This window comes from Arthrobacter sp. 2RAF22 (assembly GCF_052115325.1).
Lineage (GTDB): Bacteria > Actinomycetota > Actinomycetes > Actinomycetales > Micrococcaceae > Arthrobacter.
Genome location: NZ_JBFRGL010000001.1, coordinates 287,545 through 517,289 on the forward strand (window position 1 = coordinate 287,545; position 229,745 = coordinate 517,289).

Here is a 229,745-nt window from a genome sequence, read left to right on the forward strand (position 1 = left end):
ACCCTTTCCCGGCGCAAAGGCCGGATTACGCCGGGACCGGCGCTCCAGGGCCGGAAACCCGCACCGGCGTCCACAGGCCGAATGCCCCGCGCAACACGGCCGGCGACGCCCCCGTCTATGTCCCGCCCTTCGATGATCCCCACGAGGTGCCCCTGCTCTCCAAGGGCCAGGCCGCCTTGCAGATCCACGGGATTCCCCGGAAGCGTGGAATCTTCGGGGCCGAAGCCCGCATTCAGCGCGAAATGCGGACAGTCCAGCTCATCAGCCGCCAGATCCTGCCTGCCATCCCGTCGGCCCGGCTCGTCAACGGGCTCCGCTCCCCCTCGGACGACAGCCACATCGACCACGCCCTCCTCGCCGGCTACCGCCTGGCGCTCATCGGTTCCATGCTGCTGCCCAAGGGCGCCTATGCCTGGGACGGGGTGGCGCTCAAGCACGGCGGACGTTCGGTGCCACCGCCCCAGCTCGAGCTGATCGTTCGCCACATGCAGGAGATCTTCCCCGAACTGAATGTGACGGGTTGGGTAGTCGTCCACAGCCCGGACGGCAACCCCCACGAGCCGGTCATCGACCACTACCGGCGCCAGGACGGGGACTTCGGTTCGGTGCAAATCGTCAACGCCTCCGGTTTGGCCCGCGGCCTCAAGCAGTTCCTGAGTTCGGGCCCCGTGCCCAACACCGTGGTTGTCCCGGTCCTTGCCCGGTTGCTCCGCGGCATGCACTGAGCCCGCAGGAGCCACCCCGTATTTTCGCTGGCTAGGATTGATACGTGTTCCGCATCCTCTTCCACACCCCTGAAATCCCGGGCAACACGGGAAACGCCATCCGGCTCGCCGCCATCACCGGCGCAGAGCTCCACCTCGTGGAGCCGTTGGGCTTCGACTTCTCCGACGCGAAGCTGCGCCGAGCGGGACTCGACTACCACGACCTGGCGGTGGTCACGGTGCACAAGGACATCGAGGCCGCATGGGCGGCTTTGCAGCCCGAGCGCGTCTTCGCGTTCACGTCCGACGGCGAATCCTCCTATACGGACATCGCTTACGAGGAGGGCGATGTCCTGATGTTCGGACCCGAGTCCGTCGGGCTTCCGGACTGGCTGAAGCAGGACCCGCACGTCACGGCCCGCGTCCGGCTCCCCATGCTGCCGTCCCTGCGCTCGCTGAACCTTGCCAACGCTGCCTCTATCGCGGTGTATGAAGCCTGGCGCCAACACGGTTTTGCGGGCGCGAAGCTCTAGCGGGCCTGCTCGTCCGCCCGGACATCCGCTGGGTCACCTCCGCGGGTCACCCATCCAAAGCTCCCCCTGCGCCGAATACCCTATGCAGGCCAACAGCCTGGGCAGGCAGCTGGCCTGCGAAGCAGGGCCGGTGGGCGACGGCCGCGGAAGGGGCACAGGTGACTCCTCTCAAGACCCGCAGTGCTTCTGGTACTGCCAGGGTCACGAGCAACCTATGCTGGACGGTGATGGATACACCGAATGTGGGAGGCCCCGAGGCCCCCGGCCTGATTGCCGGCTCGAATGCGCAGCTTGCGGAGTTGCTGGGGTTGATGGCCGACGGCGACCGGGTCGCCTTCAGCGAGTTCTACCGCCTCACTGCGCGGCGGGTCTTCGGCATGGCCAAGCGAGTGCTAGTGGATGCCGGCCTGAGCGAAGATACCACCCAGGAAGTGTTCATCCAGGTCTGGCAGAACGCGGCCAAGTTCGATCCCGAGGCCGGCAGCCCGCTCGCGTGGCTCATGACCATCACCCACCGGCGCGCTATCGACCGCGTCCGCTCGGCCCAGTCCGCCACGGACCGGGAAGCGAAATATGGCGCCGCGAGCCAACTCCTTGACCACGATTCAGTGGAAGAAGAAGCCAGCAGCCGGCTTGAAGCCGAGGCCGTCACCCGTTGCCTCGGCACCCTGACGGAAACGCAATTGGAATCCGTACGGCTCGCCTACTATGGCGGGCTCACCTACCGGGAGGTCGCCGAACAACTCGGTGCGGCGATTCCGACCATCAAGTCCCGCATCCGCGATGGACTTCTCCGACTCAAGACTTGCCTGGGGGTGAGCTGACATGACCGAACACGATGACAACAAACGGAACTTCGGGAAGGAAGGCCTCCGCAGGATGTTTGCCACCGATATAGCCACTGACCTCGCCGAAGGCCGCGCCTTGGAGCTTGCCGAGATCTATGCCCTCGACGCCTTGAGCGACGCCGAGCGTGCTGAAATCGACAACTACATTGCCACGGCGCCTGAACGCTCGGCATTCCTCGAACGGGTCCGGCAGTCACGCGAAGCCCTCACCGCTTCCTTCGCCGACGAGGCCGAACCGCGGCCCGGGCTCTTGCAGGACATCCTGCGGCAGCTCCCGGAACAACCACGAACTGCACAAACCGGCACAGCGTCCGCGCCGTCGTCGGTTCCCGAAGTGTCGACTGGAACCGCAACGCACTTTGCCCCCGACGTCGTGGACCTCGCCGCCGAACGGAACCGACGGGATCGCCGACGCTTCGGAGGCGTCCGTGGTTGGGTGGCAGCCGCTGCGGCTGCCGCGGTGATTGCGCTTGGCGGCTTGGGCGTCGGCGTCTACGTAGCCGGTCAGAACGATCCTGTGAACCAAGTGCTGCAGGCCGGCGATGTCCGTCAAGCCACCGTCGACGTCAACGGTGGCGGTACCGCCACCGTGTCCATCTCCAGCTCGAAGAACGCCGTGGTAGTCCGCATGAACGGCGTTCCCGCTCCCCCGGCCGGCAAGGTCTATCAGATGTGGCTCATTCCCAAGGACGGCTCCGACCCTGTATCCCAGGGCCTTATGGATGCCCAGGCATTGAGCCATCCGGCGGTTGTCTCCGGCATTTCCAGCGCGGCGTCCATCGGCATCACGGTTGAACCCGTGGGTGGCTCCAAGAAACCGACCCTCCCCACGGTCGCTGCAGCACCTCTCACCTAGAGCGAGAGGCCCTGCCCGCCGTTGGCTCTTGCGGCAGGGCTTGACCTTGACGTTACGTCAACTTCTACGCTGGATACATGAAGCAGGACAAGGCAGGTACCTGGACCATTTCCGAGCTGGCCAAGGCCAGCAAGGTCTCCTCGCGGACTTTGCGCCACTATGGCCACCTCGGGCTGTTGGAGCCTGCCCACACAGGATCCAACGGCTACCGGTATTACGGTCAGCCTGAGCTGCTGCGACTGCAGCGGATCCTTCTGCTTCGTGAACTTGGCCTTGGGCTCGAGACCATCGGCGAAGTTCTGGATGGCCAGGCCGACCCTGTGGAGGCACTTGCCGTGCACAGGGATTGGCTGCTGGCCGAGCGCGACCGACTGGACCGGATGTCCCGGACGGTCGACGCCACTATCGCAGCACTACGTCAAGGAGAAACCATGACCGCGGAGAACATCTTCAAGGATTTCGACAACAACCCCTACGAGGCCGAGGCTCGCGAGCGCTGGGGCGATCCTGCCGTCGACGAGAGCAACGCCCGGCACTCGGCGATGACCACAGCCCAAAAGCAGGCGTTCATGGAAGAGTACGCGGCGCTGAACCAGGATCTTGCCCACTGCTTCGACGCCGCCCTTCCGGCGGACCACCCGGACGTCCAGGCCGCCGTCGGCCGGCATTACAAGTGGATCTGCGCGAGTTGGACGCCAAACGCCGAATCCTACGTAGGCCTGGGACAGATGTACGTGGACGACCCCCGGTTCACTGCAAATTACGACAAGGTCCGGGTAGGCCTGGCGCCCTACCTGCTCGAAGGCATCAAGGTCTACGCAGCGCAAAAGCTCAGTTAAGGCACTCTTGCCGAAAAGCGCGACGGCGGCCCGTCCCCATTGGAAACACAGGGGACGGGCCGCCGTCGTACCGGCTGCTAAGCAGCCCCGCTAAATGATCAGCGAGAGCACCATGATGAAGCCGAAGCCGACCACCGAGATGAGTGTCTCCATCACCGACCAGGTCTTGAACGTCTGCCCGACCGTCAGGCCGAACAGTTCCTTCACGAGCCAGAACCCGGCGTCGTTGACGTGGGACAGGAAGAGCGAACCGGCACCGATGGCCAAGGCAAGGAGTGCCGCGTGGGTCGGGCTCAGGCTGCTTGCCAACGGAGCCACGATGCCCGCAGCCGTGACAGTGGCAACTGTCGCCGAGCCCGTGGCCAGGCGAAGCGCCACGGCCACCAGGAACCCCAGGACCAGCACGGACATGTTGGCGCCTTCGGCCCATTTCTTGACTGCGTCACCGACTCCGGCACCGATGAGGGTCTGCTTGAAACCGCCGCCCGCGCCCACGATCAGCAGGATCGCGGCGATCGGTCCGAGGCTGCTGCTGAGCTTGGAGGTGATCTTGCTACCGGTGAAACCGACCGCGTAGCCGAAGGTCACCATGGCGGCGAGCACGGCCAGGGTCATCGCAACGAGGGGCTGGCCAATGAAGTCCAGGACGGTGCGGATCATGGGTGCCGTCTTGGGATCGGCCCAGACGATGTCCGCGACGGCCTTCAACAGCATGAGCACCACCGGGAAAATGATGGTCAGCAGGGTGACCAGGAAGCTGGGCTGACGCTTCACTTCGCTGAGGTCGACGGCGTGCTTGGTGTCGACGCCGCCGGCCACCGCAGGAGCATCAACTGGAACCCAGCGCGCGGCCAAGCGGGAAAACAGCGGTCCACAAATGATCACGGTGGGAACGGCCACCAGGAGCCCAAGAGCCAGGGTGGTGCCCAGTTCAGCCTTCACCGCGCTGATGGCGATGAGTGGGCCCGGGTGCGGCGGGACCAGTCCGTGCAACACGGACAAACCCGCGAGGGCCGGAATGGCAATGCGCATGAGCTTCATCTGCGAGCGCTGGGTGACCAGGACGATCACCGGAAGCAGCAGGACGAGGCCGATCTCAAAGAACATCGGGAGGCCGATGATGACCGCAACCAAAGTGATCATCTAGACCACTTTGTTGCCGCTGGCTTTCTCCAACAAGGTGTCCACCACGCGGTTTGCGCCGCCGGAGTCCGCCAGGAGCTTGCCGAGCATGGCGCCGAGGGCAATCAGGAGGCCGACCTCTTTAAGGACGCCGCCCACGCCGTCTTCGAAGTTGCTGACCACTTTATCGAGGCCGACTCCCGATGCCAGGCCGACGAAGGCCGAACCTAGCACGAGGGACAAGAACGGATGGACCTTGAATTTCGCGATCAGCAGGACGATCAGCGCGATGCCGATAGCCGCGACCACCAGGAGTTGGGTATCGTGCCCGGTCCAGTTCACGCTGCATCTCCGGTTGTGTGTGCCGGCTGTGCCTCAAGGCCGAGCCGTTCGATGATTTCGTCTGCCTCTTCGGCAGGAGAAGCGGAGACGCACAGCGAGATGTGGTTCTCGTCCTCGTTGGGCGCTTCCAGCGCATCGAATTGGGATTCCAGCAGCGAAGCAGGCATGAAGTGCCCGTGGCGCGAAGCCAGCCTGTCGGAAATCTTGTCCTTGCTCCCCTGGAGGAAGACGAACACAACGCCCTCGCCGCGCAAGACGTCCCGGTAGCGCTTCTTCAAGGCCGAGCACGTGATGATGCCCGGCTTTCCAGCTGCCGTACGCTCCTTGATCCAATCGGCAATGATGTCCAGCCACGGCCAACGGTCCTCATCACTGAGTGCGTGCCCCGCCTGCATCTTTGCCACGTTCGCTTCCGGGTGCAGGTCGTCGCCTTCGGCGAGGTCCCAGCCCAGGCGTCCGGCCAATACGCCGGCCACTGTCGATTTACCGGAACCGGAGACGCCCATGATCACCAATACCGGTTGTTGTGCAGTCTTCGCCATCAAAGTCTGCCTCTCTCAATTAAATATGATTTAAACGAGACTAAGCATATGACACAGGTTACACATCAGCAATTTCAGAAACCGGCGATGGTTTGGGACCCGTTGACTTCCACCACATGGAACGCTTCGGCGCTGCGCCCGCCGGGCATTCCGGCGCGCGAGGCATTGTGCCGGAGCATGCCCCGCACGGCCCGTTCCATGCCTTCCAGATCGGGGTGCTGGCTCGCGTGGATCCGGATGGCAGCCAGTTTCGCGTCCACGTGGTCGGTGACGTCCACGAAATAGTTCTCACGGGTTTCGGGACCGGCGAAGAGCCACAGCCATGGCAATTTGAAGGCCTCGAGGCCCGCTTCGGCCAGTTCCGGGTACGCGAAGGGATTCTCAAGCGCGGGGTACACGGCCCGCGTCACGATCTCCCCCACTGCGAGGTGGTCGGGGTGGCTCTTCTGGATCCGGTCCCAATTGCGTTCCGGGTGCATGGCAAGAACGATGTCCGGGCGGATCTCGCGGATGAGTTTCACCACTTGCTTGATGACCCCATGCGTCGGTTCCAGGTAACCATCGCGCTCATGGAGGTAGTGCACGTCCGTCACGCCGACGAGGGCAGCGGCCTGTCGCTGCTCCTCTGCGCGCATGGAGACGATCTCTTCGCGGTGTGCAGGATCAAAACCTCCGGCATCGCCGTCTGTCATGACGCAATAGCTGACCTCGACGCCGGCAGCGGTCCAGGCAGCGATGGTTCCGGCCGCGCCAAAGTCGACGTCGTCCGGGTGGGCGGTAAAACAAAGCACCCGCTCAACGCGCTCTGTGGAGGCGTTGAACGGGCTCTTTGCTGACGTAGCGTCAGAAGACAAAGGGATCAGCCTTTCCGCTTTTTGATCTCTTCGGTGGCCTGTGGAACAACCTTGAAGAGGTCACCGATGATGCCGAAGTCCGCGATCTCGAAGATCGGCGACTCAGCATCCTTATTGATCGCGACGATGACCTTGGAGGTCTGCATCCCGGCCTTTTGCTGGATCGCCCCGGAGATGCCCGCCGAGATGTAGAGCTGCGGAGACACCGTCTTGCCCGTCTGGCCAACCTGGTAGTCATGACCGATCCAGCCCGCATCCGTGGCGGCACGGGAAGCCCCGAGCGCGCCGCCCAGTGCGTCGGCCAGTTCTTCCAACGGACCGAAGTCGCCGTCGACGCCGCGTCCACCGGCAACCACGATCCGGGCTTCGGTGAGCTCGGGACGGCCGCTGGCAGGCTTTTCCGCACGCCCGGTGACCCGTGCGGCATTCGCGGTGGCATCAGCCGGGACGTCGATGGTGACAGCCTCGGGCGTGCCTGACGCGGCCGGGGCCTCGACGTCGACGCTGTTCGGCTTGACGGTGAGCACGGCGACGGCGGTGCGCGCCTTGGCCGTGGTGGTGTACGAGCCGGCGAGGACCGATTTGTGGGCCGTGCCGTCGGCGTCGACCCCCACAACATCGGTGATGACGCCGGCGTTGAGCTTCACGCCAAGACGGGCTGCGATTTCCTTGCCGTCGGCGGTGTTCTCCAGCAGGACGGTCCCGGCTCCGGAGGCCTCTACGGCCGCGGCCAGATAGGCGGCTTTCGGCCCAACCAGGTAGTCGTCCAGGTCCGTTGCGGATGGGCGGTAAAGAACCGAGGCTCCGTGCGCACCCAAGGCGGCTGCGACGTCGTCGTGCAGTTCGCCGTTGACGGCGACCACAGCTTCCCCGAGCGAACGCGCGATCGTCAGGAGTTCCAGGCTGCTCTTCTTGAGCGCTGTGCCCGGGTTGTCAATGAATACAAGTGCTTTTGCCATGTGTCGGAATCCTCTTAGAGCAGCTTCTGGGCGGCCAGGAACTCAACCAGCTTGATGCCGGCGTCGCCTTCGTCGGTGATGATGGTGCCGGCAGTGCGCGGCGGCCGCGCCTCCGCGGTCTCGACGGCGGTCAGGGAACCCGCGGCGCCCACCTGCGCGGCATCGACGCCGATATCGGCCAGGGTGAGTGCCGTGATCTTCTTCTTCTTGGCTGCAAGGATGCCTTTGAAGTTGGGGTATCGCGGTTCGTTGATCTGGTCCGTCACGGAGACCAGCGCGGGCAAGGTTGCCTCCACGGTGTCCGCGTGGGCGTCACCGTCACGGCGCGCTACGATGCGTTCGCCGTTGACCTCCAGGGACGAAGCAAAAGTGACTTGCGGGAGTCCGAGCCGCTCGGCGAGCTGTGCCGGAACCAAGGACGTTTCGCCGTCGGTCGACGCCATGCCCGTCAGGACGAGGTCAACGGGCGAGTCTGCACCGAGATACCGGATCGCCGCGGCAAGGGCCAGCGAAGTGGCTGCGGCATCGGAGCCGGCCAAGGCGTCGTCGCTCAAATGCGCTCCCGAGGAGGCACCGATCTGCAGGGACTTCTTGACCGCGTTCACGGCACCGGCGGGACCCATGCTCAAGGCGATGACCTCGTTGCCGGCCTTGGCACCGCCGCGGGCTTCGCTGAGCTGCAGCGCGGCTTCGAGTGCATACTCGTCCAGTTCGGACAGGATGCTCTCGTCGCGGTCCGTGGTGTTGCCTGGGCCGGTGAGGTGTCGGTCGAACTGCGCGTCCGGGACGTGCTTGACCAGAACAACAATCTTCAATGTATCTCCCACTGTGTTCGAGGCAGCCTTCCATACTCGGGGATGGCCAGCAACTAGGCGCATGGCCAATAGTGCCCGGCATACGGGCTCGTCCTAGCTAAGCATATTGCGGGACAAGTCGGACAACGGCGCCGCGTTAACTCCTGTTTCGTGGATCGCCACCGCCACGGCGGCAAGAGCACACGACGACGGCGGGCCGCACCGGTGGTGCCGCCCGCCGTCGTCGACGTGCTAGTCAGTTCGCGTGCTGGAATCCGCTGCTACGGCGTAGCTGTTACGGAGCAGCGTCCAAGGTCACGTCGAGCTCCTGCGACTGGCCGCTACGCTGGACGGTCACCTTGACCGTTGCGCCTGCCGGCTGCTCCCGGACAGCCGCAGTGAGCTGCTCCGGGTCGGTGATGTCTATACCGGCGAACTTGGTCACGACGTCGCCCACCTTGAGCCCGGCCTTCTCAGCTGCGGAGCCCTTGGTCACGGCCGCGACCTGCGCGCCGATCGAGAACCCGGAGCTGCTGCCTGTTGCCGACTTAGGCTGAACGCTGACGCCGAACTGCCCGTGGGTTGCTTTGCCGTTCTTGATGAGTTCCTGCGCAATACGCTTCGCGTTGTTGATCGGGATGCTGAAGCCAACACCAATGTTGCCGCTGGACGAAGACGAAGAACTGCTGCTGCCGGCAGAAGCGATTGCCACGTTGACGCCGATGATCTCGCCCTTGGTGTTGACGAGCGCTCCACCGGAGTTACCCGGGTTGATCGGCGCGTCGGTCTGGATCACGTTGAGCGAAACGGTGCCCTGGCCCGCACTGCTCTGGCTCTGGCCACCGCCTGGAGGGGCGAATTGGAATCCGCCCTGGCCGCCGTTTTGCGAATTGTCCGAGCCGCCGTTGGGAACAGCCGAGGACGCCACGCTGATGGTGCGGTTGAGCGTGGACACGATGCCGTCGGTGACCGTGCCGGGCAAGCCGAGCGGAGCGCCGATGGCGATGGCGTTGTCTCCGACGTTGATCTTGCTGGAATCACCCAGGGTGGCCGGCACGAGGCCGGAAGCGTTGTCCACCTTGATGATGGCGAGATCCGACAGCGGGTCCGTACCCACTACCGTCGCCTTCAGCACGCGTCCGTCGCTCAACCGCACTTCAATGGCGGCGTTGGCGCTGGCACCGTCAAGGGTCACCACGTGGGTGTTCGTCAGGATGTGGCCTTGGTCGTCGAGGATGATGCCCGAACCGGTGCCGCCCTGGCTCCCGCTTGAAGCCATGATGGTCACGACGCTCGGAGTAGCCTTGGCCGCGGCTGCTGTGATGGCGTTGACGTTGTCCGTGTTGTTGACAATCACGGTTCCCGCCTGGCCGCTGCCGGCCGCCACCGGGGTCCGGCTGTTCAACAACTGATCGCTGGCGGCCACCACGCCTCCACCCACGAGACCGGCTGCCAGGATGCAGGCCACCAAGGTCCCGACGCCGAAGACCGGCTTGCGCTTCGGACTAGCCGCCGGACCTCCCGGGTGGGCGGGGAACTGCTGAGTGGGATAGTGCTGCGCAGGGTTCGGTCCGCCATAGAAAGGCTGGTGCTGCGGGTAGGCGTGCTGCTGTCCCGCGCTGTGCTGGGAAGCTCCGTGTTGGGGCGCTCCGTTCTGGGGAGCGCTGTGCTGAGCGTGGATCTGCTCGGTGGCGTTTTCGGCCGGGCCTTGGGCCCATGGTGCCGGGGCTACCGGGGTCTGTGCTGTATGCTCCGGCTGCGCTGTGTAATCGGGCTGCGCCGGGTAATCGGGCTTCGCAGTGAAATCCTGACCCGGCTGGTATGCCGGCAGCGGGGCCGTAGGCTGGGAATTGGCTTGCTTGTCCGCTTCCGCCTTGCCGGTGCTCTCAGGACCATGGTTCTCGGGGCCATTGTTCTCAGGCTCGGCGCCCTGTGCTGGGTTCTCCGTCATGGGACTTCCTTTCTTCCTCGTCCCCTTAACTATCGTCGCTCTTGCTGGATCAAGAGTCGACGTTCGCTGGGAGCTTGCTGAACGCCGTCATCGGATTGGCCCTATGCCGTCGAATGGCGCCGACTAGCCCCTCAACGTTGGAGAAGGAAGGATTTCTCCCCGTTTCGCTGGCGGCATATTTACCGCTGTGGACGCTCCAAAAGGTGCACCATAGTATCAAGTGGAATTGCCACAGCGACCTGCCGCTTGACAACCATGCGTGGGGGCGCTGATGCATTCTGTTTCGATTGCTCCGGCCCGGACCAGTCGCAGACGTGCTGAAGGGTTGCACATGCGGTCAATGTTGAAACGTGTACTCGCCGTCATCGGCCTGGCCGGATTGCTGGTCCTCCCGGCCACCGCAGCCTGGGCCGAGGGTCCGGTGACCATCCCCTCCGGCCAGAACATCGTGGACAACGCGAATGTCCTGGGCAACCGCAAGGGCGAGGTCCAGGATGCCATCCAGAAGCTCCTGAAGGACCACAAATACAACTTGTACGTGGTCACGGTGAATTCCTTCGACAACCCCTCATCGCCCGCAGACTGGGCCACGGCAGTGGCCACCAAGAAGGGTATGGGCAAGGCTGACGTCATTCTGGCCATCTCCACGGCCGGTCAGTATTATTTCGCACCCAATTCGGCCAGTGCGATCTATTCCAAGAGGTCAACCATTTCGTCCAATGCCATCGCGGCCAACCTGGGCGCAGGCAAGCGCGACTTTGCCCAGGCAGCCATCGACACTGCGGCCGCCGTCGGCGACGCCGCCGGCGGGGGCAGCGGCACGGTTCCTAGCGGCAACTCGGGTGCAGTCGTTTTGATCGGTGCCGGCGTTGTCGCGGCCGGCGGTGTGGGCACGTACTTGTACTTCCGTAACCGCCGCAAGAAGGGCCAGGCATCCGCAACGAGCTACGGCCCGCAGGGCGAACAGCTCGATCCCCTCGCCTCCTTGAGCATCCCGGACTTGCGGCGCAAAGCCGGGTCCCTGCTTATCGAAGCGGACGACACCATCAAATCCAGCGAGCAGGAACTCGGCTTCGCCCAAGCGCAATACGGCGATGCCGCCGTCGGGAACTTCACCAAGGCCTTGCTGGAAGCAAAGAACCATATGACCGAGTCCTTCAAGCTCCAGCAACAGCTCGATGACCACATCCCGGACACCGAAGAGCAGCAGCGCAGTTGGCTTGGCGAAATCATCCGGCGCTCGGACGCGGCCCTCGAGTCGCTGCGGGAGCAGAAGGCCGATTTCGACTCCCTGCGCGAGCTTGAGAAGAACGCGCCGCAGGCTTTGGCCACTGTTGCCGCCGGGGCGAACGAAGCCGAGGCAAAGATCAGCAGCGCGGAGCAATCGCTCAACGGACTGCGCGAGAAGTACGCAGACAGCGCACTTGGCCACGTGAGCGACAACATCACCCAGGCCAAGGACCGGCTTGCCTTCGTTCACAACGCAACAACGACGGCGCAGGAAAAGCTCGCCGCAGGTGAGAGCAGCCTCGCCGCTGTGGCCGTCCGCGCCGCGGAAGAGGGCCTGCACCAGACCAACGTCCTGATCGACGCGATCTCCAAGGTGGCGGGCAACCTCGACGAAGCCCGGAATTCGCTGGAGGGCGCCGTGGTGGAGACCAGCCAGGACCTGGCCCAGGCCAAAGCGATGATCCAGTCCGGCGAACACCCGGAGCTGGCCGGTCCGGTGGCGGGCGTCGAAGCCGCACTGGCGCAGGTCAAGGCCGAAATCCAGGGCGGAAAGATCGATCCCATTGCCACCCTGGACCGGGTGGAGAAGGCACACCAAGCCTTGGACCAGTCCCTCTCGGGAATCCGTGACCAGCAGGAACAGGCAAGGCGCGCGCAAGCCGCGCTCCAGCAGACCATCATGGCTGCCCAGTCCCAGATCAGCGCTACCTCGGACTACATCGCGGCGCGACGCGGCGGCGTTGGCCCCGAGGCCCGTACTCGTTTGGCCGAAGCCCAACGGAATCTCGACTACGCCCTGTCCATTTCCCGCAATGACCCCGTCACCGCACTGACGTACGCCCAGCAGGCCCAGTCGCTCGCTGCACAAGCCGCGCAACTGGCCCAGTCCGACGTCGATCAGTTCGGCGGCTTCGCCAACCAAGGCTACGGCCGCGGCGGCATGTTCGGTGGTGGAGGCAGTGGTGGCGGCCTCGGCGGAGCGATCCTCGGCGGCATCCTCATCAACTCCATCCTCCACGGCGGAGGGGGCGGCTGGGGCGGTGGAAACAACGACGGCGGAGGCGGAGGCTTCTTCGGTGGCGACGGCGGTGGGGGCGGAGGCTTCTTCGGCGGCGACGGTGGAGGTGGAGGCGACTTCGGCGGCGGCGACTCCGGTAGTTTCTAACTCCCAAAGACTAGGTGGGGGCCTGTTCCCCACGTAGAGCGGTACAAAAAACTGATCACTGGATTCAGTGGGCACCACTGAGCAGGACGAAAGGCAACACCATGGTTAAGCAGTCCATTTTCGGGCGGATCGCGCAGCTCGCCAAGGCGAACATCAATGCCTTGCTCGACCAGGCTGAGGACCCGCAGAAGATGCTGGACCAGATGGTCCGCGACTACTCGAACAACATCGCCGAAGCCGAGTCCGCCGTCGCGCAGACCATCGGGAACCTCCGCATGCTGCAGGCCGACTACAACGAGGACGTCAAAAACGCCCAGGACTGGGGCAACAAGGCCCTCGCAGCCTCCCGCAAGGCGGACGAGTACCGTGCGTCCGGCAACGCGGCCGACGCCGTCAAGTTCGACAACCTTGCCAAGGTGGCCATCCAGCGCCAGATGTCGGCCGAAAACGAGGCCAAGGCCGCCGAGCCGAACATCGCGTCCCAGTCGGAGGTCGTGGACAAGCTCAAGAGCGGCCTCGACCAGATGAAGGGCAAGCTCAACGAACTCACCAGCAAGCGCAATGAGCTGGTTGCCCGCTCCAAGACGGTTGCTGCCCAAACCCAGGTGCACGACGCCCTCAAGAGCATCGACATCATGGACCCCACCAGCGAGGTAGGCCGCTTCGAAGAGAAGATCCGCCGCGAAGAGGCGAAGGTCCTCGGCCAGCAGGAACTGGCAGCCTCCAGCCTGGACGCCCAGTTCAACCAGCTTGAGGACCTCGGAGAGCAGACTGAGATCGAGGCCCGCCTGGCGGCCCTGAAGTCGGGCGGTTCGAAGGCCGCTATCGGCGCCGGCGCCACCGCTCCGGCAGACGATACCGTGGACGAAGCCGACTTCGACAAGCTCTAGTTCAGCCAAGCGAATGGCCGGGCCTCCAATGAGGCCCGGCCATTCGCTTTCTGAGTGCTTTATGCCCCTACGGCGAGCCGTCCAACGATGAGCCTCATGATTTCGTTGCTGCCTTCCAGGATCTGGTGGACGCGCAGGTCCCTGGCAATCTTCTCGAGGCCGTATTCCGACAAGTAGCCGTAGCCGCCGTGCAGCTGGATGGCTTTGTTCGCCACGTTGAAACCGGCGTCCGTGGCGACGCGCTTCGCCATGGCGCACAACCTCACGGTGTCCGGGGCGCCACGGTCCAAAGCGTCCGCGGCCCGGAGGATCAGGGTCCTGGCAGTTTCCAGTTCCGTATCCATGTCGGCAATATCAAACAGCAGGGACTGCTGGTTGATGAGCGGGCCGCCAAAAGCCGAGCGTGACTTGAGATAGGCGATGGACTTCTCCAGTGCCGCCTGGCCACCTCCCAGCGAACAAGCGCCCATGTTGACCCGGCCCCCGTTGAGGCCCTTCATCGCGATGCCGAATCCGCTGCCTTCTTCGCCAAGCCGGTTCGCCACGGGGACGCGTACGTCCTCGAAGATGACCTGCCGGGTGGGTTGGGCATTCCATCCCATCTTCTTTTCATTCGGGCCGAAGGACAGCCCAGGCGCGTCCGCGGGCACAACGATTGCGGTGATGCCCTGACTGCCCGTGTCCGCGGTCCGCGCCATGACCACATAGACGCTGGAAACTCCGGCACCCGAAATGAACTGCTTGGTGCCGTTAAGAACGTAACTATCGCCGTCGAGCACTGCTTTGGTGCTCAGCGCGGCGGCATCCGAGCCGGCTCCCGGCTCCGTAAGGCAATAGCTGCCCAGCGCTTCCATGGACGCGAGCTGCGGCACCCACTGGGCCCGCTGCTCATCGTTGCCGAAAGCGTCGATCATCCACACCACCATGTTGTGGATCGAGATGTAGGCCGCGATGGTGGGGTCTGCCTTGGACAGCTCCTCGAAGATCAGCGCCGCATCCGTGCGGGAAAGGCCCGAGCCGCCGAATTCTTCCCGGACGTAGATGCCTCCCATGCCGAGGGTGCCCGCTTCACGCAGGACATCCACAGGGAAATGCTTGGTCTCGTCCCATTCTGCGGCGTGCGGCGCAATGGCCGTCGTGGCGAAATCGCGCACCATCTCCACCACCGCTTGCTGGTCCTCCGTGAGCTCAAACATTGGCACTCCTTTTCCCGGGTTGTCCGGGTTGTCCGGTTTTACTGGCCTTTTTCTAGCTATCCGCTGGGGTTTACTTGCTGACTTTGCCCATCAGGGAAGCGACAGGGCGAAGGAACAGCGGCCTCGCGAGGAACCACGCCCCCACAATCACGAGGAGGGACACGGCGAAAATGCCGAAACCAACCCAGTTGATATCGTCGCTGCCGCCATACATGTGGTTCAGGTTGCGCAGCGCCCCGGTAGCGAGGACCAGGGTGACGTGCACGATCGTGAAGAGCACGAAGTACACCATCACGGGGAAATGCACCGCCCGGGCGAGTTCGATGGGATAGACCTTGTTCACCGTGCCGGCCTTCTTGGGCCAGGCAGAGGAGGTGCGCAAACCGGTGATGATGGCGAGCGGGGCGGCGATGAAGACCGTGACGAAGTACGTCAGCAACTGCAGGGCGTTGTAGTTCACCCAACCGTCCTCAGTGGGCCAGTTCAACGATGCGTACTGGAGGGCGGCGGAAAGGGCGTTCGGGAAGACATCCCAGCTGGTGGGGATGATCCTCATCCATTGCCCGGTTGCAAAGATCACGATGATGAAGACGATGCCGTTCAACACCCACAGGGCATCGAGGGTCAGGTGGAACCACAGGTCCAGGCTGATCTTGGTTGGCGCATTCTTGGTCCGGATGAATCCCTTGTTGTTGCGGGTCCATTGGGCCGGCGGCCGCTTAGCCGTGCGGACCTGCCAACCGGAACGAACGATGAGCACCATGAAGAAGACGTTCAGGAAGTGCTGCCATCCGAGCCACGCCGGGAAACCTACGGGAGCGTTCGCCGGGAGGCTGGATGCGCCTGGAAAGTCGTGCAAGAACGACTGCACACCCGACAGGCCCGTCAACCATTTGGCAAACAAGACGATGAGCAAAAGTACGAGCAGCACGCCTGGAACCACCCAGAGCGGTTGGGACCATTTACTCTTGGCTGCTGTCGACTTTTTGGCGGGGGTGGACATCTTCTCAGACACCTCTCGGAAGAACTTTGCAATCAGGGACGCATCAAGCTAACAGGCTTTGGACCGAAGCGGCCAAAGCCTGTTACGCCGTCAGTTGGAACGGGCCTTCACGGCCTCGATGAGTTTCGGAACCACTGTGAAGATATCGCCCACGATTCCGAAGTCGGCCACCTCGAAAATGGGCGCGTCCTCGTCTTTGTTGATCGCCACAATGGTCTTGGCAGTCTGCATGCCTGCGCGGTGCTGGATGGCTCCGGATATTCCCAATGCGATGTACAGCTGCGGGGACACGCTCACACCGGTCTGGCCCACCTGGGCCGTCTGGGCAATGTAGCCGGCGTCGACGGCGGCGCGTGACGCACCGATCGCCGCGCCCAGGGTGTCGGCGAGCTGTTCAACCAGCACAAAGTTCTCGGACGAGCCCAAACCCCGTCCGCCGGAAACCACCGTCGCTGCGGTCCGAAGCTCGGGCCGGGCCGAGACGGCAGCATCGTCATTGAACTGGTCTATGATGGCGGCGCCTTCTGCTCGAGCATCGAGGGACACCGTCTGCAGGTCTGCCGTGGCTGCGGGAGCCTGGCCTTCGATCGCCCCCTGCCGGATGGTGAGGATGGGCAGCCCGCCTTCCACCACGGACTCGACGGTATAGGCCCCGCCAAACACCGAATGCTGGGCAACAACGGTTCCGTTGTCGCTGCGCACCTGCACGACGTCGGCGAGCACGCTCCCGCTTGCCCGCACGGCAAGCCGGGCGGCAGCTTCGCGGCCGTCCACCGAATTCGCGGTGAGGACGGCAGTCGGCCCGTAGGCGTGGACGGCACCACTCAGGGCATCCACGGCGGGTGACACCAAAACGGTGCCGGCGGCAGCTGTCAGAGCCGAGTAGATCCGAACCGCGCCCAGCTCACCGAGGCGCGCGACGTCGTCGTCCGCCAGCGGTGCCGAGGACACGACGACGGCGACCGGTGAGCCCAGTGTGGCTGCGGCAGCCAGCAGCCCGCGGGCGGAAGCGGCAATCCCGCCGCGGTGGGAAATTTCAATGAGTGCCAAGACGTTCGACATTTCTTTTCCTCCGTCAGACCAGGCGGTTCGCAACGAGGAACTCGGCCAGCTCGTCGGCCGCGGTCCCGTCATCTATGAGTTTTCGTCCGGCCGCGCGCGGCGGCCGCTCAACGGTGGAGACCACTACGGTGTGGCTGGCGCCCGTCGGGACGCCAAGCTCGGCGGCGGACAACGTGGTGACGGGTTTGCGCTTGGCCGTCAGGATGCCCTTGAAGTTGGGAAACCGGGCCTCTGGGAAACGCTCGGTCACAGTGATGATGGCGGGCAGTCCGGCACGGACATTGAGGGTTCCACCCTCACTCTGGCGAACGCCGCTCACGCCGTCGTCGGCGATTTCCGCGGAGATCAATGAACCCAACAGTGGCAGTTGGAGATGTTCGGCAATCATGGCGGGCACGACGCCGGCGCGGCCATCCGTCGATTCGTTGCCGGCCATCACCACGTCGAACCCGGTAGACCTCAGTGCAGTCGCCAGCGTTGCGGCCGTTCGACCGGTGTCGGCGCCGGCCAGGGAATCATCCACAATGTGAACCCCTGAATCGGCTCCCATGGAGAGGGCCTTGCGCAAGGTCTGCGTGGCGTCGTCAGGACCCATGGTCATTGCCACAACCTCGGTGCCTTTGTTGGCATCCTTGATGCGCAGCGCGGCTTCGAGGGCGCGCTCGTTGATTTCATCGACCACGGAGTCGGCAGCCTCACGGTCGAGCCGGCCCGTTGCCAGGTCGAGCTTCCGTTCCTCGGCCGTATCCGGCACTTGTTTGACGAGCACGACGATCTTCATTCAACAGCTCCCTCGATGCAAATGGCTGACGCTTGGAATCGAGAATACTAGGAACTCCTAGTATTTACCATGGAGCGAAGGACGGAATGCTAGGAACTCCTATTGATTCTGCCGGGATTCTCCGCGCCGGGCATGGGGATTCGGGCCGGCGGCAGGTTGCAGGCCTTCTTTCGAAGCGATCGATCTAGCCCTGGCGAATGCCGAGGGTGTTCCCGTCGGGATCACGGAACCATGCGCCACGGGCGGGGCCGAGCTGAGCGATGTGCCCTGTTGTGGCAAGGGGACCCTCTGTGTAGTCGAGGAACTCCACGCCCTTGGCGGCCAAGTCGCCGACCACGGCCTCAATGTCGTCCACTTCGAAGTGGGCAAGGGTGTGCTCTGTAGCGGTAGGCGGACGCTTGAAGACTGAGATCTCGCTGACGGATCCGCAACGGTACCGCACGCCGACCGGAGTCTCCCAGAGGAAGGTCAACCCCAGGATGCCGCCATAGAATTCTTTCGCCCGCTCCAGATCGGTGACCGGAATCGTCGCCACTACCATCGTCGCACTGATCATCTCGGGCCTCCTCAGGGCGGCCCATTCCGTCAGGATGAACGGGCCATTCGGCCCAAGTGTCTTCCTCCAGGAGCTGGACTGTCAACGAGGACCGGGAGTTTGAGGGTTGGTGCGTTGCACGGCCATCACCACGCTGACAAGTACCGACAACGCTATGACCACGACCATTCCGGCGAAGTTCGGCTGGAATTCCAAGGCCAGCGCCCCGTTTTCGGCTCCCCGAGTCGCGGTGAAAAGTCCCGGCAGGGTCGCCCGGGAACCCGTCGAAATGGCGATCACGCTCACTGCCACGCACAGAATGAACGCCAGGGCCAATCCGCCGGCCACGCCGTCCAGCGCTGCGCCAACTATTTTCGACACCGTTTTCATTGGGGTCCCTCCTCGAGCCGGCCAACGCGGAGCGCCGCCTGTATTCCAGTGATGAAGCTTTGTCCCCGCCCAAGAAACTACTCCGACATTCTGCCTCTCGGGGGTCGAAGTGGTTAAGATCCGTACAGATTTGCCAAAAATCAGTGTGTTTTCCGGCAATCTCAGTGTGGATCTCGGCGCTTCTGCGTGTGAAAAAACGTTTCACCCGGATCAGCCCGCATGGCCGTCTAAGACCGCGTCCAAGACCTGCTTGGGGAAATTAGGAGCGGATGTCTCCACTGCGCGCCCACATCAGGGTCGGGAGGGCGGCGAAATGGGGTTAAACGAAAGAGTCCGCCCAGACGGGCGGACTCTTTCGTTTATTTGGTTGCGGGGACAGGATTTGAACCTGTGACCTCTGGGTTATGAGCCCAGCGAGCTACCGAACTGCTCCACCCCGCGTCGCAGAATCAACTCTACCGCACATTCGAGGGCGCCCCTGACCATTCAGATGTGCGCTGCAGCACGATGGGATCTGGAGGACCTTCGGGCAGGAGCAACAGCCCTTGAGGGTGGTTATCCTCCCGTGGACTTGGCGCCGTCCTGACCTTCTTTGATTTCGGAAAGCGCTTACGACACTGCGAGTCGCGTCATTCTGGCGCCCAGAAGGCTCAAAGAAGGTCAGGACGGAGCTGGCACAGCCGTACCCGGCACATGCCCCACCGATCCCGCACTCCCCCATCCACACATCAGTGGAAAACAAAAAGATCCGGCACAGTGTTTCCACTGTGCCGGATCTTTTCTCCAGTTGCGGGGACAGGATTTGAACCTGTGACCTCTGGGTTATGAGCCCAGCGAGCTACCGAACTGCTCCACCCCGCGTCGCAAGAACTACTTTACCTGCAGGTGAATGTCAGGCCAAATCGAAACGACGTGACCTCCGTCTCCCCCGCCGGGCGGCCACCATGCACGGGCCTCCATATCAAAAGGAAGACCGGGCCAGCCCTGGTGTGAGGGCTGGCCCGGTCTTGCAAAAACCTCCAGCTAAGCCGACATCAGCCAGCTGGAGAGTTGCCTACTTACTCGGCGAAGGCGAAGGCGACGGCGAGGCCGACGGGCTCGCCGAAGGGCTGGCAGTTGCCGACGGAGCCGGGGTGGCACCAAGCCTGGACTCGGCGTCGAGCGCTTTCTGTATCGCCGCCGACAGGAGGCTCTGCTGGGCGCCGTATCCGGCGAAGTCGCCCTTGGCCAGCGCGGCCTGGCCATCCTGGATGGCCTTGTTGGCCTGATCCAGCGCAGCCTTCAGCTGGGCCTGTGCATCCGCCGTCGCAGGTGGCGTAGTAGTCCCCGGCGGAGTTGTGGTCTGGCCGTTGTTGGCCGAGTCTCCCGCCGAGGCCCCTGAGTCGCCCCCGAAGAGGATCTTCAGCGCACCGTCAAGCGTGGGGGCAAAGCCGACCTTGTCGCCGAAGGCCACGAGCACGCGTTGAAGCGTCGGATAGGAGGTCTCACCAGTGGACTTCAGATAGACCGGTTGGACATAGAGCAGGCCACCGCCGACCGGCAATGTCAAAAGGTTGCCGTTGAGCACATCGGATGCTCCCTGCCTGAGCAGGTTGAGTTCCCGCGACACTTCAGGATCGGAGTTGAACTTGTTCTGGGCCTGTCCCGGGCCTGGAACCTGGGTATCCGTTGGCAATTGGAGTAATCGCAACTGGCCGTAGGTGTCTGCCTTCACCCCCTTCTGGCTACCGGCGTCGGAATCGGCTGCGAGGAAGCCATACAGGATGTTCCGGGCGGCGCCGTTGACCACCTGTGGAATGAAGGAAGACGTCAGCTGGAAGGCCGGCTTGGTCTGGTCGGGCATCTGCAGGGACATGTAGAACGGGGGCTGCCGGACGGGATCCGTGACCGTGGGGTCATTCGGAACGCTCCACGCGTCGTTGTTCTGGTAGAAGCTGTCCGCGTTGGTCACGTGGTAGCGCCCAAGCAGCTCACGCTGGACCTTGAACAGGTCCTCCGGGTAGCGGACGTGGCTCATCAGCTGTCCCGACATCTCCGAGTACGGCTTGACGGTGGTCGGGAAAATCTTCTCCCACGCTTTGAGGATGGGGTCCTGGTCATCCCAGGCGTACAGCGTGACCGAGCCGTCATAGGCGTCAACAGTGGCCTTGACCGAGTTCCTGATGTAGTTGACCGCGCTGTTCGGCAGGGCCGCCGTGCGCCCGGAGGTCGTCTGCGAATCGGCCGTAGCGTTTCCCAGTTGCTGCTGCTGGGAGTAGGGGAAGTACTGGCTGGTGGTGTAACCGTCCACGATCCACTTCACCCGGCCGTCGACAACTGCCGGATAGGCGCTTCCGTCAACCGTCAGGTAGGGCGCAACCTTTTGCACGCGCTCACGCGGAGTGCGGTCGTAAAGGATCTGGGACTTCTCGTTGACGCCGTCAGACAGCAACAGGTCCGAGGACTGGAACTTGATCGAGTAGAGGAGGCGGTTGAACCAGTTGCCCACGTTGGGGCCACCGTTGCCGGTAAAGGTGTACTGAGTTTCAGTAGAAGTGTCCTTGCCAGCCGGTCGGTCCTGTTCGCGGTGCGGAGCGCCATCGGGGGCGCCGACCACCGAGTAGTCCGGCGAATCTTCACCGAAGTAGATGCGGGGTTGGTAGCTCGCATCGCTGCCAAGGGTACCCATGGATGGAATTCCGGACAGCAGGAAGTCCGGCTTTCCATCAACCGTGAAGGTGTTGCCCTTGGCGGCCACGACGCCGTAACCGTGGGTGTAGACGATATGCCGGTTGACCCAGGTCTGCTGGCTGGCGTTCAGCCCGTCCTGATTCAACTCCCGGACGGCGATCACGGTGTCCTGGGTCTTGCCGTTCACGGTGTACCGGTCGACGTTCAGAGCCTTGGGGAACTGATAATACGGACGGTACTGCTCCAGTTGGGAGAACGCCGAGGAAACCAGGTTCGGGTCCAACAGCCGGATGTTGGCGGCTGTCTGGGCATCCTTGGCAAGCGCCCCGGTCTTGGCATCCGTGGTGGCGTTGTAGGGAGAAACCTTGATCTTGTCCAAACCGTAGGCGGACCGGGTCATGGCTATGTTGCGGTCAATGTACTTGTTTTCCAGCGTCTGCTCAGAAGGGCGGACCTGGAACTGCTGGATGACCCAGGGGTAGACACCACCGGCGAGGATGGATGTGATGATCAGCATGGCCGTGCCGATCACGGGCAAGCGCCAACGGCCGATCACGGCGGCCACAATGAAGAGGACGGCGACAAGACCCGCGGCAACGGCCAGGATGGTCTTGGTCGGGATCACGGCGTTGACGTCGGTGTAGAGGGCACCTGCCCAGTGGCCACCGTTGTTCTGGACGGTGCTGTAGACGTCAAGCCAGAAGTTGGCCCCGAGCAGCAGCAGGAAAACGGCCCCGGTCACGGCCAAGTGGATCTGGGCGGCACGGCTGGTGAAGATGCCGCGTTCCATGAGCCGGATGCTGCCATAGAGATAGTGGGTGAGGATTCCCGCGATTCCGGCAATCACCACAACGCTCATGAGGAAACCGGTGACAAAGCCAAGGAACGGCAAAGTCATGAGGTAGAAGCTGATGTCCAGGCCAAACTGGGGATCGGCCTGGCCGAAGGGTACCTGGTTGAAGAACAAGAGCACCGATTGCCACTGGCTCGCGGCCGCGCTGCCAGCGAAGAGGCCGAACAGCACGGGGATGCCGATCATTACCACGCGTCGCACGGGCTCCAGTTGGGCCTGGTACCGATTCAGGTTGTCCCTGACCTCGGAATCCGGAGCGTAGACCGGCCGTGCATGGTAGGCAGCGCGGATGGCATAGAAGACCGGCACGAACATCAGGACGAATCCCGCCAGGAAGATCAGGATCCGGGCAAGGTTCTCCTTGAAATAGACTTCGAAGAAGCCCAACTGCTGATACCAGAGGACGTCTGTCCACACATTGGCGAAGAAAATGAATCCCACCACGGCGACGGCGACGATGATCAAAGTTGGAGTGAGTGCACCCCGTCTCCGCTGCGGTCTTCCGGGCGGGCTGGTGCTGGCTGGACGGGACAAACTCGATACCTCATCGCTGGTCGTCAGTTAACGGTCATCAGTGCGTGTGTTCGTCGGCCCCGGTGCCGGGTAGTAATGGCGGAGGCCGTCATTAGTGCCACGAGTGGCGGTGGAGCTAAGTTCCATCATCAGTCTAGTTGTTGGAGCATGTCGGGAGGCGGGACACATCCTGGCCCGAGGCGAGTCGCTCCACAGCGGATTTCGCGTCCGCGAGGGTGTCCACTTTGACTACCTGCAGCCCGTCCGGAACGTGGCCCACGACCTCGTCGCAATTGGCGGCAGGCGCGAGGAAAAGCGTGGCGCCGCCGCTGCGGGCTCCGCGCATTTTCTGGGCGATTCCGCCGATGGGTCCCACGGTGCCGTCCGGCGAAATGGTGCCGGTGCCCGCCACATGCTTGCCCCCTGTGAGGTCCCCGGGGGTGATGCTGTCGATGATCCCCAGCGCGAACATCATGCCGGCGCTCGGTCCGCCCACCTGGTCCAGGGAGATCTTGACGTCGAACGGGAACGTGAACTTGTACTGAAGCAGTACGCCCAGGATGTACTTGCCGTTTGAGCCCTTGCCCGGAGTAATGCTCACCGTCACCGGTTTGCCGTTACGATCGACGACGACGGCGGCAGGCGCGCCCGCGCCGTCGGCCAATGCGGTTTGGACGACGTTCAGGGACGTGACGGCCTTGCCGTTGATCGACGTGAAGACGTCCCCGGCCTGGAGTTTGCCCGCCGAGGCCGAGCCATCGGACAATCCTGCGACCGCAAGCTTCTGCCCGTACGGGATGTTCTCTTCCTGAAGGGCCGAAGCTATTGCGTTCTCCTGGGACGTGGTCATGGCAAGCGCGCTTTCCTGTTCGGATTGCTGCTTGGTGGTGCCCTTGGGATAGAGAAGTTCTTCGGGGTACACGGCCTTGGAACCGTCCAACCAGGCTTGGAAGGCCTCGAAGATGTTGACTGGTCCGTTGGGGCCGCCGTTGATATAGACGGTAGTCAGGTCCAGATTTCCCTTGGCGGGATACGACGCGTGTCCGGTGATGCTAATGACAGGCTTGTTGTGGTCCATGCCCAAGGTGTTGAACGTCGGTCCGGGAGATTCCACGACGTAGGGAACAGGAAGGACAGCCGCGGCGATTCCCAACACAATGGTCAGGGCCCCGGCGACCAACATCGCGACGTACCGGCCGTCGCGGCGCCGTGCCGGTGGGGGCGCGTCGGGCGCTTCCTGTACCGGCTCCTGCGATGGTGCGGTGTCCCGCTCCGGGGAATGGCCGTCCGATGTCGGGACGTCCTGGGAGTTGGAGGGGCCGAGAGGCTTTCCGGGTTCCCCGGCAGCTCCGGGGCTCGGCAAACTAGTCAATGAAGGACCTCTCCGCGCCGGGAACCGTGTGTCCGACGCTACCGTTTCGACCCCCTCAGCGCGGAGGCCGGTAAACATACCAACGATCCACCCTACTTGCTGTGCCTGCCAGTCGTGCTTTGCCTAGAGCGAACGACGCGTTCTTGAGGCAGACAGCCCCCGGGCATCGCGGTACCTTGAAAGTGATCACCAGTCACACCGACGATCGGCGGCACCATGACCTCCAACCCCAATACCCCCTCCAATGGAGACGATTCACCCGTGGATCCCTTGGCGGAAATGCTGAAGAACCTGATGGGCGGGCAAGGCATGGGCAACATCGACCCCGCCGAATTGGCAAAAGCCGCAGGGCTGCCGAACGACCCGAATATGCTGCAGCAAATGTTCGCCCAAGTGCAGGCCATGATGAGCTCCACTTCCGAGGGCCCCGTCAATTGGCAGCTTGCCCACGAGAACGCCCGCCGTGTTGCCGCCGCCGGCACGGATCCGTCGGTGAATGCCCTGCAGGCCCGCGAAGTCGACGAAGCGCTCCGCCTCGCGGAACTTTGGTTGGATCCCGTCACCGATCTTCAGGCAACGGGCCTCATCGGCCGCGCCTGGTCCCGGGCTGAATGGGTGGAAGCCACCCTCGCCACGTGGAAACGGCTCACTGAGCCGGTGGCCAACAGCATCGCCAATGCCCTGTCGGACGCCCTCACCCAGCAGATGCCGGAAGAAATGAAGGCCATGATGGGCGGCACCTCGTCCATGTTGCAGAACATGGGCGGAGCCATCTTCGGCATGCAACTGGGCCAGGCCATCGGGGCCCTGTCCGCCGAAGTGGTCAGCTCTACCGACATCGGCGTTCCGCTCGCTGATCTCGAGATGGCATTGCTGCCGGCCAATGTGGCGAAGTTCGGCGAAGGCCTGAGCGTCCCGGTGAATGACGTGCGGTTGTTCCTTGCGGTCCGCGAAGCCGCGCATGCCCGGCTCTTCGTGCAGGTTCCATGGCTGCGCGGACATCTCCTCGGGGCCATCGAAGCCTACGCCCGAGGCATCCACATCGACTTGTCCCGCGTCGAGGACCTCGCCCGGGACCTCGATCCCGGCAACCCCGAGGGGATTCAAGAAGCCCTGTCCCAAGGTGTGTTCACGCCCGAGCGCACTCCCGAACAATCGGCTGCCCTGGAGAAACTCGAAACTGCCCTGGCGCTGGTTGAGGGCTGGGTGGACGAGCTCACGGCTGCTGCCACCGAGAATATGCTGCCATCCGCGGTCGCACTCCGCGAGACTGTGCGGAGGCGCCGCGCCACGGGAGGACCCGCCGAACACGCGTTCTCCTCGCTGGTGGGACTCGAGCTGCGACCGCGGCGCCTGCGCGAAGCCGCCGCGTTGTGGGCCGCGCTGAAGGACGAACGTGGAATCGCCGGCCGCGATGCCATCTGGCAGCACCCCGATTTGCTCCCCACGGCACACGACCTCGACGACCCGGCGGGCTTCACCGAACGGCGCCGCCTGGCTGAAGCCAGCGAGACCGAAGTGGACGACGCGCTGCAGAAGCTCCTCGAAGGTGGTTACGACGCTCCGAAGGATGAGGAGGACACAGCGGACAGTCCGGAGGCTCCGAAGCCTGAAGACGGAGATTCCCCTGACGACGCGGAGCCCGGAGAGCCCAAAGCCTAGCCGCTCCTGAATCGCCTAATCGGCGTCGGCGTCCCAGCCCGCGGCTGGGGCACCGGCGCCTTCTTCATCCGGGCCAAGCCCCCGCGACGTCGCAAAGGCGACGCCTTCCAGGAAGGCCTTTGCCCGCTGTGTTTCGGGGTACGCCTCCAGCAAACGCCAAAACGCGGCGTTGTGCCCGGCCACCAGCAGATGCGCGAGTTCGTGGAGCAGCACATAGTCGATGACCCACTGCGGCATGGGCTGGAGCTTGTCCGAAAGCCGGATGGTCCCGTCCGCCGGAGTTGCCGACCCCCACCGTGACTTCTGGTTGCTCACCCAGCGGACCGACGTCGGGATGGACCGTCCGCCCAGATACTTTGACGATAGTTCCGCGGCATGGGCGGCAAGCGCTGTGTCGCTTGCGGGTCTCCTCCTGCCGGCACCGTGGGCGCCCCGCTCCCCCTGGCGCTTGAGCTTGTCCAGCATCCGCCGGACCCATTCGCTCTCTTGTGCCTTCGTGAAATGGGCGGGAATCGCGACGACGGCGTTCCCGTCCTCCCAGAATGCTGCCACGGTACGGCGGCGGCGGGCTGAGCGACGAACGACGACGGGCGACCCGTCGTCGGTGGTCAGCGGCAAAGCGGGCTGGCCCGCGGCCCGCGGCACTAGGCGGACCCGTTCTGGACGAGAACTGCCAGCACGGCTTCGCCGTATTTTTCCAGTTTGGAGGGCCCGACACCGGCGAGTTTCGCCAGGTCCTCAAGGGACTCCGGCCGGGCCTCGGCGATGGCAGTCAACGTCGCGTCCGTGAAGACCACATAGGCCGGAACCTCGTTGCTCAGGGCCTCTTCCTTCCGCCATTGACGCAAAGCCTCAAAGGTCTGGTCTTCGTACGTGGGCGGGCACTGGCTGCAGCGACCCACTTTGCGTTCGGCGCCGGTGGCGAGCATCGTGCCGCAGACCCTGCACGACGCCGGTGCCGCCGCCTTGCGCCGTGGCGTGGCGCGGCTGCGCGCGCTGGCTCCGAGCACCGAATCCGGGCGAAGCCCGTCGAGGAAGCGCGAGGGCTTGCGATTGGCACGGCCACCGGGCGTGCGGGCCGTGGACCAGGACAGGTTCAGGTGCTCGCGTGCCCGCGTGATCCCGACGTAGAGCAGGCGGCGTTCCTCGTCCACGCTCTCGGGAGTGTCCGCGAAGGAAATGGGCATAAGGCCCTCGCTCAAGCCCACCAGGAACACGGCATCCCATTCCAGGCCCTTCGCGGCGTGTAGCGATGCGAGCGTCACGCCCTGGACCGTTGGTGCGTGCTGCGCAACCGAACGTTCCTGGAGTTCGTTGACGAATTCCATCAACGTGAATTCCGGCCCGCGGCTGGCGGCGAGTTCGTCCGCAAGCGCCACGAGCGCTGCGAGCGATTCCCAGCGTTCGCGGAGGGCACCGCCGCTGTGCGGGGCGGCATCCGTGTAGCCGAGCGAAGCCACGATGTCGCGGACCAGTTGGCCGAGCGGCTCCTTCGCGGAATCCTCGGCTACGGCACGCGTGGCGGCGCGCAACTGCAGGATGGCGTCCCGGACCTCCTTGCGCGCGAAGAATCGCTCGCCGCCCCGTAGCTGGTAGCCGATGCCCGCCGAGGCAAGAGCTTGCTCGTACGCTTCCGATTGTCCGTTGGTGCGGAACAGCACGGCAATCTCGCTTGCCTTGGTGCCGGCGTCGATCAATTCCCGGATCCGGCCCGCGACCACCGCCGCCTCGGCCTCGTCATCGGGGCACTCCATGAACCGTGGCTCCGGTCCGGCCGGACGCTGGGCAAGCAACTGAAGAGGTTTGGCCCAAGCGGCGTCGGCAACCGTTCCACCACTGCGGCGGGACCCCAGGAGATCGTTGGCCAGCTTCACCACTTGGGGCGTGGAACGGTAGTCACGAACGAGTTTGACGACCGTCGCCGAGGGGTACTGGCCCTTGAATCCCAGGAGATGCTTGGGAGAGGCTCCCGTGAAGGAGTAGATGGTCTGGCTGGCGTCGCCCACGACGCAGAGTTCGTCGCGGCCGCCAAGCCACAGTTCCAGCAGCCGCTGTTGCAGCGGGGAAACGTCCTGGTACTCGTCCACCACGAAGTGCCGGTACTGCTCGCGGACCGTAGCTGCCACTTTCGGGTCTTCCTGGAGGATGCCCACCGTGATCAACAGGACGTCCTCGAAATCGATCACGTTGCGGTCCGTCTTCACGTCCTCGTAGGACTGGAAAACCCGGGCGACGGCTGTGAGGTCGAAACCCCCGGGAGTGCCGCGGCCATGTGCGTTCTCGAGGTAGTTGGCCGGCGTCAGCATGGAAACCTTCGCCCACTCGATCTCCGCCGCGAGGTCACGGATGGAAGCACGATCGGTACTCAGCCGAAGCCGTCGCGCGGCTTCGGCGATCATGTTCGCCTTGTGGTCCAGCAGGTTCGGCAGGACACCGCCGACCGCCTGCGGCCAGAAGAATTGCAGTTGCCTGAGCGCTGCGGCGTGAAAGGTGCGTGCTTGGACGTTTCCGACGCCTAGATCCCGCAGGCGGCTGCGCATCTCGGCGGCGGCCCGGGAGGTGAACGTGACGGCCAGGAGGCGCTGCGGGCTGTAGACACCGGAGTGCACACCATAGGCAATGCGGTGCGTAATCGCCCGGGTTTTTCCCGTCCCCGCTCCGGCGAGGACGCACATGGGCCCGTTGAGGTTGCTGGCGACTTCCCGTTGCTCGGCATCAAGGCCGCCGAGAATCCGGTCCTCGAGTGAAACGGTGTCGCTGAAAATGCCGTCTGTCACTGCTGGAGGTCCTCGATGACGCCGCCGTACCAGTGCTCGATCAAGGAACGCGCAATCGAAAGCCTCGTGGAGATCGTGATCTCGCCGCTGAGCACGGCTGCCTGGAGTTCCGCGCGGCTGAACCAGCGCGCCCGGGTGACCTCGACGCCGTCGGGCCGGGCCTCGACGTCGTCAGTTGTTGCGGTGAACCCGAGCATAAGCGAAGCCGGGAACGGCCACGACTGCGAGCCAAGGTACTGGCAAGCGGTGACCCGTACACCCACTTCTTCCCCGATTTCGCGAACCACGGCCTGTTCGAGCGATTCCCCTGGCTCAACGAAGCCGGCCAGTGTGGAGTAGTTCTTGGCGTCAAGCGGCCCACCTCCACCGAGGAGAAGCCTGCCGTCGGAACCGACCACTGTGACGATGATGGCCGGATCGGTCCTCGGATAGTGCTCCGATTTGTCCCGCGGGCACCGCCGGACCCAGCCGCCGGCTTCGATTTCCGTGGGAGTTCCACACTGCGGGCAGTGGGTATGGGTGGCATGCCAGTTGGAAATCGCGCTGGCCTCGACAAACAAGGCTGTGTCCAGCGCACCAAGGCGGGCGGCTACCTCCCGGAATCCCGCCCAGGAGCCGTCGGCCGGAAGGCCCGCGGCTCCAGGCGAAACCGGCTCAGCAGGCACAAAGAGGACAATTGGGGTTTGCTCCGGGACGGAGGAAGCAGCAAGGGTCCGGCCGAGATAAATGGCAGTGAGCGGTCCGCCGGCGGCCTGGAGGGATTCGAAGAGCGGCGCGGCGTCGCCCAGCCACAGCTTGTCGCCCAGTACGAGCGCTTGGCGCTGCGACACCACCATGGCCTTGGCCGAACCCGAGGAGATCACTTCGTCAAGCATGCCCGGTTTCAGGCGTTCGGCAGATCCGCGGTCAACCATGGCAGGGCGCACCGGAAGAACAGTGTCAATAAGGTGGTTTGCCGGCGCCTGGAACTCGGTGAAACTCATGTACCTACCGTACTGACTCGCACCGACAATTGACATTTGGATCTTTCAGCGACGCATGCCCCTGGATCCGGTTTTCCAGCGGATCTGAAGACTCGCCGCACTGCATCGCTGCCAGAGGCGCTTGTCAATCTACCGTGGAAGACGTGAGAAGAACACCGTTCGAACTGGCCGCTGTAGCTACTGCGGCGGTGCCCGGCCTGACGCCGATGGCTGCCGCCTCTGCCCCGGATGATGCTGCCGATTTCGATTCGGCGCTCCTGCTGGACTCCGAGGGCAAACGGTGGCGTGTCCGTTCGCCGCGCCATCCGGAAGCCAGCGCCCGGCTGGAAACCGAATTCATGATCCTGCGGGCTTTCGCGCCGGCGATCCGGGCCGAGCTGCCCTTTTTGATGCCCACTGTGGCCGGAACGGTGCGCCAGGGCGCGCTGAGCACCTTTGTTTACGCCCACTTGGCTGGGGCCACGCGCAGCATCGAAGAGTTGTCCACCTGCAGCGATGCCTTGGCCAAGGAGATCGGTGCGGCGTTGGCCGCCGTGCACGACCTCCCCCAATCCCTCGTCAATAACGCCGATCTTCCCAGCTACACGGCCAACGAATTCCGCCAGCGCAAGTTGAACGAGCTGGACCAGGCCGCCACAACGGGCAAGATTCCGTCCTCGCTGCTCCGTCGCTGGGAGCATGCGCTGGAGGACGTGGCGCTCTGGCGCTTCAACCCGTGCGTGGTCCACGGGGACCTCCATGAAGACAACCTGCTGGTCGACGGCGATAGCGTGACGGCCGTGACGGGGTGGACCGATCTGCGCATCGGCGATCCTGCCGATGACTTCGCCTGGCTCGTGGCGTCAAACGAACAGAAGTTTGTTGAGTCCGTCCTCCGGCACTACACGGAAGCCAGACGGGATACACCTGACAGCCACCTGCTGCGACGCTCGGCACTTCTTGCCGAATTCGCCTTGGCCCAGTATCTCGTCAAGGCCTTGGCGGCCGGTCACAGTGAGATGACGGCTGAAGCCGAGGCGATGCTTAAATCCCTCGCCGACGACATCGAGGAGCAAAACGCGTTGGCGGCCGAGGATTCCGAAGCCGCTGCGGAGCGTGCCGCTGCGGACGGGCTGGCGGCACCGGCAGTTGTCATTGCTTCCGAAGCCAAGGCCCCGGCGGGCGGCCCGGCGAAGCCCACGGTAAGTATCACAGCCATCCCGGAGCCTGCTCACGACGACGTTCCCGAGGTTCGCCCGGAGACGGCCGCGGCAACGCCGTCGGTCACGGTTGAACCGTTGGAGGCCGCCGCCTCAGACGAAGCCGCCGCTGAGCCTGCGGGAGAATCAGCGAACGGGACCGCCTCGACGACGGAGACGGCGTCCGAATCCGACGACACGTCGACGACGGCCCTCCAGGTAGTGGAGCCCGCGCCACTCCAGGACGCCAAGGACCGTTAGTCCATCGTGGTCTAGCTGCCGTGGTTTCGGTTGCCTATTTGTTTCGCTTGCCCAGCGCGGAAGCGATGATCTCCTCCAGTTCCTCCGCGGTGCCCAGGTCGTGGGGCCTCACGACAGAGTCGTCGGCAACGTAGTAAAACGCTGCACTGACCTGCTCCAACGGCACACCCTTGAGGCGCGCCCATGCCAGGCGGTAGACGGCCAGTTGCACGGCGCGGGTCTTGAGTTGCCTGCCGGCCGGGCGCTTGCCCGTCTTCCAGTCCACCAGTTCCCATGTGCCGTCCGCCCCGCGGAACACTGCGTCAATCCGCCCGCGCACCACGACGTCACCGATCCTTGTTTCCACGGGAACCTCGACGAAGGCCGGGGACCGGTGTGCCCATTCTGAATTGCTGAACGTCGCCACCATGTCATCGAGTCCATACGCTTCGTCGATGTGGGAATCGGAGCCGGGTGCTTCGTCGAGATCCAGCATGCCGGTGGTTCCGTAGTATTCCTCCACCCAGGAATGGAAGGCGGTGCCTTTGCGCGCCGAGATCCCGGGTTGCCGGGGCACCGGGCGCCGGAGCTGGGCCAGGACCGCAGCAGGATCGTCTCCGAGATCGACGAACATGGACGCCGAGATGTGTCCGGGCAAATGGACGTCTTGGACGGGTTTCCGCCGCAACTGCCTTTCCAGCAACAGTTCCGCTTCGGCAGCCCAGCCGGCGGCCGTCCCGCGGAGGGACGTCAGCGATGCATCCATGACAAGCGGCGAATCCGCCCGTAATCCTTCGACTGCGTCCCTGACCCGGATTGCCGCCGCCTCCATGGCAGCCCGCCGGCCCGGGACCAAGCGGAGCCGTTCCCCCGTGCGGGGGTCACTCGGGCCCTCAAGCGGATCGTAGGGGAAGACCGCCACCTCCGTTCCGACTGTCAAAGGGCTCTCCGTGGGCAGCGCGTCTTCGCTCAGGGACTGGGGATGAATGGCAGCGGCCGATGCCCGGCCGGTCTCGCCTCCTGCCCCACCGGCAAGGCCGGCCAGCTCGGCAAGGAAAGGTGACGTCTCCGCAATGCCTGCCCGGGAACCATTCCACGCGGCGCTCGATGCCCACAGGACGAACTTTGCACGGGTATAGGCAACGTAGGCGAGTCGCCGCTCTTCGGCCTCACCGTGGTGCTGGACTTCCGATTTGAAGTCCTTTTCGGCGTCCAGCCAGCCCTTTTGGTCCGGCTGGTCCAGATCCCATTGAGGGAGGTCCGCCCGGTCGCCACGCAGGGGCCATGGCAAGGCAGCGGTACCGCTGCTCCACCGGGAGTCCCTGTTGCTCGGGAAGGCCCCGGCGTTGAGGCCGGGGACAAAAACAACGTCCCATTCCAAGCCTTTGGACGCGTGGACTGTCAGCAACTGCACTGCCTCGTGGTTCACCTCTGCGTCGGCCATGTCCAGTCCGCCTTCTTCCGATGCGGCCGCTTCAAGCCACCCCAGGAAGGCCAGGAGATCAACCCGCTGCGAAGTCTGCAGGAAACCCGCCGCGGCATCATGGAATGCGTCCAGGTTCCGGCGGGCCTGGTGGATGCTCGTCCCGGGCTTGGCAGCGACCTCAATGTCCAGCAGCATGGCACGTTCCACCTCGCCGATCAGCGTGCTCAGATCGTCTCCGATGAACCCCCGCAGGTTCCGAAGCTCCGCAGACAGCCGGCCAAGACGGTCCAAGGCCGCCGGGCTGAGGGAGCGTCCGTGACCGGAAGTCCACCCTGGGCGGGGCAGGAAGTCCAGCGCCTCCACAAGGCTGGCCGCATCAGTAATGTCGCTCTCCACGACTGTCTCCATCGGGCTTTCGTCCGCGTTGGAGGCATCGTCTGCAGTGCCGCCGTCTCCCGAGCCGCCGTGTGATCGCCGCCTGGCAAGGAACTGGGACCAGTCGCGGAAGGCCATCAGATCAGCAGTTCCGATCCGCCACCGGGCGCCTGCCAGCAAACGCATCAGGGCATCGGAACGGCCGGGATCTGCGAGGACCCGGAGCGCAGCCACGAGATCGACTACTTCAGGGGTGTCGAGGAGCCCTCCGAGGCCGACTATTTCGTACGGGATACCCTGGACCTCGAATTCACGCCGCAAGCACTCCATCTGTGCCCGACGGCGGCAAAGCACTGCCATGGTGGGGGAAACCGGCGTACCGTCTGCCGCGGTTTCAAAGACTGTTCGGCGGTAGCGGCGGACGTCCCGGGCAATCGCTGCGGCTTCGTCTTCGTCGGTGGCAAATCGTCCGAGAACAACGCTGCCGTCCGCCGCTGCCGGGCTCGGCTGCAGTGGAGGTACCGCCACAGTACTCTCTTCGGCCCTCGAGCCGGGGGCTCCCTCACTCGCGGCCGCCTTGTTAAGAGGCGCGGCAATGACGTTGGCGGCGGCCAGGATGTTGCGCCCGTTCCGCCAGGCAGTGGTCAGATACGAGGTGGGTGCCGTGGCAAGGGATGCCGGTCCCAAGCCGTCTTCCACCCGGACGGGAAATTCCTGGACAAAGTGGAACAGCTGGCCGGCCGAAGCACCCCTGAAGCCATAGATGGATTGGTTGGGATCCCCTACCGCCGTCACGGCATGCCCTCCCCCGAACAGGCGGGAGAACAAGACAAGTTGCGCGTGTGAGGTGTCCTGGAATTCATCCAACAACACAACCTTGTAGCGGGCCCGCTCGGTGGCGGCCGCCAGGGGTATGTCCTGGGCAATCTTCGCAGCGAGCGCAACGAGGTCTCCGAAATCGAGGACGCCGCGGTTCCTCTTGGCCTCTTGGTAACGCCCCACCATGTCCGCGACGCTGGCCCTGGTCCGCAACATGGCGCCTAGATCGCCGGCAGCTTGGGTTGGGTTCTTTTTCGCGGAGGACATATAGGGCAATTGGGCGAATTCGGACACCCGGTCCATTAACCAGCCCTGAACTTCGGCGGGTTCGCGCAAGTGTTCGGCGCACTCGCCGGCCAACTGCATCACGGCATTGACCAACGTGGACTTGGCAGCGGTGAAGTGCTCATAGTCGCCGTCGTACGCTTCGACCACTTCGCTCGCAAGCTGCCACGCCTGGGCGCCGCCAAGCAGGACCACATCGCGCTCGATACCCAAGCGCAGGCCGTAGTCGGACACGATACCGCTGGCGTAGGAGTGGTAGGTAGACACTTTGGGTTCAAGCTCGTCGGAGCCTGCAACCCCCTCCGGGAAGCCGTACTCCCCGTTGTCCGAGGATGCGATGCGCTGCAGGGTGGCCAATTTCGCGCGGATGCGGCTGGCCAGCTCCCCTGCGGCTTTACGGGTGAAGGTGACGCCAAGGACCTCTTCGGGGCGAACCCATCCGTTCGCGACGAGCCACACGACACGGTCCGCCATGGTGGCGGTCTTGCCGGATCCAGCGCCGGCGATGACCAGCCGGGGGGTCAACGGTGACGCAATAATGGCGGATTGCTCTTCCGTGGGACGGTTCCGCTCGCCGAGGATATCGGCCAATTCGCCGGGCGAGAATCGAGGTTCCGGCAGTACGGCGGCTTCTTCGGAAGCCTCTCCGGCTTCGATTCCGGCGAGTGTCTGGACGGTCATTCGGTGACCTGCTTTCCCCTGGCGCACAATGGGCAAATATCGGGCAGTCGGCAGCCGTGGCCTCCGTGGCTGCCTTTTGAGGGATCGTGGCGTGCTTCGAAGCTTGCTCCGGCCATGAGCACGGCGGCCTCACTGACGAGGTCCTGCGCCCAGTTATCTCCCGGATCCAGGGGCTCTTGCGCTTGGACCACGGGCGTCTTCGTCTTGGTTCCCAACTGTGCCAGGACTGCACCGCCCGGAAGCCCCGGAACAGGGAGGTCCTGGAACGCCCCGTGCAACACGGCCGCCTGATACGCACCGAGCTGGGGGTGCGTGGCGAGTTCGGCTTTGCCAGGCTGGCGTTTGCCGGTCTTGAGGTCGACAATCACCAGCCTGCCCTCCGTATCTATTTCCAAACGATCCACTTGTCCCCGAAGCACGGCGTTCCGGCCAGCATCGGGATCCTCGGCACCGTGGCCCAGGCGCACTTCCGGCAGCGGAACCTCGAAGTCCGCTTCGACCGCCGCCAGGCTGCGGCCCTCGCTCCGCATGACAAGGACGTATTGGGCGAGTTTCCGGACCATCTGCTCTGCCCGTTGGAAGTCCAGCCTGCCTTCCCAGTTGTCCTTCATGCCCAGGGTGGGCCAGCGACGCACGAGCTCCGCGACATACTCGGCGCCGGAAGCTTCGGGCAGTTCCTGGGCAATCGCATGGACCAAGGTGCCCAGGCTACGGGCAAAGTCGGTAGCGGCTTCGCCACCTGCCGCTTGGACAAACCAGTCCAAAGGCGATTTGTGCACAGTTTCGACCTTCGAAGGAGAAACGTACACGGTGCCTTCCGCCGGCACTACCGGCGCGTCGCTGCTGAGCGGTGCCAATCCCCACCAGGAATCCGGATGCGCCCCCGGCACTGCAGGCGACGCGGTGGCGAGGTGTGCCAGCACGCGCGCGGCTTCGGCGGCGTCCTCGGCCACGCCCGGTCGGGCAAGCGCGGCGTCGTCCGGCTGAACCCGCTGCCTCAACTCGGCCACCAAGGCACGCAGGGTCATGGGCCGGCCAACCGGCGTGTACTCACGTTGGTACTGCCCCGGTTCCATAGGCGCCACATAGTCGAGAAAGGCAGACTGCTGCTCGTCTTCCGAAGAAACCGCGGTGCAGATGAGGACTTCCCTGGCACGCGAAACGGCTGTGGAGAAGCTCCGCAGTTCGTCGTAGCGGATATCCCTCAGCCTGCTGAGGGGCCCGCGCTGCAAGGCGTGTTCAACTCCATGCTCCACGGCATCGGCAAACAAAGTACTGCCGAGGAGCTCACCCCGGAGCCTCGTATTGGGCCAGACTCCCTCCTGCAGCCCCGCCACGATGACCACGGCCCACTCCCGCCCGGCCGCGCTGGCCGGCGTCATGAGCTCCACCGCTTCCTCCAACTGGGCCCTGGCGGCAAGGGTGTCCATGGGGAGTTCCTGGCTGAGGAGATATTCCAGGAACTGTTCGGGACCGGAGCCGGGAAGCTGGTCGACATAGCGCTCGGCGGTGTGGAACAAGGCCATCATGGCGTCGAGGTCCCGGTCCGCGCGGGCGCCGGCAGCGCCGCCGTCGAGCGCCATTTCCGTCCAGCGTGAAGCCAGCCCCGTGGCTTGCCACAACGCCCACAAAACCGTCTCCGCGTTGGCTCCGGGTTCGGCGGCTGCCGAACGTCCTGCCGCGATCATGCGGGCCAAACGCCGGGCCGAACTACCCTCGATGCCCAAAGACCCCAGCGCCCCCGGCTCCAGCAACGCTTCGACCAGCAACGCATCGCTGGACCGTCCACCACCGCCCAAGAGCTCCTCCCGGCGCAAGGATTGGCGCAGGCGGCGCAACTCGATAGCGGTAGCTCCGCCGATCCTCGACGTGAGAAGCGAGACGGCAGACTCAGGCGTCAGATTGGCGGCGTCCAAAACCACCCCGTACACCTCGAGCAGGGGACGGACAGCCACTTCGTCGCGGACAGCGGAATCCGCAACGGGGACACGGACGGGGATTCCCTGACCGCTCAGGTACCGCTGCAGTTGCGCCAATTGCCCGCCGTTGCGCACGATCACTGCGATGTCGCCGAACTCGTAGTTCCCGCGCAGCTGGGCTTCGAGGATGCGTTGTGCCACGTAGCGCAATTCATGGACTGTGGAGGGCAGGACATGTGCTTCGACCCGGCCCGCGGCTTGATTGGCTCCGGAACGTGCCACCTCCGCCGATGCGGGAAGTGGGTCCAGGCGCCGGGCCAGCTGCCCTCCCGCGCGCTGCGAAATACGCGCAGCCACGCCCGTCCACGCTTTTGCGACACCGGGCAGGTGCCGGTGGGTGTGCCATAGAGGAAGCTCCCGAACGACACCTTCAAGGCCGCCGAGAAGCCGCGGGAGTTCGGCGACGAGGTCCGGACGGGCACCGCGGAATCCCTGGACCACGGTGTCCGGGGAGGACGCCACCAAAACGTCCTTTCCTTCGGCGATGTCCGCGAGCAGTTCAAACACTGCGGGATTTGCCTCTTGGACGTCGTCCACGAGTATCAACTGCAGCCGCTCGCGCTCAGCCGCCAGGAATCCGGGCGAGTCCTGGAAGATCTGGCGCGCGGCGGTGATGATTCCGGCCGGGTCGAAGGCTTCCGGCATGCGCAGGTCCAGGACGTCGCGGTACTCCGAATAGAGGTCTGCGGCGGCTATCCAGTCCGGCCTGCCGCATTCGTAGGCGAGCGACGTAAGATCGTCCGCCGTGCGGCCGGATTCGATGATCCGGTCGAAGAGCTGCCGGATCTCCTGCCGGAAGCCACGCGTGGGCAGCGCGGCGGACAAGTCCTGCGGCCAAGGAAGTTCAAAACCCGGCCGGGCGTGCCCCTCCAGCAGTTCCTTGATGATGAGGTCCTGTTCCGGCCCCGAGAGCAACTTGGGCGGCCGCTGCAGCGGCAGCACGCCCTCGGCTTTGGCTCGCCGGATCAGGTCGAAAGCGTATGACGCCCAAGTGCGCGCCGGCGTCGTACTCAAGCTGCGGTCCAAGCGCCCCGTAAAGGTGTCCCGCAACGCCGACGCCGCATGCCGGCCGGGTGCGAGAATCAGGATCCGTTCCGGATCCACGCCGTCACGCTGAACCCGCCGGACGGCGGTTTCCACCAGCACAGTGGACTTCCCGGTGCCGGGCGCCCCTGGTATCAGGACCGGCCCGGATCCGTGCGGGAGCCCGACGACGGCGGCCTGGTCGGCGGACAACTCCGGCGCTGCGTAGTGGACCTCGCGCGGCGGAAGCAGGCGCAAGCGGGCAGGCGCTTGCCGCGATGGTGCTTGTCGCGATTGTGCCTGCCGTGGCGCCGTCGTTGCTTCCTGCGTTGTTGCTTGAGGTGTCGGTGTTGGACTCACACGGTCATTTCATCATCGGGTACCGACAATTTATGGAGCTGACGCTCGAGTTGCTCAGAGATCGCATCGATACTGTCGAAGTCACGGTCCGTCGGGGCCCACCGGGCGAGGGTCAGGTCAACGCGCCAGCGGCCTTCGCCGATCCGCAGATACTCCGCGTAGGCGCCGTGCAGCGGCGTTCCCTCGTCCAAGTAGTGGTGCAGCGCTTCCGACTCAAGGCCTGGGGGCGCCTCGCCACTGGCACGCAGTACGCGCCACCAAGCCACGGTGCTTCCGTGGTGGCTCATGACCGATCCGATCTGCCGGGGACCGCCCGAGCCCAGAAGCTCGGCAACATCCCCATAGGACACGGCAACGCCGGGCGGCATGAGATCCACGACGGCCAGCACCGCCGTCACAAACTCCATCCGCATGCCCCCAGCCTATCGGCATGGGCCGCCGGATCGGCGCAGAAGGAGTGTCGCTCCGGTTCTTGTCGGAGGGCGCCGGTAGCGTTGAAGCATGAGCTCCTGGAATACCCTCCCCCGCGCCGCGTTCGACCTTGAGACCACGGGACGGAACTCCCGTTCCGCGAGGATCGTCACCGCTTCGATCACCGTAGTGGACGACGACGGCGGCGTCATCAAGGAACTCGAATGGTTGGCGGATCCTGGTATCGAGATTCCCTTGGAGGCGAGCGAGATCCACGGCATCACCACGGAAAAGGCGAGGGCCGAGGGCCGACCGGCAGCAGAAGTGACGCGCGAAGTTGCCGCCGCACTCCAGGAACTGTTCGACGACGGCGTGCCGGTCATTGCGTTCAACGCGAGCTATGACTTCACGGTCTTGGCCGCCGAATCCGCCCGCTACGGCGTGCCGCAACTGAGCCGTTTCCCCGTGCTTGACCCCTACGTCATGAACAAGCAGGTCGACCGGTACCGCAAGGGCAAGCGGACCCTGACCGCTTTGTGCGAGGAATACGGGGTGAACCTCGATAACGCCCATACCTCCGCTGCGGACGCCCTCGCCACCTTGCGCGTCCTTGATGCCATGGCCGGCAAGTTCCCGAAGCTGCAAATGCCCGCCTCCAAGCTGCATCACCTCCAGGTTGATTGGGCAGCCGCACAGGCCGCCGATTTCCAGAGCTACCTGCGCAAGACCAAACCAACGGCAGTCATCGAAGGCAATTGGCCGGTTCTTCCCCCGGAAGATGCCAGCCGCGGAGACTTCTAAGGCTTCCGGATTTTCAAAACGCCCGTCCACGTACCGGACGCTTTTCCGGCGTCCGCATGATGGGACGCACGTCACATCGCTGTTGCTGCCTGAAAGCCAGCTGGACGTCAGTCACGAATTCCCCACGATACCCGAGTGACGCGGCACCTCAAGGGCACTTTCAACACTTCGCTGAATTTAATTCGGAGTTTCCGGGAATCGCACGCCTTATCGTCGTCAATTTATGGCTGAATGAGTGGATGACATAATTAAGTTTGGCGGGTCGAGTTCTGATATTGCGGCCCAAGCCTGCTTTGGCTGCGTTCCCCGCCCGTCTCGATACGAACGCGTGTTCCCCGATGAAAGTGATTTGCTTGATGAAAATCAAAGCCCTGAAGTGGTTCTCTGCTGTCCCTGTGGCTGCAGTTCTCGCCGTCTCCCTGGCCGCCTGCGGTGGCGGAGCGGGCAGCACCAGCAGCGCCTCGCCGACCGACGCCCTCCAAGGCAGCGACCAGAAGACGCTGGACAAGTACACCACCAAGGACGTCACTCCGGTGGACAAGATCGACAAGTCCAAGCTGGGCCTGATCACCGACGGCACCCTGCGCGTCGGCACGCTCTCGGACGCCCCGCCGAACATCTTCATCGATCCCTCAGGCAAGTTCACCGGCTATGACAACGAACTCCTGCGCGCCGTCGGCGCCAAGCTGGGCCTCAAGGTCGAGTTCGCCTCCACTGACTTCTCGGCGCTGCTCTCCCAGGTCAAGAACAAGCAGTTCGACGTCGGATCCTCCTCGATCTCCACCACGGACAAGCGCCGCGAGACCGTCGGCTTCACCAATGGTTACGACTTCGGCTACATGGCCGTCGTGACCAAGACCGACTCCAAGGTCAAGGGCTTCGCGGACCTCAAGTCCGACGTGCGCATCGGCGTCGTCCAGGGCACCGTCCAGGACGACTACGTCACCAACACGCTCAAGCTTGAGCCCGTCCGTTTCCCGGACTACAACACGGTTTACGCCAACGTAAAGAGCGGCCAGGTTGACGCTTGGGTCGCCCCGTCGCAGCAGGCAACCGGCCGGGTCAAGGACGGCGACAACACGAAGATCGCCGAAAAGGTCGTCAACACCCAGAACTTCACTGCCTGGGCCGTGAACAAGGACAACCAGCCCCTGATCGACGCCCTCAACTCCGGCCTTGACGCCGTGATCGCAGACGGTACCTGGACCAAGCTGACGGCCGAGTGGTACAAGGACCGCCCGACCCAGGCGGAGCAGACCCCTCAGGGCTGGAAGCCGGGCAGCAAGGCCGTCCAGATCCCGGCCAAGTAACCCAGGCGTTCCATGGATCTCCAGGAAATCCTCAAGCAACTCGGTGAGACCTTCCTCGATTGGAAGGCGATAGGCGAAGTCATCCCCAAGATGTTCGCCGTCGGCTTGCCGAATACCATTGTCTTGGCCGTCACCTCGGGCGTGATCGGAACTGTGCTCGGCATGGCGCTCGCCTTGATGGGGATCTCCCGGAACCCCGTGGCCCGGTGGATAGCCCGCATATACACCGACGTCCTTCGTGGGCTGCCGCCCGTCCTCACCATCCTCGTGATCGGCCTCGGCTTCGGCCCCATCATCCGTCAGCTGAGCGGCTCCACGAGCCCGTATCCGTTGGCCGTCGCGGCGCTGTCCCTGATGTCGGCGGCGTACATCGGCGAGATCTTCCGTTCCGGTATCCAGAGTGTTGACAAGGGTCAGCTAGAGGCAACACGCGCCCTGGGGTTCGGCTACGGCCCTGCCATGCGGCTTGTGGTGGTTCCCCAGGGCGTCCGGCGGGTCCTGCCGGCGCTGGTCAACCAATTCATTGCGTTGATCAAGGAGTCGTCGTTGGTCTTCCTCCTTGGCTTGCTCGCCTCAGAGCGCGAGATCTTCCAGATTGGCAAGGATGCGGCCTCCACGAGCGGAAATCTGTCGCCCTATGTAGCGGCAGCAATCTTCTACCTGGCGCTGACCATTCCATTGACGCACTTCGTGAACTGGATTGACCGCCGTCTCAGGACAGGACGGCCGGAAAAGAAGGAACCGGACGAGGCAGCCGCCGTCGTCGGGAAGGGAGCCCAGGCATGAGCGAATTCGCTTCAGGAACACTGACGGCCAAGAACATCCACTTGTCCTTCGGGTCGAACCATGTCCTGCGCGGCATCGACCTGCACGTCGAGAAGGGCACCACGGCTTCCGTGATCGGCCCTTCCGGCTCAGGGAAATCCACGCTCCTGCGCGTTATGAACCGGCTCATCGAACCCGAGCAGGGCGACATTTTGCTCGATGGCCGTTCGGTACTCAAGGACAACCCGGATGAACTGCGCCGGCGGATCGGCATGGTCTTCCAGCAGTTCAACCTGTTCCCGCACAAAACGGTGGCGGAGAACGTCTCCTTGGCCTTGCGGAAGCTCCGTGGCATGTCCAAGGAGCAGGCACGGGAAGACGCCTTGGCCCAACTGGACCTCGTAGGGCTCAAGCACAAAGCCGACGTCCGGCCAGCCAACCTCTCCGGCGGACAACAGCAGCGAGTGGCCATTGCCCGCGCGCTTGCCATGAAGCCCGAGGTGATGTTCTTCGACGAGGCAACATCGGCCCTGGACCCTGAACTGGTCAAAGGCGTGCTCGCGCTCATGACCGATCTGGCCAAGGGCGGCATGACCATGGTGGTGGTAACCCATGAGATGGGCTTCTCAAGGAACGTCTCCGACACCGTGACGTTCATGGACGCAGGCGTCGTCGTAGAGACGGGTTCGCCGGAACAACTCTTCACCGAGCCGCGGACCGAGCGCCTGAAGGGCTTCCTTTCGGACGTGCTCTAGGCCTTAGCAACGGGGAATCCCCGGCTTTCGGACGAAACACCCCTCGTGGTGAGCCGTCCGAAAGCCGGGGATTTTTCGTGGCCGGAGCTACTTCCCGGCCTTCACCTGAAGGACAGTCAAGGCCGCGGCATCCACTGAGTCGCGGAATCCAGGATCGGTCTGCGCCCGTTGCAGCACCTGGGCATACATCGCCGGAACTGAAGCAGTGTCCGCGCACAGAACCATGGTGCCGCCCGCCCCGATGAAATTCGTTGCCCTGTCCCCCATGCTCCAGGGCGACAGCTGCACGGCATTGCACAGATCATCGGACACGATGACGCCGGTGAATGCTGCGTCCGTCCGCAACATGGTGCGCATGATCACCGATGAAAACGGCGCCACATGGTCGGGATCGATCTTGTCGTAGTAGGCGTTCGAAATCATGACCCACCGGAGTCCCCGGTCGATCGCTGCCTTGAACGGCATCAGGTAGGGATCCGTCCGGGTGGTTTCGGTGTCGTGGACGTTCGCGCTGACGTCGGTGTTCAGGCTGACGCGCCCCATTCCCGGAAAATGCTTGACCACCGGCGCCACCCCTGCGTCCCGCAATCCGTCCGCCATCGCGTTCCCATGCTCGGACACCGCCGCCGGATTGAAGCCGTATTCGCGCTTGAACGCCCCAATGGGCTTATTCGAGGGTGCAAATTCGGGGCTTGGCACCGTATCCAGTACGGGTGCCAAATCAACATTCACTCCGGCCTGCAAAAGTTGGGACCCCCAGTTCCGGGCGTCGGCGCGAAGTTGTTCCGGGCTCGAATTCCCTTGGTCCAAGGCCGCGGGAATAGGCAGGAACCCGGGTCCCCGGAGCACTTGAACGGAGCCGCCCTCCTGGTCCGTCGCGACGGACAGCGGCAACCCACGGCTTGCAGCCGGCGAAATGGCCGCCCTCAGCTTTGCCACAACTGATGCCGTCGCCGCGACGCCAGCCTGGCTTCGTCCGGCCAGATAGATATTGCCCACGTGGTTGTTCAGGAGGTCAGCCACCGCGCTCGAATCGCTTCCGTCGGCCTTGGCCGCCACCATGAACAACTGCCCTACCCTTTGTTCCAGGGTCAGGCCCGCGAGCCGCTGTTCCGGCGTCGGGTGTGGAGGCGGCGGCAAGTCAGTGGGCCCGGCAGGAGTAGCAGAAGCAGGCGGCGATCCCGCGGGCGGCGAGCTGGAAAAACCAGGCGTCGGGACGGCCTGTGGGGCGGTTGGCGTGGCGGGCGGGTCCCCGGCCGCCACCAAACCGCCGTCAGCGGTATCGGCATGCGCAATTCCGGCGAATGCCCCGGCCATCAGGGCGAAAAAGATGAACAGTGGAATTCTGGACGGCTTGAGCAGATGAATCATCGCCTTGTCGATTCGATCGTTGCCCACAGCCTGCTCCCCGGCCGGCAGTGGGCGCAAGGAACAGGCTGCAAAGCATCGGAAAAGCGCCGTAGGTCAGGCAGCGGCCTCCGCGGCCGCCTTGGCCGCAGCGGGAAGGGCGTCGAAAATCCGGTTCATCGCGGCATCGTCGTGGGCAGCGGAAAGGAACCACGCCTCGAAGACCGACGGCGGCAGGTAGACACCGGAGTCCAGCATGGAGTGGAAGAACGGTGCGTAGCGGAAGACGTCCTGGGCCTGGGCGTCGGCATAGTTGTGGACTCCGTTGGCCGACGTACCGAAGGCCACCGAGAAAAGGTTCCCTGCGCGCTGGATCGAGTGGTCCACGCCTGCGGTGTCCAGCGCCGATGAGAGTGCCGCCGAGAGTTCCAGCGAGCGGGCATCCACGAAGCTGTAGACCTCCGGCGTCGCGAGCGTCAGGGTGGCGACGCCGGCGGCCATTGCCACAGGGTTCCCGGACAAGGTTCCTGCCTGGTACACCGGGCCAAGGGGCGCAAGGTAATCCATGACGTCGGCACGTCCGCCGAGCGCCGCCGTCGGCATCCCGCCGCCGATGACTTTGCCGAAGGTCAGCAGGTCCGGCGTCCAGCCTTCCTGGCGGCCTGTGAGGCCCCAGTAGCCCGCGTAGCCGGTGCGGAAGCCGGTGAGCACTTCGTCCAGGATCAACAGCGCGCCGTGTTCGCGGGTGATGCGGGACAGGCCTGCGTTGAAGCCGTCGTTCGGCGTGACCACGCCCATGTTGGCGGGAGCGGCTTCGGTGATGACGGCAGCGATGTTGTTGCCGTGCGCAGCAAAAGCGGCTTCCACCGCACCGAGGTCGTTGTACGGCAGGACGAGGGTTTCAGCGGCGGCAGCTTCGGTGACACCGGCTGAACCGGGCAGAGCCATGGTCGCAAGGCCCGAGCCAGCCGCGGCGAGCAGCCCATCGAGGTGACCGTGGTAGCAGCCGGCGAACTTGACGATCAGGTTGCGGCCAGTGAACCCACGGGCCAAGCGAACGGCGGTCATGGTGGCCTCGGTGCCCGTGGACACCATGCGGATGCGTTCGACGGCGGAGACGCGTTCCTTGACGATCGCGGCGAGGTTTGCCTCATCGGGCGTCGAGGCACCAAAGGACAAACCGCGGTCGACGGCGGCATGGACGGCGTCGAGGACTGCCGGATGTGCGTGACCCAGGAGCGCCGGACCCCATGAGCAGACGAGATCGACGTATTCGCGGCCATCTGCGTCGGTGAGGTAGGGACCCTTCGCCGAAACCATGAACTTCGGGGTGCCGCCGACGGAGCCGAAGGCGCGCACCGGAGAGTTGACGCCGCCGGGCATCAGGGATCGGGCGCGGTCGAACAGCTGGTCGGAGACAGGGGTGTTTGAAGTCATGGTGTCCATTCTTTCAGGGATTCGAGACGGTTCAGGCACCGAAAAAGTGGGCTCAGGCGTCGGCAAGCTGCTCGGCCACCAGTGGGGCCACCACAGTGCCGAAGAGTTCGATGCAACGCATCATGGATTCGTGGGGCAGGGTTCCGTTGCTGTATTTGAGGTCGAAACGGTCAACGCCGAGGTTCCGCTTCAGCAGGACGATCTTCCGGGCGACCGTTTCCGGGGAACCGACATACAGGGCTCCTTCGGGTCCGCACATGGCGTCGAACTCGCCCCGGCTTGCCGGTCCCCAGCCGCGTTCCGCGCCGATGCGGTTTCGCTGGGCCAGCCAATGCGGGAAGAGTTCCTCCCGGGCTTGCTCGTCGGTTGGGGCAACATAGCCAGGCGAGTGCGTGGCAATTTGCTGCATGGGGTGCCCGTATTTTTCCATTGCCTCGCGGTAGAGCTCCACGAGCGGGGCAAAGCGGCGCGGTTCCCCGCCGATGATGGCGAAAATGATGGGGTAGCCGTATTGCGCGCAGCGCAACACTGATTCTGGAGTACCGCCCACACCGATCCACGTTGGCAGCAAGTGGTGTTCCAGCGGCGGAAAGACGCTCATTCCGTTCACGTTCGGCCGGGTGCGGCCTTCCCAATGCACCGGCTTCTGCGCCCGGACCTTGTCGAAGAGTTCCAGCTTCTCCTCGAACAGGACTTCGTAGTCGGCCAGATCCAGGCCGAACAGCGGGAACGATTCCACGAACGAGCCGCGGCCCAGCATCACCTCCGCACGACCATTGGAGAGCGCGTCAACGGTGGAGAAGCGCTGGAAGACCCTGATGGGGTCGTCGGAGCTGAGCACGGTGACGGCCGAACCGAGCTTGATCTGCGATGTCCGGGCTGCCGCGGCCGCGAGGAAAACTTCGGGCGCCGAGACGGCGAAGTCGCGCCGGTGGTGCTCCCCCACCCCAAAGGCGTGAAGCCCGACGGCGTCTGCCAGCTCCGCTTCCGCCAGCAGCTCCCGCAAGACCTGGGCATGCTGTTTCGGGTTGCCGTCGGCGTCCACCCCGGCGTCACCGAAAGTATTCAGCCCGAGGAGGATCTCCGCGGCTCCGACAGGGGCCGTGGAAGTGGAAGCGGTATCGGTCATCAGGACTCCTTAAGCCAGCCGGCAAGTTCGGAGGCCCAGTACGTCAGCACCATGTCGGCGCCGGCCCGCTTGATGCCGAGCACGGATTCTGTGATGGCGCCGCGGCGATCGATCCAGCCGTTCGCGGCGGCCGCTTCGATCATGGCGTATTCACCGGAGATTTGGTAGGCCGCCACGGGTACCGGGCTCATGGCTGCGACGTCGGCGAGGATGTCCAGGTAGCTCATGGCCGGCTTGACCATCACCATGTCAGCGCCTTCTTCGAGGTCGAGTTCCACCTCGATGATGGCTTCCCGGCGGTTGGCGGCATCCATCTGGTAGGTCCGGCGGTCACCCTTGAGCTGTGAGTCCACGGCTTCGCGGAAGGGGCCATAGAAAGCGGAGGCGTACTTCGCCGCGTAGGCCAGGAGCGCGGTGTTCTGATGTCCGGCCTCTTCAAGGGCCTGGCGAATCACGGCGATCTGGCCATCCATCATCCCGGACGGCCCTAGGACGTGGGCACCGGCGTCGGCCTGCGCTACTGCCATTTGGGCGTAGATTTCGAGGGTGGCGTCGTTGTCCACGTAGCCGTTGGCGTCCAGGACACCGCAGTGGCCGTGATCGGTGAATTCGTCGAGGCATACATCGCCCATGACCACCAGGTCATCGCCGACTTCTGCGCGGACGTCGCGGATGGCCTTGTTCAGCACGCCGTCGGGATCCAGGGAAGCTGTGCCGCGGGCATCGCGGACTGCCGGAACACCGAACAGCATGATTCCGCTGACACCCAATTCCACGGCTTCGGCAGCGGCGCGTTTGAGCGAGCCCGTGGTGTGCTGCACGACGCCGGGCATGGAACTGATCGGAGCCGGTTCGCTGAGTCCTTCGCGAATGAAGGCGGGCAGGATGAGGTCGGCGGGAGCCAGCCGGTGTTCGGCGGTCATCCGGCGCATGGCGGGGGTGGTGCGGAGCCGGCGGGGCCGGTGGTTTGGAAAGCTCAACTTTCGTTCCCTTCGGTGTCGAATACGGTGCGTAGGGCGGCCACGATGCCGGCGGGTGTGGGTTCCTTGGCGGTTGCCGCGACCGGGATGCCGAGGGCGGCCGCCTCTGCCGCCGTCGAGCGCCCGATCGCAATGAAGCGGCAATCCCGCAGCGGCGCCAATGAGGCGTGGATGCGGCGGGCAGCGCTGGGTGAAGCGGCGACGACGGCGTGGAGCCGTCCGCCGGAAAGCTCGGCCTTCGCGGCTTCCGGGGTGAGCTCCGGCGCCCCGGCCCCGCCCGCGTGCCAGCCGTTCGCTGCTGCCAAGGCGGCAGTCAGCCGGCGTTCGGGGGCCGCAGGGTAGTCCACGGTGTGGTAGGCCGTCACTGCCTGGACCGAGGCCCCCTTGGCTTCGATACCGTCCAACAACATCGCGTCGGCAATGTCCGCTTGGGGCAACAGAACGTTGGCCGGGCCTGTCGGCCAGGCGGAGACGAGTCCTGCGGCCGACTGGACGTCCTCCGGCGCGAGGTCCACCGGAATGCCTTCCGCCTCGAGGACCCGCCTGCTCGACGGACCGATCGTCGCGATCCGGACGGACTCCGGAATCAGCTCCTTCAGCTCCAAGCGCCGCTCTGCTGCCTTTTCCTTCAGGGCGCGCACAGTGGTGATGCTGCTGACCACCAGCCAGCTGTACGCTCCCGCACGGAGGGCGTCCAAGGCGACCTCAAGGGAATGCTGGTCGCGGGCACGCTCGAAGTCGATCAACGGCAACAGGAGCGGCTCCGCGCCGGCTTCGCGCAGGGCGCTGACCAGCGGGGCGGCACGATCCGGGCTGCGCGTCACAAGAATCCGGGCGCCTTCAAGGACCCGGGCCTCTCCCGACTTCACCGCGCTGTGCCGTCCCATGGTCTCCTGTTGGCTCCGGTTATCGGGAAGCTGCAAGATCTGTGATGTCCGCGGCACCCGCGGCAAGCAGGAGCTCGGCGACTTCGATTCCCAGCAACGTGGCGCCCACCTCAGTGAGCCCGTCCGTGGCTTTTTTCTCACGCACCGACTTACTCCCGTCCACAGCGCAGACGACCGCTTCCAGGTAGAGCATGCTGCCCTTGCGGTAAGCGTAGGCGCCCACGGGCGCAGCACAGCCGGCTTCGAGGCGGGCCAGGACGGCCCGCTCCGCAGTGACGGCAAGCCGGGTGTCTTCGTCGTTGAGCGCGGCCAGGGCCTGGGCGAGTGCCCCCTGGGAACCTTCACCGGAGCCGGACTGCCCGGGTGCGTCGGCCGTGCGGCACTCGATCGCGAGTGAACCCTGTCCGGGGGCAGGAAGCATGATGTCGGTCTCAAAGAACTCCGTCACGACGTCGAGCCTGCTGATCCGTTCCAGTCCCGCGGAGGCGAGGACGACGGCGTCGAGGTCGCCGGGTGCGTCTTCTGCATTCCCGGCGAGCCCCGGAACACGGCCCAGCCGGGTGTCCACGTTGCCGCGGATGTCCACGACGTCGAGATCCGGGCGGGCGGCGCGCAACTGGGCAGCGCGGCGCGGCGATCCGGTGCCGACCCTTGCGCCTGCTGGAAGATCCACCAGTTTGAGCCCGTCACGGGCGCACAAGGCGTCCCTGACGTCGACGCGCTTGGGCGTTGCGGCGATGGTGAGTCCGAGTGCCGCACCCGTGGGGAGATCCTTCAAGGAGTGAACAGCAACGTCGCACGCGTTCTCCAACAGCGCGTCGCGAAGCGCGGCGACGAACACCCCGGTGCCGCCCATCTGGGACAGGGAACCCGTCCGGACATCGCCTTCGGTCTTGATGCGCACCAGTTCAACGGGAAAGCCACCGACGGCGGCCAGCTGGTCCGCGGCCTGCTGGCTCTGGGTGAGCGCGAGTTTGCTCGCGCGGGTACCGATCCGAACGGTCATTTCGCGCTTTCTCCTGCGGGGTAGGCATCGTGTCCGGTGCCGACTGTGGTGTCCGCACCCGCAATCGTGGGCTTCTCTCCGCGGAAGTTGGCGCAGCAGCCCGGACGGCAGATGTCGTACCACGGGCCCAGCCCGGTCATGGCGGGGCGATCGGCGATGTTGTTGGCCACCGTCCGCTCGCAAATGAGGTCCACCAGGCCGGAAACGAACTTGCGGTGGGTTCCAGGCGTGGGAACCCGTGTTGCGGCGAGCCCGAGGTTCTTGCACGTTTCCAGGGCCTCGGTGTCGAGGTCCCAGGCCACTTCCATGTGGTCGGAGACGAAGCCAAGGGGTACGATCACGACGCCCTTGATCCCTTGGCCAGCCAGTTCCTCGATGGCATCGTTGATGTCCGGCTCAAGCCACGGAACGTGCGGGGCGCCCGAGCGGGACTGGTACACCAAGGACCACGGCGCGGTGAGCCCGGATTCGGATTCAACCCGCCGGACAACTTCGGCGCCGGCAGCCAGGTGCTGTGCCACGTAGGCCGAGTCCTGCTCGAAGTCGCGGGGCTCGCCGTCCGAACGTCCGGCGGCCTCGGCGTCACGGGTCGGAATGGAGTGCGTCGCGAACAGGATGTGCACCGGCGCGCCCTGGAGGCCGTCCGCTGCCAGTTTCTCCTGGACCTCAGCAAGTCCTGCAGCCGTTCCTTCCACGAAGGGCTCGACGAAACCTGGGTGGTCGAAGTACTGGCGTACCTTGTCCACTTCGAGTTTGCCGTCGAGGCCGGTCTCGGTCAGCGCGATGCCGATGTCCTCGCGGTACTGGCGGCAGCTGGAGTAACAGGAGTAGGCGCTCGTGGTGACCATCAGCAGCTTGCGGTGGCCGGCGTCGTAGGCTTCCTGGAGCGTTTGCGGGATGTAGGGGTCCCAGTTGCGGTTGCCCCACAGCACGGGCAGGCTGATGCCGCGCGATGCCAACTCCGCTTCGAGGGCGGCCTTGAGGTTCCTGTTTTGCTGGTTGATGGGGCTGATGCCACCAAAAGCGCGGTAGTGGTGGGACACCTCTTCGAGGCGCTCATCCGGGATGCCGCGGCCACGGGTCACATTGCGAAGGAAGGGAATGACGTCGTCCTGGCCTTCCGGCCCGCCGAAGGAGGCGAGGAGGACGGCGTCGTACTCTTTGGGAGCCATGCGTCCGGCCTCGGTGACGTCATTGACCTCGGTGAGGCTGGCCGGGCCCGCGGAGTGGCGGCCGCTCACGCGAGGACCTCGGCGATCTCCGCGGCGGTGATGCGGCGGCCGGTGTAGAACGGGATTTCCTCGCGGACGTGGTTGCGGGCGTCGGTGGCCCTCAGGTGGCGCATGAGGTCCACCAGGTCAACGAGTTCGGGTGCTTCCAGGCCGAGGATCCACTCCCAGTCGCCCAAGGCGAAGGAGGACACGGTGTTGGAGATGACCTGGGGGAAGTCGCGGCCCAGCATGCCGTGATCGCGCAGCATCTTTCCACGCTCTTCGGCCGGCAGGATGTACCACTCGTAGGAGCGGACGAAGGGGTAGACGCACAGCCAGGTGCTGGGCTCGACGCCGCGGGCGTAGGCCGGAACGTGGTTCTTGGCGAATTCGGCTTCGCGGTGGACGCCCATGGCGGACCAGACGATCTCGGTGCCTGCGAAGAGCGCGCTGCGGCGGATGTCGCGGACGGCCTGCTGCAGGGCCTCAGGCTTGGCGCCGTGGAGCCACACCATGATGTCGGCGTCAGAGCGCATGGCGGAGACGTCGTAGCTTCCGCGGAGGACCACGCCGTCCTCGGCGAGCTTGGCAGCCAGCTGCTCGAAATCCTGCACAGCGTCGGCGCTGCGCAGGACATCGCCCGACCGCTTGAACACGGTCCACAGCGTAAAGAACTGCTCTTCGGATTCGGCAGTTTTAGTGACAGATTCGGCAGAAGTGTGGCTCATGGTACAAGTCTGCCCCGTCGATGCCGCTAAGTCGAAATGCATCACTTCTACAAGACGTAGAAGTGATGCATTTCACAAAACTGCGTCGATTTGCGCAGAGGTGTCCGCAACCACGGCGGCCAGGCCGTTTCCGGCGAGCCAGCCTCCCACCACGGTCAAGCCGTCGGCTTCGGAGCAGATGCGGCGCACTTCGGCAACGCGCTGTTTGTGACCGACGGCGGCAAACGGCAAGGCACCCGCCCAGCGGACGACGTCCCAATCGAGCACGTCTTCGCGGACAATCGGCACGGTCAGCAAGGTCGAGGCGTCGCGGAGCGCAGCGTCGAGCAGAGCATCGTCATTGAGTGAGGCGACGGATTGCGCGGCCGCCGATCTAGGGGCGTCCGCCCCTTCGGCGCGCCCATAGGACAGGCGCAGCACGTGCGTACCGGGTCCGGCTTCTTCCGCCAGCCAGTCCCATTTTGCCGTGGCATGCGTGAGCGCCTTCGCCTCGATCCCGGCGGTCTGCGGGGCGACGAGAATGCCGGTGCCGCGGGGACGACGGTCCAGTTCAGGCACGTCCACCACCAAGGTCACCAGGCTCACCAAGGGACCCGCGGCGTGGCGCAGCGCGGACAGCTCCGGAAGCGCCCCCTCCAGCAACCCGACGGCGGCCGGACCGTCGAGCGCCACCACCAGCCGCGCGGCGTCGTACGTTGTGCCCACAGCGCTGGCCTGCCAACCGCTTTCAGTGCGGCTGATCGCATCCACGCGGGCGCCGGAAACGAGGGCGACGCCCTGCGAACGCAGCTCCGCCACGAGGGCGGAGACCAAGGTGTTCATTCCGCCTTTCAAGCCGCCGACGGCGGATCCGGCCTTCGCCGGTCCGGTCCCGTTTTGCTTTGAAGCAGTTTGTCCTGAACCGGCTGCGCGCTGGCTGGCCACGGCCGCGGCCAACGATCCGTGCTTCCGCAATGCCGCGCGCAGGCCGGGGGCCACCATGTCGACATCGAGCAGTCCCGGATCGGCGGAGTGCACACCCCCGACGACGGGTGCGACGAGCCGTTCGAGCACCCGCTTGCCCATCCGCGCCCGCACCAAGGTTGCGACGCTGGTGACGTCGGCAGAGCTGCCCACCGATGTGGGCAAGTAGCGGTCAAGCGAGGCCCGCAAGGAGCCTGCGAAGCCCAAGGAGCGGCGGACCTCGGGGTCCCAGGGATTCGCGGGAATTCCGAGCACCCCGGTCTTGGGCAGTTCCTGCGGGCCATCCGGCAACTGCACCCAGGCACCCCCAGGATGCGGCGCCACGATGTTGCCACCGAGCCCAAGATCGCGGGCTAGATCGGCCACGGCCGTGGAGCGCATGGCGAATGACTCGGCTCCGCTGTCCAGCCCAAGGCCGCCAACAGTGTGGCTTCCCACGCAACCGCCCCACGCGTCGCTCGCTTCGAGCACGGTGACACCGAATCCGGCCTTGGCCAGTCCCCGGGCAGCGAGCAGGCCGGAAATGCCGCCGCCCACCACGACGGCGGCAAGGCCGGCTGCTGAATGCCCGGGAAGTGCGTGTTCGGACCGTGTTTGCTCGGACTGCGCGTGCCCGCGGCTCATGTTCGCTATCCTGCCGGGATCGAGTGGATGAGTTCCACTACCCGGGTCAGGACCGCGGGGTCCGTCTCCGGGGGCACGCCGTGGCCGAGGTTCAGGACGTGGCCCGGGGCCGCGGAACCTGCTGCGATCACCTCGCGGACATGGGCTTCCAGGACCTCCCACGGCGCGGAGAGCAGCGCGGGGTCGATGTTGCCCTGCAAGGGCACGGTGCCGCCCAGCCGTCGGTTTGCCTCGTCAAGGGGCAGCCGGTAGTCCACGCCGACGACGTCCACGCCGACATCGCGCATAGCGACAAGCAACTCGGACGTTCCCGTACCGAAATGGACCAGCGGCGCGTCGAGGTGGCGGACGTGGTCAAGGGCGCGGGTCGAGGCGGGAGCAACGTACTTGGCGTAGTCGGCCAGGCCAAGAGAGCCTGCCCAGGAGTCGAACAGTTGCCCTGCGGAGGCGCCGGCTTCCAGTTGCGCCCGCAAGAACATGCCGGAGGCGTCGGCTGCCCAATTGGCCAGGGCGGTCCAGGTTTCCGGATCGGCGTGCATCATGGTGCGCGGACCGAGGTGGTCGCGGGAAGGCTTGCCTTCCACCATGTACGCGGCGAGCGTGAACGGCGCGCCGGCAAAGCCGATCAGGGGCGTGGTGCCGAGCTCAGCGACCGTCAGGCGCACGGCCTCGCGGATCGGTTCGAGGGCTTCCCAGGTCAGCTGCGGCAGGGCTGCTACGTCAGCGGCGGTGCGGACCGGCTTGTCCAGGACGGGCCCGACCCCGGGGACGATGTCCACGCCCACGCCCGCCAGCTTGAGGGGGATGACGATGTCGGAGAAGAAGATTGCCGCGTCGACGTCGTGGCGGCGAACCGGCTGCAAAGTGATCTCGGAGGCGAGTTCGGGACGCAGGCAGGAGTCCAGCATCGCCACGCCTTCACGGACTTTGAGGTATTCCGGCAACGAGCGGCCTGCCTGTCGCATGAACCACACCGGACGGCGGGACGGCTTGCCTCCGCGGTACGCCTGGATCAGCGGGGAGTCTGCGGTGCGGCCATCCATCAGCGGGTGGCTTGCATCAAGGCTTGAGGCGGCGGTGCCGGAAGTGCCGTTGGCCGGCACAGAATGAGGCAGTGCGGAGCTGGAAGTCATGCCTTCGATTGTGCCGAAGATCGGGGCCAAAAGATAACGACAGCCTGTCCCCCACCATCCGTGGTGACGGGCATCACTCCCGGCAGTGCGGAGAACCACTGACCCGCGTTGTTCTACATGGCGCCGAAAAAGCTATGATTGCTTTGCTGTGGTTCTTTTCTCATTGGTGGCTACACACGCCGACATCGATCTTGAGACCGTCGCTCAGTTGAGCAACGGTTCATCCGAGGTTGCCTCGTCCGCCTTGGCCGATTCCCAACTTGTCTCCGGCGCCGTGGTCCTGGCCACCTGCAACCGCTACGAAATCTACGGCGAAACGCCGCACGCAGAGAACCTCGAAGCGGCCCGCTCGGCACTCGTCACGCAGATCAGTGGCCTGAGCGGACTCAACGAGCAACTCGTCTCACGGGCCTTCAGCACCCGCACCGGCCCTGAGGTCAGCAGGCACCTCTTCGCCGTCAGCGCCGGACTGGACTCCGCCGTCGTCGGCGAACGCGAAATCGCCGGCCAGGTGCGTCGCGCCCTCATCACTGCCCAGCACGAAGGAACCGCGAGTTCCGGGCTGGTCCGCTTGTTCCAGGCCGCTTCCAAGACGGCCAAGGACGTCGGAGCCCAGACCGCACTCGGTTCGCGGGGCCTGTCCATCGTTTCAGTTGCGCTGGACCTCGCCACCGACCTCTCCGAGAATGCCGACTGGAGCACCAAGAAGGTAGTTGTCTTCGGGACCGGGGCCTACGCCGGAGCCACGATGTCGCTGCTTCGCGATCGCGGCTGCACCGACGTCTCCGTCTACTCGTCTTCCGGCCGCGCCGAGGCTTTCGTAGCAACCCGCGGCGGAACCGCGCTCGACGCCGAAACCCTCCCTGCCGCCGTCGCTGCCGCCGATGTCATGATCGGTTGCAGCGGATCGGACACCCGCGTTGAGGCCGAAGAGCTCGCCAAGGTCCGCGCTGTGTCCACCCAGACCCTCATCGCGATCGACCTCGCCCTCACCCACGACTTCGACCCCGCAGTGGGCGAGCTCGACGGCGTCGAGCTCCTGACGCTCGAATCCGTGCGGCTCGCGGCGCCCCAGGAACAAGCGGAGTCGCTGGCACAAGCGAGCACCATTGTTTCCGGCGCGGCAGAAGCCTTCGAGCAGGAGCGCGAAGCCCGGTCCGTCGATTCGGCCATTGTGGCGCTGCGCCGACACACCATGAACGTGCTCGACGCCGAGATGGAGAAAGTCCGGGCCCGGCACGGCTGCACCGCCGCGGCCGAAGAGGTCGAGTTCGCGCTCCGCCGCATGGTCAAGCAATTGCTCCACATCCCCACGGTCCGCGCACGCGAACTCGCCGCAAACGGCCAGCAAGACGAGTACGTGGCCGCGCTCGAGGCCTTGTATGGCATCCAGGTGGAGCAGCCGGCTGCGTCACCCGCAGCAGAGTGCCCCGTGGACCACCGCCAAGCACCTCAGCAGGCTGAAAGCGCCTAGCTTCCGCGACCCCGCCCTAGGCGAACGCGTTGACGCCCGTCATTTCGGCAGACACGGCCCACAGCTTCGTTGCGGCTTCCGGGTCCACTGCGTGCGCATCCACTCCCTGGTACCGGGCGAGCGGCGAAGCCGGGTCCGTGGGCTTGGCAATGTCGCAGTCTTCGCAATACACCCCGCCCATGCCTGCCAGGGCCGGGGACGTGGCTGCCCAGGTGGACGTGGCGGCTCCCTGCTCCGGAGTCTTGAAACCCTCCCTGACGTTGCCCGCGTCGTCCATCCAGCCCGCCGCGACCATCTCTTCGCGGGGCAGGTAGCGCTGGAGCTCGGTCATGATGCCGCCGGGGTGGACCGCGAAGGCCCGCACCCCGGAGGAGCGCCCCAGACGGTCAAGCTCGACGGCGAACAGTGCGTTGGCCGTCTTCGCCTGGCCGTAAGCCTTCCATTTGTCGTAGCCGTTCTCGAAGTTGAGGTCCTCGAAACGGATGGGCGAGAGTTTGTGCCCCGTGGAGGACAAGGACACGACGCGGGCCGAGCCGGCAGCTGCCAACGCGGGCCACAACGTGTTGAGAAGCGTGAAATGGCCCAAGTGGTTGGTGGCGAATTGCGATTCCCAGCCCGGACCCACACGTTGTTCCGGGCTGGCCATGATCGCCGCGTTGTTGATCAGGATGTCCAGCGTTGGGTTCGATTCCAGGAAGCGTGCCGCAAAATCCTTCACTGCTTGCTGATCGGATAGATCCAGGCCCTCCACGGTCACTTTCGCCAGGCCGGCCGCGTCGAGGACCTCCTTGGCCTGTTCGGGACGCCGGGCGGGAACCGTGACCCGGGCGCCAGCGGAGGACAACGCCCTCACCGTCTCCAGGCCGAGCCCGGAATAGCCGCCCGTGACAATTGCCGTCTTACCGTGAAGGTCCAACCCCGCCACAACGTCAGATGCCGTGGAGCCATGGCCGAAGCCCGATCCGATGGGATATTGCGGTGTGGTCATGGATTCCTCGCTCATATCGGGACCTTTCGTGTTCACGGGCGTTGTGGGGTCAGTAAACCGGCTTGTTTGGCTCGACGTCGTGCACCCACGCCAGGATCCCGCCGTCGAGGTGGCTCACGCGTGTGTAGCCGGCACGCTGTGCAGCCGCGAGCACAGCCGCGGAACGGGTACCTCCCTTGCAGTGGAAGACGATCTCTTTGTCCTGCGGGAGTTCCGTCCAGGCCTCTCCCGCCAGGATGCGTCCCTGCGGGATGAGCACCGAACCGTCGATGCTCACAATCTCGTGTTCACCGATCTCGCGGACATCCACCAATTCGAAGTCGCGTTCCCCTGCTGCGCGGGCTTCGAGCATTCCGGAAAGTTCGGTGGGCGTGACGGTCGGAACCGAGTCGCTTGCGGGCGCAGGGGTGATGCCACAGAAAGCCTCATAATCGGTCAATTCTGTGATCGGCTCGGCCTCCGGGTCTTTCGAAACCTTGATTTCGCGCCAGCTGCCGCCGAGCGCGTCGAAGAGCGCCACGCGCCCTAGCATGGAGCGCCCGACGCCGGTGATCAGCTTGACTGCCTCGGTCACCATGAGCGAGCCGACAGCGGCGCACAGCATGCCGAACACGCCGCCTTCGCCGCAGGACGGGACCGAGCCGGCGGGAGGGGCCTCCGGGTAGAGATCGCGGTAGCTGGGTCCGTGCTTCTCCCAGAACACACTGACCTGGCCGTCGAAGCGGAAAATGGATCCCCAGACGTACGGTTTGCCGAGAATCGCGGCAGCATCGTTGACCAGGTACCGGGTGGCGAAGTTGTCCGCGCCGTCCAGGATGAGGTCGTAGCCCGAGAAAATCTCCAAAGCGTTGGAGGAGTCCAAGCGTACGTTGTGCAGCTGCACGCTGACGAGCGGGTTGAGTTCCTTGATGGCGTCACGCGCCGATTCGATTTTCGGCCGTCCCACATCGCCCACGCGGTGGATGATCTGACGTTGCAGGTTGCTGAGGTCGACGTCGTCGTCGTCCACGATTCCGAGCGTCCCCACCCCGGCGGCGGCGAGGTAGAGCAACGCCGGAGAGCCCAGTCCGCCGGCTCCGATCACGAGGACTTTGGCATTCTTGAGCCGACGCTGACCGGCCGCTCCGATTTCGGGAATAATGAGGTGGCGCGAGTAGCGTTCCACCTCTTCGGTGGTCAGTCCCGCGGCCGGTTCCACGAGTGGCGGCAGCGAAGACGGCAACGTTTGGGCAGCAAAAGTAGTGGCCATACTTCAAAGTATCCCCGCAGGTGCCGCCCGGTCATATTACTGCGCAGTATTGTGGTCATAACTGCAAGGGGAAAGGCGGCAGACAAGTGGCCGAGAGTGCACGTATCAAACAAGAGGCGCAGGTCAGGCAAGATCGGACCGGTTCGCCCCGTTCGGCCAGGTTGCCACGCGATGAGCGCCGGGCCCAGCTCTTGAATGCCGCCTTGGAAGTTTTCGTTGCCAACGGCTTCCATGGTGCGGCGATGGACGAAATCGCCGAGACCGCCCATGTCAGCAAGCCGGTGCTGTACCAACACTTCCCGTCGAAACGGGAGCTCTACATGGCCCTCCTCGACAGCCACCTGGCCACGCTCACGGACCAGATGCTCACGGCGCTGAATTCGACGTCGGACAACAAGGAGCGCGTCCAGGCCGTCATGCGCGCCTACTACCGTTTCATCGCGGGCGATGACCAAGCCCACCGGCTCGTCTTCGAATCCGATCTCATCAATGACCCGGACGTCAGCTCCCGGCTGGAGACTTTCAACCGCACCTTCGCCGACGCCGTCGCCAAGGTCATCGCCGAAGACACCAAGCTGCCCCCGCTGGAGGCCCAGCTGCTGGGCCGGGGCCTGGCGGGAATGGCGCAGGTCAGCGCGCGGTATTGGCTCGAAACCGACGGCGATTTGGACCTCGATGTCGCCAGCGACCTGATCTACCGTTTAGCTTGGCGCGGAATCAGTCGCTTCCCGAAAGAGTCCTAGACTACAAATAGAGGACTGAGTATTTTTTTGATTGGCTGGGAGGCCCCGCTGTGGAAGTAAAGATCGGCATTCAGAATGTTGGCCGTGAGATCGCGCTTGAGTCCGCTCTCGACGCCGAGGCTGTTGCCAAGATCGTGAGCGAGGCCATTGCCAACGGCACGGACCTGCGCCTGACCGACGAAAAGGGCCGCCAGGTCATCGTTCCCGGCAATGTCCTCGGATACGTGGAGATCGGCGCCGAGGAAGTACGCCGGGTCGGCTTCGGCGCCCTCTAAGCAACAGGCAAGAACACCAGCGAGCCAGGAGTCCGCATGCTCTCACTTGTCATCGTGGCGCTAGCCACCATCGCTTCAGGCTTCATTGTCTGGGGAACTGACAAACACCGTGGAACGTACGGAATCACCCTGCCCGCCGGCGTTTCGGTCGCCGTCGCCATGCTGAGTTGGGTGATCTTCATCCAACTTGGCTTTGGCTACCAGCCTGGCGTGACGTGGATCCCGTGGGTCCTGCCCATCATTCTGGGGACCGTGGCGGCCGCCGTGGCGTCCTACTTCCTGGGCCGCCATCGGAAGCGGCACGACACCGCCCAGCTGACCGCGGCGCTGAGGCTCTAACCAGCGCTGCGGCTCTATCTGCAGATCCGGCTCATGGCGTGGCTTCCGGTTTGGCAACTGCCCCGGCTTCCGCGGCCGCTTCGCTGACGCTCTTAGCCGCCCGGACGTCGCGCTGCGTTACCTCGCTCCCGGCATCGTGGGACGTGTAGAGGATGAACACCCGGTTGTAGCGCCAGTCCAGGTCCGGGTGGTGGTTCTGCTGTTCGGCAATGCGCCCGACGGCGGCAATCAACTCGAGTGCGGCAGCCGACGTCGGGCACTTGTAGGCGGTGACGAGGGCGCCCTGGCGATACCGCCAGTCCGGCAGCTCCGCCAGGGCGTCGTCAATAGTGGACCTGGAAAGAATGTCGTCCTTGCCGGCCATTCGGGGCTCCTTCACAGACGCGGAATCTTCGCAGGAATCCCCGGAGCGGCCAGCGTCGGCCGCTAGAGGAACTCGGCCCGGCCTTCCATGGCCGAGGAGGCCAGGGCGTGTTCCCTGCGCGGGATGCGGCCCGCCTGCTTCGCCAGCCTACCGGCGATGACCGCGTGTTTGAAGGCCTCGCCCATCTGCACCGGATTCTGCGCGCGGGTCACCGCGGTGGCCAGCAGCACGGCGTCGCAGCCGAGCTCCATGGCCAGTGCGGCGTCGGACGCGGTGCCGATGCCGGCGTCGAGCACTACCGGCACCGAAGCGCGGGACACAATCAGCTCGATGTTGTGGGGATTCAGGATGCCCAGGCCGGTGCCGATAGGCGCGCCCAACGGCATCACCGCAGTTGCCCCGAGGTTCTCCAGGCGAAGCGCAAGTACGGGGTCGTCGTTGGTGTAGGCGAAGACCTTGAAGCCGCGGTCCACCAGCTTCTCCGTCGCATCCACCAACTCCACGGCGTCAGGCAGCAGCGTCTGTTCGTCGGCGATGACCTCGAGCTTCACCCAATCCGTTTCCAATGCCTCCCGGGCTAGCTCGGCTGTCATGACGGCATCCTTGGCGGTAAAACAGCCGGCGGTGTTGGGCAGGACACGGATGCCGTGGTCTACGAGCAATTGGAACAGCGAACCGGTTTCCGTCGGTGAGTACCGCCGCATGGCGACGGTAGTGAGTTCGGTGCCGGAAGCCAGCAAGGCTGCCCCGAGGCCGTCTAGGCTCGGAGCTCCGCCGGTTCCCATGATAAGGCGCGAGCCGAACTCAACACCGTCGATCACCAGGGCATCGGTTCGGGTGCCTGCTTCGTGAGTGCTTGCTGTGGTCATGGTTCAGCCTCCCTGTACTGCGGTAACGATTTCGAGTTCGTCGCCGTCTGCGAGCGCGGTGGCAGCCCACTGGCTGCGCGGCACCACTTCGGAATTGCGTGCGACGGCGACGCCGATCTTGCGTCCGTCGGCCGCTTGGCCGCTGGAATCCACAACGCGTCCGGTGATGTGGCTGACGAGGGTGGTGACGGAAGCGTCGTCGCTCAGCGTGTGGTCTGCGCCGTTCAATTTGATGTTCATGCGTGGTCCTTCAGAAGGGGATTTAAGGTATCGGCCGATGGGCCGTCTGCGGAAGCCCTTGCTGTTGAGAGCGGGCGGGAGAAGCGGTCCGGGCGGAATTTGTTCCACCGGGGATCGGCGGTGCCATCCATGAGTCCAACGCAGATTTTTGCCGCTGCCGGAGTGAGGAGCACGCCATGGCGGAAGAAGCCGCTGGCCACGATGAGGCCGGGCACGGTTCCTTCCCGACCTTCGACGCGGCCCAGCAGCGGTGCGTTGTCCGGGGTGCCCGGACGGGCCCGGGCAGTTGCTTCAAGGAGTTCCAGCTCGGCAACGGCCGGAACCAATACCTGGGCGTCGCGGAGCAATTGGTAGACGCCGCCGGCTGACACCGGGTTGGCCGATCCCCCGGACGACGACAATCCGTCCTCACGTTGCGTCGCGCCGATCACCACGGTCCCGTCATCGCGGGGAACGATGTAGACGGGCACTCCGCGCACCATTCCCCGGACCGTGGCGGTGACCAGCGGTTGCAGGTGGTCCGGGACGCGCAGCCGCAGTATGTCGCCGTAGACGGGACGCAACGGGAGCGACAATCCATCCGGCAGTCCTTTCACGCGGGCGGCATCGAGTCCGTTGGCTACCACCGTTTCCGTGGCAAGCACTTCGATGCCTGAGCCGAGCACGGCCCCGACGGCGCGCCCGTCCTCCCACAGGAGGCCCGCCGCAGTGTCCCGGACCGCGAAACCGCCTTCGGCCCCCGGAATCCAGCTCGAATCGCCGGGCTGGTGCTCCGCCAGCGCGCCTAGAATCGCGGCCGAAAGCCGGCGAGGATCCACTTGGTGGTCGCCCGGGATGTCGAAGGCACAGGAAATCTGCGGGCTCAAGAGCGGCTCACGCTCCCGTGCTTCGCGCAACGGCACGGATTCCACCACCAGGCCATGGGCCAGCTGGACGTCCCGAAGATCGGCGAGCGCCCGGCGGTCCGCTGCGTCCGCACCGACGGCGAGGGTCGGCGTCGTCCGGTAACCCGTGCTGCGTCGGGTTCGTGAGCCGGTCACATTGTGTTCGAAGTCCGGCCACAACGCCGACGATTCGAGCATGAGCTCCAGGAGGTCCTCTTCCTGGTAGTGCAGTTCACTGACGGGTGCCAACATCCCCGCCGCCGCGAAAGTAGCGCCGCTGGCCGGCGCGGGATCGATCAGGGCAACCGAGCGGCCCGACCTTCGGGCTTCCCACGCAATGCCCAGGCCAATGACGCCGCCCCCGATCACCGCCACGTCTGTGTGCAGGGGCCCGTGCTGGGTGTTTACTTCGTCCATGGAGTCCTTCCCTACGCCGGTACTAGCCGGATCAGGTCAAGCGGTCGGCGCTGAAGCCCTCTCAGCCGCGCGGCGATTGTGACTGCCGCCGCGGCTCCCGCGGTACCAGCCCAGTTTAGAGGAACTACTCTGTTTCCATGACCCAGCACGATGTCCACACCACCGCCCGCCTCTACCTCTGCACCGACGCCCGCAAGCAACAGGGTGATTTTGAGCAGTTTGTCGATGCCGCATTCGAGGGCGGCGTGGACATCATCCAGCTGCGCGACAAGACCATCGAAGCGGCAGAGGAACTGGAACTCCTGGAGATCCTGCAATCCGTGGCGCACCGTCACGGGCGCCTCTGGGCAGTCAACGACCGCGCCGACGTCGCTTCCCTGTCGGGCGCGCCGGTATTCCACATCGGCCAAAAGGACATTCCGCTGCGCTCGGCCCGGAAGCTGCTCCACGACCCCACCATCATCGGCCTCTCCACGCACACGCCGGAGCAGATTGACGCAGCCATCGCCGCGTCGCCTGGCCGCAGCGGCTTGGACTACTTCTGCGTCGGGCCTGTGTGGGCCACGCCCACCAAGCCTGGACGCTCCGCCGTCGGGCTCGATCTGGTGAAGTACGCTGCCAATGCGGTGAAGCAGGCAGACGAAGAGACGGTCGGCGGCGTAGTGCTTCCTTGGTTTGCGATCGGCGGCATCGATCTCAGCAACGTGGAAGACGTAGTGAGGGCCGGCGCCAGCCGCATTGTTGTGGTCCGCGCCATCACCGAGGCCGAGGATCCGACGGCGGCAGCCCAGGCACTCCTGGCCGCACTGGACGCAGCGGCGGCCTAGCGAGACGCCGGGAGATTTTGGAGTTACCCTGACTTTCGTGTCACATCAGCGCATAGCCCCGAACGTCTCTGAAACGTCGAACCAGCTCGCGGAAGCACTGGCGGCGCTTCGGACCGAACTCGAGCTGCCCGCTGGTTATCCCGCTGAAGCACTGCGCGACGCGGAGGCCGCGGTTTCAGGACACAGGTTGCCGGCACAGGACCTCACGGGCGTTCCGTTCATCACGATCGACCCGGCCTCTTCCACGGATCTCGACCAGGCCCTCTTCATTGAGCGGTCCGGGAATGGTTACAGGGTTCTCTACGCCATCTCCGATGTGCCCTCCTTTGTGCCACCGGGAGGAGCGCTCGACGCCGAGACCCGCCACCGGGGACAGACGTACTATGCGCCGGACGGCCGCATACCGCTGCACCCCGAGATCATCAGCGAGCACGCCGGAAGCCTGCTGGCGGGCCAGGACTGCGGAGCGTTCGTGTGGGACTTCGAACTCGATGCCGAAGCAGAGTTCCGCACCGTCTCAGTTCGCCGGGCAAGCGTACGCAGCCGCGCCAAGCTCAACTACAAGGGCGTCCAGTCCGCGATCGATTCCGGGACAGCTGATCCCGTCCTGCAGTTGCTCAAGGAGGTCGGGCTCAAACGGGTGGAACTCGAACGCCGCCGCGGCGGAGCGAGCCTGAACATGCCTGAACAAGAAATCGTCCAACTGCCCGACGGCGGGGGGTACAGGATCGTCGCAGCTCCCTCGCTGCCCGTCGAGGACTGGAACGCCCAGGTTTCGCTCATGACCGGGATGGCGGCGGCCCAGCTGATGCTCGACGGCAAGGTTGGAATCCTGCGCACCATGCCCGCTCCCGATGAGCGCTCGCTGCTCCATTTCAAACGGCAGGCCGGGGCGCTCGGCAAGCCTTGGACCGAGGGGACCAGCTACGGCGAGTACCTACGGACCCTCGACGGCAAAGACCCCCGGCAATTGGCCATTCTCCATTCCGCGGGGCTGCTTTTCCGGGGCGCCGGCTACACGCCTTTCGACGGCGAAGTACCGGGCAGCGTCATGCAGTCAGCCATCGGCGCACCATATGCCCACACCACTGCGCCGTTGCGCCGGCTGGTCGATCGTTTTGTCCTGGTCATCTGCGAAGCACTGAGCAACGGAACGGAGATCCCTGCATGGGCCCGGGATGCTTTGCCGAGCCTGCCGGAGATCATGGCGTCATCCGACCAGCTTGCCGCCAAAATGGAGCGCCTCGCCTTGGACACGGTGGAGGCCGCACTCCTGGTGAACCACGTCGGACAGGAATTCGACGCCGTGGTGATTTCCGGATCGAAGCCTGCCAAGAACAACGGAAACGGGAACGGGAACAGCACCAACGGCCACAACGGGAATGGGAATGGGAATGGGAACGGCAACTCCCACGGCCCCTCCGGCATCGTCCAGATCGCCGAGCCGGCGGTCACCGCTCGTTGCGATGGCGAAATGGAGTCCGGTACGAAGGTCCGCGTGAAACTGCTTGACGCGGACATTGCCACCCGCCAAATCACCTTCGAACTGCTCCAGTAGCGCAATCAGTTCACAGGACCGCGGCCGCGATCCGGGGTTTATTGCGCCCAGACGCTAGACTGTGTGAGTAGTAATGGATGCCCGGTCGTTGATTCAGTTAATTTTTTGACATCAACAAGCCCGCCCCTACGCGATCTTGAGATACACCAGCTGGTCCCCAGTGCCAGTATTTAGATAGCCCGCGATCGGCTTCCACTGGATTTGCTTGCGCCCGTCCGTGCTCCGGAACGGCCCTGCCACAACCGTTGAGCACGCAGCGCAGCCCAAATGAATAAGGAAAACTCCACTGTGAGTGAATTGCACACCCATGAAGTTCTGACAGACGGAACCGAAACGATCGAACCCGAGGAAACCATTTCCTCGGACGAAACACCCCACGAGATCGCAGAAAAGTCCTTCGCCGACTACAACGTCCGCGCCGACATCGTCGAGTCCCTCGCCGACGCCGGAATCACCCATCCCTTCCCCATCCAGGCCATGACCCTCCCGGTGGCCTTGGGCGGTCACGACATCATCGGCCAGGCCAAGACCGGTACCGGAAAGACCCTCGGCTTCGGCATTCCTGCGCTGCAGCGCGTCGTCGGACCGGGCGACGCCGGTCACGACAAGCTCGCTGTCCCGGGTGCACCCCAGGCTCTCGTGATTGTTCCGACCCGCGAACTCGCGGTCCAGGTGGCCAATGACCTCCAGACGGCATCCCGGAAGCGCAACGCCCGTATCGCCACCATCTATGGCGGCCGTGCTTACGAGCCCCAGATCGAAGCCCTGCAGAAGGGCGTCGAGGTTGTCGTCGGCACGCCCGGCCGTTTGATCGACCTCTACAAGCAGAAGCACCTGAACCTCAAGAACGTTCGCATGGTCATCCTCGACGAAGCGGACGAGATGCTTGACCTCGGCTTCCTTCCGGACGTCGAGACTTTGATTGCCGGCACTCCCGCCGTCCGCCAGACGCTTCTCTTCTCGGCCACCATGCCCGGACCGGTCATTGCCATGGCCCGCCGCTACATGACGCAGCCCACGCACATCCGTGCCGCAGACCCGAATGACGAAGGCCTGACCAAGCGCGACATCCGCCAGCTCATCTACCGTGCCCACAGCATGGACAAGATCGAGGTTGTCGCCCGCATCCTGCAGTCCCGCGGCCGCGGCCGGACCATCATCTTCACCAAGACCAAGCGCACCGCCGCCAAGGTAGCCGAGGAACTCGTCGATCGCGGCTTCGCTGCCGCGGCCATCCACGGCGACCTCGGCCAGGGTGCCCGCGAGCAGGCCCTGCGCGCCTTCCGCAACAACAAGGTAGACGTCCTGGTGGCCACGGACGTCGCCGCCCGTGGCATCGACGTGGACGACGTCACACACGTCATCAACTACCAGTGTGTCGAAGACGAAAAGATCTACTTGCACCGCGTTGGCCGCACCGGCCGTGCCGGCAACAAGGGCACCGCGGTCACGTTCGTCGATTGGGACGACGTCCCCCGCTGGGCCCTCATCAACAAAGCCCTGGGCCTGAGCTCTCCCGAGCCCGTGGAGACATATTCTTCGTCCCCGCACCTGTTCGCCGACCTGGATATTCCGGAAGGCACCAAGGGCCGCCTGCCCCGCAACCAGCGCACACTTGCGGGCGTCGACGCCGAGGTCCTGGAGGACCTGGGCGAGACCGGCAAGAAGAACTCCCGTTCCGGCGGCGATTCCGGTCGTGGACGCTCCGGCCGTGACGGTGGCCGGGAGGGTGCACGCCGCGGTCCCAAGTCCGCTGAGACTCCGGCCCGCGACGGCGACGGTGAGGGCGGCCGCAACCGAACGCGCCGCCGTCGTACGTCTGAAGGCGAAGCAGCCCCCGCTCAGGCAACGGCCCAGTCTGCCGAGCCGCAGTCCGGCGAGGGCTCGGACAAGCCCGCCCGCGCACGCCGTTCCCGCACCCGCCGCCGCAACGGCGAAGTGGTCTCGGCTTCCGGTGCCTCCGGCGAGAGCACCGAGGCTTAACGGCCTCAATGACTGACACTGTTTGGGCGCCGGACGGCAGCAACTTGGTGGTTCACGCGGACAACGCGGATTTCCTCCCGACGCTGCCGGACGGCGCCTTCACACTGATTTACGTGGACCCGCCCTTCAATACGGGCCGGGTCCAGAGCCGCCAGGAAACGCGCATGGTCCGCAACGCCGACGGCGACGGCGACCGCGTCGGCTTCAAGGGACGCTCGTATGACACCATCAAGGGCGCCCTGCACCGCTACGACGACGCGTTCAGCGACTACTGGTCCTTCCTGGAACCCCGGCTTGTGGAGGCCTGGCGCCTACTCGCCGACGACGGCACTTTGTACCTGCATCTGGACTACCGCGAAGTCCACTATGCCAAGGTCATGCTGGACTCGATCTTCGGCCGGGAGTGCTTCCTGAACGAGATCATCTGGGCCTACGACTACGGCGCACGCGCCAAGAACCGCTGGCCCACCAAGCACGACAACATCCTCGTGTACGTCAAGAACCCCGCCAAGTACCACTTCGACAACGCCGAGGTCGACCGCGAGCCGTACATGGCGCCGGGCCTCGTGACTCCGGCCAAACGCGAACTGGGGAAGCTTCCCACGGACGTTTGGTGGCACACCATCGTTTCCCCGACCGGCAAGGAAAAAACCGGCTACCCGACGCAAAAGCCGGAAGGCCTGGTCCGGCGGATCGTCACGGCATCGAGCCGGCCAGGAGACTGGTGCCTCGACTTCTTCGCGGGTTCCGGCACGCTTGGTTCAGTCGCGGCGAAACTCGACCGCAGGTTCGTGTGCGTGGACCAGAACGGCCCGGCCATCGATGTGATGCGCAAGCGCCTGGACGGCAAGGCCACTTTCTACCCCGTCTAGCGGACTACCGAACTACCCGTGCCCAGCTCCTCGATGCGGGCCAGGACGTCGGGTGACGTCAGGTTCTCCCCGAGCAGGTTGGGTTTGCCGGTTCCGTGGTAGTCGGACGATCCGGTCATGAACAAACCGTGTTCGGCAGCCAGTCGCCGCAGGAACACGCGGCCTTCCTCGGGATTGTCGCGGTGCTCCACTTCCAGCCCCAAGAGGCCGGCGTCGATCATTTCCCGGTAGGTCCGTTCCCCGACCACCCGGCCGCGGGCCGAGGCCACCGGATGCGCGAAGACGGGGACACCGCCCGCCGCGCGGACGAGCTCGACGGCGAGCGCCGGGTCCGGTGCGTAGTGCTGCACGAAATAGCGCGAGTGCGAGGTCAGGATGGCAGTGAACGCTTCGGAGCGGCTCGCCACCGCACCGGCGGCGACGAGGGCGTCGGCAATGTGGGGCCGGCCCACGGTGGCGCCCGGAGCCACATGATGGATGACATCGTCCCAGCTCAAGGGGTAGTCCTCTGCCAGGAGCGTGACCATGCGTTTGGCACGGGTGAGCCTCGCGTCCTTCGCCTTGGTGATCTCCTCAAGCAAGCCGGGGTGCGCGGGATCGTGGAGGTAGCTGAGCAGATGGACGCTGATCCCCTCCCGGGTGCGGCACGAGATCTCTATCCCCGGCACAAAGGCCACCCCGAATTCCAGTGCCGCGACGGAGGCCTGCTCCCATCCGTCGGTGGAGTCGTGGTCGGTCAGGGCCACCACGTCCAGACCCGCCGCGGACGCTGAAGCGATCACTCCCGCGGGAGCCTCGGTCCCGTCGGAAACATTGGAGTGCGCGTGCAGGTCGATCTTCACTTTCCAAGCGTATTTGATTGGGGACGGCTTGGACCGTTTCGGCGTTGGCCTAGTGTCGGCCTTGATGGGACGATGGGACGGTGAACGATGCAGAAAACACCCAAAACGGTGAACCCACAGCCTCCCAGCCACTGGAGGAGCGCGTCAACAACCGCTCCCAGCGGCCCACATCCGATGCCTTCAAGGCGTTCATGGCCAGCAATTGGGCGCCCGCGCCGCAGGTGACCCCTGCACGTGACGCTGTCGCAGACCACGCCGCCAGACGTCGTCGGGCCATCTCCGACAAGTTCGCGGGCTTGCGCCTCGTCCTACCGGCCGGCCCGCTCAAGGTCCGCTCGAACGATTGCGACTACCGCTTCCGCCCCCACTCCGGCTTCGCCCACCTCACGGGCTTGGGCCTGGACCACGAGCCCGATGCCGTGCTGGTCCTGGAACCTGTCGAGGAAGGAACCGGCGACGACGGCGGCAACCACCTCGCGACGCTCTACTTCCGTCCGCTGGCCGGCCGGGACACGGAACAGTTCTACGCCGACTCGCGCTCCGGTGAGTTCTGGATCGGCGCGCGTCCGACGCTCGAAGAATTCGAAGCGCGCCTCGGGCTCAGGACGGCGCACCTCGACGAACTCGAGATGGCCATCACCAAGAACGTCGGCGCCCCGGAAATCGGCGGCATCTCCATCCGCCTGGTCCGCAAAGTCGACGAGAACATTGATGCCCTCGTGGACACGGCCCGCTACAACACCGCCAAGGATCCGGAGAACCTGGACCTCGGCGAACTCGATGCACTGGACGAACTACTCAGCGAGGCGCTCTCGGAGCTGCGCTTGCTCAAGGACGACTGGGAAATCGCGCAGATGAAGATCGCCGTGGCCGCGACCGTGGAGGGTTTCGCCGATGTCGTCCGCGCCCTCCCCCGCGCCATGACCCACCACCGCGGCGAACGCGTCATCGAAGGCGCTTTCTTCGCGCGTGCCCGTGAGGAAGGGAACGAGCTCGGCTACGACACCATCGCGGCCGCCGGAAACAACGCCACGGTGCTGCACTGGACCCGGAACACGGGCAAGGTCAACGCCGGAGAACTCGTGCTGCTCGACGCCGGTGTGGAGGCAGATTCGCTCTACACCGCCGACGTCACGCGTACCATTCCGGCCAACGGAAAGTTCTCGGACGTCCAGCGCAAGGTCTATGAAGCCGTCCTCGACGCAGCCGACGCCGGATTCGCCGCGGCCCAGCCGGGCGTGAAGTTCCGCGACATCCACACGGCCGCCACGACGGTCCTCGCCGAGCGCCTTGCCGAGTGGGGCCTGCTGCCGGTCTCCGTGGAGGAAGCCATCAGCACCGATGGCCAGCAGCACCGCCGCTGGATGCCGCACGGTACCAGCCACCACCTTGGCCTGGACGTCCACGACTGTGCCCAGGCCAAGCGTGATCTCTACCTGGACGGTGTACTCACCGAGGGCATGGTGTTCACGATCGAACCCGGGCTCTACTTCAAGGCAGAGGACCTCGCGATTCCGGAGGAATACCGCGGAATCGGCGTCCGGATCGAGGACGACATCCTGATGACGGCAGACGGTCCCCTCAACCTCAGCGCCGCGCTCCCCCGCAAGGCCGACGACGTCGAGTCCTGGATGGCGGGCATCTACCAGGACGCCGAAGCTTAACCACCGAGGCAAAACGCACGAGGAGGGCTACCGGATATTGATCCGGTAGCCCTCCTCTTTCGTTAAAACACGTAGACGCCGGCTTCCGTCCACTTAATTTCGGGTTTTTTACACTGAGATTTGCCGTTTTGACCACTGAGATTGACGAAATCCACACGGAGACGCCCCGAGGCACTTGTACCCTCCTCCTAGGCGCAGCACCGATAGACGATCCCCCCGTTTGGTGCCGTTGCCATACCACAAAGTGGTATTTCTCTATCTTCGAATCGGGTCAATGCGAGGAGGTGAACACAATGGAGATGGTCTCAGAAGATGTGCTGGAGGCGGGAGCCACCCTGGCCTGTAGCAGCGGGTGCATGTGCACCTGATTTAGCGCTCGGTTCGTTGGTGGCGACGCTTGTGCTTCGCCACCAACGAGCCAAGTGAGATAGCAAGGATACGAACAACACTGAATTTGGGGGGCAGCGTGCGCTTGCCACTGTTCAATATTTTCGACTTTCCAAAGCACAAGAATTTCTATGAGGCTATTCATGCTGCGGGGCCAGTTGGCGCGTGGAACCTTATGAAGGTGCTCGACGCCCTCGATCAACCCATCTACCGGGCAAACCAACCAGACGTAGATAATTTCGACGTCTTGAAGGCCCGGGCCCTGGATTTCATGAATGCAGTCCCTGGGCTTGATGGCTTCGACAAGGAATTGCACGCCAGGAGCTTTGCTGGGTACGGACCGAAGCTGCAGTTTGAATCGACCTTCATCAATCTGTGGATGAAGGACACTGAGACGCTGTTTCGGGACGTTGTGGCTGTCGATGGGCGCCGCCACCTTCACGAGGCGGCGTCCAGTGGCCGAGGGGTAATCGCTCTCCCGCTCCATCTCGGACCCTCATATGCTGCCATTCCCATGCTCGCTTATGAAATGCCGACGACGACGCTCTACAACCGGATGAATTTTGACGAGATCCGCGCAGCGTCCTTTCCTGACTTAGACTTCCGCGGGATCCGGCTCGGGAGCACATCGGCGATGCGCTCTGGCCTGACCGCCCTGCGTGAGGGCAGGATCTTCTCCATGTTCCCTGAACTGGACCCTCGTGGAGTGGATGAGCACCATGCCCGAATTCCCTTCTTAGGGACAACCATCATGGTTCCCACCGGTCCGGTTGTCCTGAGCCATGTTTCCGGCGCCCCTATGGTCCCACTCACGCTCAGGGCCGTGGGCGACGGCCGCTTTCGACTCAAATACCACCCTGCGATACCACCGCCGGTATCTCCCGGTGAACGCCGCCGCTCCCTGCTGGCCGTTTGGGATGTCATTGAGTCAGAGCTTCTCGCCGGCGACGTCGGAGAATGGGAAATGTGGTTCGAATTTGACCGGATGCTCCCCCAGGTCTGGGCTATCGAGTCATGACCGTCGCCCCTCTTCCCGCCATTTCCCTTAAAGGCGTTCGTCGCCACTATGACGACGGTGCCGGAAACGAGAAAGCTGCACTAGACATTGATGAACTCGAGATCCAGCCGGGTGAACTTGTTGCCGTCATTGGCCCATCTGGATCCGGTAAGTCAACCCTGCTCCAATTGGTCGGTGGAATCGATTCGCCGACTGCAGGGTGTATAGACGTAGCAGGACTCCGGGTCTCCGAGATGGATGAAAAACAGAAGACAATCTTCCGGCGGGAGAATATTGGATTCATTTTCCAGGCATTTCATCTTGTTCCAAGCATGACGGTGGTGGAGAACGTCGGGTTGTCATCGATTGTTTCCGGTCAAAGAGGCTTTCGTTGGCGATCAGATGCTCTGGTGCTGCTCGATCAGCTCGGGTTGTTTGAATATGCCGAGAGGTTTCCCGATCAATTGTCAGGCGGGCAACGTCAGCGGGTCGCCGTAGCTCGAGCGCTATTCGGGGCTCCTAGCGTCGTCCTAGCCGATGAGCCGACAGGAAGCCTCGACTCCGGGAATAGGGATATTGTTCTCCGTCTGATTCGCGACGCGATCGGAGACGGTCGTCGCACGACCGGGCTGATGGTCACCCATGATCCATATGCTGCGAGTTACGCCGACCGGATCATCGCCCTGCGGGACGGGAAGATCGTTGATCAGCTTGACCTGACCCTTAATGAACCAGATCGGGAGGGGGATTCTCACCATGATGAGCGCGTTCGCTCGTGGTTTGCGGCAACTTCGCTTTGATTTTCCCCGATATGGAGTCGCAGCGGTTGCATTGGTCTTTGGCGTTGCGCTCATTTTCGGCACCCTGCTCACATCGAAGAGCATCAACGACCAGCTGTCGCAAGGAGCCGGCTCGCTGTCAGGCATAGGCGACGTCGCGGTCGTGCCTGCTATTCCCGGAACCACAGTCCCGGAGAGCGCAGTCAAGGCCGTGGCGGATCTCCCTGGCGTTGCGACGCCGATCCCGACTCTGGCACGGAATTCGAGCGTCCGGCCTGCGGGAACCGTTGGAACAGGCCGCCCGCTGACGGTTACGGGTTACCCCACGACGTTCAACACTGAGCTTCAACTCATGAGGCTTGACCTTCGGGGCGGGCTCCCTACCGTAAACAACCCTGAGGCACTGGTTCCGTCTGATGTGGCTTCGCGCTTAGGGGTGGACATAGGCGATTCCCTGGTGGTCGCGTCGAGCGACGCTACCACGCAGCTGCGCGTCGTAGGGGTGTTCAATGGCAAAGTTCTTGGTCCGTTGGCGTACGACAACATTTTTGTCGATTTGTCCTACGCCCAGACGATATTCAACCAGCAGGGCCAAGTATCAAGGGTTGACATCCAGCTGTCGGCCGGGAACTCCGCTGAACGCTGGCAGAGCGAGTATTCGTCCAGCCTGCCTCCTCAGTTCAAAGTACAAGACACTTCTGCCTTCAATTCGACCCTCGGTCCCCTCATCGCGGTTGTTTCACTCATCTTGATGATCGCCTCCGGCACCGTACTGGGCATCTCGATCCTCCTATCGGCGACGGCCTTCCAGTCAGTCGTGAATGCCCGCCGGCTGACTTATGGTGTCATGCGCGCTGTCGGCGCGCGCGGTTCCTGGCTGGCGGCCGCCGTCCTTTATGAGGCACTGATGCTCGCGTTCGCGTGCTCGATGGTCGGGCTTGGGCTCGGGTTTGGTGTCAGCTGGATCCTCAACCAAGGGCTATCGTCGATGGGGAACATACCTCCAGCCACCGTGGCGGTCGAACTTTGGCAAGTTCTGCTTGCCATCCTGAGCGGGGTCGCCGCGGGCTGCGCCGGGGCGGCCCGGGCCATCATGAACGTGCTGCGCCAGGCCCCTCTTACGGCTATCTCGCCTGAAGGCGCAGAGCGCAGGTCTTCAAACAGATTCCGCGTCGCCCTCAGCATCATGCTCCTCATATTCGGAGCAGGCAGCTACTGGTACGACTCGCTCGTCGTCAAGCTCGTTGGCTTCGTCCTATCGCTGGCCGCCGCGGGCTTCCTCGCTCCGTCAATTCTCATCGCATGCACCAGGCTACAGATCTTCGCAGGATGGACAGGGAAGGCTGCGGCTCAGCGCCTGCGCAGACACGCATCGCTCGACTCCACGACGGCCATCATGGGGATTGTCGTCTGCCTGGGTGCGGCCCTTGTCATCGGGGTCGGCTCCGTACGGAGCGCCATGATGGACCAGATTGGCCGTCAATTCGGGGCCGACATTCAAATATCGTCCACGACGCCCATCGTTGAGAAATTAGACGAACGTCTGGCATCAATTCAAATGATCAACCGGGTTTCGGACACAGTTTGGGATCACGCGGCATTGCAGTTCCAAGGCACCACGAGCCAGGTTGCAATCCTTGCTGTCGATCCAAAGAGCTACTTCGCCACTGCTCAGCTTCCATGGCGCCACGGAAGTGACGGATCTGCACCAGCCGCCCTGGAAAAGGGAGGCGCGGTCATCATTCCTGAAGCTCTCGCCGCCAGCCGCGATATTTCCTTGGGCGACTACGTCAGATTAAATCGGGCAGGCAAGACCCTCTCGCTTCGCATCGTCGGGACGTATGCGTCCTTGGCAACAGGGAATCAGGTGGTGATGAGTCGCGACGCGGCAGCCGAGCTCGGAATTACCGGATCCAACGGCTGGAATGTAGAAGCGAGGCCGGGTGTCGACGTCACAGCGCTCCGGGACACGATCGCTGATTCAGTTGCCGACATCCCTGGCGTCTCGGTGATCACGGCCGCAAAAATGAAAGAGCGCGCAGAATCAGAGCTCGGCTCCTACGCCGGAGCCGCCTTCGGCATCGTTGTGCTTGCGCTCAGTCTCGGCGCAGTCGGCGCGGCCGGCCTGTTCTCAGTCGGCGTCGCTCGTCGGGAGAAAGAGTTCGGGATGTTGCGCGCGATTGGTGCCACCCGGGGCGACATAACGAGGCTCGTTGCGGTTGACGCGATCTTGATCGGAATTGCGGCGCTTGCTTCGGGACTTCTCGTTGGTCAGTTGGCTGGGTGGGTACTAACCCGGCTTGTCGCCGGGGCACTCGGAGTGACGCTGAGCACGACTGTTTCCGTCCTGGCATTCAGTGGAATCGCAATTGTCACCTTGACTGCATTGTGCTTGGCGGCGATAGGACCGAGCCGCAGGGCGGCTCGAATAGAGCCCGCAGCGGCCCTGAGGGCCGAGTGATGGCCGATAGAGGAGGAGCGAAGATGGGCTGCCGCCCGTTGAGACTGCGGGACAGCGTGCTCGTATTCAACCGCGATTGTCGAATGCAGTTCATTTGCACCATGGAACTCAGGGTCCTTGAATTCGACGTATCCCCGTTTGTGATCGAGTTGATCCCCTTGCTTGACGGGTCGAATTCCATCGAAAGGATCGAATCGATCCTCGAGGGAAGTGCCGGGTTCAGTTGCAAATCGCTTGAAAACGTCCTGGCCATCATGGAAACTGAGCGCCTCTTTGATACGTACCCGCAGCCGGAGCACCCGAGCGCAAACAAGTTCGAACGTCAAGAGAGGCTGTTCCAGGAGTTCGCATCCACGTTTTCCCTTACTAACTCGCCAACTCAACTGCAGGAGAAACTCCGCACTTCAAAAGTGGTGGTCGTTGGAGTCGGCGGAACCGGGACCTGGCTACTGCAATCCCTCGTCGCGGCAGGCATCGGCAGAATTGAGATTTTCGATCCGGACATTGTAGAACTCACAAATTTGAACCGGCAGATCCTATTTCAGCCTGGCGACCTGGGCTTGGCTAAGGTGGACGTCGCCGCCGAACGGTTCACGTCGATCGACGAGAACCTTCAGGTCACGGCGAACCGTCGCCGAGTGGTTGCCGCAGCAGATCTCGAATCGGCGTTAAGGGATGCCAGCCTGGTGGTCGGATGCGCCGATGAGCCGGACGTCGTCGTCCTCTCAGATATCATCGCTGAAGCCGCGACGGAAGCGCGCGTTCCCCACATCGTTGGTGGGGCGTATGGCGGGAACCTGGGCGTGCCCGGCACCAGCATCATCCCCGGTCAGACAGTGTGCTGGCAGTGCATCCGTTCACAGACCATGAATGATCACAACCGCGCCGACTTCCTCCCGCTCAAAGGACGAACGAGGAGCGGGGGGAGCATCGCAGCTATTTCGGGCTTGGTGGCGAATCTGGCGGCGTGGGAGGCTATGAAGATCCTGCTCGGGTTGCCGCTTGCCTTGTCTGGGCAGGTACGGGAACTCGACCTATTCACCTTGGACTGGCGCGTCCGGAAGCTCGCACGCCTTCCAGATTGCAGCTGTGAGGCCCCGCAATAACTACTGCTTCGCCTGATCCTCACCGTTTCCGGTCTGCTCGCCGGTTCCGGGTTCGTTCACTCGCACACCGTACTGTGGCCGTCCGTCCGGAAGATCCGGGTAGCGGACACCGGCCGTCGGCCGCGCGGCCGCAGCCGGGGCCGCGGCGTCCGCAACAGGCTGGGCGGGCTCGCCGGCCGTTCCCTGTCCGGCTTCCGGTCCACGCTGGCCATAGGGGTCTTGCCAGGACGCTGGACGTTCCGGGGCCGGGCCCTGTGGTGCACCTGGATGGACCGGCGGGTTCCTGTAGTCCTGCGGCGTGTATGCCTGCGGCGGCCGGCCGAAAGCCGCTTCGGAGGGATTCATCGGCAACTGGTGAAGGAGACGGCGGGCTTCGTGGGATGCCTCCAAGGCGACAATGACGTCATAGTTCGTCGCCACTACCTGGCTGGTGGAGGTGAAGTCCCGCTTCCCGCGCTGTGCTGCGTAGGTGACGATCCCAAAGAGCATGAAGAATGCAGCACCCATGAGGACCGACGTCACAATCGAGAAGGGGCCACCGGCCGGGGTGAAGAACGAAAGCATGACGCCCACGAACAGGCCGAACCACATACCGCTCAGGGCTCCGGACAAGGCAACCCTGGGGTAACTGAGCCGTCCCGTAACCCGCTCCACCATTTTGAGGTCGTTTCCGACAATGGAGACATGCTGGACGGGGAACTGCTGGTCGGCAAGATAATCCACCGCCTTCTGGGCATCGAGATAGGAAGTGTAAGAGCCCACGGTGTCGCCTTTAGGGACGCTGCGGGATTCCTCCGTGGCCTTAGGGGCACCGAAAATGTTCGCCATACCCCCATTCTGTCCCATACACATGTGAACCGGCTGAAATTCAGCTAAAAGAGAGCAGACTCGGTAGCCTGTAAGGGTGAGCACAAATCCTTCACGCATCTTTGTTGCGCGCTTGCTCGGCCTCGACGTTTTCGACCCCCTCGGCGATCGCCTGGGCCGGCTACGCGACGTCGTGGTGCTCTCGCGCGGCTTGCGCGGGGCCCCGCACGCAGTGGGTATCGTCGTCGAAGTTCCGGGCAAGAAGCGCGTCTTCGTTCCCATGACCAGGCTGACGTCCATGGACCAGAGCCAGATCATCTGTACCGGACTGGTCAATCTGCGGCGCTTCCAGCAACGCGGTGCCGAGCAACTGGTGGTCGGCGAGCTCTTTGACCGCAAGGTGACCCTCAAGGACGGCAGCGGCGACGCCATCATCGAAGACATCGCCATGGACCAGCAGCGCAACGGTGACTGGCTCGTCTCCAAGCTTTTCATTCGACGCGGCACGTCTACGTCCAGGCTCCGGGGGTTGCGCCGCGGTCATACCCTTCTGGTGGACTGGGCGGACACGCTGCAGGGCTCCGAGAACGATCCCCAAGGTGCAAGCCACTTCGTCGCCACGCACGAGGACCTCAAGCCGGCCGACTTCGCCGACGCACTCCAGGAGATGTCGGACAAACGACGGATCGAAGTGGCCAGCGAGCTGCAGGACGAACGCCTCGCCGATGTGCTCCAGGAATTGCCGGAAGAAGACCAGGTCACGCTGTTGTCCGCTTTGGACAACGAGCGCGCAGCCGATGTCCTGGAAGAAATGGACCCGGACGACGCCGCAGACCTGTTGGCTGACCTGCCTTCCGCCAAGGCCGAGGAACTACTGCTCCTGATGGAGCCCGACGAGGCTGACGATGTCCGCAGGCTCCTGCAGTACGACGAGGACACCGCCGGCGGCCTCATGACCCCGGTTCCCGTCATCCTTCCACCGGAAGCCACGGTGGCCGAGGCACTTGCCCATGTGCGCAGCGAGGAGCTCTCCCCCGCCCTGGCCTCGGCCATCTTCATTTGCCGCCCTCCGTTGGAGACACCCACCGGACGATTCCTCGGCGTCGTGCATATCCAGCAATTGCTCCGCAGCGCCCCGCCCGAACAGCTCGGCAGCATCGTTGACAAGAACCTGGAGCCGGTTTCCGATCACGCCAGCGTCAGCGAGGTCAGCCACACCATGGCCTCCTACAACCTCAACTCCCTCCCGGTCGTGAATAGCGCCGGCCGCCTCGTAGGGGCGGTGACTGTTGATGACCTCCTAGACCATTTGCTCCCGGACGACTGGCGAACCCACGAAGACGGAGCCCCGATCAGGAAACTAGGAGGCCGAATTGGCTGAGAAGCCCACCAGCGGAGGATTGGACACCCCGCTCGAGCTGCGCTCCCGCATGCTGCCGAATTTCGGCAGCGATCCCGATGCCTTCGGCCGGTTTGCCGAACGCTTCGCCCGTTACATGGGTACGGCGAATTTCCTGTTCTACATGACGATCTTCGTGATCGTCTGGATCGCGTTCAACGTTATTGGCTTGTTCGGCTTCCAGTGGGATCCCTACCCGTTCATCCTCCTCAATCTCTTCTTCTCCACACAGGCCTCCTACGCCGCGCCCCTGATCCTGTTGGCCCAGAACCGCCAGGACGACAGAGACCGCGTGACAATCGAGCAGGACCGGGCCCGTGACGAGCGCAATCTGGCTGACACCGAATACTTGACCCGTGAGGTCGCAGCTCTCCGCATCGCCCTGCGCGAGGTCGCTACCAGGGATTACGTGCGCGCCGAACTCCGCTCGCTGCTGTCGGATCTGCTCGAAGCGCAGGAAGAGTTGGGGCCGAACAATTCCGGCGGCTCCAACAACGGCGAGAAAGCCAAGGACAAAATCAAGGACAAGCGCAACAAACAGCGCAATCCTCCCACCCAGCAGATCCCCAAGATTCATCCGGCGCATTCCAGCGCCAGCCAATCCGAACCCGACCTCTCGGCCGTCGGCACGTCGCCAACGCGGAACCCGGGTCCCCCCGCCCAGCCCGAAAGCTGAACACCCACCCCATGAGCACACCATCCGTCGAGGCCCTCAACGCTGCCTTGGCAACCGTCATCGATCCCGAACTCCGCCGGCCCATCACGGAATTGGGGATGCTGGATTCGGTAGAGGCCAGTCCGGACGGAACCGTCCGGGTTGCGGTGCTGCTGACCATCGCCGGCTGCCCGCTGCGGGAAACCATAACGGCCGACGCCACCGCCGCCCTGACGCGGGTTCCCGGCGTGACCGCCGTCGATGTCGAACTCAAGGTCATGACACAAGCGCAACGCGATGCCCTCAAGGAACAGTTGCGAGGCGCAGGCGGGCAACGCGGAATACCTTTCAACGAGCCGGGCTCCCTGACGAAGGTCTTCGCCGTGGCCAGCGGCAAGGGCGGTGTAGGCAAGTCCTCCGTGACGGTCAACCTTGCGTGCGCCCTTGCAGCGCAGGGGCTGCGCGTGGGAATCGTCGACGCCGATGTCCACGGCTTCTCCGTTCCGGCGCTCATGGGAATCACGCAGCAGCCCACCCGGGTGGACGACATGATCCTCCCGCCCGTGGCCTTCGGCGTGAAGGTGATCTCCATTGGCATGTTCGTTTCCGGGAACAAAGCGGTGGCCTGGCGGGGGCCCATGCTGCACCGCGCCCTGGAGCAATTCCTCACGGATGTCTATTTCGGCGATCTGGATGCCTTGTTCCTGGACCTTCCACCGGGCACGGGCGACATCGCGATCTCGGTGGCACAGTTGCTTCCCAACGCCGAAATCCTCGTGGTGACCACCCCGCAGGCCGCGGCAGCCGACGTTGCCGAGCGGGCCGGAACCATCGCAACGCAGACGGGCCAGAAGCTTGCCGGCGTCGTGGAGAACATGTCCTTCCTGGAGATGCCCGACGGCGGCAGGATGGAATTGTTCGGAAGCGGCGGCGGGCGGGTGCTGGCTGAGCGGCTGAGCGCCGCCGTCGGGACCGACGTTCCGCTTTTGGGACAGATCCCCTTGGACATCCGTCTGCGCGAAGGCGGCGACGCTGGCCGCCCCGTGGTGTTGACCGCTCCGGAGACGGCTGCTGCACAGGCACTTCAGGCCATCGCGGGAAAGCTCAATGCCAAGCCCCGCGGCCTGGCCGGAATGTCCCTCGGGATCCAGCCGAAATAGCCTTCTTAGGTGGCTTCAGCGTCGAAGGGCGCTTTTTCACCGACGGAAAGCCGTTCGACAACCCGTTCGGGAGCTTTCGTCGGAGTGTCCACGGCTGCCACAGCGACAGGCGCACCGTCGCTGACGGGCTTCGTGTCGTCGTCGAGCAGCGCTTCCTTGATGATCCGGCGCGGATCGTACTGGCGCGGGTCATACTTCTTCCAGTCGACTTCATCTATGTCGATGCCGACTTCTTCCTTGATCTGCTCACGCGCGCCGGACGCCATGCGCCGCAGCTCCTTGACCAGATTCGTCAGCTTCCGCGTGTATTCAGGCAAACGGCTGGGGCCGATCACGATGACGCCGATGATCAGCAGGATGAGAAACTCCGAGCCATTGATTCCAAACACGTATCGAAGATTACCCTGTCCGTTGGTCCGCTCAGAAACCTGCGAGGCTCGCCAGGGTATGGAGTCCCCGTTGCAGCCGATCGTTCCAGGTCCCTGTGCTGTTTTCGGCGGGCCGGGCAACCACCAGCGAGTCGCCCGCTTTCACGAGCTCCGGAACGGCTCCGGCGGCCTGGCTGGCAGGCATGTCGGAGGAATAACGCAGCACTGCCACCGGCGAGGAGTAGACGGCCTGCCACGGGGCCCCCTGGGTAATGGACAATTGGGTCCCCGAAGCGCCGCTGCCCTCCAAGTGCTGCTCCACCAGCGTGGCGTGGTGGTCACCGTCACTGAGGTGCAGCTCAACGGCGGGGTGCCCGTCCTGCATCAGGGCCCGGGCGGAAACCACGTGGTAACCCATGCTTGCCATTTCGGGACATGCCCAGCCGTCCCTCCGCAGCTCGGACAATTGCTGCTCGCTCAGGTTCACCGTCCCGGCAACGCCGACGGGCAGGCTCAACTGCGAACCCGTCACGGGGAGTTGCTCTACGGCGTTTCCGGGCACGGTGGAACTGACCAGGGTCCGGACTTCCTGTTCGCCACGGTCGGACGCCTGGGGCGCAACTTCGCCGCCAAGCGCGTAGGCCGCAACCGCCAGGATTCCGGCGCTGACGGCGAGCCCGCCGGCCGCGGCGCTGGCGAGCCGGATCCCGTGCCATACGCTTCGCTGGGGCGCCGGGCGCTCGTCGACATCGGATTGCGCCAACCGCTGGGTGTGCTCGATCAGCCTGTTGGTGAAGTCCTGGCTCGCCTCGGGAACGGCGGCACGGCGAAGCCGTTCGAGGTACTGGCGTTCCCGCAGGACAGCGGCGTGGCATTCAGAGCATTGCTGCAGGTGGCCGGGGGCTCGGCTGTGCCGGATATTTCCCCGAGTCAAACCACCGAGTCGTCCTTTCAGCAGACCCATCGGCGACTAAAGGAGGCCGGCGATGCGCGGCATCTTAAGGCGCGGCTTGCGGGCCTGGACCGGACGCGGATCCCGGTGCGCCAGTTTTTCGCGGAGCATTGTCCGGCCGCGGTGGATGCGGGACCTGACGGTTCCCAGCTTCACGCCGAGCGCCTCGGCAACTTCGTCGTAGGAGAGGCCTTCAAGATCGCAAAGCACGACGGCGGCGCGAAAGTCCGGGGGCAGTTCTTCCAGGGCGCGCTGGACGTCGAGATCGAGGTTGTTCAACTCGAAGCTCTGCTCGGGACCGGGTTCATGTCCAGGCAGCCGGGATTCGGCGTCTTCGGCCAGGGCATCGAATCGAATACGGCTTTTCCGACGGGCCTGGTCGAGGAAGAGATTGGTGGTGATCCGGTGCAGCCAGCCGTCGAGTGTGCCTGGCTTGAAGTTTTCGAGCGAACGGAAGACCCTGACGAAGACTTCCTGGGTGAGGTCCTCGGCGTCGAACTTGTTTCCGGTGAGCCGGTAGGCAAGGCGGAAGACCTTGGCGGAGTGGTTCTCCACCACTTCTTCCCAGCTTGGCCTGACCCATTCTTCGGCTGGCGGGGCCGTGTCGGTGGAACCCAGGACTGCTGCCGTTGCCTGGACTGGCGCAGCACTTGATGCCCGCATCGTCCGCTCCCCTCAAACTGTTTGTCATCCTGCCGGTCACTCAGGAGTTCGTTGCCGGCCCTCACTTGGATGGCTGGATATACATCATCCCAGTGTTGCCTGAGATTTTGCTGATCGCAGGCAGGCTTTTCCCGCAGAGCGAACATCATCCGGAGGAAGCCGGAGAGACACAGAATTGCGGGCCGCAGGCATCCGGGCTGGGCGGCCCGTAGCCAGTAGTCTGGAAGAAATACCCCTCTGCCTGGAAAGCGAACCCCCATGAGTGCCGACAAGTCAACCAGCTGGTCCTATGCAGAAGATCTGCCTGCCGAGGACGACGTGTTGCTTCGCGCCCGTGAACGCTCCTTCGAGCTGGGCGTTACTCCCGTCAGCCCCGGCGTTGGCGCCGTCCTGACAGTCCTGGCCGCGGCGTCGAAGGCACAGACGGTTGTGGAGGTCGGCTCCGGGGCAGGGGTCTCCGGCGTGTGCCTGCTGCGCGGCCTCAGCCCGCAGGCCGTCCTGACCACTATCGACGTCGACGTCGAGCACCTCAAGGCCGCCCGCGAGGCCTTCCTGGAATCCGGCAGTCCGGCGAACCGCACCCGGACGATCTCCGGCCGTGCGGCCGACGTTTTGCCGCGCCTCACCGACTCCGCATACGACCTCGTGTTCATCGACGCCGACAAACCGAACTTTCCCGGTTACGTTCAGCAAGCCATCCGATTGCTCAAGTCGGGCGGAACATTGGTCATCAATGACGCGCTGGACAAGGACAAAGTTTCCAACCCGGCTGCCAGGGACAGCACCACCGTGGTGTTGCGCCAGATCGGCAAGGCCATCCGCGACGACGAACGGCTCTCGTCAGCGATGCTTCCCACGGGAGACGGATTGCTGGTAGCGGTCAAGAAGTAGCTGGCCCTCGTTCGCCTCCAGGCATAAACATGAAAGCAGGGCGCCGGCTCTTCTGCCGGGGCCCTGCCCAGTGAATCTATTCGGTAACGCCTACGAGGCATTCCTTGAGGTTCGCCGCCTCTGCTGCGTTGAGCTCGACCACCAGCCGTCCTCCGCCTTCGAGCGGCACACGCATGATCAGGCTGCGGCCCTCTTTGGTTACTTCCATAGGGCCGTCGCCAGTACGTGGTTTCATAGCCGCCATTAGGAAAATCCCCTCCAGTTGTCCCAAATCCCGCCAACCCGGCCGGGTTGGCTCCGCGTGGAATATACGGCGTCGACAGTCATGGCAGTTCAGTCGTCGTCGCCGGGCACCCGAGGGTGCCTTTGTCCTTGCTTGTGTCCATTATCTCGTAATTACCCGCCCGTAGCTAATTGATGGACTTTTCCCGCCGGGCCGTGATCGCGCTTGAACTGGCGAAACGACGCGGAGGCATCACGGAGGATAGTCGCCGCCGCCCGGCAACTGCGCCCACGCCCACAGCCAGACGATCCATACGATCTGGAGGAGGAAGAACATGACCACCACGGTGCCGCGGTAAGCCTTCGAGCGGGACAACCAGGCCGTGCTGAGCGCCAAGGGGAACAAGGGCAAGAGCATCCGGAACGTGCTCGTCTGGGGGTGCAGGAAGACCAGAAGATACCCCACGTAGCACGTGCACCAAAGCCTCAGTTCGGTGCCGAGGGCCCGGACAGGTTTGCTCAACATCAGCAGGGCAAAGAGCGCGACGAAGACGAACGGCGCGAGAATGCCGAGTACCGGCCCGAAGAGCATTTGGCCGGTCTCGAACCATGGCTTGAACGGAACAAGGTCGTCCCCTCGCCAAACAGTTTCGGTCTTGGTGTAGGCCAGCGGATCCCCCGTGACCGCCCAGGCGATGGCCGGCCACGCGAGGGCCCCCGCCGCGCTGACCCCCACTAGCGCGGCCAGCGATCCAAGCTCCCGGAGCGTCGGGATCGACCCGGCGGCGGGCACGTCGGCGGGCACGTCGCCTGGCACTGACGGGCGGCGCCCGAACCTCTTCCACAAGTGGTGGACCAGGAGTAGGCCCACCATGGCCGCGAAGGGCACTCCAGTGGGCCGCGACAGGCACATGAGCAGGACCACGGGCATCGCCGCGAGGTACTTGCGACGCACCAGCAGCAGGAGCGAACCCGCCAGGAGCAGGGTATTGAGGGATTCCGCGTAGGGGACCTGCAGGATGGCCGAGACGGGGAACATCGAGAAGAAGGTCAGTGCCCACAGCGCCGTGGTCCGCCCGGCGAATTCCCGGAACAGTTTGTAGGCCACCAGGGCCGCCCCAAGCCCGGCCACCATCGCGACGACCGTCAGGGCGGGCAGCGTCGCCAGTCCGGTGAGTGCACCGAGCGCCTTGGCAAGGTACGGAAAGAGTGGATAGAACGCCCAGGAATTTTCCGCGACGCCGCCGTTCGCATTGACCGGCAAAACAGAGGGGTACCCGTTGTTCGCCGCTTCGGCGTACCAGCGCCCATCCCAGATGGTGATGAAGTTCCAGTAGTCAGGTGCCGGCGGAAACCACGGATTGACGCCTTGCTGCAACGCTGCGGCCATGAAGATGCAAGCGCTGACAAGCCTCGAGGCGATGTAGACGAGGGAGACCTGGACCCACCACGGCCAGCCCGCGGCGTGGGCTCCGGCGCGGCGCAATCTTCGGACCAGGAATCCCGTCGGGGACCGCGATTCGAGTGACGGGGTCACTCTTTTGGGTCTTCCTGGTTCCCGGCTGCCTCCAGGGCCAGTTTCAGCCGTTCGATTTCCCTCTCCTGCGAGGTCAGCTGATCCCGGAGCTCATCGAGGACCTCATCCACCTGGTCCATCCGGTAGCCCCGCAGCCCAAGGGCGAAGCGCACGCGGTCGACGTCGGATGCCTTGGCTCCTGCCGGCAACAGGACCGGCGGCAGGTTCGGGACGGGTTCATCCAAACCGGCGCCGGAGTCGCGGGAGGATCTCGCCATTCCGGCGCCGAGGAACAACACGGCACCGATAATGACAATCGCGAGAAAGACCAGAAAAAAGCTCACAGCAACCATCGTGCCAGACTCAGCTGAGAGTGCAGTGACGGCAAGGCTACTCCGGGCGCTGGTCCCCGTTGGTCGAGGGTGGCCGCGGGATTCCGTGCAGGACGCGGTGAACGGCGTCCGCAGGATCGTCCACAAGCTGGATGAGGTCCAGGTCCTTCGCGGAGACCATGCCTTCGGCCACAAGGGTCCCCTTGATCCATTCGATCATCGGGCTCCAGAAGTCGACCCCCAGAAGGACGATGGGGAACGATGTCACCTTGCGGGTCTGCACCAGGACCATGGCTTCGAACAGTTCGTCCAGGGTTCCCAGGCCGCCCGGCAGGACAATGAACCCTTGCGCGTACTTGACGAACATGGTCTTGCGGGCAAAGAAGTACCTGAAGTTGATGCCAAGGTCCACCCAGCGGTTGAGGCCTTGTTCGAACGGCAGCTCGATTCCCAGTCCCACGGAAACGCCGTTGCCTTCAACGGCGCCCCTGTTGGCGGCTTCCATGGATCCCGGGCCACCACCGGTGATGACGGCGACGCCGGCTTCCGCGAGGTGGCGGCCCACCTGCACGCCCATATCGTAATAGCCGGTGCCCGGCTTGGTGCGGGCGGAACCAAAGACACTGACGGCGGGGCCGAGCTCGGCGAGCGCACCGAATCCTTCAACGAATTCACTCTGGATCCGCAGGACCCGCCACGGGTCGGTGTGAATGAAGTGGTCGGCTCCCCTGGTGTCCAGGAGTCGCTGGTCCGACATCGGCATAGCGGCCTGTTTGCGCCGAAGCTCCAAGGGTCCTTTGTGCTTGGCTGGCGGCTCTGCGGCTACGGCCGGAGCTGACGCTGCCGATCCGTTGCTCATCGCCTTGCCATTGGCGTCTGGACTAGGAACTTGGGGCTGGCTGGTACTCATTGACCTAGGCTAGCGCGGATGGCGGCTGCAGCCGTTCCGGCGTGGCCTGTTGTTTGCGGTATTGGGTTTCCTACCCATCATTTGCTGTCAGATAGCTGCAAAGCAGGTATCTGTTGAATCACGATCCACGTAAGTTAGTGTGAGCTGGCTCAACTTGAATCATTTCTTCGCTAGATTCGTCACATGACTATTCAAGCCGCCAGCGATGCCCTCGTCTCCCTGAATGGCGTCAATAAGCACTTTGGTCAACTACATGTCCTGAAGGACATCAACCTCCAAGTGAAAAAGGGTGAGGTTGTGGTTGTCATCGGGCCTTCGGGCTCGGGCAAGTCCACGCTGTGCCGGGCCATCAACCGCTTGGAGACCATCGATACGGGCGAGATTTCGATCGATGGCAAGAAGCTGCCTGAGGAAGGCAAGGAACTTGCCCTTCTCAGGGCCGATGTCGGCATGGTCTTCCAATCGTTCAACCTGTTCGCCCACAAGACGATTCTCGAAAACGTCACGCTGGGACCGATCAAGGTGAAGAAACAGGACAAAGCAACCGCGGACAAGGACGCCATGGCGTTGTTGGAGCGGGTCGGCGTCGGGCAACAGGCACCCAAGATGCCTGCACAGCTCTCCGGTGGCCAACAGCAGCGTGTGGCAATTGCCCGGGCTCTCGCGATGAAGCCGAAGGTCATGCTTTTCGACGAGCCGACTTCGGCACTTGATCCGGAAATGATCAACGAGGTCCTGGATGTCATGGTCCAGTTGGCCAAGGAAGGCATGACCATGATCGTGGTCACCCACGAGATGGGCTTTGCGCGCAAAGCCGCCGACCGCGTTGTCTTCATGGCCGACGGCCAGATTGTTGAAGACGCCAAGCCGGAGGAATTCTTCACCAACCCCCAAAGCAACCGTGCCAAGGATTTCCTCTCCAAACTCCTGACTCACTGACACTCACCGCACCCAGGCCGCGGGGGTGGCCGCACAATGAAAGGAATATCATGAAGTCTTTTATCACCCGGAGGAAATCCCTCCTGGTCGCTGCAAGCGCGGCGCTCGCCCTTTCGCTGAGCGCATGCGGTGGCGGCGGCGGTTCCACCACCGCGCCAAGCAGCGAGTCCGCGCCGTTCACGGTGGCCCAGAACGTATCCATCACGGGCAGCCCCACGTTCGACAAGATCAAGTCGAACGGAAAGATCACGATCGGCGTCAAGCAGGATCAGCCTGGCCTGGGCTTCAAGGATGCCGCGACCGGCGAGTACAGCGGTTTTGACATCCAGGTTGCCCAGTGGATCGCCGCATCCCTCGGTTTCTCGAAGGACAAGATCGAGTACAAGCCCATTCCTTCGGCCAACCGCGAGTCCGCCATTACCAACGGCGACATTGACTACTACGTCGGGACCTACTCCATCACGGACAAGCGCAAGCAGTTGGTCGACTTCGCCGGACCCTACTTCGTGACGGGTCAAGGCTTGCTGGTCAAGAAGAGCAACACGACCATCAACAGCGAGAAGGACCTGAGCGGGAAGAACGTCTGTTCGGCCACGGGTTCAACCCCCATCCAGAACATCAAGGCAAACTTCCCCGGCACCAAGACCACTGAGTTCGACACGTATTCACAGTGTGTCGAGGCGCTCAAGAGCGGCCAGGTCGATGCTGTGACTACCGACCAGGCAATCCTGATCGGTTATGCCTCCCAGGACACCGACAACCTCAAGGTGGTCGGCCAGCCGTTCACCACTGAGAAGTACGGTGTTGGCTTGAAGAAGGGCGATACCGCCTTCCGCAAGTTCGTGAACAAGATGTTCACTGACGGCGGCTCTGTGTGGCAGAAGATCTACGACTCCACACTGGGCCAGTCCGGCACCAAGGTCACCCAACCCGCAGTGGACAACTACTAAACCCATGTTGAGGGGGCGGCCCTTGGCCGCCCCCTCGAATATCGGCTGAAAGCGACCATTCTGTGAATACGCTGCTGAATAATTCGGACCTGTTCATCACAGGGTTCCGGAACACCCTTGTACTTTTCGTCGTTGCCGGGATCTTCGCCCTGATCCTGGGCACCATCGTGGCGACCTTGAGGGTATCCCCCATCCCTGCGATGCGCGCCGCAGCCACTTTGTACATCAACGTTGTGCGCAACACCCCATTGACGTTGGTCCTGTTCTTTTTTGCCTTGGGCTATCCGAAGCTCGGTCTCGTGGAAATTGATTTCATGACCGCCGCAACCGTCGGCCTCAGCCTGTACACCGCTACTTATGTGGCGGAAGCCGTACGCTCCGGCATCAACACCGTGCCTGTCGGCCAGGCCGAAGCTGCCCGTGCCATCGGCCTTCCGTTCACCCAAACCCTGACCCTGGTGATCCTCCCCCAGGCATTCCGCGCCGTCATCCCGCCCATGTTCAGCGTGTTCATCGCATTGCTCAAGAACACAACGGTGGCAGCCGGCTTCTCGGTCGCCGAAGCGGGAGCCATCAGATCGAATCTTTCCGAGCGCGGCGAGCCTGCCATGGCCGGGCTGCTCTGGGTCGCACTGATCTTCGTTCTGCTCGTTTTCATCCTTTCCTTCGTCCAGCGGAAGCTTGAAAAGAAATGGAAGGTGGCCCGATGAGCTCGGTCCTTTTTGACGCTCCGGGCCCGAAGGCCCGCGCACGCTACCGGATTCTCGGCGTCGTGACCGCCCTGGTCATTCTCGCCATCGTCGGATTCATCGTCCTTCGTTTCGCCCAAAGCGGCCAGTTCGACGAGAAGAAGTGGCATTTGTTCACCTTCCCGCTGGTCCAGCAGACCATCATCCAATCAGTGGGCGCCACGCTTTCAGCGTTTGCCACGGCGGCCGTGCTCAGCTTGGTGCTGGGTGTCTTCCTGGCCTTCGGGAGGCTCTCCGACCGCAAGTGGATCAGCTTGCCTTGCTATGGGTTCACGGAGCTCTTCCGTGCCATTCCGTTGCTGATCCTCATGATGATCTTCTACTACGGGCTCCCTCCCCTCGGCGTCCAGGGGATCACGCCTTTCACGGCAGTCGTTGCGGGCCTGGTGCTCTACAACGGATCGGTGCTCGCGGAAGTCTTCCGGGCCGGCATCGAATCGCTCCCCCGTGGCCAGAGCGAGGCCGGCTACGCCATCGGCTTGCCGAAGAGCGCGGTCATGACAAACATCCTGCTGCCGCAGGCGGTCCGCTCGATGCTCCCGGTGATCATTTCCCAACTCGTGGTCATCCTCAAGGACACCGCATTGGGCTTCATTGTGACCTACAACGAGATCCTCTTCCAGGCCAAGTACTTCGGAAGCCAGGCCCAGTACGGTTCGCCCATCATTCCTTCCGCGATCATTGCCGGTGTGCTGTACGTCGGGATGTGCCTGATCCTGGCCGGAATCGCCAAGTGGCTTGAAGGCCGGATGCGCCGCAACGTCAAAGTGGTGAAGGTGGCCAAGTCGGAGATTGTGGCAATCGAGGGCTAGTCGCAAGAACGTCGCAAACGTGGGTGTGGCCCGTGGGCTTGGTTCCGGAACCAAGCCGTGCGCAAGAAGCGGATCGCCCGGTCCGAAGTTGACCGCGGGAACGCCGAGCTCGCTGAAGCGCGCGACGTCGGTCCAACCGTACTTGGGTTTGGGCTCGGCACCGACGGCGGCAACGAAGGACGCCGCAGCCCGGTGGTTGAGGCCCGGCCGCGCCCCGGCGGCAGCGTCGGTGCGGACGACGTCGAAGCCGTCCAAGAGTTCCCGGACGTGGGCTTCGGCCTGGTCCGGGGTCTTGTCCGGCGCGAAGCGATAGTTGATCTCCACGACACAGCGGTCCGGGATGACGTTGCCCGCAGTGCCGCCGTTAATCTTCACGGCATTGAGGCTTTCCCGGTAGTCCAGCCCGTCCACGTTGACGGTGCGAGGTTCGTACGAGGCCAAGCGGCTCAGGATGGGAGCGGCTGCGTGGATGGCGTTGCTGCCCATCCACGCACGGGCGGAGTGCGCCGCTTCCCCGACCGTGGTGGCTTCGAAGCGGCTGGTGCCGTTGCAACCGCCTTCCACCGTGCCGTCGGTGGGTTCGAGCAGGATCGCGAAGTCCCCCTCCAGGAGATGGCCATGGTTCCGTACCAAGCGGCCGAGGCCGCTCTTGACCGCTTCAACTTCCTCATGGTCATAGAAGACGAAGGTGACGTCTTTGCCCGGCTCGGCGCCGCCGTCGAACATTGTCGCGGCGAGCGCAAGCTGCACCGCGACCCCGCCCTTCATGTCGGTGGCTCCGCGTCCATACAAGGTTCCCGTCCCGGGGACGCCGGACTCCCACGTGGCGGGCACGGTGCCGAGCGAACCCTCCACGGTGGGCAACGGCACGGTATCGAGGTGGCCGGCCAAGATCACGCGCTCCGGGCGTCCCAGCTCGGTCCGGGCAATGATGGCGTCGCCGTCCCGCACAAGCTGCAGGCCGGGGATCGTACGAAGCGCGGATTCAACGGCGTCTGCAAGCGCGGCTTCGTTGCCGGACACGCTGTTGACGTCCATCAGCGCCGCGGTCAGCAGCGCAACGTCTTGCCTGATGTCAAGAAGGATCGGGGTAGTTTCAACGGTCACCTGTCCACTGTATCCCGAGCGAATTGCGACCCCTCGGTCCACACACGGTTTCAAGGGAAGCAGTGGCTCTCGATAGACTTGCGCCATGACTGAAACCGCTGCCTCTGCCGCTCTCGATAGCGCTTCTGACAACGATCGCTCCGCCTATGGCTTTGGCCTGGCCACCATCGCCACCTCCGACGCCGGAGAAGCGACAGTGCTGGACGTCTGGTTTCCGGCACCGGCATTGGGCGAAGCTGCCGCATCCCTGCGCGCCGTGGAGCACGCCGACGAGTCGCTGACTGCTCTCGCAGCTGAAAGCCACGACGCCGACCGCCGGACCGAACAGAAGGTGGTCTTTGCCCAGATCAACCTGGACGAGGCACCTGCCGACACCGTTGACGCCTACCTGCGCCTGCACTTGCTTTCGCACCGGCTCGTCAAGCCCAACAGCATCAACCTGGACGGGATCTTCGGCAAGCTCCCGAACGTTGTGTGGACGAACTTCGGCCCCGCAGCAGTGGACGGCTTCGAATTGACCCGCGCCCGCCTGCGTAAGCGCGGCGCCGTCACGGTCTACGGAGTGGACAAGTTCCCGCGCATGGTGGACTACGTCGTTCCCACCGGGGTCAGGATCGCCGACGCCGACCGGGTCCGCCTGGGCGCCTACCTCTCCGAAGGCACCACGGTCATGCACGAGGGCTTCGTGAACTTCAACGCCGGCACGCTCGGCACGTCCATGGTGGAAGGGCGCATCTCGGCAGGTGTTGTTGCCGGTGACGGCACCGACGTCGGTGGCGGCGCCTCCATCATGGGGACCCTCTCCGGTGGCGGCAAGGAAAAGATCGCCCTGGGTGAGCGCGTGCTCCTGGGTGCCAACTCCGGCGTGGGCATCAGCATCGGCGACGACTCCGTGGTCGAAGCAGGCCTCTACGTCACGGCTGGAACCCGCGTGCGCATCCCCGGCCCGAAGGACGCCAACGGGGAAGACACCAGCAGCATCATCAAGGCTGTTGAGCTCTCCGGCGTGCCGAACCTGCTGTTCCGCCGCAATTCCACAACTGGCGAAGTCGAGGTCCTTCCCCGCAAGGGCCAGACGGTGGAACTCAACGAAGCCCTCCACGCCAACTAGCTGATACCTGGATGCGCCGTCTCCGACGCACCATCATCTTGTTGCTGGCGCTTGCCTTGGTGGCCGGTGCCATCTACGCCGTGGTGACTGTACTGCAGCGTTCCGAAACCTTGGTCACGGAACGCTGCGTCGCCGTCGTGGGCTCGGACTCCTACGAGCTGGCGACGGACCAGGCCGCGAATGCCGCCCTCATCACCGCCATTGCCGTGCAGCGGGGGCTGCCTCCGCGCGCGGCCACAATCGCCGTGGCCACAGCCATGCAGGAATCCAAGCTTCGCAACATCGGACACGGTGACGAGGTTGGCCCCGATTCGCGGGGCCTGTTCCAGCAGCGCCCCTCCCAGGGCTGGGGCACCGAAGCCGAGGTCATGGATCCTGCCTACGCGACGAACGCTTTCTATGACCACCTTGTGAAAATACCCGGCTACGAAACGATGGCGATCACTGATGCGGCGCAAGCGGTCCAGCATTCCGCCTACCCCCAGGCCTACGCGCAGCAGGAACCCATGGGCCGGGCGTATGCGTCGGCGCTCACCGGACATTCCGAACGGGCCCTCGACTGCACGCTCGGGGCGGCGGACACCGCCGGCGACCCGAACGCCGTCGTGGCCGCCATGACCACGGAGTTCGGCGCCCTGCCGGCCGTGGCCCAGGGCCGCACGGTCCAGTTGAACATCAGCGGTGCGCAGGCGTGGGCTGTGGCCCAGTGGGCCGTGGCGAATGCCAAGGACCTTTCCGTGACGCAGGTTGACGTGGCTGGCGCCACCTGGAACCGGCAGGACCACAAGGGCTGGCAGGATTCAGCGGCAGCATCGGGGTCCGTGACCATCACGGTTTCGGCTCCGAAGACCTAGTTTTGGGCGGGGCCTCGGCGGTGCCTGGCTTCAGACCAGTAGTTCAACCACCGGCTGGACGTAGCTGCGGAAGATATCCGGCTCGGACAAGAGCCGGTGGCTCATGATCATCTTGTCCGGCTCAAGATACCAGGCCCTTGGCTCGTTGAGGGGCAGCTCGATGATCGTCAGCTGGAAGTCCCGGGAACTCCGTCCGACTTCCAGCAGCCGGTCCTCCACCATGTCCCCCAGAAGCAACGTGGCGCCGCTCGCTTCGCGTTCAGCCTCTAGTTTTTCGTACTCTTCAAGGCGCTCACGGGCCCAGGTCAGGGCGGCTCCGAAGTGTGCCTGCAATACTCTGCGCAGGGCAGGCGAATTGCCGAAGGCGTTGAATCCCGGGGGTGAAAGCTCCGGCGCGGCATCCGGATACGCCCTCAACAGCTGCTCCCACCAGGCCTCCCACTCTGTCTTGAGGGCCGGCACCCCGCCTACCTCGGCAGTGAGGTGCGTGTGGTCCGCGTGCCTGACTTTGGGTGTGGCGTGGGACAACGTTGGCGTACCGGCTCCGTCCAATCCAGCAACGTCTCTCAGATACAAGGCAATGAGCATCGGTCCGGAGGTGTCCATAGTGATTCGCCACCCCTGACCGCCTGTGTCATGCATCCGATTGCCTCCCTTGGCAGGTGCCCGCTCAGGGTTCCAGTCTATTCCCGATGAGCCTTGACGTTAACGGTTGGACGGGACCGCAACGAGAGTCTGCAAATGCGCGGTCAGCACGTCGCGGCAGACCTCGGCCGTCATCCACTCAGGCTGCAGCAGGGCATGCATGCACAGTCCGTCGAGGGTGGCCAGAAGGCGCTCGGCCTCGGTCACCAGGCGCTCCTGGCCGGATCCGCCGTCGGGCATCAGTCGCATCACCAAGCGGCCGACGACGGCGGCCACGGCCCGGTGGCTGCGTGCCGCTTCCTGTTCGAGTACTGGCCGGATTCGGGCCGCGTGCCGGAATGCCATCCAGACACAGGCGTCGACGGCCAGTTCCTCGTCGAGCGGAAGGAATTGGCCCGCCAGGGTTAACACGGCGGCGCCGTGTTCCGCCGAATCCGGATCCAACGATTCGACGACGGCGAACGCGTCCTCAAGCCGCGCGGCGATCCTGTCGATGACCACGGCAAAGGAGTGGACCAGCAGTTCATCGCTGCTGGCAAAGTAATGCCGGACCGAGCCGACGGCGAGCCCGGCTTCGTCGGCCACCTCCCGCAAGGAGGCACGTTCCAGGCCATCCGAGGCGATGATCCTGAAGACAGCTTCGACTACTTCCTGGCGCCGGGCTTCGGCATCAACAATCTTGGGCACAGATCTTTTTAGCACGAACGTGCTTGAACGGTACCGCCCGGCGCACCGGAACTGCGGGACTGTGGCGCACGCAACACTGAGCGAGCCTTGGCAAGTTCGGCTAGCGTTGCTTGCATGAGAATTCTTGTCACGGGTGGCACCGGCTACATCGGATCGCACACCGTCCTGTCCCTGCTGGAAACCGGACACGAAGTGGTCGTGCTGGACAACCTCGTGAACTCAAGCGAAGAGTCCCTGCGCCGCGTCGGTGAGCTGGCGGGAAAGACGGCGGCGTTCCATAAAGTGGATCTGGTGGACGAGGCCGCGGTTGAAGCCGTGTTCGATCAGCACAGCATCGACGCCGTCATCCACTTCGCCGGGCTCAAGGCAGTTGGCGAATCCGTGCAGGAACCCCTGAACTACTACTACAACAACATCGTCGGCACGCTGAACCTGCTCCGCGCCATGGACAAGCACGGGGTCCGGTCGATCGTTTTCAGTTCCTCCGCCACGGTATACGGCGAGCACAACCCCATCCCCTACATCGAGAAGATGGAGATCGGGGCGAACAACCCCTACGGCCGTACCAAGGAACAGATCGAGGACATCCTCACGGACCTCGGCGCCGCGGACGAACGCTGGCACATCGCCTTGTTGCGCTATTTCAACCCGGTGGGCGCACACCCCTCGGGCCGGATCGGCGAGGACCCCCAGGGTATCCCCAACAACCTGGTCCCCTACATCGCCCAGGTCGCCGTCGGCCGCCGCGAAAAGCTCATGGTCTTCGGCGGAGACTACGACACCCCGGACGGCACCTGCCTGCGGGACTACATCCACGTCGTCGACCTCGCCGGTGGCCACGTCGCCGCATTGGACTACGTTGCGGAGCGCCCCGGCGTTCACCGCTGGAACCTTGGCTCCGGGAAAGGCACGTCCGTACTGGAGATGCTCCACGCCTTCGAACAGGCCGTGGGCCACCCGCTGCCGTACGAGATCACGGGCCGCCGGGCGGGAGACCTGCCCGCGTTCTGGGCCGACGCCTCCTCCGCCCTGGCCGACCTGAGCTGGTCCACCACGAAGACCGTGGACCAGATGTGCGAAGACCACTGGCGCTGGCAGAAGAACAACCCTCTCGGCTACAGCTCTTAAAGTGCAACGCGGGGTCACTTACGGCCCATGATGTCCCTTGGGACGGGCTGTAAGTGACCCCGCGTGCTGGGCCCACACCGGCGGGGATTAGACCGCCGGGTAGTCGCGCTCCGGCTCTCCTGTGTAGAGCTGCCGCGGACGGCCGATCTTCGTCTGGGGATCGTTGATCATTTCGCGCCACTGGGCGATCCAGCCGGGGAGTCGGCCGATCGCGAACAGCACGGTGAACATCTTCTCGGGGAAGCCCATGGCCTTGTAGATCAGGCCGGTGTAGAAGTCGACGTTCGGGTAGAGCTTGCGCTGGATGAAGTAGTCGTCCGCAAGGGCCTTCTCTTCGAGGCGCATCGCGATGTCCAGGAGCTCATCGTTGCCGCCCAGCTTGCCCAGGATCTCGTGTGCCGTCGCCTTGATGATCTTGGCGCGGGGGTCGTAGTTCTTGTAGACCCGGTGTCCGAAGCCCATGAGGCGGACGCCGTCCTCCTTGTTCTTGACCTTCTCCATGTATTCCTCGGGCTTGATGCCGTCGGCCTGGATCTGGCGCAGCATCTTCAGCACGGCCTCGTTGGCGCCGCCGTGGGCGGGACCGAAGAGGGCGTTGATGCCTGCGGAAACAGAAGCAAACAGGTTCGCGTTCGAGGAGCCCACAAGGCGGACGGTCGACGTCGAGCAGTTCTGCTCGTGGTCGGCGTGCAGGATGAGCAGGAGGTCCAGCGCCTTGACGACGACGGGATCCAGCTCGTATTGCTCTGCCGGCAGGCCGAAGCTCAGGCGCAGGAAGTTCTCCACGAGGTTCATGGAGTTGTCCGGGTACAGCATGGGCTGGCCGATGGACTTCTTGTGGGCGTAGGCCGCGATGACCGGGAGCTTCGCCATGAGGCGGATAGTGGAAACTTCCACGTGCTCCGGGTTGAACGGGTCCAAGGAGTCCTGGTAGAACGTGGACAGCGCGGAGACAGCCGAGGAAAGCACCGGCATCGGGTGCGCGTCACGCGGGAAACCGCCGAAGAAGCCCTTGAGCTCCTCGTGGAGCAGCGTGTGGTGGCGGATCCGCTGGTCGAACGCGTCCAGCTCGGTGGGCGTGGGAAGGTTGCCGTAGATCAGCAGGTAGGAAACTTCCAGGAAGCTTGAGTGCTGGGCAAGCTGCTCGATCGGGTAGCCGCGGTACCGCAGGATACCGGCGTCGCCATCGATGTAGGTGATTGCCGACGTGGTGGCGGCGGTGTTCATGAAGCCGGGGTCATAGGCGACGGCGCCCGTCTGCTTCAGCAGCTTGGAAACGTCGTATCCTTCGTTCCCTTCTACAACCTTGATCCGCGGGAGCTCGAGCTCTCCGCCGGCATGGCGCAGGGTAGCGCTGGTGGTCTCAGTCATGGAGTCCCCTTCATGAGGCTCTTGGCCTCGGTCGAAAGCTTGATCCAACCAACATCTGGTGACTCCAGCCAGGAGTCTGCAGGTGCAGACACCATCGGCCGAACTGCCTTCGTGGAGAAAGCCACCATTGATAGTCAGTTAAAAGCTACCGCCAGTAAGCGGGACAAACTAATTCACAAGCTACGGTTACTGGCGGAATGACGCGCCCTGTGCGGGAAGTCACAGCATTGTTACCGGGCAGTGTCCAAGCGTTCGACTGCCGCGTCGATGCGTTCGTCCGTGCCGGTGAGCGCCACACGGATGAAACCATTGCCCGCGTCTCCATAGAACACCCCGGGCCCGACGACGATCCCCAGGTCAGCGAAACGGCGGACTGTGTCCCACGTCGCCTCCCCTGCGGTGGACCACAGGTACAGGCCAGCTTTGGACTCGTGGATCTCCAGGCCGAAGTTCTTCAGTGCCGGCAGGAGGCGTTCACGGCGCCCGCGGTAGAGATCCTTTTGGGCGAGCACGTGGCCGGCATCGCCGAGCGCGGTACGCATGGCTTCCTGGACCGGATACGGCACGATCATGCCGGCGTGCTTGCGGCTGTTGACCAGATTCGCCACGATCGACGAGTCACCAGCCACGAAGGCGGCACGGTAGCCGGCAAGGTTCGATTGTTTGCTGAGGGAGTAGACGCACAAGAGTCCGTCCGTGGATCCTCCCGTGACGCGTGGGTCAAGGACGCTAGGCACTGCCTCGCCGCCACGCTGGGCATCCCATTCGCCCCAGCCGAGTTCGGCATAGCATTCATCCGACGCCACGACTGCGCCGATCTCGCGCGCCTGGGCGACGATCTGCCTGAGGGATTCGACGTCACGGACGCTGCCCGTGGGATTGCCGGGGGAATTGATCCAGATCAGCCGGACCCTCGCGCGGGTGGCTGAGTCCAGTTCGTCCAGGCTGTCTGCCGCGACGGCAGTGGCGCCTGCGAGCATGGCGCCGATGTCGTAGGTCGGGTACGCCACAGTGGGACGGACCACGACGTCGCCTGCGCTCAGTCCCAGCAGGAACGGCAACCAGGCCACCAATTCCTTGGAGCCGACGGTCGGCAGGACGTCCCTCGGATCGATTCCCGGGACCCCGCGGCGGCTGGCGAACCAGTTGGATACGGCCTCGCGAAGAGCTTCCGTGCCGTGGACCGTCGGGTAACCATGGGCGTCAGCTGCCCGGGCAAGCGCCTCGCGGACCAGTTGCGGCGTCGGATCCACGGGGGTTCCGATGGAGAGATTGACTGCCCCGCCCGGGTGTTCTGAAGCCTTGGCCACGTACGGCGCCATCGCTTCCCAAGGATAGTCAGGCAGGTTGAGGCCGAAAGCGGGGGCCGCAGAAATCAAAGGAAGCAACCGTTCTTAGTGGTCTTGGTTCTGTGGGGGCAGCGCGGCGATGAAGGGGTGGTCCTTACCGGTGTTGCCGATCTTGGCGGCTCCGCCCGGGGAACCAAGGTCATCGAAGAACTCGACGTTGGCCTTGTAGTAGTCGGCCCATTCCTCCGGGGTGTCGTCCTCGTAGTAGATCGCTTCCACCGGGCACACGGGTTCGCAAGCTCCGCAGTCCACGCACTCATCCGGGTGGATATAGAGGGAACGTTCGCCTTCGTAGATGCAGTCAACAGGGCATTCTTCAATACATGCCTTGTCCTTGACGTCCACACACGGCTGCGCGATTACGTAGGTCACGTCCCTTGCCTCTCCACAGTTGTCCCGGAAATTCCGGGTAGTACCACCGGCCCTGTGGCCGGTACATCGAATTCTGAGCCTATTATCCCCCAGCGGGAACTCAGCAACCTAGCCGGGCGTCTTACTATGAACTGGTGAATCTGCCCCGGCCCCAGGATTTCCTGCTCAATACCGTATCCGGAACACGGGTAGTTGTCCGATACCGCCTGGACAACGGCTTCACCGATGCCCTCGGCTACCTGCTCTCGGTCGCCGACGGTGCGTGCACCATCCGTACCCGACAGTCCGACGTCGAGATCCCGCTGGCCCTTGTTGTGGCGGCAAAAGCAGTCCCTCCTCCGCCCCAGCGCCGGGATCCGCGCACAACCCGCGAGTAGTTCCGCCTCATGTCCCGGAGGGTCAGGCGCCATGCACCTCGTCGGGGAGCCTGCGCATTCCCCACAGCGGGGAGAACAGCACAGGCGCAACAAAAACAAGACTTCCGCCCAAGCCGATCCAGAGTGTCGGTACGAGGCCGATATTCTCGGCCAGGAGGCCCGAGGCTAGGGCAGCGATCGGCATGACCCCCCACACCACGAAGCGAATGGACGCATTCATGCGCCCCAGGAGCCGGGGCGGACACACGCGCTGCCTCATGCTCAACTGCATGATGTTGTACACCAGCACTCCGAAAGCGAACCCGAACTCGGAGACGATGAGCATCACGAGGGACATCCATCGCTCGGGGGCAAGCACGCACAACGGAACCAGGAGGAGGAAAAGCGAGCTGATCATCGACGCCACGGGAATAACCGTCCCCTCGCCGATCCAGGCCGCCAACCTGGGCGCGGCAACCGCCCCGATCAGTCCGCCCACGGCGCCGACCGCCATGATGAGGCCCATGCCCTCCGGACCGAGTTCCAGTTCACGAAGTACCAACACCGGCATCAAGGTGAAGGCAAGCGTGGTGAAGAAGTTGACCCCGCCCGTGCACGCCGCAATCCTGCTGATCAGGGGATGCCTGACCACGAAGACCAGGCCCTCCTTGATTTCGCTTGCCAGCGGCTGCCGATCCTTCGCGGCCACGGGCCGTTCCGCATCGCGCGTCCTGAGCAGGAAGATGGCCGACAGCAGATACCCGATCGCCTCCCCGACGAACAGCACCGGGGCGGACACGACCGTCAGCAAGCCACCGCCCGCGGCAGGACCCCCGATCCGTGCGATCTGGGAGGTGGCCTCGAGCTTGGAGTTCGCCTGCGGCACTTTCGCGGCATCCACGAGCACGGGCACATAGCTCTGGTAGGAAACGTCGAAGAAGACCGTCGCGGCCCCGACGACGGCGGCTACGGCGTAAAGATGCCAGATCTGCAGGATGCCGGCCCACCAGAGGATTGGTACGGTCGCCATTGCCCCGGTCCGGACCAGGTCCGCCACGATCATGGTGCGACGCTTGAGCCAGCGGTCAACCCACGCTCCTGCCGGCAAACCGATCAGCAGGAAGGCCGCAAGGCCGGCGGCATTGAGCGCGCCGACTTCGAACTCACTGGCGCCGAGCAAAGTCACCGCGAGGACGGGAAACGCCAATTGCCCCAGTTGCGCCCCAAGCTGGCTGACGGCCTGGCCCGACCAGAAGATGATGAAGTTCCGGTCCCGCCACAGCGAGGCAGTGTGCTGAGCTGTGTCAGTTTGCTGAGCATTGTCCGTGGTCCCGGCGTTCACCCGCCCAGTTTCCTGTAGTGATTGGTATATGTCAATCACTCAAGGCTGGCTACACTGGCCACCATGACGGAACACGAGCGGGAGGACAGCGACCTGGTGGCCAAGGGCCGCGCCTTGAGCTCCCCCCTGCGCTTGAGGATTCTCCGGCTCTGCCTGCACCACGCTCGCACCAACAAAGAGATTGCGGGGCTGTTGGACATCAATCCGGCGTCAAGCCTGCATCATGTCCGGACCTTGGTGCGCACCGGTTTTCTTGAACCTCAGGAAGGCCGGAAGGGAAAGAGGGGCGCCAAGGAGGTGCCGTACATCGCCACCCGCACCTCGTGGAGCACTCCCGTCGACGATATTGCCCCTGTCCTGATCGAAACATTCGTCCAGGAAACCCGCGGGCTCATGCCAGGGGACATCGATGTCTGGCGGCTTGGCGTGAAGTTCAATGCTGCACGGCAGCAGGAGATGATGGGCAAGCTGCGGGCGGTCGTCGAGGAATATATGCGTCTTCCGGCAGACGACGACGGCGAGGCCACCTCGCTCCTGATTGCCCACCACCGGGACCCAAGCGCCGACTAGCTAAGCGCGCGGAGGACGCCCGTAGCGCCGGCACCACAAGAGCATCACGAAAGTGATGCCCGCACTCCCGTAAACCCACACATTTCCGGGCACATCCGCGACGATCAGCTGCTTGCCCGTTCCGCCCGTGGAGAGCACGCCTACGGCGGCGTAACAAACAATGCCCACCACCGCCGTCGGGATCAAGGATCGCGACCACGCACCCAGCAGGAGCTGGAGCGATGCGAGCAGGAGCAGTGCCGCTGCGGTACCCCAAGAGACGTCGACGCCGGCAATAAGGAGCGCCTGCCGGTGCAGTGCGGTGCCTGCAAAGGCAGCAAAAAGAGCCACCGGAACAGCCACGGCAATGCCGCGTGCTGTTCCGGTGGCTCCCTTATTCAATGCGTCAGTCCGTTGGGCGCGTCAGTACTTGATCAGCCCAGCAGGATCAGACTTTGGCGCGTGCGCGGGTAGCCTTGGCGCGCTCGTTGGCGTCCAGGATGACCTTGCGGATGCGGATGGAGTCCGGGGTTACCTCAACGCACTCGTCTTCGCGGGCGAATTCGAGGGACTCTTCGAGGGTCAGGTCGCGCGGCGGCGTCAGGTTCTCAAAGGTGTCAGAGGAAGCGGCACGCATGTTGGTGAGCTTCTTTTCCTTCGTGATGTTGACGTCCATGTCGTCGGCGCGGGAGTTCTCGCCGACGATCATGCCTTCGTAGACCTCGGACGTGGGCTTCACGAAGAAGGAGCCGCGTTCCTGCAGGTTGATCATGGCGAAGGGGGTGACCACACCGGCGCGGTCGGCAACCATCGAACCGTTGGTGCGGTATTCGATAGGGCCGGCCCACGGCTCGTAGCCTTCGGAGATCGAGGAAGCGATGCCGGCGCCACGGGTGTCCGTAAGGAACTTGGTGCGGAAGCCGATGAGGCCACGTGCCGGAACGATGAATTCCATGCGGCACCAGCCGGTACCGTGGTTGGCCATGTTGGTCATGCGGCCCTTGCGGGCAGCCATCAGCTGCGTGACTGCACCGAGGTACTCTTCAGGCACGTCGATGGTCATGTGTTCCATCGGCTCGTGGATCTTGCCGTCGACGGTCCGGGTGACAACCTGCGGCTTGCCGACAGTGAGCTCGAAGCCTTCGCGTCGCATCTGCTCCACGAGGATGGCCAGCGCAAGCTCGCCACGTCCCTGGACTTCCCAAGCATCCGGACGCTCGGTGGGCAGGACCTTGATGGAGACGTTACCGATCAGTTCCTTGTCCAGGCGATCCTTCACCTGGCGCGCCGTGACCTTGGCGCCCTTGACCTTGCCGGCCAGCGGGGAGGTGTTGATACCGATGGTCATGGAGATCGCGGGGTCATCCACCGTGATGAGCGGCAGCGGCTGCGGGTTCTCTGCGTCAGTGAGGGTCTCACCAATGGTGATTTCCTCGATACCGGCAACAGCCACGATCTCGCCCGGGCCGGCGGACTCTGCCGGTACGCGGTCAAGGGCCTTGGTGGCCAGGAGCTCGGTGATCTTGACGTTCTTCAGCTCACCGTTGGCACGCGCCCAGGCGACGGTCTGGCCCTTGCGGAGGGTGCCGTTGTAGATGCGCAGGAGTGCAAGGCGGCCAAGGAACGGGGAAGCGTCCAGGTTGGTGACGTGCGCCTGAAGGACACCGTTCGGGTTGTAGGTCGGCGCCGGGATGTGCTCGATGATCGCCTTGAAGAGGGGTTCGAGATCTTCGTTTTCCGGGGCCGAGCCGTCAGCCGGCTGCTCGAGGGAGGCGCGGCCGACCTTGGCTGCGGCGTAGACCACGGGTACTTCCAGGATCTTGTCCAGGTCCAGGTCCGGAACTTCGTCCGCGAGGTCGGAGGCCAGGCCAAGGAGCAGGTCCATGGACTCGTGGACAACCTCTTCGATGCGGGCGTCGGGGCGGTCGGTCTTGTTGACCAGCAGGATGACGGGCAAGTGCGCGGCAAGGGCCTTGCGGAGGACGAAGCGGGTCTGCGGCAGCGGACCTTCGGAAGCGTCGACCAGGAGGACCACGCCGTCAACCATGGACAGGCCGCGCTCCACCTCGCCACCGAAGTCGGCGTGGCCGGGGGTGTCGATCACGTTGATGGTGATGGTCTCGCCATTGGACGACGGGCCGTTGTAGGCAACCGTGGTGTTCTTGGCGAGGATGGTGATGCCCTTTTCGCGCTCCAGGTCACCGGAGTCCATGACGCGGTCTTCCAGGTGGTTGTGCTCGGCGAAGGAGTTGGTCTGCTTGAGCATGGCGTCGACCAGCGTGGTCTTGCCGTGGTCAACGTGGGCCACAATCGCGACGTTGCGCAGATCACTGCGCGATGCAGTGGTCGCGGCGGTGTTGGTGGTGGTTTCAGACATGCGTAATGGCTCGATTCAGTGGTGAAGTCAGCTGTTGTATCGCGACATTTCCAACCGGAACGCACGACGGATTAGACCCTTTGACACAGGGCACCTTCATAGAGTCTAAACGCTGTGGTATTTATTGGCCTAAAAATCACCCTCCAGGTCATCGAATTGTGCCCTTCATCACAATCGGCAGCGAACTCGGGATGAGCCGGAAACAGCAAAAGAGCCGGTACCACTTCCCCCCACGGAAGTGGTACCGGCTCTTCTGCTCCCCCGGCTGGCACTCAGCGCACGGGCGCCAGCACCGTCAGGCCACCACGGGCGGAAGCATCAGGCTGGCACCCGGGATCGCGTTGAGCAGGGCCTTGGTGTAGTCCTGCTGCGGCGAATCGAAGACGTCGTCCGTGCTGCCCGTTTCCACGAGCTTGCCCTTCTGCATCACGCAGACATGGTCGGCGATCTGCCGCACGACGGCGAGGTCGTGCGTGATGAACAGGTACGTCAGGCCAAGATTGGACTGCAGCTCGGCCAGGAGGTTCAAGACCTGGGCCTGCACCAAGACGTCCAAAGCGGAGACCGCTTCGTCACAGATGATCACTTCGGGGTCGAGGGCGAGCGCGCGCGCGATCGCGACGCGCTGCCTTTGGCCGCCGGAGAGCTCGTTCGGGTACCGCTGCATGGTGGACTGAGGCAGCGCCACCTGGTCCAGGAGTTCCCGGACCTTCTTCTCGCGGCTGACCTTGTCACCGATCTTGTGGGTCCGGAGCGGTTCCTCGATGGTCCTGAAGATGTTGTACATCGGGTCGAGTGAACCGTACGGGTCCTGGAAAATCGGCTGGACGCGGCGCCGGAACTTGAAGATTTCCCGGCTGTTCAAGGTGGAGGTGTCCACACCGTCGAAAACGATCCGGCCCGACGTCGGCGCGAGCAGGTTGAGGACCATCTGGGCCACGGTGGACTTGCCGGAACCCGACTCACCCACGATCGCCGTCGTCGTCCCCCGTTTGACGTTGAACGAGACGTTGTCCACCGCAGTGAAGTCCGTTGCCTTGCCGACGCCGGAGCGCAGCTTGAAGACCTTGCTGAGGCTTTCGACCTTCAGGACGTCGTCGGCCAATGCCTTTTCGGCCACAGCTTCGGTGGGCGCCAGGAGTTCTTCCGTCTGGATTCCTTCGGCCTTGGCGGCCTGGATCCTACGCGAAGCGAGTGACGGCGCCGAGGCCACCAACCGCTGGGTGTAGGGGTGTTGCGGGTTGCGAAGCAATTCGAGGGAAGGACCGGCCTCCACCACGTTGCCGCGGTACATGACCACTACTTTGTCCGCGCGCTCGGCAGCGAGGCCGAGATCGTGGGTGATGAGCAGGACTGCCGTGCCGAGCTCCGCCGTCATGGTTTCGAGGTGGTCAAGGATCTGCCGCTGCACCGTGACGTCCAGGGCCGACGTCGGCTCATCGGCGATCAGGAGCCGCGGCTGGCAAGACAGGCCGATGGCGATCAGGGCCCGCTGGCGCATGCCGCCGGAGAATTCGTGCGGATACTGCTTGGCGCGGCGTGCGGAGTCCGGCAAGCCGGCCTCCCCCAGGACGCGGGCGACGTCGGCAGGACCGCTGGGCTTGCCGTTGGCGCGCAGCGTCTCGCGGACCTGGTATCCGATCTTCCAGACCGGGTTGAGGTTGGACATCGGATCCTGCGGAACCATGCCGATCGTGTTGCCGCGCAACTCGATCATGCGCCGTTCCGGGGCGTGGGAGATGTCCTCGCCGTCGAGCAGGATCTGCCCGCTGGAAACCCTGCCGTTCTCCGGCAGGAGGCCAATGGCGGCGAGCGCCGTCGTCGACTTCCCCGAACCGGACTCACCCACAATGGCGACAGTCTCGCCGGGCATGATGGTCAGGTGCGCATTCTTGACGGCCTGGAATTCGCCGCTCGCCGTCTGGAAGGAGATGGCGAGGTCCCGGATTTCAAGGAGCGGACGCTCTTCGGTTCCGGCTTCGTCGATGGTGACGTTGGATGTTGTCATGATTGCCTCCTTCATCGCTTGCGGCTCTTGGGGTCAAGGGCGTCACGCAGCGCGTCGCCAAGCATGATGAAGCTCAGGACCGTGATGGACAGTGCGGTTGCGGGGAACATCAGCACCTCGGGGTTGGTGCGCAACGTGTCCTTCGCCGCGGAAATGTCGTTACCCCAGGACATGATGCTGCCGGGCAGGCCAATGCCAAGGAAGGACAGCGTTGCTTCCGTCACGATGAAGACGCCAAGCTCCATGGTGGCCAGGACGATGATTGGCGCGAGCGCGTTCGGAACGACGTGCCGGACCAGCGTGCCGATCTTGGAGACACCGAGCGAGCGTGCGGCCGTGACGAAATCCGCGTTGCGGACCTCGATCACGGCACCGCGGGTGATGCGGGCCATTTGGGGCCAGCCGAGCATCACGATGACCATGACCACCGTGAACACGCTCTTGTTCTCGCGGAAGAAGGGGAGCTGGGTAACTACCAGCGCGCCAAGGACCAAAGGCAACGCGAAGAAGATGTCGCCGATGCGGGCAATGATGGTGTCAACCCAGCCGCCGAAGAAGCCAGCCAGTGCACCGAGGGTGACCCCGATGATCAGGACGAAAATGACGGAGACGACGCCGACAGTCAAGGATGCCTGGGTGCCGTGGATGACGCGGGAGTAGATGTCGCAGCCCTGGAAGGTGAATCCCAGGGGGTGGCCGGCCGAGGGGCCCGCGAGGGAGTCGCCCAGCTGGCAGTTGTCGTTCGGGGCAGTCTGCGTGAAGAGGCCCGGGAAGAACGCGACCACGAGGAGCAGCAGGATCATGAGCGCCGAGATGATGAAGAGCGGCCGACGGCGGAGCTTCCGCCAGGCATCCGCCCACAGGCTCAGGGGTGCTGCGTCGACCTTGAGGGTATCGGTCGCCAGCAGCGGTGTCTCGTCGATTGGGGCAACATAGTGCTCGATCTGACGGTTACTTTTCATAACGGATCTACTTTTCATAGCGAATCCTGGGGTCAAGCCAGGCGTAAAGGAGGTCCACCAACAGGTTGGCGGCAACGAAGACCAGTACCAGCACGCTCACAATGGCGACGACTGTGGGGCCTTCGCTGCGGATCACGGCTTGGTAGAGCTTCTGGCCGACGCCGGGCACGTTGAAAATGCCTTCGGTGACGATCGCGCCGCCCATCAAGCCACCCAGGTTCGCGCCCAGGTAGGTGACCACGGGAATCATGGAGTTTCGCAGGATGTGGGCCAGGACCACGCGGGGGCGGGACAGGCCTTTTGCGGTTGCCGTGCGGACGTAGTCGGCGTTCATGTTTTCAATGACCGAGGCGCGGGTCAGGCGCAGCACGTAGGCAAAGGACACGAGGCCAAGGACGGCGGCCGGAAGAATCAGGGTGCCCCAATCCGCGTTGGATCCAACGGTCGGCTTGGCCCAGCCAAGCTGTACCCCAACGACGAGCTGAAGCACGAAGCCCAGGACGAACGTCGGGACGGCAATGACCACGAGGGACGCGACAAGCACGGTGGAGTCGAAGATCTTTCCCTTGCGCAAGCCTGCAATCAAGCCGAAGGCCACACCGAAGACAGCCTGGATGGCAAGGGCCTCGACGGCGAGCATGGCGGTGACCGGGAAAACGCGGCCGAGGGTGGCGGCGATTGGCTGGCCGGTGAAGTCCACCCCGAGGTTGAACGTGAAGAGGTTCTTGAGGAACAGTCCGTACTGGACCCAGAACGGCTGGTCGAGGTTGTATTGCTGGCGCAGCGCGGCAATGACGGACTCGCTGGGCGGTCGGTCGCCGAACAGGGCGCGGATGGGGTCGCCCGGGAGGGCAAAGACCATGAAGTACACGAGCAGGGTGGTTCCCAGGAACACGGGAATGACCTGCAGCAAACGCCGGAGGATGTACTGGGTCACAGCAACGGTTCCTGGGCGCTCTTGAAAATGTGGGGATTCATTTGGGACAGCTTTCGTGCCGAATCAAGGCATGGGGGCCCGGTTTGTGGCCGGACCCCCATACGCTAACGAGCTTGGAACAAGTCCAGTAGGACTACTTTGCGGTGATGTTGTAGTACAGCAGGACGCCGTTCCAGCCGGAGTCAACGTTGCTGACGTTCTGGCTCCATACAGCCTGGCGTGCCTGGTACCACAGGGGCAGGTTCGGGAGGTCCTTGAAGAGGATTTCCTGAGCCTGGGTGAACTTCTTGTTGGCGTCGTCCGTGGACTTGGAAGCCAGGCCCTCGGTGAGCAGCTTGTCGAACTCAGGGTTGCTGTAACCCTCGTAGTTGGCGCTGGCTCCGGTCTTCAGCAGCGGGCCGAGGAAGTTGAACAGCGACGGGTAGTCTGCCTGCCATCCGGCGCGGGTGAAGCCCGGGAGGGTCTTAGCCGTGCGGAGGTTCAGGATCTCGGCGAACTTGGCGAACGGCTGGCCTTCCGCCTTGATGCCGAGGTTGTTCTTCAGGTTGTTGGCAACGGCGTCAATCCATTCCTTGTTGCCACCATCGGTGTTGTACGCGAGCTGCAGAACCTTGTCGGCGGGCCACGGGCTCATGGCGTTTGCCTTTGCCCAGAGGTCCTTGGCCTTCGCGGCGTCGAACTTCAGAACGTCGGAGCCTGTCACGTTCGCGTTGTAGCCATCGATAGACGGCGACGTGAAGTCCTTCGCAGGGATGCGGGTGCCGTTGAAGACGACCTTGGTGATCTCATCGCGGTTGATCGCCATGGAGATGGCCTGGCGGCGCAGCTGGCCGGCGGGTCCCTGGAACTCAGGCAGGTAGTTCGGGATGTTCAGGGTTGCGTTGCCCGCGTAAGCCTTGTTGAGGCTGTGGTCCGGGAAGTCCGTTGTGTAGGTCTTCAGGGCGTTCGTGGGCAGGACGTCGGTTACGTCAAGGTTGTTGGCCTGGACGTCGGTGTAAGCCGGAGCCGGGTCGGTGTAGAACTTGAAGGTCACGCCGCCGTTCTTGGCCATGCGCGTGCCCTGGTAGTCCGGGTTCTTGACGAGGGCGATCTGGCTGTCGTGCTGCCAGGCACCCTTGGCGGCCATCTTGTACGGGCCGTTGCCGATCGGGTTTTCGCCGAAGGCCTTCGGGTCCTTGAGGGCGTCGGCCGGAAGCGGCATGAAGGCGGAGTAGCCGAGGCGCTGCGGCCAGTCGGCCTCCGGTTGGGCCAGCTTGACAGTGATGGTCGAGTCGTCCTTCAGCACCAGGCCGGACATCGTCTGGGCGGTCGGTGCGGGAGTCGACGTTGACTTTCCGTCCGCGCCCTTGGTCTTCGTGACGGCGCTGACTGCGTCGTAGCCTTCGATGGATTCGAAGAAGCTGCTGCTGGACTGGGCGTTGGTGCTCAGTGCGGCGAAGTTCCAAGCATCAACGAAGCTCTTGGCGGTGACTGCCTCGCCGTTGGTGAACTTGGCGCCCTTCTTGACCTTGATGGTGTAGTTCTGGCCGTCGCTCGTGTCAATGGATTCCGCGAGTGCGTTCACGGACTTGCCATTGGCGTCGTAGCTGGTCAGGCCTTCGAACAGGAGGTCGACAACGCGGCCGCCGTACACCTCGTTGGTGTTGGAAGGGATGAGGGGGTGCTGGGGTTCATTGCTGTATGCGGTGATGATTTTGTTCGGATCGCCGGCAGCGGTCGGGCCACTGCTTCCGGAGCCAGCGCTGCCGCATCCGGTGAGGGCAAGCGCGGCGACTGCGAGCAAGCCAAGAGCTTTGGAAGTGCGCGAAAAACGCATTCCGCCTCCTATGGATTCAGGGGGATGGGTCGGGGCAACTCATAGCTGCCCCCGGGGCCAGGCACAGAATTATCCTGTGACGCGGCCTACATGGATGTGTAATCCTAACCACAGCTTGTCCGAAATATGGAATCCCATTGGCATGAACAACGAAGTGTGCACTTGACAGTTTTAGTAATGAAGCAGTCATTTCAAGTAAATGAAGCAGTCATTTCACGAAATGGGATTTTCCTTGCTACACTCGACATGCCTGACCCTTGGTTTCCCCCGGAAAACCAGGGTTTTTCGGGCATCCCGTACGGTGTGCAACCGGCCTGGCCAGCGCGTCAACAAGCACCAAAAAAGAGCCCCCGCCGCCCATGGCGACGGAGACTCTTTCGGTTGCGACCATCAGTTCGTGCCGCCGCGAGTGCCTTCGGGTTGCTACTCGATGCCGGCCGCCATGAGTTGGGCGCGCAGTTCGCGACGCTCACGCTGCTTCTCGGGGTCCGGCAGCGGCACCGCGGCCAGCAGCCTCTGCGTGTACGGCTCCTGCGGATTGCGAAGGATCTGCTCGCGGGTGCCCTGCTCCACGATCCTGCCCCGCTGCATCACGCAGATCCGGTCCGCGAGCACGTCAACCACGGCAAGGTCGTGCGTCACGAACAGGCACGCGAATCCCAGCTCCCTCTGCAGGTTCTGGAAAAGTTCCAGGACCTTCGCCTGCACCGAGACGTCCAGCGCCGATGTCGGCTCATCCGCGACCATCAGCTTGGGCTGCAGGGAGAGCGCCCGGGCAATGCCGACGCGCTGCTTCTGGCCGCCTGACAATTCATGTGGATAGCGGTTGCGGTACCCGCGCGGCAATTCCACCTGGTCCAGGAGGGTCTCAATCCGTTTCTGCAGATCGACGCCCTTCGCGACCCCGGCGAGGTACATCGGTTCGCCGATGCTTTCGCCGATGGGCAGCCGCGGATTCAACGACGACGACGGATCCTGGAACACCATGCCGATGTCGCGGCGCACTTCGTGCAGTTGCTTTCCATTCCGCTTTGCGGCGGAAATGTCCTGCCCCACCACGCGCATGCTGCCCGCGGCTACGGGCAACAGCCCGACGGCGGCGCGTCCAATGGTCGTCTTGCCCGATCCGGACTCCCCCACAAGGCCTACAACCTGGCCGGGGTAGATCACGAGGTTGGCTCCCTCGACAGCTCGGAACGCGGGGACCCGGCCCTGCTTGGGGTACTCGATGGCGACGTCGACCAGCTCAAGTACGGGCTCACCCTTGGGCTTGGCTGCTTCTTCGGCCGCCGCCTTCAAAGCGGCCTGGTTCTCAAGTTCCCGGCGGACCAGCTCATCGTGATCGACCGATTCCAGCTCGGAGTGGGTTGCGGCAGCCAACGCCGCGGTGACGTCAACGTCGGCGCTGTCAGCACCCTGTCCCAGGTGGGGAACAGCGGCTAGAAGAGCTTGTGTGTATCCGTGCTGCGGGTTGCTGAAGATCTGTTGGGCAGTGCCGCTCTCCACGATGACGCCCTGGCGCATCACGGCAATTCGATCGGCGAGGTCGGCCACAACACCCATGTCGTGCGTGATCAGGACGATGGCGCTGTCCAGCTTGTTGCGCAGGTTGCGCATCAGGTCCAGGATTTCAGCCTGGACCGTCACATCCAAGGCAGTGGTGGGTTCGTCTGCGATCAGGAGCTTGGGATCACAGGACAATGATTGCGCGATCATGGCTCGCTGCCGCTGGCCGCCGGAGAGCTGGTGCGGATACGACTTGAAGGCCTTCTCCGGGTCCGGCAGCTCCACCAGCTCGAGCATGCGCAAGGCCCGCTGCTTGGCTTCATCGGGCGAGATCGAGTTGTGCAGCCGGATCGTCTCCACTATTTGCGTACCCACGGTGTACACAGGGTTGAGCGCGGTCATGGGCTCCTGGAAGATGACCGCGACATCCTTGCCGCGGACTTCACGGATGTTGCCTGATTTCTCACCCAGCAGCTCCTTGCCCGAGAGCTTGACGCTCCCCCGGACACGGCTGTTGCTGGGCAGCAAGCCAAGCAGTGCCATGGAACTTGCACTCTTGCCGGACCCGGACTCACCGACGATCGCGAGGACCTCGCCGGCCCTGACCTCGTAGTTCAGTCCGATGGCGGCAGGGACCCATTTCTTATCCACGCCAAAGTCGACGCTGAGATCGCGTACTTCCAGGACCATGGCCCCGCGCGCGCTCTTATCCGACTCGGTCTCGAGGTGGGTGGCCTCCGGTTCGGGGCTGGCGTTGTCAGTCATGTTGGGTCTTCCCTTCCGACCGGGCCACCCTCCAAGGGGTGATTAGTGAAGTAGCCCGGAATCCTGAATTATTAGGGGCATGAGCAGAGCGCCGTATGCCGGAAATGTCGAAATCTTCAAGGCCCGCACCAGCAAGATTTTTGCTTGGATCTGCTGGGCAGTTGCCGTTTTCGGAGTGGTTGTTGCGCTCGTGGCAGCCGGACCGCGCTCCCTTCCCGGAACCACTCCCCTGCTCTTCGTAGCGTTTCTTGGCTGGTTGCTCTTCTGGCGCCCGGTTGTGGTGGTCCGGGATTCCGGCGTCGCGCTGGAGAATCCCTTCCGGACCATCGATGTTCCGTGGGATGCCCTGGTGCAGGTTGATACCCGCTACGCCCTCACGCTGGTGACGCCCCGCAAGAAGTATCCGGCGTGGGCTGCTCCCGCGCCGGGAATCTGGGGCGGGCGCAATGCCCGCCCTGAGCATCTCAAAGGACTCCCGGGCACCACCTACGGCCCCAGCAGCTCGGTTCGCCCCGGAGATCTCAAGAACACCGATTCCGGCGCCGCAGCGATCCTGGTGCGCACCCGCTGGCAGGACCTCGTCGAGGCCGGACGCGTGGAGCCCGGCCGGGCTGAAGACGCTTCGGTGACCGTTGCCATCGGATGGTTCCGGATAGCAGCCACGGTAGCCCTGGCCGCGGCCAGTTACTGGGCGGTCTTCCTGTAGGAGGTTTCCCTGGACGGGTAGCACTCAGCTGCCTTTCGAGGCGTCGGCAACGGGCGCCGTCGTGCTCGAGTGGCGCGTGGTTTCGATGGCGGTCTTGGCTTTGAACTTCTTCTGCCGGGGATCGAAGGCGTCCCGCAGGCCGTCTCCGATGAAGTTGATGCTGAGGCAGATGAGGATGATGAACAGGCCGGGGAACCAGAACAGCCACGGCCTCGTTGCGAAAGCTTCTTGGTTCTGGGCAACCAGCAGGCCGAGCGAGGTGTCGGGAGCCTTCACGCCGAGGCCCAGGTAGCTGAGTGCCGTCTCGAGCAGGATCGCCGCGGACATGGTCAGCGTCACGTTGACGATCAGCACACCCACGGCGTTGGGGAGGATGTGCTTGAAGATGATCCTTGCGTTGGACGCTCCGGAGATCCTGGCTGCGTCAACGAACTCCCGCTCGCGCAGGGTCAGGAACTCACCGCGGACCAGGCGGGCGAGGCCCACCCAGCTCACAAAGCCGAGGAAAATGCCAAGGATGACGACGCCGTTGTTGGCGGCAAATCCGGTCAGCCAGCTTCCCTCATCCCTGCGGTTGGCTATCTGGCCAACAACAGCCGCAAGGAGCAGCAACGGAATGATGATGATGACATCGGTCAGGCGCATGAGGATGGCTTCGACCCAGCCGCGGAAATAGCCGGCGAGTCCCCCGACGATTGCGCCGACCGCGCCCGCGATGGCGCCGATCAGGACCATGACCGTGATGGATTGTTGGGCACCGCGCATGGTCATGGCAAACAGATCGCGTCCAATACGGTCCTGGCCGAAGGGGTGCTCTCCCCAGGCGAGCGGCCAAAACGACGACGTGGGGGCACCGTCATTGACCAAGGGCGAAACGTCCACATGGTTGTACTTCCACCATCCGGGAATCCCGAATGCGCCCACCGAGGTGAAAGCAAGCAGGAAGATCACTGCAAAAACCGCGAGCCCGATCAGGGCGCCGGTGTGGCCGAAAAACCTCTTGCGGACAATCTGGCCCTGGCTCAGGCCGCTGGTGACTTCGCTGCTTGCATGGGTGGCTGCAGCTTCGGCAAGCGCCTGTTGCGCGAGGAGTTCTTCCTCTTGGGTTGGCTGGCTCATGCTTTGATCCTTACGCGTGGGTCGAGCGCGGAGTACGCGAGGTCCGCTATCAGGTTGAAGACCATGGCGGTGATTGCAACACAAAGGAACACGCCCATCACGGGGTTCGGGTCAGTGTGCAGCAGTCCGTCGATGAACAGGAAACCCATGCCCCGAACGGAGAAGACCGTTTCCGTGATGACGGCGCCACCGATCAACGCACCGATGTCGAAAGCAACGATCGTTGCAATAGGGATCAGGGCGTTCCGGAAGGCGTGGCCCATGATCACGGAACGTTCGCTCAGACCCTTTGCCCGCGCAGTCCGGATGTAGTCCATGTTCATGATTTCGAGCATCGACGAGCGTGTGAACCGGGTGTAGCTGGCCAACGACACAAGGATGAGGGCAATCGTCGGCAAGACGAGGTGGGTCAAGGTGTCTGTCGACATGATCCAGAAATCGCCTTGGATGTTCGGGGTTCCTGCCCCGATCGTGGCGATGGGGCGCCCGCGCACCCGGCTGTTGTTGAAATAGGACGGCCAAGCCTGCATGAATTTGTCCACAACCACAAGGAACCCGACCAGGAAGGCGGTCAGCCCAGCGGCGCGCATGGACTGGCCGCGGTCGTAGCCGCCCATGAAGTACCCCACTGCCACGCCAACCAAGATAGTGGCGATGGCCAGGAGGAAGATCATCAGCCCGGTCGCGTCATTGAGCAGCGGCTGCACAGCAAAGTAGGCAACCACGCCAATGCCCACCACGATCAGGCTTGATTGCAGGGCCTTGCGGTTCTTGAGTCCGGAAACCAAAATCGTGATTCCGAAGGCGATTCCCACCCCCATGATGGCGATGATGACCGGCCCCAGGCCCGGATTGCGGAACCATTGAGTCAGCGAGAAGTAGAAGAGAATAAGCGAAACAGCCGCAAAAACCGAGCCTCCGACGATCAGTCGGCGCCTCACCGCACCGCCGACGACGACGGCCCCGACGATGCCCAGGACGGCCCCGATTCCAAGGGCCACGACCGGCGGTATTTCGGGATTTCGGAGGAAGTCATTAAAGCCGATGGCACCGAATTCCTTGAGGAGAACGGCTACCCAGAAGATCGGCAGGGAGAAGAACAGGAACGCCATGAAGGTTACGCCGTAGTCCAACGCGCTGTACTGGCGCAGTGCCGTAACGATGCCGAGCGAAATGCCGATGAGAATCGCAAGGATTGTCGCACCGGTAACCAGCGTCAGGGTTTGGACCAGCGCGAAACCGAGCGCCTCCGTGATTGGCTGCCCCGCAATGTTCTTACCGAGATTGCAGGCATTGCCGAAGGGAACCAGACACTGGGCAGCGCCTCCCAACCACTTGAAATAGCGCAGCGGCGCCGGTGTGTCGAGGTCGAGCAGATTGATCCGCGCATCCATCAGTGCTTGCCGGTTCGGCGCGCTGCTGGTGCGGAGCTCTTCCAAAGGGTCCCCGGACAACGCCGTCAGGAGATACACCAGGAAAGAAGCTCCAAGGAGAATGAATGCGGCGGTTACGAGCCGCCGGACGATATAGGTCACCATGGTGAAGAACCTCGAAATCCAGGCCCGGGGTCTCCGGCGCCTATCGCAGAATCGTGCCCCTTCCCTGCTTGAGGTCGTTGGGGAAGCAGACAATGTGCCGGTTCGCCAACCCGAAGGCGCCGGGACCATGATACGTCGGTCCCGGCGCCTCGGCTGGCGATATTGCGCGCTAGTTGGGCCTTACTTCTGAGCCCACTCCCAGAAGTTCCACCAAACGCCAGTCTGGTTCGGCATGAGCTTCACACCGGTGATGCGGTCGCTGTAGGCGTCCACGTTCACGGACTGGAAGAGCGGCACGCCGTATGCGGAGTCCCAGATCTTCTTGTCGATCTGCTTCTGCAGATCATCCTGCTTGCTGCGGTCGGTGGTGACCACGAGCTCTTCCATCAACTTGTCAGCGTCAGTGTTGCTGAACTGGTTGAAGTTGTTGCCACCAGCGGTCTTGAAGATCTGCGGAACGCCGGAGACACCGACGCCCGGGTTGATCCAGCCGAAGATGGTGGCATCGTAGCCGCCCTTGCCCAAGGCCTTGCCCCAGTCGGACTTGCCCAGGCCGCCGTCGACGATCTTGAAGCCAGCCTTGGTGGCGGATTCGCGGATCAGCGAGAAGGCGTCAACGCGGTTGGGGTTGTCCTTGTTGTACATGATGCGGATTTCCGGAGTAGCGCCGTTCAGGAGCTTCTTGGCACCATCAATGTCCACGTCCTGGTAGGCCGAGGAGCCGTTGTTCTTGGCGGAGTCAGCGTAGGCAGCCTGCTGGGGAACGAAGATCTGCGAGTCCAGCGGCTTCGCGTTCGGGTCAAGCTTGCCAATGATCTTGCTGACGATGTCCTTGCGGGGCACCGTCTTCATGAAGGCGGTACGCACGTTTTGGTCGGCCAGCGGACCCGAGAAGTTCAGGTCCAAGTGGTCGAAGGCCAGTTGGTTGCCCTGGTCGACAGTGACGCCCTGGCTGGAGAGAGCCTTCAACTGGTCGAGGGTGTCCGCGGAAGCCTGCGGGGCAATGATGTCCGCCTCGCCGTTCTTGAGGGCCTGGACCTGTGCCGGCGCCGAACCGATGTACCGGACGGTAATTTCGTCAAGGTTTGGAGTCGGTCCCCAGTTGTAGTCCTTGTTGCGAACCATGGTGAGGGACTGGTCCTGGTTCATGCTCTTGACGATGTAAGGACCGTTTGAGAGGAACAGGGTCGGGTCAGCGGGAAGCGTCTTCGTGTCGAAGCCGGTGTTCCACATGTCCGACATTGCCTTCAGCTTCGGGTCGGCGGGCAGCGGTGCCTTGGAGTCTCCGCGCGGCTTGCTCTTGAAGAAGTCAATCAAAGCCTGGGTGTCCTTCAGGCCGGCCTTCTGCGCAAGGACGTGGGCAGGAACGTCAATGCCAGGACCACCAAGCACGATCTCCCAGTCAGCGAACGGCTTGGAGTACTTGAGGGTGAGGGTCTTGTTGTTGTTGCTGATCTCCGGGAAGTCCGTCAGACTCAGGCCCGTGTTGTCACCAGCGTACGAGAAATAGGACGTGCCCGTCTTTGCCTTGGCATCGGCGTCGTCGTAGTAGCCGGAGAACGCCGCCCACTGCAGGAGGAGGTCAGCTGCGGAGACCGGGGTGCCATCAGACCACTTCACACCATCGTTGATGGTGTACTTGACGGTCAGCGGGTTGTCCGAGACCTTCTCCATCTTGCCGAACTTGTCGTTGTGTACGACGTTCAGCTTGTTGTCGATGTAGTAGAAGCCCGAGTGCGTTGCGTAGCTGACCTTGGAGTTGATGTCAGTATTGCCATCGGCTGTGTTGGGGTTGAACGTGTTGAAAGCGTTGACCTCGACCACAGTGGCCGTGCCACCCGTCTTGGCTGCTCCAGTGGATGGGGTATTGCCACCGGAATTGCCGGCACAGGCGCTCAGTGCGATCGCGGCGATTGCCGCAATACCCACTGCTTTGGAAGTACGTCCGAAACGCATTCCGCCTCCTATTTTTTTGAGTGGAAAAAGCCGGCGCTGTTGACTCCGGCAGACTGCCACAACCCCCTCAGCAGGCTTGTGGCTCGTCTCACATGAGCAGTAGCCTAGCGCCCGGAACGGATCTTTGGGTCTAAAGTTTCCCGCCGGTAAAGTTTGTTATCGAGATGCAATCATTGAAGGACGTCCTAGGGGTTCCGTGATCCGCGCCAACATGACATAAGCCCCGATTCACGGCGAACCGGGGGCTTATGTCAGTTAATTCCCCATCACTGAACCCTCCTGGCGGGGAGTGCCTGGAACAGATCTCACGATCCGATGGCAGCGTGCAGCGGTATCCAGACCTCGTGTTGGGGTTTACGTTGAGGTGCATGGGCGAGAAATTCACTTATGTGGGCGGTCCCCGTGATAAAGAACGCAGCGAGGGCGAGGTATCGGACTTCTATATCCGGCGCTTCAGTCCTACGTGGGCCGTCCGGTATCCGAGTCGGGTGTAGAAGGCTCGAGCCTGCTCCCGTGCTTCGTCTGTGGTCACTTGCGCCAGTTGCGCCCCGCGCACACGCCCAAAATTGTGTGCCCACTCAAGCATCGCGGTGCCCAGGCCTTGTGAACGTTCCGCGGCAGCAACCCGCAGTCCCTCGATCTGCAAGCGGGAAGAACCACCCCGGGAAAGTCCTGGGATAACAGTCAATTGCATCGTGGCAACGATGCGATCGGCATCATTTCGGACAACCCCCAGATAGTTGGAGCGGTCCCGAACAACCAGGTTGTAGGCCGCCTCGTATCGTTCGAGCTCGACGCACTCACGATCGGGGCCGAACTGATCATCGGACAGCAGCGCGGCGATGGCCTCGACATCATCGCGGCTCGCCCGTTCCAGCCTGAAGGTCCGGCCCGCCACCCGCAGCAGTCCTCGAACCGAGGATCGCGCATCTGCCTGCAAACGAGCGACCAGCAGATCGAGCCATCCGCCGACGTTGGCTCGAGCCTCAACGGTGTCGGGATAACGGCACCTCAAATGCAGGCCGGACTCGTCCAGGATGAACCAAAGCATGACGCCGTCCGTGTCGATTGTCGCGCTCACGTACTGGGCGTCGAGTCCGACCGAGTCGATTCGTACCGGCAGCCTGCGTAGGTCCAGCCAGGAGATCGCGAACATCCCAGGAGCGACGGGCATGCCGCCCCATGGAGCCAGAACGTCCGCGAGCGGCCACGAGCCAAGCTGCACAGCCTCTTTTACCGCGGCCGCCGCGGCGAGCGGCTCGGGGACCGCAGATTCAAGCACCGAATTGGTAATGAACCAGCCGACTGAGTCATGCCATTTGTCGTCGAAGCGGCTGTGCACGGGAAACACAGCCCGCAGCGGGGTTCCCGCCAACTCGCGGGTCACCGCGGTCATCGCAACAACAGCGAGTGCGAGCGTCGAGACGCCGTCGTTGCGGGCTTGCGCCGCGAACGCCGCACCGTCGTCGAGATCGAACACATCCCGGACTTCCACACGCTCGCGCTGAGGATCGGGCGCACCCAGGGGCAACGGGAATTGCGGCATGACTCCGCCGCTGTCCCCGATGATTTGTTCCCACCGTTGACGCACGTGGTCCGGCGCCGCTTTCCGGTCTAGAAGTGCTTGCGTGTGCTCAACAAATGCCGGGGCTGGCTCGGGCAACAATTCGCGGCCGGCGCTCCCGGCGTCGAGGGCCGACAGCAGGTCGCGCGCGATCACCAGCATCGACCACATGTCGACGTGGGAGTGGTCGGCTGCAATCACAACCGTGAGTCCGGCAGCAGTCTCCAATACGCACAGGCGGTGTGAGGGTTGTTGGTATGGCGAGCACGCGGCGTCGAGAATGTCCCGCACTGCGTCATTGACGGCTTGGCCTGGAGACACCTGATGCTCCACCCAGGTTCCCGGACCAATATCAATTTCGTAAAGCTCCGGCTCACCGTCCTCACCGGGAACGAAAGCCGTTCGCAGCGTGCCGTGGCGGCCGACGACGGCCAGCCAGGCATCGGCAATCGACTCACGACGAGTTGGTGCAGGCAGCCGAAAAGACATTGCCATCCAGGAGCCGGGCCGGTCGCCGGCTCCTACATGGAGCCGCTGATCAAAGGACACCGGAAGACGCCGGCGGAGCGCAGACACGCTGACGTCATAGCCCCAAAGTCGTCCGAACGGTAGCCGCAGGTGCGTGACGTTGGTCAGGCGCATGGCAGTATCCTATCGCCCCAGATAGCCTGAACGTTCAACGCGGCCGCTCAAGGTGGCGCTGCCAGTCACGGAACGAGGAGCCTGATGCCCACTTTCGAGGTTCCCGGAGCCGAGCTTGCGGTTGCTTTGAGCGACGAAGGTGGACACCCGGTTGTCCAACTGCATGGCCTGACATCAAGCCGCGCGCGTGATCGGGTGCTCAACCTCGACCTCGGCCGAGGGCTGAGTGGAACTCGACTGCTGCGGTACGACGCACGCGGCCATGGCCGGTCGACAGGGCGCAAGGTCCCCGAGGACTATCAATGGCAAAACCTCGCCGATGACCTCCTGCGGCTGCTCGATCGCTGGTTCCCAGGCGAACGTGTCCACGGAGTCGGTCCCTCGATGGGTACCGGCACGCTCTTGCACGCCGCTTCCCGCGAGCCTGGCCGCTTTAGCGGGCTCACGCTGATGGTGCCACCCACCGCGTGGGAAACCCGAGCCGCCCAGGCTGCAAACTACCGGGCTGCCGCGGCGCTTATCGAGGCTGTTGGCGTCGAGGAATTCCTGGACACCACGCGCGGGGCAACACCGCCGCCGGCCACAATTGGGGCGCCAGAGACCGTGCCCGACGTCGCCGACGCCCTCTTGCCGTCGTTGTTTCGAGGCGCGGCACTCAGCGATCTGCCTGATCTTGAGGCCCTCGCGCGAATCGACGTACCGGCGACGATCCTGGCCTGGGTCGATGATCCGGGCCACCCGCTGTCAACCGCGGAAACCCTTACCGCGCTGCTCCCCCAAGCAACGCTGACAGTAGCCCGCACCCCGGAGGACGTCGAAACCTGGCCTAATATCCTGAGCCAGGATGTCGCCGGTTGGGGCTAAGCCAGGATGATCGTTACCCGATCAGGTAGACCATGCCGCGCCCCTCGTCGGCGAGATTGGTGGCGAAGACCCGGGCCCGTCGAAGATAGCCAACGGCATACTCGACGTCAAGGTCCCGATCGACATATGGCGAATCCGGCAACCGCTGCCTCACCTCCGCATCAGAGATATCGTCCAAGTCCTGAGCAATCGACAAAACCTCGGACGGAGTCAGGGCCCTTACCCACGGATCCCAACCTTCGCCATGCATGGTCACGTTGCCTTCAAACATACGAAAAGCGGGTCGCGCCGCCATGGCCGCCCCCAATGGGGCCGTGAGAACCTGCAGATGCCGCCATGCCTTGTCCAGATAGAGCATGTCGCGCTCAGATATCAATTGTTCGAAGGTGGTACCGCTGGTCCCGACACCAGGGTCAAGGCCCCAAGCATCAGCAAGTGGATCGACGGACACGAAGGTCATCGGGTCGGAAAGCACCTGTTCAGTGAGTTCGCCGTCGAATGCATATGCGTAATATCTGATTCCCATTCACCAAGTATTGCCAAAGCGCAAGCTGCGCAGGAGGGCTGAGTTGCGTTATGTGGATAACTCGCGAGATGAACTGTACCGGCATGTCGATGACCAGCCGCACCGATTTGTTCACGCACCCCTGAGAGGCGTGATGGCCGCGATCTGCCCGGCCGCACGATCTTCGGCAACGGCGGGGATCGGTCATCGGCGAAAGACCGGGCACCTGACCAGGATGTAAACGCCGTGATCGCCGTGGGCAGCAGGCATCCGGCCGGCGAAGTCGCCCTGGTCTACCCCGTGCCGGATAGGACGGCGTAAATATCCGAGCCACCGCAGCGAGCGGGTGGTTAGGCTGGGTGGATGGCGACAGTTATCCTCGTGCGGCACGGCCGCACCACAGCCAATGCCACCGGGCTGCTGGCCGGGCGGTCGGTCGGCATCAGCCTGGACCAGGTCGGGCGCGACCAGGCGGCTCTGGCTGGAGACCGGCTCGCCGCGGTGCCCTTGGTCGCGGTGGTGTCGAGCCCGCTTGAGCGTTGTCAGCAGACCGCCCAGCTCATCCTCGATCGCCAGGCTGGCACGCCGTACGCGCCGGTCGATCCCGATCTCACCGAGTGCGATTACGGTCAGTGGCAGGGCCGCATGCTCAGTGATCTCGCGACCGAGGATCTGTGGCCGGTTGTGCAGTCCCAACCGTCCGCCGTCGTCTTTCCCGGAGGTGAATCCATGGCCGCGATGCAGGCCCGGTCGGTGGCCGCGATTCGGCGCCACGATGCAGCCTTCGAAGCCGAGTACGGGCCAGGAGCTGTGTGGGTTGCGGTAAGTCACGGTGACATCATCAAGTCAATCCTCGCCGACGCGCTCGGCATGCACCTTGACCTGTTCCAGCGTATTACCGTGAACCCCGCTTCCGTATCGATCGTGCGCTACGGCGGTAACCAGCCGAGCGTCTACGCGACCAACACCGATGCGGGTGATCTGTCCTGGCTGTCGAACGGCATCCAGTCCGGCGATGCGCCGGTGGGCGGCGGTCCAGGGCGGAAGGCGCCATGAACCTCATGTGCCTAGAATACTGACATGCCTACACGTGTTCACGAGTTTGCCTGGCCTGATCGGGTCGTCGTCGGCACCATTGGCCTTCCGGGGGCGCGCACGTTCTACCTGCAGGTGCGCGCCGGGACGCAGATCGTGACTGTGGCCCTGGAGAAAGAGCAGTCGGCTCTGCTCGCGGAGAAGATCGACGAAATTCTCGACCAGCTCATCACCGTGGAGGGCAACCCCTTCAGCGTCCCCACGGGTACTCCCGTTGAACTTGTCGACAATGACCAGCTCGAGTCCGTTGAGGAGCAGTTCCGCACCGGCGCCATGAGCTTAGGGTGGGACCCAACCACGGCCCAGATCGTACTAGAGGCCTTCCCCATCACCGATGCCGACGCCGACGCCGACGACAACGACAACGATGAGGACAGCGCTAACGAGACCGAAATGCTGCTGGTCCGCATGCCGGTCGGCACGGCCCGCGCCTTCGCCAAGCGCACCCGTGAGATCGTGGGCGCCGGGCGTCCGACGTGCCCGCTCTGCGGGTACCCCATCGACGCCGACGGGCACATCTGCACCCTTCCCGAGGTCTGATGCCGACGCCGGAGCTCGGGACCGCCGAGTTGACGCTCACCGGCCGCATCACGACGGCTTCAAACGCTACATTTCTGGGCAGCATCGGCGACGTGGTGGTCGTCTATAAGCCGAAAGCCGGCGAAACTCCGCTGTGGGACTTTCCCCACGGCACCCTGGCCCACCGGGAGGTGGCCGCGTACCTGGTCTCGCAGGCATTCGGCTGGGACATCGTGCCGCACACCTGGCTGCGCGATGGTCCGATGGGCGAAGGAATGGTGCAGCTCTGGCAGGAGCAAGACCCCGCCCAAAACGCCGTGGACCTCGTGGCGACAGACCACGTGCCGGAGACGGGCTGGAAGCACGTTCTCGAGGGACGGGATGGGAACGGACGCATGGTCACCCTCGTTCACGAAGACTCGCCAGCGCTCAGGCGCATTGCGGTGTTCGACGCAGTCGTCAACAACGCCGACCGCAAGGGCGACCACATTCTTGCCATGCCGGACGGACACCGGCACGGCGTGGACCATGGGCTCACCTTTCACCGCGACCACAAGCTGCGCACGGTGCTGTGGGGATGGCTGGGAGACCCTCTGACCGCCGAGGAACGCGAGGGCATCGATCGTGTCAGCGAAGGACTGCACGGTGGGCTGGGCCGAAACCTGGCGGAATTGCTCAGCGCCGAAGAAATCGCATCGCTCGCCGCGCGCTGCGCCCGGTTGCGTTTGGCAGGGCGGTTTCCGGCTCCGAGCGGCGAGATGTCGGCGGTGCCTTGGCCGCTGTTCTAGGGAATTGCCCTCCCGCAGGGGCTAGACGTTGAAGCGGAACTCCACCACGTCGCCGTCGGCCATGACGTATTCCTTGCCTTCAATTCGGACCTTGCCGCGGGACTTTGCCTCGGCCATGGACCCGGCGGCGATGAGGTCATCGAAGGAGACAACTTCGGCCTTGATGAATCCGCGCTGGAAATCCGTGTGGATGACTCCAGCGGCCTGGGGCGCGGTGTCGCCACGGTGGATGGTCCAGGCGCGGGCTTCTTTGGGACCAGCAGTCAGGTAGGTCTGCAGTCCAAGCGTGTGGAAGCCGACGCGTGCCAGCTGGTCGAGGCCGGATTCGTCCTGGCCGTTCATCTCGAGCATCTCGCGGGCTTCTTCCTCGTCGAGTTCGACGAGATCCGATTCGAGCTTGGCGTCAAGGAAAATGCAGTCCGCCGGCGCCACCATGGCGCGCAGTTCCTCTTGCCTTTCCGGGTTGCCGAGGATTCCTTCGTCCGAGTTGAAGACGTAGATGAAGGGCTTGGCCGTGAGGAGGCTGAGCTCTTTGAGGTGCTCCATCTCGAGCTTGTCGCTCTTGACCGAGGAGAAGATCGTGTCGCCACGTTCCAAGACGGCCTGGGCAGCCAGGATCGCTGCGAGTTCCGCGGCTTCCCGCTTCTTGATCTTGACTTCCTTTTCGATCCTGGGAATGGCCTTTTCGATCGTCTGGAGATCGGCCAGGATCAGTTCGGTGTTGATCGTCTCAATGTCCGAGCGCGGATCGACTTTGCCGTCGACGTGAACAACGTCGGGGTCATCGAAGACGCGGATGACCTGGGCGATGGCTTCTGCTTCGCGGATGTTCGCGAGGAACTTGTTGCCCAGGCCTTCGCCCTCGGAGGCGCCCTTGACGATACCTGCGATGTCAACGAACGAGACGACCGCGGGCAGGAGGCGCTGCGATCCGAAGACCTCCGCCAACTTCTGCAGGCGCGGGTCCGGGAGGTTGACGACGCCGACGTTTGGCTCGATGGTGGCGAACGGGTAGTTCGCGGCCAGCACCTGGTTGCGGGTCAGTGCGTTGAAAAGAGTTGATTTGCCGACGTTGGGCAGTCCGACGATGCCAATAGTAAGAGCCACGAGCATTGATTCTACCCGTTGAGTGCCCCTCTCCGCTTTCGCGGGTGGAACCGTGGACCCCACGCCCGGGTGCCTTGATCCGGCTTCGCTATATTGTCCGACCCCTATGCCAAGGTTGGAGACATGGATGGTTTTGCAGTAATACTCGCTTTGTTCATGCTTCTTCTGGGAGCGGCCGCCGGGGTGGTGGCTGGTTTCCTGCTGTTCAGGCGCCGCACTGCCGCGCTTGAGGAAGATTTCGACGGCGTCTCCGCCCGGCTTGCCGCGGTGAACGCCCAGTTTGCCGCCGCCGACGCCGAACGGCGGCTTCTGCTGTCGCAGAACCGTGAACTGAACGAGTCCAGGAACCAGGATGGCAGTGTGTTGCGCGCGCTCGCCCCCGTTGCCGAGAAGCTGACGGCCGTCCAGCAACAGGTCTCGCTTCTGGAGCGTGATCGCTTGGAGCAGTACGGCCAGCTTGCCCAACAGCTCGAGGAAGCCCGGCTGTCCGATGAACAACTCCTGCGCTCCACGCACGCACTGGCCTCCGCCCTTCGGTCGAACAGTGCCAGGGGGCAGTGGGGTGAAGTCCAGCTGCGCCGGGTGGTGGAGGCCGCCGGCATGCTGCGTCACGTCGATTTCCATGAGCAAGTGCATTCCGCGTCCGCCGACAACGCCGTCCGGCCGGATCTTGTGGTCCAGTTGCCGGGTGGAAAGCAGTTGGTGGTGGACGCCAAGGTTCCGTTGGCGTCCTACCTCGCTGCCCAGGAACAGGGCAATTCCACCCAGCGGGTCAACGGCCTCCAATCTGTGGGCAACGGCGCGGATGCCCTGCTGCTCGCACATGCGAAGGCCCTCAAGTCCCACGTGGATGCCCTGGGGTCCAAGAAGTACTGGGACATCCCCGGCAACTCGCCAGAGCTGGTGATCTGCTTCCTGCCCGCGGAGTCCATCCTGGCCGCCGCCCTCGAAGCGGACCCTGCACTCTTGGATCACGCCCTATCCCGGAACGTGGTGCTCGCGTCCCCCGGCACCTTGTTGGCAGTTCTAAAGTCCGTCGCCTTCACCTGGCGCCAGGACGTCCTGACGGACAATGCCCGGGAGCTCTTCGAGCTCGCCCGGCAGCTCTACGAACGCATGGGGACGCTCGGTGACAACGTAGGCAAGCTGGGTTCGTCGCTGAAGACCTCGGTGGATCGCTACAACGCGCTGGTCGGAACGCTGGAAGCACGCGTCTTGCCCACCGCACGGAAGCTCAACTCCATGGACACCGACGGGCTGGTGTCGCCGTCGGCCGTGGAAGCCGTGCCGCGGACCCTTGCCGCACCCGAACTGATCGAAGACGAATCCGCGGCCTAGGACTGTCTGGTAGTCGTCCGGGCCCGCACCCTGTGCTGGGCCCGGACCCAGGACCCAGGACCCAGAACCCAGACTACGAAGTCGGTCGGTTCCCGCGCCCACCCAAGGCGCGAGTGACGTCCCCGGCCTCTTTGAGGGTGGCGCGCAGTTCCTTCGGCAGGGAGAACAGCAGGTCTTCCTCCGCCGTCACCACCTCTTCAACCGCACCGTAACCGTAGTCGGCCAGCAATCGGAGAACGTCCTGGACCAGGACCTCCGGAACGGAAGCGCCAGACGTCACGCCCACGGTGGCAACGCCTTCGAACCAGCTCTCGTCGACTTCGTTCGCGAAATCGACCCGGTAAGAGGCCTTGGCGCCATATTCAAGCGCCACTTCGACGAGCCGCACGGAGTTGGAAGAATTCGCAGATCCCACCACAATCACGAGGTCGGCCTGCGGGGCAATCTTCTTGATGGCCACTTGGCGGTTGGTAGTGGCATAGCAAATGTCGTCGCTGGGCGGATCCTGCAACGTGGGGAACCGCTCCTTGAGCATCCGGACGGTCTCCATGGTCTCGTCGACGCTCAGCGTGGTCTGCGAAAGCCAGATGGTCTTCTCCGGATTGCGCACAGTGACCTTGTCCACCTCATGCGGACCATTGATGATCTGGATGTGGTCCGGGGCTTCGCCCGCCGTTCCTTCCACTTCCTCGTGGCCGTCGTGGCCGATCAGGAGAATGTCGTAGTCTTCCTTGGCGAAGCGGACGGCTTCGCGGTGCACCTTCGTGACAAGCGGGCAGGTGGCATCGATGGTCCGAAGACCACGGTCTTCGGCCGATTGCACGACCGCCGGGGACACGCCATGGGCCGAGAAGATCACGAGGGCGCCTTCGGGTACCTCGTCCGTCTCTTCAACGAAGATGGCACCCTTCTCCTCCAGCGAGGTGACCACGTGGACGTTATGCACGATCTGCTTGCGCACGTAAACCGGCGGCCCATAGTGTTCCAGTGCCTTCTCCACCGCGATGACCGCACGGTCGACGCCTGCGCAATATCCGCGGGGGGCCGCGAGCAAGACGCGCTTGGGGCCGGCGACCGGAGCGGCGGCCAGCACCTCTTCCGGCGTCCGACGCCTACGCGGGACAGAGGGCATCGGAATGGAAACTGCTGAGCTGGTCATCCCTCCATGCTACCGGCAGCGTTCACCCGCACGCTCGGCCTGGCTTTGCGTGAGAAGATCACGCCGAGCAGGCCAAGAAGCGCGAGCACTCCAGCGGCAATCCAGGCGATGGTGATCCAGCCGGCGAAATTGTCGACCGCCGCTGCCAGCAGCTCACGCGCGAAGAGGCCACCCGTAGCGGTTCCGCCCAGGCCCGCATCGCCTGCGCCCTTCAGCACCGTCGTGGCCACTTGCCACAGCGCCGCGACTGCGGCCAAGCCCAGTCCGGCAAAGAGGAGAACCACACCCCGGCGCCTCGCGGCAAGCAGGCCCAGGGCAAACAGCAGGACGGCGCCGAGGCCGGGAATCCACCACATCGGCGCATATGCGGCGATGGCATCTACCTGCTGGCGCTGGGCGGGGCCGCCGATGTTGATCAGCGTGGAGTCCGGCGTCGCAATGGGGAGGCCCGTTGCCGCGTGCAGCCGGTCAGCGGCAAGCTTGACCAAGGGGCCGACGTCGAGCACCAAGGACGTTCCCGCGGTCGAGTTCCCGGGGCGGGCACTGCCTGCGAAAGTCAGTTGGTGGCTCCGGCGTACGGTTTCATTCCACGCTTGCGGGTATTCGGGCCACGTGGTCATCGCGGTGGCCGCGTCCTTGAGGAAGGAAGCGCCAAGTTGTTCCACCGGCGCCGGCAGGTTGACCTTGGATTCCAGGCTTGCGACGGCAGTAGCCGCCAGGCGCGCTTGGAACGCTTGATCCTTCCCGATCGAAGAGGTAAGCGCCACAAACCCGTCTTCCCGGACGATGTTGGTGTCCGTCCATGCCATCGGGACGGCGATTGCTGTGAGCAGAAGGGCAAAGATCACTGCGATTGCAGAGACGAACGAGCGCAATGGATTCCTCAAGTTTGGAGTGCAGCAGTTCCAGGCGGGGCGACGACGGGTAAATGTCGGCCATGCATGCTACAAGGTATGGATAGAGTTGGAAGCCTGCCGCCTGCTTTTCGGTAGCAAATTTTCAGTAGCTCTTATAGCAGGAATGCTTCCGGCACCCCTAGCAAAGTACCAGCGAGGACAGAACCATGCACCAGCCACCAACAGGAGGCTACCCGCGTGTCCTATGACGCCGTACCCGGCGGGGCGCCACGCGGGTTGCCGATTTCGGGATTCCCGAACCCTGGATCAGAGGACGAAGAGTCCCGCCAAGGAGAACCCACGAAGGCAGAGTCAACCCTTCCGGCGACGGCGTCGGAGACCAGTCCCGACAATCCTTGGCCGCTGCAGTTGCTGTCCCGCAAGCTCAAGACCCACATAGAACGGGCTCCGGCCGCTTGGATCGAAGGCCAGGTCATCGAGCTCAACCGTCGCGGCGGCAGCGCCTTCGTGACGCTGCGTGATACCGACGCAGAGATCTCCTTGCCCGCATCGTTGTGGTCCAATGTCCTGGACCGCCAGAAGATGCCGCTGGAGCGTGGCTCACGCGTCGTGGCCTTGGTGAAACCTGAATTCTGGCTCAAGACCGGCCGGCTCAACATGTCGATCAAGGACATCCGTCCCGTCGGCCTCGGCGATCTCCTCGCCAGAATCGAGCGCTTGCGCCAGGCCCTTGGCGCTGAAGGGCTTCTTTCAGACTCGAGGAAGAAACGGCTGCCCTTGCTCCCCCACCGGATCGGGCTCATCACCGGCCGCGATTCCGACGCCAAGAAAGACGTCCTGCGCAACGCAGCGCTTCGCTGGCCCGCCGTCGAATTCGCCGTCCGGGAAGTCGCAGTCCAGGGTGTCACGGCGGTCGGCCAGATCCTGGCTGCGCTCAAGGAGCTCGACGCCGATCCGCACGTGGACGTGATCGTGATCGCCCGTGGTGGCGGAGCCCTGGAAGATCTGCTTCCGTTCAGCAACGAAGAGCTCGTCCGGGCAGTATCCGCGGCGGCCACTCCGGTGGTCAGCGCAATTGGCCATGAAGCCGACCATCCCATCCTGGACGACGTCGCCGACCTTCGCGCATCCACGCCCACCGACGCCGCAAAGAGGATCGTCCCTGACGTCGCCGAGGAATTGGCGAGGGTACGCCAGGCCCGCGAGCAGCTACGCCGCGGCGTGGGACGCCTCGTGGACCGCGAAACGGATCGACTCCACGCGCTGAGATCACGCCCTGTGCTGGCGTCCCCCGAAGGAATGGTCACGGCGCGGGAGGACGACGTCGAACGGCTCCGGAAGCACGCCCACACTGCGGTGAGCTCCGCGGTTATCCGCGCACTTGACCAGGTGCACCACCTTCGCGCCCAGGTAAGGGCATTGTCCCCCCAAAAAACCTTGGACCGCGGGTACGCCGTCGTCCAGCTTGCGGGAGCGGACGGAGTGGGACACGACGTCGTCCGGAACCCGGACCAGGCCCCTGACGGCACGGAGCTGACGCTCCGTTTGGCGGAAGGCCGCCTTGGCGCTGTATCTTCCGGAACCATGGCACCTGCCGGACAACCCAGCCAGCACAAGCAAAATGAGGACTAAGAAATGACAGCAGAAAACACATCCCCTGCGGCCAAGGCTTCCGCTGAGGACCTGGACGCCCTCAGCTACGAGGAAGCCCGCGAGCAGCTCATGGCCATCGTTGGCCGCCTCGAAGCCGGCGGAGCAAGCCTTGAGGAATCACTCGCTCTCTGGGAACGCGGCGAGGCTTTGGCGAAGCGCTGCGAAGAGTGGCTGGAGGGTGCCCGCAGAAGGTTGGCCGCGGCCCGGAACAACGGCGAGGATGAAGCGACGGCCTCTTAGGATTGGACGGCCATCGCCCGTTCCGCCGACACGTCAAAGTCGGCTTTCGGCCAGCTCAGGTCCAGCTTCCCGAGGGCCTCAAGCAGAAGCTCCTGGACGGCGATCCTCGCGAACCATTTCTTGTTCGCCGGAACCACATACCAGGGCGCTACCTCCGTTGAGGTCTTCTCAAAGACCAGCTGATAGGCCTCCATATAGGAATCCCAAAACGCGCGTTCCTTGAGATCGCCTGTGCTGTACTTCCAGTGCTTGGACGGATCATCCAATCGCGCCAGCAGTCGCGTTTTTTGTTCATCGCGGCTGATGTTGAGCATGACTTTGACGATCGCCGTGCCCTGTTCGGCCAAGCCTGCCTCGAACTCGTTGATGGCCGCATAGCGTCGTTCCAGTTCATCTTCATTGGCCCAACCGTGCACCCGGTGGATCAGCACGTCCTCGTAGTGGGATCGGTCAAAAACCCCGACGAATCCCGCGGCCGGCAGTGCCCTCTCGATCCGCCACAGGAAATCGTGGGCCTTCTCCTCATCAGTCGGAGCCTTGAACGGAGCAACCTTGACACCCTGGGGATCCATCGATCCGACGACGTGCTCAACAATCCCGCCTTTGCCCGCCGTGTCCATGGCTTGGAGGATCAACAGCACTCGTTTGGAACTGCCGAATTTTCCCTCGGCAAAGAGCATCTCCTGCAGGACGTCCAAACGACCGTCCTGCGCTGCCAGCAAGGCGACGCCGTCAGACTTCTTTCCCTTGTAGCCGGGCGTCGATTCGGGGTCTGCTGCATCCAGCGAGAATCCAGGCCCGGCCTTCAAGATCGTGGATACCTGCTTGGTGAACTCCTTGGTCCCGGCCATATCGATGTCCCCTCTGGTCCGGCCGCATTCGTCGCGGCTTGCACAACAGGCTAGTTGCCTTGGTACCGCCCGAGGAAGTCCGCCATGCGTCCAATCGCTTCTTCAATGTCCTTGACGTTCGGCAAGGTCACCATGCGGAAGTGGTCAGGCCGCACCCAGTTGAAGGCGCGTCCGTGTGAGACGAGAATTTTTTGTTCTTTGAGCAGGTCGAGGACGAATTTCTCGTCGTCGCGGATGTGATAGACCTCGGGGTCCAACTTCGGGAACAGATAGAGGGCACCCCTGGCCTGTTGTGTGCTGACACCGGGGATGGCGTTGAGCAGATCGTAGGCCTTGTTCCGCTGTTCGAGGAGCCTGCCGCCGGGCAAGATGAGATCGTTGATGCTTTGGTGGCCACCGAGGGCGGTCTGGATGGCATGCTGGGCCGGCACGTTGGCGCAAAGGCGCATGTTGGCCAGCAGGTTGATGCCCTCGAGGTAGTCTGCGGCGTCTTTCTTGGGGCCGGAGATAGCCATCCAGCCGGCGCGGTAGCCACATACCCGGTAGGCCTTGGACAATCCGCTGAACGTCAGGCAGAGGACATCGTCGCCGGTGAGTCCGGCAAGATTCACGTGGACAGCGTCTTCGTAGAGGATCTTCTCGTAGATCTCGTCGGCGAACACAACGAGTCCATGCTTTTCAGCGAGGGCTACGATCTTCTTGAGGGTTTCCTCCGGGTACACGGCACCCGTGGGGTTGTTGGGGTTGATGACCACGATGCCCTTGGTTTGAGGCGTGATCTTCGATTCCATGTCCTCGAGGTCCGGCTGCCAGCCCGATTCCTCGTCGCACAGATAGTGGACCGGACGGCCGCCGGCAAGTGCCACCGAGGCGGTCCAGAGCGGGTAGTCGGGAGTGGGAATGAGGATCTCATCCCCCACCTCCAGCAAGGCCATGAGGGACATGGTGATGAGCTCGCTGACGCCGTTGCCAAGGTAGATGTCGTCAACGTGGATGTTTTGGATGCCGCGGGTCTGGTAGTACTGCGAGACGGCGGTACGGGCCGAGAAAATTCCGCGCGAATCGCTGTATCCCTGGGCATGCGGCAGGTGGCGGATCATGTCCACCAAGATCGCGTCCGGCGCTTCAAATCCGAACGGTGCCGGGTTTCCGATATTCAGTTTGAGGATGCGGTGACCCTCTGCCTCCATCTGCTGGGCGGCCTGAAGAATCGGTCCACGGATGTCGTAAAGGACATTATGAAGCTTGGTGGACTGCTTGAATTCTGCCATTCATCAAATATGCCACACCGGGGATGTACTTCCGTTGAGACATCACTCACATTGGGGACGACGGCGGCGAGGCCCACACCAGGGTTCCTCGCCGCCGTCGTCCTTAGCCGGGGCCTCCGCCGCCGGGCACTGCTTGGGAAAGCTACTTCACGATCCCTTTGTCCTTGAGCCAAGCGGCTGCAGCGTCCTTTGGATTCTGCTTTTGGTTGCCACTGACCGCGCGGTTCAGGTTGATGAGGTCGTCCGTGGTGAGGATCTTCGAAACGTTGTTGAGGGCTGCCTTCGCCTTGTCCGTCATCTTGGCCATGTTGTACAGCGGGAGGACCTGCTGGGCCTTGAAGTTGTTCTTGGGATCATCCAGGACCACCAGCGCGTTGTCCTGGATGGACGGCGTGGTGGTGTAGATGTCGGCAACCTGGACATCATTGGTCAGCAGGGCCTGCAGCGTGAGGTTCCCGCCGCCGTCGCTGAACGGCTTCAGGCCCTTGAGCACGCAGTTGTAGTTGGCTTTGAGGCCAGGGAACCCGTAGGCGCGGGTCTCAAAGGTTGCCGGTGCTGCCATCGTGAGGTCCCCACAGACCTTGGCGAGGTCCTCGATGGACTTGAGCTGGTACTTCTCCGCCGTGGCCTTCGTGACAACCATGGCGTCCTTGTCCTCAGCCTTGGCGGGATCGAGCACTCCCAAGCCCTGCGGAAGCTTCCCGGGCAGCGCCTTGTAGACATCATCGGCCGATACCTGCGTGGCGTTCGTGTCCAGGTAGGACAACAGGTTTCCGGAGTAGTCAGGGGCGAGATCGATCGAACCGTCCTGTACGGCCTTGAAGTAGATCTCGCGGGATCCGATATTGGGCTTTGTCGTAGCGGTAACGCCGGCGGCGTTCAGTGCTCCGGCGTAGATTTCGGCGATGACCTGGCTCTCGGGGAAATCTGCCGAGCCCACCGTGAGCGAGCCGCCGGCCCCGGAGGGGGCGTTGGTGGACGGGCTGGACAGCGGGCTGCCGCCACATGCGCTGAGTGCAAGGGCAATGCCGACTCCGGCCGCCAGGCCGCCGAGCCCGCGGCGGGTCAGGGTGACGGGTTGCTTCATGCGGTACCTCCTTGAACGGCAGCCCCCGCCGGTGCGGCGGCTGCGAGATCTCCGGCGGCCTTGTGGCCGCCGCTGGAATCGATGGAAAGTCCGGGCGGGAGGAGGATCCTCTGCGCCACGGCCAGAACGAGGTCGACGGCGATTGCCAACGCCGCGATGAGCAGTGACCCGCCGAGCATGCGGGGGAAGTCCTGAAGGACCAATCCGTCAAAAAGATAACGCCCCAGGCCGCCCAGCGGAAGGTATGCCACCACGGAAACCGTCGCGATGACCTGAAGGACCGCCGTGCGGATGCCGCCGAACATGACCTGGAGTCCGTTGGGCAGCTCTACCCGGAACAAGATCTGCAGTTCCGTCATGCCCATGGCCCGGGCCCCGTCAACCACCGTTGGATCCACGCTGGAAATCCCGGCGTAGGTCCCGGCCAAGAGCGGTGGCACTGTCAAGATGACGAGGGCCCAAACCGGGGGCATGAGTCCGCTTCCAGCCAACAGGGCAAAGAGGACAAGCAGGCCGAGGGTCGGAAGTGCCCGCAAGGCCCCGGCGAACGCGACGGCGACCACGCGTCCGTGTCCCGTGTGGCCGATGAAGAGGCCCACCGGCACGGCGATCGCCGCGGCAATTACGAGGACCAGCCCGGAGTACTGCAGGTGTTCCAAGAGCCTTGTGGCGATTCCGCCGCTTCCTGACCAGTGGACCGGATCCGTGAGCCAAGCGAGGGTGTCAACGAAGATGTTGCTCATCGGGCGGCCTCCCCGTGGATCTCGGCATCCGCGATGAACTGCGCCGCTTTACTGTCGGCTTTGCCATCCTGTCTGGTGGTTGCGGCGCTCGCCCGCGTCCAGGGGGTCAGCAGTTTCTCGAGCAGGACCAGGAACGTGTCCATGACGAGGGCAAGCAGGAGAATCGCGATGATGCCGATCACCACCTCAGTGACGAACGCCCGCTGCAGCCCGTCGGTGAACAGCATTCCCAGGTTCCCGACGCCTAGAAGCGCGGCGACGCTGACGAGGGAGATATTGCTGACGGACACCACGCGCAGGCCAGCAAAAAGCACAGGCAAGGAAAGCGGAAGGTCGATCTGGAGGAACCGTGCGGTCGGCTTGAATCCCATGGACACTGCCGCCATGCGGAGGTCGTCGTCCACGGAGTCGAAGGCGTCCATGGCAGCCCGCACGAGCAGGGCAACGGCGTACATGGTGAGGGCAACCACCACGTTGAGTGGATCCAGGATCCGGGTTCCGAGGATCGGCGGCAGGATGATGAAAAGCGCCAATGAGGGAATGGTGTACAGCAGGGAACTTGCTGTAGTGACCACGGTCCTGAGGGTACGGTTCCGGCGGGCCAGTTGCCCCAAGGGCACCGCAATGAGCAGACCCAGAACCATGGGAATCAAAGCCAGGACAAGGTGCTCGCCAGCCCGTTCGAAGACCATGCCGCTGTTCGCCAGGAACCATTCCATCAGGGGGCGTCCTCCCGGTTGTGCCGGGTCTGTTCGATGAGCGCCAGCACTTCATCGGCTTTGAGGACGCCCTCGAGCCGCCCGTCGTCGTCCACCACCACGCCAAGGCCGGAAGGCGAGGACAACGCGGCATCCAGCGCCCTGCGGAGCGTGTCTCCGCGCCGGAACAAGGACCCACCGGGAATCAGCCCGGCGCGGTCGCGTGGTGAAGCCCATCCCATAGGCCGGGAGTCGCCGTCGAGCACCAGCGCCCATTCGGTGCTGCCCGCGGCAACGTGCGGGGCTTCCACGGTCTTGACCGGATGCACCGGAACAGCATCGGCGCCGTTGAAGGAAAGGTGCCGGAATCCCCTGTCACGGCCAACGAACGAGGCCACGAAGTCATTGGCGGGTGCCCGGAGGATCTCTTCGGGTGCCGCGTATTGCGCCAGTTTGCCCCCGACGGCGAAAACGGCCACTTTGTCGCCGAGCACGGTGGCCTCATCGATGTCATGGGTGACGAAAACAATCGTCTTGGCCAGTTCGCGCTGGAGCCGGAGGAGTTCCTGCTGAAGTTCGTCGCGGACCACCGGGTCCACCGCGCTGAAGGGCTCGTCCATGAGCAGCACGGGCGGGTCGGCTGCGAGCGCTCGCGCCACGCCGACGCGCTGCTGCTGGCCGCCGGACAATTGGGACGGGTACCGCTTGCCGAGCACGGAAGCCAGCCCGACGACGTCGAGCAGTTCTTCCGCGCGTTTGCGGGCTGCCGCCCTGGAAACGCCGTTGAGCCGCGGAACGGTGGCAATGTTGTCCAGCACCGAGCGGTGCGGCATGAGTCCTGAGGACTGCATGACGTAACCCATGGAGCGGCGCAACTGGGCGGCAGGTTCGTTCGAGACATCCTTGCCGGCCACGGTGATGGTGCCCGAGGTGGGCTCTACCATGCGGTTGATCATCCGCAGGGACGTGGTCTTTCCGCAGCCCGAGGGTCCGACGAACACGGTGATGGCACCCTTGTCGATGGACATGCTCAATCCATCAACAGCGGGTTGTCCGCCCTGATACTGCTTGGTGACGCTCTGGAACTCAATCATGGCTTCAGCCATTCCGGGGCTTACCTAACTTTTTGGGCCGCAAATATCAACGATGGAACTCAATCAACAGCGAACTGATGTTCTACAGCCTAACCAGCACCACCGACGATGTCAGTGCAGGCGCGAAGACCGTAATGAATCGGCAATGCTCAGGGCGTCTGCAGTTTTCCGTTGAGGGGACGCTCACTGAGCAGGCGGAGGCCGATGTCCACCAGTGACACCCGGTTCAGTCCGGGAACCTTGCCCAGTGGCACCCAGGCGGCGTGGGTAGTGCTGCCGTCAATCTCGTGGGTCAATTCGCCGCCCGTGATGCTTGCCTCGTAGACCAGCCGGATTGCCTGGAAATCACGGCCTGATCCGTCCAGCCGCTCCTCACCCGGCCAGTGGCCGACGTCGATGCCGAGCATCGCTCCGATGTCGGCGTCGTATCCGGTTTCCTCCTGGATCTCGCGGCGGCAACCGTCGACTGGATGCTCCCCCAAATCCAGGCCTCCCCCGGGGAGGGTCCAGCCTTCCTTGCCGTCTTGCTTCCAATAGGCGAGAAGGATCGCTCCGTCGCGGATGACCACTCCGTACGCGGCCGGGCGGGTGTCGAACTGCATGCTCATGGAGCCAGCCTAGGCCTAAGCTGGAGGGAACACTGTTCAGCACATGGAGTTGTATTGTGACCAACTTGGAAACGGCCCCGTCCCAGGAAGTCTGCCCGGCCGGACATCCCGGGCAAGGACCTTTTGTACAGCTCTGGCCGGCCCGCGAGGTTCCCCTCGGCGGCGTCCGGGCCATGAACGTCTCGCGCACCCTCCCCCAACGCGGAATGCCGACGGTTGGAGCCTGGTGCTTCCTGGACAGCTTCGGCCCGGACCGCATCGCGATGAGCGTCCTTCCCCACCCGCACATGGGACTTCAGACGGTCACGTGGCCCCTCCAGGGCGAGGTGCGGCATCGCGACAGCGTCGGAAGCGACGTGCTGGTCCGTCCCGGGCAGTTGAACATCATGACGGCCGGTCGCGGCATTTCGCATTCCGAGTTCGGTGTCCCGCCGGCAGGACTCGACCCGGACGCGCCCGACGGCGGCGACCTCCTGCCGCTGTCCCGGGGCCTTCAGTTGTGGGTTGCTTTGCCCGACGCCGTGAGGCACCGTGCGCCGTCGTTCCAGCAGATCGTCGACCTGCCGGTGGTCGTGGCGGACGGTTTCAGGGCCACTGTTCTCGTGGGAGAGTTCGCCGGACAGCGCTCCCCCGCGGTCATGTTCAGCCCGATTGTCGGCGTGGAAGTCTCAGCCTCGGGCGCCGTCGAGTTGCCTCTGAATCCCGATTTCGAGCATGCGGTGCTGGTCCTGGACGGTTCCGCGATGATCGACGGCCAGGAAGTCGACCCCGGCCCCTTGGCATTCCTCGGCATGGGCCGGGAATCGCTCCGCCTCGACGCAGCCCCGGGAACCCGCTTCATGCTCCTGGGCGGTGAACCCTTCGAAGAGGACATCCTGATGTGGTGGAACTTCGTGGGCCGGACGCACGAGGAAGTGGCGCAGGCCCGCGAAGATTGGGAAGCCCAGGCGCTCCTGAGCGACGAGGACGCCCGTAATGCGCGCTTCGGTTGGATCCATGGCCACGGGCCCGACGCCGGAGCGGAAGCCGGGCGCATCCCCGCACCGCCTATGCCAGGGGTCCAGCTCAAGCCGAGGTCCCGGAACAGGGCTACTGACTAACGGTCCCGACTAGGGCAGCTCTGCGACAATCCGCAGCACACCGAAAACCGGTTCCTGGTCTAGGACCCGGACATCGGTGATCCCGTGTGCGGCCAGTCCCGCCCGGAAAGCGGACTGTAAAGGCTCCACGTTCATGCCGAGCCCGCCGCCAAGAATCACCGGTCCGGGAAGGCCGAGTTGCCGGACGGCTTGCGCCGCGAGTTCCGCGAGATCCCGTCCTGCCTGGTCCAGGAGTTGGCGGCTTATCTCGAGGCCTTCCCGCGCGGTCTCGACTACGGCGCTTGCGCGCTGGGCCCAGTACCGCCGGTCGGTGTCCTCCGAGTGGAACAGCGCGATGAGTTTGTTGGGATCGTCCACCCCGCAGGATTCCAGGAGGGCCGCTGTGAGGCCATCCGGTTCCAGCCCTTTGTTCATGCGCCGGAGGCTGTGGCGCACCGCCTCCCTACCCAGCCAGTATCCGCTGCCTTCATCGCCCAGGAGAAAGCCCCAGCCCCCGGCACGGGCTTCTTCCCCCTCGGCATTCTTGCCCCAGGCCGCGGATCCGGTTCCGGCAATGACAGCCACTCCCGTGCTGGCCCGGCCTGCCGCCAGTAGCAGCCGGGAATCGTGGACCACCGTGACCTGCGCCCCTGGAACATGGGGTTCGATCAGCTCGGCGAGGGCGCGGGCATCGGCGTCGGTGTCGATTCCGCCTGCCCCGGCAAGGACCCGGTCCACGTCGCCGCCGCCGATCATGGCGAAGAGCTCTGCGAGATTCCTGGCCGCCGTCTCGCGGCTCACGTTCTGGACGTTCGAGCTGCCGGTGCTTTCGTCGCGGACCGGTTTGCCGTCTTCGAACCGGACACCGCGGGTCTTGGTGCCGCCGATGTCGAGCCCGATGACCGTTGCGTCGGGCCGGGGGGTTTTGTTCTCTGCAGTCTCCACGTCCAAAAGCCTAGCGCGGGGGCAACGGGTGGTCCTATTGGGTTCCGGATCGCGCTTTGACGAGGCCTGCGAGCAGCCCAGGCCCTTCGGAAAGCACGAGTTCGCGGAAGAGCCTGACGGGGTCCGGTTCCTTGCGCCGTTCGCGCCAGGCAATGCCTATCTCCCGGTATGCGAGCTCCGAGTCGAGCGATACCTCCACCCACCCCAGGTCCGTGGAATCAAGGACACCTTGTGGTCCAGGCCCGAGTCCTCCCGGCGGCAGGATGCTGTAGCCCAGCCCGGCCGACACGAGTCCTCGGATGGTATGCGAGTCCTGGCTCTCGAAAGCGATCCTCGGGCGGAAGCCCGCGTCCCGGAAGATCGCGTCGGTTAGCGAGCGCAGGCCGAAACCGGGTCCCATGGAAACGAACGGCTCATGCTTGAGCTCGGCGAGCCGCACGCTGGGCCGCCGGGCCAACTGATGGCGGTGATGGACCACTAGCCGCAACGGCTCGCGGTACAGAGAAGCCGAGCCGAGGTTCCTGCCCGGAGCCGCCACGGGTGCCGTCAAGGCGAAGTCGGCGTCACCGGCGATGAGCGATTCAAGGCAGGCGGCACGGGCTCCTTGGCTGAGCTCGAAAGCCGTGAAAGGGTGCCGGCTCCGGAATGCGCTCATGAGCAGCGGCAACGTGGCCTCGCCGAATGTGTGTTGGAAGCTCACCGCGATTCTGCCGCGGACAACATCGGATTCGTGCCGGACCACATCCAGCCCCGCCTGGAATTCCGCGAGCGCCGCTTCGATATAGGGAAGCAGCGTCTTAGCGGCCTGGGTCAGCCGGACTCCGCGGCCTTCACGGACAAGGAGCTCGGTCCCGACGACGGCGCTTGCCCGGGCCAGCGCCCGGCTCACCGTCGATTGGGGTACTCCGAGCAACTCGGCCGTCTCCGTGACATGTTCCGTCCGGCCAAGCTCAGCCAGCAGGGGGAGCAACGGCAGCAGTTGGACCAGTTGCTTGTGTTCGATGTCCATGCTTGTCCACCCTCAGATCGACCTCTTCAAAACCATCCATGTCCGCTATCAATATTAAGCGAATCATGCATTGGAGTCATCACTGATGCTCGCCCTACTGTGGAGGGGTGAGTACAAACGCAGCCGCCAAGAGCCCCGCAGAGACCGATTGGGAAGGCCATCTGAAGGGCTCCACCGCTTACCGGCGTATCCTCGCCGGCCTGGCCCTCGCCGGCGTGGCCACCTTCGCGCAGCTGTACTCCACCCAGGCCGTCTTGCCGCTCATGGCAAATGAGCTGCACATCACGGCGGCCGAGGCTGCGCTCACGATTTCCTTGGCCACGGTGGGCCTAGCGGCAACGGTATTGCCGTGGTCCTTCGTCGCCGACAAGATCGGCCGCGTGCGTGCCATGGCCATCGGAATCGCGGCGGCCACCGTCTTGGGCCTGCTCGTCCCCCTGGCCCCCACCTTTCCGCTTGTCCTCGCTTTGCGGGCGCTGGAGGGCATGGCCCTCGGCGGTATCCCGGCGATCGCCATCGCGTACTTGAATGAAGAAGTCAACAAAGTGCACGCTGCGCTCGCTGCCGGCAGCTACGTCGCCGGAACCACCCTCGGCGGTCTTGCCGGCCGCTTGCTCGCGGGACCCATCGGTGAATTGTGGGGTTGGCGGGCCGCCGCCTTCGCGGTCTCCATCCTGGCGACGGCGTCGGCCGCCCTCTTTCTGCTGCTGGTCCCGAAGCCACGCCGCTTCACCCCACGCTCGGCCGGAGGTTTCCGCGGCGCCATGAAGACGTTGGCGGACCATTCCGCTAATCCGCGGCTGCTGGCCCTATACATTCAAGCGTTCCTCTTGATGGGCGGCTTCGTGGCCGTCTACAACTACCTCGGCTTCCGCCTCCATGCCGCGCCCTTCGGACTGCCCGCCACCGTGGTCAGCCTGATTTTCCTGGCCTACTTGTCCGGAACCGTGAGCTCCCGCTGGGGAGCCGGACTGTCCATGAGATTCGGCCGCCGCACGGTCATGCTCGCCGGGATCGCGACAATGACGGCCGGACTGGGACTCACCCTGTGGGACAACCTCGCCGCGGTTCTGGCTGGCTTGGTGGTCTTTACCGGCGGCTTTTTCGCCGCGCACAGCATCGGAGCAGGCTGGACCGGGACCATCGCGACGAGCGGCCGCGCGCAAGCAGCGTCGTTGTATAACCTCTCCTACTACCTGGGGTCCAGCATTATTGGCTGGGCCGGCGGACTCGCCTTCCAGGCTTTCGGGTGGACCGCACTCGCCTGGACGGTCATCGCCTTGGGATGCACGACGGCGGTGATCACCGCCGTCGTGCACCGATCCCCGGCGCCGCAGCTCGCCGTCGTCGGCTCCTTGAACCCGGCCGGACGGGGAAAGTAGCGGGCCCTACCGGGTGGACTCGAGGGCCTGGACCAGGTCGTCGATGATGTCGGCGGGATCTTCCAAGCCGATGGAAAGCCTGAGCATGCGCGCCTGGGGCTTGGCCTCCGGGGCAACCGGGCGGTGGGTCAATCCGGCGGGGTGTTGGATCAGCGTGTCGATGCCGCCCAGCGATACCGCGTGGGTGATGAGGCGGACAGCGCCCGGAATGCGCTCCGCATGCTCGGCCGACTCGAGATCGAAGGAGATCAACGAGCCCGGACCACTCATCTGCGTGCCGACCAGGTGCAGTGGATCGCACTCGGGAAGCCCCGGGTAGTACACCTTGGCCACGAGTTCGTGACTCGCGAGCGCCGCCGCGATCTTGTGGGCGTGGTCCTGTTGGGCACGCACCCGGATGGGAAGTGTCGCCAGGCCGCGGTGCAACAGGTAGGCGGGCCAAGGAGTCAGGATGCCGCCCGTCACGGCACGGACCCGGCGCAGCCGCGTGGCCCACTCCGCACTGGTTGCCACCACGCCGCCCATGGCATCGCCGTGGCCGCCCAGGAATTTCGTGGCACTGTGGAGCACCATCGCGACGCCGTGCTTGAGCGGTTGCTGGAGGATCGGCGTCGCGAACGTGTTGTCCACGAGCACCGGAACGTCTGCGGCGTCGGCCACCAGGCGGTTCAGGTCCACAAGATCCAGGCTCGGGTTGGCCGGGGTTTCCACCACCACCAGGCCGGTGTCCGGACGAAGGGCATCCCGCACGCCGTCGGCCTTGACGAAGGTGACCTGGTTACCCAGCAGGCCGCTGGCCAGGACGTGGTCCGTGCCGCCATAGAGTGGCCGCACCGCAACCACGTGCGTCTTGCCTTCTGATTGGGCGGCGAGCAGCACGGCGCTGAACGCAGCCATCCCCGAGGCAAAACCGACAGCTTGCGCAGCGCCCTCGAGCGCCGCTACGCCGTCTTCGAACCTGGCTACCGTAGGATTCCAGAGACGTTGGTACACCGTGCTCTGACCGTCGAGGGGCACGCCGCCCGTGGCCATCTGCTCGTAGGCGAGGCCGCCGTCGTGGACAGAAGGCAAAGGCGCAGTGGTTGAAAGGTCGATGGGAACGGCATGCACGCCCTGCTCCGTGAGTCCCGTCCGGCCGGCGTGGACTGCGAGTGTATCGATGGCTGTCACTGCTCTCCTTGAATTATTCACCGTTGAATTCGGTCAGTATCTGGCAATAATTCGGAGATTGACAGTGCAAATGAATGGATTGAGTGGAAACTGGCACCTATGATGAATAGACAGCAATTTCAGGAGGATCCGTGACCATCACCCCGAAGAACGTTCGGCCCGTCGGCACCAGCGAGCCATTGGATGCGATCGATGAGCGCATCCTGGCGGCTTTGGTCGACGATGCCCGGATCTCCAACAAGCAGCTGGCCGAACTCGTCGGAATTGCTCCGTCGACGGCGCTCATGCGTACGAGGTCACTCTCCGAACGCGGCATTATCGAGGGTTTCGAAGCAGTCCTCAGCCTCCCGGCGATCGGCCGATCGGTGCAGGCCTTGATCGCCGTGCGCCTTCGCGCGCATGACCGCGACCAGATCGACCGCTTCACGGCCCGGGTCCCCGCCCTCCCTGCAGTGATCTCCACGTTCCACACCTCCGGCTCCGTGGACTACCTGCTGCATATCGCGGTCGCCAACACCGACGACCTCCGCGACTGGGTCCTGGACAACCTCGCCACCGACCCCGTGGTGGGCCACACCGAGACCACTTTGGTCTTCGCCCACATCCAGGGCAACCACGGGCCGCTGCCGGAATAACGGCTGACTTGGACGCGGCTTGGATTAGACCCGCTTAGCGGCGTGGCTCGAGTCCCGAGTGGGCCGCCGCGATAGCGTCCTGGCGCAAGTCGCCGAGTTCCTGCCGGCGCCTCAACGCCGCTTGCTGCACCGCCAGCTCGAGCGGAGGAATGTAGCGCCTGCGCTCGGCCCACGAGACAAGCCCGGATCCGATTCCGGCGGCTGCCGATTCCAACATGGAGGGCCGGCGGTAGGTGCCGCATGATGCGGTGGCTGTGCTCATGACTCTTTCCCTTCGGTGCCTGCTGCGTGCGACTTCGCATCGCGGGACTTCTTGTCTCCGGCCCACGCCGGGACTCCCAGGATCGGGAATGCGTTGAAATGGATCTGCACGGGGCGGGCGTCGTCCGCCTCGGGTTCGCTCCGGATTTCCTCCAGGAGATTGCGGGCGAAGGCTTCCATGGAGCGGGCGTAGCGGCCAAGCTGCTCCGCTGACATCCGGGCGTTGGCTGTGTTGACGATGGCCGCGTCGAGCCATTCTTCGTCCAACGAGTCCATGCCGTGTGCCATGAAGTCGGCGAGGACAGCCTGCCTGCTGCGTTCGAACTCGCGGGTTACCAGCCGCGATGCCTCCTGTGTTGCCGGCGAATGTGCCAACTCGGGCGAAGTGATCTGAATGGCTCCCCTGGGCCGCTCCCACCACCGCTCCCGCGCTGTCCCCTTGCCCTGGACTTCATGGACGAAGTCGAACTTGGCGAGTTGCCGCAAGTGGTAGCTCGTAGCGCCGCTGGATTCATCGAGGAGTTCGGCCAGGCTGCAGGCGGTCTGTGGCCCATACCGGGACAGCATCTCAAGGATCTGAACCCGCAACGGGTGCGCGAGCGCTTTGAGGGATGCCGTGTCGACCTTGCGAACGGGGAATTCCGGCTCTTGAACCTTGTCCATGCCGGAAACGCTACTCTTGCAAAGAAACCTTTGCAAGAGTTTCTTTGCAAATCAATCTTTGCGAACTTAGTTCGCAGTCAGAACCGCCGGTCAGCCCCTGCGGAGCACCCTGCGGAGGGATGCAGCAGCGAGCACCGTAGCTGCCAACCCGCACACCACAGTGAAATAGCTGGCGGCCGCGCCTAGTCCGATCACCGAGGCAGCCAAGCCCAAGCCGATGACCGGCACCGCGCTGCCAAGGTAGGTGATGACGTACACGGTGCTGATGATCTGGGCATGCCGGGACGCCTCGACTTTGCTGGCAACGTCGTTGAACACCAAGCGGAAGGCGATCCCCTGCCCCACCCCGGCGGACAGGCTCGCTGCCACCAGCAGAATCGGACTGGACAGCGATGCCGCCGCGCCGACCAGCACAATGGAAATTCCCAGGACCATCAGGCCAGCGGGCACGGCGAACCTGCCGCGGACCGTCAGCAGCTGGCTGAGCGCGGACGCTGCGAGCGTCAAGCCGGCGAGCAGCCCGGTCATGGGGCGGGAATCGGCGTGCACCACGACGGCGAAATAGCCGGGCGCGAGCGAAAGGCAGAATCCGAACACGGCAAAGCTGAGGAATCCCACGCTCGAGGCCAGCCAAAACGCTCCCCTAGCTTCCCGGGAAACCGAGGGCCGTCGCGGGGCGAGCGCCATGTACGGACGCGGGCCCTCCGCAGGCCGAATCGCCGGACGCGCCTTGAGAAGCCACAACGGGACGAGCAAGAGGAGCAGGACGGCCGCGTGAATGAAGAACGGCGTTGAGGTTGCACCCGGGAGAAGCGAAAGCAGTCCGCCGATGGCAGGACCGGCAGCCACCCCTCCGGAGGATGACAGCAAGGTGAAGCGGGAAGCCCACTCGGGCCGGGACGGAAGCAATTCACGCAAAGCGGCCGAGCTCGCTCCGGTGGCGAGGCCCACGGCAATACCCTGGAGCATGCGGCCCGCTGAGAGCATCAAGAGGTTGTCTGCGTTGGCGAAAACCAAGCCGCCCACCAAGCCCACGAGGACGGCAAGCACCAGCGCTGCACGCCTGCCGATATGGTCGGACCAGTGGCCGGCAAGCATCAGCACAGCCACGAGCGCCAGGACGTAGCTTGCAAAGGCAATCGTCACACCCAGCGACGTGATTCCCAGTTCCGACTGAAGCAGCGGATACAGGGGGCTCGCCAAGTTGGCACCGACCAGCAGTGTGAACATGACGGCGCCGGCCAGGACAAGCCGCGCCGTGGTGGAAGCATCCCAGCCCCAGCGCCCGGCGGTGGCCTGGCGCATGCGCAGTTCGCTAAAGACAGTCATTTCCGTGCCTTCGCCTCAGCGGCCATCGCGGTACCCGGCCTTGCGCGCCTGGACTGGACGGCCCAAAATATTTGATGGCAACAGGATGTCGCAAGCCTGCCAGATAGATCAGATGTCCATGAAAGAATTGATCAAAATCTTCAAAATTGATGTCCATAGATGACCACAAATGAGCCGGAGTGATGATTTGAACACCCTCGATCCGACGGACCTGAAAATCCTGCTGGAGCTGATCCGTGATCCCAGGGTTCAGATCGGTGAACTCAGCGAGTCCCTGGGGATTGCGCGCAACACCGCCCAATCGAGGATGCGCCGCCTTGTCCGCTCGGGCGTATTGAACGACGGCGGCCGCGAGGTCGACCTCGAAAAGGTGGGGTACGACGTCGTCGGCTTCGTGACGCTGGAGGTGACCCACAGGGAACTCGACGGCGTGATCGGAGCCCTGCGCCGCATCCCCCAGGTCCTCGAGGTGCACGAAATTTCCGGGCGGGGCGATCTCTTATGCCGGGTGGTGGCCACCGACACGCACAACCTGCAAACCGCGCTCCGCTCCATCCTCAGAACCAAGGGCGTCATCCGCACGGAAACGGTGCTTGCCCTGCACACCCATATCCCCTACCGGACAGAGCCGCTCATCGGCAGGCTCGTGGATGCCGCTGAGACGGCCGACGCCGCGAAACGGGTCAAAGCACAGGTTTCCACTGATTCGCCGGTCAGGGAAGCCGACTAGGATTCCAGAATGGATTGGCTCTCTTCTCTTCAGCACCTCAACTGGCTGGCGATACTCCTGGCCTTCGTTTCCAGCATGGTCATCGGATTTGTCTGGTACATGCCGGCGGTCTTCGGCAGACGGTGGATGCAGGCCATTGGCAAGACCGAGGAAGACCTCAAGAAGATCGACGGCGGCGCAGGAATCTGGATCCCCCTGATGGTGGCCGCAGCCCTCACGAGCATCGTGTTGGCCGTCCTGATCGGCAAGCTGGGCGTGCAAGGAAGCTTGCACGCTGGTTTCTTTGCGCTGGTGATTGCGGTGGTATTCCGAGTCGGCGGCCACGTCATCCACAACGGTTTCGCGGGCAGGCCGTCCGCCGTGACCCTCATCGACTCCGGCCATGACATCGTGGCCATGACTGCCGCCGGGGCAATCATCGGGGCGTTGCAGTAGAGGAGGAGAATAACCTCGTGACCATCATTGACAATGCCGTCTATGTGAACGGCATCCGGACCGCGACTCCGGGAAGCCTCGAGCAAAGCGTCGAAACACTGGCCGCGCACGGCGGAATGGTGTGGATTGGACTGTACCGGCCGGACGAGACGGAAATGGCGGCCGTGGCTGCCGAATTCGGCCTCCACCTGCTCGCCGTCGAGGACGCCGTCAACGCCCACCAGCGGCCCAAGCTGGAACGCTACGACAACAACCTCTTCACCGTCCTGCGGCCTGCGAGATACGTGGACGCTACCGAGACCGTGGAGTTCGGTGAACTTCACATCTTCACGGGGAGGAACTTCGTGGTCACGGTCCGGCATGCGGAAACACCCGGGGTGGCCAAAGTCCGTAGGGATCTGGAACAACAACCGGAGCTTCTGCGGCATGGCCCCGAAGCCGTCCTGTACGCACTGCTGGACCGAGTGGTGGACGACTACGGCCCCGTGATCTCGGGCCTGGAAAACGACATTGACGAGATCGAGGACCAGCTCTTCGGTGGCGATCCCCTGGTTTCGCGGCGCATCTATGAACTCGCCCGCGAAGTCATTCAGTTCCAGCGCGCAATCAACCCGCTCCCCGAAATGATGGCCTCCCTGAAGCGCGGGTTCGAGAAATACGGAGTAGACATCGAGCTACAGCGCAAACTCCGCGATGTGGAAGACCACGTCGAGCAGGTAATTTCGCGGGCAAACGGGTTCCGCGACCTGCTCCAAAACGCCCTGACCCTCGACGGGACCCTCACCGCGAACCGGCAAAACGAAGCGAGTGCGGCACAAAACGAACAAACCAAGAAGATCTCCTCCTGGGCCGCGATCTTCTTTGCACCGGCGTTCGTCACCGGGCTCTACGGAATGAACTTCGACGTTATGCCTGAACTCCATTGGCCGCTCGGCTATCCCATGGCACTCGGCATGATGGTTCTCGCGGGCTTTGTCATGTATGTCATCTTCAAGCGGAAGAACTGGCTCTAGTGGTTCCCGGACAGGAGGGCTTCAGCAGGGGCAAGATCATTACTCCCGGAACGCCCGCGCAACTGGGAGCCTTCGGTTTGTTCCATCCGGCGAAGTCACAGGAGCGGATCCTCACCCCCACGGCGCAACGGCTCACCGTCAAGGCGGCCGACGATGTGCTCTGGGCCAGTTTCGCGGAGTTGTGCGGCGGCCCCATGTCGACAGCGGACTACATGGCTTTGGCTAAGGACTACGGAACGTGGGTGATCGACGGCGTACCCTCGCCGACGGCCGGATCGGTAGCCGGGTCCGCCTCGGCCTGGCAACGCCTCAGCGATCTGGTTGATGTCCTGTACGAGCAGGACATCACTCTGTTCCTGGTGGGCCACGGCCCCTTGGACTGGGATGTGGCCGGCGGCTTGGCGCACCGGACGAGTGCCGGGCCCGTTGACGGGGCCAAGATCGCGAGCCGCCTGTCGCTCCTGGGCCGAGTGGAGGCCACGGAGCCTTTTGAAGAAGTAGAGGCCGGGGGCAGCTGAAGGCTGGCTCGCTGGGGGCGGCATCCGCCCCCCTCCCGAGCCTAAGCCCAGGAGGGGTGGCGGGGCCGGAGCTGGACCCTAGACGCGTGACCTGCCGCGGATGAAGTGGAAAATCAGGACGATCACAGCAACAACCAGAAGCAGGTGAATGAGCCCGCCGCCGATGTTGCCAATAAAGCCGAGAAGCCAGAGAACGGCGATAACGATGGCTATCCAAAGCAACATGAGAGTCTCCCTTGTTTGGTTGCGTGCCCTGGCCGGCGGCCGAGGCATTCATTGGTAAGTATACTTATCAATGGGGGTGAGTGGGTGGTTCAGTGCGGTTTTTCCATCTGGAAGCCACACCGGCACGCGGAAATATTGGAGCAAACTTGTCCGGTTGAGCGTTAGTGGATTGGGATCTCGGCAGAGGCTAGCTTGCACGGAGGCCGAGCGCATCGAGGGTGGCAACAGCCGTCGTCGGGCCTCCGCAGTCACGGCCGTCCGGATACGTAGGCGTGGGCTTGAGCCTCACATGGCTCATGCCGATCGACCAGCCGGAGGTGTTGGTGCCCGACGTCGTGAGATCGAGCGGGTGGTCGTTGATGCCGGCCTCGATACGAACGTCGATGCTTCCATCCGCCATGCGCAAGGACACCGATTGAGGCGCCCCGGGCGAGTTCGGCAGGGGAATGGGACCGGGTGTAAGCGGCGTCAAGGCATTGACGGAAAAGCTGTGGCACGCGCCGTCCTGGCACAGCTCTATGACGAGCGCGGCGAGATTCGCCGCGCGCTCCGCGGTGACGTGCAAGCTTACCAACGAGATGTAGCCGACGGCCGGGCACACGCTGGCCGATCCACATGACAGGAGCAGGGGCGCCCCGATGGCGAGTGCGCCAAGAACCGCACAGACGCGACCTGCTGGACCGAAGCGACGCATCGGGACCCCCTTACCGGAATCATGGTACGTCTGTCAGTGAGCGACACCAGGTCGCATGCTCATCCATTCGGCCCGAAGGATCGAAAATACCTCCTTGTCGTACCGCCTGCCGTCGTAGACCCAGCTACTGCGAAGGACACCGTCGGAACGCATCCCCAGCCGCTGCGCGACGGCTACGCTGCGGTCGTTGTCGGTGCGGCAGCGCCATTCGACGCGGGACATCCCCCGCTCTAGGAAGGCCCATTCCATGAGCAGTTCGACCGAGCGGGTGATGAGGCCCCCTCCGACAGCACCGGGTTCGAGCCAGCAGCCAATTTCGCAAATGCCCCAGGCGGAGTCGAACGTCACAAACATCACGCCTCCGACGATCCTGCCGTCGTTCCAGAGCCCATAGATGCGCGCCCCATCGTTCGCTGTGGCTGTGGCGTAACGCTGAAGCGTAGCGCGGGCACCTCGACGGTCTCGGTGACAAAGGTCGGCCCGACCCACGGCCGGATATGGTCCCGTGCCCTGCTCATGTGCTCGGCAAAATCACGGGCGTGCCATGTCTCGAGAGGCTTCAAGACGACGCCGTCTCGCACTACTGTTTCGAACATAGTTTCTCCAGAGGGTTTTCCCAGGCTTTGCTTGCCACTGGGGGATTTCTCGGACGTGTGCGCCTCAGAACAATAAGACCAGCCCGACGCCGGCCGCCGCGGCTCCGACGCATGCCGCCATGGTGCCCACTCCGTTGAGGAGGGCCAATCCAGTCCGGCCGCTCTGGACAAGCCTGACGGTCTCCAAGCTTGCCGTGCTGAAGGTCGTGTATCCGCCGAGGAATCCGGTGCCGAGAATCAACTGAAGGGATTCAGGAGCCGGATGTGACATGACCAGCCCAGCCAGGATCCCCATGAGCAGCGATCCGGAGAAGTTGATGAAGATCGTGCCCAACGGCAGCGCAGTCCGGGCCCAGGAACGGACCACCCCATCCACCACGAAACGCGCGGCCGCCCCTGCGCCGCCCGCGAGCGCCATCAAAAGGAGGGTCATTTCAAGGCCTTCTGACCCTGTTGGGTGGACCGGTGCCGGAGCGCCCCAAGCCAAATACCCAGGGTTGTGGCCGCGACACCGCCCAACAGGCTGGCTGCCAGGTACCACATGGCGTCCATCCCGCGTCCTGCTCCGAAGAGATGCACCGAGTCCAGCGCCAAGGTGCTGTAGGTGGTGTAGGCCCCTAGGAAACCACTACCGATGCCCAAGCGGGCAATCCGGCGGAGGCCGGCGTCGGGCCCGCTCCGGGCGAGTGCTTCGAGGAGCCAGCCAAGCGCGAGCGCACCGGACAGATTGATAAGCAGGGTGGGAAGCGGCCACGCCCCTGGCGCCGGAAGGGCCATGCCGAAACCGTAGCGGCTCAAAGCCCCGAGGATTCCGCCGGCCGCGACGAGCAGAACGAACCGCCCGTGAAGATGGAGCGGGCGGTGCGGTTGCCGGTCCGGTTGCGCCGCCTGGGTTTTGGCTCCGTGCGGCGCGGTGCTGCTTTCCTTCATTGATCCCTGCTTGGGTCGTGACGGCCCAAGGGAACCATGAGCACTGGGCAGTTTTGGCGATGTGCCAGATGCAAGGCTACCGATCCGGTGACTAGTCCTTCAAACCTCGGACCGAGGCCATGTTCCTTGGTTCCCACGACGATCATGGAAGCGTTGATACTCGCTGCATAACGGCCTAGCGACCGGGCAGGCTCGCCGGCGAGCGTCACGAAGGTCCACTGCACACCCGTTCCGTCGAGTTGATCCGCGATGCGGGACCGGAGGGACTCGGTGATGGCCGCGGCGTCGTCGTCGATGCCGTCGGGGTCGATCGCTTGGGCTGTGAGATGCCCGTCCCGGTCCCCTGCCGCCGGAAAGCTCGTGACATCGGCGAAGGCCAGGACCAAGTGCAATCCGGCACTGAGCGCTACTTCGGCGGCTTTCTCAACTACCGCGACCGGCTGGTGCGGGAGCACGCCTGCCAGCACCGGCCCTGTCAAGCGGGCCGGGCTGCCCTTGTCCAGCGGCATATCCTCGCCACGCGGGTTGCTCATGGGCCCTCCAAATGTCCGGATGGTCAGGATGCGGGTTCCTCATCTTGCTCCAGTATGGACTTCTACGACTGGCGTTGTCCCAAGCGCTACGCGAGAATGTCGATATGTGCGGTCGGTTCAGTGTCGGTTTCGAAGCAGACTATCTCTCGAGGAAGCTCGGTGCCGTGCTGCGCGGTGATACCGACTATCCCTCGCCAACGCTCCAGATCAACCCGACTGACCCCGTGGTCTTTCTGCGGGGACGCGCCGGGGACGATTCGCTCGGACGCGAGCTCGCGGCCGGGCGCTGGGGCTTGGTTCCGACCTTCTCCAAGTCCTTCGATTCGAAGGTACCCACGTGGAATGCACGCTCGGAAACAGCTGGGTCAATCCCCGCGTTCAGGGCTTCCCTGCCGAAGTGGCGGGCGGTCGTCCCTGCCTCTGCCTACTACGAGTGGAAGAAGTCGGGCCCCGGCCGCAAGGATCCCAAGCAGCGCTACATCGTCGAGCCACAGGACGAGCTGATTACCTTCGCCGGATTGTTTGCGCCATGGCGCGACGAGAGCATCGAGGACAAGTCCGCACCCGGCGCGTGGCGTTTGTCCTGCTCGATCCTGACCATGGATTCCCCTCCCGAAGGCGTTCACGAAAGACTGCACAATCTGCATGACCGGATCCCGGTGCCGATCTCCGCGGACATGATCGACGATTGGATCGACCCCAAGGAAACCAGGGGCCAGGCCCTGTTGGACGCCGTGCTGGGCGAGGCGTATGGCTTGGCGTCGGCATGGACGATGAGGCCCGTGGAACTCATGGACGACAACACCAAGCTGGTGGACGTCGCAAACCCGGCTGCCTGACTCAACGCTCTCTGCGCTCAACGCTCGTAGCGCAGCTCGGCCCTCACGTCCGTGTCCTTTAGCCACGTCATTCTGGTGGCCGATCCGAAGGGATTCGGCCACCACTGCACCAGGACCTTGCCCTCCGACGTCCGGGTGACCATGGCCGGAACATATTGGAGGTACTTCGGCCAAACGAGCTTGGCGATCACGGGCACCCTTGAGACGGTTGACAGCGGTTCCGTTTGGCGCGGAGGCGGGGCGCCGACTGAATTCAACGGCGCGGGATATTCGGGCTGGTCAGGCATGCCCGAATACTACTGCGAGGCCTCGACAATATGGAGGTTGTTCCCGGCCGTGCGGCGGCCACWCCCCCTGCTTCGGGGAAGTGGCCGCCACTCGCTGGAACCGCGCTAAAGCCGGGTGTCGAACGAATCGCAGAACACGTTCTCATTGAACGTTCCCTGGAATTCGGACTTCCCCTGGATTTTCTGGATCGTAGCCCGGATGGCCTCGCGGGTCCCTGCATGGGCGTTGATGGCCGTCTTGACCATTGGCACATCGATCAAGTGGTTCGGCTGGTTCAGGGAGACGAACACCGTGGGAACTTCCGTGACGTACCAAGGGATTTCCGCCGCCATGGGACTGGACCACTTGATACGGATCGCAGCCTCTTGGGCAAAACCCTTGACATTGGCAAAGACGAACGCGGCATCGTACTTTTCCGCGTAGTCACCCGTGGCCTCGTCCGAGATGACGGTCATGAAGTTCACGCCCGACTCCCCCGCAGCTTCGCGTTGCTCCGCCGTCTTGAAGAGGTGGACCTCGAAACCGGCGATTTCAAGTTCTTCCTTGACCGTATCCAGGTAGGCCAACGGATCTGCCCGGGTGAAATCGGAACCGCCGGAGATCCCGTATAGGCGGATGCGCTTATGCGTTTCCGGTGTGATCGGCAGGTTGCCGGCAGTGTCCTTGATCAACGTGACGGTCTTGTCGGCGATTTCGGCGGCGACGGCGAGGTGCGCCTCGCTGCCGATCAGCCGCAGGGCCTCAGGCGACGGCGTCAGTTCTTCCGGCAGTTTCTTGTGCAGCCCCAGGCTGGCCTTCAACCCCAAAATCCGGCGCAGCGCGTCATGCAGGCGCTGATCGCTGACCACGCCTGATTTGTAGCCGTCCAACATGTACTGGAAGTCCTCCGCCGGGTTGCGGAAGAACAGGAACATGTCGCACCCGGCGGCGATGGTGGCCGGGACCAGGTCCTTGCGCTTCTTGGCCTGGGTGAGGCCGACCATTTGGGATGCATCGGTGAGGATCAGTCCGTTGAAGCCGAGTTCGCCACGGAGCAAGTCCTGGAGAAGCTCCGGAGCGAGGGTGGCGGGCAGGATGTCCCTGTCTTCCGTCCCCGGACGGAAATGCCGCGTGAGCTCTGGCGCCCCGATGTGTCCGACCATGATCGACTGGATCCCGTGGCCGATCATTTCCCGGTAAACGTGCCCGTAGCTGGAATTCCACTCCGCGTACCCGAGCGTGTTGTACGAAGTGACCACGTGCTGGTCGCGTTCGTCCACGCCGTCGCCCGGGAAATGCTTGATGGCACAGACAGTGGCCGATTCGCTGATGCCGTCGAAGTACTCCTTGGCGCGCTCCACGACGATGTCCGGAGTGTTGCCGAACGCCCGGGTTGAGATGACCGTATTGCGCCAGTTGTAGTGGATGTCCACGATCGGCGCGAAGGCCCAGTTGCAGCCCAAAGCCGCGGTTTCCACACCGGCCACCTGGCCCATTTTCCGCGCGATGGACTTGTCCGGGTGTGAACCGGCCTGAAGGTGGGTCGACACGAAAGTTCCGTCGTCGCAGCTTCCTGCTCCGCCCATTTCCGGGTTGGAGGCCACCAAAAGCGGGATGCGCGTTTTGGATTGGGCATAACGGATGTGCTGCTGGACAGCGGCGGACGGACCCGGCCTGTACCGCATTCCGCCAACGTGATAGTTCTCCAGCACACCGTCGAGGTACTCCGGGGAGTAATCGTTGTTGTGGTTGATGAAGAGCTGCCCGATTTTTTCCTCAAGGCTCATGCCACGGATGGTGGCATCCACCCACGCAACAGCCTCGTCGTCGAGGTTGAACGGCGCCGACTGGAGGTCGACGTCAAACTGCCGCGCCGGAGTGCCCGCGATACCGGCGCTGCCGGCCGCCGGAGCTTTGGAACCCGCGACGGCGGCAATCCCCGCCAACGCCTCCGAGACCACCTCGCTGACCGGTGCGGCGATGTCGACGACGAACCCGGCCTCGTCGGCGTCGAGCGGTTCCAGGGTGGCGAGCTGCGAATCAAGGAGGGCGGGCGGCATGAAGTGGCCGGAACGCCCTTCTGTCCGTTCCCTGAGAACCTCTTTGCTGCCGTGCAGGTGCAGGAAAACGGTGTCCGGGGCTTTCTCGCGGATGGCGTCCCGATAGCTGCGCCGGAGGGCGGAGCACGCGAGAACCAGCCCGCCGTTGCCGGCGTTGGCGAGTTCGGTGCCCACGGTCGCGAGCCAGGGCCAGCGGTCCTCATCAGTCAGGGGCGTGCCCGCAGCCATCTTGGCAACGTTTTCCACCGGGTGGAGCGAATCGCCGTCGAGAAACGGAACTCCCAGCGCCCGGGCGACGAGGTCTCCGATGGTGGTCTTGCCGCAACCGGAGACGCCCATCACCACGATGCGCCGCGGCTGTTCCGCGGCTGCGCCGGGGTCGCCAGCCACGGCGATGTTCCTACCAGTCATGGACGGTGCCGTCCACGAGGCGGTTGTAGGGCAGGTAGGCCTGCTGGTACGGGAAGGAGTTGGCGGCTTCTTCGTTGAATTCGACGCCGAGGCCCGGCTCGTCGCCGGGGTGCAGGTAGCCGTCGGTGAAGGTCATGGACTGCTCGAAGACCGTGTTGGTCTTGTCCGAGTGCTGCATGTATTCCTGGATGCCGTAGTTGTGGATGGCCAGGCCCACGTGAAGCTGTGCGGCGAAACCGACCGGCGAAATGTCAGTGGGGCCGTGGAAACCGGACTTGATCTGGTACTGCGCGGCGAAGTCCATGACCTTCTTCAGCGGCGAGATCCCGCCGAAGTGCGTTGACGCGGCCCGGACGTAGTCGATCAGCTGTTCCTTGATGAGGGTCTGGAAGTCAAAGACAGTGTTGAAGATTTCACCGATGGCCAGCGGCGTGGTGGTGTGCTGGCGGACCAGGCGCAGCCCTTCCTGGTTTTCGGCCGGGGTGCAGTCTTCGAGCCAGAACAGGTCGTACGGTTCCAGGGCCTTGCCGAGCTTGGCGGCCTGGATGGGGGTCATGCGGTGGTGGCCATCGTGCAGGAGCGGGATTTCCGGGCCGAATTCGTTGCGCACCGCTTCGAAGACGGTGGGCAGGTGGCGCAGGTAGGCGCGGGTGTCCCAGTCTTCTTCCTGCGGAAACGCACCGCGGCCGGCTGGCTCGTAGTCGTAGCGCTCGCCCGAGGCCTGAGCCTGCGCGGCCACACCGTAGACGGCTTTGATGCCCGGGATCGCGGTTTGGATACGGATCGACTTGTAACCGAGTTCCAGGTGCTCGCGGACCGAGTCGAACAAGGAAGGGATGTCCGCGCCCGAGGCGTGCCCGTACGCGCGAAGCCCATTGCGAGAGGCGCCGCCCAGGAGCTGGTACACCGGCAGTCCGGCCACCTTGCCCTTGATGTCCCACAGGGCCATGTCGACGGCGGCGATAGCGGCCATGGTAACCGGGCCGCGGCGCCAGTACGAAGAGCGGTACAGGAACTGCCAGGTGTCCTCGATACGGTGCGGGTCTTTGCCGATCAGCAGCTGCGCGACGTGTTCCTTCAAGTACGCGGCCACTGCGAGTTCACGGCCGTTCAGGGTCGCGTCGCCGATGCCGGTCACGCCGTCCTCGGTAGTGATCCGCAAGGTCACGAAGTTCCGGGTGGGGCTGGTCACGAAGACTTCAGCGGCAATGATTTTCACAGCTGGTCCTTTCAGGGTTGCTGATCGAGGGCTGGCCTGGCCCGGATGCGACGAGCACCACAGGGCGGGTAAAGACGATCTTAGGATGGATGACAATAATTGGCAACCGGTTGCAGTATTATTTCGTGGAGATTTTTTCTGGCCCGGCGGTTTCCCGAGCGGTTTCCCCGGCCGTCGACGAGGCAAGTTCCGAGGCTGCCCGCTCGACGGGAGTCGCGGACTCGGCCTCCGCGCCAAATGGCTCTGAGCCGGATGCTTCCAGGGCGCGACGGGCCTTGATTTCGCCCAGGATCTGGGCATGGAACGCGTCGGTCAACTTGTACTTGGCCATAACGACGATCGCGAGGACGGTCATGATGGCGGGCAGCGCACCTGCGGCAAACTGGATGGCTTGCAGGGACTCGGCGCTGTGCGTGGTCCCGGACTTATAACCGCCGGCAGCGAGAGCATATGCGGCAAGGGCGCCGCCGACGGCTTGGCCCGTCTTACGGGTGAAGGAGAACAGTGCGTAGGTGATGCCTTCAGTCCGGACACCGGTTTTCCATTCGCCGTACTCCACAGTGTCTGCTTCCAAGGCCCACACCACGATGTTGACGGCCATCACGCCAAGCATGCTCAGGAGCAGACCCGCGAATCCAACCCAGACGAGGGTGGCCGGAGCGAAGAAGACGATTGCGCCGCCGATGATAGCGAGGAAACCGGCAGCCACGTAGATGGTCTTCTTGCCGAAGTTTCGGACCAACCTCGGCATGAGCGGAGCGAGGGCAAAGGTCACCACAAGCTGGACGATGGAGAGGACAGCGTAAAGATCCAGCCTGCCGAGGACGTCGCGCAAGTAGTACAGCTGCACCGAAGACAGTGCCATGTAGCCGGTCAGGAAGAGGAAGGAGCTGAGGCACAGCATGAGCAGGGGACGGTTTGTCTTGAGCGTCGCCATGCTTTGCTTGAAGGAAACTTTGGGTACCGCACGGTGCACCCGCTCCTTGGCGGTCAGGAACGTGAAGAAGTACAGAGCCGCGCCGATCGCGACGAAGGCCAGAGTAATGATGGTGAACGTGGACTGCAGGTTGGCGCCGGGCTTGATCAGCGGAGCTACGAAGATGCCCAACGCGGAACTGACCAAAAGGGCGCCGACCATGCGGGCGGATCCGAGCTTGGCTCGCTCCCCCGGCTCCTGGGTCATCGCGCCCGCTAGCGAACCGTACGGGATGTTGACCAGCGAGTAGGCCAGGCCCAGCGCCGCATATGTCACGTAGGCATAGAGCAACATCCCTGTTTCGCCGACCTGTGGAATGGAGAAGGCCGCGACACTCAAAAGCAGCAATGGGATGGAGCCGAACATGATGAACGGGCGGAATTTTCCGAAGCGCTTGCTGTAGGCGCGGTCAACCAATCGTCCGGCGAAGACATCGGCGAAAGCGTCGAAGATCCTGACCGTAAGCAACAGGGTGCCGGCGGCCGCCGCGGATATGCCAGCGACGTCGGTGTAGTAGACAAGCAGGAACATGGTGGCGGTAGTGAAGGCAAGGTTGTTGGCGGCGTCGCCAGCCCCATAGCCTAGGATGCTGAGTTTGCTGAGCTTATTCATTGCGGGCTCCTTTACCCTTGCCGGTACCCCATGCCCCGGCTTGCGATGATGGAAAAGCTTCGGCCGACTAGGCCAGAAATTGTTGAAGCTTGATGTAATTCTAATCACCCTGGCAATCATTCGGCAAGCGGTTGCCAAATGTTTCCATAGAAACTTCCAACTTCTGGGCACATTCAAGATGTGAGCGAGCGATGCCGAAAAGGCCGTCAAAGATGAGCGAGCGTCAGGGGAAAGTGCCACATATCCGAGCGAGCGTCAGTTCCGGCGAACGCCCGCTCACATATGACCCGTCTCCGGCGAACGCCCGCTCACATATACCGGGCCAACGACGACGGCGCCCGTCGCCTTCACGGGGAAGGCAACGGGCGCCGTCGAAAGTACCTGGCGGATTAGCTGAGGTTGCCGGCAGCCGCGAAGGACTCGGCCAAACCCTCAACGAGGTCCACGATCGCCCTGTCTTCAACCAAGTCCGGATCCACCAGGCCGAGCAAAGCCTCGAGCCGGGCACGGCCAGTGAGGAGGTTCGCGGCGGCGATCCCTGCCGCCTGCGGGTCCTGGAGACCTGTTGCCGTGGCAGTGTAGGCGGTCCAGGCCGCGATCATCCGCGCAGCGGCCTGGCCGCTGCGGCCGGCTGCGCGCTCGGCGCGGAGCACAGGCACTGCCCGCATGCGCAGCTTGGTGCTGCCGTCCATGGCGATCTGGGCCAGGTGGTGGGCGATCCGGGAGTTCCCGAAGCGTTCCAGCAGGGCGGCCCGGTACTCGGGGATTCGCAAGTCCTCACCAGGCAGGTTGGAGGCGGCCTCGTCCCAAAAGTCCTCCACGGCCCGTCGGCAGGAATCATCAGCGAGGGCTTCGGCCACTGTCTTGTGTCCACGCAGCTGCCCGGCATAGGCGAGCAGCGAGTGGGCGCCATTGAGGAGCCACAGCTTGCGGTTCTCGTACGGCTCGATCTCGTCCACGAAAACGGCACCCGCGTCCTCCCAGTGCGGTCGCCCAGCGGGAAAGTCCCCGCTCAGGACCCAGTTGAGGAACGGCTCGGCGACCACGGGCGATTCGTCGCGGTATCCGCAGGCGGAAGCGACGGCGTCGATGTCGGCGTCCGTGGTCCGCGGCGTGATGCGGTCAACGGAAGTACTGACGAAACTGACATTGGCGTCGATCCAGGCGGCGAGCCCGGCGTCGAAGGCCTTGGCCATCCCCATCACGGCGCTTCTGGCGACGGTCCCGTTGTTGGAGAGATTGTCGCAGCAGACGACGGCGAGTGGGCCGGCGTCGGCATCACGGCGCGCGGCGAGGCCCAGCACGAGCCGCCCCAGCGGCGTCGTCGGCTTGCCGGAAGCAGAAGCATCAGCGAGCACGGCGAGGTCCGCGACGACGTCGGGCGCCTGGTTGTCCAGCTTGCCGTCGGCCCCGAGCCGGTAGGCGGCTTCGGTGATGGTGAGCGTGATGAGCGAGGTCAGCGGCGCCGAGACAAGCTCGACAAAACGCTCGACGTCGGCACCGTCAACAGCTTCGACGATGCTGCCGATGACTTCGAAGGAATCACCGGCGTCTGAGCGTTCCACCACGGTGTACAAGCCGTCCTGTGCGGACAGGAGCTCCGCGGCATCCGGGCGGCGGCCCGTGAAGGAGGCAATGCCCCACTCGGCCGCGTCGCCTGCATGCTGGGTGTACCACGCCTGGTGGGAGCGGTGGAAGGCCCCCAGTCCCATGTGCACAATGCGTACCGGGGCCTTGGCGATGGGCCTGACGGAGCGGCTCAAGCGGGGAAGCTCCGCAGTTCGCTCGGGTTCGTTGCTCACAGCTTGAAGACCCTTCGGGGTGAGGAGTCGACGACGTCGACGATGATTTCGTGGGCTCGGTCCTCGCTGACACGATGTTCGGCGACGAGGCGCGCAAGGAAGGATGCTTCGATCCGGCGGGAAGCGTCGTGCCGGGCCGGGATCGAGCAGAACGCGCGGGTGTCGTCGATGAACCCCGATGACCGGGAGAAGCCGGTGGTCTCGGTGACGGCGGAGCGGAACCGCAGCATGGCGTCCGGTGCATCGAGGAACCACCAGGGAGCGCCGAGGTACACGGAGGGGTAGAACCCTGCCAGGGGCGCCAGCTCGCGGGAAAACACGGTCTCGTCGAGGGTGAACAGCACCAAGTGGAAGTCCTTGGCCGTGCCGAAGTCCTGGAGCAGGGGGCGGATGGCTTCGGTGTAGTTGGTGGCGAATGGTATGTCGTGTCCGGTGTCCGCGCCGTAGGCGTCGAAGGTGGGCTGGTGGTGGTTGCGGAAGGAACCCGGGTGGATGGTCATGACCAGGCCGTCTTCGACGGACATCCTTGCCATCTGGTACATCATGTGGGCTTCGAAGGTATTGCGGTCCTCGGCCGTGGCCTTGCCGGCACGCGCCAGTTCGAAGATCCGCTCGGCTTCGCTCCGGTCAAGCTTGAGCGTTGCCGGGGTGAGGACGCCGTGGTCCGCGGACACCGCGCCGTGGTCCACGAAATAACGACGGCGGTTTTCCAGGGCTTTGATGTAGCCGGTGTAGCCGCTAGCGCCGTCGGCGGCGGAATCGACAAGCCGCTCGACGTTGGCACCCCATGCCGGGTGCGCGATGTTCAGGTAGGCATCCGGACGGAAGGTCGGCAGCACGCCCCCGTTGAAGGAGGGGTCCTCGGCGATCGCCTTGTGGCTGGCGAGACTGTCCAGGGGATCGTCCGTGGTGGCCAGGACCTCGATGTTGAAGTCCTTGAAGAGCTGGCGGGGACGGAAATCGGGCTCCACGAGCTTGGCGGCAATGGCGTCATAGCTGGCATCTGCGGACATCTCGCCAAGGTCCGCGCCGAGCTTGAACACGCTGTCGAACTGCGTGCGCAGCCAGTACCCAGACGCCGTGCCTTCGAAGAGGGGCCACGCCTGGACGAACGTCCGCCAGATCTCCCGCGATTCGGACGCGTTGGCGCCTCCCGAGAGCAACTTGTCCATGGGGACTCCGCTGGCGTGGATCAGCCTGGTGACGTAATGGTCCGGGCTGACCAGGAGCGCAGCCGGATCGGGGAACGGCGTGTTGTGCTCGATGACGGCGGCGTCAACGTGGCCGTGCGGAGAGATGATGGGCAGGTCCTGGACGCGCTCCAGTAGGGAGCGCGCAATGCTGCGCGTCCCGGGATCCGCGGGCAGGAGCCGGTCAGGATTGGCTGCGATCGACTGTGACATAGGTCAATTTTCGGCCGGAAGAATCAATCTGTCAACCGGTTGCCAACTATTGCCACCGCGTTGCATCTTCCACCGAAGATCACTTGAAACTACGCGATCAGCCGCCCGCTGGAACCGCGCACCACGAGCTCCGTGTCCACCCGGACGGCTTCCGCGGGCCCTTCCTGGCCTAGCAACATGTCCAGCAGGAGGGCGGCAGCGCGGGAACCGCACTCCCCCAGCGGCGACCTCACGGTGGTAAGCGCCGGCGTCGTGAAGTCTGCCCCGAAGATGTCGTCGAAGCCTACGATGCTGATCTGGTCCGGAACGTGCATGCCGGCGGCCTGGAGCTCCTGCATGAGGCCTATGGCAAGGAGATCGTTGTAGGTGATTACCGCCGTCGCGCCGCTCGCCAGGACGTCGCGCGCTACTTGGCGGCCGCCGTCGACCGTTGGCTTGGACGATTCCAAGCGGACGGCTCCCAACTTGTACCAATCGCAGGCAGCTTGGACGCCTTCCCAGCGGCGGCGCGACATCCAGGACTGCGGCGGCCCCGCAACATAGGCGAGCTGCTGGTGGCCGTTGGCGGCTAGGCTCCGCACGGCCTGGCCAATCCCCTTGTTGACGTCCGGGACTACGCACGGCACGCCCTCTATTTCGCGATTGATCACGACTACCGGCTTGTCCGCAGCCAAAGCCCGGATCTTTTCGTCGTCCATGCGGGGGCTCGCCAGTATGAGGCCGTCCACCGTGCCCAACATCCTGCGGGCCGCAATCAGTTCGGTTTCAGGCGACTCCGCAGACTCGGCCAACACCAGGGTGTAGTCCCGGGCCGACCCGGTGGTTTCCGCACCGCGGATAATGTCGAAGAACGTCGGGTTGGTGATATCCGCGACGATCAGTCCGATCGTCTGGGTACGGCCGGTGGGAAGCGCCCGGGCGAAGGGGTTCACCTGGTAATTCAGCTGCTCGGCGGCATCCTCGATGATTTTCTGGGTCTTGGCACTGACCCTGCCCGGTTTGCTCAGCGCGCGCGAAACCGTGGAAGGGTTGACTCCCGCGAGCCTCGCGATGTCGTAGATGGTGGGCGAGGATTTCTCCCCGCGTCCGCGCTTGGCGGGGGAAGTTACTGCTCCGGAGTTCGTCGCTTCAGTCACGGCTCAATCGTAATCTGGCTTGGCAACAAAAGCAGGACGGTTGCCAAACCACTCGGCCGGCGACCGCCCTGCTTAAGTGCCCTACTCACGCGCCCTGCGAGCTAGGAGCGCTCGGCGAACTTGCCTTCTTCGCTGATGCGCTTGTTGAGCTCGCGCATGTACTCCTCCTCGTCGAAGTCCAGGGAGACTTCCTTGCCGGTCCAGCTCGACAGGTGGATGGCGTTGGCCAGGCGGACGCCTTTGATGCCGTCCGAGCCGGGTGCCAACAACGGAGTGCCGTCGAGGATGTTGGCCGCGAAGTTCTCCAGGACGCCGGCGTGTTGGCCGCCCCAGGCCGACTCGAACTCGATCACCTCGGTGGTGTAGTAGTCCTCGGCTTTCAATTCGCCCATGAAGAGCTTGCGGACATCGTCCATGTCCATGCCGTCGCTGAGTTCGCGCTCGGGTTTGACCAGGCGGGTGACCGTGGCTGTCTTGCTGTTTTCCACCACGATCTTGCCCTGGTCACCCAGGATCTCGAAGCGGTCCGTGCCCACAAGGTCGTGCGTGGCCGTGACGAAAACTCCGGTGGCACCGTTGCCGTAATCCACGACGGCGGTGACCTCGTCTTCCACGGCGATGTCCCGGCGGAACCCGTACGCCACCTTAGAGTAGACGGACTTCGGCACGCCGCAGATCCACTGCCACAGGTCGAGCTGGTGGGGTGCCTGGTTGACCAGGACGCCGCCGCCTTCGCCGCCCCACGTGGCGCGCCATTCGCTGGAGTTGTAGTAGCCCTGCGGGCGCCACCAGTTGGTGATGATCCAGTTGGTGCGCCGGATGGCCCCGATCTCGCCGTTGTCTACGATCTCCTTGAGCTTCTTGTACAGGGGGTTGTTGCGCTGGTTGAACATGATCCCGAATGAAAGCTCGGGCTTGGAAGCCGCGAACTCATTGAGCCGCTTGACTTGCTTGGTGTAGACACCAGCGGGCTTCTCGACGAGGGCGTGGATGTTGCGCTTGAGCGATTCGATGCCCATTTCCGGGTGCAGGTAGTGGGGCACGCACGTGACGATCGCATCGACGTCGCCGCTTTCCAGCATCGCGATGTAGTCGTCGTAGAACGGCGCACCTGGGTACAGGGAGGCCGCCAGCTCCTTCTTTGCAGGATCGGTGTCGCAGATAGCGCCGATCACCATGTTCGGAACCAATCCGTCAGTGATGAACTTGGCGTACGTGCCGCCCTGCTGGCCTAGGCCGATGATGCCAAGGCGTACTTTCTTGCTCATGAGTAGATCTCCGTTGTAGTGGGATTAGAAGAGGTCGGCGTGACCCATGGCCACCAGGTTGTCGTATGAAGTCTGCAGGGCTTCCCACACCGTTCGGCCATAGAGCTCGTCCTGCTCCACGAGCAAGTACTCCGCGCCGGCAGCCTGGGCCGCGTGAATGATGGACGGGAAGTCAAGGTTGCCTTCGCCCACTTCGGCAAACTGGACCACGTTCTTGAACTCGGCCATGAAGCCCGCGAGGTCCCCCGTTTCCAGGAGCCCGAAGGCCGATTCCGGCAACTCCCCTATCCGGTAGTCCTTCAGGTGCACCATGGCCGTGCGTCCGGCGTATTTGGCCAGGGTCCGGACGGGATCCAGGCCGCCGCGCTGCACCCAGTGCACGTCGATCTCCATGCCCATGGCCGGGGAGTTTTCGGCGATGATGTCCAGCATGTATGTGCCGTCGAACTTCGCGAACTCGATGTGATGGTTGTGGTAGTACAAGCCGATGCCGTGTTCACGGAGGCTTTCGGCGTATTCGTCGGCTTGCTTCGCGAAGTCCACCACGGCGTCGATCGACTTCATCGCCGGGAAGGGCATCATGCCAATCCGCAGGAGGTGGGTGTTGAGCCGCTTTGCGTCGTCAACGATCTTGTCGAAGTGGTCCTTGAGCGAGTCGCCGGGCATGCCCTTGGGCGTCTCCATGGCGACCGAAAGCGCCGCGATGTCCATGCCGAGTTCGCTCCGGGAGCGGTCCAGTTCGGCAACGTTTTCCGGCGTCATCGGGATCTGCGAAATCTCGACGGCGTTGTACCCTATCGCACTGACCTTGCGGAGCGTTTCAAACGCCCCGTCTTCGGCAAAACTGCCCTTCAGCATCATTGCCTGTACGCCGATTTTTGCCACTTTTGTCCTCCGTTGGTTCCGGGCCTTTATGGGCCGCGTGGTTAGCCCACTTGCCCGGAAATGTCCGGGTAGCTTTGGGCGTAGATGTCTTTGACGATCCTGAGTGATTTTTCGGCTTCCGCGGGGCTGATCCAGAAGGGAGCAGGATCCCCGAGCTTGGCATAGAAATCCTTGATCAGGAGTTCGTGGGATACGCCCCAATACGCGCGCCCACCCGATTCCAAGGCACGTTCCGCGATGGTTTCCACGGTGCCGTCGGCATAGCTGACAACAAGGTCGCCCCGGAGGCTGAGCGTGGCCTTTTCGGTCACGATGTCCAGCGTCACCGGTGCGTTGGTGGCATTGGCCAAGGTGGCGTAGAAGACGCTGGTGGCACCGTTTGCGTGCCCGGCGATGAATTCCGCCGTATCCTCCACCTCGATCACGCCGCCAAGCGAGCGCGTGGAGGCGTGGCCCTCCACCTTGGTCACGTCGCCTACCAGCCACTGGAGCAGGTCCACCGTGTGGATGGCCTGGTTCATCATGAGGCCGCCGCCTCCTTCGGCCCAGGTACCGCGCCACGGCCTGTCACGGTAGTACTCGGCCGTCCGGTGCCACATCACGGTTGCCGAGGCGCCGAGAACCTGGCCCAGCCCGCCGTCGTCGAGCAGTCTCCGCATGGCCTGGGACGTCGCGTTGTAGCGGTTCTGGAAACATACGGCGATCTTTGCGGTGCTCCGTTCAGCCGCCTCGACCAGCCGTCGCCCCTCTTCAAGGGTGTGGGCGAGCGGCTTCTCGACGATCACGCTGACTCCGCGCTCAAGGCACTCCGCGGCCAGCGAAGCATGCAGGTGGTGCGGAGTGCAGATATGCACGACGTCGGGCCTCACCGATTCGAGCATCTCCAGGTAGTCCTCGTAACCCGGCACACCGTAGGCGGCCGTTGCCGCCTGGAGGCGACCGGCGTCGGTGTCGCAGACCGCCACGAGTTCAACGTCGTCCATTTTGGCGATTGCTCCGAGGTGCACACTCGATACATCGCCGCAACCGATGACTGCTGCTGTAGGCATTCTTCTCCCTCGAAAGATGTTTTCCTTTGAACCTACAGGCCCTCAGGCGAGGGCAACACCGTTCTTGGCTGCGAGTGCCGCAAAGGCGCGCGCTGCGGCGCCGAAGGCGACGGGTCCGGAGAATCCGCCCAATTCGTGTGTGCTTGCAAGGTGGGGTTCGAGCGAAACGAAGCCGGCAAAGCCATCGGCCTTGAGCGCGGCAATAGTGGCGTCCAGTTCGCCGTCGCCTTCGCCTGCAGGCACCACTTCACCTGTCCCGCTGATTGCATCCTTGATCTGGAAGTACTCCAAGTAGGGGCGCAGCACCGCATAAGCCTCGGTGTACGGCTTGACGCCCACCTGGACAAAGTTGGCGCTGTCCCAGGCAACGCGCAGCGCGGGTGAATCGACAGTCTCCATGATGTCCAGGACGCGCTCGGGCGTGTCGCCGTAGATGCCCTTTTCGTTTTCGTGCAGGAGGACGACGCCGGACGCTGCCGCCTCGTTGCTAAGTGCGGTCAGGCGCTCCATGACTGAGTCGCGGATGTCCTCCGGGCTCTGCCCTTCGGCCCGGTAGAAGGAGAAGATGCGGATGTATTTGGTGTCGAGCACCTTGGCCACCGAAATGATCTGGCGCAGCCGGGCGAGCTCATGTTCCACCGGAACACCGACGTCAACCTTGCCGATGGGGCTCGCGACCGCGGAAACCTTCAGGCCCTTCGCGTCCAGGATCGCCTTGAGCCGCCCGACCTCTTCCGGTTCGAGCTCCGAAACGTTGGTGCCCCACGCGCTGCGCACTTCGATATGGCCGGCACCGAGCGCCAGCAGGACTGCGGCCTGGACGGCGGGATCGGGATCCACTTCGTCGCCGAAACCGGACAGGCTCCACACGGCATTGGTTTCAGTCACGGAATTCTCCTTTGGATCCGTTCGCCCGCATGGCGACAAATGGCACCAAATCGTAGTTCACGGGCATGCGTTCGCCTCGAGTCTAGCCACCTTGGTGTCGGATTGACAACCGATTGCCAAATATTGGCAACTTGTGGATGCGCATCGGCCGGACTAAAAACGGGACGCCTGGTTTTTTCCCGGAAGCGGTGTCCGTATCCCCTCGAGCTTTCCTGGTGTCGGGCTTGACCGGGCCTTGCCGCTTCTGTCCGAGATCGTACAACGCCCCGAATGAGGCGTCGTCAGGCCTGCGCCCCCGGGGCCCGGCCGCCAGGAGATCCACTGCGATTCCCTATGGCACTGAGGCCCACGTGCTGCCAAGATGGGCTCCATGGACCCTCTGGACATGGCGACGACCCCTCTGTCCGAACCCGTTGTGCTGGTTGTCATGGGTGTTTCCGGCTCAGGGAAATCCACGGTTGCCGCACTCCTGGCGGGGCGGCTTGGCTGGGCCTTCGAGGAAGGGGATGCCTTGCATCCCCAAACAAACATCGACAAGATGGCAGCGGGGCATCCGCTGACGGATGAGGACAGATATCCCTGGCTGGAGAAGGTCGCCGAGTGGGTCGACCAGAGGCTGGATCACGGGGAAAACGGCGTCATCACGTGTTCGGCGCTCAAACGGTCCTATCGAAGCATTATTAATCGCCGAGGTTCAGGCGTCGTCTTCGTTTTTCTGTCCGGGACGCCCGAGACTATCAGCGCACGGCTGGCCGAACGCCACGGCCATTTCATGCCCGCCAGTATGTTGGGGAGTCAGTTCGCGGATCTTGAAGAGCTGTCTCCGGGTGAGCCCGGAATCCGGATCGACGTTGGCCCGGCTCCAGGAGTGATTGCCCAACAAATCATGGACAAGTTCGGCCTGCGGCCGAGCGGAACAGGACGAGAACCATGAACGGAATCTCCATCCTCAGCAGGCCCCTCGCCGGGGTAGCCACGGACGCCACTACGGATGCGATGCATCAACCTTGGACCGGCCACGACACCCAAGTACTTGTTGTGGCGGCAATCGGCATCGCGATAGTCGTCTTGCTGATCGTCTGGGCAAAGATGCATGCTTTCCTGGCATTGAGCATCGGCGCCCTCTTCGTCGGCATTGCTTCGGGCATTTCCTTGGACAAGGTGACAACCTCCTACGAAAATGGCGTCGGCGGCGTGCTGGGCTACGTGGGTGTGCTCATCGCCTTGGGAGCCATGCTGGGCAAGCTGCTGGCTGATTCCGGCGGCGCGGACAAGATCGTGGACACGCTCCTCCATGGCCGGCCTGCAACGCTGCCCTGGAAGATGGCGCTCATCGCCGGCATCATCGGCATACCCATGTTCTTCGAGATCGGGCTCGTGCTGCTCATTCCCGTGGTGATGCTCGCTGTGCACCGCTCCAAGGGCCCGGCAATGCGTCTTGGCATTCCGGCCTTGGCCGGTTTGTCGGTCCTCCACGGTTTCATCCCGCCGCACCCGGGCCCGTTGGCCGCGATCGGCATCCTGCACGCCAATGTCGGTGTGACCCTCGCGTTTGGACTACTCATAGCCATTCCGACCGTGATCATCGCTGGTCCCCTCTTTGGTCGTCTCGCCGCACGGATCGTGCCGATCGGAGCCGCAGGCGCTGGCCTCGCCGTTACCGTTGGAGCCGGCGAGAACGCCGAGACGGCCAGATCGCAAGGCCCCGGCGCGAAGGCCGCCAGTTCGCGCGGCGACGCGCCCGTCGGCAAGGCGCAGGATCCACAAGCAACGCGCAGCCCGTCCTTTGGCTGGACCTTGGTGACCCTGCTGTCACCGTTGGTGCTCATGCTGATCAAAGCCGGGGCAGACATTTGGATGGACAAGAACGCGCCGCTCCGGCCTCTGCTGGACTTCATCGGCGACCCGGTCTTTGCCCTGCTCGTGGCGGTGCTTTTGGCAATGGTGACTTTCGGTACGAGGGTCGGCTTCTCAGCCTCCATTCTGACGAAGAAGATCGGCGAGAGCCTGTTGCCGATCGTCGGGGTCATGCTTATCGTCGGCGCGGGCGGCGGCTTCAAACAAGTACTCGTCGACGGCGGCACCGGAACCGCGATCGCCAAGATCGCGGTCGCTGCCAGCCTGTCGGCACTGGTGCTGGGTTGGATCATCGCAGTGCTGATTCGTCTTGCCACCGGCTCGGCGACTGTTGCCACAGTGACGGCCGCAGGAATCATCGCACCGCTGGCAACCGGCTTGTCCCCGGCTCAGCTGGCGCTGGTTGTGCTCGCCATCGGTGCCGGATCGCTGTTCTTCTCCCATGTCAATGACGCCGGCTTCTGGCTGGTCAAGGAATACTTCGGACTGACGGTAGGCCAGACGATCAAGACCTGGTCAGTCATGGAAACGATAATTTCCGTCGTCGGATTCGGATTCACGCTGCTGCTATCCGTTTTCGTCTAGTCAGGACCGGCACAACGAAGGCTCTCCGAACCTGCGATTCCGCAGTTCGGAGGGCCTTCGCTTCGTCCCGCCGCCGCGATCTGCTCTAGAGGGAGGCACGCGCCTCATCGGCGTTCAAAAGCCTTCCACCAAGCCCGCCATTCTGGTGAAGATCGCCTCGCATCAACTCGAGCCTGCCGGCCGCCTCGATTCCGCCGGCTTTGACCGGGTCAAAGCCAGCGACACGAATGAGCCGCTCCACCGTTTCGGCCGCAGCGTCGTCGTCGGTTGCGTAAAACAGAACTGCCCGCCCGGATGGCCGGTTGGCTGCCGAACCCAGCGCGTCGGCACCCAATGTGCCGAAGGCCTTCACGAAATGCGCGCCATCAGGGAGAAGGTCTGCCACGATCGATGCTGCTGATTGGCCCTCCGGCAGCGTCGTGGTGTAGCCGCCGTGGCCATCAGGCCCGATCGGGTTGGTCGGGTCGATGACGACCTTGCCGACCAGGGCGTCTGACAGTTGGGAGATGAGTTCCTTCTCGGTGTCCAGCCACACGGCCATCACGACAGCTTCAGCCTGTGACACGGCATCGCCGACGCTCGCCGAACTCGCCAATGCACCGAGCTCAGCGGCCAACGATTCAGCATGGGATTGATCGCGGGCCGCCAAGACCACCGGCTCGCCGCCTTGAACAAGATGGCGGGCGACACTGGACCCGATGTTGCCGGTTCCAATAATTGCAGTTGTCACGTCAACCTCCAGATCATGGTTATCGAGAATTGCCCTGTTCTGATCGTACGCGCGGCGCAAATTGCCAACCATAGGCTGCTTGTCTGGGAGATGAGTCGGCACCGCCTGCTGTTCTCACCGGGCGGGGATCCGACGTCGGTCAGCTGCGGGCCTACGGCGTCTCGGGCACGTCTGCGGGCCGGACGCTGCGCCGGATAATGCCCAGCTGCTCGAGCTGGGCCGACATCCCTGCACCGCCCGGAGAGTAAATCCAGGGAATCCCCGGCGTGGGCTGAGCCGCGGACTTTGACCGCCCGCCTGCGAGCACCGCTTCCCCGACGGAAAGCTGGCGGATCGCGATTGCCCTGACGTTCTGCGGATGGCGTTGGGCGAACTCGGCGTAGATCGCTTCGTCGTGCTGTCCGTCGTCACCTACCAGCAACCACTTGATGCCGGGGAACTCCGCCGCGAGACGTTCCAACGAACTCCTCTTGTGCTCCTGTCCGCTGCGGAACCAGTGGTCCGGGGTGGGACCCCAGTCGGTCAGGAGCTTGGGACCGGCGGGATATAAATTGCGGGACAGGAAGCGTGACAGTGTCGGAGCGACGTTCCACGCTCCGGTCGACAGGTACACCACGGGGGCCGACGGCGCCGTCCTCACGATCCGCTCATACAGCACAGCCATGCCCGGCGTCGGGGTCCTCGCGTGTTCGTCGAGTACGAAGGTGTTCCAGGCGGCTAGGAATGGACGGGGCAGCGCCGTGACCATCACGGTATCGTCAATGTCGGAGACGACACCGAAGTCTGCGTCGTCCGCGACGATTTGCACAGGGGCTTCCACGATCCTGGATCCGCCGGATTGCACGGTGATCATATGCCAGCCGACGTCGAGGGCTGCCGGGATTTGGGCGTCGACGACACCTCCGCGGTCGGCTTCGACGTCGTGGTCGATGCCCGCAATCGTCACCCGCACGGTGGCATGTGCCACGGGCGCGCTCGTGAAATTGCGCCAACCGCGCATGCCATCTTTCAGCGGTTTGAGCTTACCTGCCTGGGTGCCGCTCCCGCCGTCCCGTGGTTCACTGCGGACAATGCGCGCCAAAACCCGGACCCATGAGGTGGTGCCGTAACCGGTGTAAGGGATGACGGTCTCCACCCGACCGCGCCGGATCGCGAGACGCGTCTGGAACCTGAGCCAGGCATCGTCGATCCTCAGGGCCAGGTGGCGGCCTGCGCCGCTCGACGACGTCGGGCCCACGCTCTCAACGCTGTTGGACAGAGCGCGCGGCTTCACAGGGAGGGGACACATGCGTCCAGTCTGACATGGCGCTCCCCAAGCCTACGCACGGGCCGTGCCGGCCAATCCGCTGGTTTGCGCACACGGAGCCGGGCCGCCGACCTGGATCCCTGCCCGTACACCGTGCCAGCCGCGCGCCGGACTCTTTCTCCCAACGTGAATCCGCCGTAAAGTCCCCGGTAGGCTCCGTCCTGGACCGTGCAAACGAACACTTGGAGGTTTTTCTCATGTCGCGCATCATGCGGTTCGACCACGTCGGCGTCACTGTTCAGGACCTCGACCACGTGGCGGCGTTCTTCGTGGGACTCGGGCTCGAGATCGAGGGCCGGACCTTTGTGGAGGGCGAGTTCATTGATACGGTCACAGCGATCCCGGACTCCCGCACCGAGATCGTCATGTTGCGGACACCAGGCGGAGGAACCGGGGTGGAGCTATCCAGCTTCGTCAGGCCAGATCCGCAGCCGGGATCGCCCGCCGCCATGGCCAACGAACTTGGGCTGCGCAGCTTGTCTTTCGAAGTCGACGATCTTCAAGCGAGGGTCGACCGGTTGGCTTCGGAGGGGTACGGGTTGGTCGGTGGCATCGGCCAGTACGAGGGAGCCTGGCGCATGGCGTACGTTCGAGGTCCAGAGGGGATCATTGTGTCCCTGGCTGAGCGGATGAGCTAAGGATCGGCACGAGCAAGGCCCTCCCACCCAACGTTTCCGCAGGTCAAAGGGCCTTCACTGTGGAGCTAAGGAGATTCGAACTCCTGACCTCTTCTTAGGGGAGGGCATATTTTATTGTCTTCCAAGGGTTGCCCTCTCCAAACGCGCGAATGCTGCATCTTCGTCTTCGGCGCCGTCCTTCCGACGCAGATCGTCTACCCCCGATGGACCCCTCAGTGGCTCGGATCCGAGGACCACGAGTATCATGGCCAAAAGTTCACCAAATTCACCCGGATACCCAAATTCACCAAATTCACCCAAATTCACCTGAGGAACGTGGCGTGCTCAACATGGACAACCCGTTCCGGCCTACGGCCGGAGCCACCCCACCGGAAGTCATCGGCCGCTCCGGACTCCTGGATGAATTCGAATATGGCCTTCAGCTCGGTTCCGGAGCCCCTGGACTCCTGTCCATCTTCACCGGTGCCCGCGGCATCGGCAAGACGGTCATGCTGGGAGCTGCCCATGACCTTGCCCAGGAGCACGGATGGGCAGTGGTGGCCGAGACCGCGACCGGAACCTTCATGGGTCGGATCGGCGAAAAGATGCGCCGAATCATCCAGGAGCTTGACGACCAACCCGAATCCCGCCGTCGTATCACAGGGATTTCGATTGCCGGGTTCAGTGTCACGTCCCAACTTTCGCCCGAACGCCAGGTGGACTGGTGGGAACTGGGGGAAACACTCCTGAAGCTTCTCGACGAACGCGGGACCGGGCTCCTCATCACCGTCGACGAGATCCATGCCGCCGACCGAGCCGAACTGGCCCAGCTGGCGGCCAACGTCCAGCACTTCATCCAAGACCGGCTGCCCATCGCACTGATCTTTGCAGGCCTTCCCTCTGCCGTATCGGATCTCCTGAACGAGGGCGTGGCAACATTCCTTCGCAGAGCCGACAAGATCGATCTCCATGCCGCCGCGGTACGCGATGTCGAGACATCCTTCACGGAAACCTTCGCCGCCGCCGGGATCACCATCGACCCGGACCTGGTGCACAAGGCAGCGACAACCACCGGAGGCTACCCCTTCCTCATCCAACTGGTCGGCTACTTCCTCTGGCGCGAGGCCGAGAATAACAACGGCGGCCTCTCCTCCGCCGCCGTCGACCGGGCAATTGCCGCCGCCATCCGACGCAACGAACGCGTCGTCATTGAAGCCGCCCTCGCCGCGGCATCCGCCAAAGACCAGGAGATCCTGCACGCAATGGCCATCGACGATGGACCCTCCACGGCCGGGGACATCGTCCGGCGGACCGGTTCACGGCCCACTCTCGTGGCCAAATACCGGACCAGACTCCTCGCCGCAGGCCTCATCGAATCAACCGGCCACGGAAAAACCGACTTCGCCATCCCCGGACTGCGGGAATACCTCCGCAAAAATCAGCCACACTGACCGCTGCCGGTCGGCGACGGACCTCCTCCACCCACCCGGCAGAGACTTCCAGCAAGCGGGGCTCAGACCCGCTCGAGTTTGCGGAGGCGCTCTCCCGCAAACGGCATGACCGAGAGCGTTAAACAGGTTCTCGCTGTGGTGCCGGGGCCGGGAGGATATGGCCGTCGGGTTGGCCCCATTTTCGACGCAAAAAAGGCCCTCACCCCCACGTTTCCGCAGGTCAAAGGGCCTTCACTGTGGAGCTAAGGAGATTCGAACTCCTGACCTCTTCGATGCGAACGAAGCGCTCTACCAACTGAGCTATAGCCCCTGGTCAACTGTGCATTGCCAGTGTCCCTAGGCTACAAACTATCTTCGCGCTTTGCCAACCACGACTCGAACGTGTCAGTCCCGGTCCGCTGGCTTGGCACCAAATTCAGTCCGTTCCGAAGATATTTGCCCATCGCTCCGGGCAACGGCACCTCTACGATCCGTCCAGAACGCCCGGTCGCCTTGAGCCAGATCTCAGCGAGTTCACGCATGGTCCGGATGTCCGGTCCGCCGATGGTTCGTGTCCGGTGTCGCTCAGCGGAAGGTTCCCCCATGGCCTCGGCAAGCAACTCCGACGCCACGCCCAAAGGCGAAATCGTTTGAAAGCGGGCACCCTTGAAGACCGGGATGAGGCGAATTTTCGCCGCGGCCTGGAAAACCGCCGTCAGGAGGCTGTGAAACTGGGTGGCCCGCACAACAACCGTCTCAAGTGCAGAATTCGCGTAGACCCGTTCTTTGTCTGCCTTGGAGCCATAAAACGCCGCGTTGCTCTGGTCGCAGTTGATGATCGAGAGGACAACAGCCTTGCGGACACCGGCACCGGAGGCCGCGGCGAGCAGGCGCGCGCCGCCGTCGGCGAAATTCTTGAGGGCTTTCCCGAACTGCCCTTCCAAGCAATCGATCACGACGTCGGCCCCGTGCAGGGCTTCTGCCAGCCCGGCCCCTGTGGTGACGTCAGCCTGAAAGTAGCGGGCGCCGTCGTGATGGGCTGGCGACGTGCCCGACGGCGGCCGGCGGCTCAGCACCGTCACGTCGAGTCCGGCGTCGAGCGCCAAGCGGACGACTTCACGGCCCACCTGTCCCGTGCCACCTGCGACGCAGACAGTAGTCAAGGGAGGCTATGCCCGGCGGCGCTGCAAAACGTCGTCGAGGTTGCTGAGGGCACTCTGGGGCTTGCCGTGCTGTACCTGGACCGACGGACCCGCGGACGGCGCGCTGGCCGGCTTCAACGTCGGCTTGCCGAGCGGCTTGGGGGCCTCAGGCAAGTCGAGGGGTTCGGGCGCCGGTCGAGGCGCCTTGGCGGCGTCGACGTATGTTGGTTTGGGTACGTCCACCGGCCGCCATTCAGACTCTTTGGATTCCGCCGTAAACCGGACTGTGTTGTCGCCCGCGGCGACGGCAACGTTAAGGGCGGCCTGACGGAGCTCGACGGCGGTCAGTCGGGTGGCCTCACGGGCGTGGGCTTCGGCGTCGAAGATCTTGGTCGCAGGCCGGTCCGACGCCGGCGCACTTTCTCGGGGGCTCTCGACCGCGGGACCCATTGCATTACGGAAGGCCCTGTTCATCTTCGCCCGGCGGTCCCTGATGGCTAGCCGGCGAAGCAGGAAAACGGTCCCGACCACACCGACGATGGATGCCAGCGGCAGCCAACCCGAAACGAGGCCAAGAATGCGAAGAACGCCTGAAACGGCCGCCGTGAGCAGCAGGAGGAGACCGCCGAGTGCAAGGGCGCAGCGCCCGTATCTGACTTTGAAGACCGCCGCATCCGATGCAGCATCACGCCGTTCGCCGGCGCCGGCCGATACCTCGGGCAATGCGGTTGCGGTGCTCTGCATGGTTTCCATTGCTTTCTCCTGCCGAGGGGTGATTGACAGAACCACCCCGGCTTGCAGTTCATGAGCGTCTTCGTCGATGACATCTGCCGGGATGTCACCGGCCATTTGGACGTGATTGTGACGATTCCGCAGTATGTATGGCGCAACCCAAACAATCCACAGCGCGACAGCAATGACCAATATCACCGAGCTGCTGAGAGGGAAGTCCACAATCAAAACCGTAGAAGGAAATACGCAGAGGCCGCCGCATTGCCCACGGTGTGTCGTCGGAGAGTCGGCAAATCAATGGATTTACCGGCTCTCATCCACCTGGGCCGACTAGTTGGCTCCGCGTCTCAGCCAAGCGGCCAGCAAACCGCCGGGGACCTCTTCCGAGGTCAACGCAAAGCTTCGGTGGTCAGCCCATTCCCCGTTGATGTGGAGGAAACGCTCACGGCGGCCTTCGTCGCGGAATCCCAGCTTCTCAACGACGCGTAGGCTCGGCCCGTTCTCGGGCCTGATGTTGATCTCCATTCGGTGCAGGCCCAGAGCCTCAAAGCAATGGTCGGTGGCCATGGCAACCGCGGTGGGAGCTATTCCGCGGCCGGCCCGCGCCTGGTCGACCCAATAACCAAGCGTGGCCGTCATCGCCGACCCCCACATTATCGAGGAGACCGTGAGCTGCCCGACGATCCTGGGCTCCGGGAACCCGGGAATGCGCTCCGTGATCACGAACGGAAGGGCACTCGCTTGCCGAGCCTGCGAGTTGAGGGAAGCCACCATCTGCCGATAATTCGGCAGGCGACCGCCAGGGGCCGGGTTGGAGGCTTCCCAAGGCGCCAGCCAATCACTGTTGCGTGAGCGGACCTCGGTCCATTCCTTCTTGTCCCGGTAGTGAATGGGACGCAAGATGAGGTCGCCACTCTCCAACGTCACCGGCCAAATGGCCGACCCCCACACGATGAGCTACTTGCTGAGGCCGGCGGCGAAGCCGGGCAACCACTCACGCAGACCGGGACCGAGATCTTCGCTGTCGCACGCCAGCTGGACGCAGGCTTTGAGGTAGCTCAGCTTGTCCCCGGTGTCGTATCGACGGCCACGGAAGACCACTCCATACACGCCGCGGCCTTCGCCCTCCTCGGCCGCCAGGACCTGGAGGGCATCCGTCAGTTGGATTTCCCCGCCACGTCCCGGCTCGGTGTGCTCAAGGACGTCAAATACGGCGGGGTGAAGCACGTAGCGGCCAATCACGGCCAGGTTTGATGGAGCTTCATCTGCGGCTGGCTTTTCCACAAGCTGCTTGATCCGGACGTAGCCGTCTTCGCCGATATCCTCGATGTCAGCGCAGCCATAGGAACTGATCTGGGAGGGCTCCACCTCAATGAGGGCTACGACGGATCCGCCGGTCTTCTGCTGAACCTCAATCATGTCGCTGAGGAGTGTGTCCCGGGCGTCGATCAGATCGTCACCGAGAAGAACCGCGAACGGCTCATAGCCGACGTGCTGCTTGGCACGCAGCACCGCATGGCCCAAGCCCTTGGGGTCGCCTTGGCGAACATAGTGGATGTCGCCCAGGCCGCTCGTGGCCTGTACAGCGTCCAATTTGGTGATGTCTCCCTTGGCCTCAAGGGTCGCTTCAAGCGCCGGAACACGGTCAAAGTGGTCTTCCAATGCGCGTTTGTTGCGTCCCGTGATCATCAGGATGTCGTTGAGGCCGACGCCCACGGCTTCCTCAACCACGTATTGGATGGCCGGCTTATCGACCACCGGCAGCATTTCCTTGGGCATGGCCTTTGTAGCCGGCAGGAATCTGGTACCGAGCCCCGCAACGGGGATCACGGCCTTGCGGACGGCGCAGCTATTGGAAGTCACCGGACTAATCTAACGGAAGGAGCTGGACATTGGGCAAAAGAGTCCCGGGGCGCACAGCGGTGAAGCTCCCTTTCCTGCCCATCCCCGGGCCGCACAGCACCAAGAACTGGAGCAAAGATGACTTTGAAGGACGATATCCGCCGGGACAACCGCAAGCGCAGGCTCACCTTGACCGCGCAACAGCGTGCTGACGCTGGAACGGGGATTGCCCGCCATGGCCTCCTGTGGGCGGATGCGGTTACCCAAGGGAATCCGTCGACTTTCGCGGCTTATGTCGGCGTGGCTGCCGAGCCGCCGACAATGCCCTTGCTCGCTGCGCTCCACGCCGCCGGGCACCGGGTCCTCCTTCCCGTCTGTGAACCGGAACGGCGTCTGAGCTGGGTCTATTGGACACCGGAAACGTCTTTTGTCCGCTCGAACTACGCCCCGATTGACGAGCCCGTGGGCGAACGATTCGACAGTGGCGTCATCAAGGATGCGGCTGGAATCTTCCTTCCGGCCACCGCGGTCGATGAAAGCGGAAACCGTATCGGGCAAGGGGGCGGTTACTACGACCGGCTCCTCGACAAGCTCGACGCCGACGGGCAGCGTCCGCCGACTGTCGCCGTCGTATATGACCACGAAGTGCTGCCCGCGGGGACGATCCCCGCACAATCGTTCGACAAGCCCGTGGCCGAGGCACTTACCCCTAACCGGGTTGTACGCCTGGTTGCGGCGGCTTGACCGAGTTTGAGGTCTGTCTACTCCGCCACATTCCGTAGTAGCGGCCTCGACTCCGGATGATAGAATTGGCACTCAGGCCCTGCGACTGCTAATGGACGGAACAATCCGCCTTGGCAGCACAGGACCTGCAGTTCGTCCCGGAGGAGGATCACCAGTGCCCACATATGCCTATGCCTGCAAAGACTGCGGACATGCCTTTGACATCGTTCAGGCTTTCACGGACAGCTCGCTGTCCGACTGCCCTGAATGCCAAGGGTCGTTGCGTAAGAAGTTCAACAGCGTGGGCGTCGTCTTCAAGGGATCGGGCTTCTACCGCACCGACTCCCGGGATTCCAAGGGAAGCACCGTTTCGGCCGCTCCCGCCGCACCAGCTGCGTCTCCGGCTCCGGCGTCGGTTCCGGCGGCTGCCGCGAGCTGATAGCCGTTTCCGGCTGCCCCCGGTTTTCCACATAGCACGACGTTTCCACATAACTCAACGTTTCCACATAGCTCAATAGGGCCCTGCCACGGGACCTGCGTGCCCCGTTAGCGTGGCACCATGCCAAAAATCCCGAACGTATCCCCGGGCCCTGTGCCTGCCGGATCTTCGTCGCTTCCGCGCGATAGGATCCCGTCGCCGATGAGCATGGCCCGTACGCGTCGCCTTCAGGTTCTTCCTTTCAGGGCGGGCGGGCGCCTCGGCGCTCCCACGCGACAATCCGGGCATCGACGCTTCGCTGGCTGGCTAAACCACAACCGCCGCCTCGTGGTGGCCCTTCTGTTATGCGTGGCCGCCGGGATCGCGGTCCACCAGCTGACTCCCCCTTCGGAGCAGCGAGTCACGGTCCTGGCCGCCGCGCGGGATCTTCCCGCCGGGTCCACTTTGATGGATTCCGACCTCAAACCCCTCGAAGTCCTTCCAGATGGAGTTCCCGCGGGGGCGCTCTCCCCCAAAACCGGATACGGCGGGAAGCAGCTTGCCTCGCCCCTGCGAAAGGGGCAGATCCCCACGGACGCCCAACTCCTGGGACCGGGCCTGCTCACCGGCACCGCACCCGCGACGGCGGCCGTTCCACTTCGCATGGCCGATCCCGCTTCAATCCAGCTCATCTCGCCGGGCCAGGTGGTCGACGTTGTGCTCACCGCAGCAGATGGGCCTGAAGGGCCCGGCAAGAAATCCGAACTCCTGGCATCTGCGGTCCCGGTCTTGTGGACATCCGGGCAGGGAGGCAAGGCCACCCAATGGTTGGGCACGAATGAGGCGGACGGCCTTGTGGTTGTCGCCGCCAATCCGCAACAGGCCGAAATCCTCGCCGGAGCTTCCACGCGAGGGAAACTGTTCTTTGTCCTCGTCAATCCCTCTGACAACCGGCAATCCCGAGCCCCGGCCGGATAACCACGAGCAAATGGAGGGTTCAGCCCCAGTGCGGGGGCCTTTGCTCCTTCAGCCAGGCGTCGTGGTCATAGCCAGGCTCATCGCCCCAACGGCGTGGATCATCCTCGGAGGCTTTCTTGGGCAGAATACTCTCTCCTGCCGGCTTCCGCTCCGGTGCGGGCTTCACTTTTGTTTTCTCCTGCTCGTCCAACTCCGCGTCAGGGCCCAGCGCATCGGCACTGGTGTCCGCAGCGCGCTTGGATTGAGTGCTTTTGCTTTCCGCCATTGCGCTTCCTTAGGGGATCGCCGGTCCCGAGCCAGTGCCTTGCGTACCGCGGGAGCCTTGCATACCATCAGGCCCGGCCGTGGCCTGGTCCGCCTGACTGTTCAGTTCCAATTGTTCAACATCAACATCCAGGAATCCATCCTGGACGGCACCATACGAGGGTGCCGTCGGCTTCTCCAGCCCCAGATAGGAACCGATGCGGTCGGCGCAGGACGAAGGATCCGTGAATACTTCAATGGTCCACAAGGACATGTAACGCCAACCCAGGCGTTCCAGAAGTTGGGGCCGGAGCCTGCTGCGCTCCCTGACGCTCATGCGGCGGTACCGTTCCGTGCCATCCGATTCAATGGCCACCGGGGTGGGCATTTCGGTGTCATCGCGACCTATGGTGTGCACGGGATCGGCTGCCGCGGCAATGTCCAAGGCTCCATCGTAGTGGTGCCACACCCGGGCTCCGCGTGCACGGAGCCGCTCGCCCAGATCCGCCACCAACGGATCCTCACCGAGCGCCTGCTCGCTGGCAGCAGCCCTGGTGGCGGGCGTCCCCAGGTCCGAATTCCCGGACAATTCAYGGTCCAGGAGTTCATGGAAATCAACGGCGCCGTGAGCCAACCTGTCCAGGTCGAGGTCCTCCGGACGGAAGCAGCTCAGGACGTGCAACGACCTCCGGGATCGGGTCATTGCCAAGGCAAACTTGTTTCGCCCGCCTTCTACGGAGAGCGGCCCGAAACTGTGCAGAGCCCGGCCGTGCGGGGTGCGCCCAAAGCCCAGGGAGAAGATGATGTGGTCGCGGACCAGTCCTTGTGCGCGCTCCAAATCCACCACGCGGAAGGACTCCGCACCGGCGTTGAAGAAACCCGAGAGCAGCGGATAGTTGGGGAGCTGGAGCCTGATGGCCTCGCCGATCCTTGCGGCATGCCGCAGGCTTGCGGTGACCACGGCGAGCGAGGTCCTTGGCCGCAGACTGGCGTGTTGAAACACCAGGTCAACCACACGGTTCACTTCCGCGGCGACCGATTCGACACCTTCGTGATCCGCCCCGGGAAGGCCAGTACCATCCGGGATGTACTCAACTACCACCGAGCGGTCCAACCCGGTTACGGACTGCCCGTCCGGCAGCCGGCGAAGGCCACCGTTGTAGTAGTTCTTGCTCAACTGCAGCACGAGATCTTCGTCGACCGCGCGATACACCCAGTTCAACTGCCAGGTGGGCAGGACCCTGGCCAGGGCATTGAATGCACTGTCCACGGTGTCTTGGCTTGCGGCTCCGGCCATGGGTGGCTCCACGGCGACGCTGAAAGTGCGGGCATTGGCGATCTTCGCGTCGCCAAAGGCAACCACTTGCTGGGCCCGGGCAATGGCCGGCAGGACGGCCTGCAACGATGTGCTCTCGGCATCGAGAATCACCACCGCGTCGAATTTTTGTTCTGCGGGCAAGAGGCTCGTCAGCAGGTACGGACTGATGGACCACACCGGAACCAAGCGGGACACAAGGGCGGGCGCCTGGGCACTGAGCGCGGACAGGGTAACGCGGCCGTCTTTGATCAGGTTCCGCAGGAGCTCCGATTGGCGGGGGTGTTCGGCGATTCCAGCCCGCCACATTTCGGCAAGTTTCCACCGCAGGCGCGCGGCCCCGCTGGCAATGTGCGCGTGGTCCGCCAGGCGGTACTCCGCTTCGAGACGGCGAAGGGAATCGCCGTCGGACATCGCGAGGTAGTCGTCACCGCTGATCATCGCTTCCAGGGCGGACTGCCACCAGGCGAGGTCCAGTTCCGCGGCAACAGATTCGGCAGGCACTTCGCGTTCAGCCAGGTCAGCAAGAAGCTCGGCGAGTCCGTGCTCGCGCATGTTCTCGACCAGAAGCGTGCGCTCCGGGAGCGTCTCCAAAGTGCCGGTGTCCGCCACAAGGCGCTCAAGCCGCTCCATGAGATCCTCGTAGCGCGTCGCGTGGAGGTCGCCGCCGGCCGCGGTGTGTTGGAGGCAATCGCCCAAGCGGCGGAGATCCCGGTCCAGTTCGCGGTAGCTCGCGCCGAGGTCGGCAAGTCCGGAGGGCACTGCCGGATGGCGCTGGGTGGTCGCGTACTGGGCCCACAGTGCCCGCTGTTCCTGAACGAGCGCCAAGGAGCTGTGCAGATCCGCAATGTGGACACCGGGGCGGACATATTCCTTTGCCACACGACGCAAGCGGGAGCGCTGCATCGAGGGCATCTCGACTCCCCGCTCACGGCGCCAAGCGGAGGTAGCGGTGGCCGAAATCAGGTCGTGGACCGGCCGGTCAAAAATATCCGGGGTGAACTTGTCCAGGCTCTCCCGGACCGCCATCAAGAGTTCAAGCTGCGCGCCCCATTCGGCGAAGTTCGCCCCAAGCCGGATTTCGGAGTGCTCCGCAACCTGGTTCATCCGTTCACGCAACCGGGGAAGTTGTTCGGCGGCACTCCTGGCCAGTTGCTGGGCTTCCTCGGTCTCCTTGCGCGTGACCAGGCGGGCCCCGTACCAAGGGCTCGACGTCGATTCACGGCTGAAGCTGCCAAGCTCCGCAGCGCGGCGCAGTCTCTCGGCCAGCTCGGCCCGGTCTTTGATATTGTCCAGCACGCTGCGCTTCAAGCGCACCGTCGTAGCGGGGGCAGGGTGGATCGAGGTGAGCTCCGCGAGCGACTGCATTGCCTGGTAGGGCGAGCACCCCCAGCGCTGGCGTACGTTGTGCAAAGACGCGACGTGGTCCATGAGTGCATGGCGGTGCTCGGTCAAGGTCTTGTGGAGATTCGCGAGTTGCGGCTCCAGCGACTTCTCGTTGCGGATAATCGCGCTGATCAGTTGACCCTTGAGCTGCTGGGGCGTGGCACCGTTGCCTGGCCTGAACAGCATCGATTCAAGGCCAAGGGCTTCAAAATGGCCGGCCAGGCCGTTGAGGCTCGCCCGCCGGTCGCCCACCACAAGCACCGACTTCCCCTCGTTGACGAGGGCACCGATGGCGTTGATCGCGGTTTGGGTCTGGCCGCTGCCTGGTGGGGTGCTCACCACGAGCGAGTCCCCTGCCCGGACGGCATCCACGACGTACTGCTGATCCGAGTCCGCGTCCAGGAGCAGCGATTCTTCGGCGGGGTCGCGCTCGTCGAGGTTCGGGAACCGTCCGGACTTGATGGGTTCGGGTTCCACATCGCCGCCGTTGGCGGCTTCAAACAGGGAGGCAACGACGCTGTTGTTCTCGTTGATCCAGGGGTCGTCCAAGTTCCCGGACAGATCCGCCAACGTCGTGATGAGGAGATTGGCGGTTACTTCGGCACCGTGGATCGGTTGTACCAGTGTGGCAAGACGGTCGAGGACCGGCAGCGGGTCAAGGCGCGCGGTGTTGTAGGCCATGCGGCTCACGGCGTTGACGTCAAAGACGATTCCATGGACGGTCTTCAAATGCCGGACCAACGCGGGGTTGATGCCCGCTTGCTCGGTCAGTTGCAGCTCGTAGTCGTCTTCGCCCGGCCGCGCCGTGAGTGAGATGGCTGCCAACATGACGGGGGCGGAGACTCGTTGGGGTTTCCCTCCCACCGCCGACGTCCACACGACCGTGCCGCAGGAGAGATAGCCGGCGTCGATTCCCCGGTCATTTCCCAGTTCGAAAATCTTTGAGCGAAGGTTCCTGGCTGCACGCGCGGCAACAAGATACTGCTGGCGATCCCGGATCAAGGTGGAAAGACGGGTCCGACGTCCGGCGAGGAGCTGTGCCAGGCCTGAGGGGTGGCCGTTGCTTAGGTCTATCGACCCTTCCGGCGTCTTGACGAAGCGCAGCATGGTGTCCGCGCCAGTCACGGGCTTGAGCCCCGACAGCCATTTCCGAAGCTCTATGGAGCTCTCTTCGTGGCTTTGACCTACTGACACCGCTGCCTTCTTTTCTGTTATAGCTCGAGACGACTTGGACCAAATCGGCATACTTTCGAGGGTAGCGGGAATCGACCGGCAGTCCGCACCGCAACACTGGTGGAAAGGCAAATTGGCGCTGATTTCAGGGGAAAAACAAAGTGACCGGCCCCTGGAACAGAGGCCGGTCACTCAGAATGCTATTCCCACTCGATGGTTCCCGGCGGCTTGCTGGTGACATCAAGTACCACGCGGTTGACGCCATCAACCTCGTTGGTGATCCTGTTGGAGATCCTGGCGAGGAGGTCATACGGAAGCCTCGACCAGTCGGCGGTCATGGCGTCCTCGGACGAAACCGGACGCAGCACGATCGGGTGTCCGTAGGTGCGGCCGTCGCCCTGCACGCCAACGCTGCGGACGTCGGCCAGCAGCACGACAGGCATCTGCCAGACGTCATTGTCGAGTCCGGCCGCCGTGAGTTCAGCCCGCGCAATCGCGTCCGCCTTGCGAAGGAGGTCGAGCCGTTCCTTGGTCACGTCGCCGACGATGCGGATACCGAGGCCAGGTCCGGGGAACGGCTGGCGTCCGACGATCTCCTGCGGCAAGCCGAGCTGCGCGCCCACGGCACGAACCTCGTCCTTGAACAGCGCGCGGAGCGGTTCAACGAGTTCGAACTGCAGGTCCTCGGGAAGGCCGCCCACGTTGTGGTGGCTCTTGATATTCGCGGCACCTTCGCCGCCGCCGGATTCGACGACGTCCGGGTACAGGGTGCCCTGGACGAGGAACTTGATGCTCTCGCCTTCGGACGCAGCCTCGGCAATGATGGCCCGCTCTGCTTCCTCAAACGCACGAATGAACTCGCGGCCGATGATCTTGCGCTTGGTTTCGGGATCGCTGACCCCGGCCAGGGCGGACAGGAAACGCTCCTGCTCGTTGGCGACGTAGAGTTTGACGCCGGTAGCGGCAACGAAGTCACGCTCGACCTGTTCGGCTTCGCCTTCGCGCAGCAAGCCATGGTCCACGAAGACGCAGGTCAGCTGATCGCCAACGGCGCGCTGCACGAGGGCTGCGGCAACGGCCGAGTCGACGCCGCCGGAGAGGCCGCAGATGACCTTGGAATCGCCGATCTGCCGGCGGATACGGTCCACCTGCTCGTCCAGGATGTTGCCTGTGGTCCAGTTCGGCTTCAGGCCTGCCCCGTTGAACAGGAAGTTTTCCAGAACCTGCTGGCCGTGGACGGAGTGCTTTACTTCCGGGTGCCATTGCACGCCGTAGAGATGCTTCTCTTCGTTCGCGAAAGCAGCCACAGGTGCTCCGGCGGTGGTCGCCAGGACCTCGAAGCCTTCAGGAGCCTCGTGAACGGAGTCTCCGTGGCTCATCCAGGTGTTCTGGGAGTCCGGGACACCTGCAAGGATGGAGCGCGCCTCACCGACGGTGGTGGCCTCGGTGGCGCCGTACTCCCGCAGACCGGTCTGAGCGACCTTGCCGCCGAGCGCGTTCGCCATGGCCTGGAAGCCGTAGCAAATACCGAAGACCGGGACGCCGGCCTCGAAAAGGTCCGCGCCAACCCTCGGGGCACCCTCGGCATAAACGCTTGAAGGTCCGCCTGAGAGGATGATCGCTGCCGGGTTCTTGGCCAGAAGCTGCTCGGTGGTGAACGTGTGCGGAACAATTTCCGAGTACACATTCGCTTCACGGACGCGGCGGGCAATCAGCTGCGCGTACTGGGCACCGTAGTCAACAACCAGCACCGGCTTCTGGGAAGTCTGAGCTTCAGAACTGAAGGGTGCGGTGGGAGTAGTCACCGTAACAGCCTACTTTGCCGGGATGCCCCGGTGCACCTTGAAGCCGGTCGTGAAGCCCGGAAATCAGCCCCGGAACCAGTCCGACGTTAGCGATCTCACAGTGACCGCCGGACCACGCCCGTCAGTAGCGCTTGGAGGCCTGCGGATTCGCGGCGAGTTCCATCTCTACCTCAGAGTGGAACTTCTTCTCCACGATGAAGGACATGAGAGGGACGACGCCGCCCAAGGCGAGCAGGACGAGCTTGGTGAACGGCCAGCGCATGAGCGACCACAAGCGGAAATCCGAGATGAGGTACAGCACGTACATCCAACCGTGGACGATCAGGACCCCCACGGAAACGTTGACCCCGCCCAGGACCGCCTTGGACTCGGCGTCGGCGAATCCGAAACCGAAAGGCTGACCGGTGATCGCATTGGTACCGCCGGCGAAGAGATACACGCCGAACACATAGCGCGCGACGAGTTCGGCGCACAGAAGCAACAGCATGGTGCCGGTGAGGTAAGCCATGACTTTGTAGAACTTCAGGGCCGAGCGGATCTGCGCCGTCGTTCCGCCGAAGCGGCGCTTCTTGGCCGCCCTTGGCTTCGCGGCGGATTCTCCGGACTGTTCGGGCTGGATGGCCGGTTTGGGCTCAATCATGGCTTTACCTGTTCTGGCTTGGTAATTGCTGGCAAATCGTCTGACGGGTGTTCGTCGTCGGGCTCTTCCTCGTCGTCTTCAAGGGTGCGCCGGTAGTCATCGGCCACCATGCGCCACCAGATGTAGAGGGCGAATCCTGCAAAGACAACCCATTCCACGGAGTAGAAAAGGTTGAGCCAGTTGATCTGTTGGTTGGGTGGTTGGGCCGGGATATTCAAGGGCTTCAGCTGCGCTGGAAGTTCGAGGGTCTTGCCCGCGGATACTTCCGACGTCGCGGCGACGAAGCCGGGATAGCTCGAGACGTCCCACGTGTTGATGAGTTCCGCGACGGAGACCGCAGAGGCGCGTCCCGCTCCGGCGTCGACGTTTGGCACCGGCGCCTCGGACGGCAGGAGCCGTCCGGTCAGTTCAATGGTGCCCGACGGCGGCGGACCGGCTTGGGCGGGATCGGCGACCCAGCCGCGGGCCACGGGGATCCACGTCTTTCCGGTTGCGCCGACGCCGTGGAGGACAGGTGCTCCGTCGACCGCAAACGCGGTCACTACCCAGTACCCTTTTTGCCCTGCGAGCAGCCGGCCCTCCACGAGGACCTGCTTGGTGGGATCGTAACTACCCTTGGCACTGACCATTTGGTCCGACGCCGAACCCGGGAAGAACGTTCCAGGCTGCAATTCCCCGGTAAGCGGCTTGACCTGCTCCACAGCGGGGTCGTCAACCGGGGCGTCGCTCTGGGTGGATCTGCCGAACTGCCACTGGCTGAGCAGCACAAACACCCCGGAGAGCAGGAGCGCAAAGACAAGTCCTGCGATCCAGCGGGGCTTCAGAGCGGTTTTCAACACCCCTTAACCGTACTTCGTCAAGCTGTAGAACAGCTAAACGGGAGGGCCTGCCCCTTCCTCAGTGGTCGAAGAAAACCAAGCTGGAGTTGATCAGTTCGGCGATGACTTCGGGATCGTGGGCGCGCCGGAGGGATTCCCTGAACGATTCCTTGGACAGCGAGCGGGCCAAGGTCGCGAGGACTTCCAAGTGGTCCGAGAATGAGCTGGCGGGCGTAGCGATGAGCAGGACCAACGTGGCCGGTCCGTCGCTGGCGCCGAAGTCCAACGAATGACCGAATTTCGTGACACCAACAGCGATGGAGACCCTGGAGACATACTCGCTGCGGGCATGCGGAAGGCCAATGCCGCCCGGCAGCCCGGTAGCAAGTTGGTGCTCGCGCGAGTTGACGACTTCGAGGAAGCCCTCAAGGTCCGTGATGCGCCCGGCTGCGTACAGCCGTTCCGCGAGCTGGCCCGCGGCATCTGTTTTGTCTACCGCTTCCATCTCAAGGATGACGGTCTCCGGCGTGGTTAGTTCGGCATCATACGGGTCCAGTGGTTCCGCCAAGTCGTTTTCCCTCCAGTGTGGCCAGCCAACCCGGGCCGCTCAGCGGAGGGGAACGATGTCATCGACGCCCATGCGCGCAGCATCGGCCGATTCATCGTCGGGCTGCTGTTGGCTGAGCCGTTCAGCTTCCACCCGGGCCAGGTAGTGCTTGATTTCGCTTTCCCGCTGCGCATCGCTCCAGCCAAGAATTTCTCCCATCAGCTTAGCGACAACAGGGACCGCGGAAACACCTCTGTCCCACGACTCGATCGAGATGCGGGTGCGCCGGGTCAGGACGTCATGGACATGCCGGGCACCCTCATGGGTCGCGGCATAGACGACCTCTGCCGCCAAATAGTCGTCTGCCCCCGGCAGCGGCTCCGCCATCGCCGGGTTGTCCTTGATGATAGCGAGGACTTCCGGGGTCATGGAGCCGTAGCGGTTGAGCAAATGTTCCACCCTGGCAACGTGGACCCCGGCCTCGTCGGCGGTTCTTCCCCGCCTGTTCCACGCGGCTTTGAATCCCTCGGCGCCCAGGAGGGGGATGGTATCGGTGCAGCTCGCCGGCACGCGCTCGTCCATGGCCCGGGTCGCTTCGTCCACCGCGTCCTTCGCCATGACCCGGTACGTGGTGAACTTTCCACCCGCAACCACCACCAAGCCTGGAACCGGGTGCGCCACCACGTGTTCGCGTGAAAGTTTGGCCGTGGAGTCGCTCTCCCCCGCCAGCAGCGGACGCAGTCCGGCGTAGACACCTTCGACATCCTCACGGGTCAAGGGCCGCTTCAAGACACGATTGACGTGTTCAAGAACATAGTCGATGTCCTTGGTAGACGCCGCAGGATGCGCCTTGTCAAGCTTCCAGTCGGTGTCCGTTGTGCCGATGATCCAGTGCCGCCCCCAAGGAATGACGAACAGCACGGATTTTTCAGTCCTCAGGATCAATCCGACCGTGGACTGGAAGCGGTCGCGCGGGACCACAAGGTGGATGCCTTTGGATGCACGGACCTTGAGCTGGCCGCGATCCGTCACCATGGCCTGGGTCTCGTCCGTCCAGACTCCGGTGGCATTGACCACTTGCTTGGCGCGGACTTCGATGATGCTGCCGTCTTCCTGGTTTTCCACCTTGGCGCCGACCACGCGTTCGCCCTCCCGCACGAACGACACCACGCGCATCCTGTTCACGGCATGCGCTCCGTAATGTGCGGCCGTGCGGACGACATTGACCACCAGCCTGGCGTCGTCGACCTGTGCATCGTAGTAGCGGATGGAGCCGACGAAGGCATCGCTCTTGAGGCTGGGTGCTGCCCGCAGTGTTCCGCGCCGGAAGAGGTGTTTGTGCATGGGTACGCCGCGGCTGTGGCCGGAGGTGAGGCCAAGCGTGTCGTAGAGGAAGATGCCGGCACCAACGTAGGGCCGCTCCCAGAAACGCCGGGTCAGCGGATACAGGAACGGAACCGGGCGCACGAGGTGTGGGGCGATTTGCTGGATCAGCAAACCACGTTCCTGGAGGGCCTCCTGGACCAACGCAAAGTCGAGCATTTCCAGGTAGCGCAAGCCGCCGTGAATCAGCTTCGAAGACCGTGACGACGTGCCGGAAGCCCAGTCCCGGGCCTCGACAATGCCCACCGACAACCCGCGGGTCACCGCGTCCAGCGCCGCCCCGGCCCCCACTACGCCTCCCCCGACGATGAGGATGTCGAGTTCCTTGCCAGGCTCCGTGGTTCCCCTGAGGACTTCGATGGATCTTTCCCGCGCCTCCGGACTCAACGCACCGGTTGATGCATCAATCCTTTGCGAACCATCTGCAACACTGCTCATTGGACGCCTCCCATCGCACAAGCCCGTAGTTCCCCACACTACTTCTTGTCCAGCGGCTTGGGCAGGGTTTTCGCCTGCGCTAAAGCGGCCCGAGCGGGAGCTACTGGCCCGAGTATGGCGAGACGACGACGTCGACCCGCTGGAACTCCTTCAGGTCCGAATAGCCCGTGGTCGCCATGGAGCGGCGGAGCGCGCCGATCAGGTTTGACGTGCCGTTGGTGTGGTGGCCCGGCCCGAAGAGTACTTCTTCGAGGGGACCGACGGTGCCGACGTTGACCCTGTCGCCGCGGGGCAGCTCAAGGTGGTGGGCTTCCTGGCCCCAGTGCCAGCCCTTGCCCGGGGCCTCTTCGGCACGGGCCAAGGCGCTGCCGAGCATGACGGCGTCGGCGCCCATGGCGATGGCTTTGACGATGTCACCCGAAGTACCCATGCCGCCGTCGGCTATCACGTGCACGTAGCGTCCGCCGGATTCATCCATGTAGTCGCGGCGGGCGGCGGCGACGTCGGAAATGGCGGAAGCCATGGGCGAATGGATGCCGAGGGCGCGCCGCGTGGTAGTCGTTGCGCCGCCGCCGAAGCCCACCAGGACGCCGGCCGCTCCGGTACGCATGAGGTGCAAAGCCGGGGTGTAGCCGGCAGCCCCGCCGACGATCACGGGGACGTCGAGCTCATAGATGAACTGCTTGAGGTTCAGGGGCTCATGGTTCTTTGAAACGTGCTCGGCCGAGACCGTGGTGCCCCGGATGACAAAAATGTCGACGCCGGCGGCCACCACTGTCTTGTAGTGTTCCTGGGTGCGCTGCGGTGTCAGCGAGCCGGCCACCGTCACGCCCGATGCGCGGATTTCCGCGAGCCTGGTGGTGATCAGTTCGGGCTGGATGGGGGCCTTGTAGAGCTCCTGCATGCGCCGGGTGACCGTCGGGCTGGCCGTTTCATCCGCAAGGGCAGAGATCTCGTCCAGCACGGACTGGGGATCATCGTACCGCGTCCACAGGCCCTCGAGGTCCAGAACGCCCAGGCCGCCCAGCCGCCCAAGCGCGATGGCCGTTTCAGGCGACATCGCGGAGTCCATGGGTGCGGCGATCACGGGCATCTCAAACTTGTAGGCATCAATCTGCCATGAGACGGAAACGTCCTTGGGGTCGCGCGTCCGGCGGTTGGGGACGATCGCGATGTCATCCAGGGAGTAGGCACGACGCCCACGCTTGCCACGGCCAATCTCAATCTCGTAAGTCACTGCTCTAGGTTATCCCAGTGCGGCGCGATGTTCCGGCAGGGTGACGCAGACCATGACGACAGGCAATGCCTGATAAATAAGCGAGCCCGCCGCCCCCATAGTGGAGGTGGCGGGCTCGCTTGGAACTGCCTGGGATAGGAATTTACGCCTAGCGGGAACCGTAGTTCGGAGCCTCGACGGTCATCTGGATGTCATGCGGGTGGGACTCCTTGAGTCCGGCCGCAGTGATGCGCACAAACTTACCGCGTGCCTTGAGTTCGGCGATGGTCGGGGCACCCGTGTAGAACATGGTCTGGCGCAGGCCGCCGACCAGCTGGTACGCCACCGAGGAGAGCGGGCCGCGATAGGCGACGCGACCTTCGATGCCTTCCGGGATGAGCTTGTCATCACCGGAAACGTCCGCCTGGAAATAGCGGTCCTTCGAGTAGGACGTGTTCTTGCCACGGGACTGCATGGCACCCAGGGAACCCATGCCGCGGTAGCTCTTGAACTGCTTGCCGTTCACGAAGATCAGCTCACCCGGCGACTCGTCGCAACCAGCCAGCAATGAGCCGAGCATGACGGTGTCGGCACCGGCCACGAGGGCCTTGCCGATATCGCCCGAGTACTGCAGGCCGCCGTCGGCGATCAGCGGAACACCGGCAGGGATGGCCGCCTTCGAGGACTCGTAGATAGCCGTGATCTGGGGAACGCCCACACCGGCAACAACGCGCGTGGTGCAAATGGAGCCCGGGCCCACGCCCACCTTGATGCCGTCGGCACCGGCGTCGATCAGTGCCTGGGCGCCTTCGCGGGTGGCGGCCTGGCCGCCGATGATGTCAACGTGGGCAGCGACGGGATCCGACTTCAGGCGCGTGATCATGTCCAGGACACCTTGCGAGTGGCCGTTGGCGGTGTCCACGAAAAGCGCGTCGACACCGGCGTCGATCAGGGCCATGGCCCGTTCCCAGCCGTCGCCGAAGAACCCGATGGCTGCGCCGACCCGGAGGCGGCCTTCCTCGTCCTTCGTCGCGAGCGGGTACTGCTCGGCCTTGGTGAAGTCCTTGGTGGTGATCAGGCCCTTGAGGCGACCCTGCTCGTCAACGAGGGGCAGCTTCTCGATCTTGTTGGTGGCCAGTTTGTGCGAAGCCTCTTCGCGGCTGATGCCCACGTGGCCCGTGATGAGCGGCATCTTGGTCATGACGTCGCTGACCAGCCTCAGCGGGAAGTCGGACTCCGGAACGAAGCGGGTGTCGCGGTTGGTGACGATACCGAGCAGACGGCCGTCCGTGTCGATCACGGGCAGGCCGGAAACCCGGTAACGCGAACACAGTTCGTCCAGTTCCTGAAGGGTGGCCTCCGGGTGGATGGTCAGGGGGTTGGTGATCATCCCGGACTCGGAGCGCTTGACGCGGTCGACGTGGTCGGCCTGGTCTTCGATGGACAAGTTGCGGTGGATGACGCCAAGGCCACCCTGGCGGGCCATGGCAATGGCCATCCGGGACTCGGTGACAGTGTCCATGGCGGCGGACAGCAGCGGGGTCTGGACCGAAATCCGCTTGGAGATCCGGGAGGAGGTGTCAGCTTCGGACGGAATGACGTTGGTGTGGCCCGGCAGCAGCAGGACGTCGTCATAGGTCAGGCCAACAAAGCCAAAGGGATCGTGTTCGGGCTGGGTCATGAGTGCGCCTCTTACCTTGGTTCTTGGGGGTTGCTCTGGTAGGGGTTGCAGCTGATGACCAGCCCGTCATTACGGGACTGGCCTGTGCAGAAAGGTTCTGAATAAATAGTAGAACCTCGCCGCCGATCCCCATATTCCGCGAGGGCAATGTGAGCAACAGCACCCGGCATCCGCCGCCGAGCCGCTGGACAACCCAACTCTGGCCGCCTAGCTCCACCCGGTCGCGGCCATGAACGCCTTCTCGAAGTATGGGGTCAGGGTCTTCATGTAGGTGGCGGTCACGTGGTTGTCGTCCTTGTAGACAATCACGTTGCCGATCACTGCAGGACAATTCGCATCAGGGCAGAAGTACTTCGAGAGGTCCAGGAATTTCGTGTCGGGCATTGCCGCGGCGACGGCCCCCGTCGGGGAGTCTTCCGAATAGATTTCGGCGCGTTGGGAACCACAGGCAACATACGCGCCGGGGTTCTTCTCAAGGCAAGCGGGAACTGGCTGCGCTGCCCGTGGTGTGTCTCGGAAGGCGACCACTTGGATTCCGGCGTCGTTGAGGGTCTTTACTTCCGTGACCCAGGAAGGATCGAGCCGCTCCGGGACGTTGCTCTGAGCATTGGTGCGCGTACTGGTCGTCACCACAACATCCGGCTTCATCTTCAGGACCTCTGCGAGCGTGGCCTTGTTGAAGTCAACGCATGCCTGCGTAATGTCTGCCGCGGTGTCCTCGCCAAGCGGGCAATATCCCTTCGTGATGGACGTCAGGCTCCAATTGTTCTTTGCGGCCATCGTAAGCAGCGGCGTGTTCAGCACGTGGGCGTGCGAACTGCCTATGACCACCACGGACTTCGTCCCGTTCTTGATCCCGTTGGTGCATCGGTTGACGAACTCCTGCGGGTCGGCGGTCCCTGTGCAGGCGGTCGGGAAAACCGGCCAGTCCCCATCAACGGCAGTCATGCTTGGAACCAAGGGCACCCCTGGATCGGGGGTGTACACGAAGTCCCCGCCCACGGCCGCCGCTCCGGGGTTGCGGGCATCCATGTTTGCAACCAAGGCACGGTTTGTCTGCTCGATCTGCAGGGGCCAACCCGCCAAGGGCAAAATAGCCACGGCCCCTACCGCAACCAGCGAAATCGCGCTTCTGCGCCGGTTGGCCTCGGGCCACTTCCAACCCCGCAACGGCTTCTCGATGAACCTGGTGGTCAGAACAGCCAGGACGAAGGCACCAACAATGATCACTGTGCCGGACAACCAGCCGGCGTGGGTCTTGCCGGACCAAGCCAGATAGATGACCAACATGGGCCAGTGCCAGAGGTAGAGGGCGTACGAATTGTTTCCCATCCGCACGAGCGGCTTGGAACTGAGGATCCGGTCGATTCCGAACCGGCTCTGGGTCTGGCCTGCCGCGAGGATACAGGCTGCGGCCAGCGTTGGCCACAAGGCCAACCACCCGGGGAAGACCCCCTCGACGTCGAGGATGAGCCCGCAGCTGAGCATCGCCAGGATACCGAGCCAGCCTAGGACGATCCTGGCCGACCTGGGTATTTTGACCGAAGGCAGGAAAAGTGCCAGAAGAGTCCCCAGGGCAAACTCCCACAGCCTGGCCGCCGTCGAGAAGTACGCCGCCGATTGGTCCGAAGCGGTGTAGAGGACCGAATACACCAGGGAAACCAGGAAGACTAATCCAAAGATGTAACGCAGAAGGGGAACGTACGCGAGCCTGAACCTCCTCGCCACCCAGCCAGCGCCCACGAAGATGATCGGCCAGACAATGAAGACCTGTCCTTGGATGGACAGCGACCAGAAATGCTGTAGCGGGCTGGCCAGGCTGTGGTCCGCGGCGTAGTAGTTGACTGCCTGCGACTGCAGCAGGAAGTTCTCAACGTAGAAGAGTGAAGCCCAGCCCTGCTTGATGGTATCGACCCAGCGGGTGGCCGGCATGAAGAGAAAAGTGGCGGCCAGCGTTCCAACGATCACCGTCACGGCTGCCGGCAAGAGCCTCCGGAAGTGATGAAGGTAGTGCTTGATCAGTTCCGTCTGCCGCCCGCCGGCATACCGCCGTGTGAACTGCGCCGTCATGAGGAATGCAGAGACCAGGAGGAAAATATCCACACCGCCGGAGACCCGGCCGAACCAGATGTGGTACGTGACAACCATGAGGACGGCAACAGATCGAAGCCCTTGGATCTCAGGACGGAACGTTGACTTGGGGGCCGATTTCTGCGTCTCGCCGCTAGTTCGCCGTAGCGCAATCGGGCGCGTGGTTGTCAAAGTCTTGCCTCCAGGGTGCTACTCAAACCGTCTACCCTACTGATTCGAAATGTTCGTCGTCAATTGAGACCGCGTTCAACCAACTTCCTATGATCCATTAGGACACAAGGGGCTGGGAGCTTCCGGAGCGTTGTCTGGGTCAATCCTCCATGCCGTTTTCCGGGCAACGCGGGGTCACTTACGGCCCATCCGGCAGCACCCAATGGGCCGTAAGTGACCCCGCGTTGCTTTAAAAAGAAAAGGCCCGGCCCCCTCAAGGGGACCGGGCCTTCTTTCACACAGATGGGCCCACACCGCCCGGGCTCCCTGGCCGAAGCGAAGCGAGGCTAGGGAGGCGGTGGGGACTAGTGGCGGTGGCCTGCGTGCTCGTCTTCCTCGGCCGGCTTCTCGACAACCAGGGTCTCGGTGGTGAGAACCAGGGCTGCGATGGACGCAGCATTCTGGAGTGCGGAGCGGGTGACCTTGACGGGGTCGATCACGCCGGCGGCGATCAGGTCCTCGTACACGCCGGACTTCGCGTTGAAGCCGTGGTTGGCTTCCAGCTCGGCAACCTTGGCCACGACGACGTAACCGTCGAAGCCGGCGTTCTGGGCGATCCAGCGAAGGGGCTGGGTCAGGGCACGGCGAACGATGCCCACGGCGGCAGCCGCGTCGCCTTCCAGTGCCTTGACGGCAGAGTCCTCGTCCAGTGCCTTGAGGGCGTGGATGAGGGCGGATCCACCGCCGGAGACGATGCCTTCTTCAAGGGCAGCACGCGTGGAGGACACTGCGTCCTCGATGCGGTGCTTCTTTTCCTTGAGCTCGACCTCGGTGGCTGCGCCGACCTTGATGACGCCGATGCCTCCTGCCAGCTTCGCAAGCCTTTCCTGCAGCTTTTCGCGGTCCCAATCGGAGTCGGTGCGGGTCAGCTCTGCACGGATCTGGGCGACGCGCGCTGCGACGTCCTCAGGCGTACCGGCGCCGTCAACAATGGTGGTGTTGTCCTTGGTGACGGTGATCCGGCGGGCGCTGCCGAGGACCTCGAGGCCAACCTGGTCCAGGGACAGGCCGAGCTCCGGGGAAACAACCTGGGCGCCGGTCAGGGTGGCAATGTCCTGCAGCATGGCCTTGCGGCGGTCGCCGAAGCCCGGAGCCTTGACGGCAACGACGTTCAGGGTGCCACGGATACGGTTCACGATCAGCGTGGACAGTGCCTCGCCGTCGATGTCCTCAGCAATGATAAAGAGGGGCTTGGCAGCCTGCAGGGCCTTCTCGAGGAGCGGCAGGAATTCCTGCAGCGAGGAGATCTTGCCCTGGTTGATGAGGATGAGCGCGTCTTCCAGAACAGCTTCCTGGCGTTCCGCGTCAGTGACGAAGTACGGGGACAGGTAGCCCTTGTCGAACTGCATGCCCTCGGTCAGGACCAGTTCGGTCTGCGTGGTGGAGGACTCTTCGATGGTGATGACGCCATCCTTGCCGACCTTGCCGAAAGCCTCGGCGAGGAGCTCGCCGACCTCATCGCTCTGGGCAGAGATCGCGGCAACGCTGGCAACCTGGGTGCCTTCAACTTCGCGGGCGTTCTCCAGGAGGCGGGCAGCCACGGCCTGGACGGAAACCTCGATGCCGCGCTTGATTTCGCCAGGTGCGGCTCCGGCGGCAACGTTGCGCAGGCCTTCCTTGACGAGTGCCTGTGCCAGCACGGTGGCGGTGGTGGTGCCGTCACCTGCGACGTCGTTGGTCTTGGTGGCGACTTCCTTGGCCAGTTGCGCACCAAGGTTCTCATACGGGTCGTCGAGTTCGACTTCGCGGGCGATCGTCACGCCGTCGTTGGTGATGGTGGGAGCTCCCCACTTCTTGTCCAGAACGACGTTGCGGCCACGCGGGCCAAGGGTGACCTTGACCGTATTGGCGAGCTTGTCAATGCCTGCTTCGAGCGAGCGACGGGCAGCGTCGTTAAACGCAAGCTGCTTTGCCATGGTTGTGTCCTTTCAAGACGGAAAACCCGCACCGCTGATTCGACCGGAAGAAGTCCGACTCGATCTGCGATGCGGGATCCAGGGAATTACTTAACGACGATCGCCAGAACGTCGCGGGCGGACAGAACGAGGTATTCGTTGCCGCCGGTCTTGACTTCAGTTCCGCCGTACTTGGAGTAGATGACGACGTCGCCGACGGTTACGTCGACGGGGACGCGGTTGCCGTTGTCGTCGAAGCGGCCGGGGCCAACTGCGACAACTTCGCCTTCCTGCGGCTTTTCCTGTGCAGTGTCCGGGATGACCAGGCCGGAAGCCGTGGTCTGCTCTGCTTCGAGCGGGCGGACAACAATGCGATCCTCGAGAGGCTTAATGGAGACCGACACTCGGATCTCTCCTTTACGTGAGGTAGTACATGGACTATCAAACCAGGGGTGCCGTGGCGGGCTTACCGTCGTCGCGGTGCCGGTAAGTGCCTGGCGGCATGATTAGCACCCGCCTAGGGAGAGTGCTAATCAAGACTCTATGTAAGCATTAGCACTCGGTCAAGGCGAGTGCCAGAATTCCGTCATGGGTGAACGCCCGAAGCGCCACTTGCGGCTCGAGTAGCTCATTGACCGGCGAGGTCGTCGAAGTCGACGTCCTCGCCGTCGTCATAGTCTTCCTTCGGCGCGTTTCCGCGGTTCAGGTAGAGCACTACGCCGCTGGCGAGCGCGACGACGCCGAACACCACCAGCCCGACGATCGCTGCGATGCGGGCACCGGTGTAGGTGTCACGGATGTCCCGGGCCTCGTCGGTGGCGTCCTGGACGCTCTTTCCGGTCATGGAGTAGGTGGCCGCGTTGAAGGAGTCGAGGAAGAAAATAATGATCAAGAGCGCAATGCAGACAACGGCAATCAAAACACCGACGATGAGTGCGGGGCGGGCGTACTTGGAGAGATTTCCGGCGAAGGGACGTTTATCGGGGGCAAAGGGAGAACCATTGGCGTCGTCAGGCTGGCGTACTGGGTTGTCTTCCATGGCATCAACCCTATCCGCCCGGGTGGTCGCGGTTCCCCCTCGGCACTCTATGACGGGCGAGCATTAGGCTGGTTCCCATGGCTGACACACCCCAGGACCAGATTGCCCCCTTGCTGACAACGGAAGGTTGGGAACTCCTGGCATCCTTGGGACCATACCGCGACGGCGAAGCCTTCGCCCTCAACGCGCGCCTGCGCAAAGACGGCCACTCCCCCGCGCTCGTGGCCGCCGTCCTCACCCAATCCAGGCTCCGCACCCGGGCCGAGGCCAAGTTCGGAGAATTCGCCCGGCAGATGCTCTTCACCCAGGCCGGCCTGGAACAGGCCACCCGCCTCAATGTTGCAGCCAGGCACGCCGAGCGATTCGCCAAGGCAGGCACGCGGCACGTGGCGGACCTGGGCTGCGGGCTCGGAGCGGACTCCATGGCCATGGCCTCCATGGACATCGAGGTCACCGCCGTGGAGCTCGACGAGACCACCGCTGCCTGCGCCACCATCAACCTCATTCCGTTCCCGCACGCGACGGTAGTGCACTCCGACGCAACCTCGGTGCCCCTCGACGGGGTCGACGGCGTGTGGCTCGATCCGGCGCGACGCACGACGTCGTCGTCGGGAACCAAACGGATCTGGGATCCGGAGGCGTTCTCGCCGCCGTTGTCCTTCGTTGAATCATTGGCGGCGACCGGCAAGTCCGTCGGGGTCAAGATGGGCCCGGGCATGCCGCACGAATCGGTACCGGCCGGCTGCGAGGCACAGTGGGTTTCGGTGGGCGGGGACGTCACGGAAGTGACGCTGTGGTTCAACGACGTCGCCCGTCCCGGCATCCGCCGCGCTGCCCTGGTGCTCGGGCCGCAAGGCGCAGCCGAGATCACCAGCGCCGAAGATTTCGACGGCGGTCCGGTGCCCGACGTCGGGCCCGTGGAGGGATACCTGTACGAACCGGACGGGGCGGTGATCCGTGCGGGCCTGGTGGCCGACGTCGCACTCCGATTGGGCGGCCACCTGGTGGACCAGCACATCGCCTATATTTGCGCTCCGGAACTTGTGGAGACCCCGTTCGCCCGCGCCTACAAAGTCCTGGAAGTCATGCCGTTGAACGTCAAGGCCCTCAAAGCCTGGGTGAAGGCGAACGGCGTCGGCGTCCTCGACATCAAGAAACGCGGCACCTCCGTCACCCCGGAGGAGCTGCGGAAGCAGCTGCTCCCGGCAGGAAAAGGCTCGGCAAAAGGCCGCGGCAACAAAACAGCCACCTTGGTCCTCACCAGGATCGGCGAGGAAAAGGTGGCTGTTGTCGTGGAGCCCGTCGCGGCTGCCTGAGCTGGTCTCTGAGCTGTGGCGCCCTATTGGGCGCGCGTGAACTCCTCGGCCGCAGCGACTTGCTCCGGTGTGGGTGTGACGCCGGTGTAGAGCACGAACTGTTCAAGCGCTTGGATGGTGGCCACCTCGGCGCCGGTGATCACGATCTTTCCTGCCGCGCGGCCGGCTTTGATGAGCGGCGTCTCTGCGGGGAGGGCGACGACGTCGAACACTACCTTCGCGGCCGCCACCGCCGCTTCGGGGAAGGACAGGGAGCTGGACTCGGGTCCGCCGGCCATGCCGATCGGTGTCACGTTCACGAGGACGTCCGCCGTGGACTCCCCTACTTCGGCTTGCCAGCCGAAGCCATAGAGCCCCGCGAGGGCTTGCCCGGGTTTTTCATTCCGGGCAACCACGGTAACGCGGGAGAACCCCGCGTCCCGGAAGGCAGCGGCGGTGGCCTTTGCCATGCCGCCGGAACCGCGGAGCAGCACGGACGACGCCGGGTCGATCGCGTTGCGCTCGATCAGCTGCGCGATCGCGGTGTAGTCCGTGTTGTAGGCCGTCAGTACGCCGGCGTCGTTCACGATCGTGTTGACCGAATCGATTGCGGCCGCCGAAGCGTCCATCCGGTCGACGAGGGCGATGACGTCTTCCTTGTACGGCATCGAGACGGCACAGCCGCGGATGCCCAGGCCGCGCACGCCCGCGATCGCGTTCGGGAGGTCGGTGGGAGCGAAGGCCTTGTAGATCCAGTTCAGGCCAAGCTCCTGGTAAAGGAAGTTATGGAAACGCGTTCCGTTGTTGCTGGGCCGGGCAGAGAGAGAAATACAGAGCGTCATGTCTTTATTGAGGATCGGCATAACGGGGCTTCCTTCGCGTAGCGGGTTCTCTGCCCAGCCTAGACGGGGAGCTAGCCTTGGCGCGCCTTGAAGCGCGGATTCAGCTTGTTGATGACAAAGGTGCGGCCGCGCCGGCGGACCACTTGCGCCCCGGGGACCTTCTTGAGGGCACGCAACGAATTCCTGACTTTCATGGGGTTCTCCTTCTCGTGTTTTCGCTTGGTTGATGGGGGCTTTGTTCCGCCTGGGCTGGAGCTCGGCTACAGGGTGGATTCGAGTTCAAAAGGGTCCTCGAGCCCGGCGAAGCCGAGCCTCATCTCGGCTTCGCTCAGCGCGCATGCATCCAGCAGGGACCGGATTTCTGCTGCGTCAACGTCGTCTCCCCTTCCGGTCACGGCAAGCACCGTCCCCCGGTCGCCGAAGCGCGGATGCCAGTCGAGGGCGGCGTCGACGTCGTGGAGTCCGTTTCCGTGCTTCAGGTCTTTGCCGCTGGGGACGCGGCCGATGCCGGCGTCCGCCAGCCACTCGCCCGTACTCTCGAGCCAGACGCGCGGCCCGATTCCCTGCACCGCGATCCGGACTTTGGCGGCCGAGGCAATCCACAAGCGGCCCCGCATCCAGTGGCATCCCCCGGCCAAATTGGGCAGCGCCTCCTGGAAGCGCCTCGGATGAAGGGGTCGCTCCACTTTGTGGAGCACGGTCCGGAAATTCCCCGACTCCTCCTTGAGCGGTACCCTCACGGAACCACGACGGACCCTCGCGAGAGCCTCGGCGCCGTCGTAGCAGCCGGGCCGGAAGTCGTCGCCGCCCGCGGAAATGGCTGCGTGCGGCGCGAGCTGCCCAAGAAGTTCCACGCCGAGGGTCCACGCCTCGCTTGAATCCGGGCGCAATCCGGTGAGCTCTGCCCCAAGACCGGCGTGCACCATGACAGTATCCGCGTGGCTCAATTCCCCGATGAGGAATTCTCCGCTGGTGCGCTCATCCTCGGGCATGGCCGTAAACCCGGATTCATACAGCGTGTGTTTGTCCCAGATATGGTCTTCCAGCCCGGAGGGGTCAATCGCCAACACCGCGTTGTCGATGACGGCGGGCCGCTCCAGGCCGCGCTTGAGTTCGGCTACCGCCATCTCCACGGAGACACCCGGTGGCAGGCCCAGGACGATATGGTCGTGTCCCGACGCGGCGAGGCGTTCCGCCGTCGGGACAACATCGAGACGGACCGTGCAGCTAAGGCAGCCGTGTTCCAATGCGGTTTGAGCCTGCTCCACCAGTTGGCCGTTGCGGAAGATCCTTCGCAAGACAATGGACCCGTCCAGGAGGTCGTGCAGGACAACCACCGAATCTCGATGGGTCCGCCCAAGCCTGGCGGCGGCTGCTTCGCGGCATTGGCTGTCCAGTGAGCTGACAACAGAAAGATGCATGCCAATAATCTTAGATGCAAATCATTCTCATTAGCAAACGGCTTCGATTTCCTGTTTTACCTCGCGGTTCCCATCATGCGGTACCGTACCGCCCCTGCATTAGACTTGAGCCAACCGCTGACGGCCCCACGGCGGGCATTGCTCAGGGCGTTTTTGGCAAATACCGAGGGGACCCACGTGCAGATTGATTTCGCTTCATCCAGGCAGTCGACCCTGGGGGTGGAATGGGAGCTAGCGCTCGTCAACGCACGCACCGGCGAATTGGTCTCGGTGGCGAATGAGGTCCTGCGGGGCGTGGCTTCGCGGCATCCGGATTTGAACGAAGACGACGAGCACCCGCACATCAAGCGGGAACTGCTCCTGAATACCGTGGAACTCGTCACCGGCGTGTGCAACACCGTCAAGGAAGCCAAGGAAGACCTGGCCCGCTCGCTGCGGGCCGTCAGGGAAGTCACCGACCCCATGGGCGTGGAGCTCTTCTGCGCCGGAAGCCATCCATTCAGCCCGCCGCAACTCCAGCCGGTCTCGGACAAAGAACGCTATGCCAAACTGATCGACCGGACCCAATGGTGGGGACGGCAAATGGTCATTTATGGAGTCCACGTCCACGTCGGCCTGGACCGGAGGGACAAGGCGCTCCCCATCCTGGATGGCTTAGTCAACTACTTCCCCCATTTCCAGGCATTGTCTGCTTCGAGCCCGTTCTGGGGCGGCGAAGACACGGGCTATGCGTCACAGCGCGCCCTCATGTTCCAGCAGCTTCCCACGGCCGGATTGCCTTTCCAGTTCCCCAGCTGGGCCGAATACGAGTCCTACGTCCAGGACATGTTCACCACTGGAGTGATCGACACCCTGTCTGAAATCCGCTGGGACATCCGGCCCGTGCCGAACTTGGGCACCATCGAGATGCGCATTTGCGACGGCCTGGCAACCCTCGAGGAGGTCGGCGCCGTTGCAGCCCTGACCCAATGCCTGGTGGACGAGTTCTCCACGATCCTGGACAACGGCGGCAGCATTCCCACCATGCCGCCATGGCATATCCAGGAAAACAAGTGGCGCGCCGCCCGCTACGGCATGGAAGCGATCATCATCCTCGACGCCGAAGGCAACGAGCAGCTCGTCACCGAGCACCTCAAGGAAACGCTGCTGCGCCTGGCGCCTGTCGCGGAAAAGCTGGGTTGCTCGGCGGAACTGGCCGACGTCGAAAAGATCATCGCCCGCGGAGCCGGCTACCAGCGCCAGCGCCGCGTCGCGGCCCAGCACGACGGCGATCTTCACGCGGTTGTCCAGGATCTCGTAGAGCAAATGCGGTCCGTTCCGACCTCCTAGCGTTGCCGGCTAACCTCGAGACGGATTCCCGCGCCTACACCGAAACGGTAGTCACCGGCAGGGAGGAATCCGGAGCGAATGCGACGCCGCTGGGAGCGATTCCCGCCATGATGAGCTGCGAGCCCAAGGCCGCCACCATGGCGCCGTTGTCGGTGCACAGTGGCAGCGGCGGCACATGCAGCGTGATCCCGGCGGAGCTGCAGCGTTGCCCTGTCAGCTCACGGAGCCGGGAGTTGGCGGCGACGCCGCCGCCGAGCAGGAGATCCGTGATGCCGTTCTCCTTGCAGGCCAGCACAGCCTTGGACGTGATGACGTCCACCACCGCTTCCTGGAATGCAGCGGCGATGTCGGCGGTGGGAACCTCCTCACCGCGCGCTTCGAATTGTTCAACGCAGCGCGCGACGGCGGTCTTGAGCCCGCTGAAGGACCAATCGTAGCGATGCGGTCCAGGTTCCTCCGCGGTTCCCATGTACTTGGGTTGCGTCAGGCCGCGCGGGAAGCGGATGGCCTTGGCGTTGCCTTGCTTGGCGAGTTTGTCGATGGCCGGTCCGCCTGGGTAGCCAAGGCCCAGGAGCCTGGCCACTTTGTCATAGGCCTCGCCTGCGGCGTCGTCGATGGTGGAGCCGAGCATCTCGACGTCGTCGGTGATGCTGCGGATGCGCAGGATTTCCGTGTGCCCGCCGGAAACCAGCAACGCACCGAGGTTTTCGGGCAGCCGGCCGCCCGAGAGTCCCCCGGTGCCACCGCCGGCGGCCCCGTCAAGGAGCCCGACGCCGACATGCGCCACCAAGTGGTTGATCGCGTAGAGCGGCTTGCCCGTGGCAACAGAGAGGGCCTTGGCCGCGCAGACACCCACCATGAGCGCGCCGGCCAATCCGGGTCCGGACGTTACGGCGATGGCATCGATATCGTCCAGCGCTACCCCTGCCTCGTGCAAAGCTTCCTGCAGCGTGGGAACAAAAGCGTCCAGGTGGGCACGGGAAGCGATCTCCGGAATGACACCGCCAAAACGGACGTGCTCATCCATCGAAGAGGACACGGTGTTGGTCAGCAGCGTGGTTCCGCGGACAATCCCGACGCCGGTTTCGTCGCAGGAAGACTCGATCCCCAGCACGAGCGGCTGGATAGTGTGGGAGCGGTTCATTCCGGTGTTCCTTCAGTCAGTGTGAGCCTCATGATGAGGGCGTCCGTGCCGTCGCGGTAGTACCGCCGTCGGACGTGGATCTGCTCGAAGCCGAACCGCACGTACAGTGCCTGCGCTCGTGGATTGTCGGCACGGACCTCCAGGAGCACTTCCACAGCGCCACGCCGTCGGGCCTCTTCGATCAGTTCCGTGAGGATGGCCGAGCCGATTCCCCTGCCTTCGAATTCAGGAACGACGGCGATCGTCTGGACGTCCGCGATCGGCTCAATGCACATGAGCCCGGCGTAGGCCACAATCTGGCCGCCGGCTTCGGCCACTACGTAGCGGCGGGTATCAATCTGGGCGAGTTCGTCGAAGAACATCTGCATCGGCCACGCGTCCACCGGGAAGAGCCGGCGCTCCAGGACCTCGACCGCCGTGACGTCGTTGGCGGTCATGTCGCGCAAGGTCACGCCCTCGAGCTTGAACTGATATGAGTGGTTCACAGGGCACGCTTCCTAGGGCCCGGCACTTGGGCGTCGGATTCCCGCAAATACAAGGGCGTGGAATCGGGCAGTTCCGCGCCGGCCAACAGGAGTGCCATGGCGAACTGGCCAAGCGACGCGGCGTCGGGCTGGGTGGCGCTGAATTCCTCGTTCGCGTTGACGACGTCCGCGTAGATGCCGCCGCCGGCACCGAAGACCGGGAGATCGGGCAACTCCGAGGCGAAACCGACGTGCGGACCGTCCACGAGTTGCGGGAGCTGGCCATCGTTGAGCGTGTAGCGCGCCCAGTAGACCTCCTTGCGACGGGCGTCCGTGGCCACGAGGAACTCAGCCTGTGCTTCCGTTGATTCGGCCACTTCCAAAGCGATCGCGTCCAGGCTCATGAGTCCGAATAGCGGCTTGTTCCACGCAAATGCCAACGTGCGGGCGGTTGCAATCCCTGAACGAAGCCCGGTGAATGGTCCGGGGCCAACGCCGGTGACGATGAGGTCGATGTCCGCGCCACCTACTCCGGCGTCGGCCAGGAGTTTCTCAATGCCGGGCGCCAGGACCTCGGCATGGCTGCGGGTGTCCTCGGTGGCGAAGGACTCCACCACGCCTTCCATGGCATCGTCCGAGATGAGTGCCGCACTCGCCACGGCCGAAGTATCAATGGCCAAAATCAGCATCAGGCGTTCTCCTCCAGTATTTCCGGCACTGTGCTCCACCGAGGGCCAAAGCCGCGGAAAACGATGGTGCGCGGTTCGTCGTCGTCCTCCGGGTCGAAGTCCAGCACGACGTCCTGGCCGGCCTCCGGGCGGGTTGCAGCCCCTTCCGCGCCGCCCACCGTCCGGTGCATCTCGACGTCCAGGCGACTATCCGAAAGGTGTTCGACGCGCTCGCGCCCCCACTCGACCACTGTCACGGAGTTGTCCATGGTGTTTTCAAGGTCGATGTCGTCGATTTCCGCGGCGGAGGCAAGCCGGTAAGCATCAACGTGGACCAGATCGGGACCACCCGGCCGCGGCCCGTCCGGCAAGTTCGGGTGGATACGTACCAGGACAAACGTGGGCGAGATGACGCCGGCACGGACGCCCAGTCCTTCGCCGAGTCCCTGGGTGAAGGTAGTCTTGCCGGCACCAAGTTCGCCTGTCAGGACCAGCAGGTCACCGGGCTCAAGGACCCCGGCGAGCGCCGAGCCCAAAGCGTGTGTCTGCTCCGCCGTCGCGACCTTGACCGTGCGTTCCCACAAGGCCTCGCTCAACGGGGTCTTGTCAATCGAGGCCCCGCTCACCGGGCATCCGCCCCCGGGGTCTCATTGATATAGATGCGCGGCACGCGTGGGCTGACACGGGTGACAATCTCATAGTTGTTGGTTCCGGCGGCGGCGGCCCAGTCGTCCGCCGTCGGGCCGCCGTCGGCGCCGTCACCGAACATGACGGCTTCGGCACCCAACCAGCCGGCTTCGTCCGTCACCGCATTCCCAAGGTCGATGACCATCTGGTCCATGGCGATCCGGCCCACCACCGGGTAGTTGACGCCGTTGACCCGTACCGGTCCGCCGGTGGCGACGCGCGGCACGCCGTCGGCGTATCCGAGCGGGATCAGGCCCAAGGCGCTCTCGCTGGACGTCCGGTAGTTGAGTCCGTAGGACACCCCTTGGCCTTCGGGCACGCGCTTGCAGTTGGAAACGAGGGTGCGCACTGTCATGGCGGGGCGCAGGCCAAGTTCCGCGGAGTTTTGTCCTTCGAACGGGGACAGCCCGTAAAGCCCGAGCCCCACGCGGACGAGGTCGAAGTGGGCATCCGGGCGTGAAAGCGTGGCGGGAGTGTTGGCCAGGTGCCGGACTTCGGTGTCCACTCCGGCGTCCTCGGCCACGGCAATCGCCTCCCGGAATGCTGCCAACTGCTCATCGGTCTCGGGACGGTGGGGTTCGTCGGCCACGGCCAAGTGCGAGAAGATGCCCACCACGCGCAGGAGCCCCTCGTCCTGGTACTCCATGGCCTGGCCCACCACTTTGTCCCATTGGGCGATGGTGGAGCCGTTGCGGCCCAAGCCGGTATCAACCTTGAGGTGGATGCGTGCCGGCCGTTCCTGTTCGCGTGCCGCCGCGACCACCGCGTCCAGCTCCCAGCCCGAAATCCCGACGTCGACGCCGGCGGCAACTGCCGCCTGGAAGTTGCTTTGGGTGGTGTGCAACCAGGCCAGCATGGGGGCATCGATTCCAGCAGCGCGAAGCGCCAAAGCCTCCGAAATATGGGCAACGCCAAGCCATCGGGCGCCGGCTTCCAGGGCCGCCCGCGCCACCTGCACCGCGCCGTGCCCATAGGCGTCGGCCTTGACCACGGCCATAACGTTTGCGGGCGAGGCGATAGCCACGAATTGGCGTACGTTGTGCCGGATGGCATCCAAGTCAATGACGGCTGATCGTTCGAGGACCGTTGCCGAACCCGATGTCGTCGAGGGCTCGAAACTGGCAGCTGCTTCGTAAGTCACCCTCACGATTCTAGTGCCGCCATGGCCCGCGGGTTGTCCGGCTTGGTGGGGCCCCGCTCAGGCGTCGGAGTTGTGGGCGATCGTGGCCGTTGCACGACGTTGGGCCCCTGGCGGGACATCCGCCACAATGTCCTCGAGGAAAGCGAACCGTTTGAGCCATTGGCTGGACTGCCGCTCCCTCCGGGCGTTGGCTCGCTGCCACCAATCGGCGATGTCTCCCCAACCGGGCGCAGCCAGCGAGCCGCCCACTTCCTGAACCGCGAGCGACGCGCAAAGATTGGCAAAACGGAGCCGGTCCCCCAAAGGCCACCCGGCCAGGCAGCCCACGACAAACGCCGCACCGAAGCAGTCGCCCGCTCCTGTGGGGTCGTACGCCGTCACGGGAAGGGACGGCACCCATTCCTCCTCACCGGTTTCGGAATCCACGGCCATGGCTCCCTGCGCTCCCAAAGTCACCACAGCCACCGGAACGCGGTCGGCAAGTGTGTAGAGCGCAGACCATGGGTTGTCCTTGCCGGTGAAGGCCATTGCTTCGCGTTGGTTCGGCATGAAGGCGTGGAAATTGCTGAGCTGGTCCAGCCGCTTCGACGACCACGCTCCGGTCGGATCCCATCCGGCGTCGCCGAAGAGTTTGACGCCGGCTTTCCTCGCCGCCAGCATCCATGGCTCCGGCTCCTCGCCCAGATCCGCGACGGCGGCGAGCGCCTTGGGCGGATCGCCGATCAGTTCAGAGGCGCTCATGGGCGGGGGATGTCCGTGGGTGACCATGGAACGATCCTGATCCACGCACAAGGAGACCGTGACCGGGGAATGCCAGCCCTCGAACCGCCTGGACAGGGAAAGGTCCACATGCTCTTGGCTTTCCAGGATCCGCCAGTTGAAGTCCCCGTATCCGTCATCCCCGAAGGCCGCCGCGAGGCTGGTCCGCAGCCCAAGCCGGGCGGCCGCGATGGCTTGGTTGGCCACGCCGCCAGGGCAGGTCCCCATGCCTTGGCTCCACACTTCGGTCCCCGGTTCAGGGCTGCGGTCCAGTCCGGTAAAGATAATGTCCTGGAACACAGTCCCTGTCAGCAGGAGATCGCAGGCTGAATCGGCCGCGTCATCACGCGCTTCCCCCCGGATAGCGGCGAGGGGGTCGAATCCAATCCTGGGCGTTGCGTCCATGCACGGCAGACTACGCCGCGGCCACGATTGTGCAAAGCTCTTAGAGCTCCTGGTACATGACATGCAGCCCGACGTAGCCGAGGTTCGGGTGCTGGAAGGCATCGGGGATGGTCGCCAGGATACGGAAGCCCATGGACTGCCAGAGCCCTACCGCGCGCACGTTGCTCTCGACGACAGCGTTGAACTGCATCGCCTTGAACCCGGAGTCCCGGGCGGCAACCAAGGAATAGGCACAGAGCGCCCGGGCGATTCCCTGCCCGCCGTGATCGGCATGGACCATATAGCCGGCGTTGGCCACGTGGCTTCCGCCACCACCCTGGTTGGCGTGCAGTTCACCGGTACCCAGCACGTCGCCGTCGCGCACTGCCACGAAGGTCAGCCCGGGCGCTTCCTTGAACCACTTGCTCCGTGCGGCTTCTTCGGTGGTGTCGCGGTCCCAGGTGAAGGTCTCCCCCGCCCGGATCACGGGCTCCAGGACGGCCCAGATCCCGGGCCAGTCGCTTGCCCGGGCGGCCCGGATCTCGTAGCCGGCGGCCGCCGGCGTTCCTGCTTTGCTGTTTGAGTGGCTCACGTCCGTTACGGTACCAGCCGTCGCTACCGTGCCGGCCCGTTGGGCCGACTGCAATGCCAGGGAGCTCAGGAGTAGTGTTTTCGCTGGGACGCAGAGATTTTCACTTTGCGGGACTTGTTGAATTTGCATTGGATACAGGAGGTAGCGGTGTCGTTGATCCGTCGCGTGGCCTTCCTGTCACTCCACACGTCCCCCATGGAACAACCGGGTTCGGGCGACGCCGGCGGCATGAACGTGTACGTCCGTGCGCTGGCCATGGCGTTGGCAGATCTTGGTGTGGAGGTAGAGATCTTCACCCGTTCGACGTCCGCCAGCCAGCCCGCCGTCGAACATCCCGGTCCCGGCGTCTGCGTCCATAACGTCCTGGCGGGCCCGCCACGGAAACTGCCCAAGGAGGAACTTCCCGAACTCCTCCACGCCATGGTTGCCGAGGTCGAGCGGATCCGGCAACGGCAACCGCACGGCCGTTACGACGCCATCCATTCCCACTACTGGGTGTCCGGTGTGGCGGGCCTCGAACTCTCCGCATTGTGGAACGTGCCGCTGATCCACACGATGCACACGATGGCGAAGGTCAAGAACCTGGTGCTCGAATCCGGCGAGCGGCCCGAACCGCGCCTGCGTGAAGACGGCGAACAGCGGATTGTGGATGGAGCCACGCGCCTCGTGGCCAACACTCCCGCCGAAGCCCAGGAGCTCGTTTCGCACTACAGCGCCGATTTCGACCACATCGACATCGCTCCCCCCGGTGTTGACCTGACCGTGTTCACTCCCGCGTTCCGGGCCCGGTCCCGCGCCGAGCTTGGCGTGCGACCCGGCAGTTTCCACCTGCTCTTCGCCGGACGCATCCAGCGGCTCAAGGGCCCGCAAGTATTCGTCGAGGCTGCGGGCATCCTCCGCAAGAGGCGGCCGGACATCGACCTCGAACTGACCATCCTGGGCGCCTTGAGCGGCGCCAAGGACTTCAACCTGCAATCCTTCATCACCGCCTCGGGGCTCGACGACGTCGTCACGCACCGCGCGCCGGTCAAGGCGCCCAAGCTGGCGGGCTGGTTCCGATCTGCCGACGTCGTGCTGATGCCCTCCTTCAGCGAGTCGTTCGGGCTGGTAGCCCTTGAAGCACAGGCCTGCGGCACTCCGGTGGTGGCCACCAACGTGGGTGGGCTGACCCGCGCCGTTGCCGACGGCCGGACGGGTATTTTGGTTGACGGCCACGATCCCGCTCGCTGGGCCGACGTCATCGAGGCCCTGTACGACGATCCACGCACCCGCGAAGACATGGGCCGTGCCGCAGCCGTGCACGCGGAGGCCTTCGGCTGGCACCGGACGGCAGCCATCACGCTCGAGAGCTACCACGCAGCCATCGGCGCTGTCCTCGTCCGCCCAAGCTAGACCCCCGCTCACAAACAAGCCCCTCCCCGGCGACCCTCGCTCACCAATGAAGGCAATCCCGACGACGCTCGCTCACCAATGAAGGCAATCCCGACGACGCCCGCTCACCAATGAAGGCAATCCCGACGACGCCCGCTCACCAATGAAGGCAATCCCGACGACGCCCGCTCACGTATGCGGACACGACTGATAGATTGTCGCGCACAGTGTTCCGCACGGATTTGAGGACAAGGATGTCTGAAAACAAGATCTTGAGCGACCTTGAAATTGCCCAGAATGCGGCGATGCGTCCCATCGAGGAGATCGCGGAGCATGCCGGGATCAACGTCGACGCGTTGGAACTCTACGGCCGGTTCAAGGCGAAAATCGATCCGGCCAAGCTCCGTCTCCCGGATGCCAAACGAGCGGGCAAGGTAGTCCTCGTCTCCGCCATGTCCCCGACGCCGGCGGGTGAGGGAAAGTCCACAACCACGGTAGGCCTCGCCGATTCTTTGGCGCGGGCCGGTCATCGCGTGATGATCGCGCTACGCGAACCGTCCCTTGGACCGATCCTGGGCATGAAGGGAGGCGCGACCGGGGGCGGCTATTCCCAGGTTCTCCCCATGGACCAGATCAACCTGCATTTCACCGGCGACTTCCACGCGATCACCTCGGCAAATAATGCCCTGATGGCCCTCGTGGACAACCACATCTTCCAGGGCAACGAGCTCAACATTGATCCACGCCGCATGACCTTCAAACGGGTTCTCGATATGAACGACCGCTCGCTTCGCGAGATCATCATCGGCTTGGGCGGGCCCGCACAAGGAGTGCCGCGACAAGACGGATTCGACATAACCGTCGCCTCCGAAATCATGGCCGTCTTCTGCCTCGCGACGGACTTGGATGACCTCCGCCAGCGCCTCGGCCGGATCACTTTCGGATACAGCTATGACCGCCAGCCGGTCACGGTGGCCGATCTCGGCGTCCAGGGTGCCCTGACCATGCTGTTGAAGGACGCCATCAAACCGAATCTCGTGCAGACCATTGCGGGAACGCCGGCCCTGGTGCACGGTGGCCCGTTCGCCAACATCGCGCACGGCTGCAACTCGCTCATCGCCACACGAACGGCCCAACAACTCGCCGACATTGTCGTCACGGAAGCGGGATTCGGCGCCGACCTCGGTGCCGAAAAGTACATGGACATCAAGTCGCGCATCGCGGACGTGGCGCCGTCCGCCGTCGTCGTGGTCGCGACTATCAGGGCTCTCAAGATGCAGGGCGGCGTCCCGAAGGAGCTGCTCAAGGAGCCCAACGTCGAGGCGCTCGCTGCCGGCGTCGAGAACTTGAAACGGCACGTGCACAATGTCGAGAAGTTTGGCGTCACACCGGTTGTTGCAATCAACAAGTTCGCGACGGACACACGCGAAGAGCTCGAATGGCTGCTGGCTTGGTGCGCCCAGGAAGGAGTCCAGGCCGCGGTGGCGGATGTGTGGGGTCGCGGCGGAGGGGGCGACGGCGGTGACGAGCTCGCGGCGAAGGTCGCCGCGGCGGTGGCGGCAGCAACGCCGTCGGGCTTCCGGCACTTGTACCCCCTTGGCCTGTCCGTTGAGGACAAGATCCGCACGATCGTGCAGGAAATCTATGGTGCCGACGGTGTGGAGTTTTCCGTCCCTGCGCTCAGGCGCCTCGCGGACATCCGGAGAAACGGCTGGAGCGGAATGCCCGTTTGCATGGCAAAGACGCAGTATTCATTCACTGACGACGCGTCCCAGTTGGGCGCCCCCAAGGGTTTCACGGTGCACGTCCGCGAGCTGATTCCCAAGACCGGGGCGGGCTTCATTGTCGCGCTGACGGGTGCTGTCATGACGATGCCGGGTTTACCTAAGGAGCCCGCCGCGATGCGAATGGACGTCGACGAGCACGGCAATCCGGTGGGTCTCTTCTGACCCTCGCTCAGCTATGGCCCCCTTTCGGGAAACGCTCGCTCACCTATAGGGCACTTTCGCGGGACGCTCGCTCACCCGTGGCGCCGGAAGGCGGCCGTACCGTCGTCCGAATCCCAGGCCTGTGGATAACTTCTGCGGGCATCCGCCCCTTTACGGCACAATGCGGGTATGCAAAACGAGCTCGCCCTTCCCGCCGAACTGCTTTCAGGACCGTTCACGCTCACCCAGGCCCAAGCCCAAGGTGTCCCGCGCGGCCGTCTGCTTCGCGCCGACGTCGAACGCGTCAGCCGTAGCCTCTACCGTCCGATCGGCTGGGACTTCGAACTTGAGTCCGCCGCACGTGCGTTGTCGGCTGCTACCCCGGGGGCCTGGATCTCGCACGTGACGGCAGCGCGCCTTCGCTCTTCCTGCCTTCCGCCGTGGCTTGCCGATTCTACGGAGCTGCACCTCAGCAAGCCCCGATCGTTGCCTGGAACCCGCCGCAAAGGCGTAATCGGGCACAGGGTGATCGCGGCCGAGAACGAGGTCGAATCGGTTGATGGAATACGGATCAGCACGCGCCCACGCACTTGGCTGGACATGGCCCGGCTGCTGCCTTTGAACGACCTCGTCTGTATGGGCGACGAGCTGATTCGAGTGCCCCGCCAGGCCCTGGAAGGACGGGACACGCCGTTCGCGACCCTTGAAGGACTGCGTGTTCTGGTGGAGCGCCATCCGAATTTGCAAGGCGTCGTCCGTGCCCGGCAGGCGCTCGAACTGATGCGCGTGGGCGCGGACTCGGCGCCGGAGTCCCTGCTTCGTTTGGCCATGCTGGACGCTGGAATCCCCGAACCCGAACTCCAGCTCAGCTTGCGAAGTGACGATCCGTTCTCGCCGTCGGCGGATTTGGGGTTCCGCCGACGGCGGGTCGCCATTCAGTACGACGGCGGCCATCACCTCGCGGAGGCCCAGACCCTCAGTGATCGACGCCGGAACAAAGCCTTCGAGGCAGCCGGATGGACCGTCCTCGTGTTCCGCAAGGACGATTTGGCAGATGGATTCGAGTCTGCCACCAAGAAGATCAAGAAGGCGCTCCGATCAGCGTGGGTCGATCCCGCCGTCGCATCCGGCTTTGCAAGCGCCGTGTAGCGAACGGGCGTTAAACGACGAACGCTCGCTCACCCGAAGGTGAGCGAGCGTCCGTCAAAAACCCGGCATAAGTGAGCGAGCGTCCCGCCAAAACCCGATATAGGTGAGCGAGCGTTTAGCGCTCGACGTCGCCGCGGATGAAGGCCTCGACCTTTTCGCGGGCGATGTCATCGTTGAACTGCTCCGGCGGGGACTTCATGAAGTAGCTGGAAGCGGAGAGCAGCGGGCCGCCGATGCCGCGGTCCAGGCCGATCTTGGCGGCGCGGATGGCGTCAATGATCACGCCGGCGGAGTTCGGGGAGTCCCAGACCTCGAGCTTGTATTCCAGCGACACCGGGGCGTCGCCGAAGTTGCGGCCTTCGAGTCGGACGAACGCCCACTTGCGGTCATCGAGCCAGGCGACGTAGTCGGACGGACCGATGTGGACGTCGTCGGCGTGCAGGACGGCTTCGACGTTGGAAGTCACGGCCTGGGTCTTGGAGATCTTCTTGGATTCCAGGCGGTCGCGCTCCAGCATGTTCTTGAAGTCCATGTTGCCGCCGACGTTGAGCTGGTACGTGCGGTCCAGCGTGACGCCGCGGTCTTCGAAGAGCTTGGCCATGACGCGGTGCGTGATGGTGGCACCGATCTGGCTCTTGATGTCATCGCCGACGATCGGCACACCAGCGGCGGTGAACTTGTCGGCCCATTCCTTGGTGCCCGCGATGAAGACCGGCAAGGCGTTGACGAAGGCAACACCGGCGTCGATGGCGCACTGGGCGTAGAAGTGCGCAGCATCCTCGGAACCCACCGGCAGGTAGCAGACCATGACGTCGGCCTTGGCTTCGCGCAGTGCGGCGACGATGTCCACTGCCTCTTCCGGAGCCTCGACGATGGTCTCGCGGTAGTACTTGCCCAGGCCATCCAGGGTGTGGCCGCGCTGCACGGTCACGCCAGTGGAAGGGACATCGGCGATCTTGATGGTGTTGTTCTCGCTGGCGCCGATGGCGTCCGCGAGGTCGAGGCCGACCTTCTTGCTGTCGACGTCGAAGGCAGCGACGAACTGGACGTCGTTGACGTGGTACTTGCCGAACTCAACATGCATCAGACCCGGAATCGTGGCCTGGGGGTCGGCATCGCGATAGTAGTGGACACCTTGGACCAGCGAAGCGGCGCAGTTACCTACGCCGACAATGGCGACACGAATCGGATGTGAAGACACGGAACTCCTTTGAGAACTAACCTCAGGTGCCTAGCGCGTCAGTACCTGTATGTACGACGGCGTCTTAAAGGCACAGCGCCATTCGGCGCTCTTAGCATTGTAGCCAACCTGAACGGGGCCGGCTTTGTTCCCAGCCGGCCCCGCAAGTGTATTAAGTTTTTCGAATCTACTTCTGCGCCCACAGATTGATGTCGGACTCGACGGCGAACTCGTCAATCGCTGTCAGTTCCTCCGACGTGAAGTCGAGGTTGTTGATCGCAGACACGGTGTCCTCCAGCTGCGCCACACTTGACGCGCCCACCAGGGCAGAGGTCACCGGCGAACCCTTCGGCTGATCGCGCAGGATCCAAGCGATCGCCATTTGGGCGAGGGTCTGGCCGCGTCCTTCCGCGATGGCGTTCAAACCACGCACCCGGCTCAGCTTTTCCTCGGTCAGCGCCGATTCGGACAAGAACCGTTCCTTGGCGGCGCGGGAGTCCGCGGGGATTCCGTTCAGGTACCGGTTGGTGAGCATCCCCTGTGCCAGCGGGGAGAAGGCGATGGATCCCGCGCCAACCTGGTCAAGCGTTTCGTAAAGGTTGGGCGAACCGTTCTCGGTCCAGCGGTTCAGCATGGAATAGCTGGGCTGGTGGATGAGGAGCGGCGTGCCCATTTCCTTGAGAATCCGGGCTGCCTCCAGGGTCTGCTCCGGGGTGTAGGAGGAGATTCCGGCATAGAGCGCCTTGCCGGAGCGGACAGCGTGGTCCAGGGCGCCCATGGTTTCTTCCAGCGGGGTTTCCGGATCGGGACGGTGGCTGTAGAAGATGTCCACGTAGTCCAGTCCCATGCGCTGCAGCGACCGGTCAAGGCTGGAGAGCAGGTACTTGCGGGAGCCCCATTCTCCGTAGGGGCCGGGCCACATGTAGTAACCGGCTTTGGTCGAAATGACGAGTTCGTCGCGGTACGGCTTGAAGTCGTCCTTCAGGTGGCGGCCGAAGTTCGTTTCAGCCGATCCGTCCGGCGGACCGTAGTTGTTGGCAAGGTCGAAGTGGTTGACACCCAGATCGAAGGCCCGGCGCAGGATGGCGCGCTGCTCTTCGAAACGCTTGTCGTCGCCGAAGTTGTGCCACAGTCCCAGCGAGATCGCGGGAAGTTTGAGGCCGCTGCGTCCGACGCGGCGGTAGGGCATGGTTTCATAGCGGTTTTCCGCAGCCGAATAAGTCATACCTACCATCCTGCCACCGCCTTCGAGGCTCGAAGCGCGATGTCCGTCATGTGGGCACGCTCACTTAAGGGCACAGTCACTCAAGGCGCACGACGGCGGCGCTCTCCCCCGGGAGGGTCAGCTCTCCGTTCCCGACGGCGGCCGCGGAGTCCGTGGCGAGCAAGACTTCACCGCCCATCGCCTTCGTCAGGGTCCGGTTCCCGAAGTTGCAAGCAACCCTCACGGCTCCCCTGCTGAGAACGAGCCATTTGTCCTCTTCGCTGAAGTCGACGTGGGTGTCGGTGAATCCACCGCCCGCAAGCTCCGGCGTCGAGCGCCTGAGGTTCGCAAGCGCCCGGTAGAGTTCCAGCAATCGGGCGTGATCGCCGTCGTGCGCTTCCTCCCACTTGAGCTTGGAGCGTTCGAAGGTCTCGGGGTCTTGGGGGTTCGGCACCAACGCGGGGTCCCAGCCCATCCGTTCGAATTCCTTGAGCCGGCCCTTTGCCGTGGCCTCTGCGAGCCATTCCTCGGGATGCGACGTGAAAAACTGCCAGGGCGTGGTCGCGCCGAATTCTTCGCCCATGAAGAGCATCGGGGTGAATGGCGACGTCATGGTCAGCACGGCGGCCAACGCGAGCCTCCCGTACGACAGGCTGGAACTCAGGCGGTCACCGGCGGCGCGGTTGCCGATTTGATCGTGGTTCTGGTTGCAGACCACCAACGCGGCAGGATGAACCAGCCCCGGGCGGATGGGGCGGCCATGGTGCCTGCCGCGGAAACTTGAGTAGCTCCCGTCGTGGAAGAAACCGTGTTCAAGCACCTTTGCCAGTGCGCCCAAGGAATCGAAATCCGCGTAGTAGCCGGCAGTCTCGCCTGTGAGGTTGACGTGCACGGCGTGGTGGAAGTCGTCGCTCCACTGACCTTCCAGGCCGTAGCCATTGGTGTCCCGGCGGTAGATGAGGCGAGGGTTGTTCAGGTCCGATTCCGCGATCAAGGTCTTGGGGACGCCAGTTTCGGCTTCGATCCCGTCCGCGAGGCTGGCGAGGTCTTCCAGGATATGGACGGCCCGCTCATCGCGGAGGGCGTGTACGGCGTCGAGGCGTAGCCCGTCCACGTGGAAGTCCGTCAACCACATAGCGGCATTGTCCAGGATGTATTGACGGACTTCGTCGGAACCGGGGCCGTCCAGATTCACTGAGTCGCCCCATGTGTTGCCTTCGCCGGACTTCAGGTAGGGGCCGAACTTCGGCAGGTAGTTCCCGCTGGGTCCCAGATGGTTGTAGACCACATCCTGGATCACACCGAGTCCGGCAGCATGCGCGGCATCCACGAATCGCTGATAGGCCTCCGGTCCGCCGTAAGCCTCGTGGACGGCGAACCACAGCACGCCGTCGTAGCCCCAGTTGTGGGCGCCGTTGAACGCATTGACAGGCAGGAGCTCCACAAAGTCGATTCCAAGTTCAACGAGGTAATCCAGCTTTCCCACGGCCGCGTCCAGGGTGCCTTCCGGCGTGAAGGTTCCGAGGTGGAGCTCATAGATGACCGCGCCGCCGAGCCCGCGCCCCGCCCAATCCGTATCGTTCCAGGCATACGACGAGGCGTCGAAGGTGCGGGAAAGAGCGTGCACCCCGTCCGGCTGGCGCTGCGATCTGGGGTCGGGAAAGGGACCCTCGCCGTTCACCAAATAGCCGTAGTCGGTCCCGGGCTCTCTTGGTACGTCCGCCGTCCACCAGCCCGCGGCGCCGTCGTCGTGCAACCGCATATCGTGGCGCTGCTCCTTCGCGAGCAGAGTGACAGATTCCGCAAACGGGGCCCATACATCGAACCGTTTCCCGGCGCTGGACTTCTCGGCCATCGCTCCCCCTCAATCGTCTTGTCCGGGCTTCGTTTGCCCGCCGTTGTTGGTGCTCCGACTAGCCAATGGGTACGAGCAAGGCCACCGGGTATCTCTGCAGAAGCCTTGCGACGTGAACCTCGCCCGGAGGGTAGCTGTTGCCTGTCAGTTCATCCCGGACCGCGCTCCCAAGACGAATGAAGGTGTCCTGCCACCCTCCGTTCCGCTCAAGCTTCCGCGGGAGCCTCGTGGCCAAAGTGATGGCACCGCCCCCGGTGGCAAGGGCGCCACGGTCGAACGCGATCAGATGTTCGGCCGCATGACCCTGGGCATCGACAGCGCTGTAACCGCCGAAAAGCTCCGGCCGGTCCCGGCGCAAGCGCAGTGCCCTGGATGTCACCAACAACTTGGCCAGCTCGTCCCGCGCTTCAGTCTGGACACCGGCGTCGAGGGCTGCGAGGGCGGCCTTCCGCCGTTCGAAGTCGACCGCGCGCCGGTTGTCCGGGTCGGTGAGTGAACGATCCCAGAACTCGGTCCCTTGGTAGACGTCCGGTACGCCCGGCATGGTCAGCTGGACCATCTTCGCCGACAGTGAGTTGGACGTCCCGTACGGGTCCACCAGGGCAACGAACTCTTCCAGGGCTGCCGTCAGCTCGGGCATATCGAAGGCGGCGTCGACGGCGGAGGCGAGCGTCGCTTCGAACGCTTCGTTCGGCTCGGTCCAGCTGGTGGAGTTGCCGGCTTCGCGGGCAGCCTTGAGGACGTAACCCTGGAGGCGTTCACGGCTGGCCGGCCACGCACCTGCGATGGCTTGCCATACGAGGGCTGCGAGTGGTCCGTCGGGAATCTGGGCCAGTTCCTGCATGCGGTCCACGAACGCTTCCCATTCGGGGACTGCCTCGGAGATCGCGGAGATCCTGGCGCGGGTGTCTTCGCTGCGCTTGGTGTCGTGCGTGGTGAGGGTGGTCATGGACAGCGGCAGCAGCGCCTGGCGACGTACCATCCGTTCGTGGAATCCGGGCGCGGACAAGGCGAATTCCGTCGGATCCGCTCCCACCTCAGTCAGCGTGCCAAGGCGTGTGTAGCGGAAAAACGCGGTGTCTTCCACGCCCTTGGCCATGACCATGCCGGAGGTCTGCTGGAAGCGGCGGCCCAGTTCATGGCTGGCCTCGAGCAGCAGCGGAAGCAGTGCCTTGATGACGGGTTCCAACTCCGGCCTGGTGCGGGCAGCCCGTTCGACGGCCTCCACCAAGGTGTCTTTGCCATACGGGAGGTAGCTCCGGTAGACGTGAAACGAAGCGATGATTTCAGCCAGCGCGTCAACCACCTCCGGGCTGGCTACCCCTGAATTGGGCAGCTCCGGAGAGTCCGGGACGAGCCGTGCGAGCCGCAGGATTTCCGAATGCAGGATGCCGTCCGTGATGCGCCGCTTGGTCCCGAGGATCATGGCTTGGTAATCGGCGGGCGAGCCGGTGCCCCGGAGCCTGGCATCCAAGGCGTCAAGGTGCGCTTCGGCGTCGGGATCCACGAAAAGGCGGTCGACGTCAGCGAGGGCGTCGTACCCGGTGGTCCCCTCACAGTCGAAGTTCTCCGGAAGTTCCTCCCCTGGCTCCAGGATCTTCTCGACGATCAGATAGGAGCCGGCCGTGGTTTCCTTCAGGCGCTCCAAGTACCCGGCCGGGTCCGCGAGCCCGTCCGGATGATCGATCCTCAGCCCGTCAACAAGCCCGCCCTGGAACCATCGGGCGATCTCCGCGTGGGCTTCATCGAAGACCCAAGGGATTTCGACGCGGATCCCGGCGAGAGTGTTTACCGCGAAGAAGCGGCGGTAATTCAGTTCGTCGTCGGCCTTTCGCCAGCCGACCAGCTCGTAGTGCTGGCGCGCATGGACGTCGCTGGCGTTGTCACCTTCGGCGTAGCTTCCTTCGGCCAGCGGGAAGCGGTGATCGAAGTAGCGCAATTCGCCGTCGACCACTTCCAGCTTGTCGACGTCGTGATCGCTCCCTAGGACCGGAAGACGGAGCTTTCCGCCGCCGAAGTCCCAGTCGACGTCGAACGCTTCCGCGTAGCGGGAGTCCCTGCCCTCTTTGAGCAGGGACCACCACCAGGCATTTTGCGGGGGCGACGCAACTCCCATGTGATTGGGGACAATGTCTACCAACACCCCGAGGCCGGCTTCCCGAGCCGCCTTGGAGAGCGCCGCGAGCCCTTCGACGCCGCCGCGCGAAGCATCAACGGTGGAGGGGTCGGTGACGTCGTAACCGTGATCCGAGCCCTCCTCCGCCGTCAGGATGGGCGACAGGTAAACCCAATCCACCCCGAGCTCGCGCAGATAACCCGTGAGGGCAGCAGCGTCCTGGAGCGTGAACGACGGCCTGATCTGGAGCCTGTACGTGGAGACGGGTGTCCTCATGATCCCCCGTTCTTGTGGGCGCGTGGCTTCCTGGGCTTCTTCGGTGCAGCGCCGGGCTTGTTTTCGGGGTCAGCCTTCGGCTCCGAAGCATGGTGCTTTTTCGGTTCAGGGGTTGCTTCCGGTACAACCTGGAGCTTCCGGGTGGACGGCGACGGTGTAGCCGGCGAAGTCAAGGAAGCCGTTTCGGTGGTGGCCGTCTGCGACAGCGCGGCGAGGGACGCGGCCACGGAATGGTCCGGGTCCGTGTCCGGGACGCTGTGTGCCCTCAGCACCACGAGTGATTTGGCCCCAACACCCAGGACTGCTTCTGCCTGCACGGGTTCGGTGTCGGCTCCGCCGCCGGCGGTGTCGATGATGATGTCCCACGCGGGTGCGTATTCGTCCGAGGGCACCTTGAAACCGACTTCGTCGTCGTGGGCGTTGAAGTACAGCAGGAAGTTGACGTCCGTGATGCGCCGGCCTTGGTTGTCCCGGCCGCGGATCCCGTCACCGTTGAGGAACACGCCCACGGAGCGGCCGAAGCCGCTGTCCCAGTCCGACGGCGTCATGGTGGTTCCGTCGACGTCAAGCCATACGATGTCCGGAAGCCGTTCGCCTTCTCCTCGCAGTACCGGGCGTCCGTCGAAGAAGCGGCTGCGCCTGAAGGTGGGGTGCTTGGCGCGCAAGGCACTGACCGCTGCCGTGAACTCCACTAGCGGCTGGTCCACGCTGTCCCAGTTGATCCACGTCAGTTCGGAATCCTGGCAGTAGCCGTTGTTGTTGCCCCGCTGCGTCCGGCCAAGCTCGTCACCGTGCAGCAGCATCGGGACACCCTGGGACAAGAGCATGGAGGCGATGAAGTTCCGCTGCTGGCGGGCACGAAGGCCAAGGACCTTCGGGTCCTCCGTGGGTCCTTCGACGCCGCAGTTCCAGGAACGGTTGTGGGATTCTCCGTCGTTGTTCCCTTCGCCGTTCGCCTCGTTGTGCTTCTCGTTGTAGGACACCAAGTCAGCCAGAGTGAATCCGTCGTGGGCCGTGACGAAGTTGATGGACGCCACCGGGCGCCGGCCGGAGTGCTCGTAAAGGTCCGCCGATCCGGTCAACCGCGAGGCGAACTCGCCCAAAGTGGAGGGCTCGCCGCGCCAGAAGTCGCGGACCGTGTCCCGGTACTTGCCGTTCCATTCCGTCCACTGCGGCGGGAAATTGCCCACCTGGTAACCGCCGGGACCGACGTCCCACGGCTCGGCGATCAGCTTGACCTGCGAAACCACGGGATCCTGCTGGATGAGTTCGAAGAAGGTGGACAGCTTGTCCACATCGTAGAACTCGCGGGCCAGCGTGGATGCGAGGTCGAAGCGGAAACCGTCCACGTGCATTTCGGTGACCCAATAGCGCAGCGAATCCATGAGCAGCTGCAGCGAATGCGGACTGCGCACGTTCAGCGAATTGCCGGTGCCCGTGTAGTCCATGTAGTGCTTCTCGTCGCCCTCCATCAGACGGTAGTACGCGGAGTTGTCGATGCCCTTGAAAGACAGCGTCGGGCCGAGGTGGTTGCCTTCGGCTGTGTGGTTGTACACGACGTCGAGAATGACCTCGATGCCGGCCCGGTGGAGGGAACGGACCATGGCCTTGAAGTCCTGGACCTGCTGGCCGGTATCGCCCTTGGAACTGTAGCTGTTGTGCGGGGCAAAGAACCCGATCGTGTTGTAACCCCAGTAGTTGTTCAGTCCTTTGTCCTGCAGGATGCCATCGTTCGTGAACTGGTGCACCGGCATGAGCTCGATCGCCGTCACCCCGAGCTTTTGCAAGTGGGAAATCACCGCCGGATGGGCCACGCCGGCGTACGTGCCGCGCTGCTCCTCAGGAACCTCGGGGTGGAGCTGGGTCAGGCCCTTGACGTGCGCCTCGTAAATCACGGACCGGTGGTACGGGATTCGCGGGAGGTGGTCCCCGTCCCAGTCGAAGAACGGGTTGATGACTACGCCCATCATCATGTGGGGCGCGGAATCCTTGTCATTGCGGGAGTCCGGATCCCCCATGTTGTACGAGAAAAGCGCCGGGTCCCAGTCGATCTGCCGGTGGATGGCCTTGGCGTACGGGTCCAGGAGGAGCTTGTTGGGATTGAAGCGCTGGCCGCTAGCAGGGTCGTACGGACCGTGCACGCGGTAGCCATACTTCTGTCCGGGCTGGACGTGCGGAAGGTAGCAATGCCATACATAGCCGTCCACCTCGCTGACGGTGTAGGAAATCTCTTCCCCATCGTCGTCGAAGAGACACAACTCCACCTTTTCCGCCTTCTCGCTGAACAGCGCGAAGTTGGTTCCCGTGCCATCGAAGGTGGCCCCCAACGGGTATGCGGATCCTGGCCAAACGTCCATGTGTTCTCCTTCATGTGCCGGATAACTTTCTGCCAGCCTAGCGAGACTATGCGACTTTCACGGAACATCCGGGATCATCCGGCGCGATGTTCCCCGAGAAATCGGAAGACGTCGGGGACCGCCCGGGCGATGCCGGAAGCGGTCAACGGGCCGCCCCTGGAGGCCGCGCTACCAGCCATTCCGTGGATGCTCGCGCCGACGGCGGCTACCGCAGCCCAGCGCTCGTCAGGGGCGATTCCCAGTGCGGCGAAGGGTCCGTCGTCGTCGAGCCCGGATTCCGCGTACGCTGCAGCCAACGCGCCGACGATCCCGCCAAGGACGTCCCCGCTGCCTGCCGTTGACATCCACGGATTTCCGTCCGACTGGCTGAAGACCCTCCCGGAAGGCGAAGCAACCACTGTTGTGGCACCTTTGAGCAGCACGACGGCGCCCGTGTGTTCGGCCGCTAGCCGGGCGAAGTGCACGGTCCGCGATTCCACGTCTTCACGCGTGACACGCACTTCACCTCGGCCAAGAAGGGCCGCGAGCTCACCGGCGTGCGGGGTGAGAATCCAGTTCGGTGGGCAGCGTTCCGGCAGGAGCTCGAGGGCTCCGGCGTCGACGACGGCGGGTTGGCCGGCACCGGACGCCGACGCCAGTACGTCACGGGCCCGCTGGAGTTGTTCGACACCGTCCAGGCCAGGACCGAGCAGCCACGCCTGGACCCGCCCGGGCTCGGCGGGCTCCCAGATGGCTTCGGGGGTCCGCGCCAGGACCTGTCGCGCGACCACTTCCGGGCCGAGGTACCGCACCATGCCCGTCCCGGCCGCCGACGCGGCCTGGACACAGAGCGCCGCAGCCCCGGTGTAGCGCCCGGAACCTGCCACGACGCCCAGGACTCCCCTGGTGTACTTCTGGGCCCGGCGCCCCGGGTCCGGAAGCACGGCGGCCAGGTCAGGGGCGGAGAAACGGCTCAGGGCAGGTGCCGGAAGATTTTCCTCGATGCCTATGGGTACCAGGATCACGCGGCCGGCACAGCCCTCACCGGGATCGGCCATCAGCCCGGCTTTGATTCCCCCTAATGCCACTGTCAGCCGCGCCGTCAATACAGGCCAGTGGACCTCGCCTGTGTCGGCGTCCACGCCGCTGGGAGTATCGCAGGCCACCACCAGGCCGGGCCTGAGTTCTTCCAAGGCGGCAACCAATTCCGCGGCCGAACCGCGGAGGCCGCCGCGGGCACCAGTGCCCAGGATCGCGTCGATGACTACGTCGTCGCCGGCAATCAGCACGGCTAGTTCTTCGGCGTTGTCCTCATCCAAAACGTGAACGCGTCCACCGGCGGCGCGGAAGGCCGCGAGGGCGTCCGGATGGGCCGAACCGGCGGTGAGTACCGCCGTCGTGCGCATGCCGCGCCTCGCGAGCGTTGCCGCGGCGAAGAGGCCGTCCCCGCCGTTGTTCCCTTTGCCGGCCAGCACCGTGACGCTCGAGCCGTACAGGCGACGGCCTTCCGAACGTAGTTCCCGGACGACGGCGTTTGCCAGACCGTAGGCTGCGCGCTGCATGAGAACAGCGCCTTCGCCGGCATCAAGAAGCGGTTGTTCCGCTGCCCTGATCTGTGTTCCGGTGAAGGCGCTGATCATGGTTGCTTGCGCTGCTACGCTTCGGCGATGACCATGGCAGTGGCGATTCCGCCATCGTGGCTCATGGACACGTGCCAGCGCTTCACGCCTATGGAATCGGCGACTGCCAGGACGGTGCCCTTCACCTTGATGGTGGGACCGTTCTGGTCCAGGCCGATCCAGCAGTCCTGCCAGTTCATGCCCGCGGGAGCTCCCAAGACCTTGGCCACGGCTTCCTTGGCCGCGAAGCGCGCGGCCAAGGACCGCGTGTTGAGCTCGCGTTCCGCGGGAACAAACAAACGGTCACGGAGGCCCGGGGTCCGCTCGAGTTGGCGCCCGAAGCGCTCTATGTCTACGACGTCTACGCCTATGCCAACAATCATGCCGTTATTCTACGGTCACGCTCTTGGCGAGGTTGCGCGGCTGGTCCACGTCGTACCCCTTGGCCTTGGCGAGCTCTGCGGCAAAAATCTGCAGCGGAACAGTGGTGAGAAGCGGCATCAGCAGGGTAGGCGTCTGGGGGACGTAGAAAACGTGCTCGGCGTAAGCCCGCACGGCTTCGTCGCCTTCCTCGGCGATCACCAGCGTGCGCGCACCGCGGGCGCGGATTTCCTGGATGTTGCTAACAACCTTCGCGTGGAGGGAATCGCGGCCCCGCGGCGAGGGAACCACCACAAAGACGGGCTGCCCTTCGTCGATCAGGGCGATCGGACCGTGCTTGAGCTCACCGGCAGCGAACCCTTCAGCGTGGATATACGCGATTTCCTTGAGCTTCAGCGCGCCCTCGAGTGCTACCGGGAAGCCCACATGGCGGCCCAGGAAGAGGACCGACTTCTCGTCCTTCATGCTGCGGGCGAGCTCGCGGAGGGGACCCGCGTTGTCGAGGATCTTCTGGATGTGGGCGGGAATCTTGCCAAGGTCCGCCAGGACGTCCTTGATCTGGCCGGAGAAGATGTTTCCGCGCAACTGGGCGAGGTAGAGGCCCAGGAGGTAGGCGGCGGTGATCTGGGCCAGGAACGCCTTGGTGGAAGCGACGGCGATCTCCGGACCGGCGTGGGTGTAGAGAACGGCGTCTGATTCACGCGGGATGGTGGATCCGTTGGTGTTGCAGATGGAGATCGTCTTGGCGCCCTGTTCGCGGGCGTAACGGACCGCCATCAGGGTGTCCATGGTCTCGCCGGACTGGCTGATGGACACCACCAGCGTGTTGGCGTCAACGATCGGGTCGCGGTAGCGGAATTCGTGCGCAAGCTCCACCTCGGTGGGGATGCGGCACCAGTTCTCGATGGCGTACTTGGCGACCATCCCGGCGTATGCGGCCGTGCCACAGGCCAGGACGATGATCTTGTTGACCTGCTTGAGCAACTCGGGGTCGATCCGGAGCTCGCTCAAAGTCAGCTGGCCGTTGATGTCCGAGCGGCCGAGGAGGGTTTGGGTGACCGCGTCGGGCTGGTCGTGGATTTCCTTCTCCATGAAGGAGCTGAAGCCGCCCTTTTCCGCAGAAGCCGGGTCCCAGTCAACGTGGTATTCCTTGCCCTGGGCGGGGGCGCCGAAGAAGTCCGTGATCTCCACGGTGTCGGCGGTGATCGTGACGATCTGGTCCTGGCCAAGCTCGACGGCGCGGCGCGTGTGGTCGATGAAACCGGAAACGTCGGAGCCAAGGAAGTTCTCGCCTTCCCCCAGTCCTACGACAAGGGGGGAATTGCGACGCGCGGCGACGACGACGTCGGGCCGTTCCGCGTGCACGGCGAGGAGCGTGAACGCGCCTTCGAGCCGCTGGCACGCGAGCTGCATCGCCTTGGTGAGCCTGCCGTTGGAGGAGTCGCCATTGAGTTGGTTGCGGAAAATATCGCCCAGCAGTGCTGCCGCCACCTCGGTGTCCGTCTCCGATTCGAAAGTGACACCCTTGGCGATGAGCTCCTGCTTGAGCTCGGCGAAGTTTTCGATAATTCCGTTGTGGATCATCGCCAGGCGCCCGCCATCGGCCAGATGCGGGTGGGCGTTCTGGTCGGTGGGTCCGCCGTGGGTGGCCCAACGGGTGTGGCCGATGCCGGTCAGCGAGTCCGGGAGCGGATTTCCCTCGAGCTCGTTCAGTAGATTGCTCAGTTTCCCGGACTTCTTCCGGGCTGTGATGGTTCCATCAGCCACCACTGCTACTCCGGCTGAATCATAGCCCCGGTATTCAAGCCTCCGGAGTCCTTCAAGTACGACGTCGAGGGCCGAGTGCCCGGCATCTGCCCGGCGGGATGAATTGCCAACGTAACCTACGATTCCACACATGCCTACAAGAGTAGCGGTTGCCCCGCGAAATGGACGTAGGATATCCGCGCCCGCAATCAGCCCAGTCCGCGGAATATGCAGGTTCATGCACCTTTTCCGGGAGAGCATGCTCACACAAAATCTGCCCGCCGTTCATGCTGTATTTCCGGATCAGCCAACGGAGGGGCAGAATCTCTATGGTGACTTTGCAACGCAACGAAGCGAACGGCGACAGCTCCTCTCCGTTCGTGGAACTGGACAGGCAGACGTGGTCCCGGCTCGGTGCGCAGATGGAGCAGCCGCTTAACGAAGAGGACATCATCCGGCTTCGCGGCCTTGGCGATCCCCTGGACATGAAGGAAATCCGCGAGGTCTACCTCCCGCTCTCCCGCTTGTTGCACCTCTATGTCCAGGCGTCACAACAGCTTCATGCAGCCACAACCACCTTTCTTGGAGAGCAGACCCAGCGCACGCCCTTCGTGATCGGCGTCGCGGGTTCGGTGGCAGTCGGCAAGTCCACTATCGCCCGCGTGCTGCGCGAGATGCTCCGCCGCTGGCCCGGCACCCCGAACGTCGAACTCATCACCACCGACGGGTTCCTGTATCCCCTCGCCGAGTTGAAGCGCCGGCACTTGCTTGAACGCAAGGGCTTTCCGGAGTCCTACGACCGCCGGGCTTTGCTTCGATTCGTGAGTGCGATCAAGGGGGGCGCCGAAGAAGTCCGGGCTCCTTGGTATTCGCACGTCACCTACGACATCGTCCCGGACAAGGAAGTAGTGGTCCGGCGGCCCGACGTCCTGATCGTCGAGGGCCTCAACGTGTTGGCCCCTGCGCGTCCCCGGCAGGACGGCCGGCAAGGCTTGGCCCTGAGCGACTTCTTTGATTTCTCCATTTACGTTGACGCCAAGACCTCCTACATCGAAGACTGGTACGTGGACCGTTTCCGCAAGCTTCGAAGCACCGCGTTCGCCCAGCCGGAATCCTACTTCCACCGTTACGCGACGCTCTCCGATGCCGAGGCCGAAGCCACTGCACGCGGCATTTGGAAGCGGATCAACGAGCCCAACCTTGAGGAAAACGTGCTCCCCACCCGCGGCCGGGCGCAACTTGTCCTCACCAAGGATGCCGACCATTCCATCCGCCGCATGCTACTCCGAAAGGTCTAGCACGGATGTGCTACAACTGCGGCCCCAGCCGAAGGTCCTTCGCGACGCTTCTTGCCGCAGGGGCGGGAATGGCGGCCTTGGCGGCCTGCAGCCCGGATACCCGGGTCGCCTCGCCCACGTCGGCACCGTCCCCCTCGGGTCTCCAAACCGCGACGCCGACCGTTGCGACCACGACGGCGGTTCCCACCGCAGCGGCGAGCGAGCCGCCGTCGAGCGCACCGCCGTCGAAGGCTCCGCCGTCGGGGGTCCTGTCCCAGCAGTTTTCCTTGAGCGACCCGGCGAGCCAGTGGGTCATCGTCAACAAGCACCGGCCGCTGACCCCCTTGCAGTTCGTCCCTCCCGACCTGATACAGCCCCGCGTGCAACTCGCAGTCAGCGGAGAGGCGTCCCTCCTCAACAGCACCACCGCCGCAGCGGCCGAAAAGCTCTTCGCAGCAGCCGCCTCGGAAGGCGCCACCATGACCTTGGCGTCCGGTTACCGCTCCTTCCAGACCCAAACCGCCACATACAACGGCTACGTGAGCACGCGCGGCCAGGCCTCGGCGGACACGGCTTCCGCCCGTCCCGGCTTCTCGGAACACCAGACCGGTTGGGCCTTCGACATCGGCGACGGCGGCGGGGCGTGCAGCTTCGAACCCTGCTTCGCTGATCAGCCGGCGGCCGTCTGGGCCAAAGCGAATGCGTACAAGCACGGATTTGTTGTCAGGTACCCGTGGATGCTCAATGAGATCACGGGCTACTACTACGAGCCCTGGCATTTGCGATTCGTCGGGGTTGAGGCTGCGACGGATATGGCCAAGCGAGGCATCGGCACTCTCGAGGAGTACTTTGGACTCGAAGCGGCGCCGGGCTACCCCTAACGGTTGATTAACCAGGAAAGTTTCCGACACTCCCGGAAATTGAACGGCTGCTCACTTTGAATTTACAAGCATGCACTAGCTTGGTGCCATGTTGAGTGGATTTAAGAATTTCATTCTGAAGGGCAACGTCGTAGACCTTGCCGTAGCCGTCGTCATGGGTGCCGCCTTCGGTGCAGTTGTTGATGCACTCGTCAAGAACGTCCTCATGCCGCTGATCGCTGCCTTGGTTGGATCCCCCAACTTTGACAGTTTCGCGAAGGTGACCATCAACGGAAATGACCTTCAGTTCGGCGTTTTGCTGACCGCGATCGTCAACTTCGTCCTGGTAGCAGCCGCAATCTATTTCGTCGTGGTGGCTCCGATGAACCACCTCATCGAGCGCCGCAACGCCAAGTTGGGCATCACGGAAGACGAGCCGGCGGCGGACCCCGCGGTCACGCTCCTCACGGAGATCCGCGACAGCCTGGCTCAAAGGTAAGCACCGCCAAAGGTAAGCACTTGAACTAACTGTGGCCCGCCTCCTCATGGAGACGGGCCACAGTTGCTTGCTGGCTTCGGGGCTAAACTGCCAGTTCGCGTGGAATGGCGAGGCGGTCTTCGACGACGCCGGCGAGTTCGGTGCATATGCGGGTGGCCGTTTCCATGTCCGCGGCTTCCACCATCACGCGCACCAGTGCTTCGGTGCCTGACGGCCGGAGGAGCACGCGGCCGGTGTCACCAAGTTCGAGCTCAGCGGCGGCGACTGCGGCAGCGACGCCTTCGTCCGTGGCGGCGCGTGATTTGTCCACGCCCTTCACGTTGATCATGAGCTGCGGCAGCTTGGTCATGGCGCGGGCAAGGTCTTGGAGGGTCCGTCCGGTGCCGGCCACTTGGGCGGCGATCTGAAGTCCGGTCAGGACGCCGTCGCCGGTGGTGGCGTAATCGGAGAAGATCACGTGGCCCGACTGCTCTCCGCCAAGGCTGAAGCCGCCGTCGCGCATTGCCTCCAGGACGTACCGGTCCCCCACCGCGGTCTCGCGGATGGTGATTCCAGCTTCACGCAAGGCGATCTTGAGTCCGAGGTTGCTCATCACGGTGGCTACCAGGACGTCGTCCTTCAGTTTTCCGGACTTCTTCAGCGCGAGGGCCAGGATCGCCATGATCTGGTCACCGTCAACCTCGTTGCCTTCATGGTCCACGGCCAGGCAGCGGTCGGCGTCGCCGTCGTGGGCAATGCCGAAGTCCGCGCCGTGCTTGACGACTGCTTCCTTGAGCTGGCCCAGGTGGGTGGAACCGACGCCGTCGTTGATGTTCAGGCCGTCGGGTTCAGCGCCGATCACTACAACTTCGGCGCCGGCACTGGAGAAGACCTGCGGGGAACAGCCGCTGGCTGCACCGTGGGCGCAGTCCAGGACAACCTTGAGGCCCTCAAGACGGTGCGGCAGGGTGCCGAGCAGGTGGACGATGTAGCGGTCCTCGGCGTCCGAGAAGCGCTGGATCCGGCCGACGTCGCCGCCCACGGGGCGTGAGGGTTCCTTGCCGAGCTGGGCCTCGATCGCGTCCTCAACCTCGTCCGGGAGCTTCTGGCCGCCGCGGGCAAAGAACTTGATGCCGTTGTCCGGCGCGGGGTTGTGCGAGGCCGAGATCATGACGCCGAAATCGGCATCGAGATCGGCGATGAGGTAGGCCGCTGCGGGCGTGGGCAGCACACCGGCGTCGTACACGTCGATGCCGGAACTCGAAAGTCCGGCTTCCACCGCTGCGGCGATAAACTCCCCGCTGGCGCGCGGATCCCGGGCGACCACGGCGCGGGGCCGCGTTCCGTTGGCCGCACGCTCGTGGCCAAGGACCACTGCTGCAGCTTGGGCCAACTGAAGAGCAAGCTCCGCGGTGAGCAATCCATTGGCGAGACCACGCACGCCATCTGTTCCAAATAATCTAGCCATCGCGTCCCAGTCTAGACGACGGTTGCAGGGGCCGAGCGAAGGAGTGCCGGAAGGGCCGTGCATACTCCTTCAACCGCGCGATCGATAGAGTGGAACTACTTGACTTGCGCTTTTTGCTCCACTCTAGTAATGCCCCTTAACAAGTATCTACGATTACCGCATGACACCTAGCTCTGGGGGCTTGGCGCTCGAAATAATTGTCCCCGTATTCAACGAGTCCGCCATACTCGAACGAAGCATTTACCGGCTTGCCGACTATCTTTCCCGGGAATTGTTGTACAGCTGGAAAATCACGATTGCCGATAACGCGAGCACGGACGCGACCGGTTTAATTGCGCGGAAGCTCGCTGATGAGGTTCCCAATGTCAGTTATCGGCGCCTTGAGACAAAGGGGCGGGGTTTCGCGCTCCGCGACGCCTGGACCTCGTCTGAAGCGAAAGTTCTGGCATATGTCGATGTGGACCTCTCGACCGATTTGGCGGCGTTGCCGCCGCTTATCGCTCCCCTGCTTTCCGGACACTCGGATGTCAGCATCGGCACCCGCCTCGGCCGGACTTCGAGAGTAGTCCGAGGTCCCAAACGGGAATTCATCTCCCGGAGCTACAACCTGATTCTTAAACGGACCATGCAGGTCCAGTTTTCCGACGCCCAGTGCGGCTTTAAGGCCGTCAGGGCAGAAGTCGCGCATCGGCTGCTTCCTTATGTGAAGGACAACTGCTGGTTCTTCGACACCGAACTGCTGATCTTGGCAGAGCGGGCAGGGCTTCGAATCCACGAGATTCCCGTCGACTGGATCGACGATCCAGACAGCAGGGTGGATATCCGCCAAACGGCCATCGACGATATCAGGGGCCTCGTGCGCGTCGCGGGTTCCATGATGAAGGGAAATATCCCTTTGCAAGCGATATACGCGGAGCTGGGGCGAGGACCTATCGCCGCGCCAACGCGTCCAAGTTTCTTCGGCCAAGTGATACGTTTCGGAATCGTCGGCGCGTTCTCCACTCTTGCTTTTGCTTTGCTATATCTGCTGTTCCAGGGCCCGTTTGGTCCCCAGCAGGGAAACTTCCTGGCCCTGTTGCTCACGGCCATCGCGAACACGGCTGCCAACCGCCGCTTCACGTTCAGGATCCATGGACCCGAGCGGCAGTTCACCCAACAGTTTCAAGGCCTCGTGGTGTTCCTGGTCGCCTGGGGAATCACTTCCTCTTCCCTGCTACTACTACATGCCATCCATCCGGACGCATCGCCCAGCACCGAGCTTTTCGTCCTGACCTGCGCAAACATATTTGCAACCCTTGTCCGATTCGTCCTGCTCCGGATCTGGGTCTTCCGGGTTCGTCGGTCGGAGGAACGGCGTGGCGTGGCTCCCATTAAGCAGTTGGCAGTTTGAGCAACAAAACCAGCCGACTTCCCGGACAAGCAGTCCCGGGCACCGTCATCGGGGGCCCTTCGCAGGTCATCCGAAAGTGGTTTCGCGGGAATCCCGCGAATCCGGCGTGGGCGCGCCCGGCGCTTCTTGGCCTCCTCGTTCTCACGTCAGTCCTTTATGCGTGGGGACTCGACCAAAACGGTTGGGCAAACTCTTACTACTCGGCCGCCGCCATGGCCGGTTCGGAAGATTGGACGGCATTCTTCTACGGCTCCTCGGACCCGGGCAATGCGATAACAGTTGACAAGCCTCCCCTGTCATTGTGGATCATGTCCCTCTCCGTGCGGATTTTCGGGCTTAACTCATGGAGCATCCTCCTGCCGCAAGCCCTGATGGGTGTACTCAGCGTCTATTTGCTGTATCGGATGGTAACGAAGCGAACCGACCCCGCAACTGGCCTGCTTGCAGGGCTTTTCTTCGCGATTACCCCAGTGGCAACCGTCATGTTTCGGTACAACAACCCTGATGCGCTGCTGGCGCTCCTCATGATCGGGGCCGCCTACGGGACCCTTGAAGCGATCGACGCGGGTAAGCTGCGCTGGCTGCTCGTCGCGGGAGCCTGTGTTGGCGCCGGGTTCCTAGCCAAACAACTCCAGGTCCTGCTCCTTCTCCCGGCGCTCGCCGTGAGTTACCTCGCCTTTTCCCGTGCCGCGGTCGTCAGGCGGTTTATGCATCTAGGTGCGGCATTCTTCGTGGCGGCGCTCGTGGGTGGCTGGTGGTTTGTTCTTGTTCAGTTGGTAAACCCGTCCTTGCGGCCATTTATTGGAGGCACAAGGAACAACAGCGTCGTAGAACTCACTGTGGGGTACAACGGCCTCGATCGTCTGACCGGTGAGGCCGCCGTTCGAACTATGACTCCTGGAAATTCGGACGACCTCGAAGCCGGATTCCAGCGATTTCTGGAGCCGCAATTTACCGGTCAGTTCGGCTGGTTCCTGCCACTGGCCCTGGCCGGAATCTGCATCACGGCATGGTTTTTGTGGAAGCGTACCGACAGAACGTCCAAGCGCGCCGTGCTGCTTCTGTGCGGGATCTGGTTTGCTACTTCGGCCACTGTCCTTGCTTTCATGTCGGGGATTGTCCATCCCTACTACTCACTCGCGGCGGTGCCACCTTTGAGTTGCTTGGCCGCCTTTGGGTTCGTTCACCTCGTGCGGCATACGAGACGCTGGAAACCGCGCCTCGGCCTCGGAATAGCCTTGCTGGCTTGCATGATAATTGCTTATGTCTCAGCGGCACGTTCAACGAGCGATTTCCCTTGGTTTCCGCAGGCGCTCCTCATCCTGGGATCAGTATCCATCGCAGTTGTACTTATCCCCGCGTCGGGCCTTCGGATCCGATGGGTCTCCGTTGCGGTGCCCCTAGTGACCCTTTTGGCGGGGCCCGTGCTTTGGTCGGTCAATACCACCTTGAGCGCACACGTCGGCGCTGGAGTGATAGCTGGTCCGAGCATCCTGCACATCCGAACAGACAGCCCGGACAGGCTGCAGTTGCCGCCGAACATCCCGCCGACGCTCTTGATTCTTTCCTATGGGGACATCCCGGTGCCCGCCGTCATCGATCGGCTGCGCCAAGACCCCCAAAGTGTCACTTGGCCCGCTGCGATGGTTGGTTCTGAATCCGCGGCAAATTACCAGCTCACAAGCGGGCGGGCGGTGATGCCCGTGGGGGGCTTTGATGGAACCGACCCCTTTCCGACGCTTGAGCAATTCCAGGACCTTGTTCATGCTGGCCGCGTCGGATCCATGGTTATCCAGAAACTGCCACCAACCACCTTGGAAGGCCATGGCGAGGCCGCGCGGATAGTCGATTGGGTGAGTACCCATTACAAGGCAGAGACCATCGATGGAGCGCAGTACTACGCCCTTCGGCCCTAACTGTTCGATTGACGTTGCTTACCAACGACAGAGGCCCGCCCCACCAAAATGGCGGAACGGGCCTCTGACTGCCCCTGGTGATGTCGCGCCAGCGACAACACCAGGGGAAAGCGGTTTTAGCGCTTGGAGTACTGCTGTGCCTTGCGTGCCTTCTTGAGACCAGCCTTCTTACGCTCGATGACGCGGGCGTCACGACGCAGGAAGCCGGCCTTCTTCAGGGTGGCGCGGTTGTTCTCGGCGTCGATCTCGTTCAGCGAACGGGCGATGCCGAGRCGCAGTGCACCGGCCTGGCCGGAAATGCCGCCACCGTGGATGCGTGCGAAGACGTCGTAGGCGCCGTCAAGATCAAGGATCTTGAAGGGCTCGTTGACGTCCTGCTGGTGCAGCTTGTTCGGGAAGTAGTTGGCCAGCTCGCGGCCGTTGATGATCCACTTGCCGGTGCCGGGCACGATGCGAACACGTGCAACAGCTTCTTTACGACGGCCAACTGCGGCGCCGGCAACGGTAAGTGCCGGGCGCTCCTTCTTCGGCGCTTCTGCTTCTGCAGGACCGCTCTCCGAGGTGTAGCTGGTCAGGTTTTCCTCAGCCACAACGGCCTCGGTGGTCAGTTCTTCGTTCTGAGCCACGATTCTCCTTGATTAAAAGTTGTTTGGTGGCCAGGACTACTGGGCGACCTGGGTGATTTCGAAAGTCTTGGGCTGCTGGGCGGCGTGCGGGTGCTCTGCACCGCGGTATACCTTCAGCTTGCCCAGCTGCTGTGCAGCGAGGGAGTTCTTCGGGAGCATGCCCTTGATGGCCTTCTCCACGGCGCGGACCGGGTTGGATTCCAGCAGTTCCGCGTAGTTGACGGAGGTCAAGCCGCCCGGGTAGCCGGAGTGGCGGTATGCGCGCTTCTGCTCCAGCTTGGCGCCGGTCAGGGCGACCTTTTCAGCGTTGATGATGATGACGAAGTCGCCCATGTCCATGTGGGACGCAAAGGTCGGCTTGTGCTTTCCGCGCAGCAGTGTTGCGGTCTGGCTGGCAAGACGACCAAGGACAACGTCGGTGGCATCGATGACGTGCCACTGGCGGTTGATATCGCCGGGCTTCGGGGTGTACGTACGCACGGTTTTGCCTCGTTCTTGTTCTGGCGTTCATGTTTTAGGCGGCACGCTTGAAGCGTGTGCCTACTAGGTATGCGTTACCGGAGCAGAGGTGAGGGCTCTATGTACCAGTCATCCCGAAGTCCCGATATGCCTGTCGAGTTAACGATCCTGCAACTGGATCCCCAAGCGGGCATGTGTCATCGAGAAAGGACACGCACAACGACTATCAACAATAGCGGCAAGGAGCTTCAGGGTCAAAATAGGCTGGCAACCAGCGTGAACAACTGAGACCCTTCCTGAGCTCCTAGGAGATGCGATGACAGCAACTGCCGCCCAGCCCTTGCTTGTGGCCGCCTTCGGGCTCCTGGGGCTGCTCACGAGCCCTCTGGCAGAGCTTCTGATCAGTTGGTCCATGCCGCGGCTTGGCGGGCTCCCTTCCCCCGCCATAAGGCTCACGACGGCGGTTGCCACCGCGGTGTTGTTTGCCCTCATGACGCTGCGGTTCGGCTTGTCTCCGGCACTCCCCGCCTATCTCCTCCTGTCAGTGCTCGCCGTGCAGCTGTCACGCGTTGATATCGCGCACCATTTGCTTCCAAACCCGCTGGTCCTGGTGCTGCTTGCGTCCGGGCTTGGTCTGTTAACTATGTCGGCTGTGCTTGTTCCGGACTGGCCGGGGCTGCTGCGAGCGGCTGCCGGCGGCGTCATCTTGTTCCTGGGGTACTTAATTCTCGGATTAATTTCTCCGGGAGGCCTCGGAATGGGCGACGTGAAGCTCTCGGCACCACTCGGAATGTACTTGGGCTACTTGGGCTGGACCCACGTGTTCTACGGGGGACTGCTGGGCTTCGTGGTGGGCGGGGTGGTGACGGTGCTGATGTTGCGCCTGAAGCGCGGAACCAAGCCATCTGAGGTGGCACACGGACCTGCCATGTTCGCCGCGGCAATTGGAGTGGCCCTTCTCGTTGCGTGAGGTCCTGACGTTCTTCCCAGTTCCCTCGGTTCACAAGAGCCCCATC

At 63.8% G+C, this 229,745-nt stretch carries 209 protein-coding genes, 3 tRNA genes, 2 pseudogenes and 1 riboswitch (1 of these 215 running past the window's edge); of the genes and pseudogenes, 73 read left to right on the forward strand and 141 right to left on the reverse strand.

The genetic code is table 11. The annotated features are described in order from the left end of the window. The 5 genes from AB4068_RS01245 to AB4068_RS01265 all read left to right on the forward strand — a co-directional run. A protein-coding gene (locus AB4068_RS01245; RefSeq protein WP_441432493.1) for a J domain-containing protein crosses the window boundary here: on the forward strand, positions 1–725 show its 3' portion. Its footprint begins 229 nt before the window's first position; 725 of the gene's 954 nt are visible here — the last part of the coding sequence; the start codon falls outside the window, past its left edge; the stop codon is at positions 723–725. Between the two features lie 44 nt (positions 726–769). After that, positions 770–1,237 carry a tRNA (cytidine(34)-2'-O)-methyltransferase gene (locus AB4068_RS01250; protein ID WP_059387528.1) on the forward strand — a complete coding sequence of 156 codons (468 nt, stop codon included), beginning with the start codon at positions 770–772 and terminating at the stop codon, positions 1,235–1,237. Between the two features lie 227 nt (positions 1,238–1,464). Beyond that, positions 1,465–2,061, forward strand: a complete 597-nt coding sequence (gene sigK / locus AB4068_RS01255; RefSeq protein WP_059387527.1) for an ECF RNA polymerase sigma factor SigK — start codon at positions 1,465–1,467, stop codon at positions 2,059–2,061. Position 2,062: 1 nt separating this feature from the next. Next, entirely contained in the window at positions 2,063–2,941 is an 879-nt protein-coding gene (locus AB4068_RS01260; RefSeq protein WP_441432494.1) for an anti-sigma factor, read from the forward strand. 77 nt (positions 2,942–3,018) lie between these two features. Beyond that, positions 3,019–3,780: a MerR family transcriptional regulator gene (locus AB4068_RS01265; RefSeq protein WP_284991537.1), complete on the forward strand. Its 762-nt coding sequence runs from the start codon at positions 3,019–3,021 to the stop codon at positions 3,778–3,780. Between the two features lie 90 nt (positions 3,781–3,870). On the opposite strand, the pseudogene AB4068_RS01270 reads toward AB4068_RS01265, so the two are convergent. The 6 genes and pseudogenes from AB4068_RS01270 to AB4068_RS01295 all read right to left on the reverse strand — a co-directional run bounded on the left by AB4068_RS01270 (position 3,871) and on the right by AB4068_RS01295 (position 10,344). Continuing rightward, positions 3,871–5,244 (reverse strand): annotated as a pseudogene (locus AB4068_RS01270) (GntT/GntP/DsdX family permease). Next, positions 5,241–5,786, reverse strand: a complete 546-nt coding sequence (locus tag AB4068_RS01275) for a gluconokinase (protein ID WP_441432495.1) — start codon at positions 5,784–5,786, stop codon at positions 5,241–5,243. Before AB4068_RS01275 ends, AB4068_RS01270 begins: the two are co-directional and overlap by 4 nt. Before the next feature lie 74 nt (positions 5,787–5,860). Continuing rightward, positions 5,861–6,640 carry a PIG-L deacetylase family protein gene (locus AB4068_RS01280; RefSeq protein ID WP_059387523.1) on the reverse strand — a complete coding sequence of 260 codons (780 nt, stop codon included), beginning with the start codon at positions 6,638–6,640 and terminating at the stop codon, positions 5,861–5,863. A 5-nt stretch (positions 6,641–6,645) separates the two neighbouring features. Next, a complete protein-coding gene (locus AB4068_RS01285) occupies positions 6,646–7,599 on the reverse strand; it encodes an electron transfer flavoprotein subunit alpha/FixB family protein (protein WP_284991532.1) in 954 nt (317 codons plus the stop codon). Between the two features lie 14 nt (positions 7,600–7,613). Next, entirely contained in the window at positions 7,614–8,414 is an 801-nt protein-coding gene (locus tag AB4068_RS01290) for an electron transfer flavoprotein subunit beta/FixA family protein (RefSeq protein WP_284991530.1), read from the reverse strand. Between the two features lie 274 nt (positions 8,415–8,688). Continuing rightward, positions 8,689–10,344: a trypsin-like peptidase domain-containing protein gene (locus AB4068_RS01295; protein WP_441432496.1), complete on the reverse strand. Its 1,656-nt coding sequence runs from the start codon at positions 10,342–10,344 to the stop codon at positions 8,689–8,691. Between the two features lie 331 nt (positions 10,345–10,675). Here AB4068_RS01295 and AB4068_RS01300 point away from each other — a divergent pair, with 331 nt between their 5' ends. Next, complete coding sequence (locus tag AB4068_RS01300) at positions 10,676–12,739, forward strand: TPM domain-containing protein (RefSeq protein WP_441432497.1); 2,064 nt, start codon at positions 10,676–10,678, stop codon at positions 12,737–12,739. Positions 12,740–12,840: 101 nt separating this feature from the next. Beyond that, the gene (locus AB4068_RS01305) at positions 12,841–13,629 is read left to right on the forward strand and encodes a PspA/IM30 family protein (RefSeq protein ID WP_306961095.1); all 789 of its coding nucleotides are present in this window, start codon (positions 12,841–12,843) and stop codon (positions 13,627–13,629) included. A 59-nt stretch (positions 13,630–13,688) separates the two neighbouring features. On the opposite strand, the gene AB4068_RS01310 is transcribed toward AB4068_RS01305, so the two are convergent. The 10 genes from AB4068_RS01310 to AB4068_RS01355 form a co-directional block, all read right to left on the reverse strand. Beyond that, positions 13,689–14,825 (reverse strand): acyl-CoA dehydrogenase family protein, encoded by a 1,137-nt coding sequence (locus AB4068_RS01310; RefSeq protein WP_284983762.1) that lies wholly within the window; start codon positions 14,823–14,825, stop codon positions 13,689–13,691. 70 nt (positions 14,826–14,895) lie between these two features. Beyond that, positions 14,896–15,828, reverse strand: a complete 933-nt coding sequence (locus AB4068_RS01315) for a cytochrome b/b6 domain-containing protein (RefSeq protein WP_441432498.1) — start codon at positions 15,826–15,828, stop codon at positions 14,896–14,898. A gap of 90 nt (positions 15,829–15,918) precedes the next feature. Further along, a complete protein-coding gene (locus tag AB4068_RS01320; protein ID WP_441432499.1) occupies positions 15,919–16,890 on the reverse strand; it encodes an electron transfer flavoprotein subunit alpha/FixB family protein in 972 nt (323 codons plus the stop codon). 13 nt (positions 16,891–16,903) lie between these two features. Beyond that, positions 16,904–17,671 (reverse strand): electron transfer flavoprotein subunit beta/FixA family protein, encoded by a 768-nt coding sequence (locus AB4068_RS01325; RefSeq protein WP_441432500.1) that lies wholly within the window; start codon positions 17,669–17,671, stop codon positions 16,904–16,906. Positions 17,672–17,855: 184 nt separating this feature from the next. Further along, positions 17,856–18,227 carry a VOC family protein gene (locus tag AB4068_RS01330; protein ID WP_059387516.1) on the reverse strand — a complete coding sequence of 124 codons (372 nt, stop codon included), beginning with the start codon at positions 18,225–18,227 and terminating at the stop codon, positions 17,856–17,858. A gap of 81 nt (positions 18,228–18,308) precedes the next feature. After that, positions 18,309–18,596 carry a hypothetical protein gene (locus AB4068_RS01335; protein ID WP_441432501.1) on the reverse strand — a complete coding sequence of 96 codons (288 nt, stop codon included), beginning with the start codon at positions 18,594–18,596 and terminating at the stop codon, positions 18,309–18,311. A gap of 364 nt (positions 18,597–18,960) precedes the next feature. Then, positions 18,961–19,037, reverse strand: a tRNA-Met gene (locus AB4068_RS01340). A gap of 346 nt (positions 19,038–19,383) precedes the next feature. After that, positions 19,384–19,457 (reverse strand) — tRNA-Met (locus tag AB4068_RS01345). A gap of 193 nt (positions 19,458–19,650) precedes the next feature. Next, positions 19,651–22,653: a UPF0182 family membrane protein gene (locus tag AB4068_RS01350; protein WP_441432502.1), complete on the reverse strand. Its 3,003-nt coding sequence runs from the start codon at positions 22,651–22,653 to the stop codon at positions 19,651–19,653. Between the two features lie 133 nt (positions 22,654–22,786). Further along, positions 22,787–23,995 (reverse strand): YlbL family protein, encoded by a 1,209-nt coding sequence (locus AB4068_RS01355; RefSeq protein ID WP_370872753.1) that lies wholly within the window; start codon positions 23,993–23,995, stop codon positions 22,787–22,789. 225 nt (positions 23,996–24,220) lie between these two features. Here AB4068_RS01355 and AB4068_RS01360 point away from each other — a divergent pair, with 225 nt between their 5' ends. Beyond that, positions 24,221–25,666 (forward strand): zinc-dependent metalloprotease, encoded by a 1,446-nt coding sequence (locus AB4068_RS01360; protein WP_441432503.1) that lies wholly within the window; start codon positions 24,221–24,223, stop codon positions 25,664–25,666. Positions 25,667–25,681: 15 nt separating this feature from the next. Here AB4068_RS01360 and AB4068_RS01365 read toward each other — a convergent pair whose 3' ends face one another. From AB4068_RS01365 to nudC, 3 genes are read right to left on the reverse strand one after another with little or no spacing between them, the layout of a single operon-like run. Beyond that, on the reverse strand, positions 25,682–26,311 hold the full coding sequence (locus AB4068_RS01365) for a M48 metallopeptidase family protein (protein ID WP_441432504.1): 630 nt from the start codon (positions 26,309–26,311) through the stop codon (positions 25,682–25,684). After that, complete coding sequence (locus AB4068_RS01370) at positions 26,311–28,443, reverse strand: ATP-dependent DNA helicase UvrD2 (RefSeq protein WP_441432505.1); 2,133 nt, start codon at positions 28,441–28,443, stop codon at positions 26,311–26,313. Before AB4068_RS01370 ends, AB4068_RS01365 begins: the two co-directional genes overlap by 1 nt. After that, positions 28,440–29,426: an NAD(+) diphosphatase gene (gene nudC / locus AB4068_RS01375; protein ID WP_441432506.1), complete on the reverse strand. Its 987-nt coding sequence runs from the start codon at positions 29,424–29,426 to the stop codon at positions 28,440–28,442. The genes AB4068_RS01370 and nudC overlap by 4 nt, the downstream gene beginning before the upstream one ends. A 143-nt stretch (positions 29,427–29,569) precedes the next feature. On the opposite strand from nudC, the gene AB4068_RS01380 reads away from it, so the two are divergent. Further along, the gene (locus tag AB4068_RS01380; protein ID WP_441432507.1) at positions 29,570–30,865 is read left to right on the forward strand and encodes a macrolide 2'-phosphotransferase; all 1,296 of its coding nucleotides are present in this window, start codon (positions 29,570–29,572) and stop codon (positions 30,863–30,865) included. A gap of 34 nt (positions 30,866–30,899) precedes the next feature. Here AB4068_RS01380 and AB4068_RS01385 read toward each other — a convergent pair whose 3' ends face one another. The 3 genes from AB4068_RS01385 to AB4068_RS01395 all read right to left on the reverse strand — a co-directional run bounded on the left by AB4068_RS01385 (position 30,900) and on the right by AB4068_RS01395 (position 38,205). Next, positions 30,900–34,430, reverse strand: coding sequence for an ATP-dependent helicase (locus AB4068_RS01385; protein WP_441432508.1), 3,531 nt, complete (start codon positions 34,428–34,430; stop codon positions 30,900–30,902). Further along, positions 34,427–37,690 carry an ATP-dependent helicase gene (locus tag AB4068_RS01390; protein ID WP_441432662.1) on the reverse strand — a complete coding sequence of 1,088 codons (3,264 nt, stop codon included), beginning with the start codon at positions 37,688–37,690 and terminating at the stop codon, positions 34,427–34,429. Before AB4068_RS01390 ends, AB4068_RS01385 begins: the two co-directional genes overlap by 4 nt. Before the next feature lie 98 nt (positions 37,691–37,788). After that, a complete protein-coding gene (locus AB4068_RS01395; RefSeq protein WP_306964314.1) occupies positions 37,789–38,205 on the reverse strand; it encodes an MGMT family protein in 417 nt (138 codons plus the stop codon). 88 nt (positions 38,206–38,293) lie between these two features. On the opposite strand from AB4068_RS01395, the gene AB4068_RS01400 reads away from it, so the two are divergent. The 4 genes from AB4068_RS01400 to AB4068_RS01415 all read left to right on the forward strand — a co-directional run bounded on the left by AB4068_RS01400 (position 38,294) and on the right by AB4068_RS01415 (position 41,834). After that, positions 38,294–39,004: a 3'-5' exonuclease gene (locus AB4068_RS01400; protein WP_059387510.1), complete on the forward strand. Its 711-nt coding sequence runs from the start codon at positions 38,294–38,296 to the stop codon at positions 39,002–39,004. A 356-nt stretch (positions 39,005–39,360) separates the two neighbouring features. After that, positions 39,361–40,314 (forward strand): substrate-binding periplasmic protein, encoded by a 954-nt coding sequence (locus tag AB4068_RS01405; RefSeq protein WP_441432509.1) that lies wholly within the window; start codon positions 39,361–39,363, stop codon positions 40,312–40,314. 12 nt (positions 40,315–40,326) lie between these two features. Beyond that, positions 40,327–41,100, forward strand: a complete 774-nt coding sequence (locus AB4068_RS01410; protein ID WP_059387509.1) for an amino acid ABC transporter permease — start codon at positions 40,327–40,329, stop codon at positions 41,098–41,100. Further along, positions 41,097–41,834, forward strand: a complete 738-nt coding sequence (locus AB4068_RS01415; RefSeq protein WP_306964309.1) for an amino acid ABC transporter ATP-binding protein — start codon at positions 41,097–41,099, stop codon at positions 41,832–41,834. The genes AB4068_RS01410 and AB4068_RS01415 overlap by 4 nt, the downstream gene beginning before the upstream one ends. An 87-nt stretch (positions 41,835–41,921) precedes the next feature. Here the strand turns inward: AB4068_RS01415 and AB4068_RS01420 are convergent, their stop codons facing one another. From AB4068_RS01420 to hemE, 10 genes are all read right to left on the reverse strand, one after another. Continuing rightward, positions 41,922–43,232 carry a glycoside hydrolase family 3 N-terminal domain-containing protein gene (locus AB4068_RS01420; RefSeq protein WP_441432510.1) on the reverse strand — a complete coding sequence of 437 codons (1,311 nt, stop codon included), beginning with the start codon at positions 43,230–43,232 and terminating at the stop codon, positions 41,922–41,924. A 66-nt stretch (positions 43,233–43,298) separates the two neighbouring features. Then, positions 43,299–44,618, reverse strand: coding sequence for a glutamate-1-semialdehyde 2,1-aminomutase (hemL, locus tag AB4068_RS01425; RefSeq protein WP_307055315.1), 1,320 nt, complete (start codon positions 44,616–44,618; stop codon positions 43,299–43,301). A 52-nt stretch (positions 44,619–44,670) separates the two neighbouring features. After that, on the reverse strand, positions 44,671–45,747 hold the full coding sequence (locus tag AB4068_RS01430) for an LLM class flavin-dependent oxidoreductase (protein WP_441432511.1): 1,077 nt from the start codon (positions 45,745–45,747) through the stop codon (positions 44,671–44,673). Then, complete coding sequence (gene hemB, locus AB4068_RS01435) at positions 45,747–46,727, reverse strand: porphobilinogen synthase (RefSeq protein ID WP_306964303.1); 981 nt, start codon at positions 46,725–46,727, stop codon at positions 45,747–45,749. Before hemB ends, AB4068_RS01430 begins: the two co-directional genes overlap by 1 nt. Continuing rightward, positions 46,724–47,614 carry a uroporphyrinogen-III synthase gene (locus tag AB4068_RS01440; protein ID WP_284991491.1) on the reverse strand — a complete coding sequence of 297 codons (891 nt, stop codon included), beginning with the start codon at positions 47,612–47,614 and terminating at the stop codon, positions 46,724–46,726. The genes hemB and AB4068_RS01440 overlap by 4 nt, the downstream gene beginning before the upstream one ends. Before the next feature lie 19 nt (positions 47,615–47,633). Further along, a complete protein-coding gene (gene hemC, locus AB4068_RS01445) occupies positions 47,634–48,620 on the reverse strand; it encodes a hydroxymethylbilane synthase (protein ID WP_441432512.1) in 987 nt (328 codons plus the stop codon). Further along, positions 48,617–49,792: a ferrochelatase gene (locus AB4068_RS01450; protein WP_284991564.1), complete on the reverse strand. Its 1,176-nt coding sequence runs from the start codon at positions 49,790–49,792 to the stop codon at positions 48,617–48,619. The genes hemC and AB4068_RS01450 overlap by 4 nt, the downstream gene beginning before the upstream one ends. Before the next feature lie 65 nt (positions 49,793–49,857). Further along, entirely contained in the window at positions 49,858–50,559 is a 702-nt protein-coding gene (gene hemQ, locus AB4068_RS01455; protein ID WP_059387506.1) for a hydrogen peroxide-dependent heme synthase, read from the reverse strand. Positions 50,560–50,631: 72 nt separating this feature from the next. Then, positions 50,632–52,146, reverse strand: a complete 1,515-nt coding sequence (gene hemG, locus AB4068_RS01460; protein ID WP_441432513.1) for a protoporphyrinogen oxidase — start codon at positions 52,144–52,146, stop codon at positions 50,632–50,634. Between the two features lie 5 nt (positions 52,147–52,151). Further along, positions 52,152–53,279 carry a uroporphyrinogen decarboxylase gene (hemE, locus tag AB4068_RS01465; RefSeq protein ID WP_441432514.1) on the reverse strand — a complete coding sequence of 376 codons (1,128 nt, stop codon included), beginning with the start codon at positions 53,277–53,279 and terminating at the stop codon, positions 52,152–52,154. A 148-nt stretch (positions 53,280–53,427) separates the two neighbouring features. Here hemE and AB4068_RS01470 point away from each other — a divergent pair, with 148 nt between their 5' ends. Further along, entirely contained in the window at positions 53,428–54,753 is a 1,326-nt protein-coding gene (locus tag AB4068_RS01470; RefSeq protein WP_441432515.1) for a glutamyl-tRNA reductase, read from the forward strand. 16 nt (positions 54,754–54,769) lie between these two features. Here the strand turns inward: AB4068_RS01470 and AB4068_RS01475 are convergent, their stop codons facing one another. Together AB4068_RS01475 and moeB are read right to left on the reverse strand one after the other, a co-directional pair. Next, entirely contained in the window at positions 54,770–55,756 is a 987-nt protein-coding gene (locus AB4068_RS01475) for an SDR family NAD(P)-dependent oxidoreductase (RefSeq protein ID WP_441432516.1), read from the reverse strand. Between the two features lie 34 nt (positions 55,757–55,790). Then, on the reverse strand, positions 55,791–56,990 hold the full coding sequence (gene moeB, locus AB4068_RS01480; RefSeq protein ID WP_059387504.1) for a molybdopterin-synthase adenylyltransferase MoeB: 1,200 nt from the start codon (positions 56,988–56,990) through the stop codon (positions 55,791–55,793). Positions 56,991–57,193: 203 nt separating this feature from the next. On the opposite strand from moeB, the gene AB4068_RS01485 reads away from it, so the two are divergent. Genes AB4068_RS01485 through AB4068_RS01495 form a run of 3 tightly spaced genes read left to right on the forward strand, consistent with a single transcriptional unit; the run spans position 57,194 to position 58,347 of the window. Then, a complete protein-coding gene (locus AB4068_RS01485; RefSeq protein WP_441432517.1) occupies positions 57,194–57,733 on the forward strand; it encodes a TetR/AcrR family transcriptional regulator in 540 nt (179 codons plus the stop codon). Positions 57,734–57,783: 50 nt separating this feature from the next. After that, positions 57,784–58,008, forward strand: a complete 225-nt coding sequence (locus AB4068_RS01490; RefSeq protein WP_059387503.1) for a DUF3107 domain-containing protein — start codon at positions 57,784–57,786, stop codon at positions 58,006–58,008. A gap of 36 nt (positions 58,009–58,044) precedes the next feature. Further along, positions 58,045–58,347, forward strand: coding sequence for a hypothetical protein (locus AB4068_RS01495; RefSeq protein WP_284991475.1), 303 nt, complete (start codon positions 58,045–58,047; stop codon positions 58,345–58,347). Positions 58,348–58,378: 31 nt separating this feature from the next. Here AB4068_RS01495 and AB4068_RS01500 read toward each other — a convergent pair whose 3' ends face one another. The 4 genes from AB4068_RS01500 to thiO form a co-directional block, all read right to left on the reverse strand. Further along, positions 58,379–58,711 (reverse strand): 4a-hydroxytetrahydrobiopterin dehydratase, encoded by a 333-nt coding sequence (locus tag AB4068_RS01500; RefSeq protein WP_441432518.1) that lies wholly within the window; start codon positions 58,709–58,711, stop codon positions 58,379–58,381. A 62-nt stretch (positions 58,712–58,773) separates the two neighbouring features. After that, a complete protein-coding gene (locus AB4068_RS01505) occupies positions 58,774–59,580 on the reverse strand; it encodes a thiazole synthase (protein ID WP_284991470.1) in 807 nt (268 codons plus the stop codon). Between the two features lie 3 nt (positions 59,581–59,583). After that, positions 59,584–59,820, reverse strand: coding sequence for a sulfur carrier protein ThiS (thiS, locus tag AB4068_RS01510; RefSeq protein ID WP_441432519.1), 237 nt, complete (start codon positions 59,818–59,820; stop codon positions 59,584–59,586). Further along, positions 59,817–61,121, reverse strand: a complete 1,305-nt coding sequence (gene thiO / locus AB4068_RS01515; protein WP_441432520.1) for a glycine oxidase ThiO — start codon at positions 61,119–61,121, stop codon at positions 59,817–59,819. The genes thiS and thiO overlap by 4 nt, the downstream gene beginning before the upstream one ends. Then, positions 61,113–61,232: riboswitch (TPP riboswitch) on the reverse strand. It overlaps the preceding gene by 9 nt. Positions 61,233–61,258: 26 nt before the next feature. On the opposite strand from thiO, the gene thiE reads away from it, so the two are divergent. From thiE to AB4068_RS01535, 4 genes are all read left to right on the forward strand, one after another. After that, positions 61,259–61,948, forward strand: coding sequence for a thiamine phosphate synthase (gene thiE / locus AB4068_RS01520; protein ID WP_441432521.1), 690 nt, complete (start codon positions 61,259–61,261; stop codon positions 61,946–61,948). A 37-nt stretch (positions 61,949–61,985) separates the two neighbouring features. Further along, positions 61,986–63,506: an RNB domain-containing ribonuclease gene (locus tag AB4068_RS01525; protein ID WP_441432522.1), complete on the forward strand. Its 1,521-nt coding sequence runs from the start codon at positions 61,986–61,988 to the stop codon at positions 63,504–63,506. A gap of 288 nt (positions 63,507–63,794) precedes the next feature. Further along, entirely contained in the window at positions 63,795–65,489 is a 1,695-nt protein-coding gene (locus AB4068_RS01530; protein ID WP_441432523.1) for a DEAD/DEAH box helicase, read from the forward strand. A gap of 8 nt (positions 65,490–65,497) precedes the next feature. After that, the gene (locus AB4068_RS01535; protein ID WP_441432524.1) at positions 65,498–66,361 is read left to right on the forward strand and encodes a DNA-methyltransferase; all 864 of its coding nucleotides are present in this window, start codon (positions 65,498–65,500) and stop codon (positions 66,359–66,361) included. Here AB4068_RS01535 and AB4068_RS01540 read toward each other — a convergent pair. Next, positions 66,358–67,203, reverse strand: coding sequence for a PHP domain-containing protein (locus tag AB4068_RS01540; protein ID WP_306964279.1), 846 nt, complete (start codon positions 67,201–67,203; stop codon positions 66,358–66,360). The genes AB4068_RS01535 and AB4068_RS01540 overlap by 4 nt on opposite strands. 80 nt (positions 67,204–67,283) lie before the next feature. Here AB4068_RS01540 and AB4068_RS01545 point away from each other — a divergent pair, with 80 nt between their 5' ends. The 5 genes from AB4068_RS01545 (at position 67,284) to AB4068_RS01565 (ending at position 74,597) form a co-directional block, all read left to right on the forward strand. Further along, positions 67,284–68,867: an aminopeptidase P family protein gene (locus AB4068_RS01545; RefSeq protein ID WP_441432525.1), complete on the forward strand. Its 1,584-nt coding sequence runs from the start codon at positions 67,284–67,286 to the stop codon at positions 68,865–68,867. A gap of 466 nt (positions 68,868–69,333) precedes the next feature. Continuing rightward, entirely contained in the window at positions 69,334–70,272 is a 939-nt protein-coding gene (locus AB4068_RS01550; protein WP_441432526.1) for a lysophospholipid acyltransferase family protein, read from the forward strand. Further along, positions 70,269–71,051 (forward strand): ABC transporter ATP-binding protein, encoded by a 783-nt coding sequence (locus tag AB4068_RS01555; RefSeq protein WP_306964273.1) that lies wholly within the window; start codon positions 70,269–70,271, stop codon positions 71,049–71,051. Before AB4068_RS01550 ends, AB4068_RS01555 begins: the two co-directional genes overlap by 4 nt. A gap of 31 nt (positions 71,052–71,082) precedes the next feature. Continuing rightward, entirely contained in the window at positions 71,083–73,491 is a 2,409-nt protein-coding gene (locus AB4068_RS01560; protein WP_441432527.1) for an FtsX-like permease family protein, read from the forward strand. A 101-nt stretch (positions 73,492–73,592) separates the two neighbouring features. After that, the gene (locus AB4068_RS01565) at positions 73,593–74,597 is read left to right on the forward strand and encodes a HesA/MoeB/ThiF family protein (RefSeq protein ID WP_172465471.1); all 1,005 of its coding nucleotides are present in this window, start codon (positions 73,593–73,595) and stop codon (positions 74,595–74,597) included. On the opposite strand, the gene AB4068_RS01570 is transcribed toward AB4068_RS01565, so the two are convergent. Beyond that, a complete protein-coding gene (locus tag AB4068_RS01570; protein ID WP_441432528.1) occupies positions 74,598–75,425 on the reverse strand; it encodes a general stress protein in 828 nt (275 codons plus the stop codon). It abuts the gene before it with no gap. A 76-nt stretch (positions 75,426–75,501) separates the two neighbouring features. Here AB4068_RS01570 and AB4068_RS01575 point away from each other — a divergent pair, with 76 nt between their 5' ends. The 3 genes from AB4068_RS01575 to AB4068_RS01585 are packed head-to-tail and all read left to right on the forward strand — an operon-like array spanning position 75,502 to position 78,618. After that, positions 75,502–76,785 (forward strand): magnesium transporter MgtE N-terminal domain-containing protein, encoded by a 1,284-nt coding sequence (locus tag AB4068_RS01575; RefSeq protein WP_236812034.1) that lies wholly within the window; start codon positions 75,502–75,504, stop codon positions 76,783–76,785. 49 nt (positions 76,786–76,834) lie between these two features. Continuing rightward, a complete protein-coding gene (locus tag AB4068_RS01580; RefSeq protein ID WP_307055270.1) occupies positions 76,835–77,479 on the forward strand; it encodes a DUF1003 domain-containing protein in 645 nt (214 codons plus the stop codon). Positions 77,480–77,490: 11 nt separating this feature from the next. Beyond that, the gene (locus AB4068_RS01585; protein ID WP_284991441.1) at positions 77,491–78,618 is read left to right on the forward strand and encodes an Mrp/NBP35 family ATP-binding protein; all 1,128 of its coding nucleotides are present in this window, start codon (positions 77,491–77,493) and stop codon (positions 78,616–78,618) included. Positions 78,619–78,623: 5 nt separating this feature from the next. Here AB4068_RS01585 and AB4068_RS01590 read toward each other — a convergent pair whose 3' ends face one another. From AB4068_RS01590 to sigE, 3 genes are read right to left on the reverse strand one after another with little or no spacing between them, the layout of a single operon-like run. Then, positions 78,624–79,007 (reverse strand): twin-arginine translocase TatA/TatE family subunit, encoded by a 384-nt coding sequence (locus tag AB4068_RS01590; RefSeq protein ID WP_059387493.1) that lies wholly within the window; start codon positions 79,005–79,007, stop codon positions 78,624–78,626. Positions 79,008–79,038: 31 nt separating this feature from the next. Beyond that, positions 79,039–79,920 (reverse strand): hypothetical protein, encoded by an 882-nt coding sequence (locus AB4068_RS01595; protein WP_441432529.1) that lies wholly within the window; start codon positions 79,918–79,920, stop codon positions 79,039–79,041. Between the two features lie 36 nt (positions 79,921–79,956). Then, entirely contained in the window at positions 79,957–80,601 is a 645-nt protein-coding gene (sigE, locus tag AB4068_RS01600; protein WP_059387491.1) for an RNA polymerase sigma factor SigE, read from the reverse strand. A gap of 258 nt (positions 80,602–80,859) precedes the next feature. Between sigE and AB4068_RS01605 the strand changes: the two genes are divergently transcribed. Further along, positions 80,860–81,492, forward strand: coding sequence for an O-methyltransferase (locus AB4068_RS01605; protein WP_059387489.1), 633 nt, complete (start codon positions 80,860–80,862; stop codon positions 81,490–81,492). 76 nt (positions 81,493–81,568) lie between these two features. Here the strand turns inward: AB4068_RS01605 and AB4068_RS01610 are convergent, their stop codons facing one another. From AB4068_RS01610 to AB4068_RS01625, 4 genes are all read right to left on the reverse strand, one after another. Further along, a complete protein-coding gene (locus tag AB4068_RS01610; RefSeq protein ID WP_009357720.1) occupies positions 81,569–81,736 on the reverse strand; it encodes a DUF3117 domain-containing protein in 168 nt (55 codons plus the stop codon). A gap of 231 nt (positions 81,737–81,967) precedes the next feature. Continuing rightward, the gene (locus tag AB4068_RS01615; protein WP_370872279.1) at positions 81,968–83,251 is read right to left on the reverse strand and encodes a hypothetical protein; all 1,284 of its coding nucleotides are present in this window, start codon (positions 83,249–83,251) and stop codon (positions 81,968–81,970) included. Beyond that, complete coding sequence (locus AB4068_RS01620) at positions 83,248–83,583, reverse strand: DivIVA domain-containing protein (protein WP_059387488.1); 336 nt, start codon at positions 83,581–83,583, stop codon at positions 83,248–83,250. The genes AB4068_RS01615 and AB4068_RS01620 overlap by 4 nt, the downstream gene beginning before the upstream one ends. A 37-nt stretch (positions 83,584–83,620) precedes the next feature. Next, complete coding sequence (locus AB4068_RS01625) at positions 83,621–84,421, reverse strand: TIGR00730 family Rossman fold protein (protein ID WP_059387487.1); 801 nt, start codon at positions 84,419–84,421, stop codon at positions 83,621–83,623. A 234-nt stretch (positions 84,422–84,655) separates the two neighbouring features. Between AB4068_RS01625 and AB4068_RS01630 the strand changes: the two genes are divergently transcribed. The 4 genes from AB4068_RS01630 (at position 84,656) to AB4068_RS01645 (ending at position 87,922) form a co-directional block, all read left to right on the forward strand. After that, positions 84,656–85,411 (forward strand): amino acid ABC transporter ATP-binding protein, encoded by a 756-nt coding sequence (locus AB4068_RS01630; RefSeq protein WP_059387486.1) that lies wholly within the window; start codon positions 84,656–84,658, stop codon positions 85,409–85,411. Between the two features lie 50 nt (positions 85,412–85,461). Then, complete coding sequence (locus AB4068_RS01635) at positions 85,462–86,361, forward strand: glutamate ABC transporter substrate-binding protein (RefSeq protein WP_059387485.1); 900 nt, start codon at positions 85,462–85,464, stop codon at positions 86,359–86,361. A gap of 62 nt (positions 86,362–86,423) precedes the next feature. After that, the gene (locus AB4068_RS01640) at positions 86,424–87,071 is read left to right on the forward strand and encodes an amino acid ABC transporter permease (RefSeq protein WP_059387484.1); all 648 of its coding nucleotides are present in this window, start codon (positions 86,424–86,426) and stop codon (positions 87,069–87,071) included. Next, positions 87,068–87,922 (forward strand): amino acid ABC transporter permease, encoded by an 855-nt coding sequence (locus AB4068_RS01645; protein ID WP_059387483.1) that lies wholly within the window; start codon positions 87,068–87,070, stop codon positions 87,920–87,922. The genes AB4068_RS01640 and AB4068_RS01645 overlap by 4 nt, the downstream gene beginning before the upstream one ends. A 57-nt stretch (positions 87,923–87,979) precedes the next feature. Here the strand turns inward: AB4068_RS01645 and dapE are convergent. After that, a pseudogene (dapE, locus tag AB4068_RS01650) lies at positions 87,980–89,029 on the reverse strand (succinyl-diaminopimelate desuccinylase); the annotation flags it as partial. Between the two features lie 85 nt (positions 89,030–89,114). On the opposite strand from dapE, the gene dapD reads away from it, so the two are divergent. Then, on the forward strand, positions 89,115–90,140 hold the full coding sequence (gene dapD, locus AB4068_RS01655) for a 2,3,4,5-tetrahydropyridine-2,6-dicarboxylate N-succinyltransferase (protein ID WP_306958658.1): 1,026 nt from the start codon (positions 89,115–89,117) through the stop codon (positions 90,138–90,140). Positions 90,141–90,151: 11 nt separating this feature from the next. Then, a complete protein-coding gene (locus tag AB4068_RS01660; RefSeq protein ID WP_441432530.1) occupies positions 90,152–90,994 on the forward strand; it encodes a hypothetical protein in 843 nt (280 codons plus the stop codon). 30 nt (positions 90,995–91,024) lie between these two features. On the opposite strand, the gene AB4068_RS01665 is transcribed toward AB4068_RS01660, so the two are convergent. Together AB4068_RS01665 and AB4068_RS01670 are read right to left on the reverse strand one after the other, a co-directional pair. Then, complete coding sequence (locus AB4068_RS01665) at positions 91,025–91,636, reverse strand: hypothetical protein (RefSeq protein ID WP_332601976.1); 612 nt, start codon at positions 91,634–91,636, stop codon at positions 91,025–91,027. Between the two features lie 63 nt (positions 91,637–91,699). Further along, positions 91,700–92,326 (reverse strand): TetR/AcrR family transcriptional regulator, encoded by a 627-nt coding sequence (locus tag AB4068_RS01670; protein WP_441432531.1) that lies wholly within the window; start codon positions 92,324–92,326, stop codon positions 91,700–91,702. Positions 92,327–92,440: 114 nt separating this feature from the next. On the opposite strand from AB4068_RS01670, the gene galE reads away from it, so the two are divergent. Next, on the forward strand, positions 92,441–93,454 hold the full coding sequence (gene galE / locus AB4068_RS01675) for a UDP-glucose 4-epimerase GalE (protein ID WP_284991428.1): 1,014 nt from the start codon (positions 92,441–92,443) through the stop codon (positions 93,452–93,454). Between the two features lie 87 nt (positions 93,455–93,541). Here the strand turns inward: galE and AB4068_RS01680 are convergent, their stop codons facing one another. The 3 genes from AB4068_RS01680 to fdxA all read right to left on the reverse strand — a co-directional run bounded on the left by AB4068_RS01680 (position 93,542) and on the right by fdxA (position 96,546). Beyond that, the gene (locus AB4068_RS01680) at positions 93,542–94,825 is read right to left on the reverse strand and encodes a citrate synthase (protein WP_059387479.1); all 1,284 of its coding nucleotides are present in this window, start codon (positions 94,823–94,825) and stop codon (positions 93,542–93,544) included. Between the two features lie 230 nt (positions 94,826–95,055). Further along, the gene (gene dapC, locus AB4068_RS01685) at positions 95,056–96,204 is read right to left on the reverse strand and encodes a succinyldiaminopimelate transaminase (protein WP_284991427.1); all 1,149 of its coding nucleotides are present in this window, start codon (positions 96,202–96,204) and stop codon (positions 95,056–95,058) included. 15 nt (positions 96,205–96,219) lie between these two features. Continuing rightward, a complete protein-coding gene (fdxA, locus tag AB4068_RS01690) occupies positions 96,220–96,546 on the reverse strand; it encodes a ferredoxin (RefSeq protein ID WP_018776555.1) in 327 nt (108 codons plus the stop codon). Positions 96,547–96,680: 134 nt separating this feature from the next. Here fdxA and AB4068_RS01695 point away from each other — a divergent pair, with 134 nt between their 5' ends. Continuing rightward, complete coding sequence (locus tag AB4068_RS01695; protein WP_059387478.1) at positions 96,681–96,923, forward strand: putative acetyltransferase; 243 nt, start codon at positions 96,681–96,683, stop codon at positions 96,921–96,923. A gap of 22 nt (positions 96,924–96,945) precedes the next feature. Here the strand turns inward: AB4068_RS01695 and AB4068_RS01700 are convergent, their stop codons facing one another. Continuing rightward, positions 96,946–98,244 carry an MFS transporter gene (locus tag AB4068_RS01700; protein WP_441432532.1) on the reverse strand — a complete coding sequence of 433 codons (1,299 nt, stop codon included), beginning with the start codon at positions 98,242–98,244 and terminating at the stop codon, positions 96,946–96,948. 63 nt (positions 98,245–98,307) lie between these two features. Between AB4068_RS01700 and AB4068_RS01705 the strand changes: the two genes are divergently transcribed. Further along, positions 98,308–98,814, forward strand: coding sequence for a helix-turn-helix domain-containing protein (locus AB4068_RS01705; RefSeq protein WP_284991423.1), 507 nt, complete (start codon positions 98,308–98,310; stop codon positions 98,812–98,814). On the opposite strand, the gene AB4068_RS01710 is transcribed toward AB4068_RS01705, so the two are convergent. The 7 genes from AB4068_RS01710 to AB4068_RS01740 form a co-directional block, all read right to left on the reverse strand. Then, positions 98,815–99,195, reverse strand: coding sequence for a hypothetical protein (locus tag AB4068_RS01710; protein WP_306958661.1), 381 nt, complete (start codon positions 99,193–99,195; stop codon positions 98,815–98,817). A gap of 46 nt (positions 99,196–99,241) precedes the next feature. Then, positions 99,242–101,170, reverse strand: coding sequence for a translational GTPase TypA (typA, locus tag AB4068_RS01715; RefSeq protein ID WP_284991419.1), 1,929 nt, complete (start codon positions 101,168–101,170; stop codon positions 99,242–99,244). A 295-nt stretch (positions 101,171–101,465) separates the two neighbouring features. Next, entirely contained in the window at positions 101,466–103,178 is a 1,713-nt protein-coding gene (locus AB4068_RS01720; RefSeq protein WP_306958662.1) for a dipeptide ABC transporter ATP-binding protein, read from the reverse strand. An 11-nt stretch (positions 103,179–103,189) separates the two neighbouring features. Next, the gene (locus AB4068_RS01725) at positions 103,190–104,140 is read right to left on the reverse strand and encodes an ABC transporter permease (protein WP_059387473.1); all 951 of its coding nucleotides are present in this window, start codon (positions 104,138–104,140) and stop codon (positions 103,190–103,192) included. Positions 104,141–104,147: 7 nt separating this feature from the next. Beyond that, on the reverse strand, positions 104,148–105,077 hold the full coding sequence (locus AB4068_RS01730) for an ABC transporter permease (RefSeq protein WP_284980705.1): 930 nt from the start codon (positions 105,075–105,077) through the stop codon (positions 104,148–104,150). 133 nt (positions 105,078–105,210) lie between these two features. Continuing rightward, positions 105,211–106,893 carry a peptide ABC transporter substrate-binding protein gene (locus AB4068_RS01735; RefSeq protein WP_284991415.1) on the reverse strand — a complete coding sequence of 561 codons (1,683 nt, stop codon included), beginning with the start codon at positions 106,891–106,893 and terminating at the stop codon, positions 105,211–105,213. Between the two features lie 423 nt (positions 106,894–107,316). Beyond that, the gene (locus AB4068_RS01740; RefSeq protein WP_441432663.1) at positions 107,317–109,089 is read right to left on the reverse strand and encodes a dipeptide ABC transporter ATP-binding protein; all 1,773 of its coding nucleotides are present in this window, start codon (positions 109,087–109,089) and stop codon (positions 107,317–107,319) included. 154 nt (positions 109,090–109,243) lie between these two features. Between AB4068_RS01740 and AB4068_RS01745 the strand changes: the two genes are divergently transcribed. Beyond that, positions 109,244–109,870, forward strand: coding sequence for a PH domain-containing protein (locus AB4068_RS01745; protein WP_284991411.1), 627 nt, complete (start codon positions 109,244–109,246; stop codon positions 109,868–109,870). A gap of 24 nt (positions 109,871–109,894) precedes the next feature. Here AB4068_RS01745 and AB4068_RS01750 read toward each other — a convergent pair whose 3' ends face one another. The 4 genes from AB4068_RS01750 to AB4068_RS01765 all read right to left on the reverse strand — a co-directional run bounded on the left by AB4068_RS01750 (position 109,895) and on the right by AB4068_RS01765 (position 116,689). Beyond that, entirely contained in the window at positions 109,895–110,989 is a 1,095-nt protein-coding gene (locus tag AB4068_RS01750; RefSeq protein ID WP_306958666.1) for an ABC transporter permease, read from the reverse strand. Further along, positions 110,986–112,527 (reverse strand): ABC transporter permease, encoded by a 1,542-nt coding sequence (locus AB4068_RS01755; protein WP_284991408.1) that lies wholly within the window; start codon positions 112,525–112,527, stop codon positions 110,986–110,988. The genes AB4068_RS01750 and AB4068_RS01755 overlap by 4 nt, the downstream gene beginning before the upstream one ends. Before the next feature lie 180 nt (positions 112,528–112,707). Continuing rightward, a complete protein-coding gene (locus AB4068_RS01760; RefSeq protein WP_059387469.1) occupies positions 112,708–114,483 on the reverse strand; it encodes an ABC transporter family substrate-binding protein in 1,776 nt (591 codons plus the stop codon). Positions 114,484–114,922: 439 nt separating this feature from the next. Further along, the gene (locus AB4068_RS01765) at positions 114,923–116,689 is read right to left on the reverse strand and encodes a GNAT family N-acetyltransferase (RefSeq protein ID WP_441432533.1); all 1,767 of its coding nucleotides are present in this window, start codon (positions 116,687–116,689) and stop codon (positions 114,923–114,925) included. An 84-nt stretch (positions 116,690–116,773) separates the two neighbouring features. Between AB4068_RS01765 and AB4068_RS01770 the strand changes: the two genes are divergently transcribed. After that, entirely contained in the window at positions 116,774–117,553 is a 780-nt protein-coding gene (locus AB4068_RS01770) for an alpha/beta fold hydrolase (RefSeq protein ID WP_441432534.1), read from the forward strand. Positions 117,554–117,566: 13 nt separating this feature from the next. Here the strand turns inward: AB4068_RS01770 and AB4068_RS01775 are convergent, their stop codons facing one another. Then, complete coding sequence (locus AB4068_RS01775; RefSeq protein WP_284991403.1) at positions 117,567–118,079, reverse strand: DUF1877 family protein; 513 nt, start codon at positions 118,077–118,079, stop codon at positions 117,567–117,569. A gap of 342 nt (positions 118,080–118,421) precedes the next feature. Between AB4068_RS01775 and AB4068_RS01780 the strand changes: the two genes are divergently transcribed. From AB4068_RS01780 to AB4068_RS01790, 3 genes are read left to right on the forward strand one after another with little or no spacing between them, the layout of a single operon-like run. Next, positions 118,422–119,114: a histidine phosphatase family protein gene (locus AB4068_RS01780; RefSeq protein WP_441432535.1), complete on the forward strand. Its 693-nt coding sequence runs from the start codon at positions 118,422–118,424 to the stop codon at positions 119,112–119,114. Positions 119,115–119,138: 24 nt separating this feature from the next. Then, on the forward strand, positions 119,139–119,693 hold the full coding sequence (locus AB4068_RS01785; RefSeq protein ID WP_307052557.1) for a DUF3090 domain-containing protein: 555 nt from the start codon (positions 119,139–119,141) through the stop codon (positions 119,691–119,693). Continuing rightward, positions 119,693–120,460: an SCO1664 family protein gene (locus AB4068_RS01790; protein ID WP_441432536.1), complete on the forward strand. Its 768-nt coding sequence runs from the start codon at positions 119,693–119,695 to the stop codon at positions 120,458–120,460. The genes AB4068_RS01785 and AB4068_RS01790 overlap by 1 nt, the downstream gene beginning before the upstream one ends. A gap of 21 nt (positions 120,461–120,481) precedes the next feature. Here AB4068_RS01790 and ychF read toward each other — a convergent pair whose 3' ends face one another. Continuing rightward, entirely contained in the window at positions 120,482–121,567 is a 1,086-nt protein-coding gene (gene ychF, locus AB4068_RS01795; RefSeq protein WP_441432537.1) for a redox-regulated ATPase YchF, read from the reverse strand. Between the two features lie 123 nt (positions 121,568–121,690). Between ychF and AB4068_RS01800 the strand changes: the two genes are divergently transcribed. Then, positions 121,691–122,905, forward strand: coding sequence for a DNA recombination protein RmuC (locus AB4068_RS01800; protein ID WP_441432538.1), 1,215 nt, complete (start codon positions 121,691–121,693; stop codon positions 122,903–122,905). 73 nt (positions 122,906–122,978) lie between these two features. On the opposite strand, the gene AB4068_RS01805 is transcribed toward AB4068_RS01800, so the two are convergent. Beyond that, complete coding sequence (locus AB4068_RS01805) at positions 122,979–124,064, reverse strand: 4-hydroxy-3-methylbut-2-enyl diphosphate reductase (protein ID WP_284991398.1); 1,086 nt, start codon at positions 124,062–124,064, stop codon at positions 122,979–122,981. After that, entirely contained in the window at positions 124,061–124,951 is an 891-nt protein-coding gene (locus AB4068_RS01810) for a hypothetical protein (protein WP_284991396.1), read from the reverse strand. Before AB4068_RS01810 ends, AB4068_RS01805 begins: the two co-directional genes overlap by 4 nt. A 246-nt stretch (positions 124,952–125,197) precedes the next feature. Here AB4068_RS01810 and xseA point away from each other — a divergent pair, with 246 nt between their 5' ends. Both xseA and AB4068_RS01820 read left to right on the forward strand, forming a co-directional pair. After that, positions 125,198–126,553 (forward strand): exodeoxyribonuclease VII large subunit, encoded by a 1,356-nt coding sequence (xseA, locus tag AB4068_RS01815; RefSeq protein ID WP_441432664.1) that lies wholly within the window; start codon positions 125,198–125,200, stop codon positions 126,551–126,553. A 3-nt stretch (positions 126,554–126,556) separates the two neighbouring features. Further along, complete coding sequence (locus AB4068_RS01820; protein WP_059387462.1) at positions 126,557–126,814, forward strand: exodeoxyribonuclease VII small subunit; 258 nt, start codon at positions 126,557–126,559, stop codon at positions 126,812–126,814. On the opposite strand, the gene AB4068_RS01825 is transcribed toward AB4068_RS01820, so the two are convergent. The 7 genes from AB4068_RS01825 to AB4068_RS01855 all read right to left on the reverse strand — a co-directional run bounded on the left by AB4068_RS01825 (position 126,811) and on the right by AB4068_RS01855 (position 133,166). Beyond that, on the reverse strand, positions 126,811–127,665 hold the full coding sequence (locus AB4068_RS01825) for a polyphosphate kinase 2 family protein (RefSeq protein ID WP_059387461.1): 855 nt from the start codon (positions 127,663–127,665) through the stop codon (positions 126,811–126,813). The genes AB4068_RS01820 and AB4068_RS01825 overlap by 4 nt on opposite strands. Positions 127,666–127,715: 50 nt before the next feature. After that, positions 127,716–128,936 carry a pyridoxal phosphate-dependent aminotransferase gene (locus AB4068_RS01830; RefSeq protein WP_059387460.1) on the reverse strand — a complete coding sequence of 407 codons (1,221 nt, stop codon included), beginning with the start codon at positions 128,934–128,936 and terminating at the stop codon, positions 127,716–127,718. A 142-nt stretch (positions 128,937–129,078) separates the two neighbouring features. Then, positions 129,079–130,023, reverse strand: coding sequence for an ABC transporter substrate-binding protein (locus AB4068_RS01835; RefSeq protein WP_284991392.1), 945 nt, complete (start codon positions 130,021–130,023; stop codon positions 129,079–129,081). Next, positions 130,020–130,766: an ABC transporter permease gene (locus AB4068_RS01840; RefSeq protein WP_284991390.1), complete on the reverse strand. Its 747-nt coding sequence runs from the start codon at positions 130,764–130,766 to the stop codon at positions 130,020–130,022. The genes AB4068_RS01835 and AB4068_RS01840 overlap by 4 nt, the downstream gene beginning before the upstream one ends. Then, entirely contained in the window at positions 130,763–131,485 is a 723-nt protein-coding gene (locus AB4068_RS01845) for an ABC transporter permease (RefSeq protein ID WP_284991389.1), read from the reverse strand. The genes AB4068_RS01840 and AB4068_RS01845 overlap by 4 nt, the downstream gene beginning before the upstream one ends. Continuing rightward, on the reverse strand, positions 131,485–132,570 hold the full coding sequence (locus AB4068_RS01850) for an ABC transporter ATP-binding protein (RefSeq protein ID WP_332601989.1): 1,086 nt from the start codon (positions 132,568–132,570) through the stop codon (positions 131,485–131,487). Before AB4068_RS01850 ends, AB4068_RS01845 begins: the two co-directional genes overlap by 1 nt. Positions 132,571–132,707: 137 nt before the next feature. Continuing rightward, positions 132,708–133,166: an NUDIX hydrolase gene (locus AB4068_RS01855; protein WP_059387458.1), complete on the reverse strand. Its 459-nt coding sequence runs from the start codon at positions 133,164–133,166 to the stop codon at positions 132,708–132,710. Positions 133,167–133,222: 56 nt separating this feature from the next. Between AB4068_RS01855 and AB4068_RS01860 the strand changes: the two genes are divergently transcribed. Next, a complete protein-coding gene (locus tag AB4068_RS01860; RefSeq protein ID WP_441432539.1) occupies positions 133,223–134,266 on the forward strand; it encodes a pirin family protein in 1,044 nt (347 codons plus the stop codon). A gap of 9 nt (positions 134,267–134,275) precedes the next feature. Here AB4068_RS01860 and AB4068_RS01865 read toward each other — a convergent pair whose 3' ends face one another. Both AB4068_RS01865 and AB4068_RS01870 read right to left on the reverse strand, forming a co-directional pair. Beyond that, entirely contained in the window at positions 134,276–135,190 is a 915-nt protein-coding gene (locus AB4068_RS01865; RefSeq protein WP_441432540.1) for an N-acetylglucosamine kinase, read from the reverse strand. A 34-nt stretch (positions 135,191–135,224) separates the two neighbouring features. Continuing rightward, a complete protein-coding gene (locus AB4068_RS01870) occupies positions 135,225–136,199 on the reverse strand; it encodes a LysR substrate-binding domain-containing protein (RefSeq protein ID WP_332601992.1) in 975 nt (324 codons plus the stop codon). A gap of 107 nt (positions 136,200–136,306) precedes the next feature. On the opposite strand from AB4068_RS01870, the gene AB4068_RS01875 reads away from it, so the two are divergent. Continuing rightward, the gene (locus AB4068_RS01875; RefSeq protein ID WP_284991380.1) at positions 136,307–137,581 is read left to right on the forward strand and encodes an MFS transporter; all 1,275 of its coding nucleotides are present in this window, start codon (positions 136,307–136,309) and stop codon (positions 137,579–137,581) included. A 6-nt stretch (positions 137,582–137,587) separates the two neighbouring features. On the opposite strand, the gene AB4068_RS01880 is transcribed toward AB4068_RS01875, so the two are convergent. Continuing rightward, positions 137,588–138,751: a trans-sulfuration enzyme family protein gene (locus AB4068_RS01880; RefSeq protein WP_284991379.1), complete on the reverse strand. Its 1,164-nt coding sequence runs from the start codon at positions 138,749–138,751 to the stop codon at positions 137,588–137,590. A 131-nt stretch (positions 138,752–138,882) separates the two neighbouring features. Here AB4068_RS01880 and AB4068_RS01885 point away from each other — a divergent pair, with 131 nt between their 5' ends. Further along, positions 138,883–139,386 (forward strand): Lrp/AsnC family transcriptional regulator, encoded by a 504-nt coding sequence (locus tag AB4068_RS01885; protein WP_059387454.1) that lies wholly within the window; start codon positions 138,883–138,885, stop codon positions 139,384–139,386. Positions 139,387–139,420: 34 nt separating this feature from the next. On the opposite strand, the gene AB4068_RS01890 is transcribed toward AB4068_RS01885, so the two are convergent. The 3 genes from AB4068_RS01890 to AB4068_RS01900 form a co-directional block, all read right to left on the reverse strand. After that, positions 139,421–139,648 (reverse strand): 2-nitropropane dioxygenase, encoded by a 228-nt coding sequence (locus AB4068_RS01890; protein WP_306958920.1) that lies wholly within the window; start codon positions 139,646–139,648, stop codon positions 139,421–139,423. Further along, on the reverse strand, positions 139,645–140,310 hold the full coding sequence (locus AB4068_RS01895; protein WP_059387452.1) for an ArsR/SmtB family transcription factor: 666 nt from the start codon (positions 140,308–140,310) through the stop codon (positions 139,645–139,647). Before AB4068_RS01895 ends, AB4068_RS01890 begins: the two co-directional genes overlap by 4 nt. 90 nt (positions 140,311–140,400) lie before the next feature. Then, on the reverse strand, positions 140,401–141,639 hold the full coding sequence (locus AB4068_RS01900; protein ID WP_332601995.1) for an MFS transporter: 1,239 nt from the start codon (positions 141,637–141,639) through the stop codon (positions 140,401–140,403). A 169-nt stretch (positions 141,640–141,808) separates the two neighbouring features. On the opposite strand from AB4068_RS01900, the gene AB4068_RS01905 reads away from it, so the two are divergent. From AB4068_RS01905 to zapE, 4 genes are read left to right on the forward strand one after another with little or no spacing between them, the layout of a single operon-like run. After that, positions 141,809–142,369 (forward strand): Lrp/AsnC family transcriptional regulator, encoded by a 561-nt coding sequence (locus AB4068_RS01905; protein WP_059387451.1) that lies wholly within the window; start codon positions 141,809–141,811, stop codon positions 142,367–142,369. A gap of 9 nt (positions 142,370–142,378) precedes the next feature. Next, entirely contained in the window at positions 142,379–142,804 is a 426-nt protein-coding gene (locus AB4068_RS01910) for a DUF1761 domain-containing protein (protein ID WP_059387450.1), read from the forward strand. 17 nt (positions 142,805–142,821) lie between these two features. Continuing rightward, a complete protein-coding gene (corA, locus tag AB4068_RS01915; RefSeq protein ID WP_059387449.1) occupies positions 142,822–143,817 on the forward strand; it encodes a magnesium/cobalt transporter CorA in 996 nt (331 codons plus the stop codon). Next, positions 143,817–144,335 carry an AFG1/ZapE family ATPase gene (zapE, locus tag AB4068_RS01920; protein ID WP_284991373.1) on the forward strand — a complete coding sequence of 173 codons (519 nt, stop codon included), beginning with the start codon at positions 143,817–143,819 and terminating at the stop codon, positions 144,333–144,335. The genes corA and zapE overlap by 1 nt, the downstream gene beginning before the upstream one ends. Before the next feature lie 78 nt (positions 144,336–144,413). On the opposite strand, the gene AB4068_RS01925 is transcribed toward zapE, so the two are convergent. The 6 genes from AB4068_RS01925 to AB4068_RS01950 all read right to left on the reverse strand — a co-directional run bounded on the left by AB4068_RS01925 (position 144,414) and on the right by AB4068_RS01950 (position 147,313). Next, on the reverse strand, positions 144,414–144,560 hold the full coding sequence (locus tag AB4068_RS01925) for a lmo0937 family membrane protein (RefSeq protein ID WP_113990531.1): 147 nt from the start codon (positions 144,558–144,560) through the stop codon (positions 144,414–144,416). Between the two features lie 187 nt (positions 144,561–144,747). Then, the gene (locus tag AB4068_RS01930) at positions 144,748–145,254 is read right to left on the reverse strand and encodes a hypothetical protein (RefSeq protein WP_441432541.1); all 507 of its coding nucleotides are present in this window, start codon (positions 145,252–145,254) and stop codon (positions 144,748–144,750) included. A 33-nt stretch (positions 145,255–145,287) separates the two neighbouring features. Then, complete coding sequence (locus tag AB4068_RS01935) at positions 145,288–145,743, reverse strand: GNAT family N-acetyltransferase (RefSeq protein ID WP_441432542.1); 456 nt, start codon at positions 145,741–145,743, stop codon at positions 145,288–145,290. A gap of 171 nt (positions 145,744–145,914) precedes the next feature. Further along, entirely contained in the window at positions 145,915–146,283 is a 369-nt protein-coding gene (gene crcB, locus AB4068_RS01940; protein ID WP_441432543.1) for a fluoride efflux transporter CrcB, read from the reverse strand. Next, a complete protein-coding gene (locus AB4068_RS01945; RefSeq protein ID WP_084784312.1) occupies positions 146,280–146,780 on the reverse strand; it encodes a fluoride efflux transporter FluC in 501 nt (166 codons plus the stop codon). Before AB4068_RS01945 ends, crcB begins: the two co-directional genes overlap by 4 nt. Next, positions 146,777–147,313, reverse strand: coding sequence for a universal stress protein (locus tag AB4068_RS01950; protein WP_307052540.1), 537 nt, complete (start codon positions 147,311–147,313; stop codon positions 146,777–146,779). Before AB4068_RS01950 ends, AB4068_RS01945 begins: the two co-directional genes overlap by 4 nt. A 104-nt stretch (positions 147,314–147,417) precedes the next feature. Between AB4068_RS01950 and AB4068_RS01955 the strand changes: the two genes are divergently transcribed. Further along, a complete protein-coding gene (locus AB4068_RS01955; protein ID WP_441432544.1) occupies positions 147,418–148,152 on the forward strand; it encodes an SOS response-associated peptidase in 735 nt (244 codons plus the stop codon). A 17-nt stretch (positions 148,153–148,169) separates the two neighbouring features. On the opposite strand, the gene AB4068_RS01960 is transcribed toward AB4068_RS01955, so the two are convergent. The 11 genes from AB4068_RS01960 to AB4068_RS02010 all read right to left on the reverse strand — a co-directional run bounded on the left by AB4068_RS01960 (position 148,170) and on the right by AB4068_RS02010 (position 162,128). After that, a complete protein-coding gene (locus tag AB4068_RS01960; RefSeq protein WP_148667388.1) occupies positions 148,170–148,439 on the reverse strand; it encodes a hypothetical protein in 270 nt (89 codons plus the stop codon). Positions 148,440–148,544: 105 nt separating this feature from the next. Continuing rightward, positions 148,545–150,890, reverse strand: a complete 2,346-nt coding sequence (locus tag AB4068_RS01965) for a gluconokinase, GntK/IdnK-type (RefSeq protein ID WP_306958926.1) — start codon at positions 150,888–150,890, stop codon at positions 148,545–148,547. After that, positions 150,880–152,109 (reverse strand): D-mannonate dehydratase ManD, encoded by a 1,230-nt coding sequence (gene manD, locus AB4068_RS01970; RefSeq protein ID WP_307052539.1) that lies wholly within the window; start codon positions 152,107–152,109, stop codon positions 150,880–150,882. Before manD ends, AB4068_RS01965 begins: the two co-directional genes overlap by 11 nt. Before the next feature lie 118 nt (positions 152,110–152,227). Next, positions 152,228–153,697, reverse strand: coding sequence for a glucuronide transporter (gene uidB / locus AB4068_RS01975; RefSeq protein WP_059387442.1), 1,470 nt, complete (start codon positions 153,695–153,697; stop codon positions 152,228–152,230). Between the two features lie 389 nt (positions 153,698–154,086). After that, positions 154,087–155,409: a mannitol dehydrogenase family protein gene (locus tag AB4068_RS01980; RefSeq protein WP_441432665.1), complete on the reverse strand. Its 1,323-nt coding sequence runs from the start codon at positions 155,407–155,409 to the stop codon at positions 154,087–154,089. Between the two features lie 86 nt (positions 155,410–155,495). Then, positions 155,496–156,902: a glucuronate isomerase gene (gene uxaC / locus AB4068_RS01985; RefSeq protein WP_441432545.1), complete on the reverse strand. Its 1,407-nt coding sequence runs from the start codon at positions 156,900–156,902 to the stop codon at positions 155,496–155,498. Positions 156,903–156,991: 89 nt separating this feature from the next. Continuing rightward, a complete protein-coding gene (locus AB4068_RS01990; RefSeq protein ID WP_059387438.1) occupies positions 156,992–158,038 on the reverse strand; it encodes a LacI family DNA-binding transcriptional regulator in 1,047 nt (348 codons plus the stop codon). Between the two features lie 101 nt (positions 158,039–158,139). Next, the gene (locus AB4068_RS01995) at positions 158,140–159,306 is read right to left on the reverse strand and encodes a Gfo/Idh/MocA family protein (protein WP_059387437.1); all 1,167 of its coding nucleotides are present in this window, start codon (positions 159,304–159,306) and stop codon (positions 158,140–158,142) included. A 24-nt stretch (positions 159,307–159,330) separates the two neighbouring features. Next, entirely contained in the window at positions 159,331–160,191 is an 861-nt protein-coding gene (locus AB4068_RS02000) for a sugar phosphate isomerase/epimerase family protein (protein WP_307052535.1), read from the reverse strand. Between the two features lie 41 nt (positions 160,192–160,232). Beyond that, the gene (locus AB4068_RS02005; RefSeq protein WP_307052534.1) at positions 160,233–161,240 is read right to left on the reverse strand and encodes a Gfo/Idh/MocA family protein; all 1,008 of its coding nucleotides are present in this window, start codon (positions 161,238–161,240) and stop codon (positions 160,233–160,235) included. A 42-nt stretch (positions 161,241–161,282) separates the two neighbouring features. After that, on the reverse strand, positions 161,283–162,128 hold the full coding sequence (locus AB4068_RS02010) for a sugar phosphate isomerase/epimerase family protein (RefSeq protein WP_307052533.1): 846 nt from the start codon (positions 162,126–162,128) through the stop codon (positions 161,283–161,285). 385 nt (positions 162,129–162,513) lie between these two features. Here AB4068_RS02010 and AB4068_RS02015 point away from each other — a divergent pair, with 385 nt between their 5' ends. After that, entirely contained in the window at positions 162,514–163,062 is a 549-nt protein-coding gene (locus AB4068_RS02015; RefSeq protein ID WP_332602006.1) for a gluconokinase, read from the forward strand. Beyond that, positions 163,059–164,570 carry a GntT/GntP/DsdX family permease gene (locus tag AB4068_RS02020; RefSeq protein ID WP_441432546.1) on the forward strand — a complete coding sequence of 504 codons (1,512 nt, stop codon included), beginning with the start codon at positions 163,059–163,061 and terminating at the stop codon, positions 164,568–164,570. Before AB4068_RS02015 ends, AB4068_RS02020 begins: the two co-directional genes overlap by 4 nt. A gap of 85 nt (positions 164,571–164,655) precedes the next feature. Here AB4068_RS02020 and AB4068_RS02025 read toward each other — a convergent pair whose 3' ends face one another. Both AB4068_RS02025 and AB4068_RS02030 read right to left on the reverse strand, forming a co-directional pair. After that, a complete protein-coding gene (locus AB4068_RS02025; RefSeq protein ID WP_059387433.1) occupies positions 164,656–165,372 on the reverse strand; it encodes an NAD(P)-binding domain-containing protein in 717 nt (238 codons plus the stop codon). Positions 165,373–165,451: 79 nt separating this feature from the next. Further along, on the reverse strand, positions 165,452–166,588 hold the full coding sequence (locus AB4068_RS02030) for an App1 family protein (RefSeq protein ID WP_441432547.1): 1,137 nt from the start codon (positions 166,586–166,588) through the stop codon (positions 165,452–165,454). Between the two features lie 215 nt (positions 166,589–166,803). Here AB4068_RS02030 and AB4068_RS02035 point away from each other — a divergent pair, with 215 nt between their 5' ends. Both AB4068_RS02035 and AB4068_RS02040 read left to right on the forward strand, forming a co-directional pair. After that, entirely contained in the window at positions 166,804–167,244 is a 441-nt protein-coding gene (locus tag AB4068_RS02035) for a VOC family protein (RefSeq protein ID WP_059387432.1), read from the forward strand. Between the two features lie 329 nt (positions 167,245–167,573). Next, the gene (locus AB4068_RS02040; RefSeq protein ID WP_441432666.1) at positions 167,574–168,674 is read left to right on the forward strand and encodes an ATP-binding protein; all 1,101 of its coding nucleotides are present in this window, start codon (positions 167,574–167,576) and stop codon (positions 168,672–168,674) included. 237 nt (positions 168,675–168,911) lie between these two features. Here the strand turns inward: AB4068_RS02040 and AB4068_RS02045 are convergent. The 5 genes from AB4068_RS02045 to galU form a co-directional block, all read right to left on the reverse strand. Beyond that, positions 168,912–168,984 (reverse strand) — tRNA-Ala (locus AB4068_RS02045). A gap of 31 nt (positions 168,985–169,015) precedes the next feature. Further along, the gene (locus AB4068_RS02050) at positions 169,016–169,816 is read right to left on the reverse strand and encodes an SDR family oxidoreductase (RefSeq protein WP_441432548.1); all 801 of its coding nucleotides are present in this window, start codon (positions 169,814–169,816) and stop codon (positions 169,016–169,018) included. A gap of 6 nt (positions 169,817–169,822) precedes the next feature. Next, positions 169,823–170,644 carry a hypothetical protein gene (locus tag AB4068_RS02055; RefSeq protein WP_306958935.1) on the reverse strand — a complete coding sequence of 274 codons (822 nt, stop codon included), beginning with the start codon at positions 170,642–170,644 and terminating at the stop codon, positions 169,823–169,825. 213 nt (positions 170,645–170,857) lie between these two features. After that, positions 170,858–171,478 carry a GNAT family N-acetyltransferase gene (locus AB4068_RS02060; RefSeq protein WP_284991345.1) on the reverse strand — a complete coding sequence of 207 codons (621 nt, stop codon included), beginning with the start codon at positions 171,476–171,478 and terminating at the stop codon, positions 170,858–170,860. 6 nt (positions 171,479–171,484) lie between these two features. Then, positions 171,485–172,390 (reverse strand): UTP--glucose-1-phosphate uridylyltransferase GalU, encoded by a 906-nt coding sequence (galU, locus tag AB4068_RS02065; RefSeq protein WP_059387427.1) that lies wholly within the window; start codon positions 172,388–172,390, stop codon positions 171,485–171,487. Positions 172,391–172,507: 117 nt separating this feature from the next. On the opposite strand from galU, the gene AB4068_RS02070 reads away from it, so the two are divergent. The 3 genes from AB4068_RS02070 (at position 172,508) to cpaB (ending at position 174,488) form a co-directional block, all read left to right on the forward strand. Further along, entirely contained in the window at positions 172,508–173,113 is a 606-nt protein-coding gene (locus AB4068_RS02070; RefSeq protein WP_059387426.1) for a 5-formyltetrahydrofolate cyclo-ligase, read from the forward strand. A gap of 154 nt (positions 173,114–173,267) precedes the next feature. Next, positions 173,268–173,531, forward strand: coding sequence for an FmdB family zinc ribbon protein (locus AB4068_RS02075; protein WP_059387425.1), 264 nt, complete (start codon positions 173,268–173,270; stop codon positions 173,529–173,531). Positions 173,532–173,732: 201 nt separating this feature from the next. Beyond that, on the forward strand, positions 173,733–174,488 hold the full coding sequence (cpaB, locus tag AB4068_RS02080) for a Flp pilus assembly protein CpaB (RefSeq protein ID WP_172465467.1): 756 nt from the start codon (positions 173,733–173,735) through the stop codon (positions 174,486–174,488). 19 nt (positions 174,489–174,507) lie between these two features. Here cpaB and AB4068_RS02085 read toward each other — a convergent pair whose 3' ends face one another. The 13 genes from AB4068_RS02085 to AB4068_RS02145 form a co-directional block, all read right to left on the reverse strand. Further along, positions 174,508–174,753: a hypothetical protein gene (locus AB4068_RS02085; protein WP_370872179.1), complete on the reverse strand. Its 246-nt coding sequence runs from the start codon at positions 174,751–174,753 to the stop codon at positions 174,508–174,510. Between the two features lie 9 nt (positions 174,754–174,762). Then, on the reverse strand, positions 174,763–178,677 hold the full coding sequence (locus AB4068_RS02090; protein WP_441432549.1) for an AAA family ATPase: 3,915 nt from the start codon (positions 178,675–178,677) through the stop codon (positions 174,763–174,765). A 128-nt stretch (positions 178,678–178,805) separates the two neighbouring features. Then, the gene (guaA, locus tag AB4068_RS02095; protein ID WP_284991339.1) at positions 178,806–180,410 is read right to left on the reverse strand and encodes a glutamine-hydrolyzing GMP synthase; all 1,605 of its coding nucleotides are present in this window, start codon (positions 180,408–180,410) and stop codon (positions 178,806–178,808) included. A 121-nt stretch (positions 180,411–180,531) separates the two neighbouring features. Beyond that, positions 180,532–181,050, reverse strand: coding sequence for a DUF3817 domain-containing protein (locus AB4068_RS02100; protein ID WP_059387423.1), 519 nt, complete (start codon positions 181,048–181,050; stop codon positions 180,532–180,534). Next, positions 181,047–181,889, reverse strand: a complete 843-nt coding sequence (locus tag AB4068_RS02105; RefSeq protein ID WP_306958936.1) for an SURF1 family protein — start codon at positions 181,887–181,889, stop codon at positions 181,047–181,049. The genes AB4068_RS02100 and AB4068_RS02105 overlap by 4 nt, the downstream gene beginning before the upstream one ends. A 58-nt stretch (positions 181,890–181,947) precedes the next feature. Then, complete coding sequence (locus AB4068_RS02110; RefSeq protein WP_059387422.1) at positions 181,948–182,436, reverse strand: PTS sugar transporter subunit IIA; 489 nt, start codon at positions 182,434–182,436, stop codon at positions 181,948–181,950. Positions 182,437–182,475: 39 nt separating this feature from the next. After that, positions 182,476–184,236: a glycerol-3-phosphate dehydrogenase/oxidase gene (locus AB4068_RS02115; RefSeq protein WP_059387421.1), complete on the reverse strand. Its 1,761-nt coding sequence runs from the start codon at positions 184,234–184,236 to the stop codon at positions 182,476–182,478. 100 nt (positions 184,237–184,336) lie between these two features. Continuing rightward, positions 184,337–185,473 (reverse strand): GuaB3 family IMP dehydrogenase-related protein, encoded by a 1,137-nt coding sequence (locus AB4068_RS02120; protein ID WP_441432550.1) that lies wholly within the window; start codon positions 185,471–185,473, stop codon positions 184,337–184,339. A gap of 148 nt (positions 185,474–185,621) precedes the next feature. After that, a complete protein-coding gene (gene guaB, locus AB4068_RS02125; protein WP_284991334.1) occupies positions 185,622–187,133 on the reverse strand; it encodes an IMP dehydrogenase in 1,512 nt (503 codons plus the stop codon). Between the two features lie 207 nt (positions 187,134–187,340). Beyond that, a complete protein-coding gene (locus tag AB4068_RS02130; RefSeq protein ID WP_059387420.1) occupies positions 187,341–189,395 on the reverse strand; it encodes an acyltransferase family protein in 2,055 nt (684 codons plus the stop codon). Positions 189,396–189,739: 344 nt separating this feature from the next. After that, complete coding sequence (groL, locus tag AB4068_RS02135) at positions 189,740–191,350, reverse strand: chaperonin GroEL (protein WP_441432551.1); 1,611 nt, start codon at positions 191,348–191,350, stop codon at positions 189,740–189,742. 86 nt (positions 191,351–191,436) lie between these two features. Continuing rightward, complete coding sequence (gene groES, locus AB4068_RS02140; protein ID WP_028265041.1) at positions 191,437–191,733, reverse strand: co-chaperone GroES; 297 nt, start codon at positions 191,731–191,733, stop codon at positions 191,437–191,439. Positions 191,734–191,957: 224 nt separating this feature from the next. After that, entirely contained in the window at positions 191,958–192,368 is a 411-nt protein-coding gene (locus AB4068_RS02145) for a hypothetical protein (RefSeq protein ID WP_284991330.1), read from the reverse strand. A 77-nt stretch (positions 192,369–192,445) separates the two neighbouring features. On the opposite strand from AB4068_RS02145, the gene AB4068_RS02150 reads away from it, so the two are divergent. Continuing rightward, on the forward strand, positions 192,446–193,684 hold the full coding sequence (locus AB4068_RS02150) for a class I SAM-dependent methyltransferase (protein WP_284991328.1): 1,239 nt from the start codon (positions 192,446–192,448) through the stop codon (positions 193,682–193,684). Between the two features lie 23 nt (positions 193,685–193,707). Here the strand turns inward: AB4068_RS02150 and AB4068_RS02155 are convergent, their stop codons facing one another. The 3 genes from AB4068_RS02155 to AB4068_RS02165 form a co-directional block, all read right to left on the reverse strand. Then, positions 193,708–194,526, reverse strand: a complete 819-nt coding sequence (locus tag AB4068_RS02155; RefSeq protein ID WP_441432552.1) for a shikimate 5-dehydrogenase — start codon at positions 194,524–194,526, stop codon at positions 193,708–193,710. Between the two features lie 50 nt (positions 194,527–194,576). Then, entirely contained in the window at positions 194,577–194,699 is a 123-nt protein-coding gene (gene ykgO, locus AB4068_RS02160) for a type B 50S ribosomal protein L36 (protein ID WP_059387417.1), read from the reverse strand. A gap of 66 nt (positions 194,700–194,765) precedes the next feature. After that, positions 194,766–195,926: a GTP-binding protein gene (locus tag AB4068_RS02165; RefSeq protein ID WP_441432553.1), complete on the reverse strand. Its 1,161-nt coding sequence runs from the start codon at positions 195,924–195,926 to the stop codon at positions 194,766–194,768. A gap of 177 nt (positions 195,927–196,103) precedes the next feature. On the opposite strand from AB4068_RS02165, the gene AB4068_RS02170 reads away from it, so the two are divergent. Further along, the gene (locus AB4068_RS02170; RefSeq protein ID WP_284991323.1) at positions 196,104–197,255 is read left to right on the forward strand and encodes a glutamate--cysteine ligase; all 1,152 of its coding nucleotides are present in this window, start codon (positions 196,104–196,106) and stop codon (positions 197,253–197,255) included. A 34-nt stretch (positions 197,256–197,289) separates the two neighbouring features. On the opposite strand, the gene tsaD is transcribed toward AB4068_RS02170, so the two are convergent. Genes tsaD through AB4068_RS02205 form a run of 7 tightly spaced genes read right to left on the reverse strand, consistent with a single transcriptional unit; the run spans position 197,290 to position 203,094 of the window. Further along, positions 197,290–198,399, reverse strand: a complete 1,110-nt coding sequence (gene tsaD, locus AB4068_RS02175; protein WP_284991322.1) for a tRNA (adenosine(37)-N6)-threonylcarbamoyltransferase complex transferase subunit TsaD — start codon at positions 198,397–198,399, stop codon at positions 197,290–197,292. Continuing rightward, positions 198,396–198,836, reverse strand: a complete 441-nt coding sequence (gene rimI, locus AB4068_RS02180; RefSeq protein ID WP_059387414.1) for a ribosomal protein S18-alanine N-acetyltransferase — start codon at positions 198,834–198,836, stop codon at positions 198,396–198,398. The genes tsaD and rimI overlap by 4 nt, the downstream gene beginning before the upstream one ends. Before the next feature lie 44 nt (positions 198,837–198,880). After that, entirely contained in the window at positions 198,881–199,552 is a 672-nt protein-coding gene (gene tsaB / locus AB4068_RS02185) for a tRNA (adenosine(37)-N6)-threonylcarbamoyltransferase complex dimerization subunit type 1 TsaB (protein WP_059387412.1), read from the reverse strand. Then, a complete protein-coding gene (gene tsaE, locus AB4068_RS02190) occupies positions 199,552–200,127 on the reverse strand; it encodes a tRNA (adenosine(37)-N6)-threonylcarbamoyltransferase complex ATPase subunit type 1 TsaE (protein WP_306959319.1) in 576 nt (191 codons plus the stop codon). Before tsaE ends, tsaB begins: the two co-directional genes overlap by 1 nt. Positions 200,128–200,153: 26 nt before the next feature. Next, entirely contained in the window at positions 200,154–201,359 is a 1,206-nt protein-coding gene (gene alr / locus AB4068_RS02195) for an alanine racemase (RefSeq protein WP_284991319.1), read from the reverse strand. 57 nt (positions 201,360–201,416) lie between these two features. Continuing rightward, positions 201,417–202,523, reverse strand: a complete 1,107-nt coding sequence (locus tag AB4068_RS02200; protein ID WP_284991317.1) for a carbohydrate kinase family protein — start codon at positions 202,521–202,523, stop codon at positions 201,417–201,419. 40 nt (positions 202,524–202,563) lie between these two features. Further along, the gene (locus AB4068_RS02205) at positions 202,564–203,094 is read right to left on the reverse strand and encodes a GNAT family N-acetyltransferase (protein WP_284991314.1); all 531 of its coding nucleotides are present in this window, start codon (positions 203,092–203,094) and stop codon (positions 202,564–202,566) included. Between the two features lie 147 nt (positions 203,095–203,241). Here AB4068_RS02205 and mshA point away from each other — a divergent pair, with 147 nt between their 5' ends. From mshA to AB4068_RS02220, 3 genes are all read left to right on the forward strand, one after another. Further along, a complete protein-coding gene (gene mshA / locus AB4068_RS02210; protein ID WP_284991313.1) occupies positions 203,242–204,486 on the forward strand; it encodes a D-inositol-3-phosphate glycosyltransferase in 1,245 nt (414 codons plus the stop codon). Between the two features lie 233 nt (positions 204,487–204,719). Next, complete coding sequence (locus tag AB4068_RS02215) at positions 204,720–206,414, forward strand: formate--tetrahydrofolate ligase (protein WP_307052520.1); 1,695 nt, start codon at positions 204,720–204,722, stop codon at positions 206,412–206,414. A 168-nt stretch (positions 206,415–206,582) separates the two neighbouring features. After that, the gene (locus AB4068_RS02220; RefSeq protein WP_332602021.1) at positions 206,583–207,542 is read left to right on the forward strand and encodes a DUF559 domain-containing protein; all 960 of its coding nucleotides are present in this window, start codon (positions 206,583–206,585) and stop codon (positions 207,540–207,542) included. Positions 207,543–207,657: 115 nt separating this feature from the next. Here AB4068_RS02220 and AB4068_RS02225 read toward each other — a convergent pair whose 3' ends face one another. The 8 genes from AB4068_RS02225 to glmS form a co-directional block, all read right to left on the reverse strand. After that, on the reverse strand, positions 207,658–208,743 hold the full coding sequence (locus AB4068_RS02225; protein ID WP_059387408.1) for an inositol-3-phosphate synthase: 1,086 nt from the start codon (positions 208,741–208,743) through the stop codon (positions 207,658–207,660). 166 nt (positions 208,744–208,909) lie between these two features. Further along, positions 208,910–209,947: an L-glyceraldehyde 3-phosphate reductase gene (gene mgrA, locus AB4068_RS02230; RefSeq protein ID WP_059387407.1), complete on the reverse strand. Its 1,038-nt coding sequence runs from the start codon at positions 209,945–209,947 to the stop codon at positions 208,910–208,912. 76 nt (positions 209,948–210,023) lie between these two features. Further along, positions 210,024–211,781 carry a malto-oligosyltrehalose trehalohydrolase gene (gene treZ, locus AB4068_RS02235; RefSeq protein WP_441432554.1) on the reverse strand — a complete coding sequence of 586 codons (1,758 nt, stop codon included), beginning with the start codon at positions 211,779–211,781 and terminating at the stop codon, positions 210,024–210,026. Between the two features lie 58 nt (positions 211,782–211,839). Beyond that, complete coding sequence (gene treY / locus AB4068_RS02240) at positions 211,840–214,173, reverse strand: malto-oligosyltrehalose synthase (protein WP_441432555.1); 2,334 nt, start codon at positions 214,171–214,173, stop codon at positions 211,840–211,842. Beyond that, on the reverse strand, positions 214,170–216,530 hold the full coding sequence (glgX, locus tag AB4068_RS02245; RefSeq protein WP_306958953.1) for a glycogen debranching protein GlgX: 2,361 nt from the start codon (positions 216,528–216,530) through the stop codon (positions 214,170–214,172). The genes treY and glgX overlap by 4 nt, the downstream gene beginning before the upstream one ends. A gap of 74 nt (positions 216,531–216,604) precedes the next feature. Continuing rightward, positions 216,605–218,149 carry an NAD(P)H-hydrate epimerase gene (locus AB4068_RS02250; protein WP_441432556.1) on the reverse strand — a complete coding sequence of 515 codons (1,545 nt, stop codon included), beginning with the start codon at positions 218,147–218,149 and terminating at the stop codon, positions 216,605–216,607. A 14-nt stretch (positions 218,150–218,163) separates the two neighbouring features. Continuing rightward, the gene (locus AB4068_RS02255) at positions 218,164–218,511 is read right to left on the reverse strand and encodes a holo-ACP synthase (protein WP_059387406.1); all 348 of its coding nucleotides are present in this window, start codon (positions 218,509–218,511) and stop codon (positions 218,164–218,166) included. A 4-nt stretch (positions 218,512–218,515) separates the two neighbouring features. Continuing rightward, a complete protein-coding gene (glmS, locus tag AB4068_RS02260; protein WP_306958955.1) occupies positions 218,516–220,408 on the reverse strand; it encodes a glutamine--fructose-6-phosphate transaminase (isomerizing) in 1,893 nt (630 codons plus the stop codon). A 176-nt stretch (positions 220,409–220,584) separates the two neighbouring features. Here glmS and coaA point away from each other — a divergent pair, with 176 nt between their 5' ends. After that, positions 220,585–221,553, forward strand: a complete 969-nt coding sequence (gene coaA / locus AB4068_RS02265; protein ID WP_059387404.1) for a type I pantothenate kinase — start codon at positions 220,585–220,587, stop codon at positions 221,551–221,553. A 10-nt stretch (positions 221,554–221,563) separates the two neighbouring features. Here coaA and AB4068_RS02270 read toward each other — a convergent pair whose 3' ends face one another. Further along, positions 221,564–221,848, reverse strand: a complete 285-nt coding sequence (locus AB4068_RS02270) for a hypothetical protein (RefSeq protein ID WP_441432557.1) — start codon at positions 221,846–221,848, stop codon at positions 221,564–221,566. Between the two features lie 64 nt (positions 221,849–221,912). Between AB4068_RS02270 and AB4068_RS02275 the strand changes: the two genes are divergently transcribed. After that, positions 221,913–222,413 (forward strand): M15 family metallopeptidase, encoded by a 501-nt coding sequence (locus AB4068_RS02275; RefSeq protein ID WP_441432558.1) that lies wholly within the window; start codon positions 221,913–221,915, stop codon positions 222,411–222,413. Between the two features lie 88 nt (positions 222,414–222,501). Then, positions 222,502–222,891 (forward strand): large conductance mechanosensitive channel protein MscL, encoded by a 390-nt coding sequence (gene mscL, locus AB4068_RS02280; RefSeq protein WP_059387399.1) that lies wholly within the window; start codon positions 222,502–222,504, stop codon positions 222,889–222,891. Positions 222,892–222,973: 82 nt separating this feature from the next. Here mscL and glmM read toward each other — a convergent pair whose 3' ends face one another. After that, complete coding sequence (gene glmM, locus AB4068_RS02285; protein WP_306958957.1) at positions 222,974–224,338, reverse strand: phosphoglucosamine mutase; 1,365 nt, start codon at positions 224,336–224,338, stop codon at positions 222,974–222,976. Between the two features lie 160 nt (positions 224,339–224,498). On the opposite strand from glmM, the gene AB4068_RS02290 reads away from it, so the two are divergent. Next, the gene (locus AB4068_RS02290; RefSeq protein WP_441432559.1) at positions 224,499–225,728 is read left to right on the forward strand and encodes a glycosyltransferase; all 1,230 of its coding nucleotides are present in this window, start codon (positions 224,499–224,501) and stop codon (positions 225,726–225,728) included. Positions 225,729–225,940: 212 nt separating this feature from the next. Beyond that, positions 225,941–227,644 (forward strand): ArnT family glycosyltransferase, encoded by a 1,704-nt coding sequence (locus tag AB4068_RS02295; RefSeq protein WP_441432560.1) that lies wholly within the window; start codon positions 225,941–225,943, stop codon positions 227,642–227,644. A 116-nt stretch (positions 227,645–227,760) separates the two neighbouring features. Here the strand turns inward: AB4068_RS02295 and rpsI are convergent, their stop codons facing one another. Next, on the reverse strand, positions 227,761–228,270 hold the full coding sequence (gene rpsI / locus AB4068_RS02300) for a 30S ribosomal protein S9 (RefSeq protein ID WP_059387396.1): 510 nt from the start codon (positions 228,268–228,270) through the stop codon (positions 227,761–227,763). 36 nt (positions 228,271–228,306) lie between these two features. Then, positions 228,307–228,750: a 50S ribosomal protein L13 gene (gene rplM / locus AB4068_RS02305; protein ID WP_024817563.1), complete on the reverse strand. Its 444-nt coding sequence runs from the start codon at positions 228,748–228,750 to the stop codon at positions 228,307–228,309. A gap of 295 nt (positions 228,751–229,045) precedes the next feature. On the opposite strand from rplM, the gene AB4068_RS02310 reads away from it, so the two are divergent. Further along, positions 229,046–229,699: a prepilin peptidase gene (locus AB4068_RS02310; RefSeq protein ID WP_441432561.1), complete on the forward strand. Its 654-nt coding sequence runs from the start codon at positions 229,046–229,048 to the stop codon at positions 229,697–229,699. Positions 229,700–229,745 lie beyond the last annotated feature (46 nt).

What these genes read in the sequence shown, in the direction of transcription:
- hemC (WP_441432512.1), bottom strand. Translation starts at nt 48,620, where the DNA reads ATGACCGTTCGGATCGGTACCCGCGCGAGCAAACTCGCGCTCACCCAG.
- uidB (WP_059387442.1), bottom strand. Translation starts at nt 153,697, where the DNA reads ATGAATAAGCTCAGCAAACTCAGCATCCTAGGCTATGGGGCTGGCGAC.
- thiE (WP_441432521.1), top strand. Translation starts at nt 61,259, where the DNA reads ATGACCCAGCACGATGTCCACACCACCGCCCGCCTCTACCTCTGCACC.
- typA (WP_284991419.1), bottom strand. Translation starts at nt 101,170, where the DNA reads ATGTCTGAAACCACCACCAACACCGCCGCGACCACTGCATCGCGCAGT.
- AB4068_RS01400 (WP_059387510.1), top strand. Translation starts at nt 38,294, where the DNA reads ATGAGCTCCTGGAATACCCTCCCCCGCGCCGCGTTCGACCTTGAGACC.
- AB4068_RS02100 (WP_059387423.1), bottom strand. Translation starts at nt 181,050, where the DNA reads ATGATTGAGCCCAAACCGGCCATCCAGCCCGAACAGTCCGGAGAATCC.
- AB4068_RS02200 (WP_284991317.1), bottom strand. Translation starts at nt 202,523, where the DNA reads ATGGACGCAACGCCCAGGATTGGATTCGACCCCCTCGCCGCTATCCGG.
- AB4068_RS02295 (WP_441432560.1), top strand. Translation starts at nt 225,941, where the DNA reads ATGGCCGGTTCGGAAGATTGGACGGCATTCTTCTACGGCTCCTCGGAC.
- AB4068_RS01555 (WP_306964273.1), top strand. Translation starts at nt 70,269, where the DNA reads ATGACCGTCGCCCCTCTTCCCGCCATTTCCCTTAAAGGCGTTCGTCGC.
- AB4068_RS02030 (WP_441432547.1), bottom strand. Translation starts at nt 166,588, where the DNA reads ATGTGTCCCCTCCCTGTGAAGCCGCGCGCTCTGTCCAACAGCGTTGAG.
- AB4068_RS01300 (WP_441432497.1), top strand. Translation starts at nt 10,676, where the DNA reads ATGCGGTCAATGTTGAAACGTGTACTCGCCGTCATCGGCCTGGCCGGA.
- AB4068_RS01360 (WP_441432503.1), top strand. Translation starts at nt 24,221, where the DNA reads ATGACCTCCAACCCCAATACCCCCTCCAATGGAGACGATTCACCCGTG.
- hemG (WP_441432513.1), bottom strand. Translation starts at nt 52,146, where the DNA reads ATGAGCCGCGGGCACGCGCAGTCCGAGCAAACACGGTCCGAACACGCA.
- AB4068_RS01335 (WP_441432501.1), bottom strand. Translation starts at nt 18,596, where the DNA reads ATGAAAACGGTGTCGAAAATAGTTGGCGCAGCGCTGGACGGCGTGGCC.
- AB4068_RS01325 (WP_441432500.1), bottom strand. Translation starts at nt 17,671, where the DNA reads ATGAAGATCGTCGTGCTCGTCAAACAAGTGCCGGATACGGCCGAGGAA.
- AB4068_RS02220 (WP_332602021.1), top strand. Translation starts at nt 206,583, where the DNA reads ATGCAAAACGAGCTCGCCCTTCCCGCCGAACTGCTTTCAGGACCGTTC.
- AB4068_RS01725 (WP_059387473.1), bottom strand. Translation starts at nt 104,140, where the DNA reads ATGAAAAGTAACCGTCAGATCGAGCACTATGTTGCCCCAATCGACGAG.
- AB4068_RS02290 (WP_441432559.1), top strand. Translation starts at nt 224,499, where the DNA reads ATGACACCTAGCTCTGGGGGCTTGGCGCTCGAAATAATTGTCCCCGTA.
- AB4068_RS01720 (WP_306958662.1), bottom strand. Translation starts at nt 103,178, where the DNA reads ATGACAACATCCAACGTCACCATCGACGAAGCCGGAACCGAAGAGCGT.
- AB4068_RS01960 (WP_148667388.1), bottom strand. Translation starts at nt 148,439, where the DNA reads ATGCCTGACCAGCCCGAATATCCCGCGCCGTTGAATTCAGTCGGCGCC.
- cpaB (WP_172465467.1), top strand. Translation starts at nt 173,733, where the DNA reads ATGAGCATGGCCCGTACGCGTCGCCTTCAGGTTCTTCCTTTCAGGGCG.
- AB4068_RS01845 (WP_284991389.1), bottom strand. Translation starts at nt 131,485, where the DNA reads ATGGAATGGTTCCTGGCGAACAGCGGCATGGTCTTCGAACGGGCTGGC.
- AB4068_RS01735 (WP_284991415.1), bottom strand. Translation starts at nt 106,893, where the DNA reads ATGCGTTTTTCGCGCACTTCCAAAGCTCTTGGCTTGCTCGCAGTCGCC.
- AB4068_RS01825 (WP_059387461.1), bottom strand. Translation starts at nt 127,665, where the DNA reads ATGGCCGGGACCAAGGAGTTCACCAAGCAGGTATCCACGATCTTGAAG.
- AB4068_RS01605 (WP_059387489.1), top strand. Translation starts at nt 80,860, where the DNA reads ATGAGTGCCGACAAGTCAACCAGCTGGTCCTATGCAGAAGATCTGCCT.
- AB4068_RS01680 (WP_059387479.1), bottom strand. Translation starts at nt 94,825, where the DNA reads ATGACTGAGACCACCAGCGCTACCCTGCGCCATGCCGGCGGAGAGCTC.
- AB4068_RS01740 (WP_441432663.1), bottom strand. Translation starts at nt 109,089, where the DNA reads ATGGTCCTGGAAGTACGCGATCTCAGCGTCGACTTTGGCGTGGATAAG.
- AB4068_RS01965 (WP_306958926.1), bottom strand. Translation starts at nt 150,890, where the DNA reads ATGACTGGTAGGAACATCGCCGTGGCTGGCGACCCCGGCGCAGCCGCG.
- AB4068_RS02310 (WP_441432561.1), top strand. Translation starts at nt 229,046, where the DNA reads ATGACAGCAACTGCCGCCCAGCCCTTGCTTGTGGCCGCCTTCGGGCTC.
- AB4068_RS01285 (WP_284991532.1), bottom strand. Translation starts at nt 7,599, where the DNA reads ATGGCAAAAGCACTTGTATTCATTGACAACCCGGGCACAGCGCTCAAG.
- glmM (WP_306958957.1), bottom strand. Translation starts at nt 224,338, where the DNA reads ATGGCTAGATTATTTGGAACAGATGGCGTGCGTGGTCTCGCCAATGGA.
- AB4068_RS01625 (WP_059387487.1), bottom strand. Translation starts at nt 84,421, where the DNA reads ATGAGCAACGGATCGGCAGCGTCAGCTCCGGCCGTAGCCGCAGAGCCG.
- AB4068_RS01820 (WP_059387462.1), top strand. Translation starts at nt 126,557, where the DNA reads ATGACAGCAGAAAACACATCCCCTGCGGCCAAGGCTTCCGCTGAGGAC.
- AB4068_RS01930 (WP_441432541.1), bottom strand. Translation starts at nt 145,254, where the DNA reads ATGCGTCGCTTCGGTCCAGCAGGTCGCGTCTGTGCGGTTCTTGGCGCA.
- AB4068_RS02040 (WP_441432666.1), top strand. Translation starts at nt 167,574, where the DNA reads ATGGACAACCCGTTCCGGCCTACGGCCGGAGCCACCCCACCGGAAGTC.
- AB4068_RS01785 (WP_307052557.1), top strand. Translation starts at nt 119,139, where the DNA reads ATGCCTACACGTGTTCACGAGTTTGCCTGGCCTGATCGGGTCGTCGTC.
- AB4068_RS02085 (WP_370872179.1), bottom strand. Translation starts at nt 174,753, where the DNA reads ATGGCGGAAAGCAAAAGCACTCAATCCAAGCGCGCTGCGGACACCAGT.
- AB4068_RS02015 (WP_332602006.1), top strand. Translation starts at nt 162,514, where the DNA reads ATGGCGACGACCCCTCTGTCCGAACCCGTTGTGCTGGTTGTCATGGGT.
- thiO (WP_441432520.1), bottom strand. Translation starts at nt 61,121, where the DNA reads ATGGACGAAGTAAACACCCAGCACGGGCCCCTGCACACAGACGTGGCG.
- AB4068_RS01415 (WP_306964309.1), top strand. Translation starts at nt 41,097, where the DNA reads ATGAGCGAATTCGCTTCAGGAACACTGACGGCCAAGAACATCCACTTG.
- AB4068_RS01620 (WP_059387488.1), bottom strand. Translation starts at nt 83,583, where the DNA reads ATGGTTGCTGTGAGCTTTTTTCTGGTCTTTCTCGCGATTGTCATTATC.
- AB4068_RS01500 (WP_441432518.1), bottom strand. Translation starts at nt 58,711, where the DNA reads ATGGCCGGCAAGGACGACATTCTTTCCAGGTCCACTATTGACGACGCC.
- AB4068_RS01570 (WP_441432528.1), bottom strand. Translation starts at nt 75,425, where the DNA reads ATGGCGAACATTTTCGGTGCCCCTAAGGCCACGGAGGAATCCCGCAGC.
- AB4068_RS02055 (WP_306958935.1), bottom strand. Translation starts at nt 170,644, where the DNA reads ATGGCCGGTGACATCCCGGCAGATGTCATCGACGAAGACGCTCATGAA.
- rimI (WP_059387414.1), bottom strand. Translation starts at nt 198,836, where the DNA reads ATGACCGCCAACGACGTCACGGCGGTCGAGGTCCTGGAGCGCCGGCTC.
- AB4068_RS01980 (WP_441432665.1), bottom strand. Translation starts at nt 155,409, where the DNA reads ATGGGACTGGGGGCCTTCCACCGCTCCCACCAGGCGTGGTACACCCAG.
- AB4068_RS01275 (WP_441432495.1), bottom strand. Translation starts at nt 5,786, where the DNA reads ATGGCGAAGACTGCACAACAACCGGTATTGGTGATCATGGGCGTCTCC.
- AB4068_RS01635 (WP_059387485.1), top strand. Translation starts at nt 85,462, where the DNA reads ATGAAGTCTTTTATCACCCGGAGGAAATCCCTCCTGGTCGCTGCAAGC.
- AB4068_RS02165 (WP_441432553.1), bottom strand. Translation starts at nt 195,926, where the DNA reads ATGCATCTTTCTGTTGTCAGCTCACTGGACAGCCAATGCCGCGAAGCA.
- AB4068_RS01610 (WP_009357720.1), bottom strand. Translation starts at nt 81,736, where the DNA reads ATGGCGGCTATGAAACCACGTACTGGCGACGGCCCTATGGAAGTAACC.
- galE (WP_284991428.1), top strand. Translation starts at nt 92,441, where the DNA reads ATGAGAATTCTTGTCACGGGTGGCACCGGCTACATCGGATCGCACACC.
- sigE (WP_059387491.1), bottom strand. Translation starts at nt 80,601, where the DNA reads ATGCGGGCATCAAGTGCTGCGCCAGTCCAGGCAACGGCAGCAGTCCTG.
- AB4068_RS01755 (WP_284991408.1), bottom strand. Translation starts at nt 112,527, where the DNA reads ATGGTGACCTATATCGTCCGGCGGCTCGTAACCGCCGCATTCATTCTC.
- AB4068_RS02150 (WP_284991328.1), top strand. Translation starts at nt 192,446, where the DNA reads ATGGCTGACACACCCCAGGACCAGATTGCCCCCTTGCTGACAACGGAA.
- coaA (WP_059387404.1), top strand. Translation starts at nt 220,585, where the DNA reads ATGGTGACTTTGCAACGCAACGAAGCGAACGGCGACAGCTCCTCTCCG.
- moeB (WP_059387504.1), bottom strand. Translation starts at nt 56,990, where the DNA reads ATGGCCACTACTTTTGCTGCCCAAACGTTGCCGTCTTCGCTGCCGCCA.
- AB4068_RS01830 (WP_059387460.1), bottom strand. Translation starts at nt 128,936, where the DNA reads ATGGCAGAATTCAAGCAGTCCACCAAGCTTCATAATGTCCTTTACGAC.
- AB4068_RS01320 (WP_441432499.1), bottom strand. Translation starts at nt 16,890, where the DNA reads ATGTCGAACGTCTTGGCACTCATTGAAATTTCCCACCGCGGCGGGATT.
- AB4068_RS01565 (WP_172465471.1), top strand. Translation starts at nt 73,593, where the DNA reads ATGGAACTCAGGGTCCTTGAATTCGACGTATCCCCGTTTGTGATCGAG.
- nudC (WP_441432506.1), bottom strand. Translation starts at nt 29,426, where the DNA reads ATGAGTTTCACCGAGTTCCAGGCGCCGGCAAACCACCTTATTGACACT.
- AB4068_RS01660 (WP_441432530.1), top strand. Translation starts at nt 90,152, where the DNA reads ATGCGCCGTCTCCGACGCACCATCATCTTGTTGCTGGCGCTTGCCTTG.
- sigK (WP_059387527.1), top strand. Translation starts at nt 1,465, where the DNA reads ATGGATACACCGAATGTGGGAGGCCCCGAGGCCCCCGGCCTGATTGCC.
- AB4068_RS01890 (WP_306958920.1), bottom strand. Translation starts at nt 139,648, where the DNA reads ATGAGCACAGCCACCGCATCATGCGGCACCTACCGCCGGCCCTCCATG.
- treY (WP_441432555.1), bottom strand. Translation starts at nt 214,173, where the DNA reads ATGAGGACACCCGTCTCCACGTACAGGCTCCAGATCAGGCCGTCGTTC.
- AB4068_RS01265 (WP_284991537.1), top strand. Translation starts at nt 3,019, where the DNA reads ATGAAGCAGGACAAGGCAGGTACCTGGACCATTTCCGAGCTGGCCAAG.
- AB4068_RS01645 (WP_059387483.1), top strand. Translation starts at nt 87,068, where the DNA reads ATGAGCTCGGTCCTTTTTGACGCTCCGGGCCCGAAGGCCCGCGCACGC.
- AB4068_RS02035 (WP_059387432.1), top strand. Translation starts at nt 166,804, where the DNA reads ATGTCGCGCATCATGCGGTTCGACCACGTCGGCGTCACTGTTCAGGAC.
- AB4068_RS01945 (WP_084784312.1), bottom strand. Translation starts at nt 146,780, where the DNA reads ATGAAGGAAAGCAGCACCGCGCCGCACGGAGCCAAAACCCAGGCGGCG.
- AB4068_RS01745 (WP_284991411.1), top strand. Translation starts at nt 109,244, where the DNA reads ATGAGCAGAGCGCCGTATGCCGGAAATGTCGAAATCTTCAAGGCCCGC.
- AB4068_RS02255 (WP_059387406.1), bottom strand. Translation starts at nt 218,511, where the DNA reads ATGATTGTTGGCATAGGCGTAGACGTCGTAGACATAGAGCGCTTCGGG.
- AB4068_RS01910 (WP_059387450.1), top strand. Translation starts at nt 142,379, where the DNA reads ATGGATTGGCTCTCTTCTCTTCAGCACCTCAACTGGCTGGCGATACTC.
- AB4068_RS01870 (WP_332601992.1), bottom strand. Translation starts at nt 136,199, where the DNA reads ATGGACATCGAACACAAGCAACTGGTCCAACTGCTGCCGTTGCTCCCC.
- AB4068_RS01410 (WP_059387509.1), top strand. Translation starts at nt 40,327, where the DNA reads ATGGATCTCCAGGAAATCCTCAAGCAACTCGGTGAGACCTTCCTCGAT.
- AB4068_RS01855 (WP_059387458.1), bottom strand. Translation starts at nt 133,166, where the DNA reads ATGAGCATGCAGTTCGACACCCGCCCGGCCGCGTACGGAGTGGTCATC.
- AB4068_RS01450 (WP_284991564.1), bottom strand. Translation starts at nt 49,792, where the DNA reads ATGGCTCCCAAAGAGTACGACGCCGTCCTCCTCGCCTCCTTCGGCGGG.
- AB4068_RS01260 (WP_441432494.1), top strand. Translation starts at nt 2,063, where the DNA reads ATGACCGAACACGATGACAACAAACGGAACTTCGGGAAGGAAGGCCTC.
- AB4068_RS01405 (WP_441432509.1), top strand. Translation starts at nt 39,361, where the DNA reads ATGAAAATCAAAGCCCTGAAGTGGTTCTCTGCTGTCCCTGTGGCTGCA.
- groL (WP_441432551.1), bottom strand. Translation starts at nt 191,350, where the DNA reads ATGGCAAAGCAGCTTGCGTTTAACGACGCTGCCCGTCGCTCGCTCGAA.
- AB4068_RS02215 (WP_307052520.1), top strand. Translation starts at nt 204,720, where the DNA reads ATGTCTGAAAACAAGATCTTGAGCGACCTTGAAATTGCCCAGAATGCG.
- AB4068_RS01495 (WP_284991475.1), top strand. Translation starts at nt 58,045, where the DNA reads ATGCTCTCACTTGTCATCGTGGCGCTAGCCACCATCGCTTCAGGCTTC.
- AB4068_RS01750 (WP_306958666.1), bottom strand. Translation starts at nt 110,989, where the DNA reads ATGAGCCAGCCAACCCAAGAGGAAGAACTCCTCGCGCAACAGGCGCTT.
- AB4068_RS01805 (WP_284991398.1), bottom strand. Translation starts at nt 124,064, where the DNA reads ATGACCAGCTCAGCAGTTTCCATTCCGATGCCCTCTGTCCCGCGTAGG.
- AB4068_RS01760 (WP_059387469.1), bottom strand. Translation starts at nt 114,483, where the DNA reads ATGCGTTTCGGACGTACTTCCAAAGCAGTGGGTATTGCGGCAATCGCC.
- ykgO (WP_059387417.1), bottom strand. Translation starts at nt 194,699, where the DNA reads ATGAAAGTCAGGAATTCGTTGCGTGCCCTCAAGAAGGTCCCCGGGGCG.
- AB4068_RS01475 (WP_441432516.1), bottom strand. Translation starts at nt 55,756, where the DNA reads ATGAGCGAGGAATCCATGACCACACCGCAATATCCCATCGGATCGGGC.
- glgX (WP_306958953.1), bottom strand. Translation starts at nt 216,530, where the DNA reads ATGGACGTTTGGCCAGGATCCGCATACCCGTTGGGGGCCACCTTCGAT.
- AB4068_RS01295 (WP_441432496.1), bottom strand. Translation starts at nt 10,344, where the DNA reads ATGACGGAGAACCCAGCACAGGGCGCCGAGCCTGAGAACAATGGCCCC.
- AB4068_RS02270 (WP_441432557.1), bottom strand. Translation starts at nt 221,848, where the DNA reads ATGACCCACTGGCTCGCCGGGTCGCTCAAGGAAAACTGCTGGGACAGG.
- AB4068_RS01430 (WP_441432511.1), bottom strand. Translation starts at nt 45,747, where the DNA reads ATGACCGATACCGCTTCCACTTCCACGGCCCCTGTCGGAGCCGCGGAG.
- tsaD (WP_284991322.1), bottom strand. Translation starts at nt 198,399, where the DNA reads ATGAACCGCTCCCACACTATCCAGCCGCTCGTGCTGGGGATCGAGTCT.
- AB4068_RS01790 (WP_441432536.1), top strand. Translation starts at nt 119,693, where the DNA reads ATGCCGACGCCGGAGCTCGGGACCGCCGAGTTGACGCTCACCGGCCGC.
- AB4068_RS01850 (WP_332601989.1), bottom strand. Translation starts at nt 132,570, where the DNA reads ATGGCTGAAGCCATGATTGAGTTCCAGAGCGTCACCAAGCAGTATCAG.
- AB4068_RS01950 (WP_307052540.1), bottom strand. Translation starts at nt 147,313, where the DNA reads ATGAGCAACCCGCGTGGCGAGGATATGCCGCTGGACAAGGGCAGCCCG.
- AB4068_RS01995 (WP_059387437.1), bottom strand. Translation starts at nt 159,306, where the DNA reads ATGAGCAAGAAAGTACGCCTTGGCATCATCGGCCTAGGCCAGCAGGGC.
- AB4068_RS01580 (WP_307055270.1), top strand. Translation starts at nt 76,835, where the DNA reads ATGCTGCCGAATTTCGGCAGCGATCCCGATGCCTTCGGCCGGTTTGCC.
- AB4068_RS01385 (WP_441432508.1), bottom strand. Translation starts at nt 34,430, where the DNA reads ATGACCGTCCAGACACTCGCCGGAATCGAAGCCGGAGAGGCTTCCGAA.
- AB4068_RS02070 (WP_059387426.1), top strand. Translation starts at nt 172,508, where the DNA reads ATGACTTTGAAGGACGATATCCGCCGGGACAACCGCAAGCGCAGGCTC.
- AB4068_RS01775 (WP_284991403.1), bottom strand. Translation starts at nt 118,079, where the DNA reads ATGGGAATCAGATATTACGCATATGCATTCGACGGCGAACTCACTGAA.
- guaB (WP_284991334.1), bottom strand. Translation starts at nt 187,133, where the DNA reads ATGACCCAGCCCGAACACGATCCCTTTGGCTTTGTTGGCCTGACCTAT.
- AB4068_RS01770 (WP_441432534.1), top strand. Translation starts at nt 116,774, where the DNA reads ATGCCCACTTTCGAGGTTCCCGGAGCCGAGCTTGCGGTTGCTTTGAGC.
- AB4068_RS01440 (WP_284991491.1), bottom strand. Translation starts at nt 47,614, where the DNA reads ATGGGACGGCACAGCGCGGTGAAGTCGGGAGAGGCCCGGGTCCTTGAA.
- hemL (WP_307055315.1), bottom strand. Translation starts at nt 44,618, where the DNA reads ATGACTTCAAACACCCCTGTCTCCGACCAGCTGTTCGACCGCGCCCGA.
- uxaC (WP_441432545.1), bottom strand. Translation starts at nt 156,902, where the DNA reads ATGTCACAGTCGATCGCAGCCAATCCTGACCGGCTCCTGCCCGCGGAT.
- AB4068_RS01765 (WP_441432533.1), bottom strand. Translation starts at nt 116,689, where the DNA reads ATGCGCCTGACCAACGTCACGCACCTGCGGCTACCGTTCGGACGACTT.
- AB4068_RS01395 (WP_306964314.1), bottom strand. Translation starts at nt 38,205, where the DNA reads ATGCGGATGGAGTTTGTGACGGCGGTGCTGGCCGTCGTGGATCTCATG.
- AB4068_RS02020 (WP_441432546.1), top strand. Translation starts at nt 163,059, where the DNA reads ATGAACGGAATCTCCATCCTCAGCAGGCCCCTCGCCGGGGTAGCCACG.
- AB4068_RS01630 (WP_059387486.1), top strand. Translation starts at nt 84,656, where the DNA reads ATGACTATTCAAGCCGCCAGCGATGCCCTCGTCTCCCTGAATGGCGTC.
- mscL (WP_059387399.1), top strand. Translation starts at nt 222,502, where the DNA reads ATGTTGAGTGGATTTAAGAATTTCATTCTGAAGGGCAACGTCGTAGAC.
- AB4068_RS02250 (WP_441432556.1), bottom strand. Translation starts at nt 218,149, where the DNA reads ATGATCAGCGCCTTCACCGGAACACAGATCAGGGCAGCGGAACAACCG.
- thiS (WP_441432519.1), bottom strand. Translation starts at nt 59,820, where the DNA reads ATGAACATCAAATTGAACGGCGCAGACCACACGCTGAGCGACGACGCT.
- AB4068_RS01955 (WP_441432544.1), top strand. Translation starts at nt 147,418, where the DNA reads ATGTGCGGTCGGTTCAGTGTCGGTTTCGAAGCAGACTATCTCTCGAGG.
- AB4068_RS01705 (WP_284991423.1), top strand. Translation starts at nt 98,308, where the DNA reads ATGACGGAACACGAGCGGGAGGACAGCGACCTGGTGGCCAAGGGCCGC.
- AB4068_RS01585 (WP_284991441.1), top strand. Translation starts at nt 77,491, where the DNA reads ATGAGCACACCATCCGTCGAGGCCCTCAACGCTGCCTTGGCAACCGTC.
- AB4068_RS01330 (WP_059387516.1), bottom strand. Translation starts at nt 18,227, where the DNA reads ATGATCAGTGCGACGATGGTAGTGGCGACGATTCCGGTCACCGATCTG.
- AB4068_RS01505 (WP_284991470.1), bottom strand. Translation starts at nt 59,580, where the DNA reads ATGACCACAGCAAGCACTCACGAAGCAGGCACCCGAACCGATGCCCTG.
- AB4068_RS01305 (WP_306961095.1), top strand. Translation starts at nt 12,841, where the DNA reads ATGGTTAAGCAGTCCATTTTCGGGCGGATCGCGCAGCTCGCCAAGGCG.
- AB4068_RS01535 (WP_441432524.1), top strand. Translation starts at nt 65,498, where the DNA reads ATGACTGACACTGTTTGGGCGCCGGACGGCAGCAACTTGGTGGTTCAC.
- dapD (WP_306958658.1), top strand. Translation starts at nt 89,115, where the DNA reads ATGACTGAAACCGCTGCCTCTGCCGCTCTCGATAGCGCTTCTGACAAC.
- AB4068_RS01895 (WP_059387452.1), bottom strand. Translation starts at nt 140,310, where the DNA reads ATGGACAAGGTTCAAGAGCCGGAATTCCCCGTTCGCAAGGTCGACACG.
- AB4068_RS01900 (WP_332601995.1), bottom strand. Translation starts at nt 141,639, where the DNA reads ATGACTGTCTTTAGCGAACTGCGCATGCGCCAGGCCACCGCCGGGCGC.
- AB4068_RS02005 (WP_307052534.1), bottom strand. Translation starts at nt 161,240, where the DNA reads ATGCCTACAGCAGCAGTCATCGGTTGCGGCGATGTATCGAGTGTGCAC.
- AB4068_RS01835 (WP_284991392.1), bottom strand. Translation starts at nt 130,023, where the DNA reads ATGAAGCAACCCGTCACCCTGACCCGCCGCGGGCTCGGCGGCCTGGCG.
- AB4068_RS02155 (WP_441432552.1), bottom strand. Translation starts at nt 194,526, where the DNA reads ATGCCGATCCTCAATAAAGACATGACGCTCTGTATTTCTCTCTCTGCC.
- hemQ (WP_059387506.1), bottom strand. Translation starts at nt 50,559, where the DNA reads ATGAGCCACACTTCTGCCGAATCTGTCACTAAAACTGCCGAATCCGAA.
- AB4068_RS02145 (WP_284991330.1), bottom strand. Translation starts at nt 192,368, where the DNA reads ATGGAAGACAACCCAGTACGCCAGCCTGACGACGCCAATGGTTCTCCC.
- AB4068_RS01780 (WP_441432535.1), top strand. Translation starts at nt 118,422, where the DNA reads ATGGCGACAGTTATCCTCGTGCGGCACGGCCGCACCACAGCCAATGCC.
- AB4068_RS01310 (WP_284983762.1), bottom strand. Translation starts at nt 14,825, where the DNA reads ATGTTTGAGCTCACGGAGGACCAGCAAGCGGTGGTGGAGATGGTGCGC.
- AB4068_RS02115 (WP_059387421.1), bottom strand. Translation starts at nt 184,236, where the DNA reads ATGAGCAGTGTTGCAGATGGTTCGCAAAGGATTGATGCATCAACCGGT.
- AB4068_RS01925 (WP_113990531.1), bottom strand. Translation starts at nt 144,560, where the DNA reads ATGTTGCTTTGGATAGCCATCGTTATCGCCGTTCTCTGGCTTCTCGGC.
- AB4068_RS02025 (WP_059387433.1), bottom strand. Translation starts at nt 165,372, where the DNA reads ATGGTTGGCAATTTGCGCCGCGCGTACGATCAGAACAGGGCAATTCTC.
- AB4068_RS01840 (WP_284991390.1), bottom strand. Translation starts at nt 130,766, where the DNA reads ATGAGCAACATCTTCGTTGACACCCTCGCTTGGCTCACGGATCCGGTC.
- AB4068_RS01315 (WP_441432498.1), bottom strand. Translation starts at nt 15,828, where the DNA reads ATGTCCACCCCCGCCAAAAAGTCGACAGCAGCCAAGAGTAAATGGTCC.
- AB4068_RS01665 (WP_332601976.1), bottom strand. Translation starts at nt 91,636, where the DNA reads ATGCATGACACAGGCGGTCAGGGGTGGCGAATCACTATGGACACCTCC.
- treZ (WP_441432554.1), bottom strand. Translation starts at nt 211,781, where the DNA reads ATGGCCGAGAAGTCCAGCGCCGGGAAACGGTTCGATGTATGGGCCCCG.
- hemE (WP_441432514.1), bottom strand. Translation starts at nt 53,279, where the DNA reads ATGACTTCCAGCTCCGCACTGCCTCATTCTGTGCCGGCCAACGGCACT.
- tsaB (WP_059387412.1), bottom strand. Translation starts at nt 199,552, where the DNA reads ATGCTGATTTTGGCCATTGATACTTCGGCCGTGGCGAGTGCGGCACTC.
- AB4068_RS01905 (WP_059387451.1), top strand. Translation starts at nt 141,809, where the DNA reads ATGAGCCGGAGTGATGATTTGAACACCCTCGATCCGACGGACCTGAAA.
- crcB (WP_441432543.1), bottom strand. Translation starts at nt 146,283, where the DNA reads ATGACCCTCCTTTTGATGGCGCTCGCGGGCGGCGCAGGGGCGGCCGCG.
- AB4068_RS01800 (WP_441432538.1), top strand. Translation starts at nt 121,691, where the DNA reads ATGGATGGTTTTGCAGTAATACTCGCTTTGTTCATGCTTCTTCTGGGA.
- mgrA (WP_059387407.1), bottom strand. Translation starts at nt 209,947, where the DNA reads ATGACTTATTCGGCTGCGGAAAACCGCTATGAAACCATGCCCTACCGC.
- glmS (WP_306958955.1), bottom strand. Translation starts at nt 220,408, where the DNA reads ATGTGTGGAATCGTAGGTTACGTTGGCAATTCATCCCGCCGGGCAGAT.